At 61.7% G+C, this 226,310-nt stretch carries 214 protein-coding genes, 1 tRNA gene and 4 pseudogenes (2 of these 219 cut by a window edge); 122 read left to right on the top strand and 97 right to left on the bottom strand.

The window, feature by feature from the left end; translation table 11 throughout:
* Positions 1-74, top strand: a pseudogene (locus PSFL_RS10950) (hypothetical protein) (its annotated part extends 268 nt beyond the left edge of the window); the annotation flags it as partial.
* Between the two features lies 1 nt (position 75).
* A pseudogene (locus PSFL_RS10945) lies at positions 76-219 on the top strand (lysis protein); the annotation flags it as partial.
* An 88-nt stretch (positions 220-307) separates the two neighbouring features.
* Here PSFL_RS10945 and PSFL_RS10940 read toward each other — a convergent pair.
* The 5 genes from PSFL_RS10940 to PSFL_RS10920 form a co-directional block, all read right to left on the bottom strand.
* The gene (locus tag PSFL_RS10940; RefSeq protein WP_397470000.1) at positions 308-3,427 is read right to left on the bottom strand and encodes an autotransporter domain-containing protein; all 3,120 of its coding nucleotides are present in this window, start codon (positions 3,425-3,427) and stop codon (positions 308-310) included.
* Between the two features lie 182 nt (positions 3,428-3,609).
* Positions 3,610-4,137 (bottom strand): GNAT family N-acetyltransferase, encoded by a 528-nt coding sequence (locus PSFL_RS10935; RefSeq protein WP_170059303.1) that lies wholly within the window; start codon positions 4,135-4,137, stop codon positions 3,610-3,612.
* Positions 4,137-4,688, bottom strand: a complete 552-nt coding sequence (locus tag PSFL_RS10930) for a phage tail protein (RefSeq protein WP_170059302.1) — start codon at positions 4,686-4,688, stop codon at positions 4,137-4,139. The genes PSFL_RS10935 and PSFL_RS10930 overlap by 1 nt, the downstream gene beginning before the upstream one ends.
* 27 nt (positions 4,689-4,715) lie before the next feature.
* A complete protein-coding gene (locus PSFL_RS10925) occupies positions 4,716-5,288 on the bottom strand; it encodes a phage tail protein (RefSeq protein WP_170059301.1) in 573 nt (190 codons plus the stop codon).
* 37 nt (positions 5,289-5,325) lie between these two features.
* The gene (locus PSFL_RS10920; protein ID WP_170059300.1) at positions 5,326-5,880 is read right to left on the bottom strand and encodes a phage tail protein; all 555 of its coding nucleotides are present in this window, start codon (positions 5,878-5,880) and stop codon (positions 5,326-5,328) included.
* Positions 5,881-6,203: 323 nt separating this feature from the next.
* Between PSFL_RS10920 and PSFL_RS10915 the strand changes: the two are divergent.
* Positions 6,204-6,663: pseudogene (locus PSFL_RS10915) on the top strand (lysis protein).
* Between the two features lie 132 nt (positions 6,664-6,795).
* On the opposite strand, the gene PSFL_RS10910 reads toward PSFL_RS10915, so the two are convergent.
* The 3 genes from PSFL_RS10910 to PSFL_RS10900 form a co-directional block, all read right to left on the bottom strand.
* Positions 6,796-7,209, bottom strand: a complete 414-nt coding sequence (locus PSFL_RS10910) for an aegerolysin family protein (protein ID WP_170059299.1) — start codon at positions 7,207-7,209, stop codon at positions 6,796-6,798.
* 739 nt (positions 7,210-7,948) lie between these two features.
* A complete protein-coding gene (locus PSFL_RS10905) occupies positions 7,949-8,158 on the bottom strand; it encodes a hypothetical protein (RefSeq protein ID WP_170059298.1) in 210 nt (69 codons plus the stop codon).
* Between the two features lie 253 nt (positions 8,159-8,411).
* Positions 8,412-8,738 carry a hypothetical protein gene (locus PSFL_RS10900; protein WP_397469999.1) on the bottom strand — a complete coding sequence of 109 codons (327 nt, stop codon included), beginning with the start codon at positions 8,736-8,738 and terminating at the stop codon, positions 8,412-8,414.
* 351 nt (positions 8,739-9,089) lie between these two features.
* Between PSFL_RS10900 and PSFL_RS10895 the strand changes: the two genes are divergently transcribed.
* The gene (locus PSFL_RS10895) at positions 9,090-10,343 is read left to right on the top strand and encodes a ferric reductase-like transmembrane domain-containing protein (RefSeq protein ID WP_397469998.1); all 1,254 of its coding nucleotides are present in this window, start codon (positions 9,090-9,092) and stop codon (positions 10,341-10,343) included.
* Between the two features lie 142 nt (positions 10,344-10,485).
* On the opposite strand, the gene PSFL_RS10890 is transcribed toward PSFL_RS10895, so the two are convergent.
* The 4 genes from PSFL_RS10890 to PSFL_RS10875 all read right to left on the bottom strand — a co-directional run bounded on the left by PSFL_RS10890 (position 10,486) and on the right by PSFL_RS10875 (position 12,924).
* Positions 10,486-11,049 (bottom strand): histidine phosphatase family protein, encoded by a 564-nt coding sequence (locus PSFL_RS10890; RefSeq protein WP_057441027.1) that lies wholly within the window; start codon positions 11,047-11,049, stop codon positions 10,486-10,488.
* Between the two features lie 256 nt (positions 11,050-11,305).
* Positions 11,306-11,488 (bottom strand): hypothetical protein, encoded by a 183-nt coding sequence (locus tag PSFL_RS10885; protein ID WP_057441024.1) that lies wholly within the window; start codon positions 11,486-11,488, stop codon positions 11,306-11,308.
* A gap of 60 nt (positions 11,489-11,548) precedes the next feature.
* Positions 11,549-12,388 (bottom strand): endonuclease, encoded by an 840-nt coding sequence (locus PSFL_RS10880; protein WP_198818262.1) that lies wholly within the window; start codon positions 12,386-12,388, stop codon positions 11,549-11,551.
* A 68-nt stretch (positions 12,389-12,456) separates the two neighbouring features.
* Positions 12,457-12,924, bottom strand: coding sequence for a helix-turn-helix domain-containing protein (locus tag PSFL_RS10875; protein ID WP_273880097.1), 468 nt, complete (start codon positions 12,922-12,924; stop codon positions 12,457-12,459).
* A gap of 71 nt (positions 12,925-12,995) precedes the next feature.
* Between PSFL_RS10875 and PSFL_RS10870 the strand changes: the two genes are divergently transcribed.
* Complete coding sequence (locus PSFL_RS10870; protein WP_169990000.1) at positions 12,996-13,517, top strand: DUF2938 domain-containing protein; 522 nt, start codon at positions 12,996-12,998, stop codon at positions 13,515-13,517.
* Here the strand turns inward: PSFL_RS10870 and PSFL_RS10865 are convergent.
* Genes PSFL_RS10865 through PSFL_RS10855 form a run of 3 tightly spaced genes read right to left on the bottom strand, consistent with a single transcriptional unit; the run spans position 13,470 to position 14,950 of the window.
* Positions 13,470-13,718 (bottom strand): DUF6434 domain-containing protein, encoded by a 249-nt coding sequence (locus tag PSFL_RS10865; RefSeq protein ID WP_397469997.1) that lies wholly within the window; start codon positions 13,716-13,718, stop codon positions 13,470-13,472. The genes PSFL_RS10870 and PSFL_RS10865 overlap by 48 nt on opposite strands.
* A 54-nt stretch (positions 13,719-13,772) precedes the next feature.
* Positions 13,773-14,294 (bottom strand): GNAT family N-acetyltransferase, encoded by a 522-nt coding sequence (locus tag PSFL_RS10860; RefSeq protein WP_397469996.1) that lies wholly within the window; start codon positions 14,292-14,294, stop codon positions 13,773-13,775.
* Positions 14,295-14,344: 50 nt separating this feature from the next.
* Positions 14,345-14,950 carry a hypothetical protein gene (locus tag PSFL_RS10855; protein WP_057441011.1) on the bottom strand — a complete coding sequence of 202 codons (606 nt, stop codon included), beginning with the start codon at positions 14,948-14,950 and terminating at the stop codon, positions 14,345-14,347.
* A gap of 146 nt (positions 14,951-15,096) precedes the next feature.
* Here PSFL_RS10855 and PSFL_RS10850 point away from each other — a divergent pair, with 146 nt between their 5' ends.
* The 3 genes and pseudogenes from PSFL_RS10850 to PSFL_RS10840 all read left to right on the top strand — a co-directional run bounded on the left by PSFL_RS10850 (position 15,097) and on the right by PSFL_RS10840 (position 16,554).
* Entirely contained in the window at positions 15,097-15,300 is a 204-nt protein-coding gene (locus tag PSFL_RS10850) for a hypothetical protein (protein WP_057441010.1), read from the top strand.
* A pseudogene (locus tag PSFL_RS10845) lies at positions 15,300-16,096 on the top strand (aminoglycoside phosphotransferase family protein). Before PSFL_RS10850 ends, PSFL_RS10845 begins: the two are co-directional and overlap by 1 nt.
* Before the next feature lie 125 nt (positions 16,097-16,221).
* Positions 16,222-16,554 carry a DUF2790 domain-containing protein gene (locus PSFL_RS10840; protein ID WP_057959910.1) on the top strand — a complete coding sequence of 111 codons (333 nt, stop codon included), beginning with the start codon at positions 16,222-16,224 and terminating at the stop codon, positions 16,552-16,554.
* Between the two features lie 312 nt (positions 16,555-16,866).
* On the opposite strand, the gene proP is transcribed toward PSFL_RS10840, so the two are convergent.
* The 6 genes from proP to PSFL_RS10810 all read right to left on the bottom strand — a co-directional run bounded on the left by proP (position 16,867) and on the right by PSFL_RS10810 (position 24,962).
* A complete protein-coding gene (gene proP / locus PSFL_RS10835; RefSeq protein WP_115128467.1) occupies positions 16,867-18,369 on the bottom strand; it encodes a glycine betaine/L-proline transporter ProP in 1,503 nt (500 codons plus the stop codon).
* A 130-nt stretch (positions 18,370-18,499) separates the two neighbouring features.
* Positions 18,500-19,771, bottom strand: coding sequence for an FAD-binding oxidoreductase (locus tag PSFL_RS10830; RefSeq protein WP_115128466.1), 1,272 nt, complete (start codon positions 19,769-19,771; stop codon positions 18,500-18,502).
* Between the two features lie 2 nt (positions 19,772-19,773).
* Entirely contained in the window at positions 19,774-21,345 is a 1,572-nt protein-coding gene (locus PSFL_RS10825) for an aldehyde dehydrogenase (NADP(+)) (protein WP_115128465.1), read from the bottom strand.
* Between the two features lie 55 nt (positions 21,346-21,400).
* Positions 21,401-22,348, bottom strand: coding sequence for a dihydrodipicolinate synthase family protein (locus PSFL_RS10820; protein WP_057441006.1), 948 nt, complete (start codon positions 22,346-22,348; stop codon positions 21,401-21,403).
* A 44-nt stretch (positions 22,349-22,392) separates the two neighbouring features.
* Positions 22,393-23,319, bottom strand: coding sequence for a 4-hydroxyproline epimerase (locus PSFL_RS10815; protein WP_057441004.1), 927 nt, complete (start codon positions 23,317-23,319; stop codon positions 22,393-22,395).
* A gap of 26 nt (positions 23,320-23,345) precedes the next feature.
* A complete protein-coding gene (locus PSFL_RS10810; protein WP_115128464.1) occupies positions 23,346-24,962 on the bottom strand; it encodes an APC family permease in 1,617 nt (538 codons plus the stop codon).
* A 200-nt stretch (positions 24,963-25,162) separates the two neighbouring features.
* On the opposite strand from PSFL_RS10810, the gene PSFL_RS10805 reads away from it, so the two are divergent.
* Positions 25,163-25,930, top strand: coding sequence for an AraC family transcriptional regulator (locus PSFL_RS10805; protein WP_170044262.1), 768 nt, complete (start codon positions 25,163-25,165; stop codon positions 25,928-25,930).
* Between the two features lie 717 nt (positions 25,931-26,647).
* Positions 26,648-26,824, top strand: a complete 177-nt coding sequence (locus PSFL_RS10800) for a hypothetical protein (RefSeq protein ID WP_181818266.1) — start codon at positions 26,648-26,650, stop codon at positions 26,822-26,824.
* On the opposite strand, the gene PSFL_RS10795 is transcribed toward PSFL_RS10800, so the two are convergent.
* The gene (locus tag PSFL_RS10795; protein ID WP_115128462.1) at positions 26,809-27,645 is read right to left on the bottom strand and encodes a 5'-nucleotidase, lipoprotein e(P4) family; all 837 of its coding nucleotides are present in this window, start codon (positions 27,643-27,645) and stop codon (positions 26,809-26,811) included. The two genes, PSFL_RS10800 and PSFL_RS10795, sit on opposite strands and share 16 nt — an antisense overlap.
* 126 nt (positions 27,646-27,771) lie before the next feature.
* Here PSFL_RS10795 and PSFL_RS10790 point away from each other — a divergent pair, with 126 nt between their 5' ends.
* The 5 genes from PSFL_RS10790 (at position 27,772) to PSFL_RS10770 (ending at position 34,912) form a co-directional block, all read left to right on the top strand.
* Positions 27,772-29,919, top strand: a complete 2,148-nt coding sequence (locus tag PSFL_RS10790) for a TonB-dependent receptor family protein (RefSeq protein WP_397469995.1) — start codon at positions 27,772-27,774, stop codon at positions 29,917-29,919.
* Positions 29,920-30,087: 168 nt separating this feature from the next.
* Complete coding sequence (locus tag PSFL_RS10785; protein WP_057959224.1) at positions 30,088-30,630, top strand: sigma-70 family RNA polymerase sigma factor; 543 nt, start codon at positions 30,088-30,090, stop codon at positions 30,628-30,630.
* Positions 30,630-31,574: a FecR family protein gene (locus PSFL_RS10780; protein WP_170044260.1), complete on the top strand. Its 945-nt coding sequence runs from the start codon at positions 30,630-30,632 to the stop codon at positions 31,572-31,574. The genes PSFL_RS10785 and PSFL_RS10780 overlap by 1 nt, the downstream gene beginning before the upstream one ends.
* Before the next feature lie 102 nt (positions 31,575-31,676).
* Positions 31,677-34,154 carry a TonB-dependent siderophore receptor gene (locus PSFL_RS10775; protein ID WP_115128459.1) on the top strand — a complete coding sequence of 826 codons (2,478 nt, stop codon included), beginning with the start codon at positions 31,677-31,679 and terminating at the stop codon, positions 34,152-34,154.
* 119 nt (positions 34,155-34,273) lie between these two features.
* A complete protein-coding gene (locus PSFL_RS10770; RefSeq protein WP_099170904.1) occupies positions 34,274-34,912 on the top strand; it encodes a hypothetical protein in 639 nt (212 codons plus the stop codon).
* A 138-nt stretch (positions 34,913-35,050) separates the two neighbouring features.
* Here PSFL_RS10770 and PSFL_RS10765 read toward each other — a convergent pair whose 3' ends face one another.
* Positions 35,051-35,596, bottom strand: coding sequence for a hypothetical protein (locus tag PSFL_RS10765; RefSeq protein WP_115128457.1), 546 nt, complete (start codon positions 35,594-35,596; stop codon positions 35,051-35,053).
* Between the two features lie 169 nt (positions 35,597-35,765).
* Between PSFL_RS10765 and PSFL_RS10760 the strand changes: the two genes are divergently transcribed.
* Together PSFL_RS10760 and PSFL_RS10755 are read left to right on the top strand one after the other, a co-directional pair.
* A complete protein-coding gene (locus PSFL_RS10760; RefSeq protein ID WP_115128456.1) occupies positions 35,766-36,095 on the top strand; it encodes a hypothetical protein in 330 nt (109 codons plus the stop codon).
* A 462-nt stretch (positions 36,096-36,557) separates the two neighbouring features.
* On the top strand, positions 36,558-36,806 hold the full coding sequence (locus PSFL_RS10755; protein WP_057440802.1) for a DUF1652 domain-containing protein: 249 nt from the start codon (positions 36,558-36,560) through the stop codon (positions 36,804-36,806).
* A 3-nt stretch (positions 36,807-36,809) separates the two neighbouring features.
* On the opposite strand, the gene PSFL_RS10750 is transcribed toward PSFL_RS10755, so the two are convergent.
* On the bottom strand, positions 36,810-37,172 hold the full coding sequence (locus tag PSFL_RS10750; protein ID WP_057440804.1) for an NUDIX hydrolase: 363 nt from the start codon (positions 37,170-37,172) through the stop codon (positions 36,810-36,812).
* A 138-nt stretch (positions 37,173-37,310) separates the two neighbouring features.
* Between PSFL_RS10750 and PSFL_RS10745 the strand changes: the two genes are divergently transcribed.
* The 8 genes from PSFL_RS10745 to PSFL_RS10710 all read left to right on the top strand — a co-directional run bounded on the left by PSFL_RS10745 (position 37,311) and on the right by PSFL_RS10710 (position 49,262).
* A complete protein-coding gene (locus PSFL_RS10745; RefSeq protein WP_057440806.1) occupies positions 37,311-38,279 on the top strand; it encodes a Gfo/Idh/MocA family protein in 969 nt (322 codons plus the stop codon).
* Positions 38,280-38,358: 79 nt separating this feature from the next.
* A complete protein-coding gene (gene lexA, locus PSFL_RS10740) occupies positions 38,359-38,976 on the top strand; it encodes a transcriptional repressor LexA (protein ID WP_057440807.1) in 618 nt (205 codons plus the stop codon).
* Positions 38,976-39,587, top strand: a complete 612-nt coding sequence (imuA, locus tag PSFL_RS10735) for a translesion DNA synthesis-associated protein ImuA (RefSeq protein WP_057959230.1) — start codon at positions 38,976-38,978, stop codon at positions 39,585-39,587. The genes lexA and imuA overlap by 1 nt, the downstream gene beginning before the upstream one ends.
* Positions 39,588-39,594: 7 nt before the next feature.
* Complete coding sequence (locus PSFL_RS10730; protein WP_115128454.1) at positions 39,595-41,010, top strand: DNA polymerase Y family protein; 1,416 nt, start codon at positions 39,595-39,597, stop codon at positions 41,008-41,010.
* Positions 40,986-44,084 carry an error-prone DNA polymerase gene (locus PSFL_RS10725; protein WP_397469994.1) on the top strand — a complete coding sequence of 1,033 codons (3,099 nt, stop codon included), beginning with the start codon at positions 40,986-40,988 and terminating at the stop codon, positions 44,082-44,084. The genes PSFL_RS10730 and PSFL_RS10725 overlap by 25 nt, the downstream gene beginning before the upstream one ends.
* Positions 44,085-44,219: 135 nt before the next feature.
* Entirely contained in the window at positions 44,220-46,349 is a 2,130-nt protein-coding gene (locus tag PSFL_RS10720; protein ID WP_397469993.1) for an ATP-binding protein, read from the top strand.
* 57 nt (positions 46,350-46,406) lie between these two features.
* On the top strand, positions 46,407-48,944 hold the full coding sequence (locus PSFL_RS10715) for an excinuclease ABC subunit A (RefSeq protein WP_397469992.1): 2,538 nt from the start codon (positions 46,407-46,409) through the stop codon (positions 48,942-48,944).
* A 78-nt stretch (positions 48,945-49,022) separates the two neighbouring features.
* Positions 49,023-49,262, top strand: coding sequence for a DUF465 domain-containing protein (locus PSFL_RS10710; protein WP_032857259.1), 240 nt, complete (start codon positions 49,023-49,025; stop codon positions 49,260-49,262).
* Positions 49,263-49,408: 146 nt separating this feature from the next.
* Here PSFL_RS10710 and PSFL_RS10705 read toward each other — a convergent pair whose 3' ends face one another.
* From PSFL_RS10705 to PSFL_RS10695, 3 genes are all read right to left on the bottom strand, one after another.
* Positions 49,409-50,779 (bottom strand): VOC family protein, encoded by a 1,371-nt coding sequence (locus PSFL_RS10705; RefSeq protein WP_397469991.1) that lies wholly within the window; start codon positions 50,777-50,779, stop codon positions 49,409-49,411.
* 179 nt (positions 50,780-50,958) lie between these two features.
* Positions 50,959-51,273, bottom strand: coding sequence for an SCP2 sterol-binding domain-containing protein (locus tag PSFL_RS10700; protein WP_057440819.1), 315 nt, complete (start codon positions 51,271-51,273; stop codon positions 50,959-50,961).
* 56 nt (positions 51,274-51,329) lie between these two features.
* Positions 51,330-52,040: a histidine phosphatase family protein gene (locus PSFL_RS10695; RefSeq protein WP_200659686.1), complete on the bottom strand. Its 711-nt coding sequence runs from the start codon at positions 52,038-52,040 to the stop codon at positions 51,330-51,332.
* A gap of 361 nt (positions 52,041-52,401) precedes the next feature.
* On the opposite strand from PSFL_RS10695, the gene sohB reads away from it, so the two are divergent.
* The gene (gene sohB, locus PSFL_RS10690) at positions 52,402-53,424 is read left to right on the top strand and encodes a protease SohB (protein ID WP_057959237.1); all 1,023 of its coding nucleotides are present in this window, start codon (positions 52,402-52,404) and stop codon (positions 53,422-53,424) included.
* A gap of 34 nt (positions 53,425-53,458) precedes the next feature.
* Here sohB and PSFL_RS10685 read toward each other — a convergent pair whose 3' ends face one another.
* The gene (locus PSFL_RS10685) at positions 53,459-54,985 is read right to left on the bottom strand and encodes an MFS transporter (protein WP_397469990.1); all 1,527 of its coding nucleotides are present in this window, start codon (positions 54,983-54,985) and stop codon (positions 53,459-53,461) included.
* Positions 54,986-55,135: 150 nt separating this feature from the next.
* Here PSFL_RS10685 and PSFL_RS10680 point away from each other — a divergent pair, with 150 nt between their 5' ends.
* The gene (locus PSFL_RS10680) at positions 55,136-56,011 is read left to right on the top strand and encodes a LysR family transcriptional regulator (RefSeq protein WP_057959238.1); all 876 of its coding nucleotides are present in this window, start codon (positions 55,136-55,138) and stop codon (positions 56,009-56,011) included.
* Between the two features lie 10 nt (positions 56,012-56,021).
* Here the strand turns inward: PSFL_RS10680 and dhaL are convergent, their stop codons facing one another.
* From dhaL to PSFL_RS10645, 7 genes are all read right to left on the bottom strand, one after another.
* Positions 56,022-56,669, bottom strand: coding sequence for a dihydroxyacetone kinase subunit DhaL (dhaL, locus tag PSFL_RS10675; RefSeq protein ID WP_115128449.1), 648 nt, complete (start codon positions 56,667-56,669; stop codon positions 56,022-56,024).
* Positions 56,670-56,672: 3 nt separating this feature from the next.
* Positions 56,673-57,674, bottom strand: coding sequence for a dihydroxyacetone kinase subunit DhaK (locus tag PSFL_RS10670; RefSeq protein ID WP_397469989.1), 1,002 nt, complete (start codon positions 57,672-57,674; stop codon positions 56,673-56,675).
* A gap of 90 nt (positions 57,675-57,764) precedes the next feature.
* Positions 57,765-58,880 (bottom strand): zinc-binding dehydrogenase, encoded by a 1,116-nt coding sequence (locus PSFL_RS10665; RefSeq protein WP_115128447.1) that lies wholly within the window; start codon positions 58,878-58,880, stop codon positions 57,765-57,767.
* A 26-nt stretch (positions 58,881-58,906) separates the two neighbouring features.
* A complete protein-coding gene (locus tag PSFL_RS10660) occupies positions 58,907-59,662 on the bottom strand; it encodes an SDR family oxidoreductase (protein WP_170044254.1) in 756 nt (251 codons plus the stop codon).
* 136 nt (positions 59,663-59,798) lie between these two features.
* Positions 59,799-60,806, bottom strand: coding sequence for a substrate-binding domain-containing protein (locus PSFL_RS10655; protein WP_115128445.1), 1,008 nt, complete (start codon positions 60,804-60,806; stop codon positions 59,799-59,801).
* 55 nt (positions 60,807-60,861) lie between these two features.
* Positions 60,862-61,839 carry an ABC transporter permease gene (locus tag PSFL_RS10650; RefSeq protein WP_115128444.1) on the bottom strand — a complete coding sequence of 326 codons (978 nt, stop codon included), beginning with the start codon at positions 61,837-61,839 and terminating at the stop codon, positions 60,862-60,864.
* Positions 61,836-63,323 carry a sugar ABC transporter ATP-binding protein gene (locus PSFL_RS10645; RefSeq protein WP_057444030.1) on the bottom strand — a complete coding sequence of 496 codons (1,488 nt, stop codon included), beginning with the start codon at positions 63,321-63,323 and terminating at the stop codon, positions 61,836-61,838. The genes PSFL_RS10650 and PSFL_RS10645 overlap by 4 nt, the downstream gene beginning before the upstream one ends.
* Positions 63,324-63,605: 282 nt before the next feature.
* Here PSFL_RS10645 and rpiB point away from each other — a divergent pair, with 282 nt between their 5' ends.
* From rpiB to PSFL_RS10630, 3 genes are all read left to right on the top strand, one after another.
* Positions 63,606-64,067, top strand: coding sequence for a ribose 5-phosphate isomerase B (rpiB, locus tag PSFL_RS10640; protein ID WP_057440839.1), 462 nt, complete (start codon positions 63,606-63,608; stop codon positions 64,065-64,067).
* 63 nt (positions 64,068-64,130) lie between these two features.
* The gene (locus tag PSFL_RS10635) at positions 64,131-65,111 is read left to right on the top strand and encodes a sugar-binding transcriptional regulator (protein WP_029293725.1); all 981 of its coding nucleotides are present in this window, start codon (positions 64,131-64,133) and stop codon (positions 65,109-65,111) included.
* A 433-nt stretch (positions 65,112-65,544) separates the two neighbouring features.
* Entirely contained in the window at positions 65,545-67,107 is a 1,563-nt protein-coding gene (locus tag PSFL_RS10630; RefSeq protein WP_397469988.1) for a transporter associated domain-containing protein, read from the top strand.
* Here the strand turns inward: PSFL_RS10630 and PSFL_RS10625 are convergent.
* On the bottom strand, positions 67,104-67,466 hold the full coding sequence (locus tag PSFL_RS10625; protein ID WP_115128442.1) for a co-chaperone YbbN: 363 nt from the start codon (positions 67,464-67,466) through the stop codon (positions 67,104-67,106). The two genes, PSFL_RS10630 and PSFL_RS10625, sit on opposite strands and share 4 nt — an antisense overlap.
* 306 nt (positions 67,467-67,772) lie before the next feature.
* Here PSFL_RS10625 and PSFL_RS10620 point away from each other — a divergent pair, with 306 nt between their 5' ends.
* From PSFL_RS10620 to PSFL_RS10585, 8 genes are all read left to right on the top strand, one after another.
* Positions 67,773-68,618 (top strand): transporter substrate-binding domain-containing protein, encoded by an 846-nt coding sequence (locus PSFL_RS10620; protein WP_057440842.1) that lies wholly within the window; start codon positions 67,773-67,775, stop codon positions 68,616-68,618.
* Between the two features lie 52 nt (positions 68,619-68,670).
* A complete protein-coding gene (locus PSFL_RS10615; protein WP_057440843.1) occupies positions 68,671-69,333 on the top strand; it encodes an amino acid ABC transporter permease in 663 nt (220 codons plus the stop codon).
* A 12-nt stretch (positions 69,334-69,345) separates the two neighbouring features.
* Complete coding sequence (locus PSFL_RS10610; protein ID WP_057440845.1) at positions 69,346-69,996, top strand: amino acid ABC transporter permease; 651 nt, start codon at positions 69,346-69,348, stop codon at positions 69,994-69,996.
* Positions 69,993-70,760 carry an amino acid ABC transporter ATP-binding protein gene (locus PSFL_RS10605; protein WP_057440847.1) on the top strand — a complete coding sequence of 256 codons (768 nt, stop codon included), beginning with the start codon at positions 69,993-69,995 and terminating at the stop codon, positions 70,758-70,760. Before PSFL_RS10610 ends, PSFL_RS10605 begins: the two co-directional genes overlap by 4 nt.
* A gap of 15 nt (positions 70,761-70,775) precedes the next feature.
* Positions 70,776-71,165: a RidA family protein gene (locus tag PSFL_RS10600; protein WP_115128440.1), complete on the top strand. Its 390-nt coding sequence runs from the start codon at positions 70,776-70,778 to the stop codon at positions 71,163-71,165.
* A gap of 180 nt (positions 71,166-71,345) precedes the next feature.
* A complete protein-coding gene (locus PSFL_RS10595) occupies positions 71,346-72,110 on the top strand; it encodes an IclR family transcriptional regulator (RefSeq protein WP_057440989.1) in 765 nt (254 codons plus the stop codon).
* Positions 72,111-72,127: 17 nt separating this feature from the next.
* On the top strand, positions 72,128-73,336 hold the full coding sequence (locus PSFL_RS10590) for an amino acid deaminase (RefSeq protein ID WP_115128439.1): 1,209 nt from the start codon (positions 72,128-72,130) through the stop codon (positions 73,334-73,336).
* 117 nt (positions 73,337-73,453) lie between these two features.
* Complete coding sequence (locus tag PSFL_RS10585) at positions 73,454-74,362, top strand: sugar kinase (RefSeq protein ID WP_115128438.1); 909 nt, start codon at positions 73,454-73,456, stop codon at positions 74,360-74,362.
* A 37-nt stretch (positions 74,363-74,399) separates the two neighbouring features.
* Here PSFL_RS10585 and PSFL_RS10580 read toward each other — a convergent pair whose 3' ends face one another.
* The 13 genes from PSFL_RS10580 to PSFL_RS10520 all read right to left on the bottom strand — a co-directional run bounded on the left by PSFL_RS10580 (position 74,400) and on the right by PSFL_RS10520 (position 90,956).
* Positions 74,400-74,675, bottom strand: coding sequence for a peptidylprolyl isomerase (locus tag PSFL_RS10580; RefSeq protein ID WP_029293742.1), 276 nt, complete (start codon positions 74,673-74,675; stop codon positions 74,400-74,402).
* 41 nt (positions 74,676-74,716) lie between these two features.
* Positions 74,717-77,266 carry a PAS domain-containing protein gene (locus PSFL_RS10575; protein ID WP_115128437.1) on the bottom strand — a complete coding sequence of 850 codons (2,550 nt, stop codon included), beginning with the start codon at positions 77,264-77,266 and terminating at the stop codon, positions 74,717-74,719.
* A gap of 145 nt (positions 77,267-77,411) precedes the next feature.
* A complete protein-coding gene (locus tag PSFL_RS10570) occupies positions 77,412-79,364 on the bottom strand; it encodes an acetoacetate--CoA ligase (RefSeq protein WP_115128436.1) in 1,953 nt (650 codons plus the stop codon).
* A 100-nt stretch (positions 79,365-79,464) separates the two neighbouring features.
* The gene (locus PSFL_RS10565; protein WP_057440854.1) at positions 79,465-80,238 is read right to left on the bottom strand and encodes a 3-hydroxybutyrate dehydrogenase; all 774 of its coding nucleotides are present in this window, start codon (positions 80,236-80,238) and stop codon (positions 79,465-79,467) included.
* A gap of 7 nt (positions 80,239-80,245) precedes the next feature.
* Complete coding sequence (locus PSFL_RS10560) at positions 80,246-81,637, bottom strand: GntP family permease (RefSeq protein ID WP_057959253.1); 1,392 nt, start codon at positions 81,635-81,637, stop codon at positions 80,246-80,248.
* A 286-nt stretch (positions 81,638-81,923) separates the two neighbouring features.
* Entirely contained in the window at positions 81,924-83,330 is a 1,407-nt protein-coding gene (locus PSFL_RS10555; RefSeq protein ID WP_115128434.1) for a sigma-54-dependent Fis family transcriptional regulator, read from the bottom strand.
* A gap of 49 nt (positions 83,331-83,379) precedes the next feature.
* Positions 83,380-84,957 (bottom strand): ABC transporter ATP-binding protein, encoded by a 1,578-nt coding sequence (locus tag PSFL_RS10550; RefSeq protein WP_115129409.1) that lies wholly within the window; start codon positions 84,955-84,957, stop codon positions 83,380-83,382.
* Positions 84,958-84,971: 14 nt separating this feature from the next.
* Complete coding sequence (locus PSFL_RS10545; protein ID WP_057959255.1) at positions 84,972-85,994, bottom strand: ABC transporter permease; 1,023 nt, start codon at positions 85,992-85,994, stop codon at positions 84,972-84,974.
* Positions 85,994-87,055: a microcin C ABC transporter permease YejB gene (locus PSFL_RS10540; protein WP_057440862.1), complete on the bottom strand. Its 1,062-nt coding sequence runs from the start codon at positions 87,053-87,055 to the stop codon at positions 85,994-85,996. The genes PSFL_RS10545 and PSFL_RS10540 overlap by 1 nt, the downstream gene beginning before the upstream one ends.
* The gene (locus PSFL_RS10535) at positions 87,055-88,914 is read right to left on the bottom strand and encodes an extracellular solute-binding protein (RefSeq protein WP_169960884.1); all 1,860 of its coding nucleotides are present in this window, start codon (positions 88,912-88,914) and stop codon (positions 87,055-87,057) included. Before PSFL_RS10535 ends, PSFL_RS10540 begins: the two co-directional genes overlap by 1 nt.
* Before the next feature lie 135 nt (positions 88,915-89,049).
* Positions 89,050-89,331: a peptidylprolyl isomerase gene (locus PSFL_RS10530; RefSeq protein WP_057440868.1), complete on the bottom strand. Its 282-nt coding sequence runs from the start codon at positions 89,329-89,331 to the stop codon at positions 89,050-89,052.
* A gap of 80 nt (positions 89,332-89,411) precedes the next feature.
* A complete protein-coding gene (locus PSFL_RS10525; RefSeq protein ID WP_115128431.1) occupies positions 89,412-90,482 on the bottom strand; it encodes a 3-deoxy-7-phosphoheptulonate synthase in 1,071 nt (356 codons plus the stop codon).
* A 339-nt stretch (positions 90,483-90,821) separates the two neighbouring features.
* Positions 90,822-90,956, bottom strand: coding sequence for a hypothetical protein (locus PSFL_RS10520; protein ID WP_262383353.1), 135 nt, complete (start codon positions 90,954-90,956; stop codon positions 90,822-90,824).
* Positions 90,957-91,103: 147 nt separating this feature from the next.
* Between PSFL_RS10520 and PSFL_RS10515 the strand changes: the two genes are divergently transcribed.
* Positions 91,104-91,853, top strand: coding sequence for a carbon-nitrogen hydrolase family protein (locus PSFL_RS10515; protein WP_115128430.1), 750 nt, complete (start codon positions 91,104-91,106; stop codon positions 91,851-91,853).
* 19 nt (positions 91,854-91,872) lie between these two features.
* Positions 91,873-92,322 (top strand): GNAT family N-acetyltransferase, encoded by a 450-nt coding sequence (locus tag PSFL_RS10510; RefSeq protein ID WP_115128429.1) that lies wholly within the window; start codon positions 91,873-91,875, stop codon positions 92,320-92,322.
* A gap of 36 nt (positions 92,323-92,358) precedes the next feature.
* Here PSFL_RS10510 and PSFL_RS10505 read toward each other — a convergent pair whose 3' ends face one another.
* Positions 92,359-92,598 carry a DNA-binding protein gene (locus PSFL_RS10505; protein WP_057440874.1) on the bottom strand — a complete coding sequence of 80 codons (240 nt, stop codon included), beginning with the start codon at positions 92,596-92,598 and terminating at the stop codon, positions 92,359-92,361.
* Positions 92,599-92,679: 81 nt separating this feature from the next.
* Between PSFL_RS10505 and PSFL_RS10500 the strand changes: the two genes are divergently transcribed.
* From PSFL_RS10500 to PSFL_RS10480, 5 genes are all read left to right on the top strand, one after another.
* The gene (locus PSFL_RS10500) at positions 92,680-93,045 is read left to right on the top strand and encodes a helix-turn-helix domain-containing protein (protein ID WP_115128428.1); all 366 of its coding nucleotides are present in this window, start codon (positions 92,680-92,682) and stop codon (positions 93,043-93,045) included.
* A gap of 151 nt (positions 93,046-93,196) precedes the next feature.
* Complete coding sequence (gene uvrY, locus PSFL_RS10495) at positions 93,197-93,838, top strand: UvrY/SirA/GacA family response regulator transcription factor (protein WP_029293774.1); 642 nt, start codon at positions 93,197-93,199, stop codon at positions 93,836-93,838.
* Positions 93,839-93,854: 16 nt separating this feature from the next.
* The gene (uvrC, locus tag PSFL_RS10490; RefSeq protein WP_170044308.1) at positions 93,855-95,678 is read left to right on the top strand and encodes an excinuclease ABC subunit UvrC; all 1,824 of its coding nucleotides are present in this window, start codon (positions 93,855-93,857) and stop codon (positions 95,676-95,678) included.
* A gap of 32 nt (positions 95,679-95,710) precedes the next feature.
* Positions 95,711-96,271 carry a CDP-diacylglycerol--glycerol-3-phosphate 3-phosphatidyltransferase gene (pgsA, locus tag PSFL_RS10485; protein ID WP_115128427.1) on the top strand — a complete coding sequence of 187 codons (561 nt, stop codon included), beginning with the start codon at positions 95,711-95,713 and terminating at the stop codon, positions 96,269-96,271.
* 63 nt (positions 96,272-96,334) lie between these two features.
* Positions 96,335-96,410, top strand: a tRNA-Gly gene (locus PSFL_RS10480).
* Positions 96,411-96,993: 583 nt separating this feature from the next.
* Here PSFL_RS10480 and PSFL_RS10475 read toward each other — a convergent pair.
* Positions 96,994-97,449, bottom strand: coding sequence for a GNAT family N-acetyltransferase (locus tag PSFL_RS10475; protein WP_397469987.1), 456 nt, complete (start codon positions 97,447-97,449; stop codon positions 96,994-96,996).
* Between the two features lie 60 nt (positions 97,450-97,509).
* Positions 97,510-98,427, bottom strand: coding sequence for a LysR family transcriptional regulator (locus PSFL_RS10470; protein WP_057440882.1), 918 nt, complete (start codon positions 98,425-98,427; stop codon positions 97,510-97,512).
* Between the two features lie 126 nt (positions 98,428-98,553).
* Between PSFL_RS10470 and PSFL_RS10465 the strand changes: the two genes are divergently transcribed.
* From PSFL_RS10465 to PSFL_RS10440, 6 genes are all read left to right on the top strand, one after another.
* Entirely contained in the window at positions 98,554-99,312 is a 759-nt protein-coding gene (locus PSFL_RS10465; RefSeq protein ID WP_169960879.1) for a 5-oxoprolinase subunit PxpA, read from the top strand.
* A 95-nt stretch (positions 99,313-99,407) separates the two neighbouring features.
* On the top strand, positions 99,408-99,653 hold the full coding sequence (locus tag PSFL_RS10460; RefSeq protein WP_397469986.1) for an acetyl-CoA carboxylase: 246 nt from the start codon (positions 99,408-99,410) through the stop codon (positions 99,651-99,653).
* 10 nt (positions 99,654-99,663) lie between these two features.
* Positions 99,664-101,037, top strand: coding sequence for an acetyl-CoA carboxylase biotin carboxylase subunit (locus tag PSFL_RS10455; protein WP_397469985.1), 1,374 nt, complete (start codon positions 99,664-99,666; stop codon positions 101,035-101,037).
* Positions 101,034-101,906, top strand: a complete 873-nt coding sequence (locus PSFL_RS10450; RefSeq protein WP_170044190.1) for an allophanate hydrolase subunit 1 — start codon at positions 101,034-101,036, stop codon at positions 101,904-101,906. The genes PSFL_RS10455 and PSFL_RS10450 overlap by 4 nt, the downstream gene beginning before the upstream one ends.
* Positions 101,903-102,877 carry a biotin-dependent carboxyltransferase family protein gene (locus PSFL_RS10445; RefSeq protein WP_057440889.1) on the top strand — a complete coding sequence of 325 codons (975 nt, stop codon included), beginning with the start codon at positions 101,903-101,905 and terminating at the stop codon, positions 102,875-102,877. Before PSFL_RS10450 ends, PSFL_RS10445 begins: the two co-directional genes overlap by 4 nt.
* Before the next feature lie 231 nt (positions 102,878-103,108).
* The gene (locus tag PSFL_RS10440) at positions 103,109-104,311 is read left to right on the top strand and encodes a purine-cytosine permease family protein (protein ID WP_390897818.1); all 1,203 of its coding nucleotides are present in this window, start codon (positions 103,109-103,111) and stop codon (positions 104,309-104,311) included.
* A gap of 287 nt (positions 104,312-104,598) precedes the next feature.
* On the opposite strand, the gene PSFL_RS10435 is transcribed toward PSFL_RS10440, so the two are convergent.
* Positions 104,599-104,826, bottom strand: coding sequence for a helix-turn-helix transcriptional regulator (locus tag PSFL_RS10435; RefSeq protein ID WP_081044215.1), 228 nt, complete (start codon positions 104,824-104,826; stop codon positions 104,599-104,601).
* A 10-nt stretch (positions 104,827-104,836) separates the two neighbouring features.
* Positions 104,837-105,397 (bottom strand): DUF2975 domain-containing protein, encoded by a 561-nt coding sequence (locus tag PSFL_RS10430; RefSeq protein ID WP_057440893.1) that lies wholly within the window; start codon positions 105,395-105,397, stop codon positions 104,837-104,839.
* Between the two features lie 150 nt (positions 105,398-105,547).
* On the opposite strand from PSFL_RS10430, the gene PSFL_RS10425 reads away from it, so the two are divergent.
* On the top strand, positions 105,548-105,883 hold the full coding sequence (locus tag PSFL_RS10425; protein ID WP_397469984.1) for a hypothetical protein: 336 nt from the start codon (positions 105,548-105,550) through the stop codon (positions 105,881-105,883).
* A 254-nt stretch (positions 105,884-106,137) separates the two neighbouring features.
* Positions 106,138-107,649, top strand: coding sequence for a serine protease (locus PSFL_RS10420; protein ID WP_170059269.1), 1,512 nt, complete (start codon positions 106,138-106,140; stop codon positions 107,647-107,649).
* A gap of 76 nt (positions 107,650-107,725) precedes the next feature.
* Here the strand turns inward: PSFL_RS10420 and PSFL_RS10415 are convergent, their stop codons facing one another.
* On the bottom strand, positions 107,726-108,244 hold the full coding sequence (locus tag PSFL_RS10415) for a GNAT family N-acetyltransferase (protein ID WP_397469983.1): 519 nt from the start codon (positions 108,242-108,244) through the stop codon (positions 107,726-107,728).
* 311 nt (positions 108,245-108,555) lie between these two features.
* Here PSFL_RS10415 and PSFL_RS10410 point away from each other — a divergent pair, with 311 nt between their 5' ends.
* The 6 genes from PSFL_RS10410 (at position 108,556) to PSFL_RS10385 (ending at position 117,719) form a co-directional block, all read left to right on the top strand.
* Positions 108,556-111,129 (top strand): heavy metal translocating P-type ATPase, encoded by a 2,574-nt coding sequence (locus PSFL_RS10410; protein WP_397469982.1) that lies wholly within the window; start codon positions 108,556-108,558, stop codon positions 111,127-111,129.
* A gap of 165 nt (positions 111,130-111,294) precedes the next feature.
* Positions 111,295-111,795 (top strand): Cu(I)-responsive transcriptional regulator, encoded by a 501-nt coding sequence (cueR, locus tag PSFL_RS10405; protein WP_170044186.1) that lies wholly within the window; start codon positions 111,295-111,297, stop codon positions 111,793-111,795.
* Positions 111,796-111,845: 50 nt separating this feature from the next.
* Positions 111,846-112,061, top strand: a complete 216-nt coding sequence (locus PSFL_RS10400) for a heavy-metal-associated domain-containing protein (protein ID WP_397469981.1) — start codon at positions 111,846-111,848, stop codon at positions 112,059-112,061.
* A 361-nt stretch (positions 112,062-112,422) separates the two neighbouring features.
* Positions 112,423-114,141, top strand: a complete 1,719-nt coding sequence (locus PSFL_RS10395) for a hydrogenase maturation protein (protein ID WP_198817478.1) — start codon at positions 112,423-112,425, stop codon at positions 114,139-114,141.
* Between the two features lie 147 nt (positions 114,142-114,288).
* The gene (locus tag PSFL_RS10390) at positions 114,289-116,661 is read left to right on the top strand and encodes a DUF3772 domain-containing protein (RefSeq protein ID WP_374068300.1); all 2,373 of its coding nucleotides are present in this window, start codon (positions 114,289-114,291) and stop codon (positions 116,659-116,661) included.
* Between the two features lie 11 nt (positions 116,662-116,672).
* Positions 116,673-117,719, top strand: a complete 1,047-nt coding sequence (locus PSFL_RS10385; RefSeq protein ID WP_397469980.1) for a DUF2931 family protein — start codon at positions 116,673-116,675, stop codon at positions 117,717-117,719.
* Between the two features lie 36 nt (positions 117,720-117,755).
* Here PSFL_RS10385 and PSFL_RS10380 read toward each other — a convergent pair whose 3' ends face one another.
* The 4 genes from PSFL_RS10380 to PSFL_RS10365 all read right to left on the bottom strand — a co-directional run bounded on the left by PSFL_RS10380 (position 117,756) and on the right by PSFL_RS10365 (position 122,374).
* Complete coding sequence (locus PSFL_RS10380; protein ID WP_170044183.1) at positions 117,756-118,982, bottom strand: MFS transporter; 1,227 nt, start codon at positions 118,980-118,982, stop codon at positions 117,756-117,758.
* A gap of 163 nt (positions 118,983-119,145) precedes the next feature.
* Entirely contained in the window at positions 119,146-120,318 is a 1,173-nt protein-coding gene (locus PSFL_RS10375; RefSeq protein WP_169960628.1) for an MFS transporter, read from the bottom strand.
* 109 nt (positions 120,319-120,427) lie between these two features.
* Positions 120,428-121,351, bottom strand: coding sequence for a LysR family transcriptional regulator (locus PSFL_RS10370; RefSeq protein ID WP_273866133.1), 924 nt, complete (start codon positions 121,349-121,351; stop codon positions 120,428-120,430).
* 87 nt (positions 121,352-121,438) lie between these two features.
* The gene (locus PSFL_RS10365) at positions 121,439-122,374 is read right to left on the bottom strand and encodes a LysR substrate-binding domain-containing protein (RefSeq protein ID WP_258558628.1); all 936 of its coding nucleotides are present in this window, start codon (positions 122,372-122,374) and stop codon (positions 121,439-121,441) included.
* 104 nt (positions 122,375-122,478) lie between these two features.
* Between PSFL_RS10365 and PSFL_RS10360 the strand changes: the two genes are divergently transcribed.
* The 3 genes from PSFL_RS10360 (at position 122,479) to PSFL_RS10350 (ending at position 125,940) form a co-directional block, all read left to right on the top strand.
* On the top strand, positions 122,479-123,708 hold the full coding sequence (locus PSFL_RS10360; RefSeq protein ID WP_115128403.1) for a CaiB/BaiF CoA-transferase family protein: 1,230 nt from the start codon (positions 122,479-122,481) through the stop codon (positions 123,706-123,708).
* On the top strand, positions 123,705-124,499 hold the full coding sequence (scpB, locus tag PSFL_RS10355; protein ID WP_120733369.1) for a methylmalonyl-CoA decarboxylase: 795 nt from the start codon (positions 123,705-123,707) through the stop codon (positions 124,497-124,499). The genes PSFL_RS10360 and scpB overlap by 4 nt, the downstream gene beginning before the upstream one ends.
* 88 nt (positions 124,500-124,587) lie before the next feature.
* Positions 124,588-125,940 carry an SLC13 family permease gene (locus tag PSFL_RS10350; RefSeq protein WP_057440912.1) on the top strand — a complete coding sequence of 451 codons (1,353 nt, stop codon included), beginning with the start codon at positions 124,588-124,590 and terminating at the stop codon, positions 125,938-125,940.
* Between the two features lie 3 nt (positions 125,941-125,943).
* Here PSFL_RS10350 and PSFL_RS10345 read toward each other — a convergent pair whose 3' ends face one another.
* A complete protein-coding gene (locus PSFL_RS10345; protein WP_397469979.1) occupies positions 125,944-126,564 on the bottom strand; it encodes an FMN-dependent NADH-azoreductase in 621 nt (206 codons plus the stop codon).
* Positions 126,561-127,007 carry a GNAT family N-acetyltransferase gene (locus PSFL_RS10340; RefSeq protein WP_115128400.1) on the bottom strand — a complete coding sequence of 149 codons (447 nt, stop codon included), beginning with the start codon at positions 127,005-127,007 and terminating at the stop codon, positions 126,561-126,563. Before PSFL_RS10340 ends, PSFL_RS10345 begins: the two co-directional genes overlap by 4 nt.
* Before the next feature lie 87 nt (positions 127,008-127,094).
* Between PSFL_RS10340 and PSFL_RS10335 the strand changes: the two genes are divergently transcribed.
* Together PSFL_RS10335 and PSFL_RS10330 are read left to right on the top strand one after the other, a co-directional pair.
* Positions 127,095-128,498 (top strand): PLP-dependent aminotransferase family protein, encoded by a 1,404-nt coding sequence (locus PSFL_RS10335; protein WP_397469978.1) that lies wholly within the window; start codon positions 127,095-127,097, stop codon positions 128,496-128,498.
* A 113-nt stretch (positions 128,499-128,611) separates the two neighbouring features.
* Entirely contained in the window at positions 128,612-129,106 is a 495-nt protein-coding gene (locus PSFL_RS10330) for a DUF2165 family protein (RefSeq protein WP_057959289.1), read from the top strand.
* A gap of 186 nt (positions 129,107-129,292) precedes the next feature.
* Here the strand turns inward: PSFL_RS10330 and PSFL_RS10325 are convergent, their stop codons facing one another.
* Together PSFL_RS10325 and PSFL_RS10320 are read right to left on the bottom strand one after the other, a co-directional pair.
* Positions 129,293-129,817: a ClbS/DfsB family four-helix bundle protein gene (locus PSFL_RS10325; RefSeq protein ID WP_397469977.1), complete on the bottom strand. Its 525-nt coding sequence runs from the start codon at positions 129,815-129,817 to the stop codon at positions 129,293-129,295.
* Entirely contained in the window at positions 129,814-130,785 is a 972-nt protein-coding gene (locus tag PSFL_RS10320; protein ID WP_397469976.1) for a LysR substrate-binding domain-containing protein, read from the bottom strand. Before PSFL_RS10320 ends, PSFL_RS10325 begins: the two co-directional genes overlap by 4 nt.
* Before the next feature lie 249 nt (positions 130,786-131,034).
* Here PSFL_RS10320 and ycaC point away from each other — a divergent pair, with 249 nt between their 5' ends.
* Entirely contained in the window at positions 131,035-131,661 is a 627-nt protein-coding gene (gene ycaC, locus PSFL_RS10315; RefSeq protein ID WP_032861405.1) for an isochorismate family cysteine hydrolase YcaC, read from the top strand.
* A gap of 41 nt (positions 131,662-131,702) precedes the next feature.
* On the opposite strand, the gene PSFL_RS10310 is transcribed toward ycaC, so the two are convergent.
* The 6 genes from PSFL_RS10310 to tatA form a co-directional block, all read right to left on the bottom strand.
* Positions 131,703-131,825 carry a hypothetical protein gene (locus PSFL_RS10310; protein WP_258558627.1) on the bottom strand — a complete coding sequence of 41 codons (123 nt, stop codon included), beginning with the start codon at positions 131,823-131,825 and terminating at the stop codon, positions 131,703-131,705.
* Positions 131,809-132,579, bottom strand: a complete 771-nt coding sequence (locus PSFL_RS10305) for a hypothetical protein (RefSeq protein WP_170044177.1) — start codon at positions 132,577-132,579, stop codon at positions 131,809-131,811. Before PSFL_RS10305 ends, PSFL_RS10310 begins: the two co-directional genes overlap by 17 nt.
* Positions 132,580-132,655: 76 nt before the next feature.
* Positions 132,656-133,168 carry a MarR family winged helix-turn-helix transcriptional regulator gene (locus PSFL_RS10300; protein ID WP_397469975.1) on the bottom strand — a complete coding sequence of 171 codons (513 nt, stop codon included), beginning with the start codon at positions 133,166-133,168 and terminating at the stop codon, positions 132,656-132,658.
* A gap of 73 nt (positions 133,169-133,241) precedes the next feature.
* Positions 133,242-133,979: a twin-arginine translocase subunit TatC gene (tatC, locus tag PSFL_RS10295; protein ID WP_115128393.1), complete on the bottom strand. Its 738-nt coding sequence runs from the start codon at positions 133,977-133,979 to the stop codon at positions 133,242-133,244.
* The gene (tatB, locus tag PSFL_RS10290) at positions 133,976-134,269 is read right to left on the bottom strand and encodes a Sec-independent protein translocase protein TatB (RefSeq protein WP_057440939.1); all 294 of its coding nucleotides are present in this window, start codon (positions 134,267-134,269) and stop codon (positions 133,976-133,978) included. The genes tatC and tatB overlap by 4 nt, the downstream gene beginning before the upstream one ends.
* A complete protein-coding gene (gene tatA / locus PSFL_RS10285) occupies positions 134,269-134,484 on the bottom strand; it encodes a twin-arginine translocase TatA/TatE family subunit (protein ID WP_057440941.1) in 216 nt (71 codons plus the stop codon). Before tatA ends, tatB begins: the two co-directional genes overlap by 1 nt.
* A gap of 161 nt (positions 134,485-134,645) precedes the next feature.
* Here tatA and gspK point away from each other — a divergent pair, with 161 nt between their 5' ends.
* Positions 134,646-135,611, top strand: coding sequence for a type II secretion system minor pseudopilin GspK (gene gspK, locus PSFL_RS10280; protein ID WP_057440944.1), 966 nt, complete (start codon positions 134,646-134,648; stop codon positions 135,609-135,611).
* Between the two features lie 766 nt (positions 135,612-136,377).
* Here gspK and PSFL_RS10275 read toward each other — a convergent pair.
* On the bottom strand, positions 136,378-138,408 hold the full coding sequence (locus PSFL_RS10275; protein ID WP_186625214.1) for a PhoX family phosphatase: 2,031 nt from the start codon (positions 138,406-138,408) through the stop codon (positions 136,378-136,380).
* A gap of 230 nt (positions 138,409-138,638) precedes the next feature.
* Here PSFL_RS10275 and PSFL_RS10270 point away from each other — a divergent pair, with 230 nt between their 5' ends.
* From PSFL_RS10270 to PSFL_RS10195, 16 genes are all read left to right on the top strand, one after another.
* On the top strand, positions 138,639-140,291 hold the full coding sequence (locus tag PSFL_RS10270; RefSeq protein ID WP_115128388.1) for a lipoprotein UxpA: 1,653 nt from the start codon (positions 138,639-138,641) through the stop codon (positions 140,289-140,291).
* Complete coding sequence (locus tag PSFL_RS10265; RefSeq protein ID WP_057440946.1) at positions 140,264-140,707, top strand: hypothetical protein; 444 nt, start codon at positions 140,264-140,266, stop codon at positions 140,705-140,707. The genes PSFL_RS10270 and PSFL_RS10265 overlap by 28 nt, the downstream gene beginning before the upstream one ends.
* Positions 140,708-140,714: 7 nt before the next feature.
* The gene (gene gspD, locus PSFL_RS10260) at positions 140,715-142,664 is read left to right on the top strand and encodes a type II secretion system secretin GspD (RefSeq protein ID WP_143110470.1); all 1,950 of its coding nucleotides are present in this window, start codon (positions 140,715-140,717) and stop codon (positions 142,662-142,664) included.
* Positions 142,665-142,669: 5 nt separating this feature from the next.
* Positions 142,670-144,118, top strand: a complete 1,449-nt coding sequence (locus PSFL_RS10255; protein WP_081044222.1) for a GspE/PulE family protein — start codon at positions 142,670-142,672, stop codon at positions 144,116-144,118.
* Positions 144,118-145,320, top strand: coding sequence for a type II secretion system inner membrane protein GspF (gene gspF, locus PSFL_RS10250; RefSeq protein ID WP_397469974.1), 1,203 nt, complete (start codon positions 144,118-144,120; stop codon positions 145,318-145,320). Before PSFL_RS10255 ends, gspF begins: the two co-directional genes overlap by 1 nt.
* A 29-nt stretch (positions 145,321-145,349) precedes the next feature.
* Positions 145,350-145,808 (top strand): type II secretion system major pseudopilin GspG, encoded by a 459-nt coding sequence (gene gspG / locus PSFL_RS10245; RefSeq protein WP_269835616.1) that lies wholly within the window; start codon positions 145,350-145,352, stop codon positions 145,806-145,808.
* Positions 145,809-145,810: 2 nt separating this feature from the next.
* On the top strand, positions 145,811-146,260 hold the full coding sequence (gspH, locus tag PSFL_RS10240) for a type II secretion system minor pseudopilin GspH (protein WP_169989783.1): 450 nt from the start codon (positions 145,811-145,813) through the stop codon (positions 146,258-146,260).
* Positions 146,257-146,622 (top strand): type II secretion system protein, encoded by a 366-nt coding sequence (locus PSFL_RS10235; RefSeq protein ID WP_057440952.1) that lies wholly within the window; start codon positions 146,257-146,259, stop codon positions 146,620-146,622. Before gspH ends, PSFL_RS10235 begins: the two co-directional genes overlap by 4 nt.
* Positions 146,619-147,209, top strand: a complete 591-nt coding sequence (locus PSFL_RS10230) for a prepilin-type N-terminal cleavage/methylation domain-containing protein (protein WP_057440954.1) — start codon at positions 146,619-146,621, stop codon at positions 147,207-147,209. Before PSFL_RS10235 ends, PSFL_RS10230 begins: the two co-directional genes overlap by 4 nt.
* 14 nt (positions 147,210-147,223) lie before the next feature.
* The gene (locus PSFL_RS10225; RefSeq protein WP_397469973.1) at positions 147,224-148,333 is read left to right on the top strand and encodes a GspL/Epsl periplasmic domain-containing protein; all 1,110 of its coding nucleotides are present in this window, start codon (positions 147,224-147,226) and stop codon (positions 148,331-148,333) included.
* Entirely contained in the window at positions 148,330-148,761 is a 432-nt protein-coding gene (gspM, locus tag PSFL_RS10220) for a type II secretion system protein GspM (RefSeq protein WP_170044174.1), read from the top strand. The genes PSFL_RS10225 and gspM overlap by 4 nt, the downstream gene beginning before the upstream one ends.
* Positions 148,758-149,420: a type II secretion system protein N gene (gene gspN / locus PSFL_RS10215; RefSeq protein WP_397469972.1), complete on the top strand. Its 663-nt coding sequence runs from the start codon at positions 148,758-148,760 to the stop codon at positions 149,418-149,420. Before gspM ends, gspN begins: the two co-directional genes overlap by 4 nt.
* 118 nt (positions 149,421-149,538) lie before the next feature.
* Positions 149,539-152,103: an EAL domain-containing protein gene (locus PSFL_RS10210; protein ID WP_057440963.1), complete on the top strand. Its 2,565-nt coding sequence runs from the start codon at positions 149,539-149,541 to the stop codon at positions 152,101-152,103.
* A gap of 80 nt (positions 152,104-152,183) precedes the next feature.
* Positions 152,184-153,125 (top strand): transcriptional regulator FeaR, encoded by a 942-nt coding sequence (feaR, locus tag PSFL_RS10205; protein WP_057440965.1) that lies wholly within the window; start codon positions 152,184-152,186, stop codon positions 153,123-153,125.
* A 113-nt stretch (positions 153,126-153,238) separates the two neighbouring features.
* The gene (locus PSFL_RS10200; protein ID WP_397469971.1) at positions 153,239-155,338 is read left to right on the top strand and encodes a PQQ-dependent dehydrogenase, methanol/ethanol family; all 2,100 of its coding nucleotides are present in this window, start codon (positions 153,239-153,241) and stop codon (positions 155,336-155,338) included.
* Positions 155,339-155,425: 87 nt separating this feature from the next.
* Complete coding sequence (locus PSFL_RS10195; protein ID WP_397469970.1) at positions 155,426-156,271, top strand: transporter; 846 nt, start codon at positions 155,426-155,428, stop codon at positions 156,269-156,271.
* Between the two features lie 43 nt (positions 156,272-156,314).
* Here PSFL_RS10195 and PSFL_RS10190 read toward each other — a convergent pair whose 3' ends face one another.
* Positions 156,315-156,650 (bottom strand): ArsR/SmtB family transcription factor, encoded by a 336-nt coding sequence (locus tag PSFL_RS10190; protein ID WP_397469969.1) that lies wholly within the window; start codon positions 156,648-156,650, stop codon positions 156,315-156,317.
* 58 nt (positions 156,651-156,708) lie between these two features.
* Here PSFL_RS10190 and PSFL_RS10185 point away from each other — a divergent pair, with 58 nt between their 5' ends.
* From PSFL_RS10185 to PSFL_RS10175, 3 genes are all read left to right on the top strand, one after another.
* Positions 156,709-157,800 carry an NADH:flavin oxidoreductase/NADH oxidase gene (locus PSFL_RS10185; protein WP_397469968.1) on the top strand — a complete coding sequence of 364 codons (1,092 nt, stop codon included), beginning with the start codon at positions 156,709-156,711 and terminating at the stop codon, positions 157,798-157,800.
* A gap of 337 nt (positions 157,801-158,137) precedes the next feature.
* Positions 158,138-159,307 carry a p-hydroxyphenylacetate 3-hydroxylase oxygenase component gene (locus tag PSFL_RS10180; RefSeq protein ID WP_057440975.1) on the top strand — a complete coding sequence of 390 codons (1,170 nt, stop codon included), beginning with the start codon at positions 158,138-158,140 and terminating at the stop codon, positions 159,305-159,307.
* A gap of 63 nt (positions 159,308-159,370) precedes the next feature.
* Positions 159,371-160,303, top strand: a complete 933-nt coding sequence (locus tag PSFL_RS10175) for a p-hydroxyphenylacetate 3-hydroxylase reductase component (RefSeq protein WP_115128375.1) — start codon at positions 159,371-159,373, stop codon at positions 160,301-160,303.
* 10 nt (positions 160,304-160,313) lie between these two features.
* Here the strand turns inward: PSFL_RS10175 and PSFL_RS10170 are convergent, their stop codons facing one another.
* Positions 160,314-161,207, bottom strand: a complete 894-nt coding sequence (locus PSFL_RS10170) for a LysR family transcriptional regulator (RefSeq protein WP_252117173.1) — start codon at positions 161,205-161,207, stop codon at positions 160,314-160,316.
* A 131-nt stretch (positions 161,208-161,338) separates the two neighbouring features.
* Between PSFL_RS10170 and PSFL_RS10165 the strand changes: the two genes are divergently transcribed.
* Positions 161,339-161,761, top strand: coding sequence for an ester cyclase (locus PSFL_RS10165; protein ID WP_057959316.1), 423 nt, complete (start codon positions 161,339-161,341; stop codon positions 161,759-161,761).
* A 148-nt stretch (positions 161,762-161,909) separates the two neighbouring features.
* Entirely contained in the window at positions 161,910-162,563 is a 654-nt protein-coding gene (nfsB, locus tag PSFL_RS10160) for an oxygen-insensitive NAD(P)H nitroreductase (RefSeq protein ID WP_397469967.1), read from the top strand.
* Positions 162,564-162,723: 160 nt separating this feature from the next.
* On the opposite strand, the gene PSFL_RS10155 is transcribed toward nfsB, so the two are convergent.
* Complete coding sequence (locus tag PSFL_RS10155) at positions 162,724-163,605, bottom strand: glycine betaine ABC transporter substrate-binding protein (protein WP_169960647.1); 882 nt, start codon at positions 163,603-163,605, stop codon at positions 162,724-162,726.
* A gap of 35 nt (positions 163,606-163,640) precedes the next feature.
* Positions 163,641-164,804 carry an L-dopachrome tautomerase-related protein gene (locus PSFL_RS10150; RefSeq protein ID WP_397469966.1) on the bottom strand — a complete coding sequence of 388 codons (1,164 nt, stop codon included), beginning with the start codon at positions 164,802-164,804 and terminating at the stop codon, positions 163,641-163,643.
* 402 nt (positions 164,805-165,206) lie between these two features.
* On the opposite strand from PSFL_RS10150, the gene PSFL_RS10145 reads away from it, so the two are divergent.
* Positions 165,207-166,628, top strand: coding sequence for an FAD/NAD(P)-binding protein (locus tag PSFL_RS10145; protein WP_397469965.1), 1,422 nt, complete (start codon positions 165,207-165,209; stop codon positions 166,626-166,628).
* Positions 166,629-167,184: 556 nt separating this feature from the next.
* Here PSFL_RS10145 and PSFL_RS10140 read toward each other — a convergent pair.
* Genes PSFL_RS10140 through PSFL_RS10125 form a run of 4 tightly spaced genes read right to left on the bottom strand, consistent with a single transcriptional unit; the run spans position 167,185 to position 171,820 of the window.
* Positions 167,185-168,453 (bottom strand): efflux RND transporter periplasmic adaptor subunit, encoded by a 1,269-nt coding sequence (locus tag PSFL_RS10140; RefSeq protein ID WP_397469964.1) that lies wholly within the window; start codon positions 168,451-168,453, stop codon positions 167,185-167,187.
* A complete protein-coding gene (locus PSFL_RS10135; protein WP_057959328.1) occupies positions 168,443-169,924 on the bottom strand; it encodes a TolC family protein in 1,482 nt (493 codons plus the stop codon). Before PSFL_RS10135 ends, PSFL_RS10140 begins: the two co-directional genes overlap by 11 nt.
* Positions 169,917-171,116 carry an ABC transporter permease gene (locus PSFL_RS10130; protein WP_169960650.1) on the bottom strand — a complete coding sequence of 400 codons (1,200 nt, stop codon included), beginning with the start codon at positions 171,114-171,116 and terminating at the stop codon, positions 169,917-169,919. The genes PSFL_RS10135 and PSFL_RS10130 overlap by 8 nt, the downstream gene beginning before the upstream one ends.
* Positions 171,113-171,820 (bottom strand): ABC transporter ATP-binding protein, encoded by a 708-nt coding sequence (locus tag PSFL_RS10125; protein ID WP_115128368.1) that lies wholly within the window; start codon positions 171,818-171,820, stop codon positions 171,113-171,115. Before PSFL_RS10125 ends, PSFL_RS10130 begins: the two co-directional genes overlap by 4 nt.
* Positions 171,821-172,174: 354 nt before the next feature.
* Between PSFL_RS10125 and PSFL_RS10120 the strand changes: the two genes are divergently transcribed.
* Positions 172,175-172,930 carry a TetR/AcrR family transcriptional regulator gene (locus PSFL_RS10120; RefSeq protein ID WP_057445041.1) on the top strand — a complete coding sequence of 252 codons (756 nt, stop codon included), beginning with the start codon at positions 172,175-172,177 and terminating at the stop codon, positions 172,928-172,930.
* Between the two features lie 141 nt (positions 172,931-173,071).
* Here PSFL_RS10120 and PSFL_RS10115 read toward each other — a convergent pair whose 3' ends face one another.
* Together PSFL_RS10115 and PSFL_RS10110 are read right to left on the bottom strand one after the other, a co-directional pair.
* A complete protein-coding gene (locus PSFL_RS10115; RefSeq protein ID WP_057436936.1) occupies positions 173,072-174,136 on the bottom strand; it encodes an FUSC family protein in 1,065 nt (354 codons plus the stop codon).
* Between the two features lie 139 nt (positions 174,137-174,275).
* A complete protein-coding gene (locus PSFL_RS10110; protein WP_115128367.1) occupies positions 174,276-175,901 on the bottom strand; it encodes an NADP-dependent glyceraldehyde-3-phosphate dehydrogenase in 1,626 nt (541 codons plus the stop codon).
* A gap of 139 nt (positions 175,902-176,040) precedes the next feature.
* Between PSFL_RS10110 and PSFL_RS10105 the strand changes: the two genes are divergently transcribed.
* Positions 176,041-176,907 (top strand): Dyp-type peroxidase, encoded by an 867-nt coding sequence (locus tag PSFL_RS10105; protein ID WP_057959333.1) that lies wholly within the window; start codon positions 176,041-176,043, stop codon positions 176,905-176,907.
* A gap of 41 nt (positions 176,908-176,948) precedes the next feature.
* Here the strand turns inward: PSFL_RS10105 and PSFL_RS10100 are convergent, their stop codons facing one another.
* Positions 176,949-177,470 carry a DUF3087 domain-containing protein gene (locus tag PSFL_RS10100; RefSeq protein ID WP_057959334.1) on the bottom strand — a complete coding sequence of 174 codons (522 nt, stop codon included), beginning with the start codon at positions 177,468-177,470 and terminating at the stop codon, positions 176,949-176,951.
* Between the two features lie 150 nt (positions 177,471-177,620).
* Here PSFL_RS10100 and PSFL_RS10095 point away from each other — a divergent pair, with 150 nt between their 5' ends.
* The gene (locus PSFL_RS10095) at positions 177,621-177,824 is read left to right on the top strand and encodes a DUF6021 family protein (protein ID WP_128592965.1); all 204 of its coding nucleotides are present in this window, start codon (positions 177,621-177,623) and stop codon (positions 177,822-177,824) included.
* A 50-nt stretch (positions 177,825-177,874) separates the two neighbouring features.
* Here the strand turns inward: PSFL_RS10095 and PSFL_RS10090 are convergent, their stop codons facing one another.
* Positions 177,875-178,117, bottom strand: a complete 243-nt coding sequence (locus PSFL_RS10090) for a DUF6555 family protein (RefSeq protein ID WP_057436926.1) — start codon at positions 178,115-178,117, stop codon at positions 177,875-177,877.
* A gap of 159 nt (positions 178,118-178,276) precedes the next feature.
* Between PSFL_RS10090 and PSFL_RS10085 the strand changes: the two genes are divergently transcribed.
* The 5 genes from PSFL_RS10085 to PSFL_RS10065 all read left to right on the top strand — a co-directional run bounded on the left by PSFL_RS10085 (position 178,277) and on the right by PSFL_RS10065 (position 183,223).
* Complete coding sequence (locus PSFL_RS10085) at positions 178,277-179,110, top strand: arylamine N-acetyltransferase (RefSeq protein ID WP_397469963.1); 834 nt, start codon at positions 178,277-178,279, stop codon at positions 179,108-179,110.
* A gap of 149 nt (positions 179,111-179,259) precedes the next feature.
* Positions 179,260-180,012: an outer membrane beta-barrel protein gene (locus PSFL_RS10080; protein WP_057436922.1), complete on the top strand. Its 753-nt coding sequence runs from the start codon at positions 179,260-179,262 to the stop codon at positions 180,010-180,012.
* 156 nt (positions 180,013-180,168) lie between these two features.
* Entirely contained in the window at positions 180,169-180,537 is a 369-nt protein-coding gene (locus tag PSFL_RS10075; RefSeq protein WP_115128364.1) for a cytochrome c5 family protein, read from the top strand.
* Between the two features lie 77 nt (positions 180,538-180,614).
* On the top strand, positions 180,615-181,943 hold the full coding sequence (locus PSFL_RS10070; protein WP_397470072.1) for a D-arabinono-1,4-lactone oxidase: 1,329 nt from the start codon (positions 180,615-180,617) through the stop codon (positions 181,941-181,943).
* Positions 181,944-182,011: 68 nt separating this feature from the next.
* On the top strand, positions 182,012-183,223 hold the full coding sequence (locus PSFL_RS10065; RefSeq protein WP_170044296.1) for a DSD1 family PLP-dependent enzyme: 1,212 nt from the start codon (positions 182,012-182,014) through the stop codon (positions 183,221-183,223).
* A 77-nt stretch (positions 183,224-183,300) separates the two neighbouring features.
* On the opposite strand, the gene PSFL_RS10060 is transcribed toward PSFL_RS10065, so the two are convergent.
* Entirely contained in the window at positions 183,301-184,245 is a 945-nt protein-coding gene (locus tag PSFL_RS10060; protein ID WP_115128363.1) for a transporter, read from the bottom strand.
* 217 nt (positions 184,246-184,462) lie between these two features.
* Between PSFL_RS10060 and PSFL_RS10055 the strand changes: the two genes are divergently transcribed.
* Positions 184,463-185,488 carry an AraC family transcriptional regulator gene (locus tag PSFL_RS10055; protein ID WP_120733300.1) on the top strand — a complete coding sequence of 342 codons (1,026 nt, stop codon included), beginning with the start codon at positions 184,463-184,465 and terminating at the stop codon, positions 185,486-185,488.
* Positions 185,489-185,576: 88 nt separating this feature from the next.
* A complete protein-coding gene (locus tag PSFL_RS10050) occupies positions 185,577-186,398 on the top strand; it encodes an aldo/keto reductase (RefSeq protein WP_057436903.1) in 822 nt (273 codons plus the stop codon).
* A 56-nt stretch (positions 186,399-186,454) separates the two neighbouring features.
* Here PSFL_RS10050 and PSFL_RS10045 read toward each other — a convergent pair whose 3' ends face one another.
* Entirely contained in the window at positions 186,455-186,970 is a 516-nt protein-coding gene (locus tag PSFL_RS10045) for an Hcp family type VI secretion system effector (protein WP_029291189.1), read from the bottom strand.
* Positions 186,971-187,535: 565 nt separating this feature from the next.
* Between PSFL_RS10045 and tssA the strand changes: the two genes are divergently transcribed.
* The 15 genes from tssA to PSFL_RS09970 all read left to right on the top strand — a co-directional run bounded on the left by tssA (position 187,536) and on the right by PSFL_RS09970 (position 206,855).
* Complete coding sequence (gene tssA, locus PSFL_RS10040) at positions 187,536-189,089, top strand: type VI secretion system protein TssA (protein WP_169989798.1); 1,554 nt, start codon at positions 187,536-187,538, stop codon at positions 189,087-189,089.
* Between the two features lie 31 nt (positions 189,090-189,120).
* Complete coding sequence (gene tssB / locus PSFL_RS10035; RefSeq protein WP_128592968.1) at positions 189,121-189,618, top strand: type VI secretion system contractile sheath small subunit; 498 nt, start codon at positions 189,121-189,123, stop codon at positions 189,616-189,618.
* A gap of 27 nt (positions 189,619-189,645) precedes the next feature.
* Positions 189,646-191,121 (top strand): type VI secretion system contractile sheath large subunit, encoded by a 1,476-nt coding sequence (tssC, locus tag PSFL_RS10030; RefSeq protein ID WP_169989800.1) that lies wholly within the window; start codon positions 189,646-189,648, stop codon positions 191,119-191,121.
* A gap of 14 nt (positions 191,122-191,135) precedes the next feature.
* On the top strand, positions 191,136-191,555 hold the full coding sequence (tssE, locus tag PSFL_RS10025) for a type VI secretion system baseplate subunit TssE (RefSeq protein ID WP_169989801.1): 420 nt from the start codon (positions 191,136-191,138) through the stop codon (positions 191,553-191,555).
* A complete protein-coding gene (gene tssF, locus PSFL_RS10020) occupies positions 191,545-193,314 on the top strand; it encodes a type VI secretion system baseplate subunit TssF (RefSeq protein ID WP_397469962.1) in 1,770 nt (589 codons plus the stop codon). The genes tssE and tssF overlap by 11 nt, the downstream gene beginning before the upstream one ends.
* A complete protein-coding gene (gene tssG / locus PSFL_RS10015) occupies positions 193,278-194,294 on the top strand; it encodes a type VI secretion system baseplate subunit TssG (protein ID WP_170059244.1) in 1,017 nt (338 codons plus the stop codon). The genes tssF and tssG overlap by 37 nt, the downstream gene beginning before the upstream one ends.
* 2 nt (positions 194,295-194,296) lie before the next feature.
* Complete coding sequence (tssH, locus tag PSFL_RS10010; RefSeq protein ID WP_170059310.1) at positions 194,297-196,870, top strand: type VI secretion system ATPase TssH; 2,574 nt, start codon at positions 194,297-194,299, stop codon at positions 196,868-196,870.
* The gene (locus PSFL_RS10005) at positions 196,870-198,396 is read left to right on the top strand and encodes a sigma-54-dependent Fis family transcriptional regulator (protein ID WP_128592971.1); all 1,527 of its coding nucleotides are present in this window, start codon (positions 196,870-196,872) and stop codon (positions 198,394-198,396) included. The genes tssH and PSFL_RS10005 overlap by 1 nt, the downstream gene beginning before the upstream one ends.
* Positions 198,397-198,463: 67 nt before the next feature.
* Positions 198,464-198,601: a type VI secretion protein TagU gene (locus PSFL_RS10000; RefSeq protein ID WP_115128353.1), complete on the top strand. Its 138-nt coding sequence runs from the start codon at positions 198,464-198,466 to the stop codon at positions 198,599-198,601.
* Positions 198,602-198,616: 15 nt separating this feature from the next.
* Entirely contained in the window at positions 198,617-199,735 is a 1,119-nt protein-coding gene (gene tagH / locus PSFL_RS09995; RefSeq protein WP_273504229.1) for a type VI secretion system-associated FHA domain protein TagH, read from the top strand.
* Positions 199,736-199,740: 5 nt separating this feature from the next.
* Positions 199,741-200,241 carry a type VI secretion system lipoprotein TssJ gene (gene tssJ / locus PSFL_RS09990; protein WP_198849060.1) on the top strand — a complete coding sequence of 167 codons (501 nt, stop codon included), beginning with the start codon at positions 199,741-199,743 and terminating at the stop codon, positions 200,239-200,241.
* Positions 200,228-201,559 carry a type VI secretion system baseplate subunit TssK gene (tssK, locus tag PSFL_RS09985; RefSeq protein WP_057436895.1) on the top strand — a complete coding sequence of 444 codons (1,332 nt, stop codon included), beginning with the start codon at positions 200,228-200,230 and terminating at the stop codon, positions 201,557-201,559. The genes tssJ and tssK overlap by 14 nt, the downstream gene beginning before the upstream one ends.
* A gap of 4 nt (positions 201,560-201,563) precedes the next feature.
* The gene (gene icmH, locus PSFL_RS09980; RefSeq protein WP_397469961.1) at positions 201,564-202,430 is read left to right on the top strand and encodes a type IVB secretion system protein IcmH/DotU; all 867 of its coding nucleotides are present in this window, start codon (positions 201,564-201,566) and stop codon (positions 202,428-202,430) included.
* A 15-nt stretch (positions 202,431-202,445) separates the two neighbouring features.
* Positions 202,446-205,832, top strand: coding sequence for a type VI secretion system membrane subunit TssM (tssM, locus tag PSFL_RS09975; protein ID WP_397469960.1), 3,387 nt, complete (start codon positions 202,446-202,448; stop codon positions 205,830-205,832).
* A 141-nt stretch (positions 205,833-205,973) separates the two neighbouring features.
* Positions 205,974-206,855 carry a serine/threonine-protein kinase gene (locus PSFL_RS09970; RefSeq protein ID WP_262152841.1) on the top strand — a complete coding sequence of 294 codons (882 nt, stop codon included), beginning with the start codon at positions 205,974-205,976 and terminating at the stop codon, positions 206,853-206,855.
* On the opposite strand, the gene PSFL_RS09965 is transcribed toward PSFL_RS09970, so the two are convergent.
* Together PSFL_RS09965 and PSFL_RS09960 are read right to left on the bottom strand one after the other, a co-directional pair.
* Positions 206,852-207,190, bottom strand: coding sequence for a DUF6388 family protein (locus PSFL_RS09965; RefSeq protein ID WP_057959356.1), 339 nt, complete (start codon positions 207,188-207,190; stop codon positions 206,852-206,854). The genes PSFL_RS09970 and PSFL_RS09965 overlap by 4 nt on opposite strands.
* Positions 207,191-207,222: 32 nt before the next feature.
* A complete protein-coding gene (locus PSFL_RS09960) occupies positions 207,223-207,402 on the bottom strand; it encodes a hypothetical protein (protein WP_232544788.1) in 180 nt (59 codons plus the stop codon).
* Between the two features lie 447 nt (positions 207,403-207,849).
* Here PSFL_RS09960 and PSFL_RS09955 point away from each other — a divergent pair, with 447 nt between their 5' ends.
* From PSFL_RS09955 to PSFL_RS09945, 3 genes are all read left to right on the top strand, one after another.
* A complete protein-coding gene (locus PSFL_RS09955) occupies positions 207,850-209,952 on the top strand; it encodes an EAL domain-containing protein (protein WP_397469959.1) in 2,103 nt (700 codons plus the stop codon).
* 818 nt (positions 209,953-210,770) lie between these two features.
* Positions 210,771-211,280 carry an alkane oxidation protein activator PraB gene (gene praB, locus PSFL_RS09950; protein WP_057436883.1) on the top strand — a complete coding sequence of 170 codons (510 nt, stop codon included), beginning with the start codon at positions 210,771-210,773 and terminating at the stop codon, positions 211,278-211,280.
* Positions 211,281-211,380: 100 nt separating this feature from the next.
* Positions 211,381-212,823: an outer membrane protein transport protein gene (locus PSFL_RS09945; protein ID WP_397469958.1), complete on the top strand. Its 1,443-nt coding sequence runs from the start codon at positions 211,381-211,383 to the stop codon at positions 212,821-212,823.
* 100 nt (positions 212,824-212,923) lie between these two features.
* Here PSFL_RS09945 and PSFL_RS09940 read toward each other — a convergent pair whose 3' ends face one another.
* The 11 genes from PSFL_RS09940 to nirS form a co-directional block, all read right to left on the bottom strand.
* Entirely contained in the window at positions 212,924-214,384 is a 1,461-nt protein-coding gene (locus PSFL_RS09940) for a cytochrome D1 domain-containing protein (protein ID WP_057959359.1), read from the bottom strand.
* Complete coding sequence (cobA, locus tag PSFL_RS09935; protein WP_397469957.1) at positions 214,381-215,214, bottom strand: uroporphyrinogen-III C-methyltransferase; 834 nt, start codon at positions 215,212-215,214, stop codon at positions 214,381-214,383. The genes PSFL_RS09940 and cobA overlap by 4 nt, the downstream gene beginning before the upstream one ends.
* 67 nt (positions 215,215-215,281) lie before the next feature.
* On the bottom strand, positions 215,282-216,460 hold the full coding sequence (nirJ, locus tag PSFL_RS09930) for a heme d1 biosynthesis radical SAM protein NirJ (RefSeq protein ID WP_397469956.1): 1,179 nt from the start codon (positions 216,458-216,460) through the stop codon (positions 215,282-215,284).
* Positions 216,461-216,517: 57 nt separating this feature from the next.
* On the bottom strand, positions 216,518-217,048 hold the full coding sequence (locus PSFL_RS09925) for a nitrite reductase (protein WP_397469955.1): 531 nt from the start codon (positions 217,046-217,048) through the stop codon (positions 216,518-216,520).
* Entirely contained in the window at positions 217,023-217,466 is a 444-nt protein-coding gene (locus tag PSFL_RS09920; RefSeq protein WP_169989811.1) for an Lrp/AsnC family transcriptional regulator, read from the bottom strand. Before PSFL_RS09920 ends, PSFL_RS09925 begins: the two co-directional genes overlap by 26 nt.
* On the bottom strand, positions 217,459-217,974 hold the full coding sequence (locus tag PSFL_RS09915) for an Lrp/AsnC family transcriptional regulator (RefSeq protein WP_057436868.1): 516 nt from the start codon (positions 217,972-217,974) through the stop codon (positions 217,459-217,461). Before PSFL_RS09915 ends, PSFL_RS09920 begins: the two co-directional genes overlap by 8 nt.
* A complete protein-coding gene (locus tag PSFL_RS09910) occupies positions 217,971-218,429 on the bottom strand; it encodes an Lrp/AsnC family transcriptional regulator (RefSeq protein WP_057959364.1) in 459 nt (152 codons plus the stop codon). The genes PSFL_RS09915 and PSFL_RS09910 overlap by 4 nt, the downstream gene beginning before the upstream one ends.
* Before the next feature lies 1 nt (position 218,430).
* On the bottom strand, positions 218,431-219,603 hold the full coding sequence (locus PSFL_RS09905) for a cytochrome D1 domain-containing protein (protein ID WP_397469954.1): 1,173 nt from the start codon (positions 219,601-219,603) through the stop codon (positions 218,431-218,433).
* Positions 219,600-219,926 (bottom strand): cytochrome c, encoded by a 327-nt coding sequence (locus tag PSFL_RS09900; protein WP_169960664.1) that lies wholly within the window; start codon positions 219,924-219,926, stop codon positions 219,600-219,602. The genes PSFL_RS09905 and PSFL_RS09900 overlap by 4 nt, the downstream gene beginning before the upstream one ends.
* Before the next feature lie 16 nt (positions 219,927-219,942).
* Complete coding sequence (locus PSFL_RS09895) at positions 219,943-220,257, bottom strand: c-type cytochrome (RefSeq protein ID WP_057436867.1); 315 nt, start codon at positions 220,255-220,257, stop codon at positions 219,943-219,945.
* A gap of 24 nt (positions 220,258-220,281) precedes the next feature.
* A complete protein-coding gene (gene nirS, locus PSFL_RS09890) occupies positions 220,282-221,850 on the bottom strand; it encodes a nitrite reductase (RefSeq protein WP_258558668.1) in 1,569 nt (522 codons plus the stop codon).
* 302 nt (positions 221,851-222,152) lie between these two features.
* Between nirS and PSFL_RS09885 the strand changes: the two genes are divergently transcribed.
* The 6 genes from PSFL_RS09885 to PSFL_RS09860 all read left to right on the top strand — a co-directional run.
* Positions 222,153-222,929, top strand: a complete 777-nt coding sequence (locus PSFL_RS09885) for a CbbQ/NirQ/NorQ/GpvN family protein (RefSeq protein ID WP_115128339.1) — start codon at positions 222,153-222,155, stop codon at positions 222,927-222,929.
* Positions 222,913-223,479, top strand: coding sequence for a cytochrome c oxidase subunit 3 (locus tag PSFL_RS09880; protein WP_115128338.1), 567 nt, complete (start codon positions 222,913-222,915; stop codon positions 223,477-223,479). Before PSFL_RS09885 ends, PSFL_RS09880 begins: the two co-directional genes overlap by 17 nt.
* The gene (locus PSFL_RS09875; RefSeq protein ID WP_057959367.1) at positions 223,476-223,697 is read left to right on the top strand and encodes a cytochrome C oxidase subunit IV family protein; all 222 of its coding nucleotides are present in this window, start codon (positions 223,476-223,478) and stop codon (positions 223,695-223,697) included. Before PSFL_RS09880 ends, PSFL_RS09875 begins: the two co-directional genes overlap by 4 nt.
* 138 nt (positions 223,698-223,835) lie before the next feature.
* Positions 223,836-224,354, top strand: coding sequence for a sigma-70 family RNA polymerase sigma factor (locus tag PSFL_RS09870; RefSeq protein ID WP_057436856.1), 519 nt, complete (start codon positions 223,836-223,838; stop codon positions 224,352-224,354).
* A complete protein-coding gene (locus PSFL_RS09865) occupies positions 224,351-225,286 on the top strand; it encodes a FecR domain-containing protein (protein WP_397469953.1) in 936 nt (311 codons plus the stop codon). Before PSFL_RS09870 ends, PSFL_RS09865 begins: the two co-directional genes overlap by 4 nt.
* A gap of 161 nt (positions 225,287-225,447) precedes the next feature.
* Positions 225,448-226,310: the beginning of a TonB-dependent receptor gene (locus PSFL_RS09860; RefSeq protein WP_115128336.1), read on the top strand. The gene runs 1,528 nt beyond the window's last position; only the first 863 of its 2,391 coding nucleotides appear in the window; its start codon is at positions 225,448-225,450; its stop codon lies beyond the right edge, outside the window.

Raw genomic sequence — 226,310 nt, 5'->3', positions numbered from 1 at the left:
GCGGGGCCTATCAGGAAGTCCTGAGCGAGGCGGTCGACGGCAAGACAACTATTCTGTACCACCTCCGGCGCCGTCGGGGTGGTTCATGGAGCCCGTCGAGCCCAATTTGACCCAGCGCATGCTCAACGAATTATCGGAATCACCGAGGCCGGCGACCAAGGGCTGATCGCCTTACGGGCCTGTCAGGCTTACGCAAAAGAAGTCTCTACATTGAAGTAAAAGGAGCGGCCGGACCGGCGCCACGGGATGGGAACAGGGTGCACGAGGGGCGGATGGCGCCGGGGCCGGCGTCATCCGTCGGTGCGGGCTAGAACTTGCCGTTGACGCCGATGCGGAACGTGTCGCTACGCTCGTCGCTGCCCAGGGCGGTCTTGTAGGAGAAACCCATCTGCCACGTCTGACCTAGGTTGAAGTCCAGGCCAAGGTCGAGGTTGGCAAAATCGCTGTCCAGCGGATCGGGCTTAAAGCGATAGAGAATGCCGTCGTCGCCCTGGTCGGTGTAGCGCATCTTGTAATCGCTGCTGCCACTGAAATTGTGGCCCCAGGCTAGCCCGACCTTTGGTGTCATCACCCCAAGTCGGGTCGGCACGTCATAACCAGTGCGCAGGCCGATAAACGAGGTGAAGTTTTGTTGCCGCTGCTCGTCATAGGACAGACCATAGATGCCGCCACCGCTCTCACGGAAGGCGTCCATGCGCGTGGTGCTGGCGTTCAAGCGTCCGTAAGGAGTGAGCGACAGCGGGCCCTGGCGATACTCGTAGCTGGTGGTCAGCGAGGCGAACAACTGGTCGGCATCACGGGAGCCCTTGGCGTAGTCGTCGTTGCTGCCGGTGATGTAGCGCCGCGAATCGAAGCTGATGCGGTTGTAGCCCACCAGGCCATCGACGAATACCTGGGGTGCCACGTTCAGGCTCAGGTAAGTGGCGATACCGACGGCGTCGGCGTCACTGCGGGTCTTGTTGTCCCCAATGTCACTGCGGTCGTTGCCGTAGCCGATACCGACACCGGCAATCGCGGTCGGCGACAGGCGATAGTCGATACCGGCACTCAGGCCCAGGGTGGTGAAGCTGTTGTCTCGCGCCCCGCGAGCGTGGGTCGAACCATTGTTAATGAAACCGTCGCTCCAGTAGGCGATGGCATCTTGCTTGCAGCCGTCTTCGACTTCGGCTGCGGTCTTTCTCTTCTCTTCGTCGGTGTTGTTTGCCGAGCCGCCCAGCTGTTTCTGAACGGCGCTGGATATTTCCTGCATAGGCACCTCTTGTCCGTCTTTTCTCACGCTGGCATTGAACGAGTTGCGGTTGCAGGACACTTGATGCAACTGCTCCAGGCGGCGGTTGAAGTTGTCCATCTGGGTGCTGGAAAAGCGTTCAGCAGCTCGGGTCTGGGCGTTGAGCAGGCCGATCACCTCGGCATCCCTGCTCGGGTCCGGGCGCGCCGCGATCATAAAACTCACCGAACTGGCGGCACTCGAGCCGCTGCCGTTCTCCAGGCTGAAGGTGACGATGGCGGTGCCGACAAAGGCCGCCGACGGCACGAAGCGCATCGAGAACGGACCCATCATCATCGCCCGGCCGGCGGAGGCGGGAGTCACGGTACCCAGCTTTGCTAGGGTAAATGGGCCGCCGGTCGCGCCCTGGGTCAGGTCGACGGTGGCGGTCTGCCCCGAGGCCAGGATCTGGCTCGACGCCGGTACGGTGATGGGCACGGCGGCAATGGTCAGGGTATAGGGCCGGGAGGCGGTGACGGCGTTGGCGTCGGTAACGGTGATGGTCAGGTTGGAGCTACCGCTGGCCGTCGGTGTGCCGCTGAGCACACCGCTGGTGGTGTTCAGGGTTATGCCGGCCGGCAGGCTGCCGGTGATGCTGTACGAATAAGGCGCGGTGCCGCCGGACGTGCTGAAAGTGGCGCTATAGGGACTGTCTGTGGTGCCGGCACCCAGGGAGGCTGGGGTCAGTACCAGGGTGGGCGCGCTGACGGTCAGGCTGACTGTGGCCGGGCTGGAGGTACCGCTGGCGTTGGTGGCAGTGTAGGTGAAGCTGTCCGCACCGGAGTAACCGGCGGTTGGGGTGTAAGTGATGCTGGTGCCGCTAGCGGTGGCGGTGCCATGGCTGGCCGCGCTGGCGACGGCGACGCTGGTGGCTGCGCCGCCGCTGAGGTTGAGGGTGATCGGGTTGGCGCTGCTGTTGGCGGCGACCGTGGCACTTAGGGCGCCGGCAATCGGCGAGGCGGCGCTGATGGTCATGGAGTACGCACGTGCTCCGGTTGCGCTGTTGGCGTCGGTCGCGGTAACGGTGAAGTTGAAGGTGCCAGTGGCTGAGGGTGTGCCGCTGAGGGGGCCGCTTGCACTTAGGCTTAAGCCTGTGGGTACGCTGCCGCTGGTGATGGCATAAGTGTAGGGCGCAGTCCCGCCGCTGGCCGTGATGGTCTGGCTGTAGGCCGTACTCACCGTGCCGTTAGATAGCGTGGTGGGGCCGACGGCAATCGTTGGCGGGCTGACGGTAATGGTCACTGTGGCCGGGCTGGAGGTACCGCTGGCGTTGGTGGCAGTGTAGGTGAAGCTGTCCGAACCGGAGTAACCGGCGGTTGGGGTGTAAGTGATGCTGGTGCCGCTGGCGGTGGCGGTGCCATGGCTGGCCGCGCTGGCGACGGCGACGCTGGTGGCTGCGCCGCCGCTGAGGTTGAGGGTGATCGGGTTGGCACTGCTGTTGGCGGCGACCGTAGCGCTGACCGGGCCGACGGTGGGCGCGGGCACGGTGTAGGTATAGCTATTGGTCCGGGTCGCGCTGCCGCCTGCGGTGGTGACCGTCACATTCACTGCGCCTGCGGCGTGGGCCGGGGTGGTGGCGGTGATGGTGGTGGCGTTGTTGACGGTGAAACCAGTGGCTGCTGTTCCGCCAAATGTCACCGCCGTGGCGCCGGTAAAGTTGGTGCCGGTAAGGGTGACGGAGGTGGCGCCTGCGGTGCTGCCGCTGCTTGGGGCTACCGAGGTCAGGGTCGGGGGCGCGGAACTGGTGACTACCAGTGTATAGGTGGCGACCCCGGCCTGGTTGAGGCCGTCATTCAGAGAAATGCTGAAGGTATAGGTGCCAGCAGTGGTCGGTGCGCCATGCAGGATGGTCGATGAACTGTTGGGCGAGGCGTCGAGGATCAGCCCCGGAGGTAGGCAGGGGGTAACGCCATCGTAGTCCGGGTCGTCGACGTCGCACTCTGCCCACTGGTCCAGCGGCATTGCGCCCCCGGAGGAGGTGATGGTGATACTCATGGACTGACCCACGGCTACCGACGGCAGGGTGGAGCCCGATGCCGGGCTGGTAATGGTCGGGGCGGCCTGGGCCTGGAGGGCCAGGGGCAAAGTCAGGAGCAGCAGGAAGACTGATGCCAGTCGGCGTGCCAACCGGGCACTGCGGGTGGTGAGCATTGTTATCATGTTTAGGCTTCCTGCCGTACGACCCGTGTGAGGTTCGTGTCCAGCTCAAGTGTCATTAATTGTCAGACAGGCACAGATATAGCCGGCCAGCAGCACGGCCGCTAGCCGGGAAAAATCATGTTGCTTTCACTGCCGGTAAAACAGCGTGTTCGAGTATTCGTATCGCTGGCGATCCTGGTCGGCTACTCCTGGTGTGCCCGTGCAGGGCGGCGCATCTGGGTGTGGATGCTGGTTTCTCCGCAGGGCTCGAAGCCGAGTCGCTCATACAGCCTGCGGGCCCGACTGCCTTGCTCGACACTCAGGCTGCAGACTTGGCGCTGGGCATCGGCCTGGCTCAAAAGCGACTGCAACAGCTCGCTGCCTATGCCCTGGCCGTGCCATGCCGGCAGCAGGGCGATATCGACGACGCGCAACTCGCGTGCGCTTCGGTCCACGCACAGGCGGCCAATGGGCGCACCAGCATATTCGACGATCTGAAAATCCGCGCTGGGGTAGTGCTTTTCATAGTGCTGGCGCTGCAATTGCGCTTGGGAGTGCAGGAACGCCCGGCGTTGCGCGTCGCTCCAGCCCGGCACCGCGCTGACTTCGGCCCAGCGACGGGTCACGAAAAGATCCTGGAGAAAGTCCAGATCAGCGGTGGTCTGCGCACGCAGAACGAGGTCGCTGGGATAGAGCCGCAGCGACTGGGGTGGGGTGCTGGAGACGCTCATCACGGCCTCACGGGGTATTCGCCGTTGAGGCAGATGCAGTAGGCCAATGTCAGGAACGGCTGCAAGGTGCTGCGCGTCGTACTGCTGCCAGGCGTCATTTGCCCGGCCGAACCGATGGTGCCGGCCGCCAGGGTCGGATCGCCTGAGGCGGGTGCAACGTTGTTGTAGACGCGCACGTTGCGCGGTTGCGACAGATAGGCAGACCCATCGGGCGTATCCACGGCGGCCGCGCTATCGGTGCCGCTCTTGGCGTTTACAGCATGGGTGTGGCTGGGGATGTTGGCCGGTAGCAGCATCACCTGGTCGGCACCTACCGCGGTGCCAATCGGCCGTGGCAGCAGCCCCGTGCCATTGCCGGCGCCCATCGCCGCGCGGCCATTGAGGTTGGGCAGCTTGAAGTTCTGCCCTACGCTGCCGCCGTAGGCATAGCCGATGACCGAAAACAGCGCGGGGTATTGCTGGATCGTTAGAACCGAACCGTCGCAGTAAGCCCAGTCTTGCGGTGCGAAGTTAAAAGGCAGCAGGCGTATTTCACCGGTGAAAGCATCCATGAGCGGTCGTTCCTTGAAAAAAGAGGCTTACGGCCGAGTCGGGTAGATGCCCGCCAGGCATATGATGTAGTTGATCGCCAGCGAGCCCATCATGTTGCTGTGGGGCGTGCTCGCTGCCACGCCGCCAGCCGGGTCGAGAAAGCTTGGATCGAGCTGGACCGAGGGCGCGGTGTTGGTGCCTGCGCTATACAGACCCTTGATCACCCCGGCACCGGGAAATTGGCCGAAGGTCTGGCTGGACGGTGCCGCAGGTGCTGGGGGCGCCGGGGTCGTGGAGGTGGCGAGGGTGCTGCTGACCACAAATGCATGGGTGTGGGCGGGTGTATTTGCTGATGTCAGGGACACCGTTTCGACGCCTGTGGCCTGGCCCAGCACTCTTGGGGTGAGGCCGGGGCCGATGCCTTGCCCGATCGGTAGGCGACCGCGGTAGTCCGGGAGGCCGAAGTCGATCACGCCGTTGCCGCCATACACGGTGCCCAAAACTGAAAACAGGGCTTGATAGGCGTTGACGGACACGAGTGAACCATCGCAAAGCGCCCAATCTTCTGGCGCATAGTTGCCGGCAAACATGCGGATTTCTCCGAGGTAAGCTTCAGACATTTCAGTTTCCTTACTTGAGGGTCTGTAAACAGTGCGGCTACGGGCGCGGCGGATAGATGCCGTTCGTGGCGATACAGAAGCACCCGACAATCGAGGGCTGCACATTCGCCACCGGGGTCCCTGTGGTGGGTGCAACGGTGGCGCTGTTCAAGGTGGTCAAGGACGACCCGACGGCAGTGATGTAGGTCGGTTTCGACAGGGCACCGGTGGAGGTCGAGCTGACAGCCGGAATGCCGCTGGCGGGGGTCGTCAAGGTGCCGGCAGTGCCGGAAACGTGTGTGCCATGGGTGTGAGTGGCCAGGCTGCTGGCGCCAAGGGCGACTTTTTCGGTGCCGCCGGAACTGCCCAAGGTATGCATGGCAATTACCGGATTCGGGGCGATGGATGGCACCAGATTCTGACCCAGGGCCGCACGGCCACGCAGGTCCGGCAAACCGAAGGTAGTCTTGCCATCGCCGCCATAGCGATTGCCGAGCAAGGAGGCCAAGGCGACATTGCTGTTGAAGGGCAGAGTCTGACCCTCGCAGGCCAGCCAACCGGAAGGCGCCCAGCCCCAAGGGAACAAGCGAATTTCACCGAGAAAGGGGTCCATTATTTTCCTCCTTGAAAATATTATTGGCGCCAGAAAACTGTTCTTATTCGCGGCAGTAAAGGCGCTTGTCGTACAGTAAACAGATTTTAATTTACTTCGCAAACATTATTTATTGGCGAAGTCGAACTTCCGCGACAAAGTATTGTCGCGCTCGCCACTACGCAGTAACCGTAAGTGTCTGTTGTCAATCGCGGGGGGGGGTTAAGATGCGGTCGTTTTGAAAACTTCAGTTGTTCAGGGTGTGGAGGTGGTATCGGTTAAATCGATGTAAAAGGGCAGCCAGCGGCGCGTAAGCGCCTTCGCGTCATCCAGGTTTGCAGGTTGTGCGTTTTGGGCGGCGGGCTGTAGATACCCGTGCGATCAATCAGGGTGTATTGAGAACGGCCATGGCCGGCCTGCACCAGGGCGAACTGGACGCCGTCAGCGCGGCGGCCGCCAAGCTGGTGAGCGAAGAGCAGGGGAGGCGCCTGGCCCTGGAGAGGGCGCTGGCCACCTCCGATCAACAATACACCCGAGAACTTTCCGATGCTCAACGCAACCAGGCTCTGCTGTGTTACTGCTGATGTGCGGCTGTCAGTCCTTCTCGACGCCACGGATCCAGCCAGTGGCTGCGGTGTGCCTGCCACCTCCGGCGCCGTCGGCGTGGTTCATGTAGCCCGTAGAGCCCAACTTGACTCAGCGCATGCTCAAAGAATTATCGGAATAACGGGTGATGGAGATCAAGGATTGATCGCTTTGGCGGCGTGCCAGGCCTATGTAAAAGAAGTGTCAGCGACAAAGTAAAAAAAAGCGGCCAACCTAGGTGCGTCAACATCCATGCTGGCCACCAAACGACAATCTATCTCTGGAAACCCAGCAAAGTTGATCTCTGCATTTGTTAGAGGGCTATAATCCATTGATAACTGTTCACAATCATTACTCTTCTATTTCATACCCGAATTTCATTACTACTGATAAAGTTGTGCCGCCGTCGGCTGTAGGTGTTTGTGGTTGCCAAACAATATTCCCATCTGGGTTGTCTTGCTGATTATCATCGCTTGTGCTGGGGACGCACGTATTTTCCTCTCCTGATGCCCAAGGTACATTCCACGCGACTTTTACCCATCTGTCATTTTGGCCATAGATGGAATAACTAATAGAACCTTCCGTGCCAGAGGATGTGTTATCCCTGCCTTGAGCGACTAAGACTTGAATTGTTGTTTTTGGCGGGACTTGAGCTACAGGACCCGATTCTACTCTTCCCCAGTCAAAGTTTATGTCTTTATATACAAGGGTTTTGGTTTTGGAATCATTAATAATGGTTAGGTAAAATTTTTCAGCTGCGCCCATGATAAAAATCTCCAATTGCATTAGAGTGAATTGCTGTTGTTTTCTATTGAGTGCTGCAAGAAATTCTAATGTCTACGAAGTCATTATAGGTTCCTCCTCCCTGGAGATACTGTTTAATGTTGGTGCTGCAATCCATTTGCTCTCATGACAGTATCTATCATTTTTCTCAGGTAAAATAAAAACTATCGTGCTGCCTGAAGAGTTGCATTTTGTAGACGTATGCTTCTGGTTTTGATGGCGGTATTTTAAATGTATGAGCGTAAGTCAGATTTTATTTGTAAGCTTGTTAAATGTGTTTCAGGTGGTTTATAGCCAATAAAGATATTCCTGAAACCGCAGAAGGCGTCTGCTTGCTTAGAGGTTGTTGTGTGAGTAGGAGGTCAAAATGGCAGCCAAGGATAATGGTACTTTAATTGAGGCGAATTTTATTGCGGAAGACATATTCTTGCTCCTTTTAATAGGCGTTTGGCTTATGGTGGAGAATCTACAACGGGGTGACTAGTCAGTTCCGTCGCATGTTTAAACCATCCAAGCTTTGCCAGTATTACTCCATTTACACTGCGTCTTGGGTCGTTCAATAATCTCGCTGAACTATAGAACCGAATACTTAACTGTCAAAGCTGGCGGGTCGAAGCTGGGAAGAGATAGACGAACGGTAGGATTGTCCTGTCTGGGGGATGATGAGCCAGAGGTACACCACAAGCTGGACCAGCCCTGGTCAGTCGCCTGCAGGTAGCGATCACTCCGGCGCCATGAGCACTGCGAGGGGCAGTTTGATGAACTCTTCGTTCTCGTCGATGGTAGGTAGAGCACCGCGAACGTTATCGGCTATATCAACTGATCCTCGCTGCTCTACCCAGTTTGTCAGCTCCATGATCGAGGCTTCGAGGGCGAGCTGGTTTTCGTAGAGTTTTGAGAGCAGGGAAGGGAGTAGGTCTGAGTTGGGCATCGGCGTTCCTCTGGTGGAGTGAGCAGCCTAGCAGTTGGCGATTGGGGCCCCATCCCAAGGTCATGAGTGTCCGCTCTCGACCCTTAGATGCCCTTTGGAGAGGGCAGATAGGGGCTAAATACGAACTCTAACTTTAAAGCTGACTGCGAACCAGCCAAACCACAGCAGACGTGTTTTCTCTGGGTGTAGAGTCAAGGTTAACTGAAGGGGTCGAGCTTCCAAGGCATGGTGAAAGCTCAAACCCGGCACACTGTCATCTGCGTACCGCACGGCGATCATCTTTAGCCACATTCGGTAGAAAGCAATCGGGAGCATTGGCCAGATATTTTCTGGTGGCTATTTCCATGCAATCGAAGAACTGTTGCGCACTGCGTGTGAGTACTTCGCCCTTGCGGGTGATCAGCACCCCCGAAACGCTAGGCATGCTTTCCTGAATCGGCAGCGCGATGATGCCCTGCGTCTTCAGCGTACTGAGTACAAGGGGCTTGGCGATCATTGCCAGCAAGTCTGCTCGTGAAAGCAGCCCCAGGCCCACGGTAAACGACTGGCACCATAGGGGGGTGCTCCTTGATTCGATCACTATCGCCTCCTTGGTTGGTGTTCGCACGGAGCAGCAGTTGCTCTCCATCGATACAGTTTCCACTCGCTCGACCAGTGCGCCAAGCTCGTTCAGGCAGCCTAGCTACGATAAGGCGGATCCAGAGATTGTTGCCGGTGGAGCCCTACACTGGACGACCCACAGAAACCCCGCTCCCGAAGAACTCTGTGGCGAGCGAATTCGTGCACGGCTGGGTTCATTCGCATGTTCTCTCTAGATATGACCTGGGTCATCTCCCTATTTCAGTAGCCTGCTAACGTATCAGGCCGCTGACGGCTTCAAGGAGGATGAGGTTCAGCCTACGACACCATATTCATAACGGGAGCGTTCACGGTGAAGAGCTGGCACTGCATACTCGGTATCTTAGTGATTACGACACTAACGCTGCTGATTGAAATACCTGTTGATACCTGGCTCACTTCGGCAACTCTCAGCCTGATACTTGGAGCTTGCGCACTGGTTTATATGGCGGTTTCCTGCCTGTTGGCCAGTCGCTGGAGGGTAGTTGAGAATCTATTCGGCGGCTTGGACCGGGTCTATGAGTCACACAAGTGGCTAGGTATCTGGGCGCTTGTATTTGCCACGTATCACTTTGTATTCAAGGCAAATCTGGATGCCTGGAACAGCGTGCCTATTCTGGAGTTGCCAAAATACTGGACGCGGCTAGTGCGCCAGTTGAGCTATGTAGCACTAGGTCTGATCGTACTTCTTGCGTTGAACCGCAATATTCCTTACAGCCTGTGGCGGTGGTGGCACAAGCTTTCCGGGCCATTGTTTCTGGTCGTGATTTTACATTGGTTAAGCTTCAAGTCGCCGATCACCTTGTTCAGCCCTTCAGGTCTCTGGTTGGCGCTGTCCTGCGGGTTGGGTGTGCTGGCAGCCCTTTACAAACTGGTTCTTTACCCCTTTTTTGCCCGTGCTGGCGAGTACAAGGTGAAAACCGTCAATAGGGGCAACAGGGCGCTGCATTTGACGCTGGAGCCCATCCATAAAGGATTTGACTTCAGTGCCGGGCAGTTTGCGTTTCTGGCCATGCAGCAAAAAGGGTTGCGTGAGCCTCACCCTTTCACGATCGCTAGCGCCAACGGTCCGAATGGGCAAATTGAGTTCATTATCAGAGGGCTTGGGGATTACACCAAAAAGCTCTGCGAGTGCGCGAAAACCGGAATGCTTGCCACTGTCTACGCCCCTTATGGGAGATTTAAACGGGCCTCTCACGCCGAGCGGGAAATCTGGATCGGCGCGGGTGTGGGGATTTCGCCTTTTATTTCCTGGTTGCAAGATCCGAATGCCAAAGACTTCGAAAAGGCAACGCTGGTCTATTGTTTCACCCCCTCGCGCGCCTTCCCTCCGTCCGAAGAGTTGGAAAGTATGGCCACCATGCGTGGTGCGCAATTTGTTCGTAATACGGGGGGGACTGAGCAGTTGGCTGAAACCTTGAGTGACGCGGTGGCTCAAACCAAACCGGACCAAATTCATGTCAGTTTTTGCGGCCCCAAAGGACTACTAAGCAAGGTGTATGAACTAATGGATCTCCATCGAATTCCGAAAGCTAATCTTCACTTCGAACTTTTCGACTTCCGTTGATTCGATAGACTGCCTACTGCAGGTCATGCCAGCTGGTCATCCAGCTCCTGGGGGAGCAGCTAGGCTGCAATCCCTGGAGCCTGTTAGATGATCCGTAAAAACCAGCCTCTACGAAGCGCGCGTGTTGTTCTCTCGACGCGCCTTACTGCTGATTCATCTGATAGACCACTGTGCTCCAGTAGCGGTTTCCGTTACGAATCTGGCGAGTCCAGCCGTTAGCCTCGAGCTGCTTGCCGATCATTCGATTCATAAATCCATGACCGAGCAACAGGACTGGCCCTGCGCTGGAAAGGTCTTGAAGTTGTCGAGCTGCCTTGCCGGCCCGTAGCCTGGCCTGGCGGGCTGATTCGACCGTTCCCGAGAAACCGCACAACCAGGAAATACGCAGGATAAACGCCCACGTAAACCCAGAGAGCTTCGGCAGTCTCCAGCGGCCATGGGGCAGTTGTGCCTCACAGAACACCGGGTCTACCACTGTAGGCTGAAGACACAACGCCCGTACGGAGGAAAGCGCTCGAGGGGCACTACTCGATACGATTACTCGAGCGGTCGCCGCCAGTTGCATGCTCGCCTGTGGGGCGGGCTGGCGGGTGATTTCAGATAAGTTGTAGTGTTCGATCCAGTGTTTCATTTCGAATAATGAAACCTTGCCGAGCATGGTCAGATTCGGCTGGCCATGGCGCATCAGGATGATCTCCCTGTTCATTGTGTTCACGTCCTTGTCTTGCCGCACATTGAGCCGAAAAGGGTATCAGCTAGCCAGCAGGTATGTGGAGCCACAATCATTAAATCAGGCCATCGGATAAGGGCAATCAGCTATTAGCCCATCTGTGCGAGTTCCTCCGCCAGGGGATCAATGCTGACTTTTTCTTTGTTTTTATTGTGAGAGAGGGTTTTTATGCCTGACCGCTTCTCTGATGCTTTATTGGTTTAATTAAATAAATCCGTCCCCCTAACATGGCTCACATGCCCAGAGTAGGAATGGTCACCTGGCCACACTCTATGAGTTGGCCAGCGGTCACTTGCAGCCCATCATTGGGTTTTGCGGCATACCCGGCAAGAAAGCCGGCGGCCACCAAGGCGATACAGAGCAGGGATCTTCTGAGAATCATCGGGAATTCGCTGAGTTGTTGGTATGAAAACATGCAGCACTGATTCCCGATTATGAAAAAGGTTCCTGGCGCACGGGCTCTGCAAGGCACCACCTACGACAGCACCACCACACGGGCGCTCTCGAACAGCACCGGACGGACAAGAATTTTGTAGCTGTCAGCATCGAAGGACTGCGGCGGGAGGGTCGGCGCCAATCGGGCTTCGGCCTCCGAGGCATAAGTCCCGATGTACCGCCAGTTGTCCACGACGTGGTATTGCTCCATCTGGCCATGGCGTTCGTGCAGCGCAATGGCCGCGGGGTATGGCCAGCGGTGGACGGCCCAGTGCGCCAATGCCTGCAGCAAACGTTCGGTATGGGCTGCATGGGTTTCGTCGCCCCGGCATGCCCCGGCGCATTTACGGATCTGCGCGCGGAAACAGCCCTTTGTGTTGGCTGGCTCTATACCCAACAAGCTATGACAGAGGCGATGCTCGTCGGCGAGCAGCATCAACGCTTCGATTGCCATGCGCCGGCTGCGGAACAGTCCGTACAACTGTGGCCCCTCAGCTAGCGCGGTGGTGTCGATGATCTCGAGTTTGCCTTGGTGCATGCGCAGCGAACACAGGCGTCGCTGCCTGCGCAGGCGCTTGTTCTTCAGGGGCTGCAGCTCTTTGATCAGGCGCGACTCCAGCAACAGTGCACCGATTTCCCCAGCGGTCTGCTGGTACTCGATCCGCTGTGCCTGACGCAGCATGCGGGCTTCTTCGGGAGTGCGCAGGTGTGCCAGCAGACGGCTGCGGATATCGACACTTTTACCGATATACAGCGGCATCGAATCGCCTTGCGCGTAGAAAAAATACACGCCGGGCGCACGCGGCGCAGCTTCGGCCTGGGCGCGAAGGTGGGCAGGGTATTCGAAGGGCAGGGCAGGGGGCGTCGGTCGTAGAGGCATGCCAAATATAGTGCGGCATCAACTGGCGAAACGGGGTGCCGCTGGTCGGGCACCTTGGTGGACACGCCTCAGGGGGTTCGACCCCCTTTGATCTTGGCGGTCTTGAGGTGTGATTGAGACCTGTTGCTGGTATTTCTCCTCACGCTGCCCGTCTTCACAGCGCTCAGGATTTTTTGAAAGTTCGCGCACTCGATATGCCGCGCCGCAGGGCAGGCCGCAGCACGCCGCAGTCCATCACGTATGGCGCTGAGCTGCTGGATCGTACGGTCCAGCTCATCAGCCTTTTCGGCCAGTCGCTGATGGTCAATGGCCGGCTGGCCATCCGCGCCCAGCATGGTGGCGATATCGTCCAGGGAAAACGCCGCAGACTGGCCGAGGGTGATCAATGACAGACGTTCAAGTACATCCGTAGCAAATACCCGGCTCAGGCCACGGCGACCTATGGAGCGGATAAGGCCTTTTTCCTCGTAGTACCGCAGGGTCGAAGACGGTAGGCCGCAGCGGCGTGCCACTTCACCGATATCCATTTCTTTCATGCTTGACCTCAAGTCGACTTGAACTTGCAGACTGCCGGGATCAAAACCGGCCAAAGGCAAGAGGAAATAACATGGAAACCGCTGAGATGGTACTGCGTATGGTGCTGGTTGGGCTGGGGGCCACGTTGATCATGGACCTGTCAGCGTTGATTCAAGCACGGGTATTTGGCAGCGCATCGCTGGACTACAGGCTTGTCGGCCGTTGGCTGGGCCACATGCCCAAAGGACAGTTTCGCCACGCCTCGATTGTGGCTGCGCACCCTACCTGGCATGAAAGCCTGATTGGCTGGGGGTTCCATTACGTCACCGGCAGCGTCTTCGCGATGGTGCTTCTGGCATTCCAAGGGCAGGCCTGGCTCTGCAGCCCCTCGCTGATGCCCGCGTTGCTGACGGGCTTGATCAGCGTGCTTGCACCGTTCTGCATCATGCAGCCCGCCTTTGGTTTCGGCTTCGCCGCCGCCAAGACGCCGACACCGAACCGAGCCAGGCGCCGAAGCCTGCTTGCCCACCTCACGTTTGGCGCCGGGTTGTTTGTCGCGGGCTGGTTACTGATCCAACTCTTTCCCGCGTCGGTGTGCCTGAGGCAAGGATGACCGAGTCCGACTCCACTGATCCGCCACGTCCCCCATGGTCAAGGGCTCGCCACTCTTGATCCAGGCCATGAACGCCCGATCGAACTTGAATGACCCCCCGCACTCGCCGATCAGGAACTGGCGCACCTTCTGTGTATTCCTGTAATGCTTGTCCAGTGGGGTGGTGCGGGTGATGGGGCCGAAGTGCCAGTCGAAGGTCATTGCCATTCCTTGGGTGATGTAATGCGTTGCGGGTATGAGAAGCGTGACCCTTGTCTACCGGGAAAGATCGCAGCGCATTAGAACCATCCCGATGTCGGCCTTGTCGGTACTGAACGGGATTTCGCCGAGTGCCTCAAATCCGCAGTTTTCATAAAAGCGCTGTGCACTGGTATTGGACTTCAGCACATCCAACCAGATAGAGCCTTCCTTACGGTCTTTTGCGTACTGGTGGATAAGCTGCAAGAGTTGCTTTCCGTAGCCTTTGCCCGCCTGTGACTTGAGGAAGTAAATTTTCTGTAGCTCACTGCCAACCTGACCAGGCAGGGGCATAGGTTTGGACCAGTTGACCTTTGAAAAGCCTACGGCGTGATTGGTTTCGTCGAATGCGATAAGCCAGCAGTGATGGGCAGGCGACTCGATGGATTTCTGCATTTCGTGGGTCGAGAAGTCTTCGTTCAGGAAGTTCTGCATGCCCGTAGCGGTCCAGATTTCAGAGAAATGCTCTCGGTATGTCTTCATGCCGAGCTCCTGAAGGAGGGGGATTTCTTCTATGGTTGCTTCCCGAATGCTGATCACTGCTCTGCTCCTTGCCTGAATTGTCAGGACGCAGGTCCTGAATTTTTCACTCAACAGTTAAATACCGGTGCATAGCGCTCTTCGCGTTTCTTGAAGTGGATCGGCGCCATCGGCACTTTTTCACCGTTCACAAATATAGCCGGGAAGGTGAGGGTGAAATCATCCATATCGCCCTTGCCCAGGGCCGTGCCCTTGCGGCTGCTGCTGGATTGCTTCTTGGGGTCAAAGCCGGTTTTCAGCTGTTCGATACTGACTTGATAGGTCTCGCCTGTCGCCAGCGTAACAGTGACCAACGGCGAATCGGCGCTGACCCACAGCGGCGGGTCAGTTTGTTTGTAAGCCGCCCGGCGTTGATCCGGGGTGTCCAGGTTGCGCAGGCGTGGGGGGATGTAAAGCCGGCCAAACAGGCGCAGTTCGGTGTCGGTTGAACGCAGGTTGCCTGGCCAGCTGGATGTTCCGGGCGGTGCTACATAGACCAATACGTGCACCCAATCGAGTTCTTCCGAGAGCGGGGCGTAGCTCATTGCGGCTTTCGGGCCGGGGCAGGTACGTTCGAGTAACGCATGGGTGCCCACTGCCGATTGCGGATGCAGATACGGCCCGCTGCTGCATCCTGCGAGCAGCGCCAAGAGGGGGTAGAGGATGTATTGCTTCATTGGGGGCCAACTCCATTTGCTGTACGGGCGACTATGGCATTTCTGCGGTTGATTCTCATCAGCTCTGTGCAGCATTATTCTGGTGTTTTTCAGGATCGTCGGGCGCAAGTGAGCGGATACCGTCACCATTATCCAGGGATAAACCAATGAAGTACCTGAGCACCTTGAATGCCGCAATGGAACGCTTTCTGAGCCGGTTTACCCCCACGCAATTCCTGTGCGCCGCCATTGCGTTGACCGCGCTCAACTTCTTATTGGACTACACCGTTGCTTCGTACACCTCTATCTACCTGTCCATGCTCAGTGGTTGGCTGTTTGCCATGAGCTTTCTGAGGTTCCGGGCCCAGTGATGGCGCTGTTTGAGCCTTACCTGAGGCGCTGGGACCTGACCGTCGATGGCGATGCATTCGCCTCGCGCAATGGCAATCTACTGCCCGTTCGCCAGCGCGGCATACCGGCCATGCTCAAAATCTCCCAAGTGGCCGAGGAGCAAGCCGGCAGCTTGCTGATGGCCTGGTGGGACGGCGAAGGCGCAGCGCCGGTGCTGGCACAGGATACCGAGGCTTTGCTGATGGCGCGTGCGCTGGGACCGGCCTCGCTTGTACAGATGGTCAATGGTGGGCGGGATGAGGAGGCCACTCGCATCCTGTGTGGCGTAGTCGCGCGTTTGCATGCACCACGGGCCAAGCCAATTCCCGCCCTGGTTCCCCTGGCGCAGCGGTTCGAGGCACTAGAGTCCGGGGCGGCGAGGCACTGCGGCATCCTGGCACAGTGCGCAAGCACCGCACGCGAACTACTGGCGGCGCCTCAGGATGTCGTGGTCCTGCATGGCGATATCCATCATGGCAACGTGCTGGATTTTGCCGCGTCCGGCTGGCTGGCAATCGACCCCAAGGGCCTTTACGGCGAGCGGGGTTTTGATTATGCGAACCTCTTCTGCAACCCCGATGAAAACGCCCTGGCCCCGATTGCTTCGCGCGGCGGATCGAGGTTGTCGCCAGCGTGTCAGGTATCGAACGGCGCAGGCTCCTGCAATGGGGGCTCGCCTGGGCAGGGTTGTCGTTGACCTGGATGCTCGAAGACGGTGATGAGCCTGGAGTCACCCTCGGGGCAGCACAACTGGCCGCGTCGGCGCTTAGTCGGTGATGCTTGTTGCCGTTGCAGGCACTGTTTGGTTGCGGATAACAGAAAGGTAATCATCAAGCTACCTTGCTGACAGGGTCGGTTCGTTAATCTCAAGCCTGGAATGAGTGACTTGAGAGGTAAACCCGATGAACCTGTTGAAACTGAGTATTGCTGCATTGGCGTTGTCATTGTCTACGGTCGTGCTCGCCACGGGAGGCAGTGATCGTGCATTTGAGGCGTTGATGAGCGATAACCAGAAAGCCATGGAGGCTTACGCGTTAAAACATGGCAAGGACCGGCCAGTGGTCCAGGACTATCGCTACGGGATGAAACTGGACATCGCCAAGGTGGTCAGCGTGACCCCGCCGATCCGCTCCTGTGACATCGTACCGTCACGGATGACCTACGAAGACTCGAGCGGCAAGCTCAATACCATCGAATATAAAGTCATGGGGCTGTGCCGTAACAATGGCCGCTGAAAGGACGCCGCGGCGGGCCCTGCGCCGCAGGGGAGTAACGCACCGTCTGCTCAAGAAAATGGCCCCACGCGCCGGGTTTTTCTCATAGGGCAGTCCAGTTCAGCAAGCCAGCTCCCACATTGGATTTGTGGTGGGACCACAATTCTCTGCCCCAATGAGGTCCCCTGTGGGAGCGGGCTTGCCCGCGATGACGGTGTACCAATCACTATAGTGGGTGGCTGACCCGCCGCCATCGCAGGCAAGCCAGCTCCCACATTGGATTTGTGGTGGGACCACAGTTCTCTGTCCCTATGAGATCCCCCGTGGGATCAGTCAGTCAATCCGCGGATGCTGTTGTGCCAGGTTCTTGCGCTTGGCCTCCAGCTCGGCGATCTGCTCGTCGAGGTCTTCGATTTTCTGTTCGATATTGTCGTGGTGTTCCTGCAACAGCTCCCGAGCTTCTTCAATATCCGACGCCGCCGGCGCCGCGCCGCGCAGGGGTTTGTTGGCGGTTTCCTTCATGGTCAGGCCGGTGACCAGGCCCACCACGGCAATGACCATCAGGTAGTAGGCGGGCATATACAGGTCGTTGGTGCTTTCCACCAGCCAGGCCACGGCAGTCGGGGTCAGGCCGGCGATCAGCACCGAGATGTTGAATGCACTGGCCAGGGCGCTATAGCGGATATGGGTGGGGAACATCGCCGGCAGGGTGGACGCCATCACGCCGATAAAGAAGTTCAGCACCACTGCCAGTATCAGCAAGCCTGCAAAGATCAGCCCCAGCTTGCCGCTGTTGATCAGCATAAAGGCCGGAATCGCCAGGGCCAGCAGGCCGATGCTGCCAGCGATGATAAAGGGCCGGCGTCCGACCTTGTCGCTGATAAAGCCGATCAAGGGCTGCACGAACAGCATGCCCACCATGATTGCGATGATGATCAGCACGCCATGGTTTTCGCTGTAGTGCAGGTTGTGTGTCAGGTAGCTGGGCATGTAGGTGAGCAGCATGTAGTAGGTGACGTTGGTCACCGCCACCACGCCGACACAGGTCATCAGGCTGCGCCAGTGTTGGATGGCGATTTCCTTGAACGACACGCGGGGGCCGCGTGCCAGGCCTTCGCGGTCACCTTGTTCGAGCTTCTCGACATGCTGCTGGAAGGCCGGGGTTTCCTCCAGGGCGTGGCGCAGGTACAGGCCGATCATGCCCAGGGGCAGGGCGAGGAAGAACGGCAGGCGCCAGCCCCATTCCAGGAACTGTTCTTCACCCAGTACCGACGAGATCCCGACTACCACGCCGGCGCCGAGTACAAAACCGGCAATGGAGCCGAAGTCCAGCCAGCTGCCGAGAAAGCCGCGCTTGCGGTCGGGTGCGTATTCGGCGACGAAGATCGAGGCACCGGTATATTCCCCGCCCACCGAGAAACCCTGGGCCATTTTGGCCAACAGCAACAGGATCGGCGCCCAGATGCCTATCGAGGCATAGGACGGGATCAGGCCGATGGCAAAGGTACTGAGGGACATGATCACGATGGTGGCCGCGAGGACTTTTTGCCGCCCGTATTTATCCCCCAACGCACCGAAGAACAGCCCCCCCAGGGGACGGATCAGAAACGGCACGGAAAAGGTCGCCAACGCCGCGATCATCTGTACGCCAGGGTCGGCGCCGGGAAAGAACACCTTGCCCAGTACGAAGGCGACAAAGCCATACACGCCGAAGTCGAACCACTCCATGGCATTGCCCAGCGCCGCGGCGGTGATCGCCTTGCGCATCTTGGCGTCGTCGACAATGGTGATGTCTTTCAACCCGATAGGGCTGACACTTTTCTTGCGCGATTTCATACAGGTCACTCTGTTGCTGATCGGTGTCGATGCCATTGTTTTAATGGCATGGTCTATTGGGTCAGATACATGAGGACACTAAATAATTCATCGCTTTATGTTTTTTTCCTATTGCTCCTGCAAGGGGCTATCAGAACCGATCCAACCGATAGGCCGCCAATACGGGTAAATCCTGGGGCTGAGGCACATAAATCGGCGATACCCACTGCGCGATCAGCTCGGCAGTGACGGCCGCTTGCGTCAACCCCAAATGTTGATGCCCGAAAGCAAGCAACACTCTGCCGTCGCACACCCGGTCGATGATTGGCAGCGAGTCCGGCAACGACGGCCGAAAGCCCATCCACGGCGTGGCGTCCTCAGCGCTCAGTTCGTCACGCAACAGGCCGCGGCTGAGCCGGTGCAACTGCCAGGCGCGCTGCATGTTTGGCGGGCGGTCGAGGCCGGCGAATTCCACGGTGCCGGCCAGCCGTAGCCCATCGCTCATGGGCGTCATGATGAACTTGCGTTCCAGTGAGGTGACGGCGAAGGGCAGGCGATCTTGTTCATGGGGCAGCATCAGGTGATAACCGCGCTCGGTGTCCAGGGGCACCTTTTTGCCGGTCAGCGCCTGGGTGAGCCTGGCCGAGTGTGCGCCGCAGGCGATCACCACCTGGCGTGCGGCCAAGCGGCCCTGGTCGGTGATCAGTGCAACGCCCTGGTTCTGAAGCTGGCCGTCCTGGACCTGGCGCTTGAGAAAGGTCACGCCGCTGGCCTTGGCGGCCTCGACCAGTTCGCACACCACGCGATACGGATCGAGGAAATGCCCGGTGCGGGGAAAGAACAAGCCCCCCTGGATCCGCTCGCTCAATTGCGGTGCGGCCTGCTGCACGGCGTCGGCCGACCAGCAGTCCACCGGCACGTTCTGCTGGGTCATGCGCGCTTGCAAACCCTCAATTGCTTGCCGCGATTCGGCACGCTCGAACACCAGCAGCGAGCCGTCCTCGCGCATCAACTGGGGCCGGTCGATGTTCGCCAACAAGCGCTGCCAGGCGCCCAGGCTGCTTTCGTTGAGGGCACGGATACCTGCGACCGTGCGCTGGTAGGCGGCCGGGCGCAGGTTTAACAATAGCCGAGCAAACCAGGGCAGGGCACGGGGCAGGTATTTCCAGTCCAGGCGCAGCGGCCCCATGGGGTCCATGAGCATCGCGGGCAGGCGCATCAGGATCGACAGGTCGGCGATGGGGAACACCTGTTCGGTGGCCAAATGCCCGGCATTGCCGAACGAGGCGCCCATCCCCGGTTCCTGCTGGTCGATGACCACCACGCGCCGGCCCTGGTGCGCCAGTTGCAGCGCGCAGGCGACGCCGATGATGCCGGCGCCGACCACCGCGATGTCGATCTCGGGTTGACGATTGTCGAGCATGATCAGGCTTCTCTCTGGCCGTCGAGCAAGCGTCGCAGCCGCAGCGGATTGCCTTGTTTCAGTGCGTCGGGCAGCAGGCTGTCGGGGAAGTCCTGGTAGCACACCGGCCGCAGGAAACGCAGGATCGCGGCGGTGCCGACCGAGGTCGAGCGCGAGTCCGAGGTCGCGGGGAAGGGCCCGCCATGCACCATGGCATCACACACCTCGACCCCGGTCGGCCAGCCATTGACCAGCAGGCGGCCAGCCTTGCGCTCAAGGGCCGGCAGCAATGCCCGTGCCTGTTCAACATCGCCCTCATCCAGGTGCAGGGTGGCGGTCAACTGGCCTTCGAGGTGCTCAGTCACTTGGCGCATTTGCGCGTTGTCCGCGCACTGCACCAGGAGCGAGGCGGCTCCGAAGACTTCGGCCTGCAAATGCGGGTTGGTAAGGAAGTCTTGCGCGTGGGTAGTAAACAGCTGCGCCTGGCATTGGTTCGGCCCTTGCGCCTGCAACCCGCTGGCCAGGCAGTGGGCATGCTCAGCCAGTGCGCCGACGCCCGCCTCATAGGCCTGGAAGATGCCCGGTGTGAGCATGGTCTGCGCAGGGCTGCGTTGCAGCAAGTCGCTGGCGAGGCTGACAAACTGCTGCAGTTCCGGACCTTGAACCGCAATCACCAGGCCGGGGTTGGTGCAGAACTGCCCGGCGCCCTGGGTCAATGAGGCGACAAACCCTTGTGCCAGTGCTTCGCCGCGCGCCTTGAGGGCGCCCGCAAACAGGTACAGCGGGTTGATGGCGCTCATTTCCGCGTACACCGGAATGGGCTCCGGCCGTGTCTGGGCCGCCTGGCACAAGGCGATACCGCCACTTTGCGAGCCGGTGAATCCCACTGCCTTGATCCTTGGGTCGCTGACCAGGGCAATCCCCACTTCGCGTCCGGAACCGTACAGCAGGGAAAACACGCCCTCGGGCATACCACACTGCTTCACGGCACGGGCCAGCGCGCGGGCCACCAGTTCGCTGGTGCCGGGGTGGGCGCCGTGGGCCTTGACGATCACCGGGCAACCGGCGGCGAGGGCTGAAGCGGTATCACCGCCGGCCACCGAGAACGCCAGCGGGAAGTTACTGGCGCCGAATACGGCCACCGGGCCCAGCGGCACCTGGCGTTGGCGCAGGTCGGCACGGGGCAGGGGCTGGCGGCCTGGTTGGGCGCCATCGACCCGCACGTCCAGCCATTCGCCAGCGCGTACGGTGCGGGCGAAGGTGCGCAGTTGCTGGCAGGTGCGGCCCCGTTCGCCCTGAATCCGCGCGTGGGGCAAGCCGGTTTCGGCCACGGCACGCTCGATCAGTTCATCGCCGAGGGCTTCGATTTCGCTGGCGATGGTTTCGAGGAATTCAGCACGCGCCGCCAGGGATGTCTCGCGGTAGCTGTCGAAGGCTGACCACGCCAACGCGCACGCCTGGGCCACCTGCTCGGTGGAACTGCCGGGATAGGCCGGCTCCAGCGCAGCATCGGTGGCTGGGTTGATTGCACGGATGGCTGTGCGGGTGCCGGGAATGGAGTGCTGACCGATCAGCATATTGCCTGTCAGAGTCATGGCCTGTTCCTGAAAAAAGAAGGGACGCCGCTGTGTAGCAGCGGCGTACGAGCAGTCAGTCGACGTTCTGTTCTGCCGACCAGTTGGCGTACCACTGGCGGAACAGCGCGTACTGGTGCTCGGCATACCGGCGCTGGGCATCGCTGAGCACATCGCTGTCGTTGAAGTGCAGGCTGTATTCCAGGTCGCCATTGAGCACCATCAGGTGCTTGTAATAGAGCACCAGGTCGCAGCCTTCATCAAAGGACGACAGCACCGCCAGCGCCGCCTCCAGCTCCCGGGCCTGGCGCCGGGCCTTGGCATCGCCCTTGGCGGCCTTCTTACTCAGGGCCACCAGTTGCAGGACTTCCCGTGGCAGGGCGTTGCCGATGCCAGTGATCGCGCCGGTGGCGTTGCAGTTGACGAAACCGTGCACCACCTGGGTATCGACACCGACCATCAGGGTCACGTCATCGTCCTTGGAGGTGATGTGTTCGGCCGCATAGCGCAGGTCGGCGCCGCCGCCGAACTCCTTGAAGCCGATCAGGTTCGGGTACTCGCGGCGCAGTTCAAAGAACAGGTCGGCGCGTGTGGCGAAGCCGTAGTAGGGGCTGTTGTAGATCACCGACGGCAGGTTCGGTGCGGCGCTGAGGATCGCCGCGAAGTGGGCCTTTTGCGCAGTGGCCGAAGCGCCACGGGACAGCACCCGTGGGATGACCATCAAACCGTGGGCGCCGACCTTGGCGGCGTGGGCGGCATGGGATATTGCTTCACGGCTGTTGACCGCCCCGGTGCCGACAATGGTCGGGATGCCCGCAGCCACCAGGCGCGCCACGCCTTCCTGGCGCTGGGCTTCGGTGAGCAACGGCCAGTCGCCCATGGAGCCGCAATACACCACGGCGCTCATGCCGATGTCGATCAGTTCGCGGCCCTTGGCGACCAGGGCGTCGAAGTCCGGCTGACGCTCGGCGGTGCACGGGGTCATCAGGGCAGGGATGCAGCCGGTGAAAATGTTATCGCTCATGGTTCTATCTCCTTGGAAGGGTCTGTTGTAACGCTGCCGGGTGCTCAAATGCCCCAGGCGAAGGGGTCCTGTTCGTCGATCAGCAAGGTGCTGTCGGCGGTCATATAGGCGCGGCCGGTGATGAAGGGGCGGATGCGTTCGCCCTCCCATTCAAAACGGCCTTCGAATTGGCTGGCGGTGATGCTGGCTTGTACCCAGGGCTCACCGGCCTGAAGCTTTCCATCGGCGGCCAGGCACGCCAGCTTGGCGCTGGTACCCGTGCCGCAGGGCGAGCGGTCGTAGGCCTTGCCGGGGCACATGACGAAGTTGCGGCTGTCGGCCTGCTCGTCATCGGCGAACAGTTCGATATGGTCGATCAACGCGCCGTCTGCGCCATGGATGCCTTGGGCTTCGAGGGCCTTGAGCATGGCCCAGGTGAAGTCGGTAAGGACCTCGACATTGGCCATGTGCACATCCTGGCCGTGCTCGGACACCAGGAAAAACCAGTTGCCGCCCCAGGCAATATCGCCGTAGATCCGGCCATGCCCCGGTACATCCACGGGCACCTGCTGGCGATAGCGATAGGCGGGCACGTTGCGCAGGGTGACCGCGCCGTCCTCATGCAGGGTGGCGCTGACTTGGCCCACCGGCGTGTCGATGCTGTGCACCCCTGGCGCGATGCGGCCCAAGTAGTGCAACGAGGCAATCAGGCCGATGGTGCCGTGGCCACACATGCCGAGGTAGCCGGCGTTGTTGAAAAAAATCACCCCGCAGGTGGCCCCCGGCGAAACCGGCTCGCAGTACAGCGCGCCGACCAGTACATCGTTGCCACGGGGCTCCAGCAGGCACGCGCGGCGCCATGGGTCGTGCTCGGTGCGCAGGCTCTCGAGCTGCTCGGCGATGGTCTGGCCGGCCAGTTGCGGGAAGCCATTGATGATCAGGCGCGTCGGTTCGCCGCCGGTGTGGGAGTCAATCACATGCAGTCGTTTCATCCAGCTATTCCTTGGTGATTGGCCAATTACGCGTTCGCCGGGTGCATGCCGGTAGTGGGCAGCACGGCTTCGCTTTCGTCGTCTTCGTGTTCCAGTTCTACCAAGTGCGCCGGCACGCCGGTGGCCGCACCCCAGTAGTAGATGCCCATGGCGCAGGCGGCGACGACCAGGGTGTCGAAGGGATGGCTGAGCACGCCCAGGCCGCCGAAACTGCCGAGTTTCGACAGCACCATGGTCACGGTGTAGAAGCCGATCAGCCACGCGCTGGAGCGCACTTGCTGGGCGATGCTCAGGTGCTGGGTCGGCACCAGGCGGCGGCACAGCAGGTACACCACAAACATCACGATTTGCAGGCCCAGCAACCAGGACACGGTGTTCCAGCCCGACCAGTAGACGATCAGCGCGGCGATGATGAACGACAGCGGGCCCAGCACACTCATCCACTTGACCCGGAACGGGCGCGGCATGTCCGGCGCATTGCGTCGCAGCGCAGCCACGCACACCGGGGCCACGGCGTAGCTCAACACCAGGGCGGCGGACACCACATTGATCAGCGCCTCCCAGGACGGGAACGGCAGGGTCCAGAACACCGACAAGCCAAAGGTCAGCCACAACGCCGGGCGCGGGATGCCGGATTTCTCATCAATACGCGTGAAAATCTTGAAGAAGGTGCCGGTCTGCGCCCAGCCATAGATCACCCGTGGCGTGGCGTTCATATAGATATTGCCGCAGCCGCTGGGGGAGATCACCGCGTCGGCCACCACCAGGTAGGCCAGCCAGCCCACGCCCAGGGCCAGGGCGATATCGCGATAGGGCAGGGCCAGTTCCTTGCTGATGCCGGCCCAGCCATTGGCGAGCATTTCGGTGGGCACGCCGCCGAGGAAGGCCACTTGCAGCAGCACATAAATTGCCGTGGACAGCAGCACCGAAAGGATCAGGGCAATGGGAATGGTGCGTTGTGGGTTTTTCACTTCGCTGGCCACCGAGATGATCGGCGTCAGCCCCAGATAGGCAAAAATCACCCCGCCGGCGGACACCGCCATTTCAATCCCCGACAGGCCGAACGGCGCGAACCCCTGGGAGTGGAAGTTGGCCGGTTTGAAGAAGGTGAACAGCACGCCGATCACCAGCAGCGGCACGATGAACTTGAAAATGCTGACCAGGTTATTGGCGATGGCGAAGGTCTTGACGCTGCGGTAATTGAGCACGAAAAACAGGCAGAGCAGGCCGAACTGCACCAGCCAGCCGAGGGGGGTGGGGTCGCTGGAGCCAGCCTTGGTCAACTCGGGAAACCAGGCGGCGGCATATTGCCTTGCGGCAACCACTTCAATCGCCACCAGGCTGGAAAACGCGATCAGCGTGATAAAGCCCATCAGGTAGCCCAGCAGCGGGCCGTGGGAATACACCGGGTAGCGCACCACGCCCCCGGCACGGGGCAGGGCGGCGCCCAATTCGCAATACACAATGCCCAGCAACAGCACGGCAAAACCGCCGAGCAACCAGGAAAAAATCCCCGCGGGGCCGGCAATGGACGACACGTGACTGGCGGCAAACAACCAACCGGAACCGAAGATGGCTCCCAGGCCGATAAAGGTGAGGTCGATCAGAGACAGCTGTTTCTTGAACTTGCCTTGGGCTGACATAGCGGCGCCTTCTTGTGGGTTATTGGATAGGCATGCAGTGGCGCTACAGTGAACCCATCGGCGCGCTGGCGATTGATGTTTTGCGCGGCTATCAATGACGAATTCAGCACAATTGCCAGGTGGGCAACGGCACTCGACAGGGCCCCGGCCATCGGGCAATCTGCTGGCCCGGCGAGGCGATAAACGAGGCGGTGAGCGGCATGATGCACAACGCGTTTGCAACCCTGTGCCAGGGCGATGAGCAGCGCCCCCACAGCCTCGAACAGCTGCTGGCGGGCGTGGCCATGCTGTTGCCGATGCTCGACGTGATCCCCAATGCGACGATGTTTATCAAGGATGTGCAGGCGCGCTATGTCATGGCCAACCACACCCTGGTGCAGCGCTGTGGCTTGAAAGACCGGCGCCCGTTACTGGGCAAGACCAGCGCCGAAGTGTTCCCCGCGCAGTTGGGGCCGGGCTATACCGAACAGGATCGGCGCGTACTGGAACAGGGCCTGGTACTGGAGGACCAGCTGGAGTTGCACCTGTACGGCAGCCGTGAACCCGGTTGGTGCCTGACCCACAAATGGCCGTTGTATAACCGCGAGGGGGCGATCATCGGCTTGGCTGGGATTTCGGTCGACCTGCAATCCGCCAGCGAGACCCACCCGGCCTATCAGCGCCTGGCGGCGGTGGACGAACACATCCGCGCCCATTTCAACCAGCGCGTGACCCTCGGCGAACTGACACGCATCGCCGGCATCTCGGTGGCGCAACTGGAGCGTTACTGCAAGCGCGTATTCCACCTGACACCCCGGCAGATGATCCAGAAAGTGCGCCTGGAACATGCCCATCGCCTGTTGCACACCGAGTTGCCGATCACCGAAGTGGCCCTGCAATGCGGCTACACCGACCACAGTGCATTCACCCGCCAGTTCAAGGCGTTGACTGGCTTTACGCCGCGTCAGTATCGGCAGGCCACCAGCTAAGGAGTGGGCGCAAGTCCCTGTGACAGATGGCTTGCCAGCGATAGCGGTGGGTCAGCCAACATCAACCCCAGCAATGCCGCCGCCATCGCAGCCTCGCCGGGGCTCGACAGCTCCCACCTCGATCTTCAGGGTTTGGAAGATTGCGTTTCAGCTGCCATCGCAGGATGCATACGGTGCTCAATGTACTGAGGATCCTAGGTGGGAGCTGGCTTGCCTGCGATAGCGGCGGGTCAGCCAACATCAATCCCAGCAATGCCGCCGCCATCGCAGCCTCGCCGGGGCTCGACAGCTCCCACCTTGATCTTCAGGGTTTGGAAGATTGCATTTCACTACCACCGCAGGATGCACACGGTGCTCAATGTGCTGAAGATCCAAGGTGGGAGCTGGCTTGCCAGCGATAGCGGTGGGTCAGCCAACATCAACCCCAGCAATACCGCCGCCATCGCCGCCTCGCCGGGGCTCGACAGCTCCCACCTCGATCTTCAGGGGGTGGAGGATTGCATTTCACTGCCACCGCAGGATGCACACGGTGCTCAGTGTGCTGAAGATCCAAGGTGGGAGCTGGCTTGCCTGCGATAGCGGTGGGTCAGCCAACATCAATCCCAGCAATGCTGCCGCCATCGCAGCCTCGCTGGGGCTCGACAGCTCCCACCTCGATCTTCAAGGGGTGGAGGATTGCATTTCAGCTGCCACCGCAGGATGCATACGGTGCTCAATATGCTGAAGATCCAATGTGGGAGCTGGCTTGCCTGCGATAGCGGTAGTTCAGCCAACATCAACCCCCGCAATGCCGCCGCCATCGCAGCCTCGCCGGGGCTCGACAGCTCCCACCTCGATCTTCAGGGGATGGAGGATTGCATTTCAGCCACCTTGGATCTTCATTGCTGCAACTGAAGGACCTCACGCTTGAAAAAGCGCTTCTGCTCAAATGGAATCTCTTCGCGGTCGGCGTAGGGTGCGCTGTACCAGTTGCCGTAGGTGGGATTCGGCAGCAGGAACCAGCGCTGGCCGAACCAGCCTGTATAGGGCTCGACCGCCCGGTGTTGGGCGGCCAGGGTGTTGTGTTCGGCCTGGACGAAATCCCCCAGGGAATCCCCGACCATCAACAGCACCCGCGCCTGGCTGGCGACCCACTGGCGGCGGCAGTTTTTGCCGTAGCCGGCCTGTTCGCAATGGCCGGTCGGGGTGGCGGCCGCCAGTATTTGTTGGTTGCTGTCCACCGGGAAACCACGCAGGCGCAGGTTAGCGACCGTGGCCTGGACCTGGCTGTGTTCGCGGTTGGTCAGGTAATACACTTTGATCCCGCGTTGCTGCGCCGCCTGCACAAACGCCACGGCGCCGGGCAGGGCCTGGGCCTTGGCCTGGTCGACCCAGGTGTTCCAGCGATCATAGGAGTAGACCTGGTTGTTGATGATGTCCCGCGCGTTGAGTGGCACGTTGTCCAGCAGGGTTTCGTCGATATCGACGATCACCGCCGGCGGCAGGCCGCTGAGGTTGCGCGGGGCAAAGGGCAGGGCGTCCCAGTCCTTGCTGGCCAGGGCCACGTCGAGCTGGCGGGTGGCGTTGGCAAACACCTGGCGATAGATCAACTCATGCTCGATGGAGGTTTGGGTCCAGAGCACCGCATCCAGTTGGTCGTTGGCCGGTGGGTGCTGTTGGCAACCGACCAATAGTGAAGAGAACAGGCAGATGCTGGCGAAGGTGAGATTGCGCATGAAAGGCTCGGCCTCAAGAGTGAAGGGGCGCTCAGGGCCAGCACATTAGCCTAATCGACGAGGTTTGTGCGTGACCTGCGTATGATCCGCGGCTTCCAACCGCAGACCTCTTCAAGGATACGGCCCATGCGCCTGCGACAACCTCTGCTTGTTCTTTCCCCGCGCTGGCTCGGCTTGGGGGCTGCCCTGACGTTCAGCCACCTGGCCCAGGCCGATGAGGCGCTGCAGTTGGCGCCGCTGCAAGTCACCAGCACCGAACTGAGCGAAGGCGAAGCGGCCCAGGCGCAACTCAAGCAGGTACCCGGTGGGACCAACTACGTTGACATGGCCAGCGTCGAGCAGGGGCGGGTCAGCAGCAATGAAGACGTGCTCAAGTACCAGGCCGGCATCTATGCCAAGGCGGCGAATAACGAAGGGGTGAAAATCTCCATTCGCGGCTCGGGCATCAACCGTGGCCCCGGCAGCCATGCGTCCGGCCTGTATGAAACCATCGACGGCCTGCCACTCACCGGCCCCGGCGGCACGCCTTATGAACTCAAGGACCCGCTGTGGCTCAGCCGCGTCGAAGTGCTGCGCGGTGCCAACGGTTTCGACCGGGGCGCACTGGCCCTGGGCGGGGCGGTCAACTATGTCACCCGCACCGGCTACGATGCGCCCAAGTTGCGCGTGCGCTACGAGGCCGGCAGCCACGGGTATGCCCAGCGGGAAATCAGCTCCGGGCAAGTGCTGGGCGATGCCGACTATTACATCAGCCTGACCGACACTGACTACGATGGCTTCCAGCAACAAAGCGCCGGCAGTGGCAAGGGCGTGGCGGCCAACTTCGGCTACCGGTTCAACCCGGACCTGGAAACCCGCTTCTATTTGCGTTACCGCGAAACCGCCAACGACAGCCCCGGCAAACTCACGCGCCAGCAGATCGAGCACAGCCCGCGTGCGGCCAATGCGCTCAATTTGACGCGCGACTCCAAGCGCTTGCAGCCGGGTTCTACCTGGATCGCCAACAAGACCACGCTGCAGTTGGACGATAACTCCCGCATCGAAGCGGGGCTGGTGTACCACGACTACCCCATGGACCTGCGCGAAGGCACTAACCGGCTCAAGGTAGCGTATACCGATATCAGCGGCACCTTGAACTACATCCGTCAGGACACCCTGCTGGGACGCGACAGCAAGACCACGGTCGGCCTGCGCACCACCCAGGGCCTGCCCAATAACGGTGTGTCGGAGTACGTGCGGGTGCCTGCAGGTGCCACCGCCGGTTTTGCGCCGGGCACCAAGACCCGTGACTACAGCTACCTGGGGTCGGATACGGTGCTGCACGTGAGCAACGACCTGGAGCTGCTGCCCGATCTGTGGCTGACCACCGGGCTGGCGGCGATCTATACCCGTCGCGAAACCGAAGTCACCTATCCCGAGACCCATGCCCCCTTGAGCACTCATGCCTGGGACTATGCCCCGCGCGTGGGCCTGCGCTATGACTTCAACCCGCAATTGCAGGTGTATGGCAACCTGAGCCGCTCGGTGGAGCCGCCGCATGCCTGGTCGATGATCTGGGGTTCCAATAAGTTCTTTGCCAAAGATGTTAATAATCCGGCTTCCGGCTTGGCCCGCGAAGGCGTGGAACTGCAAAACCAGACCGCCACCACCCTGGAAGTGGGCGGACGCGGCGAAGCCTGGTTCGGCCAATGGGATCTGGCGCTGTATCACTCGCTGGTGCGCCATGAGTTGCTCAGCGTCGAGACCCAGGCGGCTACGCCCAACCTGTCGCAGGTGGTCGCCGAATCCAACGCCAGCCCGACCATTCACCAAGGCCTGGAACTGAGCCTCACCACCCCGTTGTGGGAGGGCGGCAACACTGGTCGCCTGGCCCTGCGCCAGGCCTACACCTACAGCAACTTCCACTACCGCGACGACCCGCGTTTTGGCGACAACACATTGCCCGGTATCCCCAAGCACTATTACCAGGCGCAGGTGCGCTACAGCCATCCCAGCGGCTTTTTCAGCAGCCTCAATGGCGAGTATTCCTCGCGGGTGGCGGTGGACTACGCCAACTCCTACTACGCGCGAGCCTATGGCTTATTGGGCGCCACCGTTGGCTATGACGCGCCGAAGCAGGACTGGCAAGCCTGGGTCGACCTGCGCAACCTGACCAACCAGCGCTATGCCAATACCGTGACCCCGGGCTATGACGACCATGGCAAGGATATGGCGCGCTCGACGCCGGGCGATGGCATGGGCGTGTATGCCGGGGTGTCCTGGAGCTTGCGCTAAGCAGGCCATTGCCGGCGAATCCCTCGCCATAAGTCGGGCCTCCTGCACCCGTGGGGGACAGCTGGTCTGGATGTGCCTGGGGTTCGTTGCCGAGCTCTTGCCCTGCCATCGTTTTACTGTCATCGTTTGCGCGATTGGTAATCTTTCTTGTTTGAGAAACTTTTGCGCATGCATGACTTTCCTGTGGCCGATTGTGATATAGCCCGCCGCCAGCAGACACTCACCGCGCTCTACAGCGACCACCATTCCTGGTTGCAGGGTTGGCTGCGCAAGAAACTCGGCTGTTCGCAGCATGCGGCGGACCTGGCCCAGGATGCATTTGTGCGGGTGTTGCTGCTGGCCGAGCCCCACAATATTCAGGAGCCTCGGGCATTTCTCGCGACCACTGCCGGGCGCTTGCTGATTGACGGTGCGCGGCGACGCAAGATCGAGAAAGCCTATATGCAAGCCCTGGCGATCCAGTACGAAGACGCTGGCATGCCCGATCCGGCGACCATTCATGTCGCGCTGCAGGCCCTGGAACGCATTGCGCTGATGCTCGCCGGCCTGCCGGACAAGGCCCGCGAAGCGTTTCTGCTCAGTCGCCTGGACGGCCTGACCTACAGTGAAATCGCGGCCCAGCTCCAGGTCTCCTCCAGCACAGTAAAAAACTACATCTCCAGCGCGCTGGTGCATTGCTACCAGACGCTGCATGGCGCGGATCCGCTTTGATGTCCGCCGAACAGATTGTCAGCGAGGCAGCGCAATGGTTGGCGCTGCTCAATGACGAGGAGGTCAGCGCCGCTGACCGCCAGGCATTTGAAGAGTGGTGTGAGGCTGACCCACGCCATCGGGTGGCTTTCGAGCGCATGGGGGCATTGTGGGGCAGCTTCGATGAATTGCCTGCCGAACCGGCACGCCTGGCATTGAATCAAGCCTTCATCCCACGCAAGCCCGGGTACGCTGTGCGCGGCGGGCAGGTCCTGGGGCTGTTGGGTGTGTTGGTGCTCGGCTGGGCGAGCGTCGAGCAACTGCCACTGTGGATGGCCGACCAACGTACCGGCGTCGGCGAACGGAGCCAGGTGGTCCTGGCCGATGGCAGCCAGGTGCAGCTCAACAGCAACTCGGCACTGGACGTGAAATTCGACGGCCAGCAGCGTGTAATCGAGTTGCTCAAGGGCGAGATGTGGGTCGAGGTGGCCAAGGATGCGCAGCGGCCATTTGTGGTGCGTACCGACCAGGGTACGGCGACCGCATTGGGCACGCGTTTCCTGGTCCAGCGCGCGGTGGATGGCTCGACCGTGGTCACGGTGATCGAATCAACGGTGGCCGCCAAAGGCAATCACAGCGAGGCGGTGAAGGTCATGGCAGGCCAGCGCGCGATCCTCAAGCAGGGCCACGCCCAGCCAGCGCAAGCGGTCGGCAGCGGCGACCCGGCGGCCTGGACCCGGGGCTTGCTCACGGTGGATGACCGGCCGTTGAGCGAGGTCCTGCAAACCCTGGCCAGCTATCGCCATGGCGTGGTGCGTTTTGATCCCCAGGCGTTGCAAGGCATGCGCGTGTCAGGGGTGTTCAAGCTCGATGACAGCGACGCAGCGCTGGCGACCCTGGCGGATAACCTGCCGATCAAAGTGGAGCATTTCACCGACCTGCTGGTGGTGATCAAACCCCTCTGATGTGCCTGAAGACACCTGTTCAAATAAAAACCGGTCTCATTCATACCCGATTTCCCGACATGGCCGTCATGGAATATAGAACCCTCTTTTCCAGGACCTCTCATGTCACGCTTTGCTCGTCCGTTGCACCCGCTGGCGCTGTCAGTGGCGATGGCTTTTGCCGCTGTGCCCCTGACCATTCACACCGCATGGGCTGATGAAAGTAGCCATTTCTCGATCCCTGCCGGTGACCTGAGCCAGGCCCTCAACGGCTTTGCCGAACAGGCCGGGCTGGTCCTGGCCTTTGATCCGGCCTTGACCCGCGGCAAGCGCAACAGCGGTTTGAACGGGCAGTTGAGCAGCGACGCGGCACTCGCCCAGTTGCTGGCGGGTAGCGGTTTGCGGGCCCAGGCGCTGTCTGCCCAGCGCTATCGCATCGAGCCGATCCCCCAGGCGGACGGCTCGGTGGAGTTGCAAGCCACCACCATCAGTGCTGCCGAGCAAAGTGAAAGCCCCATTGGCCCGGTGTCCGGCTATGTGGCCACGCGCAGCCTGTCTGGTACCAAGACCGACACCGCGCTGATCGAGACCCCGCAGTCGATCTCGGTGGTCACCAAAGACCAGATGCGCGCGCAGAATGCCGAGAGCCTCAACCAGATCCTGCGCTACAGCGCCGCGGTCGTCCCGGAAACCCGTGGCGCCACTGCCTCGCGCCTGGACCAGTTGACCATTCGCGGCTTCTCGCCGGTGACTTACCTCGACGGCCTGCGCGTGGCGTCGAGCCGCGATGCCTCGCCGCAAAAGGATGCCTTCGACCTGGAGCGCGTGGAGGTCCTGCGCGGCCCGGCCTCGGTGTTGTATGGCCAGGGCAGCCCCAGCGGCGTGATCAATATGGTCACCAAACGCCCGCTGGATACGCCTTTTCACGAAGTGGGCGTGGAGTACGGCACCTTCAACAAAAAGCGCACCACCTTCGATCTCAGCGGCCCGCTGGATGAGCAAGGGGTGTACTCCTACCGCGTCGCCGGCTTGTTCGATGATGCCGACGGCCAGGTCGAGCACACCGAGACCCGCCGCCAATCCCTGTCTTCGGCCTTCACCTGGCGCCCGAACGAGGACACCTCGCTGACCCTGCTCGGGCATTTCCAGAAGGATCCCAAGGGCGCTTCCTACGGTTCGATGCCGGCCTGGGGCTCGGTGTTGCATAGCCCGCTGGGGCGCAAGATTGATGTCGATTTCTACGACGGCGAGAAGAACTTCGAGAAGAGTGACCGCGCGCATTACTCCATCGGTTATGCCTTCGAGCATCACCTCGACGACGTCTGGACCGTGCGCCAGAACGCCCGCTATATGCGCAGCGAAGGGATCTACCGCAGTATCTACAGCAGCAACCTGCAGGCCGATTACCGCACCTTGAACCGCTCGACCATCGCCACCGATGTCGACATGGATGCCTACAACCTGGATAACCAGTTGCAGGGCAAGTTCGACACCGGCCCGGTGCAGCACACGCTGTTGATGGGGCTTGATTACCAGAACACCAGCGTCGATACCAAGGCCGGTTACGGCAAGGGACCGGACCTGGATATTTTCGATCCGGTATATGGCGCGCCAGTCACCACCCCGGCATTTTCCAGCGACGCCACCCAGCGCAGCGAGCAGACTGGCGTGTACCTGCAGGAGCAGGCGAAGTGGGATAAGTGGGTGCTGTTGATGGGCGGTCGTTATGACTGGGCCAGCACGGATAACAGCTCATTGAGTTTGACCGACGGCAAGAAAACCAAATCCTCCCTGGACAGCAAAGCCTTCACCGGTCGTCTGGGGGTGGTCTACCTCTTCGATAACGGCCTGGCGCCATACGCCAGCTATTCCGAATCCTTCTCCCCGCAATCGGGCACCGGCTACGGTGGTTCGGTGTTCAAGCCCACCGAAGGCAAACAGTACGAAATCGGCATCAAGTACCAGCCGCCGGGCAGCAACAGCTTTATCACCGCGGCCATCTTCGACCTGCGCCAGAACAACGTACCGACCATGGACCCGGACCCAACTCACTTGTGCGGCAATGGTCGCTGCCAGGTCCAGGACGGTGAAGTGCGCTCCCGTGGCTTTGAACTCGAAGGCAAGGCCAGCCTCAACGACAACCTGGATATCACGGCGGCCTATGCCTACCTCGATAACCGCATCAGCAAATCCAACAGCACCGTGCGCTATGCGCCGATCACCGACATTGGCGTCGGCCCGGCCGTGCCGACCCAGGGCACCACGACCTATGCTGTGCCGCGCCACACCGCCTCGGTGTGGGCCGACTACACCTTGCATGACGGTAACCTCAAGGGCTTCGGCGTGGGCGCAGGCGCGCGGTATGTCGGCTCGTCCTGGGGCGATACCGCCAACACCCTGAAGGTTCCGGGCTACACCTTGTTCGATGCGTCGGTGCACTACGACATCCCGCACATCAATACCCAGGGCGACAACCTGCGCCTGGCGCTGAACGCCACCAACCTGGCGGATAAAGAGTACGTGGCGTCCTGCTATTCGTACTCGTGGTGCTGGTACGGCTCGCAACGGACGGTGCAGGCCAGTGCGACGTATCAGTGGTAAACGCCGAGAGTTGATGAGGTTTTTTCCTACAACGGCCTTTTACCCAGGCCGTTGACTCTCTATTATCCGCCCCCAGCACCTCCGGCCATGGAGACGCTCCATCAACTAAGGAAGTCGTAATGCACATTGGAAAAATGCTGGGGTTGGCCCTAATGATGTTGGCAGTGAGTGGCTGCGCCAGCTTCACCAAGGACGAAGTCGCGCCAGTCACCCTGCCATCGAAGGCGAGCTTCGCCAACAAGCCGAACGTTTACGTCGACTTTGATTTCTATCAAGGCGAACCGACCAACGCTGCCGCTGCCGAAGTCCCCCAGGCGCGGGATATGCTGCGTCCGCAGCTGCAAAAAATCCTCACCGATTCCGGCCTGTTCGGTCGCGTGACCCTGGATGAGTTCCAGAAGCAGCCAGGCGATTACAGCCTGCGGCTGAAGGTCTACAACCATCCGCCAGGGGGCGGTCAGATGGTACTGGCGTTTATCAGCGGCTTCACCTTCACCATTATTCCGGCGTTGGGTACCGACCAGTACACCATGAGCCTGGAAGCCCTGGACCCACAAGGCCAGGCGCTTAGCAAAGGCAGCAACCACGATGCGATCAACACCTGGTTGGGTATCTGGTTTATCCCGATGATGGCCTACACGCCAAAAGAAGCGGTGACCGATACTTTCACGCGCCAGGTCAATGCGTTGCTCAAGCAGATGGTCGAGAGCAATAACCTGAAGTACTCGGCACTGGATGGCGGTGTACCGCGGGCCTGATGCGGCCTGCAAAAAAGGGAGCCGGCTGACGGGCTAATACCCGTTAGTTAAGGACGAACACTGTCTCTGTGGCGAGCGGGTTCTACTTAACTAACGGGTATTACCCGGCTGACCGGCTTCCTTTTTTTACCTGGTTTTTTACTTGAGTGCCTGGATGAACAGCGGGTCGCTGTACAAGGCTTTGAGCAAGTCACGCACCAGCGGGTTATAGGCATTCGCCGCATTCGGAATCGCAATGGGGCCGAAGAATGAACTGGACCACACGCTGGTCACTTCCTTGGTGGCGTCGTACACCACTGCATCGTTCTTGAACAGGGTGAAGCGCGCGGCCAGCGTGCCGTGGCCTGAGCCTACGCCCGCCGTCAGCTCGTTCTTCACCAGCAGCACGTCAAGGCGGCGTGGCGCGCTTTGATTAAGCAGGCCGGCCAGGGACAGTTCCTGGGTAAGTGCCGCCTGCACATGGGCGGGGATACTGCCGGCGGGCGAACTGATCGGATTGGCCCGAACCATCAACGAACCCTGGCCCGAGGCAGCAGTGACCTTGGCCTGGCTGACGGGCTGCAGCGGTGGCGTCTGCTTGAGGCGCTGGACGTTGTCGAAATTGGGCTCGTATTGCGTCATGGTCACGCCGCAACCTTGCAGCAGCAGGACTAACAACGGGGCTAACAACAGAAACTTCTTCACGGCATTTCCTTGCGTGAGGGGAATAGTGGCGCGCGATTATGGTCAGCCGCGGGTAGGGCGGCAACCATGGCGGGGAGGGCAGGTGGCCGAGAAGGCATTTTAATGGCCCCCAACTGGCCGATGTTTCGCCAAAATCACTTTTATTTTCAGGTGGTTAGGTGGGGTGCCAATGCGCAACGTAAAAATCACGCTGATTGCCTTGGCCCTGGCGAGCGGGGCGACGGCGGCCCAGGGCAAGACGCTGCGCGAAGGGGATCGGTACATGTGCAGTTGGGGCGCGGGCACGGCGGCCAGGGCCCAGGAGCTGAAGTTGGCCGGTGTTTCGCTGTATGCCGCGCGGCAGAAAATCCAGCGGTACAAGTTCGACAAGTCCTGGATGCGCATGATGGCCATGGGGATCACCGAGCAGACCTATGACAGCCCCTCGCGGCTCAAACCGACGGCTGTTCGTTCGAGCTTTTATGAAGAGTGCGTGCGCTACAAACTGGCGCGTAAATAGACATGCTACATACTCGGTTATTAACCTGATAGTTATTAGGGTTTTAACCCGGCAAGTTTGGAAGTTGCACCAAAAAGTGGCACGAAAGATATCGCGAACCCTGAAAAATGTGTGGTTATTGAATGACTTAGCGCTGTTTCAATCCGACGAAAGGCTAATAATCAACTTGTTACAGGTTGTCTCGATGGTTATTATGGCCGGGCGTTCACCTCCCACGGTTTATGCATTTTTAAATCCCAAGTTTCCATCAGCTACTTGGGATTTTTTTTGTCCGCGATTTGACCTTCATACCTGCCTGGCAGATAAACGTCCGTGGTTTTTCTGGCGCCAGTGCACCAACGCTTTCGCAGAAAAGTGTGGGGTAGCTAACACTTTCGTAGGATTGCCTACACGCGTTGCACAACCTGATCTACCCTGCATGGATCACGTCCATCGCGTCATGTGTGAGCAAGGGTGCCCAGGATGATTCCGATCGCTGAGTTGAGCCGCATCATGGCGTCCGGTTTCGTCCCGCTGTCGTGCGATTGTAGTGTCAACCCCCAGGGTTTCTTGACCATCCGAGTCTTCGAACCGGAGTCCGGTCGCGTCGAGCTGCTGTTGACCGGCGTGTCGCCCCAGGGTCTGGACAGCATCCGTGCCATCTCCAACCTGATTGGCGAACTGCGCACCGAACTCAAGGCCGGGCGCCGTGGGTTTGCGGCATTCGGCTAGGCGTCAGAGCCGGCGCAGAAACGAGCGGACAATGCGCTTGGTGGCGTCGGTGGTGTCCAGTTGCTCCAGGGCACTATAGGCATGCCACTGGCAGTCGGTGATTTCATTGCAGGGCCGGGCCTGGTCGATGTTCACCACCGAGGCTTCAAACACGTGATGCAGCGTGTCACTGGCCTTCAACTCCTGCAGATACAGCAAACCATCCACGTTCAGCCCGGTTTCCTCTTGCAGTTCCCGCTCGGCCGCGCCGACTGGGCGCTCATCGCGCTCGACCTTGCCACCGGGCAATGCCCATTTCGACCTGGCCTTGCGCACGAACAGAATGTGCCCCTCATGTTCGCAAATCACCGTTGCGCGTATTTTCATCGTCTGTGCCCCCGCAAGATGATCGTCATAAAAGTGCAATGCAATTGTCATGCTGGGTCTTTATGGGCGGAGGCTGGAGACCGCGAAGGAAAACGCTGATACTGCCCGACTGAAAAAGTACCGATGAAGGAAAGTCATATGAGCACCATCCGCTGGGGCATGATCGGTTGTGGCAGTGTTACTGAAATCAAGAGTGGACCCGCTTTCTACAAAGCGCCAGGCTCGGCCCTGGTGGCCGTGATGGGGCGCCGTGAGGAAGCCGTGCGCGATTATGCGGCACGCCATGGGATTGCCCGGTTTTACACAGATGCCCAGGCGCTGATTGATGACCCCGAAGTGGATGCGGTGTACATCGCTACGCCCCCCGACAGCCACCTGGAATACAGCCTGCTGGTGGCGGCGGCGGGCAAGCATTGTTGTGTCGAAAAGCCGATGGCGCTGAATGCCGAGCAGAGCGCCTTGATGCAGCGCACCTTCGAGCGGGCCGGGCTGCATCTGTTTGTTTCCTATTACCGCCGCTCCCTGCCGCGCTTCCAGCAGGTGCGTGCCTGGCTGCAAGAGGGGCGCATCGGCGAGTTGCGGCAGCTGAACTGGACATTGTGCAAGCCGCCATCGCCCACGGACACCAACGCGAGCAATTGGCGCACCGATCCGGCGATTGCCGGCGGTGGTTATTTTGCCGACCTCGCCAGCCATGGCTTCGACCTGTTCCAGTACCTGGCAGGGGATATTGTCGAGGTCACGGGTTATACCGCGCGCCAGGCCGGGCGCTATGCGGCGGAAGATGCGGTCACCGCCTGCTGGAGCTTCAGCTCGGGCGCGCTGGGGATGGGCTGCTGGAACTTTGTGGCTGACCGACGCGAGGATCGGGTCGAGTTGATCGGCAGCACAGGGCGCATCAGTTTTTCCGTGTTCGACGAGCAACCGTTGCAACTTGCAGCCGAGGTCAGCGAAACCCTGCATATTGCCCATCACCCCCATATCCAGTGGCACCACGTGCTGGGCATGAACGCGCATATTCGCGGCGAGAGTGTGCACCCGGCACTGGCGATCGAGGCCCTGAAGACCGACCGCATCATGGATCGGGTGTTGCAGCGCAAGCCCTGACGCCGCCCACCCTTGTCGGAGCCGGCAAGGTGTTGGTCTGACTGGCGGCTATTGTCAGGAATTTCCCACAGGAGTACAAATGTACTCCATGACGACTCTCACTCCCCGCCGTTCCGCCATCCTGAACTTCATCCGCGAGCGTATCGCGCAGCAAGGTCAGCCCCCCAGCCTCGCCGAGATCGCCGAGGCCTTTGGTTTTGCTTCGCGCAGTGTGGCGCGCAAACACGTGCTGGCGCTGACCGAAGCCGGGTTTATCGAGGTCAACCCGAACCAGGCCCGGGGGATTCGCCTGCTCAATCAACCGGCGCGGCCTGAGTGGCTGGAGGTCCCGGTGCTGGGCCGCGTGGCCGCTGGCCTGCCCATCGGCGCCGACGCCGAAGTGCACACGCGGCTGATGCTCGACCCGGCGACCTTCGCCCGGGTCCCGGATTACCTGCTGCGGGTCCAGGGGGACTCGATGATCGAGGACGGCATTCTCGATGGCGATCTGGTGGGCGTGCGACGCAGTGCCGAGGCGCTGAACGGGCAGATCGTGGTCGCGCGCCTGGACGGCGAAGTCACCATCAAGCGTTTCGAGCGAGTGGGCCACAGTGTGCGCCTGTTGCCGCGCAACCCTGCCTATCAACCTATTGTGGTTCGTGCCGACCAGGACTTGGCCATCGAAGGCGTGTTCTGTGGCCTGGTGAGGCAAGGTTGATGGGCGCCGTGGTTGCGCTGGACTCGCTGTTCAATGGCGGGCGGGTGTGGAAGGGGCGGCCGGCTGCGCCGCCGGCCAGTGTGCACCCCACCGGGCTGGCGGCCCTGGATGCGGTGTTGCCCAGCGGTGGCTGGCCGGAGGCGGCCTTGAGTGAAATCCTTGTGGCCCAGCAGGGGGTGGGCGAGCTGCGACTGGTCTGGCCAACCCTGGCGCGGCTGTCGGCGGCCGGCGAGCGGATTGTGCTGGTGGCGCCGCCGTATACCCCATACCCCCACGCCTGGCAGAACGCCGGGGTGGACCTGCGCCAGCTCTCGGTGATCCAGGCCGATGAACGCGATGCCTTGTGGGCGGCCGAGCAATGCCTGCGCTCCGGCAGTTGCGGCGCGGTGCTGTGCTGGCCGCACAAGGCCGATGACCGGGCCTTGCGCCGTTTGCAGGTGGCCGCCGAAACCGGCCAGACCCTGGCGTTTGCCTGGCGGGCCCTGAGCGAGGCGATCAACCCGTCACCGGCCGCCCTGCGCCTGGCCGTCGAACCGAGCCAGGTGCGGGTGCTCAAGTGTCGGGGCGGCCTCGCCCATCCCGCGCCGATTGCCCTGGCCAGCGGGCACTGAGGTTGGTATGCGCTGGGTGTGCATTGTCTTCCCGCAATTGGCGTTGGACGGGGTCTTGCGTCAGCGTCCCGAACCCGACCAACCCTTGGCGTTGTTGGCCGGCCCGCCGCAACGCCGGGTGCTGCAAACCGTCAATGCCGCCGCACGTGCCCTGGGCTTGCGGCCCGGCCAATCCCTGACGGCGGCCCATGCCCTGACCAAGGCTTTTACCTGCGTCGAATACGACCCGGTGGATATCGAGCGCTGCCAGCAATTGCTCGCGGCCTGGGCCTACCGTTTCAGTTCCCAGGTCAGCGTGTTCTATCCGCGGGCCTTGCTGTTTGAAATCGAATCGAGCCTGGGCCTGTTCGGGCCGTGGCCGCTGCTGGAAGCACGCTTGCGCGAGGAACTGACCGCCCTGGGTTTTCGCCACCGTATCGTCGCCGCCCCCAACCCGGCCGCTGCGCGGGTGTTGGCCAATGCCTACGATGGCCTGGCGGTGGCCGATCTCGAGGGTTTACAGCACGCCCTTGGGTCGATGCCGATTGATCGCGTCGGCCTCGACCCGCAAGCCGCCACGGCCTTGTCGCGCATGGGCCTGCGGACCCTGGCCCAGGTGCAGGCGTTGCCCCGGCATACCCTGGCCAGGCGCTTCGACGCGGGGGTGCTCAAGCACCTGGATGCCTTGACCGGGCAACGGCCACTGGCCCTGGATTTTTATCAGCCGCCGGATCGTTTTGATCTGCGCATCGAGTTGAATTTCGATGTGCAGTCCCACCAGGCGCTGCTGTTTCCCTTGCGGCGCCTGACCGGCGACCTTGCGGCGTTCCTTTGTGGTCGCGACAGTGGCGTGCAGCGTTTTGCCCTGCACCTGGAACATGCCGAGGCGCCCGACAGCGTGATCCAGGTTGGCCTGCTCAGTGCCGAGCGCGAACCCTCGATGCTGTTTGAACTGGCCCGTGGCCGCCTGGAGCAGGTGCAAGTGGCGGCGCCGGTGCGTGGCCTGCGCCTGCTGGCCGAAGACTTGCCGGTGTTTGTACCGCAGCGCCAGGACCTGTTCGACGAGCGCCCGCAGCAAACCCTGCCCTGGGTGCAATTGCGCGAACGTCTGCGCGCGCGCCTGGGGGATGAGGCGGTGCAGGGCTTGCGCTTCCATGCCGACCATCGTCCCGAGTGCGCCTGGCTGCCGGGCGCCGACAGCCGTGCCTGCCCGGCCTTGAGCCCGGTGCAACGCCCTGGCTGGCTGCTCCATGAACCGACTCTGCTCGCCGAGCAGGGCCTGCAGATCCTGCTGGGCCCGGAGCGCATCGAGTCCGGCTGGTGGGATGGCGCGGATATCCGCCGCGATTACTACCTGGTGCGCACTCGCAGCGGGCAGCAAGGCTGGGCCTATCGCACCGTGGGTGACAGCGCCGGGCTGTGGCTGCAAGGCTGGTTTGCATGATGGAGGGCTACGCCGAGCTGCACTGCCTGTCGAACTTCACCTTCCAGCGCGGCGCGTCCAGTGCCCGCGAGTTGTTCGAGCGCGCCAAACAGCAGGGGTATCAGGCCCTGGCAATCACCGACGAATGCACCCTGGCCGGCATCGTGCGGGCCTGGCAGGCGGCCAAGGAGGTTGGGCTGGGGTTGATCGTCGGCAGTGAGGTGCGCCTGGAAAACGGCCCGAAACTGGTGCTGCTGGTGGAGGACCTGCAGGGCTACCAACACCTGTGCCGACTGATCACCCTGGCCCGGCGCCGTGCCGCAAAAGGCCAGTACCGCCTGTTACGCGAAGACTTTGCCGAGCCGCTGCCGGGGCTGCTGGTGCTGTGGCTGGCCGAGGAGGGCGACACCCCTGCCGACGGCCAATGGTTGTGCGAAACCTTCAGCGGGCGGCTATGGCTGGCGGTAGAGCTGCATTGCGCCCAGGACGATGCCCACCGCCTGGCGCAACGCCTGCAACTGGCCGCCAGCCTGCACCTGCCGGCCGTGGCCTGTGGCGATGTGCATATGCATGTGCGCAGCCGGCGCGCCTTGCAGGACACCATGACCGCGATCCGCCACCACCTGCCGGTGGCGCAAGCCGGCCAGCGCCTGCACCCCAATGGTGAGCGGCACCTGCGCAGCCTGGAGGCCCTGGGTGCGCTGTATCCGGCGCACTTGCTCGAAGAATCGCTGCACATCGCCCGCCGTTGCAGCTTCGACCTGAGCCAGTTGCGCTATCAATACCCCAGGGAGCTGGTGCCAGAAGGGCAGAGCCCAAAATCCTGGCTGCGTGCCTTGACCGAAGAAGGCATTGCCCGGCGCTGGCCCGAGGGGGTAGCAGCCAAGACTCTGGAGCAGATCAATAATGAGCTGGAGTTGATCAGCGAGCTGGGCTACGAAAGCTACTTTTTGACGGTGCACGACATCGTGCGCTTCGCCCGCAGCCGTTCGATCCTCTGCCAGGGCCGTGGCTCGGCGGCCAACTCGGCAGTGTGCTTTGCCCTGGGTATCACCGAAATCGACCCCAGCCGCATGAACATGCTGTTCGAGCGCTTCCTGTCCCGGGAACGCAACGAGCCACCGGACATCGACGTGGATTTCGAACACGAGCGTCGTGAAGAGGTGCTGCAATACGTGTTCCAGCGCTATGGCCGGCGCCGCGCGGCCTTGACCGCAGTGGTCAGCAGCTACCACGGTGCCGGCGCGGTGCGTGATGTGGCCAAGGCCCTGGGCCTGCCACCGGATCAGGTCAATGCCCTGGCCGATTGCTGTGGGCGCTGGAGCGATGAAGCGCCGCCATTGGAGCGCCTGCGCGAAGGCGGTTTCGACCCGGACAGCCCGGTATTGCGGCGGGTGTTGGGCCTGACCCAGCAACTGATCGGCTTCCCGCGTCACCTGTCCCAGCACCCCGGCGGTTTCGTGATTTCCGAGCAGCCGCTGGACACCCTGGTGCCCGTGGAAAACGCCGCCATGGCCGAGCGCACCATCATCCAGTGGGACAAGGACGACCTGGACGCCGTGGGCCTGCTCAAGGTGGATATCCTCGCCCTCGGTATGCTCAGCGCGATCCGCCGCTGTTTTGACCTGCTGCGCCGCCATCGTCACCTCGACCTGACGCTGGCGACGGTGCCCTCGGAGGATGCGGCGACCTACGCAATGATCAGCCGCGCCGACACCATTGGCGTGTTCCAGATCGAGTCCCGGGCGCAAATGTCCATGCTGCCCCGACTCAAACCCAAGACGTTCTATGACTTGGTGATCGAGGTGGCCATCGTGCGCCCCGGGCCGATCCAGGGCGGCATGGTGCATCCGTACCTGCGCCGGCGGAACAAGGAAGAGCCCACGACCTATCCATCGCCCGAGCTGGAGGCGGTACTCAAGCGCACCCTGGGTATCCCGCTGTTCCAGGAGCAAGTGATGCAGATCGCCATTGTCGCGGCGCACTACACACCCGGCGAAGCTGACCAGTTGCGCCGCTCGATGGCCGCCTGGAAGCGCCATGGCGGTCTGGAGCCCCATCGCCAGCGGCTGCGCGACGGCATGCTCAAGAACGGCTACAGCGAGACCTTCGCCGCCCAGGTGTTCGAGCAGATCAAGGGCTTTGGCAGCTATGGTTTTCCTGAGTCCCATGCGGCCAGTTTCGCCTTGCTGACCTATGCCAGTTGCTGGCTCAAATGCCATGAACCGGCGGCGTTCGCCTGTGCCCTGATCAACAGCTGGCCCATGGGCTTCTACAGCCCGGATCAGATCCTGCAGGATGCGCGTCGCCATCATTTGCAGATTCGCCCGGTGGACGTGACCGCCAGTGACTGGGATTGCAGCCTGGAACCCGTTGACGGCCAGCAGCCGGCGATTCGCATGGGCTTGCGCATGATCAGCGGCTTTCGCGAAGAGGATGGCCGGCGTATCGAAACCGCCCGCCAGGCCGCTGGATTTTGCGGGATCGCCGACCTGGGCGAGCGCGCCCAGCTGGACAGCCGTGCCCAGGAACTGCTGGCCGATGCCGGGGCCTTGCGCCAGTTGGCCGGGCACCGGCACCGGGCACGCTGGGACGTGGCCGGGGTGGAGCAACAGTTGGGGTTGTTTGCCGGGGTGTCGAGCCCGCAGGAGGAGGGGGTGCAACTACCGGCTCCCTGTGTCGGTGAGGACCTGTATGCCGACTATGCCAGTGTGGGCACCACCCTGGGGCCCCATCCCCTGGCGCTGTTGCGTGATCAACTGCGTGCGCGGCGCTGCCGCAGTTCACAGGAATTGCAGGCGGTGGAGCACGGACGCAATGTCAGCGTTGCCGGCCTGGTCACCGGGCGCCAGCGCCCGGGCACGGCCAGTGGCGTGACCTTCGTGACCCTGGAAGATGAGTTTGGCAACCTCAACGTGGTGGTCTGGCGTGAGCTGGCCGAGCGTCAGCGCCAGGTGCTGGTGGGCTCACGGCTGCTCAAGGTGGATGGGCGCTGGGAGGCGGTGGGCGAAGTCCGCCATTTGATCGCCGGCCGCTTGAGCGACCTGACGCCGCTGTTGGCGGGGATCAGCGTGCGTAGCCGGGATTTCCACTGACGGGTAGGGCGCACCGACCTAATCGTCCCTCCTGTGGGAGCCGGCTCCTGCAATGGTTCTTCTACACAGTGAAACCATCGCGCCCGGCTATGCTCCAACATTGGCGACTGTCCTCTCTCTGCACTGAGCTGATCCATGCAATTTCTATCCAATACCTACGGCTGTGACGGTTGGGGCGGTGAAATGGCCCAAAGGATTCGTGCCTTTGACTGGTCCACCACTGACCTGGGCCCCATTGACACCTGGTCCACCAGCCTGACCTGCGCGGTGCAGATGCTCCTCGCTTCGCCAGTGCCGATGGTGATGCTCTGGGGCCGCGCCGGGTACATGATCTACAACGACAGCTATTCGGTGTTTGCCGGCGGGCGCCACCCGTTTCTGCTGGGGGTGCCGGTCGAGCAGGGCTGGCCGGAAGTGGCCGAGTTCAACCGGCATGTCATGGACACCTGCCTGGCCGGTGGCACCTTGTCCTATCGCAACAAGGCCTTGATGCTGCTGCGCAATGGCCGCCCCGAGGATTTGTGGCTGGACCTCTATTACAGCCCGGTGGCCGGCGACGACCAGCATCCGGCCGGCGTGTTGGCGATCGTTGTGGAAACCACCGAGCATGTGCTGTCCGAGCGTTTGCGCCAGGAAGCCGAGGGGGCTTACCGGGTGGCGGACGAACGCTTGCAACTGGCCCTCAATGCCGGGGCGTTGCTGGGGTCGTTTGTGTGGGATGTGCTGCCGGATCGCCTCTCGGGCGACGAGCGTTTCGCCCGTACCCTGGGCCTGTCCATGGACGACGTGGAGCGGGGTGTTTCCATTGCAGTCGCCACCCAGGCCATCCACCCCGACGACCTGGCGCGGGTCAACCGCCTGATTGCCCAGACCCTGGCGACGGGTGGGCCATATAACGTCGAGTTTCGCGTGCGACGCCCGGACGCCAGCTATCTGTGGGTACTGGCCAGCGGGCGTTGCGAGCTGGACGCGGGCGGCCAGCCGTTGCGCTTTCCCGGGGTGATCATTGATATCCATGTGCGCAAGATCGCTGAAGAGTCTCTGCTCAAGCTCACCCATAACCTGGAGCAGCGCGTCGCCGCCGAAGTCCAGGCGCGCTCGGCCGCCGAGGAGCAGTTACGCCAGTCGCAAAAGCTCGAGGCCATTGGCGGGCTGACGGGGGGCGTGGCCCATGACTTCAATAATCTGCTGCAGGTGATTGCCGGCAACCTGCACCTGCTGGCCCGCCATGAGCGCGATAACGCCCAGGTCCAACGGCGCGTCGGTGCTGCCCTGGCGGCCGTCGAGCGCGGTGCCAAGCTGTCCTCGCAACTGCTGGCCTTTGCCCGGCGCCAGCCACTGTCACCGGCGGTGTTCAACCCGCGGCGCATTTATGAAGGCCTGGGTGAGTTGCTGCAGCGGGCCCTGGGGGAAACCATCCAGATTGATGTGCAGTTGCCGCAAGACCCGTGGTGCATCCATGTCGATCGCAATCAACTGGAAAACGCCGTGCTCAACCTGGCGATCAACGCCCGGGATGCGATGAAGGGCGAGGGGGTGATCCGCATCACCGGTGAAAACATCACGTTGTCGCCCGAAGATGGCCGCCGCAACGGGATTGCCCCCGGCGAATATGTGCGCCTGTCGGTCAGCGACACGGGGGCCGGCATGTCGCCGGCGGTGCTGCAGCGGGTCTTCGAACCGTTCTTTACCACCAAGCCTGACGGTCACGGCACTGGCCTGGGCTTGAGCATGGTGTTTGGCTTCGTCAAGCAAAGTGGCGGGCATGTGCAGATCAGCAGCGAGCCAGGCCAGGGCACCCTGGTGCAGATGTACTTCCCCCACAGCCTTGAGCCGGAAAGCCAGGAAGCGCCCGACCAGGTGGAGCAGCAGGAAGGCGGCCGGGAAACCATCCTGGTGGTGGAGGACAACGAAGGCGTCCGCGGCGCCGCGGTGGAACTGCTGCAACAGGCCGGCTACACGGTACTCACTGCCACCGATGGCGATGACGCCATGCTGATGCTGCGCACCGGCTTGCGGCCGGACCTGATCTTCACCGATGTGGTCATGCCGGGGCGGATCAAAAGTACCGACCTGGCCACCTGGGCCAAGGCGCAACAGCCGCCCATTGCAGTACTGTTCACCTCCGGGCATACCCGTGACATTCTTTCCAGCGACCACCTGCTGGGCAACGACATTCATCTGCTGGGCAAGCCCTACAGCCCCGAGGAACTGGCGCGACAGGTACGCTCGGTATTGACCACGCAGGTGAGCTACTGCGATTGAACGTTTACCCCTGTTGCCGGATCCACCCCTGGACCGCTGACTCTTATAAGGTTGACCATGACTTCATCGCGCCACTTGCCGCCTGCCACTGATCTTCTGGCCGCGCGCCCCGGTTTTGTCCGGGTGCGCGGCGCCCGGGAACATAACCTGCGCAATGTCGATGTGGACATCCCACGGGATGCCCTGGTGGTGTTCACCGGGGTGTCGGGGTCGGGCAAATCATCCCTGGCGTTTTCCACGTTGTACGCCGAGGCGCAGCGGCGTTACTTCGAGTCGGTCGCGCCTTATGCCCGGCGCCTGATTGACCAGGTGGGCGTGCCGGATGTGGACTCCATCGAGGGGCTGCCGCCGGCCGTGGCCCTGCAACAGCAGCGGGGCACGCCGAGCACGCGCTCGTCGGTGGGCAGCGTGACCACCTTGTCCAGCCTGATCCGCATGCTCTATTCCCGTGCCGGCAGTTATCCGCCGGGGCAGCCGATGCTGTATGCCGAAGACTTCTCGCCGAACCTACCCCAGGGCGCCTGCCCGCAGTGCCACGGCCTGGGCCGCGTGTATGAAGTGACCGAGGCACTGATGGTGCCCGATCCGTCCCTGACCATCCGCCAGCGGGCGGTCGCCGCCTGGCCGCTGGCCTGGCAGGGGCAAAACCTGCGGGACATCCTTGTGACCCTGGGTTACGACGTCGATATCCCCTGGCGCGAGCTGCCGAAAAAACAGCGCGACTGGATCCTCTTCACCGAGGACACGCCCACGGTGCCGGTGTATGCCGGCTTGACCCCGGAGCAGACCCGCGAGGCCCTCAAGCGCAAACTCGAACCCAGCTACCAGGGTACTTTCAGCGGCGCCCGTCGCTACATTCTGCATACCTTCACCCACACCCAGAGCGCGCTGATGAAAAAGCGTGTCGCGCAATTTATGCAAGGCAGCCCGTGCCCCTTGTGCGAGGGCAAGCGCCTGACCAAGGCCGCGTTGTCGGTGAAGTTTGCCGGGGTGGATATTGGCGAGCTGTCGCAACTGACATTGTTGCAACTGGCGCAGCTCCTGCGCCCGGTGGCCGAGGGCAAGGGTCGGGTAAAACTCTCGGTGGAAAAACGCCTGGCCGCCCAGCGCATCGCCCAGGATTTGCTGGAGCGGGTCAGCACCCTGACCGACCTGGGCCTGGGCTATCTGTCCCTGGAGCGCAGCACGCCAACCCTGTCCTCTGGCGAGCTGCAGCGCCTGCGCCTGGCGACGCAACTGGGCTCGCAGCTGTTCGGCGTGATCTATGTGCTGGACGAACCGTCGGCCGGCTTGCATCCGGCGGATGGCGAAGCCCTGTTCACGGCGTTGGAGCGCCTGAAAGCCGCCGGCAACTCACTGTTTGTGGTGGAGCACGACCTGGAAACCATGCGCCGTGCCGACTGGTTGATCGACGTCGGCCCGGCGGCGGGCGAGCAGGGCGGCCAGGTGCTGTACAGCGGCCCACCGGCAGGCCTGGCACAGATTGCAGCGTCACAGACCCGCGAATACCTGTTTGCCGAGCCGCGCCCGCTGAACACCTCGCGCCGTGCGCCGAGCGGCTGGCTCAGCCTGGAAGGGGTCAGCCGCAATAACCTCGACGAGGTGAGCGTGGACTTTCCCCTGGGCTGTTTTACTGCTGTGACGGGGATTTCCGGCTCGGGTAAATCCAGCCTGGTCAGCCAGGCCCTGCTGGACCTGGTGGGTGAGGGGCTGGGTCGGGTGGTGGTCAGCGACGACGAGCCCGACCTCGAAGACCCGGCGCCGCAAACCAGCAGTGGCCGCATCCGCGCGGGCCTGGAGCAGATCCGCCGCCTGGTGCAGGTGGACCAGAAGCCCATCGGCCGCACCCCGCGCTCCAACCTCGCGACCTACACTGGCCTGTTCGATAACGTGCGCAAGCTGTTCGCCGCTACCCCTGCGGCGAAAAAACACCACTACGATGCCGGGCAGTTCTCCTTCAACGTCGCCAAGGGTCGTTGCCCGAAGTGCGAGGGTGAGGGTTTTGTCAGCGTCGAATTGTTGTTTATGCCCAGCGTCTACGCACCTTGCCCGACCTGTCACGGCGCGCGCTACAACCCCCAGACCCTGGCGATTACCTGGCGGGGCCTGAACATTGCCCAGGTGCTGGGCTTGACCGTTGAGCAGGCGGTGGACGTCTTCGCCGAACAACCCAGCGTGCTGCGCGCGTTGCGGGTCCTGCGCGACATCGGCCTGGGCTACCTGCGCCTGGGCCAGCCGGCCACCGAGCTGTCCGGTGGCGAGGCCCAGCGGATCAAACTGGCCACCGAACTGCAACGTACCGCACGGGGCGCAACCCTGTATGTCCTCGACGAGCCCACCACCGGCCTGCACCCCCGTGATGTCGACCGCCTGCTGCTGCAACTCAACCACCTGGTGGATGCCGGTCACACAGTGATTGTGGTCGAACACGAAATGCGCGTGGTGGCTCAGAGCGACTGGGTCATCGACATCGGCCCAGGCGCCGGCGACCAGGGCGGCAACGTCGTCGCCAGCGGCACGCCCCAGCACCTCGCCCAGAACCAAACCAGCCGCACTGCCCCCTTCCTCGCACGCGAGCTGGGGCAAGGGAATTGACCTTGGGCATGACAAGAGGCCCCTGGATGGGCTAGCTTCAAGGTGGACCAGTCATTGATTAACTTGCGGAGGTACTTCATGCCAGTGAAACATGATCTTTATCAGGATTTGGGGTTGAGCAAGGAGGATGTCCAGCAGCGTCGGGCAAGCCACCATCGGTTGGATGTATTGCTCACCCAGTATGACGTTGCCGACAAGGAGGTGCTGGAGGCTGAATCTGCAAGTGCCAATGACGATGATGTGGAGAACCTGAAGAAGAAACGCCTGTTGATCAAAGATAAAATCGTCGAACAACTGGAGCAGACCAAGGGGCATTAGCCAACGCTGGGGGAGGGGTCCATATTTGTTCAGAATTGCCCCAAGGACAACAACCCCGCCACTGCCTATTATCCCAACCGTTCGCCCGACCCTGGGGCACGTTGACTGCGCATGGAATGCGTTGTGGTGTCGGGCGAACTCTTTTTCTAGGTGCGCAGCACCTGCAGGCAGGCGTCGATCGAGCGCTGCTGGGTGTCTGCATACAGCTGCAACTCATCAAGGGTCTGGCGGCCCAGGGCCTGTTCAAACTCAGCCTGGTTGGCGTTGGCCGCGTAGTGACTCTGCGCCGCATCGCCCAGGTTCGACTGGAAAATCCCCGCCGCGCTGACCGGCAGAAAATCTTCATACACCAACGGTTCGATATCGACGTAACCCGCCTCGATCAACGCGTCCAGACTCTGTGGCGCGTCCTTCTCGGCGGCACGGCCCTTGTCGGTCACTCGGTAGCGAAAGTACGCCAAACCTTGCTCGCGCATGGCCCGATGGTTATCCGGGAAGGCCTGGAAGTGCTGTGCCATCAGTTCGGTATAGCGCTGGGCGTTGGCTTCATTGGGAAAGGCACCCAGTTCGTCCCGCGCGGCGTTGAGCAGTTGGTCATAAAGCGCCCGGCCCTTGGGCGTCAGGGCCACGCCACGTTGTTCGATTTCGCCAAAGCGTGCGCTGTGGCTGCCCCTGGCATCGGTAAAGGCAATGGCTTCGTCGAGGGCCTTGAAACTGGTCTGGCGCAGCAGGATCGGGCATTGGCGGCGGGGTGGGCCTTCGATCACGGCTTTGGGGGTGATGCCTTTGCCGGGCATGTCGGCTTGTACGCGGTCGATGTCCAGGGTGCGTGGGGTCAGGTGATTGATATGCGGGCCCTTGAAGGCCACCACGTCGGCAATCAGCCGGTGCTGGTCGCTGAGTTGCTGGTACTGGGCCGCGCTGACCGTGGAGGTGTGGTGCCAGCGAAAGGTTTCCAGGGCTTGCTGGATAAAGGCCTGGGCATCGCTGGCATTCAGGCCGCCGTCGGCTTCGGCCTGTTCGATCAGGGCCAGGGCCCGTGGGGTGAAGATGGAGCGCTTGGCCAGGGCTGATTCGGCAAAGGCTCGCAGTTCAAGGTTTTCGATCAGCTCCAGGCGCAGCAGCGAGGTGAAGACCCGGAACGGGCTGGTCTGCAAGGCGCTTTCATGCACGGCGCGAAAGGCCGTGGAATGCACCGGCACGCCGGCCGGGGTGAGGTCGTAGTAACCCACCGGGTGCATGCCCATTACTGCAAACAGGCGGCTGATGGTTGCCAGCTCATAGGCGCTGCCCAGGCGGATGGCGCCGTGGCGCTCCATGTCCAGGCGCTGGATTTCGCCAGTGTGCTGCAGTTGCTGCGCCAGGTCTGGATCGCTCGCCAGCACCCGGGCATTGGTTTCGGCCACCAACTCCAGCAGCGCGCCATACAGCGGCACTTCCTCGCGGTACATGTCGGACATGGCCTTGGAGAAGTCTTTGCGGATGGCATCGGGGCTGATAAAGCGCGGGGTAGGCATAGAAAAATTCCTGGCTGCGGTAACGGTGGTGTGGGCCGTAAGCCAGATTTTGTTGGGCGCTGCCCGAGGGCGCAAACGAAGATTCCTCTGGACTTCATTCTGCAAATGAATGAGCGCCACAGGCACACACAAAAATCCCGCCTGGGTAGGCGGGATTGGTCAACCCAGGTTGCCCTGGATCAGGCCGGGAACAGTTCGCTCAGTTTCATCGCCAGCATCATGTCGCCTTCGGCGCGCAGTTTGCCGCCCATGAAGGCCTGCATGCCGTCGGTTTCGCCGCTGACGATACCTTTCATGGTTTCAGCGTCCATCACCAGAGTCACCTGGGCGTCAGGGTTCACGCCTTCTTGCAGTTCGCAGGTGTTGTCCTTGACGATCAGGGAGAAGTTCTGGCTCTCGTCGATACGGAAACCGAACACCAGGTCCAGGCCGTCGGCAGCGGCTGGGTTGAATTTGGCTTTCATTGCTTCTACGGCTTTAGCTACGTCAGTCATGGTTCGATCCTTTTATGGGTGGTGCCAGTGACCTTGGGGTCACGGTTGGCCGCAATTCATCGGAAGGTGATGAGCTGCGGCGCCTTCAACAGTTGCAAGTGGGTATGGCTGTTGAAGGAAGCCAGTGCCACTTCGCGTCCACGGAACTTCAAGTGGTTGAGCGAAGTGTTGACAATCTGCCAGTTCAGCTCGAAAGCCTGGGTGGCAGGTATGCGGGTAATCAGGTGGAGCAGGGCGGTGATGGTGCCGCCAGAAGTAAATACGGCGATCTTGTGGGAACTGTCGGCAGTCTCCAGCAGGCGCAGCAGGCCACCCTGGACGCGCTCGACAAACCCCAGCCAGCTTTCCAGGCCGGGGGTGTCGTAGGTGCCGCTCAGCCAGCGTTCGATGATCAGGGCGAAGATACGCTGGAACTCGCCACGGTTTTGCTGGGCGTTGCGCAGGATATCCAGGGCTTCGGGCTCGCTGTCGAGCAGGTCCGGCAGCAGGGCGCGGATGATCGCGTCGGCGTCGAATTCGTTGAAGGCACTGTCGATTTCCAGGGGCGGCACCGGCAAGCCCAGGGCGCCGATGGACTCGAGCGTGGCATTGGCCGTGTGCTGCTGGCGCCGCAGGTCGCCCGACACACAGCGGTCGAACGTCAGGCCCAGGTCTGCCAGATGGCTGCCCAGTATCTGCGCCTGCTGCACACCCACGGGCGACAGGACATCATAGTCGTCTGCACCGAAGGAGGCCTGGCCATGTCGAATCAAATAGATGCTGCCCACGTCCGTCACCCGGTACGTTGAAAGTCTGGCGAGGTTATGAGGATGCCGGGAAGCTGTCAATGAAAAAACATACGCTTGTTTTAAAAGCCCGTTAGAGGCCGATATCCGTGTGGGAGCTGTCGAGCCTTGGCGAGGCTGCGATGGCAGCGGCACTGTCAGCAGGGATGTTGCCTGGCCCACCGCTATCGCAGCCTCGCCAAGGCTCGACAGCTCCCACAGGGTTTAGCGGTGTTTGTTGGATCCTTTCACGAGCATGAGCCTTGAGAGGCCCGTTTCAAGGGGTTTCAGCTCTGGCTCACCGGCCGTCCCATCGGTATGCTGGGGCAATCGCGCCTGGCGCACCGTTTCTGTAAGGAGTCCCATGGAGTTTTTGGCTGAGTATGCAAGTTTTCTGGCTAAAACCGTCACGTTGGTCGTCGCCATCCTGGTGGTGCTGATCAGTTTTGCGGCGTTGCGCAGCAAGGGCCGGCGCAAGAATGCCGGGCAGTTGCAGGTCAGCAAGCTCAATGACTTTTACAAAGGCCTGCGCGAGCGCCTGGAGCAGACCCTGCTCGACAAGGATCAGCTCAAGGCCCTGCGCAAGTCCCAGGGCAAGGCCGAGAAAAAACAGAAGAAAACCCCCGAGGCCAAGCCACGGGTGTTTGTCCTGGATTTTGACGGGGACATCAAGGCGTCGGCCACCGACAGCCTGCGCCACGAAATCACTGCGCTGCTGAGCCTGGCCACGCCCAAGGACGAAGTGGTACTGCGCCTGGAAAGCGGCGGTGGCATGGTCCACAGCTATGGCCTGGCGTCCTCGCAATTGGCGCGGATCCGCGAGGCGGGTGTGCCGTTGACGGTGTGCATCGACAAGGTCGCGGCCAGCGGCGGCTACATGATGGCGTGCATCGGCGAGAAGATCATCAGCGCACCGTTTGCCATCCTCGGCTCGATTGGCGTGGTGGCCCAGTTGCCCAACGTCAACCGCCTGCTGAAAAAACACGATATCGACTTTGAAGTACTCACCGCTGGCGAGTACAAGCGCACCCTGACGGTGTTTGGCGAAAACACCGAGAAGGGCCGGGAGAAGTTCCAGGAAGACCTGGATATCACCCATCAACTGTTCAAGAACTTCGTGTCGCGCTATCGCCCGCAACTGGCGATTGATGAAGTGGCTACCGGCGAAGTCTGGTTGGGCGTCGCGGCGCTGGACAAGCAGTTGGTAGACGCGCTGCAGACCAGTGACGAATACCTGGCCACCAAGGCCAAGACCGCCGAGTTGTTCCACCTGCACTATGCCGAGCGTAAAAGCCTGCAGGAGCGGGTGGGCCTGGCGGCCAGCGGCTCGGTGGACCGGGTGCTGCTCACCTGGTGGAGCCGCCTGACTCAACAGCGTTTCTGGTAACTCACCCACCCTGTAGGCGCCGGCAAGCCGGCACCTACAGGGGATCGCGTCGATCCTGCAGCAGTGGAATCGGATGCCTCATCAGCAGGCCCACCACCAGCGCCCCCAGCAGCCCCAATAGCCCCGCCACCCACAACACCCTGGCAAACCCGCCGACAAACGCTTGCCACGCCAAGGGTTGCACCCATCCCTGCGCCGATTCCGGCAGCAGTGCCATGGCCGCTGGCATATCCCCGGCCACCACTCGCGAGGCAATCCCCGGTACCTGGGCCTGCCATTGCGTACCAAGGCTGGTTTGCAGCAGATACTCGCTATGACTGGCCAATAGCGCGCCATACACCCCAATCGCCAACATGATCGCGCTGAAACGCATCGTGGTGCTCATGCCCGATGCCATGCCCGCGCGGTCCCTTGGCACGCAGGCCATGATGTTTTTCTGGGTGTCGCCATTGAGCAGGCCGGCCCCGGCGCCAGTCACTGCAATCGCCAGGGCGAACGGCAGATAACCGCCGACATTCACCGCCCAGGCGCTGAGCAGGTTGCCGCTGCCCACCAGGGCCAGGCCGGTCGCCATCATGTTCGCGGGGGCGAAGCGGCTGGCCAGGCGTGCGCCGATCCGCGGGCAGATCAGCATGGTCAGGGCAAACGGCAACATCCCCAAGCCCGAGGCAATCGCGGAAAACCCCAGGCCGTTTTGCAGGTAGAACGGCAGCAGCGTCATCATCACCTGGGCACACCCGGCATAGGCAAACATCCCCAGCAAGGCCCCGATAAACCGTGGGTAATGGAACAGTTGCAGGTCCACCATGGGCCGGCGCTGCAAGCGCTCCACCCACACAAACAGGCCCAGCAGCAACGCGCCGCCGAGCAGCCGCGCATAGGTCAGCGGGTTGTCCCAGCCGATGCGATTGGCTTCGATCAGGCCCCAGATCAGGCACAGCAGGCTGGCGCTGAAGGTCAGGCTGCCCCAGGGGTCGAGGCGCGCCGATTGGCTGTCGCGCGATTCCGGGATGGCGTGCAGGACCAGTGCGAGCAAGGCCAGGCCCACCGGCAGGTTGAGGTAGAAAATCCAGCGCCAGCCCATGTAGTGGGTAATCAGGCCGCCAAGGGTCGGCGCGGCGGTCATCGCCACGCCCATGCAGGCGCCCCAGAATGCCCAGGCCTTGGCCCGTTCCAGGTCATCGTGAAAGGCATGGCCGATGGAGGCCAGGGCCGAGGTCAGCAGCAACGCTGCACCGACACCCTTCACGGCACGGGCGATATCCAGCAGCAGCACGCTGGGCGCGGCGCCACAGCCCAGGGAGGCGAGAATAAAAATCCCCAGGCCCCACACCAGGGTTTTCTTGCGGCCGAAGCGGTCGGCAATGCTCCCGGCTGGCAGCAGCAGGGCGGCGAACGCCAGCATATAGGCGCTGACTACCCATTCGATATCGGCGAAATTGGCGCCCAGGTCGCGAGCAATGGTCGGCAGGGTCACGGCGACGATGTTGGTGTCGAGGACAATCAACGAACAGACCCCGGAGGCGGTCAACAGGGTAAGGCGGGGGCTGACCCGGCTCATGGCAGGATTACCTGGCAGGCAACAGGCAAGACGGATTTGACGGGCATCAGGTGGACTCTCTACTGTGGGTGTTCTGTGAGCTTATCGTCGGCGCCCAGTGATTCTGTTAGCCGAGACGAAGCACATCATTACCTTTGAGCTAATCCTGCGATGGAAATACGTCATTTCCGCTACTTCCTGGCCGTTGCCCGGCACCGCAACTTCACGCGGGCCGCCGAGCAACTGGATATTGCCCCACCCACCTTGAGCCGACAGATCCAGGATATGGAGCGCGCCCTGGGTACCCGCCTGTTTATCCGGCGTCAGCGGGATGTCAGCCTGACCGAGGCGGGCAGCGCGTTGCTGGGTGAAGCTGAAGCCACCGTGCGCCAGTTCGAGTTCGCCCAGCGCAATGCCCAGCGCGCCGGGCGTGGCGAGATCGGCCATATCGAGTTGGGCTATGTGGCGTCGGCGGTGTATTCCGGCGTGTTGCAACGCCAGGTGCAGGGGTTTTGTGCGGAGTTTGCCGATGTCAGCCTCAGCGTGCGGGAAAGCCCCATGGCCTTGTTGCCGGGGCTGGTGGCCGAAGGGCGCTACGACATTGGCTACATTCGCTCACCCATGACCCTGCCCGACGGCGTGGAGGCGCTACGCCTGGGCAGTGAGGGTTTTGTCCTGGCGCTGCCACAGGGCTCGTGGCTGCTGGGCTTGAAGGCGATCACCTGCGAGCATTTGCAGAACGAGACCTTCATCCTGCCCGAGCAAATCAGCGGCACCTTGCAGGTGGCCGCGCAAGGCGGGTATGCCCCGCGCCTGGGGCCGCAGCCGGGAGGCCTGGTGGCGGTGATTGCCCTGGTGTCCCTGGGGCAGGGCGTGGCGGTGGTGCCGGAGTCGGTGGTGGGGCATGTCAGCTTGCCGGGTGTGCACTACCGCACCCTCCAGGGCAGCGATGCGTCGTCGTGGCTGTCGCTGATCTACCGGCGCTTTGAAAAAGCCCCGGCGGTGGCGCGGTATATCCAGCACATCAAACACAACCCCACCCCGTAGCAACTGGCCCCTACCGGGTCAGGCGGGGCTGTATCGAGTCTGCCAGCTGCGTGAGGATCAGGCAGCAGGACACCGCCCCCGCATCCAGCACCCCCAGCGAGCGTTCGCCCAAACGGCTGGCCCGGCCGATCTTGGCCACCAGGTCCTTGGTCGAGTCGCGGCCCTGGGAGGCGGCGCTTTTCATCGCATCCAGGGCGTCGCTGAAGGACGCACCCGCCGCCTGCGCCTGCTCAAACGCCTCCACCGCCGGGATCAGGGTGTCCATCAGGCACTTATCGCCGACGCCGGCTTCGGTGATGTCCTGCAGGGAGGTGAGGCCGCCGCGCAGTAGATGGGCGAAGGTCGCGGCGTCGATATTTTCGCTGCCGCGCACTTCATCGGCCATGCCGATAAACAGGCTGCCATACAGCGGGCCCATGGAGCCGCCGATGCCTTCCATCAGGCTCAGGGTCAGTTCATCCAGGGCCTCGGCCAGGGTCAGTTGCCGGCCTTCGAGGGTGCGGCCGCAATGGGCGAAGCCCTTGGCCATGTTGATGCCGTGGTCGCCATCGCCAATCGCGCCATCGACTTCGCTGAGGTATTCACGGTTGGCGACGATCACGCTGACCAGGTCGGTGACAATCGCACTGCCGTCGTGGGTAGAAAAATGCTGGCTCATGGTCTATTCCGCCTGGGTCATGCCGATGGAGCGGCAAGGTTGGTCGATCAGGGTTTTCAGTTCGGCATCCAGGCCCAGCAGGGTCAGGGTCACGCCCATCATTTCCAGGGAAGTGAAGTAGTTGCCGACGTAGCAGCGATGGATCTTCAGGCCCTTGGCCTTGAGCTGGCTTTCGACTTCGGCGTAGAAGATGTACAGCTCCATCACCGGCGTCGCGCCCAGGCCCGAGACCAGCACCACCACGCTGTCATCCTGGCTGAAATCGCGGTCGGCGAGGATCGGTGCAAGCATGCGTTCAGCCATGGCTGCTGCAGACTCGATCGGGATCACTTCGATCCCGGGTTCGCCGTGGTGGCCGATCCCCAACTCCATCTGGCCGTCCGGGATCTGGAAGTTCGGCTTGCCCACCGCGGCAATGGTGCAAGGCGTCAGGCCGATGCCGATGGAGCGGCAGTGATCGACCGTCTTCTGTGCGACGCGGATCACTCCATCCAGGTCATAGTGCTGCGCGGCGGCGGCCCCGCCGATCTTCCACATGAAGATTTCCCCGGCGACCCCGCGGCGCTTGGCGATATCGGCCTTGGGTGCCGACGCCACGTCATCGTTGGCGACCACGGTGCGGATCTGCATGTCCTTGCTGGCGGCCATTTTCATCGCCAGCTTCACGTTCATATTGTCGCCGGCATAGTTGCCGTACAGACAGGCCACGCCGGCGCCGTGATCGGCGACACGAAACGCGTCGAAGAAACTCTTGGCGGTGGGCGACGAGAAAATTTCGCCGACGGCCACCGCGTCCACCAGGCCGGGGCCGACGTAGCCGAGAAACGCCGGCTCATGGCCGGAACCGCCGCCGGTGACGATGCCCACGCGGCCTGGGCCGGAGGGCTTGGCCTTGCTGATCACGCGGGGGTTGCTGTCGCATTGGCGCAACTCGGGATGGGCGACCAGAATGCCGCGCAGCATGTCCTCGACCACTTGGTCTGGATCGTTGATGACTCGATTCATAACGCGGGTTCCTGTTCTTGTTGTCTTGGGCGCAGTCGTTCAAGTGTGGAAGCGGGCAGGCCCGCTTCCACATTTGGATATGTGTTGGGTTCAGGGCTCGAGCACGACCTTCAAGGACTTGTCCCCGCGCTCCATTACCGCAAACGCCTCCTTGAAATCCGCCAGCGCAAACTTGTGGGTCACCACGTCGCGCATGTCGATCTTGCGCTTGCCGATAAAGTCGATGGCCCGTGGGTACATGTACGGGCCCAGGTGCGAGCCGAGTACGTCCAGTTCCTTGCGGTCGCCGATGATCGACCAATCTACCGTGGCCTCGTCGTTGAACACGCTGAATTCGACGAAACGCCCCAGCTTGCGCAGCATCGCCAGGCCCTGGTTCACTGCTTTGTGGTGCCCGGTGGCTTCGATATAGATATCGCAGCCATAGCCGTCGGTGATTTCGCGGATTTTCGCCAGTACATCAACCTCGGCCGGGTTCCAGACTTCGTCGGCGCCCATGCGCAGGGCCAGTTCGGCGCGTTCGGGTTTCATGTCGAGCACGATCAGGCGTTTGGGGTTGCGCATGCGCACCGCGCCGATGATCCCCAGGCCGAGGGTGCCGGCGCCGGCCACGACCACCACATCGTCGAAATCCACATTGGCCCGTTCCGCCGCGTGCAGCGAGCAGGCCAGCGGCTCGATCAGGATCGCTTCGTCCGGCGCGATGGAGTCCGGCACCTGGTGGATGATGCCTTCCTTGGTGAAAATCATGTACTGGGCCATGGCGCCCTGTACGTTGTTCTGGAAGCCATAGAGGTCGTGCTTCTGGCACATCCAGTACTGGCCGTGGTTGCAGAAACGGCAGCCCCAGCAGGGCACGATCTGCTCGGAAATCACCCGGTCGCCGACCTTCACCCCGCGCTTTTCAGCGCCTGGGCCCAGGGCGACCACGCGGCACACAAACTCATGCCCGGGAATCATCGGCGGCTTGACGTAGCGCGGCTGCTCGGCGTCGCCCCAGAACGACGGCGCGCCGCGATAGGTCTTGATATCGCCCATGCAGATGCCGCACAGCTCGACCTTGGTCAGGATCTCGTCGGGGCCTGGCGTCGGTACATCGACGGTTTCCAGGCGATAGTCTTCCGGGCCATGGCAGACCACGGCCTGCATGGTCTTGGGGATCACTGGGTGGAGTTGTTCGGCGGTACGTTCGGTAGCGATGGACATGACAAACCTCACGACGAATAGAAGGATTACTGAATGCTGTAGCCGCCGTCGATCACCATATTGGCGCCGGTGATCATCTGGGCTGCGTCGCTGAGCAGGTACAACGCCAGCCCGGCGATTTCATCCGGCTGGGCAAAACGGCCCGCCGGGATCTGCAATTTGGCCCGTTCGCCCACTTCGCCGGCCCAGGCTTTCTTGCCCAGGGCGGTCTCGACGATGGTGGGGGAGATGGCATTTACAGTGATGTGCGGCGCCCATTCCATGGCCAGGACCTTGGTCATGCCGACAATCGCGGCCTTGCTCGCGCAATAGGCCACATGCCGATCCAGGCCGATCACCGCCGCCTGGGACGCCAGGTTGACGATGCGCCCGCTGCCCTGGGCGAGCATGTGCCGGGCGCAGGCCTGGGCCACGAAAAAGCTGGCCTTGAGGTTGATATCCAGGGTGATGTCCCAGGCGTTTTCGCTGACGTCGATGGCCTTGTCCAGCATCACCACGCCGGCGCTGTTGATCAGATAATCCAGGCGTTTGAAGTGCGCGAACACGTAGTCGATGCTGCTCTGCACCTGATCGAGCTGGCGCAGGTCGACGGCCAGGCCAAGATGTCCGGCGCCGAGGCTGGCGGCTATTTCCACCACGGCCGGATCGCGGTCGAGCAGCGCCACGCGTGCGCCACGCTCCACCAGCAGGCTGGCACATGCCAGACCAATCCCCGCAGCCCCACCGGTGATCACGGCGCAGCGGCCGCTGAGGTCGAAGGCTTGGTTCCAGAATCCAGACATTGGTTTAACTCCATTCTCAAAAACAGTGGAGATCGGATGTGGGAGCTGGCTTGCCTGCGATGCGGGCACCTCGGTCTGTCAGGGATGCCGAGGTGAGGCAATCGCAGGCAAGCCAGCTTCCACATTGACCGCGTTGCTATTTAGTGCCGCTGACCTGCTGGTACAGCGCATCCGCATTGGCATTGGTTACCGGCACCCACGGCAGGATGTAGTTCTTCGCGGTGCCGTCGGCCCATTTCAGGTCCTTGGCATAGCGCTCCCAAATCACCGACTTGGGCTTGTAGTCTTCGCCCGCCAGTTGCCGCAGGGCTACGTCCAGTGCGCCCTGGGACTGGGCCTGGGCGTCTTGCAGGAAGGTGGTGACTTCATCTCGTTTCGCTGCCTGGATCGCGTCGGGCATGCCGTCGATGGAGGTGACAGGCACCTCCTTGGAGGTCAGTCCATGGGACTTGAGGGCCTGCACGGCGCCGAGGGCCATGTCGTCGTTTTGCGCGATCACCCCGTTGATGCCCTTGGGGTGGGCGTTCAGCCAGTCTTCAGTCAGGGTCAGGGCCTGGGCGCGGTCCCAGTTGGCGGTCTTTTTCTCGATGATCTTGATCCCGGGGTGTTTGCCCAGCACTTCCAGCTCGCCTTTTTCCCGGTCGATCTGCGCCGACTGGCCAATCGGGCCCTGGATGATCACCACATTGCCCTTGCCCTGGAGTTTGTCGACCATGGCCTGGGCCTGCAGGCGACCACCCTCGACATCGTCGTTGCCCACGTACGGCACGCTGGCGTCGGCGACCTTGGTGTTGGAGGCGATCACCACCACATCGTTGGACATTGCCTGCTTCACCGTGCCGACACCGGCCTTGGTGTCGATGGGCACGAAGAGGATCGCGTCGTAGCGCTGGGTGACCATGTTTTCGATCTGGTTGTTCTGGGTCAGCGCGTCATAGTTGCCGTCGAAGACGGTCAACTGCACGGTGCCGTCCTTGACCGCCGGATGCTCCTTCAGCTCGCGCACCCAGTTCTGCATGAACTGGCCCTTGAGGCCGTACACGGCGGCGCCGATTTTGTAGGTCTTGCCATCGGCGGCCAGGGTGATGCTGCTGGCGAGCAGGGAGAGGGCCGCCACGGCGGCAAACGATGTAGCGAATTTCATAATGAGAACCCCGTTTATTGTTGTGGTCGTTCAGTTCGGTTCAGAGCAAAAGCGACTAGCGTTTTTTCTTGCGCCACACGTCAATCAACACCGCGAGTACGATGATCAGGCCCTTGGCGACCTGCTGGTAATAGGAGGACACGCCAAGCAGGTTCAGGCCGTTGTTGATCACCCCGATCAGCAGTGCGCCGAACAGCGTGCCGACGATGGTGCCGACGCCGCCGGACAGGCTGGTGCCGCCGATCACCACGGCGGCAATCGCATCCAGCTCATAGGACATGCCGGCCTGGGGCAGGGCGGAGGTGGTGCGTGCGGACAGCACCACGCCCGCCAGGCCGGCGAGCAAGCCCGAGACCACGTACACCGAGAACGTCACCTTGCGCACGCCGATCCCCGAGGTGCGTGCGCTTTTTTCGTTGCCGCCCACCGCGTACACATAGCGCCCGTAGGTGGTGTAGCGCAGCACCATCCAGAAGATCAGCGCGACCACCGCAAAGATAATGACCGGTATGCCAATCGGCCCGAGCTTGCCGATGCCCAGGGCCAGGTAGGCGTCCGGCAGGTCGGTGACCGGGCTGCCATCGTTGAGGATAAAGGTCATGCCCCGGGCCACACTCAGCATGCCCAGCGTGGCAACAAAAGGCGGGATCGACAGATTGGCCACCATGAAGCCGTTGACCATCCCCAGCATCGCTCCGGCGAACATCCCGGCACTGACGGCGGCGAGCAGTCCGTAGCCCTGGGTCGCGACCAGGGCGCTGCACAGCCCGGCGAAGGCGAGGATCGAACCTACCGACAGGTCGATGCCCTTGGTCAGGATCACGTAGGTCATGCCCACTGCCAGGATGCCGTTGATCGAGGTCTGGCGCAGGATGTCCATCCAGTTGCGCCAGGTCATGAAGTATTCGCTGGAAAACGCCATGACCACGCACAGCAGGATAAACACCAGTGGCAGGCCAAAGCGGTCGAGGGAAAGGCGCAGACGGCTGCGCGCGGGGGTGGTCAGTGGCGTGGCAAGGGTTTTGGCATTCATGAGGCAAGACTCAACAAGGCTTCCTGGGAAAGGGCGGTGTCGCTGCTGATAGTCACCAGCCGGCCGCCCTTGAAGACCGCGATACGGTCACTCAGGTGCAGCAGTTCCGGGGCTTCGGACGACACCACGATGGCCGCGCCACCGGCGCGCACGAACTGGTCGAGCAAGTGATAGATCTCCTGCTTGGCACCTTCGTCGATGCCCCGGGTCGGTTCATCGCACAGCAGGCACACCGGTTGGGTCGACAGGCATTTGGCGAGCACTACCTTTTGCTGGTTGCCGCCGCTCATGGACGCCACTGGCAGATCGAGGGAGGTGGTCTTGATCTGCAGGCGCTTGACCATGTCCTCGGCCAGTTGGGTTTCCTTGCGCGCATTGATCAACGACCAACTCGACAGTTGCTTGTACGCCGACAGCGCGATGTTCGAGAGGATGCTGGAGCTGAGTACCAGGCCGCTTTCCTTACGGTCTTCGGTGACCAGGGACATGCCGGCGCGGATGGTCGCCTTGGGCAGGCCGATGGGCATCGGCTTGCCTTGCAGGGTGACGCTGCCAGCGTCCGGGGTGGTCAGGCCATAGATGCAGTTGAGGAACTCGCTGCGCCCCGAGCCCATCAGCCCGTAGATGCCGAGGATTTCGCCCTGGCGCACTTGCAGGCTGATGTCCTGGAACTCGCCGCTGCGGCTCAGGCCCTGGACGTCCAGGCAGCAGTCGGCGGCGCTTTCGCGGCCGACCTTGTGGTCGATGCGCGTCAATTCCTGGCCGACGATGCCGCGCACCAGGTGGGCGCGGTCGATATCGGCCATGCGCCCGCTTTCGACGAAGGCGCCATCGCGGAAGATGCTGTAGTCGTCGGCTATCTGCGCAAGCTCGCTGAGGCGATGGGACACATACACGATCCCGGCGCCACGGGCGGTGAGGCGGCGGATGGCCTTGAACAGGGTTTCGGCTTCGCGCTCGCCGATGGCGGACGTGGGCTCGTCCATGATCATCACCTGGCAGTCATGGCTGAACGCCTTGGCGATCTCCACCAGTTGGATCTGCGCCACGCTCAGGCGATGCATGGGGGCGCTGGCGTCGACCTCGAACTCCAGGCTTTCCAGCAGTTCGCGGGTACGCCGGTGCAGTTCCTTGCTGTCGACGATGCAGCCGGCGCGCCGTGGTTCGCGGCCCAGCCAGATGTTTTCGGCGACGCTCATGTAGGGGATCGGTTCCAGCTCCTGGGTGATCATCGCGACCCCCGCCGCCAGCGCTTCGCTGGGACGATTGAAATGTACGGGAGCGCCATTGAGCAGGATGTTGCCGGCATCACGCTGGGTGATGCCCATCAAGATACTGAGGAAGGTGGATTTGCCCGCGCCATTGCCGCCGCACAGGGCGTGCACGCTACCGGCCCGCAGCGAGAGGCGACCGTCACGCAGGGCAGGGATGCCGGCGTAGGCCTTGGCGACGTGTTCAGCCTGGAGCAGTAATGGCGTGGCCATCGGCGTGTCCTCGTGCTGTGAATTCTTATTAGGTACACAGTCGTGTTGCTGCGTGATCATATGTGTACCAAATGAAATTCTGATCAGTCAATCTCTTTCACTGGAAACTTGTAATCGCCGGCAATTTCTTAATGTTTGGCGTTTTAGAGGGGTTTGACTGGAGGGTCAGTTAAAACGTGCTTGACAGTTGCGAGGGAATATCCGAGAAATGCTTGATCGAAATTTCACTGAGTGATCATATGATCAGTCTTAAGTTTCACCACGGCAGCGGAGCCTAATGCCATGAACACACCTTTCCCGGTGGCTATCGGATGTGACGAAGCGGGTTTTGAGCTCAAGGAGCTGTTGAAGCGCCATATCGAGGCGCTGGGGTATCCGGTGACCGACTTTGGCACCCATTCCACGGCGCCGGTGCTGTACCCGGATATTGCGCTGGCGGTGGCCACGGCCATCAACGGCGGGCAGCAGCGCCTGGGAGTGCTGGTGTGTGGCACGGGCATCGGCATGGCCATCTCGGCCAATAAAGTCTTGGGTATTCGCGCGGCTCAGGCCCATGACACCTATTCGGCGGAGCGGGCGCGCAAGAGCAACGATGCGCAGATCCTGTCCATCGGTGCGCGGGTGGTGGGGGCGGAGCTGGCCAAGAGCATCGTCACCGCGTTTCTGGCCTCGGAGTTCGAGGCAGCGCGTTCCGGAGCCAAGGTCGAGCGCATCAACGCCATTGAGCGTGATGGGCATCAGTAGTGGACGTAGCGGGGCAAGAGTCGGGAGAATGCGCCTTTGACGCCGAAACGGAAGCCCGTCCCCATGAGTGACAGTACCCTGCGCACCGCCAGCGATATCGATCTGATGACCGAAGTGGCGATGCTCTATTACCTTGAGAACGTCACTCAGGAAGCCATCGCCAAGCGCTTTGACCTGTCCCGGGCCAAAGTCAGCCGGCTGCTCAAGCGTGCGCGCGATGAAGGGATAGTCGAGGTGCGGGTACTGCAGCATCCGGCGATGAACAACGAATTGGAACAGGCGTTGGTGGAGCGCTTCCAGCTGGACCGCGCGTTGATCGCGGTCGATCACAGTGACGCCGACACCCAGCGCTCCGCCGTGGCCAGCCTGGTGGCCAACTACCTGAACAAGACCCTGGGCGACGGCATGATTGTCGCTGTGGGCATGGGGCGCAATGTGGGGGCGGTGGCCGATAACGTGTTTTTGCCGGTGACGCGCAACTGCACATTTGTCTGCGCCATTGGCGGTTCGCTCAAGGCGGGCGAATACATGAACCCCGACCATATCTGCCGACGCCTGGCCCTGCGTTTTGGCGGCGAGAGCGAAAGCCTGTACGCCCCGGCGCTGGTGGCCAACCCGGAACTGCGCAGCGTGTTGATCAGCAACGACACCGTACGCTCCACCCTCGACCGCGCACGGCGCGCCGATATGGCGCTGATCGGCATCGGCGACATGAGCGAGAACAGCAATATGGTGCGCATGGGCTGGTTCTCACCCCAGGAAATCGCCCAGGCGCGCTTGTCCGGCACGGTGGGCGACATGATGGGGTACGACTTTATCGACATTCATGGCCAGCCGGCGGTCAACGCCATCCAGGGGCGAGTGATCGGCTTGACGGTGCAGGAGTTGTTCCGCATTCCCGATGTGGTGGCGATTGCCAGTGAAAACACCAAGGCGGCGGCGACCCTGGGGGCGTTGCGCTCGGGGGTGATCAATACGCTGGCGACCACGGTAACCAATGCCCACACCATCCTGGCGCTGGACGACGCTACCCGCAAAACCTGACCTGTCGCCTCTCAAAATATGGGCACTGGCGTGTGTGGGGGGGGGCTTGTGTGGGAGCTGGCTTGCCTGCGATGCAGGCACCTCGGTGTATCAGTTAGATCGAGGCGATGCTATCGCAGGCAAGCCAGCTCCCACATAAGCCACCACGCAAGACCACGGCACAGGCTTTCGAGGGGTGGCTTTTACAGATCTTGTAATGGTTTTAAATTGTAGGGAATTTGTATTTTCCATGTAGGATTAACGTCCTTTTCTCACTGCAGGATTTGCATGAACACCCTCTCGGAGCCCCCCAGTCGTCTTTCTCCAAGACCGCTACTGCCGACGTTCCCGCTGAAACATCCTCTATTTAGGCTGCTAACCTTTTCCCGGTCATCGGACCGCGTCTTGTTGTGCCCGGCATTCTGAAAATCAATAAAGAGACAGAGACTTCTATATGGAATGGTTAGCGGATCCAACGGCCTGGCTCGGCCTGTTGACCTTGATTGTGTTGGAACTGGTACTGGGTATCGACAACCTGGTGTTTATCGCGATCCTGGCGGACAAGCTGCCACCGGAGCAGCGTGACCGTGCGCGGTTGATCGGCCTGTCCCTGGCGCTGATCATGCGCCTGGGCCTGTTGGCGAGTATTTCCTGGTTGGTGACCTTGACCCAGCCGTTGTTCGAGGTGTTCGACAAGAGCTTCTCCGGACGTGACCTGATCATGCTGTTTGGTGGTGTGTTCCTGTTGTTCAAGGCCACCATGGAGTTGCATGAGCGGCTCGAAGGGCATGTCACCGAGCGCACCGGCAATGCCGCCTACGCGATGTTCTGGCCGATTGTGGCGCAGATCGTGGTGCTGGACGCTGTGTTCTCCCTCGACGCGGTGATTACTGCGGTCGGCATGGTTGACGAGCTGGCGGTGATGATGATCGCGGTAATCGTGTCCATCGGTGTAATGATCGTGGCCAGCAAGCCGCTGACTCGCTTCGTCAATGCGCACCCGACGGTGATCATGCTGTGTCTGGGCTTCTTGATGATGATCGGTTTCGCCCTGACCGCCGAAGGTCTGGGCTTCCACATCCCGAAAGGCTACCTGTACGCGGCCATCGGCTTCTCGATCCTGATCGAGGTGTTCAACCAGATCGCCCGGGCGCGCCGCAAGAAGTCGGCGCAAGGCCTGCGGCCGATCCGTGAGCGCACTGCCCATGCGGTGATGCGTCTGCTGGGCGGTCGCAGCCTGGCGGTGGAAGAAGTGGGTGAGGACGTTACGGACCTGCTGGGCGACTCGCAGGACCATCAAGGCCCGCTGTTCGACCGTCGCGAACGGATCATGATCAGTGGTGTGCTGCAACTGGCCGAGCGGCCGATCCGCACCTTGATGACCCCGCGGGCGAATGTCGACTGCATCGACTTGGCCGACGACCCTGAGACGATTCGCCTGAAACTGATGCACTCGTCCTACTCGCGCTTGCCGTTGATCCGTAACGGCGCGGTGGATGAGCCCCTGGGCTTCGTGCATAAGAAGGAGTTGCTCAAGGAGTACCTGGCCGGCAATGAGCCGAACCTGGAACACCTGGCGCGGCGGGCGATCAACCTGCTGGACAGCTTCTCGATCCTCAACGCCCTGGAGCAGATGCGCCAGGAGTCGACGCACATCGCCTTTGTGATCAACGAGTTTGGCGATTTCATGGGGGTGTTGAGCATGACCGACATCCTTGAGTCCATCGCCGGTGAGTTGCCTGATGCCAGTGAAGTCGAAGGCCCGGACATCGTCGAAGAGCAGGGCGGTTATCGCGCCAATGGTGCGTTGAACCTGAACCTGATTCGCCAGCGCACCGGGTTCAAGGCCGTGGCCACCGAGGATTACCAGACCCTCGCCGGCCTGGTCATGAGCCTGTTGGATCGCCTGCCAGTGGTCGGTGACAGCCTGGAATACGAAGGCTGGCGCCTGACCGTGGCGGCGGTGGAGGAGCGGCGGGTGACGCAGGTACTGCTGGCCCCTGTCGCGCTGGGTTAACGGGGCTTTGCTCGTTTGGTCGGCACACCCCGGGTGTGCCGCTCGAAGGTTCTTTTCAGGGTCTGCTCCTGGGTCTCCCAGGGGCCGAACCCCTTGAGCTTCTCTACCAGCCTGCCGTTTTTCAAGATCAGCAGCGTCGGCGTGCCGGTCACCTCGGGATGCCGTGGGGTCTGGCTGGTGTCCAGTACATAAAGCGCCGCCTGGCGTCGATAGCGACCGGCCACTTTGCTGAACAGTGGCTTGGCCGCGCCGCACGCCGGGCACTGGGGCGATACAAACAGCATAAACACCGTGCGGGGCGTCTGCAGCGCACGTCTATACGCCTGCGCGTCGTCGATCACCGTGTTGATCAGTCCCATGACAGTCTCCTTGTAGGCACTTGGCCAAACCCTAAGTCGGGTGGGCTGGACGGTCTACTGTGAGAATTCACAGGTAACGCACCCAAATGGGATGGACCGCAACGGATTGTGGCGCACGGTAGCAGTGTGTCTGCCGGCGCTGGCGGCGCGGTGATTCGTCGGTGCCTTCTTATCTCTCTGATTTAAAAACACTTGCGCGCTTCAATAGGCTTCTCCTGCTGGCTGTGGCACACTTTCTGCTGTCTATTCCGTTGTTACATACCTAGTTCCGGTATAGCGGAATACACAACTTCTGGAGTGCTTGCCATGCATCGCCGACCTTCCGTGTTTAAAGCCTGTGTTTTTCTCTTCGCCGCATCGGCTTGCCTCGCCAGCCAAGTGCAGGCGGACAGCAAGCTCGATGAGGTGCTCAAACGTGGGCATCTGCTCGTCGGTACAGGCAGTACCAATGCGCCGTGGCACTTCCAGGGAGCGGATGGCAAGTTGCAGGGGTTTGATATTGATATCGGGCGCATCGTCGCCAAAGGCCTGTTCAACGACCCGAGCAAGGTCGAGTTTGTGGTGCAGTCGTCCGATGCACGGATTCCCAACCTGTTGACCAACAAAGTCGACATGAGCTGCCAGTTCATCACCGTCACCGCCAGCCGTGCGCAGCAGGTGGCGTTCACCCTGCCGTACTACCGCGAAGGTGTGGGCCTGCTGTTGCCGGCCAACAGCAAATACCAGCAAATCGAAGACCTGCAGGCAGCGGGGGATGACGTCACTGTGGCGGTGCTGCAAAACGTCTACGCCGAAGAGCTGGTGCACCAGGCGCTGCCCAAGGCCAAGGTGGATCAATACGACAGCGTCGACCTGATGTACCAGGCGGTGAACTCCGGGCGTGCCGACGCGGCGGCCACCGACCAGTCCTCGGTCAAGTACCTGATGGTGCAGAACCCCGGCCGCTACCGCAGCCCGAGCTACGCCTGGAGCCCGCAAACCTATGCGTGCGCGGTCAAGCGTGGCGATCAGGACTGGCTGAACTTCGTCAACACCGCCCTGCATGAGGCGATGACCGGCGTCGAGTTTCCGACCTATGCAGCCTCGTTCAAGCAGTGGTTTGGCGTTGATCTGCCGACCCCGGCGATTGGTTTTCCGGTGGAATTCAAATGATTGTTGAGCGCGGGGCGTCGCTGCGGGCGCCCCAATCAAGGTAGTGCCGACCATGAACTATCAGCTGAATTTTGCCGCAGTCTGGCGCGATTTCGACACCTTGCTGGCGGGCCTCGGCCTGGGCCTGCAACTGGCCTTGCTGTCGATTGCCATCGGCTGCGTGATCGGCCTTTTGATGGCTTTTGCCATGCTGTCCAGGCACCGTGCGCTGCGGATTCTGGCCTCGGTGTATGTGACGGTGGTGCGCAACACGCCGATCCTGGTGCTGATCCTGTTGATCTACTTTGCCTTGCCCAGCCTGGGCATCCGCCTGGACAAGATCCCCTCGTTCATCATCACCCTGTCGTTGTACGCCGGGGCCTACTTGACCGAAGTGTTCCGTGCCGGCCTGTTGAATATTCCCAAGGGCCTGCGCGAAGCCGGCCTGGCGATTGGCCTGGGGGAGTGGCAGATCCGCGCCTACATCACGGTGCCGGTGATGCTGCGCAACGTGCTGCCGGCGCTGTCGAACAACTTTATCTCACTGTTCAAGGACACCTCTCTGGCGGCGGCGATTGCCGTGCCGGAGCTGACCTATTACGCCCGCAAGATCAACGTCGAAAGCTACCGGGTGATTGAAACCTGGCTGGTGACGACCGCGCTCTACGTGGCGGCCTGCTACCTCATCGCCATGCTGCTGCGTTACCTGGAGCAGCGCCTGGCGATTCGTCGATAAGAGGGGTTTTCCATGTATTGGCTGCATGAGTTGTGGATCGCCCGGGCAACCCTGTGGGCAGGGTTCCAGACCAGCGTGTATTGCTCGGTGCTGGCGATTATCTTCGGCACCCTGATCGGCATCGTCGCCGGGTTGGTGCTGACCTACGGCAAGTTCTGGATGCGCGCGCCGTTTCGTCTGTACGTTGACCTGATCCGTGGCACCCCGGTGTTTGTGCTGGTACTGGCCTGCTTTTACATGGCCCCGGCGCTGGGCTGGCAGATCAGTGCGTTCCAGGCCGGTGCCCTGGGCCTCACGCTGTTTTGCGGCTCCCATGTCGCCGAGATTGTGCGCGGTGCGTTGCAAGCCATTCCCCGTGGGCAACTGGAAGCGGGCAAGGCCATCGGCCTGACCTTCTATCAGTCCCTGGGCTATGTGTTGCTGCCCCAGGCACTGCGGCAGATTTTGCCGACCTGGGTCAATTCCTCCACCGAGATCGTCAAGGCCTCGACCCTGCTCTCGGTGATTGGTGTTGCCGAGTTGCTGTTGAGCACCCAGCAAGTGATCGCCCGGACCTTTATGACCCTGGAGTTCTACCTGTTTGCCGGCTTTCTGTTCTTTGTCATCAACTACGCCATCGAGTTATTCGGGCGCTACATTGAAAAGCGGGTGGCCTTGCCATGAATCAACCATTGCTCAACATCAGCGGCCTGCGCAAGCAATACGGTGCGGTGGAAGTCCTCAAGGGCGTTGACCTGTCGCTGCAGCGCGGCAACGTGGTGACCTTGATCGGCTCCAGCGGCTCGGGCAAGACCACGCTACTGCGCTGCGTCAACCTGCTGGAAGAGTTCCAGGGCGGGCAGATCACCCTCGACGGCGAGTCCATTGGCTATGCCGATGTTGCCGGCAAGCGCGTGCGTCACCCGGAAAAACTCATTGCCCAACACCGCGCCATGACTGGCATGGCGTTCCAGCAATTCAACCTGTTCCCCCATCTGACGGCGTTGCAGAACATCACCCTGGGCCTGCTCAAGGTCAAGCATATGGGCAAGGACGAGGCGGTGGCCCTCGCGGAAAAATGGCTGGAGCGCGTCGGCCTGCTGGAACGGCGCAACCACTTCCCCGGTCAGTTGTCCGGCGGCCAGCAACAGCGCGTGGCGATTGCCCGGGCGATTGCAATGAACCCCAGCCTGATGCTGTTCGACGAAGTGACCTCTGCGCTGGACCCGGAGTTGGTCGGCGAGGTGCTCAGTGTGATCAAGGGCCTGGCGCAAGAGGGCATGACCATGTTGCTGGTGACCCACGAAATGCGCTTTGCCTACGAGGTTTCGGACAACATCGTGTTTATGAACCAGGGGCGGATTGAAGAGCAGGGCCCGCCCAAAGCGGTCTTTGAGCGCCCGCAATCGCCACGCCTGGCGGAATTTCTGAAAAATATTCGTTTTTAATCAAGGAGCAACTTTATGAGCATTACTCGTTACGGCGCCGGCAGCACTGCCGGCGGTGGCCAACCCCGCCCATTTGCCCGTGCAGTGGAGGCTGATGGCTGGTTGTACGTGTCGGGCCAGGTGCCGGCGGTGGAGGGCGAGATTATTCACGGCGGGATTGTCGAGCAGACCCACCAGACCATGAAGAACGTGGTGGCGATCCTTGAAGAGGCCGGCTACGGGCTTGAAGACGTGGTCCGGGTCGGCGTATGGCTGGAAGACCCGCGGGACTTCTGGAGTTTCAACAAAGTCTTCGGCGAATACTTCACCCCCGAACACGCCCCGGCGCGGGCCTGTGTGCAGGCGAATATGATGGTCGATTGCAAGGTTGAGATTGATTGCGTGGCCTACAAGAAAAAAGGCTAAATGCCCGATCTCAAGACCACTAAAAATTCAATGTGAGAGTGAATTCGGGTGGGAGCGGGCTTGCTCGCGAAAGCGGTGTATCAGTGCCAGATTTGTTGGCTGACACGCCGCTTTCGCGAGCAAGCCCGCTCCCACACAAAGCGACTCTTACATGGACCTCTTACGCTGATGAAGACCGCCATGACCGAAGACACCATCAAGCGCCGCGCAAAAGGCCTGGACCGAGCGTTCGATATCCTCGATTTTCTCAAGGAAGTCGGCCAGCCCCTGCGCCCCAATGATATTGCCAGTGGCATTGGCAGCCCCAAGTCCACGGTCTATGAACTGGTCGCCTCCCTGCTGGAGCGGCGGATTCTCGAAACCGTGGGCAAGGACGGTCACGTGTACCTGGGCCGTCAGCTGTACTTCCTCGGCCAGGCCCACTTGCGCCATTTCGACCTGACCCGCGAGGCCGATCACGCCTTGCAGGAGATCGTTAGCCAAACCCACGAGACGGCGCAGATGTGCCTGCTCAACGGGCGCAAGTACACGGTGGCGCTGATGCGCGAGGGCGAGCGGCACTTCCGGATTTCTTCGGATATCGGTGAAAACGCGCCCATCCCCTGGACTGCGTCCGGGCGCCTGTTGCTGGGGCATTTGAGCGACCAGCAGATCATCGACCTGATCGACCACGACGACTTTATCCTGCCGGACGGCCAGCGCTTACCCCTGGACACCTTCCTCGGGCAGATCCGCCAGGCCAGCGTCGATGGCTTTTTTTCCTTCGACAGTGTTGCCGACACCTTTACCCACTGCTTTGCCGCCCCGGTGCGTGACGCCCAGGGCGTCGCCATTGCGACCCTGTGCATCGTCGCCCCACGGGCCGACGCCAAGAACAATTACGACGACTACCGCCGGGTGCTGATCGAAAGCGCCAATAACCTGGCCCGTCGCATCAATGAATAGCGAAACGGAGTAACCCCATGTCTGCCTTCAATGCCGTTGAAAAAGGCGCCGCCGCCAGCGGTGCCCACCTGGTACGCGACGTCAGCCTGCCCGCCCTGGTGCTGCACCGCGCGGCCCTGGAACACAACATCCGCTGGATGCAGGACTTTGTCAGCAACAGCGGCGCGCAACTGGCGCCCCATGGCAAGACCAGCATGATGCCGGCGCTGTTTCAGCGTCAGTTGGCACAAGGAGCCTGGGGCATCACCCTGGCTACCGCAGTGCAGACCCGCGCGGCCTATGCCGGTGGCGTGCGCCGGGTATTGATGGCCAACCAACTGGTGGGCGCGCCTAACATGGCGCTGATCGCCGAGCTGCTGGCTGACCCCGAGTTTGACTTCCATTGCCTGGTCGATCACCCGGACAACGTCGCTGACCTGGGCGCATTCTTCGCCGCCCGTGGCCTGCGCCTGAACGTGATGATCGAATACGGCGTGGTCGGCGGCCGCTGCGGTTGCCGCAGCGAGCAAGAGGTGCTGGACCTGGCGCGGGCAATCAAGGCCCAGCCGGCCCTGGTCCTTACCGGGATCGAAGGTTATGAAGGGGTGATCCACGGCGAGCATGCCATCAGCGGTATCCGCGAGTTTGCTGCGTCCCTGGTGCGTCTGGCGGTGGATATGCAGAACAGCGGGGCCTTTGACCTGGGCAAGCCGATCATCACCGCGTCGGGTTCGGCCTGGTATGACCTGATCGCCGAGTCTTTCGCCGCGCAAAACGCCGAAGGACGCTTTCTCAGCGTGCTGCGCCCCGGCAGCTATGTGGCCCACGACCACGGCATCTACAAGGAGGCGCAATGCTGCGTGCTGGACCGGCGCAGCGACCTCACGGAGGGCCTGCGCCCGGCCCTGGAAGTCTGGGCCCATGTGCAGTCGTTGCCGCAGCCTGGGTTTGCAGTGATCGCCCTGGGCAAGCGCGACGTGGCCTACGACGCCGGCCTGCCGGTGCCCCTCAAGCGCTACAAGGCTGGCGTGCTGCCGGCGGTGGGCGATGACGTGAGTGCCTGCAAGGTCACGGCGGTGATGGACCAGCACGCCTTCATGAGCGTGGCGGCGGGGGTTGAACTGCGTATTGGCGACATCATCTCGTTTGGCACCTCGCACCCGTGCCTGACCTTTGATAAGTGGCAGGTGGGGTGTTTGGTGGATGAGCAGTTACAGGTGATCGAGACATTGCACACCTGTTTCTAGAGCGCGTCGCGGCCATCCCAGGCAAGCCAGCTCCCACATTGGGATTTGTGAACACATTCCAATGTGGGAGCTGGCTGGCCTGGGATGAGGCCCCAAAACCCAGCCGAGAATCCAAATATGACCCCACACCCGCGCATCGCCCTGATCGGCGAATGCATGATCGAACTGCAACACCGCGCCGACGGCAGCCTGCAACAGAGCTTCGGTGGCGACACCCTGAACACCGCCGTCTACCTGCGCCGTGAACTGGGGGCCAGCAGCACGGTGGATTACGTCACCGCCCTGGGCGATGACAGTTTCAGCGATGCCATGTGTCAGCAATGGGTCGCCGAAGGCCTTGGCCTGGACCAAGTCCAGCGCTTGCCGGGGCGTCTGCCGGGTCTGTATTGCATCCAGACCGATGCCCACGGCGAGCGCAAATTCCTCTATTGGCGCAACGAAGCGGCGGTGCGCGATTGCTTCACCACGCCAGGGGCCGAGCCGGTCCTGGCGGCCTTGCCGAGTTATGACGTGCTGTATTTCAGCGGTATCACCCTGGCTGTATTGGGCGAAGTGGGGCGCGTGCGCCTGTTGGCCGCGTTGCTGGAAGCCCGCCAGCGTGGCGCCCGGGTGGTGTTCGACAACAACTACCGGCCGCGTCTGTGGGCCAGTGTCGAAGCCGCTCGTGAGGCCTATCAGCAGGTGTTGGCGCAGGTGGATATGGCCTTGCTCACCGAAGACGACGAGCGTGCCCTGTTTGGCTATGCCGACAGTGAGCAGGTGTTCGCCGCTTATCCAGGGATCGAGGAAGTGGTGCTCAAGCGCGGCGCGGATGACTGCCTGATTCGTCAGGGCGGGGAGCGTTTTGCGGTGCCGGCGCAGGTGGTCGAAAAGGTGGTGGACACCACGGCGGCGGGGGATTCGTTCAGCGCAGCGTATCTGGCCAGCCGGCTCAGGGGTGGTTCACCGCAAGAGGCGGCCTTGGCGGGGCATCGGTTGGCCAGCCGGGTGATCCAGATTCCGGGTGCGCTGATTCCCAGGGACTGATCGTTCCCACGCGGAGCGTGGGAACGATCAGGGTGCTCTAGTCGCGGTAGAACACCTGCACCAGGTGATACCCAAACTTGCTCTTGATCGGCCCATGCACCACCCGCAGCGGTTTCTTGAAAATCACCGCATCAATCACCCCGACCATCTGCCCCGGCCGCACTTCACCCAGATCGCCGCCGCGCTTGCCGGACGGGCAGGTGGAGAACTTCTTGGCCAGCACATCAAAGGCTTCGCCCTTGGCAATACGCTGCTTGAGTTGTTCGGCTTCTTCGCTGGTCTTGACCAGGATATGGCGGGCTTGGGCTTTCATCTGGCAGTTACCTTGCAACGGTCGGGCTTGAAGGCGCGGGATTATGCATCAACTTGGCCTTTGACGCCGATCATGCTGCGGATTTTCGTGGCCAACTGGTCGATGGAAAACGGCTTGGCCACCATGTCCATGCCGTCCTCCAGAAAGCCCTGGCGCTCGGCGGCGGTCTCGGCGTAGCCGGTCATGAACAGCACCTTGAGTGTCGGGCGGTGCTGGCGGGCGATTTCCGCCAGTTGTCGGCCGTTCATGCCGGGCAGGCCGACATCGGTCACCAGCAAGTCCACCCGCAGGTCAGACTCCAGCAGTGGCAGGGCTGCGCGTGCGTCGGCCGCCTGGTGGGCGGTGTAGCCCAATTCATCCAGCAGGTTGACCACCAGCATACGCACCGCCGCATCGTCCTCGACCACCACCACGGCTTCGCCGTCCAGCGCCAGGGGGGCTTCCACGGGGACCTGCGGCGGGACTTTTTCCAGGGCGGTGCCATGCAGGCGCGGCAGGTACAGGCGCACGCAGGTGCCCCGGCCCGGTTCACTGTGGATCGTGACGTGGCCGCCCGATTGCTGGGCAAAACCATAGATCATCGACAACCCCAGGCCGGTGCCCTGGCCGATGGGCTTGGTGGTAAAGAACGGGTCGAAGGCCTTGGCCAGGATTTTCGGGGTCATGCCGGCGCCGTTGTCGCACACGCCGAGCATCACGTAGTCGCCGGCCTTGACTGGCTCCAGGGTGGTGATGTCGGTGCCGTCGAGGTAGCTGTTGGCGGTCTCGATGCTCAGTAGCCCACCATCAGGCATGGCATCGCGGGCGTTGATTACCAGGTTGAGCAGGGCGTTTTCCAGTTGGCTGGCGTCGGTGTTTACCGGCCAGATATCGCTGCCCAGTTGCACCTTGAGTTCGATATGGGCGCCTTTGGTACGGCGGAACAGGTCTTCCAGGGACGTGACCAACTGGTTCGGGTCCAGGGGCCGGCGGTCCAGGGACTGGCGCCGGGAGAAGGCCAGCAGGCGATGGGTCAGGGCGGCGGCGCGGTGGGCCGAGGACACGGCGGCGTCGGTGAAACGGCCGATCTCATCGCTACGGCCGGCGGCGATGTAGCGCTGCATCAGGTCCAGGCTGCCGATGATCCCGGTGAGCATATTGTTGAAGTCATGGGCGATCCCGCCGGTAAGCTGGCCGACCGCTTCCATTTTTTGCGCATGGCGCAGCGCGTCTTCGGCACGCTCGCGCTCGAACATCTCGTTTTGCAGGCGCTGGTTGGCTTCGGCCAGCGCCTGGGTACGCTGGGCCACGCGTTCTTCGAGGTTGTCGTTGAGGTGGCGCAGGGCTTCCTCGGTGAGTTTGCGCTCGGTCTCATCAATCACAAAGATGTAGAAACCATTGACCGAGCCATCGGCGCTGAAGCGTGGCAGGTACTTCATCAGCGCATGCCGGGGCCGGCCATCGCGATGGGGGGTGACGGTAATGAAGCTGCAGGCCTTGCCCTTGAGTGCGGCGGCGATCTTATCGGCGCGCCCGGCATAGATCTCGGCGCCGATCACTTCGCGGATGGTCTTGCCATACAGCTCTTGCGGGGTCAGGCCATACCAATCGAGGTAGGCGCTGTTGTTCAGGCGAAAGCGCTCTTCGTGATCGACATAACCGATCAGCACCGGCATCGCGTTGATGATCAACTGCAGCTCGGTCTGGCTCTGGCGCAGGGCTTGCTCGGTGTGCTTGCGTTCGGTCAGGTCCAGGGCCGCCCCGAGAAACCGCGCCGGCCGGCCGTGGTGATCCTTGTAGCAGCGGCCACGGGCAAACACCCAGCGCACCTGGCCGTCGGCCTGGAGCAGGCGATATTCCTCGGCGTACTCGGAGCCATGGCTGATGCAATGCTTGATGCTGCGGGCCACCATGCCACGGTCTTCCGGGTGCACGCCTTGCAGGTAATCACTGATGGGCAACTGCCGGGCTTTAGCCGGATCAACCCCATGCAGTTGGGCAAAATGGCTGTCGGCAATAAAGCGGTCTTCGCTGATATCCCAGTCCCAGGTGCCCACTGCATCGGTGGCGGCCAGGGCCAGTTGCAAGCGTTGCTCGGTATCGTGCTGGGCCTTGAGGCTGGCCTCGGAGCGTTGTTGCAGCTCCTGGGCGAGTTGCCGGCGCTCGTTGGTTTCAATCGCCGTCACCAGGACCCCGGCGACCTGGCCGCGTTCGTCGCGGATCGGGCTGTAGGTCAGGTCCAGCCAGATTTCCGTATCACGGTGATTGCGCTGCAGGATAAAACGCTGCTCGCTGAAGGTGCGCACCTGGCCGGACAGTACGGCGCTGTAGATCGGTGCGGTGAAGTGTTGCATCTCCGGCCAGACCTGGTGGGTCGGCTGGCCGAAGGCCTGGGGGTGCTTGTTGCCGGCCAGCAGGGCGAAGCCATCGTTGTAGATCTGCGTGAGTTCGTCGCCCCACAGCAACAGCATCGGCATCGGTGAGTGGATGACGATATCGACTGCCGTGCGCAGGCTTTGTGGCCAATGGCTGGCATCACCGAGGGGGCTTGTGGCCCAGTCCAGCCGTGCGATCAGGGCCGCGGCCTGGCTGCCGGTGGGTGATCCGTTCATGTGTAAGTGTCCCGCGCGTAACGCTTGAAGAATGACAGAGGCCGATTATCCCGTGCTGCGGAAACGGCTGCCTACCCCTCGAAAAATAGCATGCTTGAGGGGTTTATCTTCAAATGAGTGTGTGGGCGCTGAAACCTTTCATCCTTTATGCCAGCTCAGGGCGGTCGCGAAACTGCTCCAGGGCTTCGGGGTTGGCCAGGGCATCGGTGTTTTTCACCGGTTCGCCATGCACGACATTCCTTACCGCCAACTCGACGATCTTGCCGCTGATGGTGCGCGGGATGTCGCTGACACTCAGGATCTTCGCCGGCACATGGCGCGGCGTGGTGTTGGCGCGGATCACCTCGCGGATCTGCTGCTCAAGCGCGGCGTCCAGGTGTTCGCCGTCATTGAGGCGCACAAACAGCACCACGCGCACGTCGTCCTGCCAGCGTTGGCCGATGGCCAGGCTTTCCAGGACCTGGGGGACTTTTTCCACCTGGCGGTAGATTTCCGCCGTACCGATGCGCACGCCACCGGGGTTGAGCACCGCATCCGAACGGCCATGGATCAGCAGGCTGCCATTGGCGCGTTGCTCGGCATAGTCGCCCTGGGCCCAGACGCCGGGGAACTGGCTGAAATACGAGGCGCGCAGTTTTTCCCCCTGTGGGTCATTCCACAGGCCAATGGGCATGGCCGGGAAGTGCCGGGTGCATACCAGTTCGCCTTTTTCGCCGACCAGCGCCCGGCCCTGGTCGTCCCACACTTCGATGGCCATCGCCAGGCTCTTGCACTGCATTTCGCCGCGCCGTACCGGCAGCACCGGGTTGCCGATGACAAAGCAGGAGACGATATCGGTACCGCCCGACATCGACGACAGGCACAGCTCCTGTTTGATGTCGCGGTACACGTAGTCGTAGCTCTGGGGCGACAGTGGCGAGCCGGTCGAGATCAGGCCCTTGAGGCTGCCCAGGTCATGGCTGCGACGCGGTTGCAGGCCGGCCTTTTCCAGGGTGGCGAGGAATTTCGGGCTGGTGCCGAACACGCTGATGCGCTCCTGGTCGATCAGGTCAATCAGGCGCTCCGGCCCCGGATGAAACGGCGAGCCGTCGTACAGCACTACCGTGGCACCGATGGCCAGGGCCGACACCAGCCAGTTCCACATCATCCAGCCGCAGGTGGTGTAGTAAAACAGGCAGTCGTCGCGTGACAGGTCGGCGTGCAGACCATGTTCCTTGAGGTGAGTCAGCAGCACGCCGCCGGTACCGTGGATGATGCATTTAGGCACGCCGGTGGTGCCGCTGGAGTAGAGGATGTACAGCGGATGGTCGAAGGGCACGGCGACAAACTGCGGTTCGCCGCCGGGGCGGTAGAAGTCATCCCACAGGGCGACGTTGGCCTGGGTCGGGTAATCCTCGACGCGCGCCTCGGGCCGGGCGTAGGGCACGATGATCAGGTGTTCCAGGGACGGCAGGCGGTCGAGGATTTCATTGAGCTTGGCGCTCTGGTCGATCAGCTTGCCGGCATAGCGATAACCGGCGCAGGTGATCAGCACCTTGGGCTCGATCTGGCCGAAGCGGTCGATCACCCCTTGGGTGCCGAAGTCCGGTGAGGAGCATGACCAGATCGCCCCTAGGCTGGTAGTGGCAAGCATGCCCACCAGGGTTTGCCAGGTATTGGGCATGCACGCCGCCACCCGATCACCCAGGCCCACGCCCGCCGCTTGCAGGCTCCGTTGCAGGCCGGCGACGTGGCGGGCCAGTTCGGCATAGCTCAGTTGTTCGCGCTGGCCGTCTTCGCCGATGGCGACCACGGCGGGGTGGTCATCGCGGCGGCGCAGCAGGTGCTCGGCAAAGTTTAGGGTGGCGCCGGGAAACCACTGGGCGCTGGGCATCGGCGTGCCTTCCACCAGCACGGTGCTGGGTGGCGTACGAAACTGCACGTCGAAGAACTCGACAATCGCCGCCCAGAAATCCGGGCGCTGGTCGATGCTCCATTGGTGCAGGGTGGGGTAATCGTTGATCTGCAAGGCGTGGCGATCATTGATAAAGCGCCGGAACTGGTCTATCCGGGTGGTGTGGATGCGTTCCGGGCTGGGTTGCCAGAGGATATCGGACATGGCGCACTCTCTTGTTCTTGTATGAAATCTGCCAGGCACCACACATCCAAACTGTGGGCGCAGGCTTGCCTGCGCCTACAGGGGATTTGCGGTGTTTGGGTTACTGGGCCAACCACCCACCATCAATATTCCACGCCGCGCCACGTACCTGGCTGCCGGCTTCGCTGCACAGGAACAGTACCAGTTCACCCAGTTGTGGTGGGGTGACGAACTCCAGGGAGGGCTGCTTCTCGGCCAGCAGATCATGCTGGGCCTGTTGCGGGTCTACGCCTGCGGCAATGCGATCGTCGATCTGCTTTTGCACCAGCGGGGTCAGGACCCAGCCGGGGCAGATGGCATTGCAGGTCACATTGCTGGTGGCGGTTTCCAGGCCGACCACTTTGGTCAGGCCGATCACCCCGTGCTTGGCTGCTACGTACGCGGCCTTGCCGACCGAGCCGACCTGGCCGTGTACCGAGGCGATATTGACGATCCGTCCCCAGCCCTTGGTCTTCATGCCCGGCAGGCTCAGGCGCGTGCTGTGGAACACCGACGACAGGTTGATCGCGATGATCGAGTCCCAGCGCTCCACCGGGAAGTCTTCCACTGCCGCCACATGCTGAATGCCCGCGTTGTTCACCAGGATGTCGATGCCGCCGAACTCGCGCTCGGCGTAGGCGACCATCTCGGCGATTTGCGCCGGGTCGCTGACATCCGCCGGGTGATGGCCGACTTTGCCGCCGAAGGCTTGCACCTGGGCGATCACCGCGCTGGCATCGCCGAACCCGTTGAGGATCAGATTGGCGCCGGCCTTGGCCAGGCTCAGGGCAATCCCCAGGCCGATGCCGCTGGTGGAGCCGGTGACCAGGGCGGTCTTGCCGTTCAATGTCGTCATGAAAACCTCACACAATGCCGGTGGCGTAGAAAGTACCGATCACCACGAACACCGCGAGGGTCTTGATGATCGTGATGCCGAAAATATCCTTGTAGGCTTCGCGGTGGGTCAGCCCGGTGACCGCCAACAGGGTAATGACCGCGCCGTTGTGCGGCAGGGTGTCCATGCCGCCGCTGGCCATGGCCGCGACCCGGTGCAGCACTTCCAGGGGGATATTGGCGGCATGGGCCGCGGAAATAAAGCTCTCGGACATGGCCGCCAGGGCGATGCTCATGCCGCCGGACGCCGAGCCGGTGATGCCGGCTAGCAGGGTCACGGTAATCGCTTCGTTGACCAGCGGGTTGGGGATGCCCTTGAGCCAGTCCGCCAGCACCAGGAAGCCTGGCAACGAGGCGATGACCGCGCCGAAGCCGTATTCCGAAGCGGTGTTCATCGCCGCCAGCAGCGCGCCGCTGACCGCGCTTTTACTGCCTTCGGCCAGCTTGCTCTTGATCGCCTGGAAGCCGAACACCAGGACCATGATGATCCCCACCAGCAAGGCCGCCTGCACCGCCCAGATCGCGGTGAGCTTGGCGATTTCGGTGGTCACCGGTGCGCTCATGCCCGGCAGGGCGAGGCTGTGGGTCTTGCCGTACCACTGCGGGATCCAGTGGGTGAACAGCAGGTTCATCACCCCCACCAGAATCAGCGGCGACAGGGCGATCCACGGGTTGGGCAGGCTCAGGTCTTCGGCGGTTTCCGGCTCGTTGCGCAAGTCGGTGCCATAGCCTTCACCGGCACGCTGGGCCTTGTTGCGCTGGCGCGCCAGGTACAGCATGCCGGCGCAGAACACAAAGATCGTACCGATCACGCCCAGCCAGGGCGCAGCCCAGGCGGTGGTGTTGAAGAAGGTGCTGGGGATGATGTTCTGAATCTGCGGCGTGCCGGGCAGGGCGTCCATGGTGAACGAGAACGCGCCCAGGGCAATGGTCGCCGGGATCAGACGCTTGGGGATATTGCTCTGGCGGAACATCTCGGCGGCGAACGGGTACACCGCAAACACCACCACAAACAGCGACACGCCGCCGTAGGTCAGCAAGGCACACACCAGCACGATCACCAGCATCGCCTGGCGGGTGCCGAGCAAGCGGATGGCGGCCGCGACAATCGAGCGCGAAAAGCCCGACAGCTCGATCAGCTTGCCGAACACCGCGCCGAGCAGGAATACCGGGAAATACAGTTTGATAAAGCCGACCATTTTTTCCATGAACACCCCGGTAAAGGCTGGGGCGACGGCGGAAGGGTCAGTGAGCAACACCGCGCCGAGGGCGGCGATAGGGGCAAACAGGATGACGCTATAGCCACGGTAGGCAGCCAGCATCAGCAGCGCGAGCGCCGCCAGGGCAATGATCACACTCATGGTGTGTCTCCATCGGATTGTTATTGTTGTGGGGTGTAGCTGTAGGAAGGGGCTATAGCGGGAAGCGTGCCAAGTTTGTAACTTATTGATATGTATGGATATTTATAATTACTGTACTGTGATTTTCATGCTGAGTCTCTATTTCAAGACAGATGAAATTCCAATGTGGGAACGGGCTTGCTCGCGAAGGCGCTGTGTCAGGCAATGATTTTGTTGCTGATAGACCGCATTCGCGGGCAAGCCCGCTCCCACATGGAGGTGTCTTTTTAATGAGATTTTTGTCTCTTTACTGAGATTGCTCGATGCCCAGCGCCACCATCTTCTTGTACAGCGTCGAGCGCCCGAGCCCCAATTGCTTGGCGGCCTCGATCACATTGCCCCCGCATTGGCGCAACGCCGCACCAATCAACTGCCGATCAAACCGCTCCCGCGCCACGCTGAAGGTTTCGACCTCTACGGGCGCCACAGCGCTACGCTCCACCGGGCTGAAGGTGCCGATCGCCGCACGAATCTCCTGCGCATCCAACACCAGGTCATCACTGAGCAACGCGGCGCGCTCCAGTACGTTGCGCAGCTCGCGGATATTCCCTGGCCAGGCATGCTGGGCCAGCAGTGCCAGGGCTTCGCGGTCCAGTTCATGCTGGCTGCGCAGTTCTTCGAGGATTGCTTCACTCAACGCCGGGATATCGTCCAGGCGTTCGCGCAGGGGCGGGACCTGGATCGGCAACACGTTGAGGCGGTAATACAAGTCGGCGCGAAACTCGCCACGCTTGATCGCCGCTTCCAGGTCGGTGGAGGTCGCGGCAATCACCCGCACGTCGCTGTGGATCATCTCGTTGGAGCCCACCGGCTCAAATTCTTTCTCCTGCAGCACCCGCAGCAGTTTGCTTTGCAGGGGCAATGGCATGTCGCCGATTTCATCGAGGAACAACGTCCCGCCCTGGGCGATTTGCAATTTGCCGGGGCGGCCCTTGCGGTCGGCGCCGGTGAAGGCGCCGGGCGCGGTGCCGAAGAACTCGGCTTCCAGAAGGTCATGGGGGATGGCGGCGCTGTTGATGCTGACAAACGCTTTATTGGCTCGGGGTGACGCACCATGGATGGCCTGGGCCAGCAGCTCCTTGCCGGTGCCGGTCTCGCCCAGCAGCAACACCGGCGACTCGGCACTCGCGCTGCGCCGCGCCCGGCGCTTGACCTCGAGGCTGGCAGCGCTGGTGCCGATAAAGTGCGCGAAGTTGTACTTGCTCTGGCGTGAGCGCAGCAGCGAACGGGTCGAAGCCAGTTCCTGTTGCATGCTCAGGTAGCGCTCGATCATCGGCGAGAGGTTGCGCAACTCATCGAACAGGGCAAAGCCTATGGCGCCGATGACCTTGCCGGCATCGTCGTGGATCGGCAGGCGCATCACCACCAACGGGCCTTTGGGCGTGTCCTGGATATCCAGGAGGATCGGCTGGTCACTGCGCACCACCTGGCGCAACAGGCTGTTGGAGATCACCTGCTCGCAAGGTTGGCCGATGGCCTGGTCGGCGCTTTTCAGGCCGAAGCGCTTGGCATAGCGTTCGTTCATCCACACGATGTTGGCGTCGCGGTCGACAATCACCGTGCCTTCGCTGGACTGCTCGATGATCTCGAACAGGGACTGGATCGCCAGGCCGCGAACGTGCGGGTAGTCCTTGAGGCTTTCGGTGGTGTTCATGGTCGGGGCGCCAAAAATAAAGGATGAGTTCAATGGTAGGAGCCGGCTCCTACAGGGGAGCGTGCGCGGCAGCAAGCAGCTCTTGAGTGTAGGGGTGCTGTGGCGCGGCAAAGACGTCGGCGCATGGCCCGCGCTCAACCACCTGGCCATCCTTGATCACGATCATATCGTGGGCCATGGCCCGTACCACGGCCAGGTCATGGCTGATAAACAGGTAGGTCAGGGCGTATTTTTCCTGCAGTTCACGCAGCAGCGCCACCACTTGTTTTTGCACGGTGCGGTCCAGGGCCGAAGTCGGCTCGTCCAGCAGCATCAAGGCCGGGCGCAGCACCAGGGCGCGGGCGATGGCGATGCGTTGGCGCTGGCCGCCGGAAAATTCGTGGGGGTAGCGGTGACGGCTGGCCGGGTCGAGCCCCACATCCTGCAGCACTTTGATCACCTGGGCGTCACGCTCCTGTGGGCTGCATGGCGCGTGTACTTCCAGGCCTTCGCTGATGATCTGCTGTACCGACATGCGCGGGCTGAGGCTGCCGTAGGGGTCCTGGAATACCACCTGCATCTGCTTGCGCCACGGGCGCATCTGTTTCTGGCTGAGGTTGTCGAGGGCCTCGCCCTGGAAGCGGATGCTGCCGCTGGAGTCGAGCAGACGCAGGATCGCCTGGCCCAGGGTGGACTTGCCGGAGCCGGACTCGCCGACGATTCCCAGGGTCTTGCCCCGTTGCAGGTCCAGGCTGATGCCGTCCACCGCCTGCAGGTACTGCTTGCGCCGGAACAGCCCGCCACCGATGGGGAAGCGCACACTCAGGCCGGCGACCTGCAACACCGTCTCGCGCTGATCCTGGCACAGCGCGGTACCGACCGGTTCGGCATCCAGCAGCAGGCGGCTGTAGGGATGTTGCGGGGCATTGAACAGGGTTTGGCAGTCGGCCTGCTCGACAATTTCCCCGGCCTGCATCACGCACACGCGCTGGGCAATGCTGCGCACCAGGTTGAGGTCGTGGCTGATCAGCAGCAGCGACATGCCCAGGCGTTGCTGCAAGGATTTGAGCAGCAGCAGAATCTTGCGCTGCACCGTCACATCCAGGGCGGTGGTCGGCTCATCGGCGATCAGCAGTTCCGGTTCGCAGGCCAGAGCCATGGCGATCATCACCCGCTGGCGCTGGCCACCCGACAACTGGTGGGGGTAGGACTTGAGGCGTTCCTGGGGGGCGCGAATGCCCACCAGGTCCAGCAGTTCGAGGATGCGTGCCTGCGCCGCCTTGCCGCCCAGGCCTTTGTGCAGCAGCAGGGTTTCGCCGATCTGCTTTTCGATGCTGTGCAAGGGGTTGAGGGAGGTCATCGGCTCCTGGAAGATCATCGCGATGCGGTTGCCGCGCAGCTTTTGCAGGGTGCCGGCCTCGGCGCCGATCAGCTCCTGGCCGCGATAGCGCACCGACCCTGTGGTAACGGTGCCGGCCTGGGGCAGCAGTTGCAGGATCGAATGGGCGGTCACCGACTTGCCCGAGCCCGACTCGCCCACCAGTGCCAGGCACTCGCCGGGGCGCACATCCAGGCTCAGGTTGCGCACCACGGTCTGGCCGCTGAAGGCGACGCACAGGTCGCGGATCTCGATCAGGTTGTCAGTCATGGATGCATCGCCCTTCATGATCGTGGGTCGAAGGCGTCACGCAGCGCCTCGCCGATAAATACCAGCAGCGACAGAATCAGCGCCAGGGTGAAAAAGGCCGTGAGCCCGAGCCACGGTGCTTGCAGGTTCTGCTTGCCCTGGGCGATCAACTCACCGAGGGACGCGCTGCCCGCCGGCATGCCGAAGCCGAGAAAGTCCAGGGCGCTGAGGGTGGAAATCGCCCCGGTCAGGATAAAAGGCAGATAGCTCAGGGTGGCGGTCATCGCGTTCGGCAGGATGTGCCGGCGAATGATCTTGGCGTCGCCCAGGCCCAGGGCGCGTGCGGCTTTCACGTACTCCAGGTTGCGCCCGCGCAGGAACTCGGCACGCACCACATCCACCAGGGCCAGCCAGGAAAACAGCGCCATGATCCCCAGCAGCCACCAGAAGTTCGGCTCGACAAACCCCGAGAGGATGATCAGCAGGTACAGGACCGGCAGCCCCGACCACACTTCAAGGATGCGCTGGCCGAGCAGGTCGACCCAGCCACCGTAATAGCCCTGCAAGGCGCCGGCGGCAATGCCGATGACGGCGCTGATCAGGGTCAGGCCGAGGGCGAACAGGATCGACACTCGCGCGCCGAAGATCACCCGCGCCAGCACATCGCGGGACTGGTCGTCGGTGCCCAGCCAGTTCACCGTGGACGGCGGGCTGGGGGCCGGGCGGGTCAGCTCGTAGTTGGGCGTGTCGTCGCTGAAGGGGATCGGCGGGAACAGCATCCAGCCGCCGTCTTGCTTGATCAGTTGCTGCACGTAGTCACTGCGGTAGTCGGCCTGGAATGGCAGTTGCCCGCCGAACTGCTGCTCGGTGTAGCGCTTGAACACCGGGAAATACAACTGGTCCTGATAGCTGAGCACCAGGGGTTTGTCGTTGGCGATCAACTCGCCGCCCAGGGTCAGGATAAACAGGCCGATAAACAGCCACAGCGACCACCAGCCCCGGCGGTTTTGCTTGAAGCGTTCGAAGCGGCGACGGGCCACGGGAGACAGATTGAGCATCAGGCGTTCCTCGCGGCGAAGTCGATACGCGGGTCCACCAGGGTGTAGCAGAGGTCGCCGATCAGTTTTATCAGCAGGCCAAACAGGGTGAAGATAAACAGCGAACCAAACACCACCGGATAGTCCCGCGACACCGCCGCTTCGTAGCTCATGCGGCCCAGACCGTCGAGGGAGAAGATCACCTCGATCAGCAGCGAGCCGGCGAAGAACACACTGATAAACGCCTGGGGGATCCCGGAGATCACCAACAGCATGGCGTTGCGAAACACATGGCCGTAGAGCACACGCCGTTCGCTCAGGCCTTTGGCGCGTGCCGTGACCACGTACTGACGCGTGATTTCATTGAGGAACGAGTTTTTGGTGAGGATGGTCAAGGTGGCGAATCCACCGATCACCAGGGCGCTGACCGGCAGCACCAGGTGCCAGAAGTAATCGGCGATCTTGCCCAGGGTGCTCAGTTGCTCGAAGTTCTCCGACACCAGGCCGCGCACCGGGAACCAGTTCAAGGTACTGCCGCCGGCAAAGACCACGATCAAAAACATCGCAAACAGGAAGGCCGGCATCGCGTAGCCAATGACGATGGCGGTGCTGCTCCATACATCGAAACTGCTGCCGTGGCGCACCGCCTTGCGGATTCCCAGGGGGATCGACACCAGGTAGGTGATCAGGGTTGCCCAGAGGCCGAGGGAAAGGGTCACCGGCAACTTTTCCAGGATCAGGTCGATCACCGTGGCGCCGCGAAAGAAGCTGTTGCCGAAATCCAGCTGGGCATAGTTCTTGAGCATCAGCCACAGGCGTTCGGGGGCGGATTTGTCGAAGCCGTATTGTTTTTCGATGTCCTTGATCAGCTTGGGGTCAAGGCCGCGACTGGCGCGGGAGCCACTGCTGACGCCGTCGCCGGCCGAGCCGCCGACGCCCCCGCCGCCAATCCCCTGCAAGTGGGCGATGGCTTGCTCCACCGGCCCGCCGGGCGCGGCCTGGACGATCACAAAGTTCACCAGCAGGATAATCACCAGGGTCGGGATGATCAGCAGCAGGCGCCGCACGATATAGGCAAACATCAGTGGGCACCTCGCAGCTTGCTCAGTTCGGCTTTCATCTGCTCATTGGTCAGTGGCGTGGGGCTGACTTCCCACCACGATTCCAGTGCCTCGTCGTTGCTGGCCTCGATGGCCGGGCGACCGAAGCGGTTCCACCACGCGGCCGAGGTGCCGGGCGGGTAGTAATTGGGGATCCAGTAGTAATTCCATTGCAGCACCCGGTCCAGGGCATGGGCGTAGCTGAGCATCTGTGCCTGGGTGGTGGCGCGTACCAGGCCGGTGACCAGGGTATCGACCGCCGGGTTTTGCAGGACGATGTAGTTGTTGCTGCCCGGGTCGAACGCCGAAGACGAACCGAAGTAGTTGTACAGCTCCATACCCGGCGAGGTGGTGACCGGGAAGCCGGTGACGATCATGTCGTAGTCCCGGGTCATCAGGCGGTTGACGTACTGGGACGAGTCGATGCGCCGGATGTTGAGGGTGATGCCGATCTGCGCCAGGTTGCGTTTATAGGGCAGCAGCAGGCGTTCCAGGCCGTTTTGCACATTGAGGAAGGTGAACTCCAGGGGCTCGCCGGCGGCATTCACCAGTTTGTCGCCCTTGGGCGTCCAGCCGGCGTCTTCCAGCAGGGCCAGGGCTTGTAGCTGCTTGTCGCGGATCATGCCGCTGCCGTCGGTGGTCGGCGCCTTGAACACCTGGGTAAAGACTTCGTCGGGGATCTGCCCGCGCAGGGGTTCGAGAATCGCCAGCTCCTGGGCGTCGGGCAATTGAGTGGCGGCCAGCGGGCTGTTGGAAAAGTAGCTTTGCTGGCGGATATACAGATTGCGCATCATCTGCCGGTTGGCCCACTCGAAATCCCAGAGCATGGCCAGGGCCTGGCGCACGCGGCGGTCCTGGAACATCGGTTTTTGCACATTGAACACATAGCCCTGGGCCGTTTGTGGGGCGTGTTTGGCCAGGTGCGCGCGTTGCAGGCGGCCATCGTCCAGGGCCGGGCCGTTGTAGCCGATGGAATAGCCGGTGGCGGAGAACTCGCGATTGAAGTCGTAGGCACCGCCGCGCAGGACCTGGCGCGCGACTTCGGTATCGCCGAAGTACTCCAGGCTCAGGCGGTCGAAGTTGTACAGGCCGCGGCTGACGGGCAAGTCCTTGCCCCACCAGTCGGGATCGCGCTGGAAGGTGATGGTACTGCCGGCATTGATTTTGCTGACCTTGTACGGGCCGCTGCCCAGGGGCGCTTCATAGCCGCCACCATTGGCAAAGTCGCGGCTCTTCCACCAATGCTCGGGGAACACCGGCAGGGTCGCGAGATCCAGGGGCAGGGTGCGGTTTTCATTGCTGGCGAAGTCAAAGCGCACTTGCAGCGGGCCTTCGACCTCGACGTGCTTGACGTCGGCAAACAGTGTGCGAAAGCGCAGGCTGCCCTGGGTCATCAGCAGGTTGAAGCTGTAGCGCACATCTTCTGCGGTGATCGGCTTGCCGTCGGCAAAACGTGCCTTGGGGTTGAGGAAAAACCGCAGGTACAGGCCGTCCTCGGCGCGCTCCATCTTTTGCGCGACCAGGCCGTAGACGGTATAGGGCTCATCCAGTGAGCGGTAGGCCAGGGGCGAATACACCCAGCCGTCCAACTGGCTGACGCCGATGCCTTTGTCGATATACGGCAGCACATGGTCGAAGCGGCCGACCTCGAGGGCCGAGCGCTTGAGGCTGCCGCCCTTGGGGGCGTCGGGGTTTACATAGTCAAAATGGCTGAAGCCGGCAGGGTACTTGGCAGGCTCGCCGTAGACGGTCAATGCATGTTGCGGGGCTGCGAACGAGGCGGTACTCGCCAGCAGCAGGGCCAGGGTAGAGCCAACGAACGTGAGGAAATCCAGTCGCATTATCAGCCTTGAGCACCGGGTGAAGAAGGAAGGGGACTTGTACCCTAACCGTGCGCGGGTCGCCAGTCACCTGGCGACCCCGCAAACACAACGGCCCACCAAAAGGCGGGCCGTTGAGTGCTGCGCAGACGTGGATCAGTCCTGGCGGCTGGTCACTTCCAGCAAGTGATAACCGAACTGGGTTTTCACTGGGCCTTGCACGGTATTGACCGGTGCGCTGAATACGACCGCGTCGAATTCCTTGACCATCTGGCCAGGACCGAACGAACCCAGGTTGCCGCCGTCGCGGCTCGATGGGCAGCTGGAGTTGGCTTTGGCGACTACTGCGAAATCAGCGCCGCCTTCGATCTGGGCTTTCAGTTCGTTGCACTTGTCTTCGGTGGCAACCAGGATGTGACGGGCGGTGGCTTTGGCCATGGTGGGTAACTCCTTGAATAAAAAAGGTGAGCGTACCGGATTCAGGCGGTTATTTCCCGGCAAAGTTCCACTGATTTACATCAGGCTCGATCGCGCAGACGTGCGGCTGCTTCACGCAGCAACTGCTCAGTCCCGTCCCAACCCAGGCAGCCGTCGGTCACCGAGACGCCGTAGCGCATCGACGGGCTGAGCGGCTGGCAGCCTTCGAACAAATGACTCTCCAGCATCATGCCGATCAGCGAGGTGTCGCCCTGCAAGCGTTGCGCCAGCACGTCATTGAATACCGCCGGTTGGCGCATCGGGTCCTTGCCGCTGTTGGCGTGGCTGCAATCGACCATGATCCGCGTGGCCACTTTGCTTTTGGTCAGGTCGGTCTTGATCTGGGCCACGCTCTGGCGATCGTAGTTCGGGCCACGGTGGCCGCCGCGCAACACCAGGTGGGTGTCGGCGTTGCCCGGGGTCTGGATGATCGCCGGATGGCCCTGGCTGTCGACGCCGAAGTGGCGGTGCGGGTGGGCCGCCGAACGCATGGCGTCACAGGCGATGGCTACGCCGCCGTCGGTACCGTTCTTGAAGCCGACGGGCATGCCCAGGCCGCTGGCCATTTCCCGGTGGATCTGCGATTCGGTGGTGCGGGCGCCAATGGCCACCCAACTGAGCACATCGTCGAAGTAGCCGGCGGCCATCGGTTGCAACAGTTCGGTGGCGACCGGCAGGCCCAGGCGCAGCATTTCGCGCATCAGTTCCCGCGACAGTGTGAGGCCGGCGGCCATGTCATCGCTGCCATCCAGGTGCGGGTCGTAGGCCAGGCCTTTCCAGCCGATGGTGGTGCGCGGTTTTTCGACGTAGGCGCGGATCACCAGCAGCATCTGGTCACTGACGTCATTGGCCAGCTTCTTCAGATTGCGCGCGTATTCCATGGCGGATTCGGGATCATGGATCGAGCAGGGACCGACGATGACGAGCAGGCGGGAGTCTTGACCATTGAGAATCGCGCGGATGGCCTGGCGATGAGCGTTGACTTGCTCGGTCAGGAACGGGCTCAGGGGCAATTGGTGCTTGAGCTCAAGGGCGCTGGGCAAACGCTGGGTCAGCGCTTCATTGGCGCTGGACAGGGTGGTAACGGGCAGTGCGGTGATAGAGGAGTTCATGATTTGTGCTTCCTGGGCAAGCGGCGGGCTGTTCCCGCGCGCTCTGCCCTACTGGGGTGTTCGACAATTGGCCGTATTGGCTGCGTGTGTTGGCTTGCCACCAATAGGTGACCGATCGGAGGCGGCAGGCTGTCCCGAACGGAGCTTGCTAAATCGCCAGGCGGTGCAGGTGTCGTAACGGTAATAAGTGGTGAAGTTCATGGTGTGATTTCCTTTAAGTTCGGTGTGTAGCAAAAATTGTTCAGGGCTGGAAAAACAAAACCCCCGGTCGGGGAGCCGACCGGGGGTTAGATTTCTCTGGCAGGCGACCCCTTGAGTAGTGGGCGCCGATTTCAGGTATCAGGCGCGCCAGTGGCTAAACCAATACCCAAAATAAAAGCTGACCAGTGCGCTCAAACCGTTCACGCGGGTAGCCACGACCGAACGCTGGGCGTTGGCAGTAGGGCAGGCCTGGGTGAGGGTGAGTGGCAACATGGTGTTTCTCCAAATGATGGGGTGGAGCTTAACTGAGGGATGCCGCTGGATTCAATCAGTAATTTCTATCGCGATGAGCGACTTAGCGCTATGGCGCAAGTCCCGATATGCTGGATGGATAGTCCCAATGATTGCCAGGATGCGAGCATGACCGCTTTGATTATTGCCAGTGCCCAGACCTGTTCGATTGCTGGCGACCTGGCGGCCAATATCCAGCGTCACCTGGCGTTGATGGTTGCGGCCGCCGAGCACGGCGTACAACTGCTGGTGTTTGCGGAGTTGTCCCTGACCGGTTACGAGCCCGCGCTGGCGCAGGAGCTGGCGATTGCGCCGGACGATACGGTGCTTGCGCCCCTGCGAGAGCTGGCGCGTGAGCTGCAGATGACGGTGGTGGTGGGCATGCCGATTCGCTTGGCGTCGAGCAGCGGGGTGTTGATTGGAGCGCTGGTGTTGGCGGCGGATGGCTCATTGGCGGTGTACAGCAAGCAGCATCTGCACCCCGGTGAAGACGCGGCATTTGTGCCGGGCTCGGGTGGCAAGGCGTTGGTGTGGGGCGAGGACCGGATTGCCCTGGCGGTTTGCGCTGACTTTTCCCACGCCAGCCATCCGCGTGATGCGGCGGCGCTTGGGGCTACAGTCTATGCAGCGGGTGTATTGATCAGCGAGGGCGGTTACGCCGCAGATAGTGCGTTGCTTCAGGGGTACGCCAGCGAACACTCGATGGTGGTGCTGATGGCCAATCATGGCGGGCCGTCCGGTGGCTGGGCGTGTGCCGGGCGCAGCGCTATCTGGGGGCCTGATGGCGAGTTGATTGCGGCTGTGCCGGGGGTGGGCGACGCCTTGGTAATAGCCCGCAGGGAGGCCGGCAACTGGAGTGGTTGGCAGGTCATGCTGTAACGCAATGGAGCACGCCGCGATGGCATTCACCCTCAAGGCCGCATCGGATCAGCACTTGGCCTTTGCACGCAGCCTGACGCATCAGGCTATGGGCCATTACTATCGGCAGTACGATCTGACATGGTCCGACAAAGGCTTCGACACCGCCTGGGCCGGGCGGGAAAACTGGTTGATTTGCCAAGAGGACAAGTTGGTGGGGTTCGTCAGTCTGAGCCGGGATGACAACGCGCTGTATATTCGCGAGCTGCACATGCTCGAGGATTTTCGCCGCCAGGGCGCGGGCAGTTGGGTGCTGGAGCAGATGTTCGCCAAGGCTCGGGCCGAAAGCCGGGCTTATTTGCGATTGACGGTGTTCAAGACCAATCCGGCCAAAAGGCTGTATCAGCGCCAGGGCCTGAGTATTGTCGGTGAGGAGGGCTGTTTCTGGCGGATGGAGTCTGTTTGTCTGTCAGCGCAGTCGTCCCGGTAAACCTCGCGCTCAACTTGAATCGGTGCATACTGCTCTTTAGGAGCCGATCTCCTGATCATTGCACAGGCTTTGCGCCTCGTTAAGGATGATCCCCTCTTTCATGCCCAGAAGGACCGCCACCTTATGGGCTTCTCCACGCCGCCCCTTTTTGCGCCCAGCGAGCACTTGATAGGTGGTCGCCGGGTCCACGCCATGTTCCCTGGCGAATGCCTGAACCGATTTGCCTTGATGTTCCAGCCAGGCTTTGGCTTGTGCAGCAGTACGGATTCCGGGCATAGTTCAAAACCGTTCAAGTTTGTGCAAAACGAGATGACGTCGTCACCTCTTGGGGTGTGCCATAAAGGATATTACATCCAAATGAGTGGAATAGGTTCGCGCTTAAGGCAAGAAAGAGAGCGGCTTGGCTTGTCGCAAAAGGTTTTTGGTGAAATAGGAGGTGTGGAGGCTAACGCACAGGGAAAATACGAAAGCGGTGGGCGCGCGCCGAAGGCCGATTACCTATCCCGCGTGGCAGAGAAAGGTGTCGATATTCTGTTTGTTTTGACAGGTAGCCCGACGCCTGTCCACTTGGACAACCTGAGCCAGATCGAAGAAAAGGTCTTGGGTAACTACCGTGCGATGTTTAAAGAGGACCAGGATGCAATCCGTAGACTGACCAACACCTTGGCAGAGCATTCCTCAGTGGCGAGTGGAAAACCCCGGTCGATCCTCAAGGAATCCTGACCTTTTGCCCAGGAAACACCCCCGCCTGCCGTTCGGCAGGCGTTCGTAGTGTATTGAAACTCTATATATATGACGCGTTCAGCTAGGTCTGTGCCTTGGTTTTTTGCTAAGGTGTTCAGCAACCTATAAGACCATTTCGCGAGGTGTCTGCTTGATTAGGGTGCTAGTAGTCGATGACCATGATCTCGTTCGTACAGGCATTACACGAATGCTGGCTGACATCGATGGCCTGCAAGTAGTCGGTCAGGCCGAGTCGGGGGAGGAATCCCTGATCAAAGCGCGTGAATTGAAACCCGATGTGGTCTTGATGGACGTCAAGATGCCGGGGATTGGTGGTCTTGGTGCGACCTGCAAACTGTTGCGCAGTCATCCGGACATCAAGGTCGTGGTTGTTACGGTCTGCGAAGAAGACCCTTTTCCTACCCGGCTTCTGCAAGCTGGCGCAGCAGGTTATCTGACAAAAGGCGCAGGGCTCGCGGAAATGGTCCAGGCTATCCGCCTGGTATTTGCCGGCCAGCGCTATATCAGTCCGCAGATTGCCCAGCAATTGGCGATCAAGTCGTTTCAGCCAGTCAGCGACTCGCCGTTTGATGCCTTGTCCGAGCGCGAGATTCAGATCGCCCTGATGATCGTCGGCTGCCAGAAGGTTCAGTCGATTTCCGACAAGCTTTGCCTGTCGCCAAAAACCGTGAACACCTACCGTTATCGAATTTTCGAGAAGCTATCCATCAGCAGTGATGTTGAACTGACCTTGCTCGCGGTTCGCCACGGCATGGTGGACGCCAGCGCCTGAAATGCAAGCCTCTGAAATAAACACCGTGTTTGATCCGAGTGCATTTCTTGCGACCTGCAGCGGCCGGCCTGGCGTGTATCGCATGTTCGACAGCGAGGCGCGCCTGCTGTACGTGGGCAAGGCCAAGAACCTCAAGAAGCGCCTGGCCAGCTACTTCCGCAAAACCGGCCTGGCGCCGAAGACGGCCGCTCTGGTGGGGCGTATCGCCCAGGTCGAAACCACCATCACGGCCAATGAAACCGAGGCGCTGCTGCTTGAGCAGACGCTGATCAAGGAATGGCGGCCGCCCTACAATATTCTGCTGCGTGACGATAAGTCCTACCCGTATGTGTTTCTGTCGGACGGTGACTTTCCGCGCCTGAGCATCCATCGCGGGGCGAAGAAGCACAAGGGCAAGTATTTTGGCCCTTACCCCAGCGCCGGGGCGATCCGCGAGAGCCTGAGCCTGCTGCAAAAGACCTTCTTCGTGCGCCAGTGCGAAGACAGCTTCTACAAGAACCGCACCCGCCCGTGCCTGCAATACCAGATCAAGCGTTGCAAGGCGCCCTGCGTCGGGCTGGTCGAGCCTCAGGAATATGCCGAAGACGTACGTCACTCGGTGATGTTCCTCGAAGGGCGCAGCAACGCCCTGGCCGACGAACTGTCCGGCGCCATGGAGCAGGCAGCCAGTACCCTGGACTTCGAGCGGGCCGCCGAACTGCGTGACCAGGTGTCCCTGTTGCGACGGGTGCAGGACCAGCAGAGCATGGAAGGCGGTACCGGTGATGTCGACGTGATTGCGGCCTTCGTCAATCCGGGCGGGGCTTGTGTGCACCTGATCAGCGTGCGTGGCGGCCGGGTGCTGGGCAGCAAGAACTTCTTTCCCCAGACCGGGATCGAGGAGGAAGTGGCCGAGGTCATGGCCGCGTTTCTCGGCCAGTACTACGTCAGCAGCCCCGAGCGCGACTTGCCGGGCGAACTGATCGTCAACGTGGTTCACGAAGACTTCCCCGCATTGATTGACGCCATTCACGCCCTGCGCGGCCGCGAGCTGGACATCAGCCACCGCGTTCGCGGCACCCGTGCGCGCTGGCAGCAACTGGCGGTGACCAACGCCGAACAGGCCCTGAACGCGCGCCTGGCCAACCGCCAGCATGTTGCCGCACGCTTTGAAGCGCTGGCCGACGTGCTCAAGCTTGACGAGCCACCGCAACGCCTGGAGTGCTACGACATCAGCCATTCCAGCGGTGAGGCGACCGTGGCGTCCTGCGTGGTCTTTGGTCCGGAAGGGCCGATCAAGTCCGATTATCGACGCTATAACATCGAAGGCGTCACCCCAGGCGATGACTATGCGGCCATGCACCAGGCCCTGACCCGGCGCTTCAGCAAATTGAAGGACGGCGAGGGCAAACTGCCGGATATCCTGCTGGTGGACGGCGGCAAGGGCCAGTTATCCATGGCCCGTGACGTGCTCAACGAGCTGGCGGTGCCCGACCTGATCCTGCTCGGCGTGGCCAAGGGCACGACGCGCAAGGCCGGTTTCGAAACGTTGTACTTGAATGATGCGGCCCATGAGTTCACTTTGAAGGGCGATTCACCGGCATTGCACCTGATTCAGCAGATTCGCGACGAAGCCCACCGTTTTGCCATTACCGGTCACCGCGCCCGACGTGGTAAAACCCGGCGTACCTCCACCCTGGAAGGGGTGGCGGGGGTAGGGCCAAAGCGGCGACGCGAACTGTTGAAACATTTTGGTGGATTGCAGGAATTGTCCCGTGCCAGCATTGAAGAAATAGCCAAAGCCCCCGGAATCAGTAAAAAGCTCGCTGAGTTGATTTATGCAAACCTACACAGCGAGTAGAATGCCTTCTCACCTCGTAGCCAGTTGTGCCGATGAATATCCCTAATCTGATCACCGTTCTACGCGTCCTGCTCATTCCGATTTTCATTTTGCTGTTTTACCTGCCTTATGATTGGAGCTACATGGCCTCCAGTTCGGTCTTTGCCTTCGCGGCCGCGACCGACTGGCTGGACGGCTACCTGGCAAGACGCCTGGAGCAAAGCACGCCGTTTGGCGCGTTCCTCGACCCCGTGGCCGACAAGCTGATGGTTGCGGTGGCGCTGGTGCTGCTCGTGCAGGAGCACGGCAACCTGTGGCTGACCCTGCCGGCCGCCGTGATCATCGGTCGCGAGATCGTCGTCTCCGCCTTGCGCGAATGGATGGCCGAAATCGGCGCACGCGCCCACGTGGCCGTGTCCAACATGGGCAAATGGAAAACCGCTGCGCAGATGCTGGCGCTGGTCATCCTGCTGGCCAACCCGTCGAACTTCACCTTCTGGGTGCTGCTGGGTTATGCCTTGCTACTGATCGCCGCCGGCCTGACCCTGTGGTCCATGCTGCAATACCTGCGCGCTGCCTGGCCCCATCTGCGCACGACCGTGGAAAAGAAATAAAACTTTTTTGAATCAAGGGGTTGACGGGTGGTGAGGATTCTATAGAATGCGCATCACCAAGACGCGGGAATAGCTCAGTTGGTAGAGCACGACCTTGCCAAGGTCGGGGTCGCGAGTTCGAGTCTCGTTTCCCGCTCCAAACATAGCACTGCAGAGCTCCACTGAATTCTGCAAGTGATTGAAATAAGGACCTTCGGGTCCTTTTTTCGTTGCGGCGGGAATCACTGAAATCCAGCACCATCCGGTGCGAAGATCGAGTGAAATCACAGGCCGCCCCCGTTCTGGCTGCAGGATGGATGCCCTTATTCATCGAGTATCATCAGATCTGTTTGCCTCAACCCTTGGGCGAATTGGTTTGCTTTCCTATGATTTATTCACGCCCGGCAAGTTGAACGGATCCACCGTGGAAGAGAAGCGCACGCGTTTGTTATGCATCGTCATCCCGGCGTGGTCGACGATCCATTGAGCCCTTGAGTTCGGACACATGGGTTTACTGTTCTGGATTGAGATCGCTTGAACGAAGGCGGATGGTAATTATGAATGAGAGGGGGCTTACTCAGCGCACAGATGGCCCTGAGTGGGAGCGTTTTGCCTGAGGAAAGCAACAGGGGCGGGTTGGCCAGCACCGCCCACGACATTCTGGCCGGGCATGCCGCATTGATTGAAGCTTGTTGGTAAGCGTGCGGGTAGCACACCTTGCTTAGGTTCTTGCTTTCATCGCCTCAAGGTTCGATGTGACTCGGGTTGTCGTTGAGGTCAAATCGCTTCTGCATAAAAAACCGGTTGTATCCAACGACTGGGTAATCCTTAAGCTCTCCAAATATGCTGAAGCCGAGTCGCAGGTAAAAGTCCGGGGCTTGGAAAGAGAATGTATCCAGCCAGATACCTTGGCAGCCTTTTTTACGTGCCAGCTCTTGCGCCATGTTTATCAACTTCGTGCCCAATCCCTGCCCTCGGGCAGCTTCAGGTACGACCAGCAAATCAACGAATAACCACTGCCCAGAAATGTTTGCGTAGAGCCCACCTTGCGTGGCTCCCAGGTCATCCTTGATTAAAATCGCAAGTTTTTCAGTGCTGATGAGCCCCGTTTTTGCTTGGTTATATTCGCGTAACGGAGCCAAAATTTCTTGGTAGTCGACCTCTTGAGGCGCTTCATTTATCTCTATCCTTAAGTCCACAGCGTTCTCCCTTGAGTACCTAGTGATCAAACGGATGCCCAACGATAGGGTCGCAAGTTTTCAGCGTCGGGCGAAATGCTGTTGGGGCGTTAAAAATGTGTGGTGGAAATAATTTCGAAATGCGTGCATCGCCGAGCTGAATTCGCGTTCGCGATGCCACGCCAGGCCGACGCTCATGGGGGTCACCTGATCGGAGATGGTCAGGGTTTCAATGCGCTTTCCTTCCAGCGACCAGGGGCGGTGTACCAGGTCTGAGAGGATCGCAACGCCGTTACCATTGGCTACCATGCTGCGCACCGCCTCGACGGAACTGGTGCGCACTTTGACGTCCGGCTGAAAGTTTGCGAGTTCCCAGTAACGCATTGCACTTTGTTCGGCTTCGTCGACGGTCAGGAGAATGTAGGGCTCTTGCGCCACATCGGCGAGGCTCACGGCCGAGCGCTCGCAAAGGGCATGGCCGCTGGGCAGCCATAGCCGGCGCTCGGAGTTGAAGAGCGTCTCCGAGACGATGTCCGGGTGGGTCAGGTTCGCGGTGAGCACCACTGCCATGTCGAATCGACCTTCCAACAGACCCTGCTCGATGGCCGTGCGTTCTTGTTCGTGCACTTCGATGGCCACGTCCGGATGCCAGTGCTCAAGTCGTTGCAGGTGGTGCGGCAAGAAGTAGCCGATCACCGTGTAGCTTGCCGCCAAGCGCAATACACCACTGGCGCGGATGTCCGGCAACGGGCTGTTCAGCGCATCATCGACGCTGCGCAGAATCACGTAGGCCCGATTCAAAAAGTGCCGCCCGGCATCGGTCAGGCTCATGCCCTGGGCCGAGCGCTGGAACAACAGTGTACCGAGGATGCCTTCCAGCTCCTTGATCGCCGTGGTCACGGCCGATTGGGAAATATTTAACTGAATCGCCGCTTGAGAAATTTGCCCGATCTCGGCGGTGGCGACGAAATAGCGAATCTGGCGCAGGGTCAGTGACATAGGCTCTCCTGGTGAGCGCGTATCTGTTTTTCAGAAGACAGCCTATCTGATAATAGATCTTCCCAAGGGGGAGAGGAGGAATCTAACGTGGCCTGCAAGAAGTCACAAGCGTTGGGAGCAAGCGTCATGCAGGCAGTAGATTTCAACTCGGACATGGGCGAAGGGTTTGGCCCTTGGACCATCGGCGATGGCGTCGACAATGAGCTGATGGGCTTTATCAGTTCGGCCAACATCGCCACCGGTTTTCATGCTGGCGACCCCAGTACCATGCGACGTACCGTCGAGCATGCCAAGCGTTTGGGTGTGGCTATCGGCGCGCATCCGGGGTTTCGCGACCTGGTTGGTTTTGGCCGTCGGCACATCAATGCGCCGGCCCAGGAACTGGTCGATGACATGCTCTATCAGTTAGGCGCCTTGCGTGAGCTAGCCAGGGTTCAGGGTGTAGCCTTGCAACACATCAAGCCCCACGGCGCGCTCTACATGCACCTGGCCCGGGACGAAGAGGCTGCGCTTTTGCTGGTGGAGAACCTCCAGCGTCTGGAGCCGGAGTTGCTGCTGTATTGCATGCCCGGTTCCGTGATCTGGCGGATTGCCACGGACCTTGGCCAACCAGTGATTCGCGAGTTCTACGCCGACCGCGAATACGACCTCAGCGGCTCCATTGTCTTCACCCGCAACGTGCGGGCTTACGACCCGATCCAGGTCGCCGAGCGAGTGCTGCGTGCTTGCCAACTGGGCGTGGTGCGCACCGTCGAGGGCGAGGACCTGGCGATTGAATTCGATTCCATCTGTTTGCACAGCGATACGCCGGGCGCCCTGGCGTTGGTCGAAGCAACCCGTCGTGCCCTCGATGACGCGTGTATAGAGGTCCGATCACCGCGCTGAGACCGAATAAAAATACTTGGCACACACACGTCTGGGTTTGCCCACCCAGGTACTTTTTTGCCTGCCTTTCTACAACTATTCCAAGAGGAACAGACATGGCCGAACACAGTGTAATCACCCCGTTGCCGGGGTCCTTCTACCGCAAAGCGACTCCGGAATCGGCGAACTACGTCGAAGTGGGCGCTCAGGTCAGCGCCGATACGGTGATTGGCCTGATCGAGGTCATGAAGCAGTTCTCCGAACTGACCGCCGGGACGGCCGGTCGTCTCAGCGCATTCGTGGTAGAAGACGGTGATCCGGTGGAGCCGGGTCAAGTCATCGCAACACTCGACGTCGAGTGAGGGCGCGATCATGACCCAAGGTATTCATAAATTACTGATCGCCAACCGTGGCGAGATCGCGGTGCGGATTATTCGTGCCGCCAAGGCGCTCGGGATTCCCACCGTGGCGGCGTGCAGCGAGGCGGACGTCGACTCCCAGGCGGCGCGCATGGCCGATGAAGTGCACATTCTCGGCCCGGCCCGTGCTGACAAAAGTTACCTGAACGTAGAAGCCTTGCTCGGTGCCTTGAAATCCACGGGCGCCAACGCAGTGCATCCCGGTTATGGTTTTCTGTCGGAGAACGCCGATTTCGCCGAAGCAGTCGTGTCTGCCGGTGCCATTTTCGTCGGCCCGAGCGCGGAGACGATCCGGCGCATGGGCGATAAAGCTGAGGCTCGGCGCACGGCGCAAGCCGCTGGCGTACCGGTGGTGCCGGGTTCGCCGGGTGAACTGTTCGACGTTGAATCGGCGCTCAAGGCTGCCGAATCCGTTGGTTTCCTGCTGCTGATCAAAGCTTCGGCCGGTGGCGGCGGGCGCGGTATTCGGCTGGCGGAAAATGCCGAGCAATTGAGTGAAGAGTTCCCCCGTTCCCAGCGCGAAGCCCAAGCGGCGTTTGGCAATGGAGCGGTGTACCTGGAGCGGTTTATCAGTAAGGCCCGGCATATTGAAGTGCAGGTACTGGGCGACGGTCATCACGCCGTGCATTTGTTCGAGCGCGAATGCTCGTTGCAACGGCGCCGGCAGAAAATCTTTGAGGAGGCGCCGTCGCCAGCCCTCAGCCAGCAGCAACGAGAGACCCTCTGCGAAAGCGCCGTGCGTCTGACCGAATCTTTGGGCTACAAGGGCGCCGGTACTCTGGAGTACCTGTATGACGACGCCACTGGGGAGTTCTTCTTTATCGAGATGAACACGCGGATTCAAGTGGAGCACCCGGTCAGTGAACTGATCACCGGCATCGACTTGGTCCAGGCCATGTTACGCATCGCGGGCGGCGAGCCGCTCGGCTTCAAGCAGAGCGACATCCGACTCAACGGCGCCGCCTTGCAAATGCGCCTGAACGCTGAAGACCCGGCGCGGGATTTCTTCCCGAGTCCAGGCCTGGTCGAGGAGCTGATCTGGCCGAACGGCGAGGGCATTCGCGTCGATACGCATCTGTATCCAGGCTATCGCGTGCCGCCGTACTACGACTCGCTGCTGGCCAAACTGATTGTTCACGGCGCGGATCGCGCTGAAGCCCTAGGCCGAGCGCGAGTCGCGGTGGCAAACACCACGCTTACCGGCATGGCCAACACCTTGGCGTTGCACGGCGAATTGCTGGAACAACCCTGGTTGCACAACGCCGACTTTCACACGGGCACGCTGGAAACCTGGTTGGCCGAGCGCGGCAATGGAGGCGAATCATGAGTACTCCCGTCCGCTACAGCTTTGGCGCTGATGAACATTTGTTTGCCGAAGTCAGTGACAGCATGTCCTTGGACGCCTTCTTCAAAGGACTGGCCATCACCCGCGCCGTGGAACGGTTGGCTCTGGATGGTGTGCTCGATATCTGCCTGGCTAACGCATCATTCCAGATTCGTTTCGACCCGGATCGCATCGCCCCTCACTCCTTGCTCGAAGCGGTACAAATCGCCGAGGCCGGGGCCGTCGCGGAGCGCACGTTGCAGACGCGGATCATCGAGATCCCCGTGCTCTATAACGATCCCTGGACCCACGAAACCCTGATGCGTTTTCGCGACCGCCATCAAGATCCGAGCGCCACGGACCTGGAATACGCCGCACGCATCAACGGCCTGGCCGACGTCGATGCATTCATCGCGGCCCACAGTGGCGCACCGTGGTTTGTCTCGATGGTGGGCTTCGTTGCCGGGTTGCCGTTCATGTTCCAGATGGTTGAGCGTGAGCGCCAGTTGCAAGTGCCTAAATACCTGCGCCCGCGCACCGACACGCCAAAATTGACCCTTGGCCACGGGGGGTGCTTTGGATGCATTTATTCGGTGCGCGGCGCCGGCGGCTATCAGATGTTTGGCGTTACGCCCGCGCCGATCTACGACCCGCAACAGAACCTTGCGTACCTGAAAGAACACATGGTGTTTTTCCGTCCAGGCGACATTGTGCAGTTCAAACCGATGGACCGCGAAGCCTACGACCACGCGGTCGCCGAAGTGGAAGCCGGTTGCTTCGAGCTGCGGATTCGACCGGTCGAGTTTTCGCTGGACGCGTTCCTTGCCGATCCTGTCGGCTATCCCAAGTCGCTGCAGGAGGTATTGGCATGATCAAGGTCCTCAAACCCGGCCTCGCCACTTCTGTGCAGGACCTTGGCCGCGAAGGGTATTACCACTTGGGTATTCCGCCGTCCGGCGCGCTTGATCAATACGCCTTGAGCGTGGCCAATCAATTGGTCGGCAACCCCGCAGGAGCGGCGGCGCTGGAGTGCACCTTACTGGGCCCTGAGTTGGAGTTTCAGCAGGATGCACTGGTGGCGGTCAGTGGCGCGCACATGACGCCACGGGTCGATGGCGTGGAAATGCACCACGACACCGCGTTCACGGTGAAGGCCGGGCAAGTGCTGCGCTTTGACTTTCCCAAGGCCGGTGCCCGCACTTATGTGGCGGTGGCCGGCGGCATTGATGTGCCGGTGGTGCTCGGCAGTCGATCCACCTATGCGCTCGGTGCGCTCGGCGGTTTTCAGGGGCGACGCCTGATCGCGGGGGACGAATTGCCGGTCGGTATCGCCAGTGGCAAGGGGCTCGCCGGGGCCAGTTTGCCCATGGCGTTACGGCAAGCATTGGGGGGCGAAATCACCCTGCGGGTAGTGCCCGGTTTGTACTACCACCGTTTGACCGAGTCGGCGGCGCAGAGCTTTTTCGCCGAACCGTGGACGGTCGGTTCGGAAGCGGACCGCATCGGCTATCGCTTCAAGGGTGGCAGCGCGCTGAGCTTTCAGCCCCGCGAGCAGCCATTCGGCGCCGGTTCCGATCCGTCGAACATCGTCGACAGTTGCTACCCGATCGGCTCGATCCAGGTGCCCGCCGGGCTTGAACCCATTGTGTTGCACCGTGATGCGGTGTCCGGTGGTGGCTACGCGATGATTGGCACAGTGATTAGCGCCGACCTCGATTTGATCGGCCAGATGCAACCCAACCAGAAAGCCCGCTTTGTTGCGGTGACCCTCGAAGAGGCGCTGGAAGCACGACGATCCTATAAGAAAAAACTCAGCTGCCTGAGCAAGCTGTTCCCTTCCTGATCCTGCCCGCCGCATAGCGCGGGCCATGCCAAACGGTATGCCAACGCCGTACTTCGGTGCGGTGACGGCTGCCCGCGCTTCAACCTTTGACTGGTTTTGGAGTTCACGCATATGGCTGCTTTATCGCAATCGAATCAAATCGGGCAAGACCCGGCCCATCAGCCCGTCCCGACCGAAGCACGCATGGGGCGATTATCCCTGACTATGGCTTGGTGGGCGGTGTGCAGTGCGATGTTTTACATCGTCGTGGGTGCGTCATTGGCGTTGTCGTTCGGTACGCGCAATGCGCTGATCGGCATGGTCCTGTCGGTGATCAGCTATGGACTGATCAACAGCGTGCTCAGCCGCTTTGCGATTCGCAGCGGTCTGTCGGTGGCGTTGTTTTCACGACTACTGTTCGGCAGCACCGGGGCGTGTCTGGCGACGCTGATTTTCTTCTCGACCGCAATCTATTACGCAGTGTTTGAAGGTTCGGTGATCGCCGTGGCGCTCAACCACCTCTATCCGCAATTGGCCTATCCGCTTGCCGCACTGGTAGTGGTGCTCTACAGCGTGCCGCTGATACTGGGTAGCGTGCAGCACTGGCTGGACAAGCTCAACGGCGTGTTGCTCCCGGTGTACCTCGCAGGTTTGCTGGTGGCGGTGGGGCTATCGATCAGCCGGTATGGCTACCAGCCTCAATGGCTGGATTTCGGCCCGGCAACACCGAGTGCATTCGGCTGGTGGGATTGCTTTGTCGCTTACATGGGCGTCTGGGTGCTGATGCTGTTCACCTTTGACTACGCACGTTTTGGCAAGCCTGAAGACGCCGAATACCACGGTCGCTGGAACTTTGGCATGCCATTCTACGCGGTGACGTTTCTGCTCAACGGCGCGGCGGGGATCTATCTGGTGAGTAGCATTCCCCATGAAGGTGCGCTGAGCGAAGTGTCAGTAGTGATGGCGATTCTGCAGTTGATGGGCCTGTGGGGGTTGCTGTTCGTCTGGGCTACGCAAACCCGGATCAACACCGCCAATTACTACTTGGCGACGCTGAATATGCAGGCGTTCTTCGGGCGTTTTGGCGCGCGCGGTTCATACCTGATGTGGGCAATAGTGGTCGGTGTGATCGTCTATGGGTTGATGCTGGCGGATGTGTTTGCCTACCTCCTCAAAGCGTTGGCGTATCAGGGGATTTTCGTGGTGGCCTGGGTCGGCGTGGCGTTGGCCAAGATCCTCTGCGAGCACAGTGATGTGAAGGCGCTTGAGCGGGTGGCAGCCTTCAATCCGGTGGGTTTGACCGCATGGTTTGGGGCTACAGCACTGGGACTGGCGTTGATGTTTGCAGGCGGTGAGCTGAGCCGCTTTTCCGCCCCCTCTACCGTGATCGTTGCGTTTGCATTGCAGGCAGGCTTGTCCCGCCTAAGCCATTCACGGTGGAGGTACGCAGAATAGGATTTTACGTCGGACTCACCGGCACCCACGGAGCAGGGTGGGCGCCGGTAGGCTGATCCGACTTCATTCCACTTGGGTTTTCCTTGACCCTTTCCCATGCAGCAGCACTCGACGCGGCCTGGGCTGCTGCTTCCAACAATAAACAGTAGCTATTTTGAGCCGGTCGTATCCAAAATAGTCTGCAAACTCCAAATCACAACTATTCAGAAAGTGAATGCTGGAAGTTGGCGTGTTTTGAGCGCGTACCAGACTCTAACTCGCAGTTGATCTCCCGTGGTGGGCATTTGCTAGACGACAACAGAAACATGTGGCTCCGGTTGGTACACTAGGAGATCTCCAGGCTGACAACTTAAATGGGCACAGATCGCCTCAAGTGTAGCTAGACGTACCCCTTTGACCTTGCCTTGCTTTAATAGGGATAGATTTTGTTCGGTGATACCAATTGCGGCGGCAAGGTCTTTTGACTTAACTTTGCGTTTTGCTAGCATTACATCTAACTCAATAATGATCGTCATTATGCTGGCCTTACACAAAGGTTTGATTTTCGGAACTTACTTCACTCGCTTGTGCCAAAATTCGCGCGATCACCGCGATACATCCGGCGAGAAAGAGAGCGATAAAGTCCGCTGGTGTAAAGCTGATGGTAAGTAAGCGTTGACCGGGTGGAGCATGTAAGGTGACCAGAATACTCAATATTGGTGTGCATATGAAACTTGAAACCACCCAAAGAATGACCCCCCTTCCAACTTTCCCTAAGTGAACGGCAGCATTATTGGAGAAATACTCGCTCCGGGCATACCCCTGGAACAGGCGGCGGAGGTGATTCAGGCCGCTGGCCAAGGCGATCAAAGGCACGCTGGAGATGACGATCGCGCCGAGTATTTGCCACCAGGCGAGCACTTCGATTTTTACCGCGAGTTGGGTCAACATCACTCCGCTCAGGGAAAATCCAAGCCCTAATCCATCGTCTGACCCCAATATCGGAAATACCCACAGTGCGGCATTGAGGATGAGCATGCAGGCTATGAGCGTCAGTGTTAGAGCAGCCATACGCTGGCTAAAGGAAGCAAGGCGGTTAATGGGCATTTTTTAAGCCTTTTTGATGGGTGGAGCTCGATTTTTGCACAAGAAATTACTGTATTACAATAATTATTTATTGAAATAGAGCCTTTTGTGGTGTGTTACCGCCCCTGGCACCTGCCTGGTTGTAGTGGAGGGATAGGGTCTGAGCGCCCAATGACCCACCGTGTCTACAAACGGGTCAACGCCGTGCTTTCTGACAAAGTCGAGAAACAGGTCAACGAACTGCTCGAAGCCAAAAGCGAGATTTTACGGTTGCGAGCCCAAATGCGGCGCTTGGGAGAAAAGCGCGACGTATCAAAAATACAGCGCGGCGCTTCGTCAGGGAGCTCAAGTGAAATGCCGCTTTATGAACGAGCACCGACATCAATATTTGGTCACCACACCGTTCTGGCCCTGACTCTGTTCAGGAGCTCGCGATGGCACTCTCAGAAATGGCAATTCGCGCCGGATGAGTTTGAACTAGAGCGGCGATTGTGGATCATCTGCTGAACATCTCGCCCTGAGCCCAACCTTCAGAAGGCTGGAAGCAGGGCGCTTTCAGATGCAGCCGTCCGGTAGGCCAAGACTACACCCTTGCAACATTGACGGCCGGTCTCTGGTGGTGACGACTTCACGCGGGCGTTGTTGGCACGTGCATGAGTACTTCCTCGGTCGTTCACTGTAGCAACCCGATATGTCACATCAGTGAGAAGTGCCGAGTAAATTCAGCGCAAATCACTGTTGCAACACTTCGAGGCTCAATCATGCTGACCCGTTGTTTTATCCCCTTTCTATTTCTTTTGGTTTCTTGTATTGCCGGACAAACCCACGGCAGGGATCTGGCTGAAGGACTGACCGAACAGGACCCGTCTGTGGCGTTGCAGAACCACGACCTGCGCTATGGGCTGTGGTCCGGCATTGGACTTATGAAAAATGCAATCGGGCAAAGCTGCAATGCGGTTCTGCTGGATACTCGCGACCGGCAGAATAAAACCGTTGGCCCCGCCTATGTATTGACGAGTGGGCATTGTGTTTACTTCAGCTACGGCACGGCTTCTATCAACCAAACCGTAGAGGCGAGCATCACCTTCAACTATTTCCACGATACTCCCGCGCAACACCGGAAATTTCGCATTAAAACAGCGCATTGGAGCAGTATGGTCGGCACTGATCTGGCGGTTCTGGAGCTTGATGCGCCATTGGCTGCCCTCATTGCAGAGGGGGTCATGCCACTCAAGCTCGCGGCTCATCAGCACACTGGAGAGCGGGAGGTCATCAATGTCGGATCCCCGACCGGGTTTCGCCAAAAAGGCTTACGCATGAGTGCGTGCAAGGAAACGGCAACAAATAGCTTTGTCGAGCATCCCGGTGTATTTCCTGGCGCCATGAAAAACCGTTGCCAAGACCTTCAGTACGGAAGCTCCGGGAGCCCGATGCTCGATCGGGGTACCAACGAAATTACTGGCATTGTCAGCAAGGTCGCTGCTGTCATCAAAAAGGACATCCTCAGCAACTGTCTGAATACCTCCGCGTGTGAAGCGGCCAAGTTTAACTATAGCTATCCAGCGAACGACCTTCATCATTGTTTTGTCGATGGCCAGTTCTTGAATAACACGCGGGACTGCCAACTGAAATCCGTCGAACTCGTCCTTGAAGAGCCTTGGAAACTCAACCCCTACGTGCATTTGCAGCAGGGTGTGAACGGGCTCAGTATTTGGCCCACGTGGAACATCAGATTCTCGGTCAACGATCCCTACTATCGATTCAAGGCCGTGCGCGAGGTTAGGGAGTGTCGATCTCCCAGCGACTATCACAACGCCGTAGCGTCAACGGATGGTTACATCAACCAGGCGATCGGGCCGGCGCTGGGGGCCCATGTGTTGTGCATCATTGGGATACAAAACCGCAGCGAGCCCCTGACGCCAGCCTTGCTCCACAATGTTTTCACACACTCCGTATTTTTGACCGCCCCAACGCCGACACCGCAGATCAGCCTGAGCTACAACGTCAACTGGGACGACCAAACCACAGACTTCACCCATCACTACTTCTACGTGGATGCTTCAGAACGGGCTTTGTGCCAAGACATCGACGACGTCCGCTATGCATTGGCCAACGGCGGCAACCCTTACCAGGTGTCACAGCTCCCCATCACATTGTGCAGCTATGCCCGCAACCTTGCTGGTCAGCCGTCCGCCGTCCGTACGGATGTAATCGAAATATCAAGGTATCTCCCGTCCCAGCAAACGGTGAAGCCATCACCGTCACTACGCTAAGAGCTCATCGGTGACGATAAAAACGTCCCCGCTTGTTCACAAGGAGTGTCAGCGGGACGTTTACAGCGTAAACGCCTTAAGCCACTGGCCATGCCATGGCACACCGACTGCCCGGCGCGAATCCGTGCTGGTACTCCTCGCTCAATAAGGCCGCTAGCCTCTGATCCAGGTCTGCGGTGGCTTTGATCTGGAATCCCAGGCGGGCATAAAAGGGGGCGTTCCATGGCACGCTCGTGAATGTCGTGAGCGTTACGAAACTCAGTCTGTTGGCGCGGGCATAGTCCTTTGCGGCCTCAACCAGACGCCGCCCCCAACCTTGTCCCTGCACCGCGTGCATCACGGATAACTCATAGATGTGTAAGTCATTGCCGTGGCGCGCAGCGCTGAGAAAACCTTGCGGCCGGTTTTCGGCGTCCAGGGCGACCCAGCAGGTCGAGAGCGCGATACGTTGGCGATGTTGCTCAACGGACATCGGGGGGGATTCAGCCAGCCAACTCAACCCATCAATCATGCGGAAGGCTTGAGCTGCGGAAATTTCGATGGCAGGCAGGCGTTGTGCATCTTCCGGTACAGCAACGCGAATAATCGCCGGCATGGGTTGCCCTTGGTGAGGTGAGACTGAACTGGAAAAACCAGCGTTGGAGGGGTGAAGATATCATGCACTCAGAGCCTCAGGCTCAGTGGTTTTGATGGCAGTCGAACTCATCAGAGGCCGGTCTAGAGCGGTTGCCGGTATCGCTCAAGGTCCGCGCGCAGGCTCTTACGATCTGCGTGCGGTAACGTCATCCGCAGTCCAGCTGTCACACCAACCGCCAACCTGGCGAAACAGATGATGCAAAAGCCTTGACCTTTCCATCATGGGAAGCTTCAGGCTTGCTTCATCAGTAACATTCAAGGGGTATTGCAATGGCTACGGTTTCCCATCAGCAGGGGTCCAACCCATCCAGTTCGCGGGAGGTGCGCCTGAGTCTGCCGGTCGAGGGCATGACGTGCGCATCCTGCGTCGGTCGGGTCGAGCGCGCGCTGAAAGCGGTGCCTGGCGTGCACACGGCCGCCGTCAATCTTGCCACCGAGCATGCCAGCATCACCTTCACCGGGGCGCCCGATCCCCAGGCGGCGGTGCGTGCCATCGAGAGCGCAGGCTACAGCGTGCGTGAAGAGACGACTCATCTTGCGATAGAAGGCATGACCTGTGCGTCATGTGTGGGTCGGGTCGAAAAGGCCCTGGCTAAAATCCCCGGCGTGCTCGAAGCCACGGTTAACCTGGCCACCGAGCGTGCCCGGGTGCGCCACTTGGGCGGCGCAGTCTCCACGGCAGACCTTGAAGCAGCAGTGGAGCAGGCCGGCTACAAGGCCCGCCGCTTGTCCGCCGAGTCGCCGAGCGAGGGCGACCAGGATGCCGCGCGGCGCGACAGCGAAGCTCGGGAGTTGCAGCGCTCCATGTTGATTGCAGCGCTCCTCACTTTGCCGGTCTTCATCCTTGAGATGGGTTCGCACCTTATCCCTGCCATGCACCATTGGGTGATGGGGGTCATGGGGCAGCAGACGAACTGGTATGTACAGTTCGCGCTGGCCACCCTCGTGTTGTTCGGCCCAGGGCTGCGGTTTTTCCGCAAAGGCGTACCGGCGTTGCTGCGAGGGGCGCCAGACATGAACTCGCTAGTCTCTGTGGGCACCGCGGCGGCTTACGGTTATTCGCTGGTCGCGACGTTTATTCCCGAGGTTCTGCCGCAGGGCACCGCCAACGTCTATTTCGAAGCCGCAGCGGTGATTGTGACCCTGATCCTGCTGGGCCGCACGTTGGAGGCGCGCGCCAAGGGGCGAACCTCACAGGCGATCAAGCGGCTGGTCGGTCTCCAGGCGAAGACCGCGCGCGTGGAGCGCAAGGGCGAAATGTTGGAAGTTGCCCTTGATCAGGTGACGGCCGGCGACATTGTCTTCGTTCGTCCGGGGGAGAAGGTCCCGGTCGACGGCGAGGTGATTGAAGGCACCTCGTACGTTGACGAGAGCATGATCAGCGGCGAACCGGTGCCCGTGTCCAAAAGCGTGGGCGCCGAAGTCGTTGGCGGCACGATCAACAAGACCGGTGCGTTCAGTTTCCGGGTGACCAAAGTGGGGGCCAACACCGTCCTCGCGCAGATTATTCGCCTGGTGGAAGAGGCGCAGGGCTCCAAGCTGCCGATCCAGGCACTGGTGGACAAGGTCACGATGTGGTTTGTCCCGGCGGTGATGGCGGCGGCCACGGTGACCTTCCTGGTCTGGCTGATTTTTGGCCCGACGCCGGCGCTGACGTTCGCGTTGGTCAACGCGGTAGCGGTGCTTATTATTGCCTGTCCCTGTGCCATGGGGCTGGCCACGCCGACCTCGATCATGGTCGGCACGGGCCGCGCAGCCGAGCTCGGGGTGCTTTTCCGCAAGGGCGAGGCATTGCAGGCGCTACGCGATGTGTCGATTATCGCCCTCGACAAGACTGGCACGCTGACCAAGGGCCGGCCTGAGTTGACCGACCTGGTTCCCGCCGAGGGCTTTGACTACGACGAAGTATTGGCACTTGTCGCGGCGGTGGAGACACGCTCCGAACATCCGATTGCCGAAGCGATTGTCAGCGCGGCAAAGAGCAAGGGCATCACGCTTGCACCGATTGAGGCCTTCGACGCCGTACCGGGCTTTGGCGTGACGGCGAAGGTCGCCGCGCGCACGGTCTCTGTGGGGGCCGACCGGTTCATGACGCAACTGGGCCTTGATGTGACGGGCTTCCAGTCGACTGCCCGGCGTCTCGGCGAGCAAGGCAAAAGCCCGCTCTATGCGGCGATTGATGGCCGCCTGGCGGCGGTGATCGCGGTTGCCGATCCGATCAAGGAGACCACGCCCGAAGCGATCAGGGCCTTGCATGCGCTGGGGCTCAGGGTGGCGATGATCACCGGTGACAATGCGGCCACGGCAGCGGCAATCGCCAGGCAACTGGGCATCGATGAGGTGGCGGCCGAGGTGTTGCCCGACGGTAAGGTCGCGGCGCTGAAGAAGTTTCGCAGCAAGGGGGCGCGAGTTGCCTTTGTGGGTGACGGGATCAACGACGCACCGGCACTCGCCGAAGCAGACGTCGGGCTTGCCATCGGCACCGGCACCGATGTGGCCATCGAAGCCGCTGACGTGGTGCTGATGTCGGGCGACTTGCGCGGCGTGCCGAACGCCATCGCCCTCAGCCAGGCGACGATCCGCAACATCAAGCAGAACCTGTTCTGGGCCTTCGCCTACAACGCGTTGTTGATACCGGTTGCGGCGGGCGTTCTGTACCCGCTGAACGGCACGCTGCTGTCGCCGATCTTCGCCGCGGCGGCGATGGCGCTCTCCAGTATCTTCGTGCTTGGCAACGCACTGCGGCTCAAGCGCTTCCGAGCACCGATGACAGTAGAGAGCAGCGCCGAGGCGCCAGTGGGTGGGGCGGCATTGGCCAAGCCACGCCTAGCGAATGAGCACTGATATCAGGCTTGGGTTTGAACACGATTGAGGAGGCTGTAATGGCCAGTGAACCTCATCCGAGCGTGATTGTTTGAGGACACGGCCAAGCGTACTCATACGCCGTGTGCAGGTGAGTTCCCGATTTTGCAGTGAGTAGTTGATAGGTTCCCTCAGGAGGAGAGAATGATGAATATCGGTCAAGCAGCCAAGTTCTCCGGCGTTTCGGCTAAGTCGATTCGCTACTACGAACAGATTGGTTTGGTGCCCAAGGTCAGCCGGTCTGATGCCGGCTATCGAAACTACGGTACACAGGATGTGCAAAACCTGCGTTTCATTCGCCGCGCGCGTGACCTTGGCTTTTCGGTCAGGCAGATCTCCGAGTTGCTGGTTTTGTGGGGCGACCCTGATCGCGGCTGTATCGACGTCAAGGCCATGGCCCTGTCCCATGTGGCCGGGTTGAAGGCGAAGATTGCTGACCTGCAGGCCATGGCGCAAACCCTTGAGCAGTTGGCCGAGCAATGCCATGGCAACGATCGTCCGGATTGCCCGATCATTGCCGGTTTGGCGCAGCGCACAGCCGCCGTGGCGATGGAACTGCGCCCCAGGGCTCCTCAGAATCCCCCCCGGTTTGGGGGGGATACGGCCGCCTCGTCCCAGCATCGCGCCGCGATGCAGATGCATTTTTAAGCGCTGGCAAGGCTCACATTCACTCTTCAGAGCAACTTCAGGAGTTCCACATGCTGCGCTTTTTCATACCAAACATGACCTGTGGCGGCTGCGCCAGGTCCGTTACCCGGGTGCTGCTGGGCGTAGACCCGCAGGCCCAGATCAAAACTGATCCGCCCACACGTGTGGTCGTGATTGACAGCACTCTGGATGCGCACACGCTGCTCACGGTGCTGAGTGAAGCCGGGTATCCGGGTGAGCATCTGCCGCAAGCGATATCCAGCTGATCGTTGCCGGCGTAGTCCCGCAGGGCTGGCGCGAGATCAGATTTTTATCAATAAAAAGCCGGGAGATTGTCTCCCGGCTTTTGTATTTCCCACGTTTAGAAAGCCGTCACAAGGTGTCAGGAGACTACGCCTGCAGCCCAAGCAACCAGTACATCAGCAAGATCAGGCGGGTAGCTGCTGAGCGGGTCAAGCTGGGTGCATTGGCTAACATGCACGCCACTCAAATCAAGCCGATGTGCTGACACAAGATTGACCTCGATCATCTGCCTCCCCCGATACTCCCTCTACTCTTGCACTTCCATATAAGGCCAAGGATGGCTCAAGGAGCCTGCGGCCATGCATTCTCAAGGAAGAGTCAGTCATGCAGTCATTGAAGATCATGTTGTTGTCATCGGCGTTCAACGGGTTGACCCAGCGGGCCTGGCTGGACTTACGCCAGTTGGGGCACGCGCCCAGTGTGGTGCTTTTCACCGATGAAGCCTCGGTATGTCGGCAGATCGAGGCATCGGCGGCGGACCTGGTGATTTGTCCGTTTCTCAAGGACCGCGTACCGCAACAACTCTGGAGCAATCCTGAGCGCCCGGTGGTGATCATTCATCCGGGCATCGTCGGCGACCGTGGCGCCAGCGCGCTGGACTGGGCCATCACCCAGCAAGTCAGGCGCTGGGGCGTCACGGCCTTGCAGGCGGTGGAGGAAATGGACGCCGGTCCGATCTGGTCGACCTGCGAGTTCGACATGCCCGCCGACGTGCGCAAATCCGAGTTGTACAACGGCCTGGTGAGTGACGCGGCGATCTCTTGCATCCGCGATGTGGTGGAGAAATTCGCCAGGGGGTTCGTGCCCACGCCCCTCGATTACACGCAGCCCGACGTCGCTGGGCGTTTGCAGCCGAATATGAAGCAGGCTGACCGCACCTTCAGTTGGTACGATTGCGCACGGTTTATCAAGCGCAGTATCGACGCCGCTGACGGCCAGCCCGGGGTGTTGGCCAGCCTCGCCGGCGGGCAGTATTACCTGTATGACGCGCACCTGGATGCGCGCCGCGGCACGCCGGGCGAGATCCTTGCGGTACAGGACGACGCGGTATTGGTTGCGGCCGGCGATCACAGCCTGTGGCTCGGCTCGCTCAAGCGCAAGGCCTTGCCCGGCGAGGAAACCTTCAAGTTACCGGCCCGCCATGTATTAGCCGGGCAACTGGCTGATGTGCCGGTGCTGGACGGCTCGCTCGCCAACCAAGGGTTCGACGAGATGGCGTATCAGCCGATTCGTTACCGAGAAACCGGTCATGTGGGCGAGCTGACCTTCGAGTTCTACAACGGTGCCATGAGCACTGAACAGTGCCAGCGGCTGGTCGCGGCGTTGCGCTGGGCCAAGGCTCGTGACACCCAGGTGCTGCTGGTCAGGGGAGGGCGCGGGAGCTTTTCCAATGGGGTGCACCTCAACGTGATTCAGGCGGCCGAAGTGCCGGGGTTGGAAGCCTGGGCCAATATCCAGGCCATCGACGATGTCTGCCGCGAGCTGCTGACGGCCCGGCAACTGGTGGTCAGTGGCCTGACGGGCAGCGCCGGAGCCGGCGGTGTGATGCTGGCGCTGGCCGCCGACATCGTCTTCGCCCGGGCGGGTGTGGTCCTTAATCCGCATTACAAGACCATGGGCTTGTATGGCTCCGAATACTGGACCTACAGCCTGCCTCGGGCGGTCGGCAGTGAAGTCGCCCACAAGCTTGTCGAAGAATGCCTGCCGATCAGCGCCCTCCAGGCCCGGCACTGGGGAATGGTCCAGGACATCGGCCCACGCTGCCCACGGGCATTTGGCTTATGGCTGCTGCAACAGGCCAGCGACGCGTTGACCGATGAAAGATACGCCCTGCATCGTGCGCGCAAATCGAACATGAACCTTGCGCAGATTGAGCGCTGCCGCGAAAACGAGCTGGCACAGATGCGGTTGGATATGGTGGAAAACCGCCAGCAGTTTGCCGAGAAGTGCCGCAACTTCGTGTTCAAGCGCAAAACCTGCCAGACCCCGCAGCGCTTGCAGGCGCCGTGGGCATTGGCGCCCAGGGCCACACTGGTTGACTGAGAGGAAAACGCCGCATCTACTCTTTTACCGCCAGGGCGGAATTTCCTTTCTGCCGTGGCGGTCCATAATGCCAATGGAAAAAAGACAGAAAAGGGTGAATTGATGCGGCGAATTTATAGGGGCGTCATCTGCCAGGCCTTGCTGGCCATGGTTATGGCTATCAGCCTGCCGGGATGGGCAGATGCGGCCGCCACGCCGGCGCCAGTAGAGGTCGTCGACAGCCTGGCGCTGTTGCCCGAAGACGCCAACCTCAAGCAGCTTGGCCAGCAGCTTGAGCTGATTCGCCAGAGTGTCCCCATCAGTACCAGTGACGAAAAGCTGGCGGAATTTCGACAGGGCGCACTGCAGGTGCAACAACTGGCCGGGGCATTGCTCACGGTGCGCGCCACCGAGATGGAGCGCATTGACGATCAACTCAAGGTATTGGGCGCGGCCCAGCCGGGAGAGGCGCAGAGCCTCACCGAGCAGCGGGATGCCCTGACCCGAAAAAAGAACAGCCTGCTTGAGGATGAGCAGCACGCCAAGCAACTGAGCCAGACGAGCCGCGAACTCGCCGCGCAGATCGTCAACCTGCGGCGCAATCTGTTCAATTCCCAGGTCACCTCCCGTACCGATTCGCCCTTCAGTCCCACATTCTGGTCGACCCTGATCCGCCCCACCGCTGAAGACCTGCAGCGCCTGGACAACCTCAAGGCCGAAGGCATCGTTGCCCTCAAGAGTGCCATCAGCCCGGAGCACCGCTGGGCGTTCTTCAGCACGCTGTTGGTGGCGGTACTGATCTGGAGTTTCGGCCGGCGACTGCTCGAGCATCTGCTTACCTGGGCGATGATCCGTTGGCTGCCGGAGGGGCGCCTGCGGCGCAGCACGTTGGCGGTGGCGGTAGGCTTATCGTCGATCCTGACGATCATGGGGGCCGTCTCGCTGATGCGCTGGGGCTTGGAAAGCAATGCGGTCCTGAGTGAAAACCTGGGCCGGCTGTCCGATCACCTAGTCACCCTGGCTACATTCTGTGCGTTTATTGCCGGCCTTGGACGCGCCTTGCTGATGCTGCCACGCCCGTCCTGGCGGTTGCCGGCCATTGCCGATGAAATCGCCAGTGCCCTGGGGCCTTTCCCGGCGATTCTGGCGGTGGCGTTGATGCTGGTGGCGACCGAGGAGCGGATCAACAATGTCACGGGGGCCAGCCTGGCGCTGACCGTGGCGCTCAATGGCCTGACCGCCCTGACCACCGCGCTGATCTTCATCGCCGCGTTGCTGCGCGTGCGCCACGTGCGCAAAAAACTGGAGCTGCAGCGCCCGGGTGGGCTCGCCGGCATGTTGCCCTTTGTCGCGTCGATGTGGGTGGCGGTGATTGTCCTTGCGTTGTTCACCGGGTATCTGTCCCTGGCCTACTTCCTTACCGTCAAACTGTTGTGGGTCAGCGTCGTGGCAGCCACGGCCTACCTGTTGATCGCCTTTTTTGGTGACGTCTGTGAAACCCTGCTTTCGCCCAGGCAGCCCAGCGGCCTGGCACTGGCCAACGCCCTGGGGCTGTCGCCACGGCACCAGGCCCAGGCGTGCACGGTGCTGGCGGGCGTCGGCCGTACCTTGCTGTTGCTCACCGCCGTGATGGCGGCCTTCCTTCCAGCGGGCTCCAGCCCCAGTGAGTTGCTCCAGGGCTTCAGCCAACTGGGCGAATCCAGCAAGACCCTGGGTAACCTGCAGATCGTTCCCCAGGACATCCTCATTGCGCTGCTGATGTTTGTCGTCGGCTTGTTCGCCGTGCGCACCTTGAAGCGCTGGCTGAGTGAGCGGTTGCTGCCTGAAACCAACATGGATGCCGGCATGCGCGCGTCCCTGGTGACCCTGGTGGGTTACCTCGGTTTTGTGTTGTTGAGCCTGCTGGTGATGTCCACCCTGCGGATCAACCTGACCAGCCTGACCTGGGTGGTCAGTGCCTTGTCGGTGGGCATCGGCTTCGGTTTGCAGGCGATTGTGCAGAACTTCATCTCCGGGCTGATCCTGCTCACCGAACGGCCGGTGAAGGTCGGCGATTGGGTCAGCCTGGGGGGCGTGGAGGGCGATATTCGCCGGATCAACGTCAGGGCGACCGAGATCCAGATGTCCGACCGCTCGACGGTGATTGTGCCGAACTCGCAGTTCATCTCGCAAAACGTGCGCAACGTCACCATGGGCAACGCGCTCGGTGTGGTGAGCATCACCCTTACCTTGCCGCTGGATACCGATGTACTGAAGGTTCGCGAACTGCTGATGCAGTCGTTTACCGAGCACGAGGCGATTCTCGACACTCCCGCACCTTCGGTCACGTTCAAGGACCTGGCCAGGGATGGCTTGATCATTGGGGTCAGCGGCTACGTCAATAGCCCGCGCTCGGTGTCCGGCACCCGCAGCGACTTGCTGTTCATCCTGCTTGCGCGCCTGCAGGACATGGGGATTACATTGTCTTCGCCCCAGAGCATGGTGCTGATTCCCGGAGAGGCCGGTGCAGTGGCTGGCGATGTTCCTGTGAGGCAATCATGAGGTGGCAGTGCGTGACACTGAAAAGCCCGATAACCGTGATCGCTGCGGTCTTGTTCTGTTTTTCCATGGCGGCGTGCAAGAGTAAAGACATGCCTGAAACCTATAGCTGGACGGGAACTGTCTCTGCACCACAGGAATACCCCATGGAGGTTTACCGTGGCGCCCTGGTCGCTGAGGGCTTTACCTACGGTTTTGATGCGATCTGGGGCACACAGAACACCGGTTGGGGGAGTCCGGGCGGAACCATGACCACGGCGCTGGAAAAAAAGGCAGTGCCCTATCAACTGGAATTCACGTGGTACTCGCTGGTGGAGAGAACGTTCTATAGCGGCCAATGGAACTTGGACCCACTGAAGATAAAGAGCCTCCTGGATGAGGGCTTTATTGATCAAGACACCCATAAAAAAGACACCTACAGCACGTTTATCGTGGGGTTGGCGCCACAGGGCAGGGTGGTGCTCTGGATGAGCGGGGCGGGAAACCAGAAGGAAGTGGGAGTCTTTCAGGCGCAGGCCACAAACCTTACCAAGGAGAGCGCCTACAGCAATGCCCAGTACATGTTCAAAGACGGCTATGCAGACCGCATGCTCAATGATCCATCCTATAAGACCTTCAGTGCCGATATCCGGCAAAAAATAGCCACGCAGGGCTATCCCCCGGCAAACATCTACGACACCTACCGGGAGAAATACAGCTGGAGGCCTGTCGTTGTGCTGCAGCAAGGCGAATGGCTAGATTTCGGATTCAGCGCCTACAACGGCGAGCAGGAGAATCTTTTCGGAAAGGCCCTACTCGACAATCACTATGTAAAACGGGCCATTCCAACGTTCTGCGGGTTCTATTGGCGCAATGGCAACAGCCGGTATGGCGTCTGGATTGACGCATTCGATGAAAAAGAAATCTTCGATGTTTTCCAGAAACTGGGCAAACAAAAAGACATAGACCTGCTGGTGAAGGTTGACGCGCAAAACACCCGGGTTTCCCTGGCATTAAGGGCGGGCGCGCAAGAGTTTCCCATCGGCAAAGCCAAAGTCAGGCTGTCCCGTAAAATCGAGTAGGCTCCCCCGCCTGAGGGGAGAGCCAGGTTTCACTGCTCAGCAGGGCTGGGCCGCAAGGCTGTTGCTGACATTGCGTCCCAGCACCAGCACCGTCACAAAACCCAAGCCTACCAGCACCGTGGCGAGGCTCAGGAGCACCGAGCTGCCCAACTGGTCGACGATCCGCCCACCAAAGAATGAACCCAGGGCAATAATCACCTGGAACAGGGCGACGAAGAGCGGCATGCCGCGTTCGACATCCTTGGGCGCCACCACAAACATCCAGATACTGGCGCAGGCCGGGAAGGCGCCGAAGGCAAAACCCCAGAGCCCAATCAACATGGCTGCGCCGGTCATGCCGGTGGCGAAGTGGGGGAACAGGGCGGTGCTGGTGCCGATCATCAGCGCCACCAGCAACAGGGTGTGACGTACGCTGCGGTTGGCGGCAAAGCCGGCAAAAATATTACCCGCGACCCCAGCCACGCCGAAGAGCAACAGCAACGAGCCAATCGTCGGGCCGTCGAAGCCGGCACTGTGCTTGAAGAACGGCGCCACATAGGTGTACGCGGCAAAGTGCGCCAGGCCGATCAGCAATACTGCGATCAATCCGATTCGCGCTTGGGGGTTGATAAACAAGGCGGGCAGGTCGCGGATGTGGATGGCTTTCTCCGGGTTGAGTCGTGGCAGCAGAAATATCTGCGCCAGGAGGACCGGGACGCCCATCAGCGCGGTGACCAGGAAGGTCATGCGCCAGCCCATCAGGCCGCTAAGCCAGGTGCCTACGGGCACGCCCAGCACGGTGGCGAGGGTCACGCCGACCATGATGATCGAAGTCGCCTGGGCCACGCCCACACCCTTGGGCGCCAGCCGGCCGCTGAGGGCAATGGCGGTCGCCCAGAAGCCGCCGATGCTGATGCCCAGCAGTACGCGGCCCAACAGCAGCAGGCCAAAGTCGCTGGCAAAAGCCACCACCGAGTTGGCGATGATCATGATCAGCGTCAGGCCGATCAATAGATAGCGACGGTCCATGGTGCCAATGCTGACCGACAGCAAAGGCGCGGCGAGGGCGGCCATGATGCCGGGCAGGGTCACCATCAGCCCGGCGTGACCGGCAGTGATACCCAAGTCACTGGCGACATCATTGAGCACACCCACCGGCAGAAACTCACTGGTTACCAGGGCGAAGGCACCTACGGCCACGGAGAGAATCGCCAGCCACTGCTGTTTGACACTCTGTTGATTATGTTCGGGAAGGCTGCGAGGGGCCTGGCTGGCGCTTGGCATGGTGTTGAAATCCGGGGGGAATGCAGCCTGAAGCCAGGCCGGGGGAGAATGTGGGGGCGATTATAGGAACCAGCATTGGCAATTAAACAGGCCGGTCGGTTTGATAGTCATCATCAATGCAATCAATGCAGCGCCTACAAGACCGTTGAGTGGCAGGGACTGTTCAATCGTCCACGGCTGCTTTGGGCTTCATCTGCAGCCCAAGCACGCCCATGGCTACTAATGCCGCGCCGGCACCCGCAATGGGTATATAGGCCAGCCCGAACTGGCTGATCACCCAGCCTGCCCCGATGCCACCCAGCGCAGTGCCGAGGTTGAACGCGGCAATATTGAGCCCTGAAGCCACTGCACTGGATTGGGGAATATGCTGGTGTGCCAGGCGCAGCAAGCGCAGGGTCGACAGGGTCACAATGGCAAAGAACACCACCCCCAACAGCCCCACCAGCATCAAGGTGGCGATGATCGAGTCGCCCCACACATACAAACCCAAGAGGTTGAACATCAATGCGCTCAACCCGCCGAGCAGGCATCGGTCGGCGTCGAATGCATCCGCGAGGTAACCGCCCAGCACGTTGCCAAGGATGGAGCAGACACCGAACACCAGCATCGCAAAACTCAGCACTTGTGGTTGAACGCGGGTGATCTCCAGCAGGAACGGCGACACAAAGGTAAAAAATGAGAAAGTCGCCACGCTCACCAGCATTGCGATGCTGGCAGCCATCAACAGTTCGCGCTGCAGCAGGGCGGCGAGGCTTTGTTTCAGGCCGTGGTCTTTGTGCAGTGCGTCGGCGGGTGGTTGGCGCATCAGCAGTATCAGGCCCAGGGCGCTGATCAAGCCCAGGCCGCCAATCGCCAGGAATACCATGCGCCATGACCAGTAGCTGCCGAAAAAGGTACCGATCGGCACGCCAAAGGCGATCGACAGGGTCAGGCCAATCCACACCAGTGATAGCGCACGCCCGGCCCGTAGCGGGTCAACCAGCTTGACTGCGGCGTTGGAGGCCACGGCCATGAATACACCGTGCGCCAGGCCGATAACGAAGCGTACGCCATGTAGGGTCACGATATCTGCTGCCAGGCTGATGACTACGCTGCCGGTGGCCAGCACGGCGAGGGTCAGGAGCAATACGGTTTTGTCGCGCCAAGTGGCCAGCATGGCGGTGATGACCGGGGCGCCGATGGCCGCACCCAGGGCGTAGGCTGCAATGGCCGAGCCCACTTGCGAGATGGACTCGCTCAGGTCGATGGAGATTGCCGATACCAGGCCGGCGACGACGAATTCGGACAAGCCGAATGTGAAGGTACACAGTGAAAAAATGTAGATGACGGCAGGCATAAGAACTCAGTGACGGGAGGAGGGCGAGCGAGGCTTTAGGTGATGATGGGGCGCTGCTAGCCCGCTGGGAAATACTATAAAAGTCTCTGCCTGATACCTTTGACGACGACTAACCCCTGGTCGATGGCACCGAGGCCGGATTGAAATCGAGCATGGCGATAAAACTGTCCAGCAACGGTGATGGGTTGTCGGTGTTCCAACTCATATACAGGCCGATTGTCGGGTTGGGGGTCGCGCTCACGGGGCCGATCCGCCGAAACACGACCTTGTCGCGCATGATTGAGTGGGCAATCGATTCAGGCACCAACGCGACCCCGAAGCCACAGGCCACCAGGCCGATCAAGGTATGGATCTGCGCGGCCTCCTGTACCACCCTGGGGTAAAAGCCGGCGGCTTCACACAGGGCGATAAGTTGGCTGTGATAGCCAGTGCCCAGGGCTTGGGGGGTGAACACGAAGTCTTCGCCAGCAAAGTGCCGCAAATCGATCTGGCCAGCACCCGCCTTGGGGTGATGGGCGGGCAGCGCCATCACGATCTCTTCATCCAACAATAGGCGCGACTCGACGTTTTGCGCCGAAATCGGCAATTTGCGCATGAAGGCAATGTCCGCTTCTCCCGCCACAATCGCCTTGGCCTGGCTGGAGGATGGCATCTCCTTGATGATCAATTGCACCTTGGGGAAGTGTTCGCAGAACCGGCGCAAGCTATTGAGCAGCGACTCGTAGTAGGTGATCGACACGGCGGTCACTGTCAGCTTGCCCGCGATCCCTTCGGACACTTGGCGAGCGTGTTCGATGCCCAGCTCCAGTTCCTTGAGGGTGCTATAGGCGGCGTGCAGGAACGCGTCACCGGCCGGGGTCAGTTTTACCCCGCGTTTGCTGCGGTTGAACAGACTGAACCCCAGCTTGCCCTCCAGGCGGTTGATGGCCTGGCTCAGCGGCGGTTGAGCCATGTGCAGGCGGATCGCCGCCTTATGAAAGTGCAGCTCTTCAGCCACGGCAATGAACTGGCGCAGCAGGCGGGTTTCGATCATGTCTTCTGTTCCTTCATTTGAACCGATCAGTGGGCCAGGCGCGGCAATGGTACCGTTTATTGGCCCGCGTCGAGCCCCAGCCTCTTGTCACTGGCCGTCCGCCCACCCCGGCTGGCGCCCGAACGCCTCGAACAGCTCAATGATGGTTGCCTTGACCTTCTGTACCGCATTGCTCTCGACCACCGTGTCATGCCAGCACAGTGAAAGATCGCGCTTGAACAGTCGATGATCGATCCTGGCCAGCTTGAGCCGGTGTTGCACCAACTCGGCGTGGGCCGCTGCCCACGGCAGGATCGTGACACCCAACTGCGCCTTGACGGCTGAGAACAACAGGTCGGTGGAGTTGGCTTCAAACTCAACCTCGCATTTGAGGCCGGCCTCCTGCAGGGCAAACTCGACCCGATTGCGGATGGTATTCGGCGCACACGGCAGCACCAGCGGCATTTTTGCCAATGCCTCAATCGACACCGGGTCTTCGGCCAATTCAAATTCCGGCCAGGCCACCAAATACAGCGTTTCAGTTAACAGCCGCTGGAACGCCATGCCTCGGGTTTCGACCACATCAACGTTCACCGCCAGTGCCACCCGCCCCACGGTGATCAGGCGCCCCAGTTCGGCGCTGGGGGCGTCAATCAACTCCAGCTTGATGCCGGGATATCGCTGGCCAATCGCGCGCGCCAAGGGAATGGCCAGCATGCGTGCGGTACTCGAGGGCATGCCGACCGAGACTTTGCCCTGGGGGAAGTCGGCGTCCTGGCGCAGCATTTCCCGGGTGCCATCGGCTTGGCGCAGCAGCTCGATGGCGTGCCGGTAAAGGGTCTGCCCGGCCGCCGTGGCGACTACGCCGTGCACGCTGCGTTCGAGCAGCGGCATGCCCATATCCAGTTCCAGATTGCGCATCTGCTGACTGATTGCGGGCTGCGCAATATGCAGCGCTTCACTGGCGCGGGTAATGTTGCCGCACTCGATGACTTTGACGAAGTAGCGCAATTGGCGCAGGTCCATGGGTACCTCTTTAGCCATATGATTTTCCGATGAGATCAGAGGAATATCATATTTTTAGTTTATGAGATACGGCGCCTAGACTCGGACCACAACCCACTAAGCGTTCTTCACTGGAGAACCCTATGCAAGCTTTGCAAGGCGTGAAAATCGTCGACCTGAGTCGCGCACTGTCGGGGCCGTTCTGCACCATGGTGCTGGCAGATCTGGGCGCCGATGTAATCAAGATCGAGTCTGGCCCCGATGGCGACATGAGCCGTACCTGGGGGCCCTTTGACCGGGGCGTGAGCACCTACTATCTATCGTGCAACCGCAACAAGCGCGGCATGTGCATTGACCTGCGCAACCCCAAGGGGCTGGCCACCCTCCAGCAACTGATTGATGACGCCGATGTGGTCATCGAGAACTTCAAGCCCGGCACGCTGCACAGCATGGGCCTCGGTTATGAGGTGCTCAGCGCCCGCAATCCGCGACTGGTGCTGGGCAGCATCAACGCCTTTGGCGCCGATGGGCCGATGAGCAGTTGGCCGGGCTTCGACCAGATCGCCCAGGGCTACTCGGGGCTGATGAGCCTGACCGGTTTCGGCGATGGCGACCCGACGCGCACCGGCACCGCTATTGGCGACCTGACGTCGGGCATGTGGCTGGTGACAGCTGTGCTGGGCGCGCTGCTGGAGCGCGAGCGCAGCGGGCGTGGTCAGCATGTCAGCACCTCGCTGCTGGCCAGCCTGGTCGGCTTGTTGAGTGTGCATGGCCAACGTTACCTCAGCCTCGGGGATGTGCCGCGCCGCACCGGCAACGCCCATTCGGTGATTGCGCCTTATGGCGTGTTCCAGACCCTGGATGGCCCGCTCAATCTGGCGCCGATTACCTCGGCCATGTGGGGGCGCCTGTGCATACTGCTGGATTTGCCCGGGCTACCGGACGATCCGCGGTTCGCCACCAATGAAGCGCGGGTCGAACGTCGTGATGAATTACGCGATATTCTCGAAGACCGCTTGAAAACCCGCAGCAAACGCGAATGGACCGCTCTGTTTGTCGACGCAGGATTACCCGCAGGCCCGATCAATACCCTCGATGAGGTGTTCGCCGACCCACAGGTGCTGCACAGCCAACTGACTGAAACACTTACCCATCCGACCCTCGGCGCCCTGCGCCAGGTGGTGACCCCGGTGTTTGGCAGCACTGCCAGCGGTGCCAGCCGCCCACCGCCACTGCTGGGTGAACACACCGTCGAAATCCTGCGTGAAACCGGCTTCGACAGCGCCTCGATCAACGCACTGCTCGACGCAAAGGTCGTGTTCCAGGACTCCGCCGACAGCCCCTGCACCCAATCAACAGGAACCGCACAATGAATCCCGCTGCTACTGCCACCGTGACCGTCCACCCAGTCGATGAGCGCATCGCGCGACTGGTCTTCAGCAACCCCGCACAACGCAATGCACTCAGCGCACAACTGTTGCAGTCACTCGATGAGAGCCTGCAGACCCTGGCGGCGCAACGCATCCCGGTGGTGATCCTGGGCAGCGAAGTCGGCCAGTCGGTGTGGAGTGCCGGCCACGACATTCGTGAGCTGCAACACGACCGCGACCCGATTGCCTACGGCAAGCCGCTGGAGCGGGTCATACGTCGCATCCGTGCTTATCCCGGTGTGGTGATCGCCCTGGTATCCGGCTCGGTGTGGGGTGGTGCGGTGGACCTGGTGATGAGCTGCGACCTGGTCGTCGCGGACCCCAGCGCCAGCTTTGCCATGACCCCCGTGAATATTGGCTTGCCGTACACCACCAGCGGCTTGCTGCGCTTTTTCAACAATTTGCCGATTCATGTGTTGAAGGAAATGTTCTTCACGGCGCAGAAGCTTGATGCGCAGCGTGCGGAACGCTTTGGCCTGGTCAACCGCCTGGTCGACAGCGATGTATTGGAAGCGACTGCGCTGGAGCTGGCGCAAGGTATTGCCAGCAAGGCGCCCCTGGCGGTTGCGGCGGTCAAGGAACAGCTGCGCATCCTTGAAGACCTGCAACCGATGCCGGTGCAGGCGATGGAACAGATTGCCGAACTGCGCCGACAAGCCTGTGAAAGCGCCGACTTTGGCGAAGGCCTGGCAGCCTTTGCCGAGCGCCGGCCGGCGGTGTTCAGCGGTCGCTAGAACACGCGTGCGGTAGCGCCACATCCCGAAAAAATAATAACAAGGGCGGTACCTGCGGGGCCGTCCGACTGCGGGGAGTCAGATTGCAATGAATAATGAGCTTCTGTCGATTCTGGTGTTGGTGGTCATCTTCGGCATCGCCAGCGTGTTGCCCATCAACATGGGTGCGCTGGCCTTTGCGGCGGCCTTTGTCGTCGGTTCGGTGATATTGGAAATGACCCCGGCGACGATCTTTGCCGGGTTTCCCAGTGACCTGTTCCTGACGCTGGTCGGGGTCACCTATCTGTTCGGCATCGCGCAGAACAACGGCACCATCGACTGGCTGATCGAGCGGGCGGTGTTGATGGTGCGTGGACGCGTCGCCTGGATCCCCTGGGTGATGTTCGTGGTGGCGGCATTGTTGACCGGTTTCGGCGCGCTGAGCCCGGCGGTAGCCGCGATCCTGGCGCCGATTGCGCTGAACTTCGCCGTGCAGTACCGCATCAACCCGGTGTTGATGGGGCTGATGGTGATTCATGGCGCCCAGGGCGGCAGTTTTTCGCCGGTGAGCATTTTCGGCGGCATCACCAATCAGATCGTGGCGTCGTCCGGGCTGCCTTATGCACCGTTCACGCTGTTTATCACCAGCCTGCTGTTCAACCTGGGGATTGCTATGGTGGTGTTCGTGGTGTTCGGCGGTTTGCGCAGCGCGCGCCTGTCGCTGGCACCGGTCTCGTTCGGCCCCACCTTGCATGCGGCGGGTGCATCCCTGGCGATTCTTGGCCATGGCGGTACGCCGGCTTCCCCGGCCTATCACCGCACCGACCTGACCGGCGCCGGTGCGCCGCTACAGGCTGTCAGTGGCCTGGACGGGGCCAAGCTGTCGACACTGATCGGCTTGTTGGCCCTGGCGATCTCGGCGCTGGTGTTCAAGTTCAATATCGGCCTGGTGGCGATGACGGTCGCGGTGGTGTTGGCCATGTTCGCACCCACGGCGCAGAAGGCGGCCATCGACAAGGTCAGTTGGTCGACGGTGCTGCTGATCACCGGGATCATCACCTACATCGGCGTGATGCAGACCATCGGCACCATCGACTATGTCGCCCATGGCATCTCCGGGCTAGGTGAGCCGCTGCTGGTGGCGTTGCTGCTGTGTTTTACCGCCGCGATCATCTCGTCCTTTGCGTCGTCCACGGCGTTGCTGGGGGTGATCATTCCCCTGGCCGTGCCCTTCTTGAGCCAGGGCCATATCAGTGCGGTCGGCGTGGTCGCGGCCATCGCCATTTCCACCACCATCGTCGACACCAGCCCGTTCTCCACCAACGGCGCACTGGTGGTTGCCAATACACCGCCGCAGGAGCGCGAAAAAGTCTTGCGCAGCCTGCTGATCTACAGCGCAGTGATTGCCCTGGTCGGGCCATGTGTTGCCTGGCTGACCCTGGTGGTGCCGGGGCTACTTTGAGGGTCAGGCACCCATCAGCGGGTTGAACAGTGGCTCCAGTGACAGCCGGGCGCGGCTCTCCTGGAGCGCTGCTTGGACCGCATCCTCACCGAATACCAGGCCCTGGAGGTAGGTGAAGTGCGGGTCGAACAGCCCGAGGGTGCCCAGTACCTGACGCAGGTAGGGTGTCAGGAAGTCCGGTTGCCGTGCCGACGCGCCCTGATGAAAACCACCGGAACCCACCAGCACATACACCGCACGGTTGCTCAGCAGACCGGTCTTGCCCTCGGGCCCTGAGCTGAATGTGCGGTGAATACGCAGGACGTAGTCGATCCACAGCTTGAGTGCAGCGGGCAGCGTGAAATTGTGCATTGGCGTGGCAATCAGCAGGATATCGCAGCCTTCCAGCTCGCGGATCAGCGTTTCGGAGACCTCGAAAGCCGGCGCGTCGAACGGCGTGGTCGTCGCCAGGCCCCGGGCGTAATCCATGCCGAGCGGTGGCAGTGGGTGTGTGCCCAGGTCACGTTCGACCAGTTCGAGCGTCGGGTGGCGCTGGCGAAGGGTGTCCACCAGTTCCAGTGCCAACTGGTTCGCATGGGAAACCTGGCCATTGGGGCTGGCGTTGATCAATAGAACACTCTTCATGCCGGACTCTCTGTGTGAAGGCGTTGGGTGAAGTGCATGCCGTGGGCCAGCAGCCCTTGGCGAAAATAGAAACGTTGGGCCAGCGGCATATGCAGCCCGGTGTCCAGCACAAAATGCGCGCAACCGCGCTGCACGGCTTCTTCGCGCACGGCGTCCAGCAGCCGTGCGCCGAGGCCACCGCGCTGCAGGTCGGGGTGTACCACCAGGTCATCGACGTAAATGAAGCGCCCGTAGAGCAGGTTCTCCAACTCGCGGTAACCGGCCAGGCCCACCACCTGCCCAGCTTCCCATGCAGCCAGTAGGCGGTAGCCTTGCCCGACCTGGCGCAGCAATTGCGCGACATAGTGGGCCGGGTTGGCGACATGGGGTCGCAGTACGCGCATCAGGTTGAAACTGGCCGCGAAGGCCTGCTGGTCCTCCAGATGCCCAAGGGTATAAGCCATGTCGGTCGTCCGTTGTAGAGAGGTAGCTGACCTTAAAGCCCCGATGACTTAAGCTACAGGGCCGAAAAGTGCATAAATGACTAGGCCATGATTCCTCCCTTTACGCTGGACCGTAGCCAGAGCGCGCCGATGTATCGCCAGCTTTACCAGCGATTTCGCGAATCCATTGCCGATGGCCGCCTGCGCCCGGGGGATCGCGTGCCTGCCGTACGCGCGTTGGCGGCGCAGTTGAACCTGGCGCGTGGCACGGTGGAGGCGGCTTACCAGTTGTTGATAGGGGAGGGTTACCTGATTGCACGGGGCGCCGCCGGGACGATTGTCACGCCGCAACTGGCTGCCGTTGCCTCGCCCGTACTCCAGGCCCCGGTTGCTGCGCCGCAGTACTCGTCCAATCATTGCGGGGCGCTGCCGTTGGCACTGCAGATGGGGCTGCCCGCACTGGATGCATTTCCCCGCAAGCTCTGGACCCGGCTGGCCGGTCGTCAACTGCGCCAGGCCGGCCTCGAGGGGCTGGTGTACCCGGACCCGCGTGGCCATGCAGCATTGCGCGCAGCCATTGCCAGCTACCTGGGGATTGCCCGAGGGATTGCCTGCCGCCCGGAACAGGTGTTCGTCTGCGCGGGCTATCGCGCGTGCCTGGACCTGATCAGCCACACGCTGATGCGCCCCGGCGATCGCTGCTGGCTGGAAGAACCGGGCTATTTCATGGCACGCAACACACTCCAGGAGGCCGGCGTGCAGTTGGTGCCGGTTGCCGTGGATGAGCAGGGGCTTGATGTCGCACAAGGCATCGCCCGCTGTGCGGATGCACGCTTTGCCGTGGTCACGCCGACCCACCAGAGCCCGCTGGGGGTATCACTGTCCCTGCCGCGCCGGCTGGCACTGCTGGACTGGGCCAGTCGCCAAGGCAGTTGGATCATCGAGGATGATTACGACAGCGAATACCGCTATCAGGGCCGGCCCTTGCCTGCGCTCAAGAGCCTCGATCAGCAGGGGCGGGTGCTCTATACCGGCACCTTTAGCAAGGTGTTGTTTCCGGGCCTGCGCCTGGCCTATCTGGTGGTGCCGCAGGCGCAAAGCGACGCCTTCGCCCGCCAGGCTGACCGCCTGCACAACCACTGCCCGCAGCTTCTCCAGGCGACGGTCAGCGCCTTCCTCTACGAGGGGCACTTTGCACGGCATTTGAAAAAAATGCGTACGCTCTACGCGCGCCGCCGCCAGTGGCTGGTCGATGCGCTACAGCAACAGTTCGGCGAACGGCTGTCGATCAACCTCCAGGCCGGAGGCATGCACCTGATAGCGGGCCTGAGTGAAGGGGATGATGTTGAACTCGCTCAGCGCGCCCGGGCCATTGGCCTCGCTGTCGAGCCGCTGTCGCAGTGGTACCTCGAGGCCAGGCCCAGGCACGGCCTGGTACTGGGTTTTACCAACATCGCCAGCGCTGAACAGGCTGCCGCGGTGGCGCTTCGATTGGCTCAAGTCATCACCTAGGTGGTGTGCCGGAAAAAAGGTTTTTATCGCTAGGTAAAACCCTACAACTGTGTGTCTCGAAGGCACTCAAAGGACGTGCTAGCGTAGCCCTTTCATTGCCCTGGGAAGCAAACATGACCACCCGCTACGCAAAAATCGTCCTGACCCTGATGCTGGCGGCCTTCGCCGCGCTGGTGGCGTTCAACAACCTTACTGATTACGGCTCCAACTTTGCCTTCGTCAAGCATGTGTTGAGCATGGACACCACCTTTCCCGGTAATACGGCCATGTACCGGGCAATCACCACACCCTGGCTGTGGCATGGCGCCTATGGGCTGATCATCGCCGGCGAAGCCCTGACTGCCGTATTGCTGGCCCGTGGGGCGCTGGCAATGTGGCGGGCCAGGCTAGGCACTGGCCGGCAGTTCGATGCCGCCAAACAGGTGGCCATTGTCGGTTTTACTGCGGGCCTGCTGGTGTGGTTTTTCGGCTTCATGGTGATTGGCGGGGAGTGGTTCCTGATGTGGCAATCCCATCAGTGGAACGGCCAGGAAGCGGCATTCAAGTTCTATATGGCGCTGCTTGGGGTGCTGATTTTTCTCAACCAGGCGGAGGCTGATCGCGACTGAAGCGCCTCACACGGTCAGCGAACGAATTTGACGAACATCCGTTCAGGGTCGTGTTCGTCAGGGTGCTCGATGCTCCCGCTGGGGATAAACCGGGCCTTTGCGATCAATGCCTGAGAGGCAGTGTTGGAGGCATTGGTCGACACAAACCCTGATGGCGGAGATACCAGGCATGGTGCGACACCGTCCCTATGCAGGCTGAGGACTGGGGCCTTCTGCCTTAAGCCATTTGCGCAAGCGCCCACGTGCATTGTCATAGGGGGAGGCGGTGTTGAACTGGATCATCCGCCCCATCGTCCAGTGCTCGTACCACGGGCATTCATACAGCTCGGCATTCTCGCGGCTCTGGATGCTGGACACGATCCGCTGCTTTGCGCTGTCGAGCCGCTCGAGCAATTGCTCAAAAGGGATGCCTTGGTAGTCGCGGTAGAACTTCTGTGCAAGCTGGCCCAACTGGTTCCACTTGAAGCCGGTTTCCGGGAAGTCGATGACAGTGCCGGCGGCGTCCGCGTCCAGCCACTTGAGCACCAATTCATTCCAGCCCACCAGGTAGGCGACCAGATTGGCGACGCTCATCTGCGTCCCCTTGGCGTGCCCCTCCAGGCTGCATTCGTTGACCCGGGGCATGGGCACCCGCCGGATGACGCTGAGCAGTTTTTCATAGCGGGTATTGATGGCATCGAGCAGTTCTTGTTTGTTCTGAGGGACCGTCATGATTTACCTGGGCTATCTGAATGTGCTCGCCGGCCTGATGGTTGAACGTTGTCATATACATGCCTTGTACTCTGCTGCGCCTCAAACGCCCGCGCCAGAAAGTCGATCAAGGTACGCACCGACGGTAACAGCCCGCGCCTTGAAGGGAAGACAGCGCTGATCACGCCTTCGGTGGGTTGCCAGTCGGGGAGCAGGCTGACCAGGCGGCCGTCGTCTATCTCATCCTTGACCACGGCCAGTGGCAGGTTGGCGATGCCCACGCCCAGCAGTACCGCACTTTTCAGGGTCGGCATGTCGTCGCTGATCAGCCGTGGCGTGTGGCAGATCTCAGCCGTCACGCCTTCAGGCCCGGTCAGCCCCCAGGTGTACTGCAGCATCGGGTTGCCCCAACTGATGGTCGGCAGTCCCGATAAGTCCGCAGGGAGTAGGGGCAATGGATGCGCCTGCAAAAACGCCGGGCTCGCTACCAACACCTGGGGGCTTCTGGCGAGCAGCTTCATCACCAGGTCGCTGCTTTCCAGGGGCGGGAAACACAGGTTCAGCGCAATGTCATAGCCCTCGCTGATCACATCGACCTTGCGGTTGAAACTCTTCACGTTGAGTTCAACGCTGGGGCATTGCGCCATGAACTGGCCCAGCATCGGCGCTACCCAGTAATGGAGCAGCGCGGTGGTGCAACTCAGGCGAATCACCCCGCGTGGCTCGGCTTTGTTGAAGGCGATCAGCTCCTCGGCGGACTCTGCCTCGGCGGTCATTGCCACGCAGTGGCGGTAGTAGGCCTGGCCAATATCAGTGACCTGGAACTGACGGGTGGAGCGTTGTATCAGGCGTGCCCCCAGCCGCGCTTCCAGCTGGCTGACCCGGCGGCTCAAGGTCGACTTGGGCATGTTCAGCGCCCGACCGGCCGCTGCGAAACCACCATGCTCAACCACCTTGGCGTAGAGGAAGAGCTCATTCAGGTCGAACATGGGTATCGTTCCATTTTTGAGATGGTGAAGTCTAATTCAACCACTACCGAGCACCTAGTGTGATGACTAAAGTGGGACCCTGGTTTTTTCCTACAACCATCAGCGGGGCACGCGAGGACGGTCAATAGGCGGGTTTTGTCAGTGAAAGTGGTTCAGTGACGACGAGCTAGACTCCCAGCGCCATAAACACCGTTGACTCTTTCCGGTGCGGCCCATTTCGGGAAACACCTTTTTACCAGGAGCATCATGATGTCTAAACCCTACGTTCGCCTGGACAAAGACAACGCAGCTGTCCTGCTGGTTGACCATCAGGCTGGCTTGCTGTCACTGGTCCGCGATATCGAGCCCGACAAGTTCAAGAACAACGTACTGGCCCTGGCTGACCTGGCCAAGTACTTCAAGCTGCCGACCATCCTCACCACCAGTTTCGAAACCGGCCCCAACGGCCCGCTGGTGCCCGAGCTCAAGGCACTGTTCCCGGACGCGCCGTACATTGCCCGCCCTGGCCAGATCAACGCCTGGGACAACGAAGACTTCGTCAAGGCCATCAAGGCTACCGGCAAGAAGCAACTGATCATCGCGGGCGTAGTCACCGAGGTGTGCGTGGCGTTTCCGGCGCTGTCGGCCCTGGCCGAAGGCTATGACGTGTTTGTGGTGACCGATGCCTCCGGCACCTTCAACGAACTGACCCAGCAATCGGCCTGGGCCCGCATGACGGCCAACGGCGCGCAACTGATGACTTGGTTTGGCCTGGCGTGCGAGCTGCACCGCGACTGGCGCAACGATATCGAAGGCCTGGGGACCTTGTTCTCCAACCACATCCCGGACTATCGCAACCTGTTCACCAGCTACAACGCGTTGACCGAGGGCAAGTAAGCCCAGAGGGGGTGGCTGCCCTGTCACGGGCAGCCGCTATTTCAGTCCAGTGCCGCCTGGAACTTGTGCACGACTTCGGTCGGCAGTCGGGCCATCTGGTCCGTGACGGTTTGAAGCTTTTCCTTGAGCGAGATGGGTAGCGCCTGTTCACTTTCGTTGAGCAAGGCTGCGGGTCGCCCGGGTAAAAATCCTGGTGGCGGCCTTACCGCTGGGTGGGTAGCGCTCGAACAAATCCTGCACCCAGTCCGGCCGGGTTTTACTGGCGTCGTTGATCCAGTTGGCCACCGAGTCCTGGGCGTATTTGTCGGTTTCCTCTAGCATGGCAATCAGCAAGGGTTCGGCGATTTGCGGCTGGGCTTTGAGTGGGGCGATGTGTTCGCACCAGACCCCGCGCGGACGCAGGATTTCAACGCAGAAACGGCGGATCAGCGGGTTGTCGTTGCGGGCATGGCTGCGCAACAGTTCCAGCGAAGCCGTCAGGTCCTGGGCCAGTAGAGGGCGCAAGGCAATCCAGGCCCATTCGCGCACGCCAAAGTGGCTGTCGGTGGCGAACCGGAACTGGCTCAGCAACGCCTGTTCCAGCGGCGTGTCGCGTACGCAGAAGGCATTGGCGAAGGCCGCCCAACTGCGCACGGTGTCAGAAGGATGCTCCAGCAGCAACTGCCAGCTCCGTTCGCGCAGGGGCAGGGCGGCGCTTTCCAGCCACTGGCCCAGCGCAAGGCCCAGCCCCGCGACTTTCTTCGAAATGCCCAGTGCCTGGCCGGCCTGGGCCGCGCTCAGCAGTGCCTGGGCCAGGGAAGTTTCCACCTGCGAGGCAAGGGCCTGCGCCAGCGCCACCTGGTCGACTGCCAGGCACTCGCCCAGATTGCGGGTTGTCAGGCGGCCCTGGTCGATCAGGGCTTTGCGTTCTTCACTCATATTGATCCCAGCGCTGTGTTCATGGGTTGCTCCCCGGGCAAGGCCTCTTCCCGTTCGAACAGGTTTTGTAGTGGGCCTAATGCCCATCCGGCAGTGGCGGGGACAGTGCGCGACTGGTGGAAATGCAATAGAGCGACTCGGACAACCCCTGGCGTTGCTCAGGGCTCAGACCCTGGATGATGCCGCTGATCCAGTGCGTGTGTTCGGCGAATACCTTATCGACCACGCGCTTGCCGTCGGCAGTCAGGCTGATGATTAATTTGCGCCGGTCGGCAGGGTCGGTCTTGCGCTTGATAAAGCCGTCGCCCTGCAGGCCGTCGAGCAAGCCGGTCACCGTGCCGGTGGTAATCGACAGGCGCGTCGCCAGCTCCAGGGGCGAGAGCTTCCCGCCAGCGCTCTTGAGGGTGAGCATGATGACAAAGCGGCCTTCCGAGAGGTTGTAGCGAGCGAGCCGGATGGCACACACGCGATTGATCGCGGCCGCCGCCGACAGTAGCTCGAAACACAGTTTTACGCTGTCCCTGGCCTCGGCCGGTACCCCCTCAAGCTCATGCAGCATGATGTGGTGTTTGTTTTCTAAAATATTCATAAGGCGCAGTTTATCTTGGTGCCTTACTAAATCAACATTTTGTTTAATGTCCCCGGACCAGGTGTCGGCGGCATCAGGAGCGCGGCTTGCTCACCGACCGACTGGCCAGCAGCCCCAGCTCAAACAGAATCCACATCGGCACCGCCAGCATGGTCTGCGAAAACACATCCGGCGGGGTCAGCAACATGCCCACCACAAAGCAGCCGACGATCACATACGGCCGGCTCTTCTGCAGGGTCTGCACATCGGTGATCCCTGCCCAGATCACCAGGAAAGTAGCCACCGGAATTTCAAACGCCAGGCCGAACGCCAGCAACAGCGCGAGGATGAAATCCAGGTACAGGGCGATATCAGTCATCATCGCCACGCCGTCCGGGGTCACGCTGGTAAAGAAGCCGAACATCATCGGGAACACCAGGAAAAACGCGAACGCCATGCCCAGGTAAAACAGCACCACGCTGGCGGCCAGCAACCAGGCGGCGGTGCGGCGTTCCTGGCGATACACCGCCGGTGCGATCATGCCCCAGGCCTGGTGCAGCAACAGCGGCATGCTGATAAACAGGGCAATCATCATGGTCAGCTTGAGCGGCGCCAGGAACGGTGACGTCACCCCGGTGGCGATCATGGTTGCGCCGCTGGGCAAGAAATCGCGCAACGGTTGCGAGACGAAGCTGTAGAGCTGCTGGGCAAAGGGGAACAGTGCGCAAAACACCAGGAGGATCGCCAGGACGCAGCGCACCAGGCGCGAGCGCAACCGGGTCAGGTGGCCGGTCACCGACAGGCGCGGAGCAGGCAAGGGCAGGTCGCTCATGGGGCAGGTGGTCCTTTGGGCGTGGCGGTTTCTGGCAGCGGGGCGTCCAGGCGGATGCCGTCGCGCAGTTGCTGCTCCAGTTGCCGCAAGGGTTGCTGGTCGATGCTCTGCAACAGGTGTTCGTGGTCCAGTTCCTGGGTGACCTGGGCCTTGAGCGTATTCATCGCCCGCTTGGCCCGGCCCAGCCACAGCCCGGCATTGCGCGCGGCGATCGGCAGGCGCTCGGGGCCCAGCACCAGCAGCGCCACCAGGCCCACCAGCAGCAGTTCGCTAAAACCGATATCGAACATCAGAGTTTGCTGTCGGCAGGTCGCTGAGGTTCGGCTTGCACCTCAAGGCTGGTCTTTTCTGTCGCCTGGGCGCCGGGTTCGTTGCCCATGGAGGAGCGAAAGCCCTTGATGGCCTCACCCACATCACTGCCCAGGCCCTTGAGGCGCCGGGTGCCGAACAGCATCACCACGATCAGCAGCACGATGACCAGTTGCCAAATCCCTATACCGCCCATAACGCCACTCCAAGCCATTGATTTGAAATATGAAGGCGCAGTTTGCCGAGGCTTTATGACGGCGCGGTGACGGTTTTGCGGGAATTGTGTGAGTCTGCCACTTGGTTGAAACATCCACTGTGTTGACTGTCGCCAGGATCTGCATAAAAGGTGGCGTGGCAATGGACAAGAAACGGCAGCAGGGGGCGGCGTTGTTGATGGTGCTGGTGGCCCTGGCGATGCTGGCGGGAGGCATGGCCTGGATGGTTGAGCAGGGGCGCCAGCAGGTCGACAGCGTGCGCCTGGTGCAACAGCGGGTGCAGGCGCGCGCGATCGAACGGGCGGCGCTGGCCTTTACCGAACAGGCCCTGCAAGACCCGCTGTGGCGCGCCAGCCCGTTGTTCTGGCAGGCCATGCGCGGGCAGCCGTTGGCTTATGACTTCAAGGGGGGCAAGGCGAGCATCCAGATTCGCGACCTGCACACCTGCTTCAACGTCAACGCGCTGATCGGCCCCGAAGCCGAACGTGCCCAGCGCCAGTTGGTGCATCTGCTGGGGGCGGACATGGCCGCCGAACGCCTGGCCCAGACCCTGGCCGACTGGCTCGACGCCGACCAGCAGACCCGCCTGCAAGGTGCCGAAAGCAACGAATACTTGCGCCAGTCGCCACCGCGCCTGGCGGCCAATCAACGCATGCGCGATATCAGCGAGCTGAACCTGCTGGCGGTGCCCGACGCGCTGCGGGCGTTGCGCTACCCGCAGTTATGCAGCCTGGACGAGACGGCGGGCTGGCGCCTGAATGCCAATGCGTTGAACCTGGAAATGCTGCCGCTGCTGGATGCGTTGTACGAGGGCGAGGTGTCGCGTTCGGTGCTGACCCGCTTGGTCAGCGCGCGGCCGGCGGGGGGCTATCGCGATGCGGGCGAACTGCGCCAGGCCCTGGGGGCGATGGACGACGCGATGTTCGAGCGCTTGAGCGAAGGTCTGCAGCTCAACGGTGACCACTTTCTACTGCTCCTGGACATAGACCTGGATGGCCAGCGCTTTCGCAGCCAGTACCGTGTCGAGGCCCAGGGGGTCGTGAAGTGGCATGCGCGGGTGCCGGCGCAGGGCATGCTGCTGCGCTCGCGGGAGCCTTTGCCGTTATAGCGCGTATGGGAGCGGATTTGTGTGGGAGCGGGCTTGCCCGCGATGACGGTGTATCAGTCGATAAATCTATTGGCTGACCTGCCGCCATCGCAGGCAAGCCAGCTCCCACATTTGATTTATGGTGGTGCCAACATTCTCTGCCCCGCGCAGATCCCCTGTGGGAGCGGGCTTGCTCGCGAAAGCGGCAGTCCAGTCACTGTTTCTGGCGGCTGATCCACCGCCATCGCAGGCAAGCCCCCACATTTGCTGTGCAGTGTGGCGCAAACCCGAGATCCCACCTGTTGATTTTGAGATCACCACAAAGCAAATGTGGGAGACTTGGATGGCCAGCGCTTTCGCAGCCAGTACCGTGTCGAGGCCCAGGGGGTCGTGAAGTGGCATGCGCGGGTGCCGGCGCAGGGCATGCTGCTGCGCTCGCGGGAGCCTTTGCCGTTATAGCGCGTATGGGAGCGGATTTGTGTGGGAGCGGGCTTGCCCGCGATGACGGAGGTTCAGTCAGTATTGTTGCCGGCTGGTAAACCGCTATCGCAGGCAAGCCAGCTCCTACATTTGCTGTGGCAGTGTGGCGCAAACCCGAGATCCCACCTGTTGATTTTGAGATCACCACAAAGCAAATGTGGGAGCTGTCGAGCCCCGGCGAGGCTGCGATAGCGGTAGATCAGCCAACATCCATGCTGGTAATGACCTCGTCATCGCAGCCTCGCCGGAGCTCGACAGCTCCCACAAGGATCGTGATGCAGGAGCCGGGCCGGCTCCTGCCGCTGAATCAGATCGCCAATTCACCCCCGTCAGCACGCTGGATCACAACCGTGGAGGCGCGAGGGCGGACTGTGCCGACCGTGACGTCGGTAGCCACACCGGTGGACGGCCAGTTGTCCGGGTGTTGGATGTTGACGAACACCGTCTTGTTATCGGGTGTGAAGGTCACCCCCGTCACTTCAGAGCCGTTAGGCCCGACGAAGAAGCGGCGCAGGTCGGCCTGGTTCTGCGCATTGACCGGCACTTGCTTACCCTGGGCATCGACCATATTGGTCGGGATCACCACCAGCATCTGGTCGTTGGTGTAGTCGGTCAGGGTTTTTTCGCCGTTGTCGGTCTGGATCCACATTACGCCACGGCTGTCGAAGGTCATGCCATCCGGGCTGGCGAACTGGTTCAGTGTGGTCAGGCCTGAGCGGTTGATGTCCGGGGCGCCAGCGGCGTTGGCGCCAAACACAAAGATGTCCCAGGTGAAGGACACCTGGTTGTCCGCGTCATGCCAGCGAATGATGTGCCCGTGCTTGTTTTTGACGCGCGGGTTGGCGGCGTTGGCCACGGTGCGGCTGGTGTTGTTGGTGAGCGTCAGGTAGACGTCGCCATTGAGCGGGTTGACCGAGGTCCACTCCGGGCGGTCCATCGGTGTGGCGCCCACGGCGTCGGCCGCCCCACGGGTGTTGAGGATGATCCCCGGCAGGTCGGTGAACTTCGCGCCCAGGGTGCTGCCATCCACGGTCGGGCTGGCCACGTCGAGCAGCAACCAGTTGCCGCTGCCGTCGGCATTGAAGCGCGCCACGTAGAGTTTACCGCTGTCCATGTACTTGGCGCCGGTGGCCAGGCGGTCGCTGGGGTTGGCGTCTGCCGGGTCCCACAAAGCGGTGGAGACGAATTTGTACAGGTACTCGTTCTGCGAGTCGTCACCGCTGTAGAACACCACTGGCTTGCCGGCGGTGGTCAGGCCCGGCCAGCAACCTTCGTGGCGGAAACGGCCGAGGGCGGTGCGTTTCACGGCGCGGGTCGAAGCGTTGTACGGGTCGATCTCAACGATGTAGCCATAGGTGCTGGCTTCGTTGCGGTAGTCATCAGTGGCGGTGGCGCCGCTTGGGGTCACGTCGAAGCGGCTGAACTCACCGTTGACCTCGCTTGGATCACCGGCAACGCTCTCCCAGCGATAGTTGCCGTTGCCGGTGCCCACGCCGATGCGTACCTGGTCTGCCGGGCGGGCGCCACTTTTATTGACGAAAATCCCTGGCCAGTTTTCTTCGCAGGTGAGGTAGGTGCCCCACGGGGTATAGCCGTTACCACAGTTGTTGTTGGTGCCGCGGGTCTGGGTGCCGGTCGGCGAGAATTTGGTTTTTACGTGCTCGGTGCCTTTCATCGGCCCCGCCAGGTCCATGACCGTAGCCGTGGTGAAGCGGCGGTTCAACGGATCGTTTTCCATCACCTGCCAACGGCCGTTGACCTTGCTGATGCGCATCACACCCGCACCGTGGGCGTTGATTTCCTTGCGCACTTCTTCGACCGGACGAACACCGCCGACCAGGGTCGGGCCCGCCGGGTGCAGGGCTTGCGCATCGATGTATTCGTGGTTGATCGCAAGCAGGCCGTCGGTGGAGCTGCCATTGATTGGAAAGAAGTGCATGCCGTCGTGGTGCATGCCTACCGCGTTGGCCTGGTCGGTCGAGGTGTTGCTGCCGTCGCTTTTCCAGGGGGCGGCGTTGCTGTTCAGCGGTGTACCCCAAGGGGCCAGCACGTGGGCGGTGTAGCCGGCGGCCACGGTGCAGGCATCGGTGAGGGAGCCGGGGATCGAGTTGAAGCCCAGTTTCAGTGCCGGCTTTGGCGGCTGGGTAGGGGTGTCGTTGTCCGAGCCACCGCCGCTGTCAAAACAGCCCGTCAGGCCGGTACCGGCAATCATGGCGATCGCGGCGCCGAGCCCGCCCCGTACCACACTGCGGCGGCTCAGGTAGGCAGTGAGTACCGATTCCATCGGCTCATTGAGGCTCAGGTTGCGATTCTGGTTGTCGCCAGTCTCTCGACTCATTTCATCAGGTCCTTTGTAGATCACGATTTTTGAAAGGAGCCCGAACTCTAAGAGCCGAATGTGATGATTCGCGGTCGGTTTTGTTAAAAATGTATTTAAGTTTAATTTTTTTATTTCCTTTTGTTGCAGATTTGCATATTTCACTCCTGTTAAAAAACTGACATTAAACCGTCATTAATTGACCCCCACTATGCCGCCCTTAAAGCAGTTAGCCTCAGGGTGAGAGAACAATGGTTTCAATGGTGCGGCGCGATGTATTGGGATGGATGACGCTGGGCGCCTGTGCCCCGTGGCTGGCCGGCTGCTCCAGTCGGGGGGCTGCGGCGGGGCCTGCGGACAGCCAGCCGGTCGACCTGTTGTATATCGCTGACACCCTCGATGCACGCCTGCCGGGTCGCCCGGTGGTGCCCGCCACACGCCTGGGGCCGGCGACGCGCATCGGCCAGGCACCTTGGATTACCGGGGCCAATGCGCGTTTTCGCCAGGCCGATGGCAGCCAGTTGGATGGCCTGCTGGATGCCTCCTTAAGTGACGGTGTGCAAACCGGCGGCTACGCGGTACTCGGCGCGGTGTTGCAACGCCTGCGCGATGAAGCCGGGCCTGAGAATAGCCTGACCCTGGAAAACGGCCAGTGCTGGAACGGCAGCGGCCTGGCTTACCTGACCCGTGGCCTGTCCGGGGTCCAGGGCAGCCAGTTGCTCGGCAGCGAAGTGCGAGTCAGCAGCGACGAGCGCGTGCTATGGCCCGAACAATGCCAGGGCCTGTACCAGCAATTCGGCCACCCGGTGCTGGGCGCCGGGCTGGCCAGCGCCAGCGCGCAACGCCTGGCCACCCCAGGCATGCAGGTGTTCCGCCGGGGCGGCGTGCGCATCGCCGTGGTTGGCATTACCGACCCTTATGCGCGGGACCAGCAAGGGTCTTTGAAAGAGTGGTTGCACAGCCTGCAACCGGTGCTCACCCAGGCCCGTGAAGAAGCCGACCTGGTGGTGGCCCTGGCCGATGTCGGTACCGGCCCGGGCTTCTGGCTGGCCGAGCGCCTGAGTCAGGTGGACTTGATGTTGTGTGCCCGTGGCCAGGACCTGTGGCCGCAGCCGGTAGAAATCCTGCAAAGCTCCGGCAAGCGCGTCCCGGTGGTGCTGGGCGGGACCCGGGCCAGCGGCGCCTTCCGTATCCGCTGCCAGGCCCAGGCCGGGCAATGGCGCTTTGATGCGCGCTTTTTTGCGGCCCAGGCCAGCGCGTTGGACGCTCCCGCCCAGGCCCACGCCCAGCGCCTGCAACCACGCCTGCAACAACAGCGCGCTGCCCACGCGGCGTGGCTCGACCAACCCTTGGCCAAGGCCCCGGAAAACCTCTGGCGCCGCGATGTACGCGCCGGCAGTTGGGATCGCCTGTTGCATCAGGCCCTGGCCCGCGAGCCCAAGAGCGCAGTACTGCTGCCGGGCCTGCGCTACGACAGCCCCTTGGCCCGTGGCCAGATGATTACCCGCGAACACTTGATCAGCCTGAGCGCCAGCTACCCGGCGCCGGTCGTGGATGTCCCGGCGCAGCAGGTGCGCCAGGTCCTGGAAAACGGCGCCGAACAGCTGTTTGGAGAACCACTGCTATTGGATAACAGCCAGGACTTGCCACGCTGGCTCGGCCAACCCTGGCAGGTCACCTATAGCCCGGGCGGCAAGCGGGTCAGTGAGTTTGCCGAGCCGGTCGGCACCTGCCGCACCTTTGGCCTGGGCTTTGCCGCCGATGCCGGGCAACCGCTGTGGCAGCACCTTGAAGGCTGGTTGCGCGAGCAGCCGGCGGATTGGCAACTGGCGCCGCTGCAATTGCCTGAAGTGCGCTACGTGCAGGGGCATCCGGGATGGCATCCACGGAGCCTGGTCAGTTGAACCGTGCGGGCAACCTGCTGCTGGCAACGCTCCTGGCCTGGCTGGCAGCGCAATGTGTGCTGCAACTGTGGCACGGCATCGCGCAACCGATCGCGCTAAACCCGCCAGCGGCGCCGGTCGCCGACCTGTTGAGCAACCACTGGACACCGCGTCAGGCCCCCAGCGACGACCTGCCGTTGACCACCCTCAAGGTCGATTACCTGGGCAGCCTCAAGGCCACGCCGTTGCGCGCCACGGTACTGGTCCTGCGCTATCAGCAACAAGAACGCACGCTGACCCTGGGTCAGCGCCTGGCCCCCGGCATCGTCCTGCAAGACATTGATGACCGTGGGCTGATTTTCGACAATCAAGGGCAGCGCGAGCGCTTGCCATGGCCGACTGAGCGACCGGTGATCGGCCTCAAGCGCAAGGAATGAACCGACGATGCACATGATCAATAAATGCCTGGGCCTGAGCGCATTGTGCCTGGCCTTGAGTGTGACTCCAGCCCACGCCGAAGACGCGCCGGCCTTGTATGAAGTGAACTTCATCGACACCGAACTCACGGACTTTATCGACAGCGTGTCGCGCATCACCAACACCACCTTCATCATCGACCCACGGGTCAAGGGCAAGGTCACGGTGCGCAGCCTCGATATGCTTGGTAGCGAGGCCATCTATGACATCTTCCTCGCCCAGTTGCGCGCCCAGGGTTTTGCTGCGGTCAACCTGCCCAATGGCAGCGTGAAAATCGTGCCGGACCAGGCCGCGCGCCTGGAGCCGGTGCCGGTGGAGTCTGCACGCCAGGCCGTGCAAGCCAACGATGGCATGGCCACCCGGGTATTCAGTGTGCGCAACGCCGCCAGTGAACAGATGCTCAATATCCTCAAGCCGCTGATTGACCCCCGGGTGGGAGTGATCAGCCCGTACCCGTCGGCCAACCTGCTGGTGATCACCGACTGGCGCAGCAACCTCGACCGTATCGATGCGCTGTTGCAGCAACTCGACCAGGTCAGCCAGGAGCCCCTGGAAGTGCTGCCCCTGGTCAATGCCAGCGCCAACGACACCGCACAATTGATGACCCGCCTGCTGGCCCGCGAGCAGGGCGCCGATGGCGCGCAGGTGGTTGCCGACCCGCGCAGCAACGCGTTGCTGGTACGCGGCAGTGCCGACAGCCGCCAGCGGGTGCGCGCGTTGCTCAAGCAATTGGACCAGCCACAAACTGCCTTGCGACCTTCGAACACGGTGGTGATGTACCTGCGCCATGCCAATGCGGCTGAGGTGGTCAAGGTGCTGCGCGGCTTGAGCCAGGACACCCCGGGCGCCGGTGGCGAAGGCGTGCCCACCGAAGGTGCGCCCAAGCAGATGGCGGTCAGCGCCTCAGGCATTCGCATGGAATCGGAGGAGGGCACCAACGCCGTGGTGATGGTCGGCCCGGACAGCGAAATCGCCGCCTACCGCACCATCGTCGAACAACTGGATATCCGCCGCGCCCAGGTGGTGGTGGAAGCAATCATCGCCGAAGTCTCCGACACCCGCGCCCAGGAACTGGGGGTGCAATGGCTGTTTCTGGGCGACTCGTTTGGCGGCGGCGCGGTGAACTTTACCAATGGTGGGACGAGCATCGCCGGCCTGGCCGGGGCCGCTGGCAGCGGCGACACCGCAGGCCTGGGCAAGCTGTTGGCCAATGTGCCAGGGGCGACCGCCGGCTTCGGCAAGCTCAATGGCGGCGGGCTGAACTTCCTTGCGCTGCTCAATGCATTGAAAAGCGAAAGTGGCTTCAACCTGCTCTCGACCCCGACCCTGCTGACCCTGGACAACGCCGAAGCGTCGATCCTGGTGGGCCAGGAAGTACCGTTTGTGACGGGCTCGGTGACACAGAACAACACCAACCCCTACCAGACCATCGAGCGCAAGGAAGTGGGGATCAAGCTGCGGATCAAGCCGCAGATCAATATCGACAACACCGTGCGCCTGGACATCGTGCAAGAGGTTTCGTCGATTGCCGAGAGTACCGGCGCCAGCGATGTGATCACCAACAAGCGCGAGATCAAGACCAAGGTCATGGTCGAAGACAACGGCCTGGTGGTGCTGGGCGGGCTGATCGGCGACGAGGCCAAAAACAGTGACCAGCGTGTGCCGTGGCTCGGCGATATCCCAGGGATAGGGCGGCTCTTCCGCTCCAACGCCAGCCAGCGCACCAAGCAGAACCTGATGGTGTTTATCCGCCCGCGGATCATGCGTGACGGCGAAACCCTGGCCCAACTGAGCAGCGAGAAGTACCGCAACCTCAAGGTCAATTCGAACCTGGCATTGCCCGCGATCTCCGATAACAACGCCTTGCTGCGCCTGTTCCCGGCCAGCCGCGAGCGTCTCGACGAGGGCGTGTGGTGAGTACGTTGTTGCCCTATCGACTGGCACGCCAGGCGGGCCTGGCGCGGGCGCCGGGCGCGCAAGGCTGGACCTTGTGTTTGCGCGAGGATGTCGACACCGACGCCTTGCAGGAAGTGCTGCGCGTGCATGGCCTGCCGACGCTGGTCGAGCACCTCGATCCGGCCCAATACGAACTGCGCCTGGGGGCCTTGTACCAGGCCGGCGAGTCGGCCACGGCAGCGTTGATCGAGGGCATCGGCGAGCAGGTCGATCTCGACAGCCTGATCAACGAGCTGCCACGGATCGAAGACCTGCTGGAGAGTGACAACGAAGCGCCGGTGATCCGCCTGATCAATGGCCTGTTCGCTGAAGGCCTGCGCTTGCGGGCCTCGGATATCCATATCGAGACCTTCGAACAGAGCCTGGTGGTGCGCTTGCGGGTGGACGGCCATCTGCGCGAGATCCTGCGCCCGCCACGGGCCTTGTCGGCCATGCTGGTGTCGCGGATCAAGGTCATGGCGCGCCTGGATATCGCCGAAAAACGCCAGCCCCAGGACGGGCGCATTACCTTGCGCTCCGGCGGGCGCGAGGTGGATATCCGGGTTTCGACCTTGCCCGGCATTCACGGCGAACGTGTGGTAATGCGTGTGCTGGACAAGCAGGCCAACCTGCTGGACCTGAACAACCTGGGCATGCCTGCAGAGGTCGAACAGGCTCTGCGCGCCTGCCTGTCGCGGCCCAACGGGATCTTGCTGAGCACCGGGCCCACCGGCTCGGGCAAGACCACCACGCTGTATGCCAGCCTGAATGCGCTGAACGATGGTTCGTGCAATATCCTCACCGTCGAAGACCCGGTGGAGTACGCGATTACCGGCATCGGCCAGACCGCGATCAACCCCCGCGCCGGCATGACCTTCGCCAGCGGCCTGCGGGCGATCCTGCGCCAGGACCCGGACGTGATCATGCTCGGCGAAATCCGCGACCAGGAGACCGCCCAGATCGCGGTGCAAGCCAGCCTTACCGGGCACCTGGTGCTGTCGACACTGCACACCAACAGCGCGGTGGGCGCGGTCACGCGGTTGCGGGACATGGGCATCGAACCGTTCCTGATCGCCTCCAGCCTCAAGGGCGTGATGGCCCAGCGTCTGGTGCGGCGTTTGTGCCATTGCGCAACGCCGGCACCGTTGCTGGCCGCCGAGCGCCAGTTGTGGCCGGAGCTGGCCCTGCTGGAACACAGCTTTCACCCCCAGGGCTGCGACGACTGCCAGGGCAGTGGTTACCACGGGCGGATCGGCCTCTATGAATTCATCACCCTGGATGCCGGCTTGATCAGCCTGTTGTACGACGGCGCCAGCGAAGCGGCCATGCACGAATACCTCGCCGACAAGCGCCAGAGCCTGACCGCCATGGCCACCGAATGCCTGCGCCGTGGCGAAACCAGCCTGGAGCAGGTTCTGCGTGCGGTGCGCGACTGATGCCGACCTATCGCTACCAGGCGCTGGACCTGCGCGGCAATCGCCGCAAAGCCAGCATCCAGGCGGAAAACGAGCGCCATGCCCGGCAACTGCTGCGTGAGCAGGGCCTGTTTGCCCGTGAGTTGCAGGTGCAGGGCGCAAGCCTGTCGAGCCCGCGCGGGCAACGGTTGAACCATGGGCAACTGTGCGAATTGACCCGCCAGTTGGCCACGCTGTTGAGCGCCGGCATCCCCTTGGTGGATGCCTTGGCCACCCTGGAACGCCAGTTGGCGGAGCCGGCGATTCGCAACCTGCTGGTGGCGGTGCGCGGTGCCCTGGGCGAAGGCTTGAGCCTGGCCCAGAGCCTGCGCCGCCAGGGTGGGCAGTTCAATATGCTGTATTGCGCACTGGTCGAGGCCGGCGAGCGCTCGGGCAAATTGGCGCCGGTGCTGGAGCGCCTGGCCGAGCACCTGGAGCAAGTGCAGAAACAACGGCACAAGGCGCGCACGGCGTTGATCTACCCGGCGGTGCTGATCCTGGTGTCGCTGGCGGTGGTGATCGGCCTGATGACCTTTGTGGTGCCCAAGCTCACCGAGCAGTTCAGCCACACCGGGCAAAGCCTGCCGCTGATTACCCGGGTGCTGATCGGCGCCAGCGAGGGCCTGGTGATGCTCGGCCCGTGGTTGCTGGGGCTAGGCTTGTTGCTGGCGCTGGGCGCGCGGGTGTTGCTGCGCCAGGCGGTATGGCGCTTGCGCCGCGACAGTCTGGCCTTGCGCCTGCCGCGCATTGGCGTGTTGTTGTCGGTGCTGGAAAGCGCACGGGTCTCACGCAGCCTGGCGATTTTGCTCGGCAGTGGCGTGCCATTGCTCGAATCCCTGGAGGTGGCCACCGCCACGGTTGGCAACCGGCAGATCCACCAGGCCCTGGAGGCGGTGCGTGAACAGGTCGAAGGTGGCGTGACCCTGTACCGCGCCCTGAGTGCCAGCGGGCACTTCCCGCCAATGCTGCTGAACATGGTCGCCAGCGGCGAGGCCAGCGGCACCTTGCCCGACATGCTGGAGCGCGTCGCCGACAACCAGGAGCGTGGGTTTGCGCGCCAGGTCGACCTGCTGCTGGCGTTATTCGAACCCCTGATGATTCTGCTGATGGGCGCGGTGGTGCTGTTCATCGTGCTGGCGGTGTTGCTGCCGATCATGCAGCTCAATCAGGGCCTGAGCCTTTGAACAGACAACCTGAAAACGGAGAACTTGAAATGCAAAAGCACGCCATGCCTGGCAATCGTGCGGTCAAGCGTCGCGAGCGCGGCTTTACCCTGATGGAAATCATGGTGGTGATTTTTATCATCGGCCTGTTGATCGCGGTGGTTGCGCCCAGCGTACTCGGCAGCCAGGACAAAGCCATGCGCCAGAAGGCCCTGGCCGACCTGGCGACCCTGGAGCAGGCGCTGGATATGTACCGCCTCGACAACTTGCGATTCCCCACCTCGGAGCAGGGTTTACAGGCCCTGGTCAGCAAGCCGAGCCTGGAGCCCTTACCGCGCAGTTGGCGTGCCGACGGCTACATCCGCCGGCTGCCTGAGGACCCGTGGGGCAATGCCTATGGCTATCGCACCCCGGGGCAGCATGGCCGGGTGGACCTGTTTTCCCTGGGCGCCGACGGCCAGGAAGGCGGCGAAGGCACCGACGCCGATATCGGTAACTGGGACCTCTAGGCATGCAGCGCAGTCGCGGGTTTTCGCTCCTGGAAATGCTGGTGGTGTTGTTGATCGTCGGCTTGTTCAGTGCCTTGGGCGTGGCCTACCTGGACGCTGGCCAGGCGCCGATGCGCCAGGCCCTGGCCCAACTGGCCAGCGAGGCGCGCAGCCAGGCGGCCCAGGCGCGGCATGCCGGGCAGTTGCTGGGCTTGCGCTGGAATGGCCGCAGCCCGGAGTTCGTGCGCTGGCAGGTGGGGCGGGGTGCGCCTGGGTGGCAGGTCGCACCCTCGCGCGGTGCGCCCTGGCCGGCCGGCTTGCAACCTGACTGGCCGGTGAGCCGCGAGCCCCAGGTGATGTTCACCCCGTCGGGGCTGGCCCGCCCGGTGTCACTCACCTGGCGCTGGGCCGAGGGCCGCCAGCGTTGGCAATGGCAAGCGGACAACACCTTGCATATCGCGACCCTGCCATGAAGCGCCAGCGCGGTTTTACCTTGCTCGAAGTCATGGTCGCCCTGGGGATTGCCGCGTTGATGGCGGTGATGGTCAGCCAGTTGTTGCGCCAGCGCATCGCCACCCATCAAGCGGTCGCGCAACATCGCCTGGGCAGTTTGTGCGCGCGGGAGCTGGAGACGCGGTTTGGCGTGGAGCAGTACTGGCCGCAGATCAATGCGGTGAGCGGCGAGTTGCGTCAGGGGCCTGCCACCTGTTACTGGCAACTGACCCTGGGCAACACCGGGGTCAACCGCTTGCGCCGGGGTGAGTTGAGCTTATTTGCCGATCCCCAGCAGCGTCAGCCCCTGGGTCAGTTCAGCCTGTTCCTGGTGCGCCCATGAAGGCGGCGCAGCGTGGCCTGACCCTGATTGAGCTGTTGGTAGCCATGGCCCTTACGGCGGTGGTCGGGGTGTTGCTGGCGGCCTTGGTCAATGGCTGGGTCAAGGTGCGTGAGCGCCTGGACGAGCCCGGCAGCGAACCCCAGGTATTGGAGTTCTGCATGGCCCTGGAGCGCCGCTTCGATGGCCTGGTGTTGCGCCAGTTGTACGAGCAGCGCTTGCCCCTGGACCTGGCGTGGCTGGAGTGGCAGCCGAGCCTTGGGCAATTGCAGTGGGTGGCCCTGGGCGCCTGGCCGCCGGCAGAAGGCGCGTCGCGTGTGCAACGTCAGCGCCTGCTGTTCGATGCGCGCCAGCAGCGCTTGAACCTGCTGGTCTCGGCCGACCTGTACGCCGCCGACAAGCCGCGCTGGCAACTCAAGGAGTCACTGGCGCCGGTCGAGCGCGCCACGTTCAGTTTTTACCAAGGCACGCGCTGGCTGGCCTTTCCTTCTACTGTTGCCGCCCAGCCCAATCGCGGCGTGCGGATAGAGTTCGAGCACCATGGAGCCCCTTATGTCTGTACTTTCGCCTTGCCCGATACCCAGCCATGAGCCGGAGCGCAGGCATGTTTGAGCGTCTGCGGGGCAAACCGCGGGAATGGTTGCTGGTGCGCCCGCCGGCCACCGCCGAGGGCCGTTGGCAGTGGTTGCACTACAGCGCGCACCAGGCTTGCGCAAGCGGCGCCTGGCCGCCACCGTCGGCGCTGCTGCAACTGCCGGGCGCCTTGATTATTCCAGCGCTCGATTGCAGTCATTTCTGCCTGCCGGCGCCGCCGGGGCTCAAGCGCCACGAGTGGCCGCAGTTGTTTGAAGAGTATGCGCAGCAGCCTGGCGAAGCGTTGCTGGTCAGCTGCCTGTCCCGCGAGGCCGGGCAGCTTGAGTTGTTGGTGATGCAACGCGAGCAGGTCCAGCAATGGCTGGCCGAGTGCGCCGCGCTTGGGCTGCAGATTACCCATGGCTGGGCGGAGTTGCAGTTGTTGCCGCCAGCAGAGCCAGGGCAGGTGGTGGAGTGGCGGCGCGAATCGCTGCGTTGCCTCAAGGCGCATTCCCGGCAATGGTTGGTGTGGCCGCCGGTATTGGGTGAGCGCTTGCCCCAGGCTTGGCGCGACCTGCCTGCCGAGACGCTCGAGGGCGACTGGCCGTCGCGCCTGGCGCGCCTGGAGCAGTTGCCCAGTGTGCTGGAGGGTATGCGGCCGACGCGTACACGGGGGCCGCGAGCGCCACGGGTGAGCCGCGTACAACGACACTTGCTGCTGGGTTGCGTGGTGCTGGCGGCGTGTTGGAGTGCGGTGTATCTGGTGCAGAGTCTGCGCCAGGTTGATGTTTGGAAAGCCCAGGTCACGGCGCTGGCCGGGCCGGCCAACAACCCGCAACAGGCGCGTGCGGCCCTGGCGCGGGTGCAGGGCGAGGCGACCGAATGGCAGGTGCGTCAACAAAAAATCGTGGCCCTGGAGCAGGCGCTCTCGGGTTGGTTGCAGCAGCAACCGGGCTGGTCGGTGTCGCGCATCGAGTTTGACGGCAGCCGTTGGCGCCTGGCCTTGCGCGGCAATGGCCCCCAGCCGCTGCCCGCCGAATGGCAGGCCATGGCCCAGGCTGCCGGCGCGCAATGGACTGACCAGGCGCAACATGTCGCCGGTCAACTGCACCTGAGTTTTGATCTGGGAGAACAACCATGAAAGCCCGGATGCTGGAGTACCTGGCCCACTTCAACCAACTGCCGCCCAAGCGCCGCTATGGCCTGTTGGCCGGCTGGTCAACCGTCGGGCTGTTGTTGCTGGTGCTGGTGACACGGCCGCTGCTGGCGGCCTGGCAGGATGCCCGCCAGTGGCAGGCGTTGGCGCAACAGGCCGGCGCGCTGGTGCCGCCAGCGGCGTTCTCCAACGAGCAGTGGCAGGCCCTGGCCGTGTCGCGCCAATGGGTACTGACCCGCGTTGAACAGCAGGGCGACCGCTGGCAATTGCAGGGCGAGCTGCCGGGACCTCAGGCCCTGCAGCTGCTGCTACGGACCGTGCAGGAGCAGGGTGGGCGACCCGTGCAGTGGAGCCTGGAGCAGGGCGGCGGCCAGGGTTATGCCTTCAGCCTGGAAGTGGCGGCGCGGCCATGAGTCGCGCGGTCATCCTCTGGGGTATTTGGGTGTTCAGCCTGACCGTGCTACTGGAGCTGCCGGCCGCCTTCGTTGCCCGCCAGTTGCCATGGCCGACCGGCTGGCAGCCCAGCAGCGTTTCGGGCAGCCTGTGGACTGGCCGCGCGGCACGCGTCGGAGCCCTGGCGCCGGTCGACTGGAAGATCCGGCCGTGGGCGGCGCAAGTGAACCTGGGCTTTCAACAGCGCATCTGGGAGCTGTCGATCCATGGCTGGCCGTGGAACTGGCAGGCGCAGTTGGCACCGCGTGCGGTCAGCGCCTGGCCCGCGCCGATGTTCGTGCTGGACGGACGTTGGGAAGGGCGATTGCAGGTCAATGGCGCGGGCATGAGTTGCCTTCGGGCCGAAGGTGAATTGCTGGGGCACGAGCTGGCGCTGTTGAGCCCGTGGCTGGTCAAGCTGGGCAATACCCGGATCGAGTTGCAGTGCCGGGATGGGGTGCAGTTGCTAGCGGATCTGCAACTGGCTGGCGAGCATCATTTCAAGGTCGAAGCCAAGCCACAGCGGTTGCAAGTAGACGGGCAGGTGGAGCCGGGTGCTGCCGTGATTCCGCTATTGGTGCAGGCGCGATGGCTGCAGCCCGCTGCCCAGGCGTTCAGCAAGGTGCTGGGTAAACCCTGAGGGTTCGATGGATCACCAAAAACTGTCTATTGTCTATGGGCAGGTAGTCTCGCACTTGCGTGTGCGTGGTGTGATTTTCGGTGCGGGTTGTTAGGGCGCCCTGGCGCCCGGAGCGTTCATGGAAAAGCTCAACGTTGGCCCCAAGTCGTCGCTGCAAGGCAAGGTTTCCAATCTTTCTACTGCACGGGCTTATCTGCTCGCCTGTTCGCTGCTGCTACTGGCCATGTTTCTGTTGGTCGGGGTGTTGCTGGTGTCCATTGCCGAGCACTTGAATCACGATGCCGGCGAGCACAGCCGCATTGATATCGAAAACGCCCTGCTGTCGGTTGAGCGCGTCGCTGGTTCGACGGTCAAGGACTATGCGTTTTGGGGGGATGCCTACGAACACCTGCATCAAAAGGTGGATGTGGACTGGGCGTTTGGCCGGCAAAACATCGGCACGACGCTGTTTTCCGACTTCGGTTTCCAGGGGGTGTTTGTTGTCGATCCAGCCGGTCGCACGGTGTATTCGCTGATTGACGGCCAGTTGCAGAGCGTCGCCGTGCAGGACTGGTTGCACCTGCCGATCGAGCCCCTGCTGGCCCAGGCCCGGCAGGCCGCGACCAACAGCCAATCGGTGACCCGGCTGATACAGGCCGATGGCATGCCGGCGGTGTTGGCCGCCGCTGCGCTGACGCCTGGCACCGATCCGAACGTAGAGGCCGATAGCGGTCCCGCTTCGGTGTTGATCTTCATTGCCAAGCTGGCGCCGCAACGGCTGGCTGCACTGGGCGAGGATTTTGGTGTGCAAGGTCTGCGGGTCGCCCCGGCCGGCGGGGCGGCGGCGGGCGCACCGAGCCTGAGCCTCAGGGACAATGCAGGTGTTGTGCAATGGACCGCGGAGGATCCTGGGCGCCAGTTGCTGGGGCTGGTTGTGCCGCTGGTGACAGTTGCCGGCCTGATCTTTGCCTTGATGGCCTGGGTTATCCAGCGCCGCAGTACCGCTGCTGCGCGGCTTATGGACCTTAATTACGCCACCCTGCAAGCCAGTCGTGCGGCGCTGGCGGTCAGCGAGGAGCGCTTTCGTGATGTGGCCGAAGCGGCGTCCGACTGGATCTGGGAAGTCGATACCCAACTGCGGTTTACCTACCTCTCGGAGCGCTTTGATGTGATTACCGGCCTTGTCGGGGCCAACTGCCTGGGGCTGGCGGTGGATCAGCTGCTGACCTCTGATCAGGGCCTGTTGGCCATCTGGTTCAAGGACCACGCCCATCGCCCGAATGCCATCGTGCAGTGCAGCTATGTGTCTGGCGAGGGTCAGCGACGCATCTGCCGGCTGTCGGTGCGCGAGATACCTGGCCAGGGTTATCGAGGCACCGCCAGCGACATCACCGAAGAGGTCGAGGCCCGGCGGCGCATTGAATATCTGTCGCAACACGATGCCTTGACGGGGCTGGCCAACCGCACGCGCATGCAGGAATTCCTCGAGGGCAAGCTCAAGGCGGTGCCGACCCTGGCAAGGCCGTTGGTCATGCTCAGTATTGATCTTGACCGCTTCAAGCCGGTCAACGACCTGCTGGGGCACGCGGCTGGCGATGATGTACTCAATCAGGTGTCCCGGCGTTTGCAGGGCTGCCTGCGTGGGGATGATCTGGTGGCGCGCATAGGTGGCGATGAGTTTATGTTGGTGGTGGCGGGCGTGAGCTCGCCGCTGGAGGTGGAAGGCCTGTGTCGGCGCCTGATCGACTGCATAGAACAACCGTTTTACATCACCGAACATGAAGTGTTTATCAGTGCCAGCATTGGCATTGCCATGGCGCCGGCGGACGCGACCCTGGCCGAAGAGTTGCTGCGCTATGCCGATATCGCCCTCTACGAAGCCAAGGAAGGCGGGCGTAACACCTGGCGCTTTTATGCGGGCGACATGAACGCACGCATCATTGAGCGGCGCCAACTCGAAGCCGATTTGCGCCAGGCGATCAAGCACGGCGAACTGCGCCTGGATTTCCAGCCGCGCTACCGCATTGAAGGCAAGCGCCTGGCCGGTGCCGAGGCCCTGGTGCGTTGGGAGCACCCAAGGCGCGGGCTGCTGGGCCCCGACGTATTCGTCCCCATCGCCGAAGAAACCGGGCTGATCCTGCCGTTGAGCAACTGGGTGCTGCACGCGGCCTGCCAGACGGCCGCAGGCTGGCCTGACGACGTGATGATTTCAGTCAACCTGTCCTCCACCGAGTTCCAGCGTGGGCACTTGGTGTCGCGGGTCAAAGCGGTGTTGCTGGAGACGGGCTTGAACCCGGCGCGGCTGGAGCTGGAGCTGACCGAAAGTGTGATGCTCAATGACGAGAAAGTCGCCTTGAGCATCATGCAAGGCCTCAAGGCCCTGGGCGTGCGCTTACTGATGGATGACTTTGGCACCGGCTACTCGTCGCTGAGTTATCTGCGCTCATTCCCCTTCGACGGGCTGAAGATCGACCGCAGCTTTGTCGGCGGCCTGACCTCCGGTGGTGGCGATCAGTCGATCATCCAGGCGATTGTCGGCCTGGGCCGGGCGCTCTCGCTGACGGTGACCGCCGAAGGCGTAGAGACCCTCGACCAACTCACGGCGCTGAAGGACGTGCAGTGCGATGAAGCGCAGGGTTTCTACCTCAGCGTGCCGGTGGATGCCCAGGCCATCGGCGCGCTGATCACGGGCCGGACTGCTTAGCCGCTCCTGACCCTGCTTGCACTGACCGCATATAGATAATATGTTAACAATATAACTATAAATGGTCTGTGGGAGGGGGTATGCCTGCCTTGTTCAACCCTTGCGTTGAGTTCGCCAACTGGAATCGTGACTTGCGTGCAGTCTGCGGCAATTTCAGCACCGCGCAGTCAGATCGACACAGTCTGTTTATTGGCAGCGTCCACGGCCAGGACGTGTGTGGCCTGGAGTTGGCGCATATCCGCACCAATGCCGGGCTGATCAGCCGCCATCACACTCACGGCGATGGCGACGATGACCGCCACTGTTTTCTGATCCTGCAGGGCAGTGGCCATCAACGCATCCGCCAGCAGCACCGGGTGATTGACCTGGGGCCCGACGATATCGCCCTGGTGGACTCGGCCCAGGCCTTCGAGATTGAGCCCCAGGGGCTGGTGCAGAATATCTCGGTGCATCTGTCCCGCGCCGAGGTCGCCCGGCAATTCGGCCAGCAGCGCCTGTTTGGCAAGCTGGCGCGCAACAGCGTCGCCACCCATATGATTCGTGCATTGGTGCGCTCCCTGGAGGATGCGCAACTGAGTGAAGGCTATGGTGGCGAGAACGATGGCCCGGCCGTGGAGCAGGCCCTGATCGGCCTGGCGGTTGCCGGTCTGGACGAGCGCGCCGAGGGCCAGCCGGGCTTTGCCTGCGTGGGCCAGGACGACATTTATGGCCTGGCCACGCGCCTGGTGGAAGCCTCCCTGCAAGAGACCGAATTGAGCCCCGAATACCTGGCGCGGCACCTGAATGTCTCAGTGCGCCAACTCTACCGGCTGTTCGAGCAGCGGCATGAAAGCATCGCGCGCTACATCCAGCAGCGCCGTCTGGAGCGGGTGGCCCAGGACCTGCGTGCGCGGGATTTGCGGCATGAGTCAATCACCCAGATCGCCTTCAAGTGGGGGTTTGTCGATGCCGCGCATTTCAGTCGCGCCTTCAAGCGGCATTTCCAGCATGCGCCCCGGGACTTTCGCCAGCAGCCGCTATAGGCCGCGCTTTGGCAGGGAATGCCAAGGGCTTTGGCAGCCTCAGTCAAGTGGCCGCAGGTGGCAGACCCTCTAATAGCATGGCCTGAGTCGATTAATGTTGGAGAACAATAACAATGAATACACGGAGCCTGCTGTTGGGCGCGCCTCTGCTATTGAGCGCGTTCGCCACCCTGGCCTTGGCCGGGCCGGCCCAGGTCGATGGGCCGCGCATCATCGCCGCCGACCGTGAGCCCGGTAACTGGATGAGCCACGGTCGCACCTACGATGAACAACGCTACAGCCCGCTGGACAGGGTGAATGCCGGCAATGTCGGCCAACTGGGCATGGCCTGGACCACCAAGCTGGATATCGACAGTGGCACCGAGGCCACGCCGCTGGTAGTCGATGGGGTGATGTACACCACGGGTGCCTTCAGCATCGTCTATGCGATCAATGCGGCCACGGGTGAGTTGTTGTGGAAGTACGATCCCAAGGTCCCTGCCGAGAACCTTGGCCAAGGCTGCTGCGGTCCGGTCAACCGTGGCGTGGCGGTGTGGCAGGGCAAGGTCTATGTGGGCAGTTTCGATGGGCGCTTGATTGCGCTGGATGCCGGCACTGGCCAGCTGGTGTGGCGCGTCGACACCCTCATTGATCGCAGCAAAAGCTACTCGATTACCGGCGCGCCACGCATCGTCAAGGGCAAGGTATTGATCGGCAACGGGGGCGCCGAATTTGGCGTGCGCGGTTATGTCACCGCCTATGACGCCGACACGGGTAAGCAAATCTGGCGCTTCTACACCGTGCCGGGTGACCCCAAGCTGCCGCCGGAAAATGCGGCGATGGCCAAGGCCATGAAAACCTGGGACGGTGACGGCTGGGTCAAGTGGGGTGGCGGCGGCACGGTGTGGGACTCGATGGCCTACGACCCGCAACTGGACCTGCTCTACGTGGGCACCGGCAATGGCTCGCCGTGGAACTACCAGTTCCGCAGCAATGGCAAGGGCGACAACCTGTATGTGTCATCCATCCTGGCGCTGCGCCCGGACACCGGCGAGTACGTCTGGCACTACCAGATCACCCCGCAGGACCAGTGGGACTTCACCGCGACCCAGCACATGATCCTCGCCGATATCGAGATGAATGGCAGCGTACGCAAGGTGATCATGCAGGCGCCGAAAAACGGCTTTTTCTATGTGCTGGATCGCACCAACGGCAAACTGTTGTCGGCAAAGAATTTCGTGCCGGTGAACTGGGCCAGTGGCATCGACCTGCAGACTGGGCGGCCGATCCTTACCGGCGCGGCGGACTATTCCAAGGAACCCAAGGTGGTGCAGCCAAGTTTCCTTGGCGGGCATAACTGGCACCCCATGTCCTACAGCCCGAAAACTGGCTACGTGTACATTCCGGCGCAGTACACCCTGGCCGAGTTGAAGGCGGCCAAGGTCCCGCAGTTCCTGGCGAACAAGTCAGTGGTGAACTTCGGCCTGGATGTGCCGGACCTGCCGGAAGACCCGAAAGTCCTCAACCAGATCCGGGATGCTTGGAGCGGAGCGTTGATCGCCTGGGACCCGGTCAAGCAGAAGGCGGCCTGGAAACAACCCTATGTCAGCGCTGGCAACGGCGGCACCCTCGCCACGGCCGGCAACCTGGTGTTCCAGGGCACGGCCGATGGGCGGGTGGTGGCCTATCGCGCCGACACCGGTCAGCCGCTGTGGGAACACCGGGCCAACTCCGGGGTGATGGCGGGGCCGGTTACTTATACGGTCAATGGCGAGCAGTACGTGGCGTTTTCCGTGGGGTGGGGCGGGATCCTGCCGCTGTTGACCGGCCCGCTGACCAACAAGGGCAAGGTGCGCGCTGAGTCGCGGGTGATTGCCTTCAAGCTCGGTGCCACCGGTGAGCTGCCACCCCCCAAGGCCGCGCCGGTACTGCCGACTACCCGCCAGGTACTCACGGCGACCCCCGAGCAACTGGTCCAGGCGCGTGGCATGTTCAATGGCCTGTGTGCCGGTTGCCATGGCCTGAACGCGATCAGCGGCGGGGTCGTGCCCGACCTGCGTTACCTGGATGACAACAAGCACGCGGCATTTCCGGCCTTTGTCAGTGGCGCGTTGATCAATAAGGGCATGCCGAACTTCTCCGACATTCTGCAGCGCGAAGACATGGAGTTGCTGCGCCAGTACCTGGTCAAGCGCACCCGGGATCTGCAGGCCGACCTTAACGCCATTCACTGATCTCCCCTTGTTTGAACTGTGCCGGGCGACGTCTTTTGACGTCGTCATGGCCGAGTGTTGCCTCCAATAACAATAACGGTACTTGCCATGAAAACACTTAGCATCCTGACCCTGCTCTTCAGCCTGGTTCCATTGGCTCACGCCGACGTCAAGCCGGACCCCGGCGACTACACCGCCTTGCCCCAGGGCACCGACGTGGTGGTGCTATACCAGCAGAACCCACGGGGCGACAAGGTTTACTCGGGCGGCAAGAAAGTCGCCGACAACCTTGACCTGAACATGACCGTCGGGGTGTTGCGCCTGATCCACTTCACCGAGTTCTTCAACACCGGCCTGACCTGGGACCCGCAAATAGTCATTCCTTTCGGCTACCAGAAGACCGGCGCCAGCGACAGCAAGCACTCAGGGTTGGGCGACATTACGTTTGGGGGCACGCTGTGGACCCTCGCGGACCAGACCAACAACCAGCACCTGGGCTGGTCGGCGTTTGTCACCGCGCCCACGGGCAGTGACAAGAACCAGGGTTTTGCCCTGAGCAACAACCGTTGGGCCCTGGATTTCCAGGTGGGCTATATCAAGGGGCTGACCGACAAAATCACCTGGGATGTGATTGCCGAGACGGAGTTCTACGGTGAACAGCGCGCCACCGATGCCAAGAAAGATCCGCTGCTGCAACTGCACAACCACCTGCGCTACAACTTCACTCCAGAGACTTATGCGGCCATCTCCTATCGGCACAATTGGGGCGCCCGCGAGACGCTGGACCATGAAACCCTGGCCACCAGCCGCAGCAATGGCACGCTGGGCTTCACCGTGGCCACGATGTTGGGCAAGCAGGTACAGGTACTGGGGCAATTGATGCATGACACGGCGGTGCGCGAAGGGGTGAAGATCGACAATTCGCTGCAGTTTCGCCTGGCGTATTTCTACTGACGCTGTCTGTAGGCGCTGTCTCGCGGGGCGTGACAGCGCGGTCTTATTGTTGGGCGAGGATGCTTTCGAGCAACCCGGGAAATCGTTCGGCCAGCACATCGGCCCGCAACGAATTCATATGGGTCGTGCCCACGCTGCGCGTATGCACCAGCCCGGCATCACGTAAAACCCGGAAGTGGTGGGACATACTGGACTTCGGCCGCCCGCCATCCAACTCGCCGCAACTGGCTTCTTCTACGCGGGCCAGGCAGCGCACGATGTCCAGGCGCACAGGGTCACTCAACGCATAGAGCAGGCGTTCGAGGGTCAAGTCATCGGGGGAGGGGTGTTTAAAGGCTCGCATGAACCGAATAATAACAGGGCTGGCATTGTTTACCATAGTTCGATTAAGATCGAACTATCGAATCAAACGTCACCCTCGTTTCAGGAGCTTTTTCATGTCTGCATTGTTCGAACCCTTCAAGCTCAAAGACGTTACGTTGCGCAATCGCATCGCCATTCCACCGATGTGCCAGTACCTGGCCGATGACGGCATGGTCAATGACTGGCATCACGTCCACCTCGCCAGCCTGGCCCGTGGCGGCGCCGGCCTGGTGGTGGTCGAGGCCACCGCCGTGGCTCCCGAAGGCCGGATCACGCCGGGTTGCGCGGGTATCTGGAGCGATGCCCATGCCCAAGCCTTTGTGCCCATGGTGCAAGCGATCAAGGCGGCAGGCGCGGTGCCCGGCATCCAGATCGCCCACGCCGGGCGCAAGGCCAGTGCCAACCGCCCATGGGAAGGCGACGACCATATTGCCGCCGACGATGCCCGTGGCTGGCAAACCCTGGCACCTTCGGCGATCGCGTTTGGCGCGAACCTGCCGAAAGTCCCCCAGGCCATGACCCTGGAGGATATCGCCCGGGTGCAACAGGACTTCGTTCAGGCCGCACGCCGTGCCCGTGACGCCGGTTTTGAGTGGATCGAACTGCATTTCGCCCACGGTTACCTGGGCCAGAGCTTTTTCTCGGAGCACTCCAACCAGCGCACCGATGCCTACGGTGGCAGCTTCGACAACCGCAGCCGTTTCCTCCTGGAAACCCTGGCCGCCGTGCGTGAAGTCTGGCCGGAAAACCTGCCGCTGACCGCGCGTTTCGGGGTGCTCGAATATGACGGGCGTGACGAACAGACCCTGTGTGAGTCCATCGAACTGGCCCGTCGTTTCAAGGACGGCGGCCTGGACCTGTTGAGCGTCAGTGTCGGCTTCACCATCCCCGACACCAATATCCCTTGGGGGCCAGCGTTTATGGGGCCGATTGCCGAGCGCGTACGCCGCGAAGCCGGTCTGCCGGTCACGTCGGCCTGGGGTTTCGGTACACCGCAACTGGCCGAAGGGGCGTTGCAGTCCGGTCATCTCGACCTGGTTTCCGTGGGCCGTGCGCACCTGGCCGACCCACACTGGGCATACTTCGCCGCCAAGGAACTGGGGGTGGACAAGGCTTCCTGGACCCTGCCGGCGCCTTACGCGCATTGGCTTGAGCGCTATCGCTAAGGGGTGACCGTGTTGTGTGTGGGAGCTGTCGAGCTTTAGCGAGGCTGCGATGGCGTCCTGTCGGCGATCCATATATCGACTGATCCAGCGCTATCGCAGGCAAGCCAGCTCCTACAGTGGAGAGTCTTTAATCAGCCGTCGCAGCCTCTGCGACGGCTTTTTTTGTGGGCCATGAAAAGTACAATCTTCCATCCGGAACGTGCATGTTGCGCTGCGACCAAGCGCCACATACTGGGCGTGTCTTTACGAACGTTCCCGGTTGTTTCAAGCCTCCTGCCGAGTGAGCAGGGCGCAGGCAGGCCAGGAATGGGGATATCCAATAATAAAGAGAGCACCCATGAAAAAGCCAAACCCTCTGCTGGAAGACCTCAAGTCGGTCTTGCCCGCCATTGCTGCCAATGCCTTCGCCGCCGAGAAAGATCGCAGCGTACCTGCCGAGAACATCGCGTTGCTCAAGGGCATCGGCATGCACCGGGCATTTCTGCCGAAAAAGTACGGAGGCATGGAAATCTCCCTGCCGCAGTTTGCCCAGTGCATCGCTTTGCTGGCCGGCGCTTGCGCAAGCACCGCGTGGGCCATGAGCCTGCTGTGTACCCATAGCCATCAGATGGCTATGTTCTCGGTCAAGTTGCAGGACGAGGTCTGGGGCGTCGACCCCGACGCCACCGCCAGCAGCAGCATCGCGCCATTCGGGCGTACCGAAGAAGTGCCGGGTGGCGTGACCTTCAGCGGTGAGATGGGCTGGAGTTCGGGTTGTGACCACGCCGAATGGGCGATCATGGGCTTTCGCCGCAAAAACGCCGAAGGCACCCAGGATTACTGCTTCGCGGTACTGCCGCGCAGTGATTATCAGATTCGTGACGACTGGTATGCCGTGGGCATGCGTGGCAGCGGCAGCAAGACCCTGATCGTCGATCAGGCTTTCGTGCCCGAGCACCGTATCCAGAAGGCCAAGGACATGATGGAAGGCAAGTCGGCGGGCTTCGGCCTGTACCCCGACAGCAGGATTTTCTTCGCCCCCTACCGTCCGTATTTTGCCAGTGGTTTCTCCACCGTCGGCCTGGGAGTCGCCGAGCGCATGCTCGAGGTGTTCCGCGAAAAAACCAAAAACCGTGTGCGCGCCTACACCGGTGCGGCCGTCGGCGCCGCGACCCCTGCGTTGATGCGTCTGGCCGAGTCTACTCACCAGGTGGCCGCCGCACGCGCCTTGCTGGAAAAAAGCTGGGACGAGATCGCCGAGCACAGCGAGCGCCATGAATATCCAAGCCGCGGCACCCTGGCGTTCTGGCGGACCAACCAGGGCTACGCCACTAAAATGTGCATCCAGGCGGTGGATCGCCTGATGGAGGCGGCGGGCGGTGGCGCCTGGTTTGAAACCAACGAACTGCAGCGCCTGTTCCGCGACGTTCACCTCGCCGGCGCCCATGCCTACACCGACTATGACGTTTGCGCACAGATTCTCGGGCGCGAATTGATGGGCCTGGAGCCTGACCCGGCGATGGTCTGACCACGCTACGCTTACCTATAAGAATAATCAGGGCAGGGCCTTCAGCCTGTCCGGGAGTCTTGCATGTCTATTGAAAACCAAGTCGATACCCGCGCCTTTCGCCGTGCCCTGGGCAATTTCGCCACCGGTGTCACCGTGGTCACCGCCGCCGACGCCAGCGGGCGCAAGGTCGGTGTCACCGCCAACAGTTTTAACTCGGTGTCTTTGGACCCGCCGCTGATTCTCTGGAGCATCGACAAACGCTCCACCAGCCACGCCGTGTTTGAAGCCGCCACGCACTTTGCGGTGAATGTACTGGCGGCCGATCAGATTGACCTGTCGAACAACTTTGCCCGCCCCCGGGAGGACCGTTTTGCCGAGATCGAATACCAGGCGGGTGCGGGCGGGGCGCCGGTGTTGGCCGACTGTTCGGCACGCTTTGAGTGTGAGAAGTACCAGCAGGTCGATGGGGGTGATCACTGGATCATGATTGGCAAAGTGGTGGCCTTCGACGACTGCGGCCGCTCACCGTTGCTCTATCACCAGGGCGCCTATTCCATGGTCCTGCCACACACCCGCATGACCCGCCGTGAGGAGGGCCAGCCAGCGAGCAGCCATTTCCAGGGGCGCCTGAGTCATAACCTCTATTACCTGATGACCCAGGCGCTGCGGGCCTATCAGGCCAGCTACCAGCCCCGCCAACTGTCCACCGGTCTGCGCACCAGTGAAGCGCGGATGCTGATGGTGCTGGAGAACGATGCCGGCCTGAGCCTGGCCGAGTTGCAGCGCGAAGTGGCAATGCCGGTGCGCGAGATCGAAGAGGCGGTGAACAACCTCAAGCGCAAGGCGTTGGTACGCGATGATCAGGACCGGGTAAAGCTCACCACCAAGGGCATCGACGAAACCGAGTCGTTGTGGACCATCGCCCGAGAGCAGCAGGACACGGTCTTCAGCCAATTCAGCGAGGAGCAGTTGGAGACCTTCAAAACGGTACTCAAAGCAGTGATCCGGCACTGAGCGCGACGGGTCAATCCAGGTGTTGGAATTCTTTGACAATAAAGTCGATGAACACCCGGGTCTTGGCCGGCAGGTGGCGTCGTGAGGGGTAGACGAGGTTGATTTCCAGGCGAGGCAGGCTCCAGTCGCTGAGGATCGGCACCAGGCGCTCGGCGACGATATCGTCGTGGATCACATAAGTGGGTTGCGCGAGAATGCCCTGGCCCTGCAGCGCGGCCGCGCGCAACAGATAGCCGTCGTTGGATTCCAGCGCCGGAGTGGCGGGCACCGTGATGGTCTGGTCTTCGCGCTGGAACGTCAGCTCATAGGGATCGGTGGCGTAGGTGTAGAGCAACAGTTGATGCTCGGCCAACGCCTGCGGATGTTGCGGGCGGCCGCAGCGCTCGAGGTAGTCCGGCGAGGCAGCCAGTATGCGTCGGGTATCGGTCAGGCGGCGGATCACCAGGCTGGAGTCCGGCTCACTGTCACGGGTGCGCAGGGCGACGTCGATGTTGTCGTCAATGATGTCGTGGTAGCGGTTCTCGGCCACGATATCCAGGCGTACATCCGGGTACTGCTCCTTGAACTTGGGCACCAGCGGCAGGATATGTTGCAGGCACAGGGATAAGGATGCAGTCACACGCAACACCCCATGGGGATGGTTTTTGCTCGCGCTGACGGCCTCGGTCGCGCCTTGCATCGCCGTGAGGGCTGCCTTGGAATTGGTGTAGAACACTTTGCCGACTTCGGTGACGAACAAGCGCCGGGTGCTGCGCTCGATCAGCCTCACGCCCAGGCGATTCTCCAGTGCCGCCAAGTGCCGGCTGGCCGCCGCACTGGACAGGTCCAGGGCGTCTGCGGCCTTGGTCACGCTGCCCAGCTCCGCGACCTTTACAAACAACTCATATTCGGTCCAGCGATCCATCAGCATTGCTCCACTGCGCGCAAGGGTGTTTTCCAGTTACAGCATTTTTCAGGTGTATGCCGACCGTTAAGCTTTTTTTGCCCCTGCCAGTCTAGCCGTTGAGTGCAGGGAAAAACTTGATTGGAGTCGAAATGAGCAAGCATCTGGATGTGGTGAAAAAGTACTTCAAGTATTGCGTCGACGGTAAGGATGTTGAGCGCGTAGCGGAATTTTTTGCCGACGATGTGGTGGTTCACCGCCCCGATTGTCCGGCGCCTATCGTCGGTGTCGAACCGTTCAAACAGGCCTTGCGCCTGAACGTGACCGAGCGCTACGAGTCAATCGCGACAACCTTCCAGAAAGAAGTGGTGGCCGGTGATGTGGTGGTGGTTGCGTTGATGCATCACGCCAAGGGCTCCAACACCTGGCATGGTTTTGATGTGAGCGGCAAAGACCTGACCTGGAGCGCGTTGACGTACTTCCGGTTCAATGCCGAAGGCAAAGTGGTCGAGGAAATCGTCGAGCGCAATGAGCTGTTCATGGCCAAGCAACTGGGGATTGTCGAGTACGACTGACCCGGGCGATTCCCCTGCAGGGACGCAGGCGCACAGCGCACTTTCACTGTGCCAGTGAAACTCTTGACGCGTGCGGGCGGTTTTTCTCGGCGGGGCGAAGGGTAACGATGGACTCGCTGTTTTTGCCTAATTTGATTGGAGTCCTTTTATGGATCTGGTAAGCCTGTCCAAGCGTCGTTATACAACCAAACTCTTCGATTCATCGCGCAAGATTCCCGTGGCAACCATTGAATTGTTGCTGGAACAACTGCGCAACAGCCCGTCTTCCGTCAACTCGCAGCCCTGGCACTTTGTCATTGCCCACGAAGACGAGGGTAAAGCTCGGATTGCGGACAGTATGCAGGGTGGTTTTGAGTTCAATCGCGCGAAGACCCTCGATGCCTCCCATGTGATTGTGCTCTGCACGCGTACCCAGATGCCCGAGGAGTACCTGCAGGCGCTGCTGGAGCAAGAAGCCAGCGATGGGCGTTTTGTGGATGAGCAGGCCAAGGCCGGGCAGAACAAAGGCCGGCGGCGGTTTGTCGATCTGCATCGTTATGACTACAAAGACCTGCAACACTGGATGGAAAAGCAGACTTACCTGGCCCTGGGCACGCTGTTGCTCGGCGCTGCTGCCCTGGGCCTGGATGCCACGCCCATGGAAGGCTTTGACAGTAAGGCGCTGGATGCCGAACTGGGTTTGCGCGAGCGCGGCTTTACCAGCCTGGTGGTGGTGAGTGTGGGTTACCACAGCCATGAGGATTTTAATGCGGGCCTGCCCAAGTCCCGCTTGCCGGCGCCGGTGTTGTTCGAATTTATCTAAGGGGGGCTGTGGCGAGCGGGGCAAACCCGCTTGCCGTTCAGCTAAGAGAGGGTGCAGGCAATCGGTAACCTGTGGCGAGGGAGCTTGCTCCCGTTGGGGCGCGAAGCGGCCCTAAAATGCGACTGCTACGCACAATAAGCCATAGGCTCCAAGCTTGCTGTCAGCTCACCGGTGCCAGCCATCCGCGCAGCATCTGCGGATGGCGCGCCAGCCACTCCCTGGCCGCCTCATCCGCCGAGCGTTCACCCCGATTGAATGCATCATCCAGCTCGGCAACGATCGGGTTCGACAGACGAATATTATCCAGCACCTGAATCTCTGCCCGGGTCAGCAACGCCAGGCGATCTTCCCGTGCCAGCAGCACTGCCCGATCCACATTACCGAGCAAACCCCTGGGGTCCTTCAGTTCGCGGATACGGTAGCGGTGGTGCAGGAACTGCGGATGCCACAAGGGCACGATGCCCCAGTGCCCTTGGCGATACAGGGCCTCAAAAGCGTCGACGCAATCGTCCTGAGTGCCGGTGCGGAATTGGTAGCCGGCGTCGCTCAAGCCGTACTCATCCATGATTTTCAGGGAAAACCGGGTAATTCCCGCACCCAACCCAATGCCCTGAATCAGCGGGTGCATGCGCGCGCGAACCTCGGGTTTGCGCAGGTCGTCGATGGATGCCACGTCAGCCTCGCTTACATAGTCGGGCACGCCCCACATGGCATAGGGCTGGTAATGCAGGCCCAGTTCACGGGCGGGCACGGCCTGTCGGTACACGCCATGGCTGCATGGCAGCCAGGCCGAGGCCAACATGTCGATGGTGCCTTCGCGCAAGCGCTCGAAATTCACTTCGTGCAGGGCATATTGCCGTTCGACAGTCAGGCCCATGCGCTGCAGGACCAGCGCCACCACGGCGGCAGTGGCGCGATGGAAGGACAGATCGGTGACGCCCAGGCGCACCACACGCGAGCCATTGGCGATATTGGCCAGAGAAAAATCCTGGTGGGTCACGGTCGGCGTTTTTGCTGGGCGCCGGGGTGGGGTTCTGCGCATGTTGCTTCCTTCAAGAGCAGCGGCTGATCACGGAGCTAGAGGGTGGGGGCCGGCGCTGCATCAATCTTCACGCGCAGCAGGCTGTAGGGCTTCTGGCGCAAGTCGCGACCTGCGTGGAAGATGCCCTGGCGATGCAACTGGTTGGCCATGAAGTACAGGTAGCCGTCCGGCCCGATGGACAGGGTGTCGGGCCAGAGCACACGCGGGTCGTGGACGATGGTCTGCCACTGTCCATCCGCCAGGCGTTTGCGCACGCTGTTGTGTTCGTAGTCGCCGGCATACAGGGCGCCGGAGGCATCGGCTTCGAGGCCATCGGAAGCGCCTTTTTCCCCCAGGTCCTTGACCGCCATATCCAGCCGCGCTTCGCTGACCGAGGTGTCGCGCAGCAACGCGGTGGGTACCGAGTACAGATGGCGGCTGGACAGCGGGCAGAAGTACAGCGTCTGGCCGTCAGCGGACAGGGCGATGCCATCGGACGCTACCGCAAACGGACGGGTGCTGCCGTCGGCGTTGCGAACCTGCAAGACCTGGCCTTCGACCTTGGGCACGAAGTTCGGGTCTACCGAGGTCGAGGTGGCACCGCTGAGTCGGCGCAGGGCAGTGCCGCTGGCAATGTCCATGACGATGATCGCCCCGGGGCCGCTCAGGGAAGAGTCGGTGATGTAGATCACCCCTTCATCGCCCACCCGGAAGTCAAAACGCATATCGTTGACGTAGGTGCTGGGCAGCATCACGTTTTTCGGGAACACCAGGGTCTTGACCACTTTGTTGGTGGCCAGATCGACGGCTACCAGCTTGGCACCGCCCGGCGTTGGCGAGGCGAAACCGGGGGCGGCAGTGTCCAGTATCCAGATCCGCCCGCGACCATCGGCCACCACACTTTGCACGCTGATAAAACCCTTGGCCGGGTCTTTCGGATCGGCCTGGTTCATAGCCAGGTCAGGGTAGGGCACGACCTGGCCATCGCGCAGTTCACCCACGGTGAACGGCACCGCGTCGCCCCAGCGTGGAAAATTGACAAAGATCCGCCCGTTTTCGGCAACGCTGACGCCGGTGGGCATGGCGTCGTGGAAGGCGAACACCTGCTCGAGGGTGCCAATGGTTTGCTCGCTGGGCATCGGTTGGGCCTGAGCCGCCTGGCTGCTGATGGCAATCGACAAGGCCAGGGCAGACCAGATAAAGGAGTGCTTGAAGTGCATGAAAAGCTCCGGGAATCCGCAGGAAGGGGCGCGTTGCAGCCCATGGTGTGCGTTCCCGGTCCATGGAAAAACCCACGAATGGCGCTAACAGTTTCATCGCAATCGAGAAAGTGCAGGGCGTTTGAGCCTTGATTTGCGGCGGTTCCAGGTAAATCTGCGGTTGCATGCGCCACTGTTCGCCCGCCAACAGTCAATCAGCAATTTGCTGGTTAACCGTGTGTGGCATGGCTATGGAGCTGTCGCAAAGTGAGGAATCATGGGGTTCTCAATCTTGGCGTAACTCGTGCAACGGAGCGCACCTGGCTATATAACTAACGCATCCACGTCGCTCTGCACGCGGGTTTACACCGGCGCAGGCGATGGCATGAGCATTCTTCGGGCAACCAGTAAGGGCGTATTTGCATGAGTGAAACCGAACGCGGACAGGCGACAAAGGCCATCCGCAACGCCGATGTGCTGATCATCGGCGGGGGCCTGAGCGGCACGCTGCTGGCCGTGCAGCTGTTGCGTTTGCCCGGCACGCGGAAGGTTCTGGTGATCGAGCCGCGCATGGAGCTGGGGCGAGGCGAAGCCTATAGCGCGGTGGAGCTGGGGCACACCCTCAATGGCAATGCGGCGCGCATGAGTGTGGACCCGGACAACGCCGATGACTTGACCCACTGGTTGAGCGAGTACATCGCCGCCGGCGGCTGGCCGGAATCGGACCAGCAGCACGTGCCGGTCAGCGAGCTGTTTCCACCTCGGGGGATCTTTGGCGTGTACGCGCAACAGCGGCTGGCGCAGGCTCGGGCGGGATCGGCGTCAACCGTGGAGCATATTCGCGCCGAAGTCATCGACGTGCAGGTAGAGCCGGGCGGCGTGCGCCTGACCCTGGATGACGGCCAGGCACTGCGCGGTGCCCGGGCCGTACTGGCCACCGGTATGTTTCCGGCGGCGCGCACGCCACAAACCCACTCCAGTGGTGTGAATGCGGCGGCGGTTGATCCGTGGGATGTGCGCGCCATGACGCAACTGGACCCACACGCCACGGTGTTGATCATCGGCTCCGGCCTGACCATGGTCGACGCCGTGGTGTCACTGGAACAGGCTGGCCATCGCGGGCCGATCGAGATCTTTTCGCGCCATGGCCTGTTGCCCCATGTGCGCCGGCAACCCCCTACGTGGGCGGACTTTCTCGCTGACGATCATGGCCTGCGCAGCCCACTGCAATTACTGCGGGCAGTGCGCCGCGAATGCCAGAAAGCCCTGGCCCAGGGCATCGACTGGCAAGCACCGCTGGACACCGTACGCGCCCATATCGGTCGTTTGTGGAGCCAGGCCAGCGAGCGCGAGAAACGCCAGTTCGTGCGCCATGTGCGGCCCTGGTGGGAGAGCCATCATCATCGCTCGCCACCCCTGAGCGCCGAACTGCTGGCGCGCCTGCACGGGGAGGGGCGCCTGCGTATCCACGCGGCCTCGTTCCTGGGCCTGGAGCCCACGGTAAACGGCAAAGTGACCCTGCGCCTGCGCCGTCGTGGCGAACAGCACACCACCCACTTCAGTGGCGCGGCGTTGATCAACTCCAGCGGGATCGAATACGACTGGCGCCGCGTGGCCCGGCCGTTGCCCAGGCAATTACTGGCCCGCGGCTTGATCAAACCCGGGCCCTTGGCATTGGGGATAGCGGCGGATGCCTCGGGGGCGGTACTGGATGAGCACGGCGTTGTGAGTGAGCGACTCTTCGCCATGGGCCCGCCGCTGCGCGGTATGTGGTGGGAGAGCACGGCGGTGACGGATGTGGCGCTTCAGGCCAAGGCACTGGCGCTAAAGCTGGCGCAACTCTAAAGGTGGGAGCTGTGGTGCATCCAAAATCGCCTCGCCGACAAGGCCCCCTGTGGGAGCGGGCTTGCTCGCGATGGCGGCGGTTCAGTCACTGTTTCTGGCGGCTGATCCACCGCTATCGCAGGCAAGCCAGCTCCCACCTTTGATTTGTGGTGGAGCCAACATTCTCTGCCTCAGTGAGATCCCCTGTGGGGGCGGGCTTGCTCGCGAAAGCGGCAGTTCAGTCACTGTTTTTGGCGGCTGACCCACCGCCATCGCAGGCAAGCCAACTCCCACCTTTGATTTGTGGTGGGGCCAAAATTATCTGCCTGAGTGAGATTCCCTGTGGGAGCGGGCTTGCTCGCGAAAGCGGTAGTCCAGTTACTGTTTCTGGCGGCTGACCCACCGCCATCGCAGGCAATCTCCCACCTTTGATTTGTGGTGGGGCCAAAATTATCTGCCCGAGTGAGATTCCCTGTGGGAGCGGGCTTGCCCGCGATAGCGGCAGTTCAGTCACCGTTTCTGGCGGCTCACCCACCGCCATCGCAGGCAAGCCCGCTCCCACATTTTGGATCTACGTTTATCTTGGGGTTGCATCCAGCCTGACAAACCCGGGCTTGAGCCCGAATACCTCTACGCCTTGGGCGGTAGACTGGCCCGTGGTGACTGTCATCCGTTCCACCGGCTGGTCCATTGCCGCGCGGTACTCCACGCTCATGGTCCCGGCATCATGGCTGATCGCCTGGGCAGGCACGATGATCGCCTGGTCATTGTTGTAGGTCACGACGGTCAGGCGCGCGCTCATGCCCAGGCGGACCCTTTGCAGTTGTTTCTCGGTCAGTTTGGGAATCGACAGGGTTACCGGAAATTGCGCGCTGCCCTGGCTGTCATTGGCGATCGCCAGGCCGCTGACCACGCTGACCGAGCCGCTCAGGTGCTCGCCATCGAAACCGTCGCCCATGACTTCCACCGGCTGGCCCTGATGCAGCTGGTTGATATCCAGCTCCGAGACTTTGGCGACGATCTTCAGGCGTTCGATATTGGCCAGCCCGAACAACACCTGGCCCTGGCTGACCTTGCTGCCCGCCTGTACCGGCGCGTTGCTGTTGCCGCTGCCTTGCGGGGTGGCGCTGCCCGGTGGCGGCACGACGATCCCGGAAAACGGCGCCTTGACCTCCTGACCTTCGAGCAGTTTGCGCAGGGCGTCGTACTTGACCGTGGCGTTGGTCAATTCCATGTCTGCAATCTGCCGGTATTCACCCTTGCCCTGATCAAGGGCCTGTTGCAGTTCACTGCGGGCGGCGGTCAGGTCCAACTGTTGCTGCTGGGCCTGTTGCTTGAGGTCGTCCAGTTCGTTGCGTGGGATGATGCCGCGCTTGAACAGGTTCTCGCTTTCAACCAGTTTGCGCTGGGTGTTGTCGGCGCTCATTTGCGAGGTGCGCAGGCTGCGTCGGGCGCGGCTGACGGTGGGGCCGTTGTCCCAGTCCTGCATTTCCTGCACGGTCCGCCGGGCCTTGAGCTGGGCGGAGAGCGCTTCGCGCAGTTGCACTTCGAGGGTGGCGGGGTCCATGCGTAACAGAACCTGGCCGGCTTCGACCCGTTGCCCCTGTTCCACCAGGTTGGCCTGCACATTGCCGTCGAAGGGGGCTGTCAGGGTGACGGTGGTGTCCGGTTCGATCTTGCCCACCAGGCCGATCTGGTGCACCAGGGCCTCGCGCTTGACCTCCAGCCATTGCTCGGCCGTGCCGGTCTGATCGGCGGCAGGCGTTGGGCGACTGAGCAGCGCGAATCCGCCAGCGCCCAGCAGTATCAGCAGTGCAACGCCCAGCAGGGCTTTTTTAGTAGTCATTGAGGGCAATTTCCCAACTTTCCAAGGTCATGCCCAGCGTCAGGTCGAGCTGGGTCTGGGCATTCAGGTAAGCAATCAGGGCATTGAGGCGGGCGTTTTCGGCGTTGCGCAAGTCCGCTTCGAAACTCAGCACCTGGAAGTTGGTGGAGCGCCCGGCGCCGAGCTTGTCCCGTTCGATCTCGATCTTGCGCCGGGACAGTTCCACCGCCCGCTGGGCAATTTCATACTGGCGCCAGCGGGTGCCAAGGTCGCGCACCACGTTATTGACGCTACGCTCCAGTTCCTGGCGCGCGTCGGTGATCAGGATGGCCTGGTTCTCCACATTGACCCGTGCGCGCACTTCGGCCTGGCGGGTACTGATATCGCCGATGGGAATGCGCACCTGGACCCCGGCATAACTGTCCCAGCGCCGATTGCTGGTACTGCCCGCGTCGTTGTCGGTGTTGGCGCGGATCTGATTGGCGCCGCCCACCAGGTCGACCTGCCAGCGCCCGGAATCCTTGGCCAGCACCAGGTTGAGGTCGGCCTGTTGGCTGCCCAGCAGCGCCGAAAGGTATTCGGGCTGCTGGTTCTGCGCCAGGTTAAAGGCCTCACGCTTGTCGATGTCCATGCGCGTGGCCTCCAGGGCTTCGGTGGCACGGATCGGGGTCGCCAGGTCCAGGGCCAGCAGGCGCAGCAACGCCAGGCGGCTCATGTCCAGTTGGTTCTGGGCTTCCTCGACCCCCAGTTGCTGGGAGGCGATGTCGGCCTCGGTCTGCACGATTTCGAACTCGGCCATGCGCCCGGCATTGATCAAGGCCTTATTCACGTCCAGTAGGGTATTGGAGCGCTTGAGGGCTTCCTGGGCGATGCTCAGTTGCTCCTGGGCACGCAGCAAGTCGCGGTAGGTGGCGATGATCTGGCTGATGGTCTGCGCGACGTTGGCCTTGAGGTTCAGGCGGTTGGCTTGCTCGGACAGGCGTGACAGCCGTAGCGGGGCGGTGGTGGCATCCCAGCCGGCGCCACGCATCAGTGGCTGGATGATGGCCAGGTCCAGGCCGTCGCTGCGGTAGCGCCCGGCATGGTTGGCGTTGTTCAGTTGCTGGGTCCAGCCCATGCTCAGGCGGGTGCCGTACTCGCCGAGCAAGCTGGTGGTGGGTGACAGGTTGGCATTGCGGGCGCGGTCGTCGCTGCCCTGGGTGGTGCGGTAGGCACTGTTGAGCACCAGCTTGGGGTTGAAGGCATCTTCGGCCACTCGCAAGTCGAACTTCTGCGCCACTCGTTGCAGGTAGGCGCTGCGAATCGCCGGGTTGTTGCGCAGGCCCAGGTACACCGCGTCGCCCAGGGTCAGGGTGGTGAGCTGGGCATTGAGCGAGACACTGTGCTCATAGCCGCTGCGGGTGGTGGTCGGCGCCGAAGGGCGGATCACGATATCGGCGGCCACGCAGGGCAGGCTCACCAGGGCAATCAGCCACAGCAGGGGTTTATTCATCGCGCAGGGCCTCCACCGGCTGCAAGCGTGACGCCGAGACTGCCGGGTAGATCCCGAAAAACAATCCCACCAGCAAGGTGCTGCCCACGCCCAGGGGCAGGGCCGACACCGCCAGGGAAAACTGCCAGCCCGACAGCCAGGCATAGAGATAGGCGGCCCCCATGCCCAGCACCGCGCCGCACAGGGCGCCGACGGCGGTGAGGGTCACGGCTTCGAGCAGGAACAGGTTGCGGATGTCGCGCTGGCGAGCGCCGAGGGCCATGCGGATGCCGATTTCCCGGCGGCGTTCCGAAACGTTCATCAGCATCACATTCATCACCCCGACCCCACCGCCCACCAGGGAGATGGCGCCCAGGGCCAGCAACAGATAGGCGAAGGTGCGGCTTTGCCGGGTCATGCCGTCGATCATTTGCTGGGGGATCTGGATCTCGACGGTGTGCTCGGTAAGTTGCGCGCCCAAGGCCTTGGTGGTCTCGACGGCGATGTGCTCCATGTCCTGGCCGGCTGCTGCGCGCAGGACCACGCTGCCAACCTGCGGCGAGGAATAGATACGGCGCATGCCGGCTGCCGGGATGAACAGTGACTCGTTGGTTTGCACCGGAATCAGCATCGACCGCGGCTGGTTCTGCAGGATGCCGATGACCAGGTACAGGTAGTCGTTGACCCGCACCCGGTCGCCCAGGCGCAGCGGGTCACCGGGCGCGCTTAACGCCTGGGCGATCTGGTCGCCGACCACCGCGTAGGTTTCGCCGCTGTCGAACTCGGACAGGAAGCGCCCTTCGCGCAGCGCCAGGCGCATCGCCTCCTTGAGGCCAGGGGTGCTGCCAATCAAGCCGGCGTTGGTGGTGCGGCCATGAAAGATCACCGGCCCGCTGAATGAGGAAATCGCGCCGATGTGGGCGATGCCCGGCACGGCCTGGCGTACGGCTTGTAGATCGAGGTGGGTGGGCATGTGCGCATTGCTGTTGCCTTTGGGCGGGAACTGCGCCACCAGGGTGTCGGTGCCCATGTCCTTGAAAATCATCGCGGCATCTTCGGCGGCGTTATGTCCGATATTGATCAGCGCGACTACCGATGAACTGCCGATGACGATCCCCAGCAGGGCCAGGATCGAGCGCTTACCCAGGGTGCGCAGGCTGACAAAGGCTTCATGCAACAACTGGCTCAGGCTCTGTTCGACCCGCAGGCTCATACGCACTCTGCCTCGTGGACCACGCCGTTGCGCACCAGGATCTGGCGATCCAGGCGTTCGGCGATATGCGGGTCGTGGGTGACGATGATCAGCGTGACGCCTTGATCGTGGTTCAGGGCCAGCAGCAGGTCCATGATGTCCTGGGCGGTGTGACTGTCGAGATTGCCGGTGGGTTCGTCGGCCAGAATCACCGCCGGTGCGCCCACCAGCGCGCGGGCAATCGCCACCCGCTGGCGCTGGCCACCGGACAGGTCGGCGGGGCGATGATGGGCCCGTTCGGCCAGCCCAACTTGCTCCAGCATGTGCAGGGCCCGCGCCACCGACTCCTGGCGCGACACACCGCGATAGCCCAGGGGCAGGGCAACGTTGTCCAGGGCGCTGAGGCGCGGCAGCAGGTTGAAACTCTGGAACACAAAGCCGATCTGTTGGTTGCGGATCGCGGCCAGTTGATCCGGCGTGGCGTGGAAAATGTCATGGCCGGCAAAGTGATAGGCGCCGCAGTCGGGCAGGTCCAGCAGGCCGAGGATATTGAGCAGGGTACTTTTGCCGGAGCCCGAAGCTCCGAGAATGCCGCAGCTTTCTCCGCGGGTGATAGAGAGGCTGACGTCATTGAGAATGGCCAGGTGCTGTCCGGCCAATTGGTAGCTTTTGCCGATGCCTTGCAGAGAAATAAAGCCTGGGAGCGTTGGAGTATCTGTCATCATGACTACGCCTTGCGCTGCGGCTATCCGGCTTGCTCCTGAAAATCGTTGTAACATCTTCAGGGCCTGCGTCACGATTGCCAATAGCTGGTTTTTATTCTTTTTTTAAAAACATTGTTTGAATAGTAACTGTGATGCCACAGCTTCGCCAGCCACAGAAATAGAGCGGTTGTTCTGGTGGCAGAGCCTATACCGGTGGCTGGAAAACGCCTGGTCCTGCCCTGGGCAAGCCGTTTACAGGGCGAGCGGCAACGCGCTTGGATAGTATGGTGCAGTGTCACTACTTGCTTTCAAGCATCCGCCCCGGTATAAAAAATCAAATTTTTTTTTAAAACATATTTCCCCCGTGGAACTTATATGGTCGCGAAGAAACTCAGCGCTCCAAATGTAACCAAGACTCGACTGCTGGATGCGACAGAGGCTCTTTTCATCAAGTACGGCTACGACGCCGTGCTGTTGCGGCAAATCACCGAGAAGGCTCAGGTCAATCTCGCCGCAGTAAATTATCACTTCGGGGACAAGGATTCCCTGATGAAAACATTACTGATGCAACGCCTGGAGCCGCTCAACGAGCAGCGCCTGGAATTGCTCGCCCGGTGTGAGGCCGAGTCTGACGGCCCGCTCGACTGCGATACCTTGCTGGGTGTGCTGTTCGCCCCGGCCATGGGCCTGGAGCGCAGTGATCCGGCCAGCGGCGAGGGGCGGTCCTTTATTCGTTTCCTCGGGCGGGTCTACAGCGATACCTCACCGTTTATCCAGGAATACCTCAAGGTGCATTACCAGCCGGTGTTCCAGCGCTTCTTCGAAGCCTTCGCCCTGGCGTTGCCCGACCTGCCGCGCAATGAGCTGGGGGTGCGCCTACAATTTGCCCTCAAGGCGATTTCCGGGGTGATGGCCGGGACCGAACTGCGCCTGCTGATGAACTCCATGAGCCTCGGGCGTCCGGCCACCGACGCCGAAGTCATGGCCAAGCTGATCACCCTGGTCTCGGCGGCCATTCGTGTGCCGCAGCAAAGCCCGGAAGCTGAAACAGCGCTGGCGCGGGTACTCGATACCCAGCGTGCGATTCGCGGCCAGTCGGCGCTGCCGGCAACCGGTAAAGTTGCGCGCTGAGCAAATCACGCGCAAAAAAAAGCCCGCTGGGGCGGCGGGCTTGATGTACAACGTTTGTAACGGATGAGGCTTCACAGTACGTCTGCGGATGTGAATAAAACGTGAAAAAAATGTGGATCCAATATTAAGTTGCAGCGTTTTTCAGATTTTCCACGCCTTGGCACTTTTTGCCAATCGGGCGTGCATCGCGTCGACATTTGCCGCCAGTTGCGCGGTCAATAACCGATAGCCATCCAACGCACTGTGCACTGGCGCCTCCAGGGCAGCTTGGGGATCAGGCGCAGCAAGGCTGGTTCGTTCCAAGCGTTGCGTGGCGCCGGATTGCAGGGCCCGCGCCATCCCGATCAACTGCACACGAATCTGCCGATGCTCAGCCTTGAGCGCCAGTTGCAAGCGCGCCATGGCCTGCTCATCCCGTGGGTCAGGGCGGGTATTGCCGAGAATTTCCAGGGTGCTGATGCACATCCGTAGATGGCGCTGGATCCCATCCAGCTCGGTCATGGAAATCCGCACTTCCTTGGACACCGACGGCATCAACGAACGCAGTTGCAACATCGCCGCATTCAAGCGATTGAGCAGCTTGAGGTGTTCGTCATCGGTGACCGACTGGCCACTGATGATCCGGCTGTAGATGGCGGCGCAGTCGCGCAGCGCGCTGGCCAGGTTGTAGCGCCAGGAGTACACGGCATACAGCGGCAGGGCGAAGGAAAACGCCAGGGCCAGGGCGATGCCGATCAGGATGTCGACGGTGCGCCACAGGCCATCGGACAGTGGGTTGTCCCCGTGGCCGGCGACGATAAACACGGTGATCCCCGACAGCAACGCGGTGTATCCACCCTTGCCGATGGCGTGATAGGAAAAAAAGCCACACACCACCGACATCAACAGGTAGGTCAACAAGGGTTGGCCCAGATAAGCCTGTTGCGCCACCAGCAGTAGGCCGACACTGGCCCCGATCAGCGTGCCATAGGCCCGCTCTACCGCTTTCTTGCCGATATTGCCGTGGTGCTGCAGGCCGCCAATCACCACCAGCATGGTCACCGAGGCCCATTCACCGTGGGGCAGGTTGATACCGGTGGTCAGCAGGATGGTCGCGAGCAGGCCGATGGACACCCGTACCGCGTGGATCAGTTTGGCATGACGATAACGGCGATAGGGGTCGAGCAGTGGCCGCAACAGGCGGCGGGCGAAGGGCGGCAGATTCATCGGGATTAAGAAGGCCTCATCGTTAGATGTTATGAGGTCCAATGTGGGAGCTGGCTTGCCTGCGATCGCATCACCTCGGAGTCACTGACACACCGAGGCACCTGCATCGCGGGCAAGCCCGCGCCTACATGGGAGCAGTTTAGAAAATATAGTCGGTGGTCAAAAAGCTCGACGCCCGGTCCCGAATGATATCGCTGATCAGTGCTTTGTTGCTGTCCTGGAACTTGGTTGCCACCAGGGTGCGGATCGAGAACACCCGCAGGGCGTCATGCACCGACAACGTGCCTTCGGCCGAGTTCTTGCGGCCATTGAACGGGAAGGTGTCCGGGCCGCGCTGGCATTGGGCGTTGATATTGATCCGGCCCACCTGGTTGGCGAAGGTGTCCACCAGGCGCCCGACTTGCGCCGGGTCGGTGCCGAAGATACTCAACTGTTGGCCGAAATCCGACTCCAGGACGTAGTCGATCACCGTGTCCAGGTCGCGGTAGGGCACGATCGGCACCACCGGGCCGAACTGCTCCTCGTGGTACACCCGCATCTGTGGGGTCACCGGGTACAGCACCGCCGGGTAGAAGAACGAGCCACGGCTGGCACCGCCATTGGCGTTCACTACCTTGGCCCCGTGTTGCGCCGCGTCGGCTACCAGACCGTTGAGGTAATCCACCTTGCCTGCTTCCGGCAGCGGCGTCAGCGACACACCTTCGTCCCAGGGCATTCCCGGTTTGAGGCTGGCGAGTTTGTGGTTGAACTTCTCGATAAAACGTTCGACCACGGCTTCATGCACAAACAGGATTTTCAACGCGGTACAGCGCTGGCCGTTGAACGACAGCGAGCCGGTGACCGCTTCGTTGACCGCGTTATCCAGGTCGACCTCAGGCAATACGATGCCGGGGTTCTTCGCATCCAGCCCCAGGGCTGCTCGCAAGCGATGTGGGCGCGGGTGCAGCTTCTTCAAGTCACTGGCTGCCTTGTTGGTGCCGATAAACGCAAAGATATCCACCTTGCCGCTGGCCATCAGCGCACTGACGGTCTCGCGGCCGCTGCCATAAATCACATTGATGACGCCGGCCGGGAAGCTGTCGCGGAAGGCCTCCAGCAATGGCCGGATCAACAGGACGCCGAGCTTGGCCGGCTTGAACACCACGGTGTTGCCCATGATCAGCGCCGGGATCAGTGTGGTGAAGGTTTCATTGAGCGGGTAGTTATAGGGGCCCATGCACAGGGCGACGCCCATGGGCACGCGGCGGATCTGCCCGAGGGTGTCCTGTTCCAGCTCGAAGCGGCTGGAGCGGCGGTCCAGCTCCTTGAGGGCATTGATGGTGTCGGTGATGTAGTCGCAGGTGCGGTCGAATTCCTTCTGGGAATCCTTGAGGTTCTTACCGATTTCCCACATCAGCAGTTTCACCACGGCATCGCGCTGTTCGCGCATGCGCCGCAAAAACGCCTCGACATGCTGGATACGCTCGACCACCCGCATCGTAGGCCATTGGCCCTGGCCACGGTCGTAGGCCCGAACTGCGGCATCGAGGGCGAGCAGGGCGGTCTCGGCATCCAGCAGCGGCGTGCTGCCGATAATCACTGGGGTGTCGCCGTCGGCACCGGCCAACTGGACAGGGCTGCGCACCTGGGCCAACGGGCCGTTCCAGGTGCGTAACTGGCCGTCGACCAGATAGTCGCGTTGCTCGATGGGGGCGGCGAGGCGAAATTGTTCGGGAATGCCTTCGGCGGTCGGGAATAGATTGGCAAGCAGGTGAGTGGTGGTCATGTCGCTACCCCTGGAGTGGTTGCACAGCTTGAGTCAGAGATTCCCCCATCGGAGGGCTCTGTTGCAAGGCTTACACGCATTTCCCTACGCACACTGGGGCGCGGCGGGTAAACTACGCGGCTTTCTTGAAGGAGTTCATATGAGTCAGTACCAGCCGGGCATTCTTGCCGCACCGGTGCCGTTGCAGGCACGCCATCTGTTTTTCGCCATCGAGTCCATCGACGCCGTGCCGGCAGCGCTCGACGCGCTAGTGCAGTTGGTCGACTCGGCAGTGGTGGTGGGTTTGGGTGAGCCGCTGGTCAAGGCACTGGGCGCGCACATCGAAGGGCTGCGCAGTTTTGCGCCCATCTCGGCGCCGGGTGCCCACAACCCGTCCACCCAACAGGCGCTGTGGTGCTGGTTGCATGGCGAAGACCGTGGTGAGTTGCTGTTGCGCAGCCGGGCCTTTGAAAAAGCCCTGGCGCCGGGCTTTCGCCTGGTGCAGATGACTGAAGGTTTCCGCTACAAGACCGGCTTTGACCTGACCGACTACGAAGACGGCACCGAAAACCCCCATGACGACGCCGCCGTCGAAGCCGCCGTTGCCGGCAGTGGCGCCAGCTTTGCCGCGATCCAGCAATGGCAACACGACCTGGACGGTTTCGCCGCCTTGCCGGCCCAGGAGCGCGACCACATCATCGGGCGTCGCCATGGCGATAACGAAGAGCTGGACGACGCCCCCGAGTCCGCCCACGTCAAGCGCACCGCCCAGGAGAGCTTCACCCCCGAAGCCTTTGTGGTGCGCCGCTCCATGCCCTGGGCCGAAAATGGTCAGGCCGGGTTGATGTTCCTCGCGTTCGGCCACTCCTTTGACGCCTTTGAAGCTCAGTTGCGCCGCATGAGCGGCCTGGAAGATGGGATTGTCGATGGCCTGTACCGCATCAGCACACCGTTGACCGGTGGCTACTACTGGTGCCCGCCGCTCAAGGATGGGCGTCTGGACCTGGGCGCGATCTTCGCGGCCTGAGCCAAACGCTTGTAGGAGCCCACAAACGGGCTCCTATGAGGTCAGGCGCCGCGCATGGCTTCCAGCCACGCTGGATCCAGGCGCGTTTGTTCAGCCTTGATTCCCAGCGCCTTCATCTGCGCCTTATGTTTCTCGATCTCCCCGACCAGTTGCGCCTGGGCGCTGGAATTGGCGTCCAGTTCATGCATCTGCGTCAGCCCCAGGTGATAGAACCGCAGCAGCTTCATCGCCGTCGGGTCGTTGGCCTGGACCCGCTCGGTCACCTTGTGCATCACATTGGTCACCCGCATCAGGCTGCGCTTGAGCTGCCAGCCATAGATCGCCGGCGCCAGCCAGGCCTGTGACCAGAGCGGACCGCGTACCAGGGCGATAGTCAGCACTACGCCGGCCGCCACTCCCCCGATATTGAAACGAAAGTTGTCGCCGCCGGGCTCGCCAAACAGCATCACGGCCAGGCTCGACAGCAGCATGGCCAGGGCGATGAAGATCACCGCGACAATCAGCGTGCTGCGGCGGGTCTGCTGGCGATAGGTTTGCGGATCGACAGGTTTGATCTCAAACATGCGGGATGCAGTCTCCATGAACTAAGTAGGGGTATTGCGCGGCGCGGCATCTTCTCATGGTTTGTGGGTGGGCGTGAGAAAGTTGAACGATGGCAGCCGGGGTTTTCTCTAACGCATGTATGCATCGTCAGCAAAGCGAAGGAGATGACTGTGACTGAACAATCGAAAAAGCCCGATGGCCCGCATTCGTCGGAACACGCCAGTGATCAGCACGATTTGGGGTTTGACCCAGACTCACCGGATGTGGCCGACCCGCAGGTCGACCCGGTCGGCCCGGCCATTGCGCCGTTGGACAAGAAGCACAAAGCCGGCAAGCAGCCGGCTTATGATCCCTTGGGCGATCTGAAACCATAACTTCACGCCCATCAGTGCAGGAGCTGGCAAACCAGCTCCTGCCGCAGCGCCTACAGGCGCTTGGGGGCGATCCAGGTGACGTCGGTGATGCCGTATTTCTCCGCCCATGGCCGCGTGGTCTTCTTGGTGCGCTCGTGGCCAGGACGGCCAATGCGCCCGACGTGGGCCACCCCGGCGTCACAGCTGGCCCAATGCCATGCCTCGGCGTTATTCATCACCTCCGCACGCACTACAAAAGACTTGGGCTCGCCATGCAGCCTGTATTGGATGGTGTAGATCGTTGCCGTGCCCATATTGCCTCCCTGTTTTGATATGGAGTTGATGCAATTAGGTTCAGAAAGGTTCAGAAAGTTTGCGCCCCATTCCTACGATCTATTGCCACAGATCAGTATTGGCAGCGGCAACGGTTACGGGTATTAGTGAAACCTTCGCCCGCGCCCAAGGATCGCGCCATGTCCCAGGATTCACCGAACCTGACCCACAGCCGCCTGTACCTGCAACGCCTAGGATATGACAGCCCGCCAGCACCCACATTGGAAACCCTGGCGCAGTTGCAATTGCGCCATGTCTGTACCTTCGCCTTCGAAAACCTCTCGGTGCTGGCGCAACTGCCAGTGGCCCTTGATCTGGCCAGCATCGAGCAAAAAGTCCTGTTCGACGGGCGGGGAGGTTATTGCTACGAACTGAACCAGATGTTCCTGGCCTTGTTGCAAGAGCTGGGCTTCGATGCTCGGGGCATCACCGGTCGAGTAGTCATAGGCGGGCCGCCTGATGCCCACACCCCGCGTACCCATCGCCTGAGCCTGGTGACCCTGGCGGGTGTGCGCTACATCAGCGATGTCGCGTTTGGTGGCATGGTGCCAAGCAGCCCGCTGCAGCTGGACAATCTGGCGCCACAGGCCACGGCCCATGAACCCTATCGCCTGACCTTGAAGGACGGCAGCTACACCCTGTGGGCCCAGGTTGGCGAGGAATGGCGAGGGCTGTACGTGTTCGACCTGCAGCCGCAGTCGCACTTCGACTATGAACTGGGCAACTGGTATGTCTCGACCCACCCCGATTCGCCGTTCATCAAACAGTTGAAAGTGGCGCTGATCGGGCCCGGCCTGCGGCGTACGTTAAACAACGGCAACTACGCCGTTCATCACGTGGGCGGTGACAGCGAAAAACGCTCGATCACCGACGTCGACCAATTGCTGGAACTGCTGCGTGAAGCGTTTGGTTTACGCGTGCCCAAGCACCCACAGCTACGCCCGCGACTGGCGCAACTATTGGCCGATAGCTGATAGGCCTACTCTGGAAGGCCTGATCCAGAGCCTTCGCTGAAGCGTTTTACCTCCAACTCCAAGGCAAATTAAATCGAACCTTTTGCAAAACAGGGGGTTCGAACCGTTTCTTGAATAATTTGCCCACCTAAAAAAGGAGATGTAAAACGATGTCCAAACTATTCGGAAAAATCCTCAAGAACTCCTCGGTCCTGGCCCTGGTTGCCGCACCGGCGATGGTATTCGCTGCGCCGTCCACCGATCCGATTTCCACCTTCGGTATCCTCGGCAGCTACAACGACTTCAAGCTTGAAGGCGGTAGCGAAAGCGACAAGGATCATATGCCGGAAGCCGGCCTGTTCTATAACTTTGGCAACAAGCTGACTGCCGAATCCGGCTTTATCTACCAGGCCGGCGTGGACGCCAAGTTTGGCAAGAAAAGCGACAACAAACTCAAGGAAGGCCAGGCCGACCTCGACCTGGGCTGGCGCGCCGCGCTGGATGCGCGCAACTTTGTCGACGTGCTGGTCGGCGGTGGCTACAGCTGGACCCGTTATGAGCCGGACTCTGGCGACTACGACATGAAACTCACCAACAAGTCGCCGTTTGCCAAGGCGGCGGTGGGTTACAACCATCAGTTCGACAGCATGACCATGCGTGTCGAAGTGGGCGCCCGCCATACCATTGACGGCCGCGCCAAGCTCAAGGTTGACGGCATTGGCAGCGACACCGTGGACCTCAAGGACCGCACCAATCCCTACGCCGAAGTCAGCTTGCTGATGAACCAGAACGGCGACCTGCCGGTGATGGCGGGCCTGTACTACACCCGTACCGAGTACAAGCTCGACGCGGACTCCGAAGTGGCCGATAACACCAAGCTCAAGCGCGATGAGTACGGCTTCAAGGTCGGCCTGGCTTTCTAAGCCGGCTATTGCGGGCGCCGGCGTTCTGTAATGGAGCGTCGGTCGCCCGACCCTGTCCGCCCAAGCCCCCCTTTGTGTCCCCCAATACCCTCAACGCCGCGCCGTCCCTGACTTAGTGTGAACCCAGCTGTTCATACTAAAAAAGAGAGGCTGGCTATGTGGTCTACGACCTCCCGCCGCATGGGTTTGCTGCTGGCCTTGCTTGGCCTGCTGGCCGCCTGTGACGACAAACCGCAACATCCCCCGCAGCCTGCCACGGCAAGCAACGCCATGCCTGCCGACCCGGCGCTGGCCCAGCTCTACGACACCAGTTGCAAACTGTGTCACGCCAACCCTGCCTCCGGCGCGCCGTTGACCGGCGACAGCCAGGCCTGGAGCCCGCGTGTTGCCCTGGGCGCGGACACCCTGCTGGACCACACCCTCAACGGCTACAACGGCATGCCGCCGATGGGCCTGTGCATGCAGTGTTCCGAGGACCAGTTCCTGGGGCTGATCAGTTTTATGGCCGGTGTTCATATCCAATAACAACAATGGGGTAGGTAATGGTGCTTTCACGCAGGCAACTGTTGCAGCGCTCGGCGGTGGCCGGCGCATTTCTGGCAATCAGCAGTAACCCGGCGCTGGCCCAATTGGCCCGGGCGCCGCGCTTGATCCCCTGGCGCAATTGGTCGGGCGCCCAAAGCTGCCTGCCCCTTGAGCGGCTGGCGCCCAAGGACCTGGGGGAGTTGGTGCAGATCATTCGCCAGGCACCGGGCAAGATCCGCCCGGTGGGCTCGGGCCATTCATTCAGTGCCCTGGTACCGACAGATGGCACATTACTGTCGCTGAGTTTTTTCAATGGCTTGCTCGAGCACGATGCCAGCAGTCTGCAAGCCACCTTCGCCGCCGGCACGCCCATGTCACGCATGGGGTCGGCGCTCAAGGCTGTCGGCCAGGCCCTGCCGAATATGGCGGACATCGACTACCAGACCCTGGCCGGCGCCATTTCCACCTCGACCCATGGCACCGGGGTTGGGTTTACCTCGTACTCAGCCGGTGTCACTGGCCTGCAACTGGTGACGGCCGAGGGCGAGGTGCTGGACTGCGACGCCGGGCGTGAGCGCGAGTTGTTCAACGCCGCACGGGTGTCGCTGGGCGCGCTCGGCGTGACCACCCGCGTGCGCATGCAAAACCGCACCCCTTACCGCCTGCGGGAGCGCCAATGGATAGCGCCGACCGAAGAGCTGTTGGAGGACGTGGCGAACAACACCCGCGAGAACCAGCACTGGGAGATGCTGGTGGTGACACATTCCGACTACGCGCTGTCCATCGCCCTCAACGAAACCACCGACGCGCCAACCCCGCCAATCGACCCGGCAGAGGCGGGCGGCAATGAGTTTGTGTCGATTATCGAGAACCTCGACAAATATGCCAGCGACTTCCCCGCAACCCGCCGCACGCTGCTGAACAGCCTGCGCTATTTCGCCAGTTTCCAGGACCGTGTGGCTGAATCGTTCGAGGTCTACGCCAACGTGCGCAATGTGCGGTTCAACGAGATGGAGTATTCGGTGCCCGCCGAACACGGTCCGGCCTGCCTGCGGGAAATCCTCAAGCTGATCCGCGACAAAGACCTGCGCACCTGGTTTCCCATCGAGTACCGCTACGTCAAGGCTGACGATATTCCCTTGAGCATGTTTGAAGGCCGCGACAGCTGTTCGATCTCGGTGCACCAGCACTACACCATGGACCATCACAACTTTTTTGCCGCGATCGAGCCCATCTTCTGGAAATACGCCGGCCGGCCGCACTGGGGCAAATTGCACACCCTCAATGCCCGCGCCCTGCAGGCCCTGTATCCGCGTTGGAACGAGTTCGCGCGGGTGCGCCAGGCCCTGGACCCCGGCGGCAAATTCCTTAATGCACACCTGTCATCAATCCTGGGAGTAGCCTGATGAACCGCAGACATTTCATGGTCGGCACCCTCGGCGCCGGTGCGTTGCTGGTGGCGGGCGCGGCGCTGCTGCGTCCGGCTGACCGGGGCTCGCCCTACAGCGAATACTTTCGCCAGTTGAACCAGCAGCTCAAAGCCCATGGGCCGATGCGTCCGGTGCTGCTGATTGACCTGGATCGCCTGGATCACAATATCGACATCGTCATGCAGTCGGTGCAGCGCGGAGGTAAACACCTACGGCTGGTGGAAAAATCCCTGCCTGCGCCGGGCCTGTTGGCCTACATTGCCAAGCGCGCCGGCACTCAGCGCCTGATGTCGTTTCACCAACCCTTTCTCAACCATGACGCCCAGGTGTTTCCCGACGCCGATATCCTGCTGGGCAAGCCGTTGCCGGTGCGTTCTGCCGAGCTGTTCTATCAAGGCCATCAGGGGCCCTTCGACCCCGCCCGGCAATTGCAGTGGCTGCTGGATACGCCACAGCGCCTGCAACAATACCTGGCGCTGGCCCAGGGCCTGGGCACACGGCTGCGGATCAATATCGAACTGGATGTGGGCCTGCACCGCGGCGGTATCAGCGATAACACGGTGCTGGGGCAGATGCTGGGGTTGATCAGTGCACACCCCCGGCACCTGGAATTTGCCGGCTTCATGGGCTATGACCCGTTTGTCGGCATGGGCGTGCCGGGCATCCTTGGCTCGCCCCAGACGTTGTTCGACAAGGTCATGCAGCGCTACAACGGCTTTGTCGACTTCACCCGCCAGCAGTTTGCAGGGCTGTGGCATGCCGGCCTGACACTCAACACCGCTGGCAGCCCCAGCTATGGGATGCATGAGCAGGAGCAACTGAGCAGTGAAGTTTCCGTGGGCACCGCCATGCTCAAGCCCACGCACTATGATTTGCCATCCCTCAGCGAGCACGTCCCGGCGGCCTACATCGCCACGCCAGTGCTCAAAAGCACCGGCGCGGTCAACATCCCGGCGCTGGATGATAAATCCCGGTTGTTGTCCTGGTGGGATCGCAACCAGCGCGCGACGTTTTTTATCTATGGTGGCAACTGGATGGCCGAGTTCGAGTCGCCTTCGGGGCTGCAAAGTAATGGCTTGTATGGCCGCAGCTCCAACCAGGAGATGGTCAATGGCTCGCCGGGGGTTGGCTTGAACATCGACGATCAGGTGTTCATGCGCCCGACCCAGACTGAATCGGTGCTCTTGCAGTTTGGCGATCTGCTGGCGGTGCGCGGCGGCAAAATTGTCGACAGTTGGCCGGTTTACAGCGGTTGAAATGACGTATTTCTGCGCAGGAACTGGCCTGTGGCAAGGGGGCTTGTTGTAGCAAGCCCCTTCGCTTCAGGCGGATCCTACAACGCAAACGGAATCGTCAGCTTGGCCCACAACATATCGCCTTCCGGCCGGTTCTCTACATCAAACTCCTTGGCCCAACGAATCTCCGCACTGGCGTACTTGAGAAAGGTGAAGTACACCGCCGGCCCCACCGCAAACACCTGGCCCCGCACCCCATCGTCGACATCTTCGCCGTAGATATTGGTGACAGTGCGCCCGTACTGCTTATCGTCAGTCGTCTGCTTGAGATAGTAGCCATTGATACCCAGGCTCAGGTTGTCGGTCACCTTGTAGCTGGCCGAGTAGTCGAAGTGGAAAATCTGCCCGGAACGGTAGTCCGTGGCGTGGTTTTCCTTGTTGAAACTGTAGGTAGTCTTGATCGACAGCTCAGTGCGCTCGTCAGGCAGCCATGTCACCGACACCAGGGGCTTATAGGTGTAGAAATTGTTGCTGGTATTGGCCAGGCGGGAAGCATCGTACTCACCGGTAGGCACGGTGATTTCCACGGCGGCACCCAGGGTCAGGTTTTTGCCCAGGTCCCACAGGATTATCGGCGCAATGGTGGTGTCACCCATGCTTTCGCGCTGGTCAGACATGCCGAACAGCGCCACTTGTTGCTTGAGGTAAGGCTGCGCGATGTAGCCGCCCAACCGCCCGCCAAACACCCGCAACGGGCTCAGGTAGTCCAGGCGCGGGATGATCGCGTCCGAGCGGATCTTCACCTGCGGCACTTTGCCCCCTAGGGAACTGATGTCCAGTTTCGTCGCTTCATAGTGGTTGTAGTAAAGGTTGAAAGCGAACATGTGGTCCGGCAGGTGATCGACATCCAGGGGCAGGATGTAAAAGCCGTCGGTACCAGGGCCGATATTGTCTACGCCGCCCTCGGTGGCCAGGGTCGGCAGGCTGATGCTGATAAGCGCCAGGGCAAAGGGCAGGGGGGCAAGCGCACGGGTCGGATTCATGTCAGGGCTCATTATTATTGTTGGAAGGTCGGCCCTCACCGGGGCCTGGCCCATACAAATAAGCCCTTGGTGCCCTAGTGGGCAGGGTATTGGCGGCCACATAAGGGGGCTTTGCCGGACACCGTTCATTCAGAGTGCGGCGAGCCTTGCAAGCACCTATGATTGTCAGGATGTTTCTAAAACAATAACCGGGCATACAGTCGGGAATCGCAGATCCATGCACAGCAAAACCGTTGATCCACATTACGAATTGGCCCTGGTCTCGCCCTTTCTCCTGCAAACCCTGGGGCAGGTTGTGGCGCAAAAGGGCGCCAATGCCGAGCATCTTTGCCGTGGCCTGGGGTTTACCCTGGCGGACCTGGACGACCCGGCGCTGCGCATTTCCTACCGCCAGGCCGTGGCGATGATCCAGCGGGCCCTCAAGGTCATGCCTGAGCAGGGTCTGGGCCTGTGTGTCGGCAATCAGAATGTGCTGGGCACCCTGGGTTTGCTGGGGCATGTCATTTCGTTGTGCAAGACCCTGCGCGATGCCTTTGCCGTGGGCGAACGGCACCAGCACACCTCCGGCGGTATCGCCACCTCGCGCACCCTTGAAGGCGCGCTGGAGGTCATGGTCGAGGTCGAATGCCTGCTGCCCTATGCCGACGTCCAGGTTTTTGCCGCCGAAGAGTTCTTTGCCAGCCTCATGGTCTACGGTCGGACCCTGGTGGGCAGCGAATTCAAGCCATTGCGCATGGAGTTCATGCATGCGCCGCCGGTGTATGCCGCCGAGTACCAGCGCTTGTTCGGTGATGATGTGCGTTTTGGCTGTCTGCACAACCGCATGGTGCTTGAGGCCCGCTGGCTCGACGTGCAATTGCCCAATCACCATGCCCTGGCATTGCGCCAGGCCCTTGGCCTGCTGGAACTGGAAAGTGCCCAGCTGCACCGCAAAATGGACCTGATCCAGGCGGTGGAGCGCGCTATTTCCCGCGACTTGCAGGGCAGTCAATTGGAGAAGGTCGCCAGTGACCTGAACATGAGCGGGCGCACCCTGCGTCGGCGCCTGACCGACCACGGGCTGACGTTCGAAGCCTTGCTGGAACAGGTGCGTCGTGCCCGGACCATGGGTTTGCTGGGCAACCCCGGGCTGTCCATCGAGCGTATTACCCAAGAGGTCGGCTACAGTGACGTACGCAGCTTTCGCCGGGCGTTCAAGCGCTGGACGGGGCTCAGTCCCAGTGCGTTTCGCAGCGTGGGCTGAGGACCGGCGCGTGGCCGTGGATTTGCATTGAACCCTGTGGCGCGGGCAGTGCCACATGATGGCAACGCACACTTATCTGGAGGTTGGCATGCGCACCATTGATCTGGCGGGTACCCCGGTTCCGGTCATCGGCCAAGGCACTTGGCGTATGGGGGAAGATTCTGCACGGCGAACAGCGGAAGTCGCTGCCCTGCAATTGGGTATCGACGAGGGCATGACCCTGATCGACACCGCCGAGATGTACGGCGAAGGCGGTGCGGAAGAAGTGGTCGGGGAGGCGATCCAGGGGCGCCGGGACCAGGTGTTCCTGGTCAGCAAGGTCTACCCGCACAACGCCAGTAAAACCGGGGTCCCACGGGCCTGCGAAGCCAGCCTCAAGCGCCTGGGCACCGATCACATCGACTTGTATCTGCTGCACTGGCGCGGGCAATACCCTCTTGCAGAAACGGTTGACGCCTTTGAGCGGCTGCGTGATGCCGGCAAGATCGGGCGCTGGGGCGTGTCCAACTTCGACGTATCGGATCTTCAGGAGCTGGCATCACCCGCCTGCGCCACCAATCAGGTGCTCTACAACATCGAGCAGCGCGGCATTGAGTTCGACCTGCTGCCCTGGTGGCAACAACACAACCTGCCGTTGATGGCGTACTGCCCGATCGCCCAGGGAGGAGACCTACTGAGCAGCCCCACCCTCAAGCAGATTGCCCGTCGACACGAGGCCACACCGGCTCAAGTGGCCCTGGCATGGGTACTGCGGCAGGACCGCGTTATCGCCATCCCCAAAGCCGTGAGCCCCGAACACGTGCGCCTCAACGCGGCGGCGGCCAGGCTGGTTCTTGACGAGCATGACCTGGATGCCATCGACCGGGTATTCGGCGCGCCAATCCGCAAGCATCCGTTGGCGATGGTGTGACACACCCGACTGCTACGGCATCGCAGCTTGCGACGCCGTTGCCGCCGGGTCGGGCTTCAGCCGGCCACCGGGCTGCGCCAGTCGTCAGAGCCTGAAGTGCCCGAAACCTCATGGGTCCAGACGATTTTGCGGTAGGTAAAGTGCACATCTTCCAGGTGGGTGAAATGCGCATTTCCCGGATCCTGGCAGTTGGGCATCCGTGACTGGATGTCGACGATGATCGCGTCCTCCAGCTCGATGGTGAAGTAGTGCTCCTGGGTACCGGCGGATGATGTGCGATACCACTCAAGGCGGCACTTGACCATTTCCCCGGACGTCAGCGCGCTGAACAGCAGCGGCGAAGATTTATCGAATACCTTGCTGATCATCAGCGGCTTATGGACACGCTGGCCGGTGGGCTGGCCCGATTGCGGGTCGCGGGGAATGATGACCTGATGCTGGAATGCCTCGACCAGGATCTGATCCTCGTGGCCTTCCTGATAGATGTTGCCTACCGAATCCTGGGTGAACGTGCCTGCCGTGATCAAACCTTGCTTGGTGCCGGTGATCGAGAGGTATGCGGGTGTTGGCATGACGGGTTTCCTTGCCTGACAGATAAGTTTGCGCCGAGGGGCGCCGTTGCCGGATGGGCGCTGCTTACTAACAAGAAGTGTGCCGGATTTCAGTCGGCCTAATAAAATAAGGGCGCTTGTTCGTGGTGGAGACTTAATAGGCGCCGAGTTAGAAGGGTTTTAGTCTTTAAAGTTGAGTTTGTTTGCGCAGTAGTGCGCAGTTAATTGCCTGGTCAGCGTACGTCGCAGTGTTGATAGGTGAATATATAGTTTTAATGCAGCTTGCTTGGAAAGTGTGCGCAGCTTTTTGCGCAAGGGTGCTGGCAGGTATATCGCCCAATAAAATTGGCTGTTTTATTGGGTGGGAAGAGGGTCGTTGAGCACGCTTAGTTACAAAATTGCGGGCCGCTTTGATTTTGTAGGAATCTCCTTAAGTGCGCCTGGCTGACTTGCCCAATAAAATACAGCTGGCTATGGTTCGTACTTGTCGCTACACGGAAACGGAATTCAGTAAGTGAGGTGTTGGCGTTTATATAGATGCTTGCCTTACTTTAATTGAGCATTGATCAGCACACTGCGGCCCATCATGGTTTATTCAGACAAGCTATCTGCTTATTACTTGAAACTTGCCCGGTCGCCGATTTCGGTTGACTGTTTTGCAGGGGAGGATATGCGTTTTTCGGCGGGATACGAAGCGCTGGAAAGTGAGCTGGAAAAAGCCCGCTCGATCCATGGCAACAGCCAGCCGGACTGGCAGTCCGTGGTGGACCAAAGTGAAGCCTTGTTGCGTCACGAATCCAAGGATTTGCGGGTGGTTGCCTGGTTGACATGGGCTCTGTATCAACGCGAGTCCTTTTCCGGCCTGCTCGCCGGGCTCGGCCTGTTGCGCGACCTGTGTGAGCACCATTGGGCGACGGTTCACCCCCTCAAGCAGCGTACCCGCATTGCGGCCTTTGGCTGGTTGGTACAGCGCATTGAACCGGTGTTGGCCCAGAGTTTTTCGCTCAAGCACCAGCGTTCCCTGTTCCAGTGCCTGGCCGAGCAATTGTCCGACCTTGACCAGTTGTGGGTCAGGCACCTGGGGGACGATGCGCCGTTGCTACTGGCTGCGCGCAGGCAACTGGCGGACAAGCTGCAACAGGCCCAGGAGAACGATCCGCCGCCATCCGGGGTGAGCGGGGTGGTTGCCCAGGTCAAGCAGGTCGCAACCCAACTGCTGGCGCCTGAGCCGGTGGTGAACAACGAAAAAGACGTTCACAGGCTCCTGCGTACGCTGCAGGACGGCGCTCGACCGCTGTGTACCTGGTGGCTGCGCCAGAACGCCACTGACCTGCGGGCCTTGCGCCTGAACCGGACGCTAGGCTGGCTGGGTATCACTGGTCTTCCCGACAGCAACAGCGAACAGATAACGCCGTTGCGTGGGTTGCTGCCCGACAAACTCAAGCGCTACCAGGAGCGCTTTGCCCAAGGGCATTACGCCGACCTGTTGCTGGAGCTTGAGGCCAGCCTGGCGGGCGCGCCTTTCTGGTTTGACGGCGTGCGCATGCTCTGGGAGTGCCTCCAGGCGCTGCAGGCCGAACTGGCGATGGTCGAGACAGAGATTCAGTTCGCCCTGTTGCTGCAACGATTACCGGGGGTCGCTCAATTGCGCTTCCACGATGGAACACCCTTTGCCGACGCTACCACTCGCGGGTGGATCGACAGCCAGGTCAGTCACCACCTGCAGGCAAGGGTGCCGCCCAGGAATATTGCCAGAGTTGGTCCGGCGCCATGGGAGGAGGCCTTGCAGACGGTCGCTCCGTTGCTGCGCAAGGAGGGGCTGAAGGCCGCTGTTCAGGCCTACAAAAACGCCATGCAGGCTGCGCGAGGTGACCGTGCCCGGTTTTATTGGCGCCTGGGCCTGGCTCGGTTGTGTATCCAGGGTGCCAAGCATGAGTTGGCCAGGATCCAGCTTGAACAGCTTGAGCAGGAGTTGCAGCACGGCAGCCTGCATCGCTGGGAACCGGACCTGACCCTGGAGGTGTTGCAACTGCTGTACGCCTGTTACGACGTATTGCCCCAGGGCCATGGTCTGCGCGAGCGCAAGGACGATGTCTATCGCAAGCTGTGTCAGGTCGATCTGGAAGCGGTACTCCAATAGGTTTTCCGTCATTACGCAAAGGAGAAACATCATGGCCAAAGAAGGTTCGGTCGCCCCCAAGGAACGCATCAACATCACGTTCAAACCGGCCATAGGCGGTGCCCAGGAAGAAGTTGAGCTACCCCTGAAGCTGCTGGTCCTGGGTGACTTCACCCAGCGCGAAGACACGCGCAAGGTCGAAGACCGCAAGCCCATCAGTATCGACAAAAACACGTTCGACGAGGTGCTGGCCAAGCAAGCCTTGAGTCTGCAGCTGGGTGTTCCCAATCGATTGCAGGAAACCGATGAAGCCGATGAGTTACCCATCCAGGTCCGCATCAACGCCATGCGGGACTTCAACCCGGCCCAACTGGTCGAGCAGGTTCCGCAATTGAAAAAACTGATGGAGTTACGTGAGGCGCTGGTCGCGCTCAAAGGCCCCCTGGGCAATACACCGAGCTTTCGCAAGGCCATAGAAAGCGCCTTGGCCGATGACCAGGCCCGTGCACGGGTATTGGCCGAACTGGGGCTGAACAGCCCCAACCCATGACTTTCTCAGTAAAAGGACACTGACCTTATGACCACTAGCCCTAGCGCCCAGGCCACCCCCCTGGATAGCGCATACAGCATTCTCGACGACATCATCGCCCAGACCCGCCTGACGGCCGATGATGGAACCTACGACATCGCCAGGCGCGGTGTGGCGGCCTTTATCGAGGAATTGATCAAGCCACAAAACCGAGGCGAGCCGGTCAAGAAACAACTGGTGGACCGCATGATTGCCGAGATCGACGCCAAGCTCAGCCGGCAAATGGACGAAATCCTCCACCATCCCGACTTCCAGGCACTGGAAGCGGCCTGGCGGGGTTTGCAGCTGCTGGTGGATCGCACCGACTTCCGGGAAAACATCAAGATCGAGCTGCTCAACGTCTCGCGGCAGGACCTGCTGGACGATTTCGAGGACTCGCCGGAGGTTGTGCAGTCGGGCCTCTACAAACATACCTACAGTGCCGAATACGGTCAGTTTGGTGGTCAGCCTGTCGGTGCCATTATCGCCAACTATTTCCTGTCGCCCAGCGCGCCTGACGTCAAGCTGATGCAATACGTATCCAGCGTCGCCTGCATGGCTCATGCACCGTTCATTGCCGCCGCCGGGCCGGGTTTCTTCGGTCTGGAGAGCTTTACCGGCCTGCCGGACCTGAAGGATCTGAAAGACCATTTCGAGGGGCCGCAGTTTGCCAAATGGCAGAGCTTCCGCCAGAGCGAGGATGCCCGTTACGTGGCCTTGACGGTGCCACGCTTTCTCCTGCGAACGCCCTACGACCCGGCGGACTGCCCGGTCAAGACCTTCGCCTATAACGAGCATGTGGTCAGCAGTCATGAGCATTATCTGTGGGGCAATACGGCCTACGCCTTTGCCACGCGCCTGACTGACAGCTTCGCCCGCTTCCGTTGGTGCCCCAACATCATTGGCCCGCAAAGCGGGGGCACGGTGGAAGATCTGCCGCTGCATCACTTCCAGAGCATGGGCGAAATCGAAACCAAGATCCCCACCGAGGTGCTGGTCTCCGACCGTCGTGAGTACGAGCTGGCGGAGGAGGGCTTCATTGCCCTGACGATGCGCAAGGGCAGCGACAACGCGGCGTTCTTTTCCGCCAGTTCCGTGCAGAAACCCAAGCGCTTCGGCATCAGCGCCGAGGGCAAGGCCGCCGAGTTGAACTACAGGCTGGGCACCCAACTGCCGTACATGATGATCGTCAACCGCCTGGCGCACTATTTGAAAGTGCTGCAGCGCGAGCAGTTGGGTTCATGGAAGGAGCGCACCGACCTGGAGTTGGAGCTCAACAAGTGGATCCGCCAGTACGTGGCCGACCAGGAGAACCCCAGCGCCGAGGTGCGGGGGCGACGTCCGCTGCGGGCGGCACGGGTCGTTGTCAGTGACGTCGATGGCGAGCCGGGCTGGTATCGCATCAACCTCAGCGTACGCCCGCATTTCAAATACATGGGGGCGGATTTCACCCTGTTCCTGGTTGGCAAGCTCGATAAAGAATGAGCCGGGGGCCTGAGATGAGTCACTACAGCGGCTTCCTTGAGCGCCTTGCAGGCACCGCGCCTCAGTCGACGGGGCGCACGCCACTCGCCTGTGTCGCCGCGTCGGTGGCCACCCACCTGGGCAACATGCTCAGCACCCGGGCGGGCAGTGTGCAGACGCTGCCCGACTATGGCCTGCCGGACCTCAATGACATGCGTCTGAGCCTGCACGAATCCCTCAGCCAGGCACGCTTTCTGATCGAGCGGTTTATCGCGGCCTACGAACCGCGCTTGAGCAACGTACGGGTCGTTGCGTTGCCACGGGATCGCGACCCGCTGGCCCTGGCCTTTGATATCCAGGGCGCGTTGACCATCGACGGCGTCGTGCAGAACGTGGTGTTTTGCGCAAGCCTGACGGGCAACGGACGTGTCGAGGTCGCCCCAGGTGTCCTTTAACCGCTATTACCAGAGCGAACTCAATGCCTTGCGGCAGTTGGGGCGACGCTTCTGCGAACGCAATCCGGCGCTTGCCCCGTTCCTCGGGGACAGTGGCCGGGATCCGGATGTCGAGCGGTTACTTGAGGGCTTTGCGTTCCTGACGGGCCGCTTGCGACAGAAGCTCGACGACCAGTTGCCCGAGCTCAGCCATTCGCTGATGCACCTGTTGTGGCCCAACTACATGCGCCCGTTACCCGCGTTCAGCATGTTGCAGTTCGCACCGCTGCTGCGTGCCGGGCCGGCGGTCACGGTCGAGCGGGACACGCCGGTGGAAAGTGTGGCGATTGACGGTGAGCGTTGCCGTTTTCGCACCTGTTACGCAACGGATGTGCTGCCCCTGCAAATCAGCGCGCTGGATTACTCGGCCCAGGGGGAGGGGGCCTTGTTGAGCCTGCGCCTGGAGATGACCGCCGAAGGGCATATGGGCGAACTGGTGCTTGAGCACCTGCGCTTGCATTTTGCCGGGGAACGCTACGTCAGCCAGATGCTGTACGTGAGTCTGCTGCGCCACCTGCACGGTATCGAACTGCTGCTACTCGATGGCCAGGGCGAACCGCTGCTGGCCCATGACGGGCAGGTGCGGTCACTGCAACTGCCGGCCTGCGGGGTTCAGCCAGCAGGTTTTTCAGAAGCAGAGGCATTGCTGCCTTATCCGCCGAATGCGTTCACTGGGTATCGGCATCTGCAGGAGTATTTTGCGTTTCCAGAGAAGTATCTGTTTGTCGACGTCGGTGCTCTGGATGTTCTGCAAACCTTGCCGGTTGACGTGCTCAAACAGGTGCGGGGCGTTGAGTTGCGCTTCAAGCTTGGCCAGCGCAATCCCGAGCAGGTGCAGCCCACACTGGACAACGTGAAGCTGTTTTGCACGCCGGTGGTCAACCTGTTCAAGCACGATGGAGTGCCGATCCGACTGGATGGCCGGCAGGACGAGTATCTGCTGCTGGGGGCTGACTATGCGCCAGGCCATTGCGCGGTGTTCTCCGTCGACCAGGTCACGGGATGGCGTCCGGGTGGCCTGGGCTACCAGACGTATGTGCCATTCGAGTCGTTCGAGCACGATGAGCAGACCGCGTGCTACAGCATCCGCCAGCGGCCCTCCGTGCAACACAGCGGGCTGGATACCTACCTGAGCTTTGGCAGTCGCCAGTCCGGTGATCAGGAAACCCTGTCTGTCGAGATGACCTGCACCAACCATGATTTGCCACGCAAATTGCGTATCGGTGACATCAATCAAGCGTGCGAGCAAACACCCGAATTCCTGTCCTTCAGCAATATCACGGCAGCCACCCCTGGCATTGCGCCCCCGCTGGACAGCGACTTTCTCTGGAAGCTGATCAGCAACATGTCGCTCAACTACCTGTCCCTGAGCGATATCAATGCGCTGAAAGTGGTGCTCGAGACCTATGACCTGCCGCGCTACCACGATCGCCAGGCGGAAAAAGTCAGCATCCGCAGGCTGGGCGGGTTGCGCTCGATCAGCCAGCGGCCGATTGACAGATTACACGGCGGTTTGCCGATTCGAGGTGTGGCAATCGACCTGACCGTCGACCTCCAGCACTTCCTCGGAGAGGGCGACCTGTTTGTGTTTGCCTCAGTCCTCAACGAGTTTTTTGCCCTGTATGCGAGCCTCAACTCGTATCACGAACTGCGTGTTACCAGCACACAAGGAGAGGTGTACCTATGGCCATCCCGGATGGGACTGCAGGCTCTGCTTTAACCGAACTGTCGCGGACCATTCGCGAGTACTCGCTGTTCCAGGCGATCTCGCAGGTGATCGAGCGTTTGCGTGACGCCCATCCGTCCCTGGGCGATGAGGCGCTGTATGAACGCCTGGAGTTCCAGGCCAACCCGGGGTTGGGGTTTCCCGGCAACGATATTGACCGGGTGACGTTCTTTGTCGAGGGCGGGCAACTGCGCGCACGTTTGCGCCTCAACGTATTGGGACTGGTGGGGGCGAATTCGCCACTGCCGGCGTTTTATGGTGAACACGCATTGACCGAACGGGCGGGCGGTAATCCTGTCGGCGACTTTCTCGACCTGTTTCACCACCGCCTGCATCGGTTGATGCTGCCTTTGTGGCGCAAGTACCGCTACCGGGCGTGCTTTCGGGCGGGAGCCAGCGATCCGTTTTCCGAGCAGATGTTCGCCCTGATAGGCCTGGGCGGCCGTGCCGTTCGAGGCGCGACGCAACTGGACTGGAAACGCCTGCTGCCCTACCTGGGGTTGCTGGGTATGCGCGCCCATTCGGCGACGCTTATCGAAACGGTGCTGCGTTACTACTTCAAGCACCCGCAGTTGCTGATCGAACAGTGCGTCAAGCGCAAGGTGGTGATTGCCCGCAGGCAACGCAACCAATTGGGCCAGGCCAGCAGCCTTCTGGGCCAGAACCTGGTCCTGGGGCGGCAGGTCGTCGACCGTGCCGGCAAGTTCAGGGTGCATATCCAGAACCTCGACTGGCAGCGGTTTCATGATTTTCTGCCCACCGGCGCAAGCCACTCTCCGCTTGGCGCGCTGGTGCGTTTCGCCGTGCGCGATCCGCTGGACTATGACCTGCGTCTGGTGCTGCGTACTGAGGAGGTGCGGGCGCTGCATATAGGCCAGCGCAATGTGTGCCGGCTGGGATGGACCAGTTGGATGGGGCAGGCGCGCGCGGATGGCGTGCTCACCCTGGCCAATAAACTCGCTAGAAACGGATGACGATGATGAATGTGGACTTGCAACAACTGATTCGCGTGTTGACGACGCACACTCGCCGAGACCTGGAGCGTGCCGCCGAACGCTGTGTGACCCGGGGCGGGACGCAAGTCCTGGTGGAGGACATGTTGCTGGCGCTACTGGAGCACCCGCAAGGATTGCTGGTGCGCGCGCTGCAAGATGCCGGTGTCGAACAGGGCGAGTTGCAAGCCACCCTGCAGCCCAGGGTGGGCCAGGGCACTTCACGCAATCCGGTGTTTGCGCCGTTGCTGGTGCAATGGTTGCAGCAAGCGCTGGCGGTTGCCCAACTGGAATTGGCGCAATCCCAGGTCGGTGACGCAGCCTTGATCCTCGCCTTGCTGCGTAACCCACAGTCTCACGCAGGCAGTCGTTATCAGGTGCTGCTGGCGCGCCTCGATGCGCAGCGCCTGCTTGAATTCGCCTTGAGCGCCGAGATTGAGGGTTCCCGTGGGACAGCCGGCGCCAACAATGAGTCGTTGTTGCAGCGCTTCACCCATGATCTGACTCAGCAAGCCTTAGAGGGGCGGGTTGACCCGGTATTGTGCCGCGACGCAGAAATCCGCCAGTTGACCGATATCCTGGCGCGTCGGCGCAAGAACAATCCGATCATTGTCGGTGAGGCCGGTGTCGGCAAGACTGCGCTGGTCGAGGGGCTGGCCCGGCAGATCGCCTGTGGGCAGGTGCCGCCGGTGCTCAAGGATACGCGCCTGCTGGTCCTCGACATGGGGCTGCTGCAGGCCGGTGCCAGCATCAAGGGCGAGTTCGAGCGGCGGCTCAAGGGCGTTATCGACGAAGTGAATGCCTCACCGGTGCCGGTGATCCTGTTTATTGACGAGGCACACACCTTGATCGGTGCCGGCAGCGCGCCCGGCAGCGGCGATGCGGCGAACCTGCTCAAGCCGGCGCTGGCCCGTGGCGAGCTGCGTACCATCGCCGCCACCACCTGGTCGGAGTACAAGAAATACTTCGAAAAGGATCCCGCATTGGCCCGGCGCTTTCAGCCGGTGCATGTCCAGGAGCCCAGTGTCGATGACGCAGTGATCATCCTGCGTGGTCTGACTGCGGTGTATGAAGCCAGCCATGGCGTGTACGTGCGCGATGACGCCGTGGTTGCCGCCGCGCAGTTGTCTGCCCGTTACCTGGCGGGGCGACAGTTACCCGACAAGGCCGTGGATCTGCTCGATACGGCCTGCGCCCGTGTGCGCATCAGCCTGGTGACAGCCCCGCCGGCGTTGCAGGCCGTGGCGGCGCAACTGGCTGAAAGCACCGGCCAGCACCAGGCGCTTTGCCGCGATAGGGACGCTGGGTTACCTATAGATCCGGGCGCGCTGCAGGTTCTGGCTGCACGCCTGCAAACCATCAGTTGCGAACACGAGCACCTCAAGCAGTGCTGGACGCGCCAGCGCGAGAGGGCCGAAGCGATACTGGCCCTGCGCATACAGGTGAGCCAGGCCCGTCAGTCGGGGCAGGCAATCGAGGTGCTTGAGCAGCAATTGTGCGAGGCCCACGGCAGTCTGCTGGCCGAGCAATCTCACCAGCGCCTGGTCAGCTTCGAAGTGTGCCCACGGCTGGTGGCGGAAGTAGTCAGCGCGTGGACGGGAATTCCGCTGAGCCAGGTGGCCTGCGAGCACAGCACCCAGGTCCGCGATTTCGCCACCGATCTGCGGGCGCGCATTCTTGGCCAGGCGCACGCCGTACAGGCGCTGGATCGCTCGATGCGTGCGGTTGCGGCAGGCCTGAACCGCCCCGATGCGCCCGTGGGCGTGTTTCTGCTGGTCGGCCCCAGTGGCGTCGGCAAGACAGAAACGGCACTGGCCCTGGCCGAGCTGTTGTATGGCGGTGAGCGGTTCCTGACCACTATCAACATGTCCGAGTACCAGGAGCCACACTCACTGTCGCGCCTGATAGGTGCTCCGCCCGGGTATGTCGGCTATGGCGAAGGCGGCGTCCTCACCGAAGCGGTCAGGCAAAAGCCCTATTCGGTGCTGCTGCTCGATGAAGTCGAGAAGGCGCACCCCGGTGTGATGAACCTGTTCTATCAGGTCTTCGACAAAGGGCGGGCCAATGACGGTGAGGGACGTGAGATCGATTTTCGCAACACCCTGATCCTGATGACCTCCAACCTGGGCAGCGAATGCACCATCGACCTGTGCCGGGCTACATCGCGTCCCACCCCACAAGCGTTGCAGGAAGCACTTGCGCCGCTGCTCAAGCAGCACTTCAAGCCGGCGCTGCTGGCCCGTATGCGCGTAGTGCCGTACTACCCGATCGACGGAGCGGTGCTGCGGGAATTGGTAGAAAGCAAATTACAGCGCCTGGCTCAGCGTTTGTTGCAGCGCCAGTTGGCGTTCAGCTATTGCCCGCGGCTGGTCGATTACCTGGCAGAGCGCTGTACCCACAGCGACAGCGGGGCGCGGTATGTCGATCAATGGATCGACGCCAATCTATTGCCCCTGGTCGTCGATCGCCTGCTTGAGGCAATGGCCAGAGACGAGCATCTGCAGCGTGCCCACGGGACGCTGGATGGCGACGGTCACGTAATCTGTGAGTTTGCGTGATGAGGGAGAACCCGTTGTCACAGGCGCTTGATCCTGCCGAACAGCTGGTGCAGTGGCTCTTGCACATGGGCATCGACAGCGATCGGGCAAGTATGCCTGGCCAACTTGCCCATGCCGCCGTGCAGTTGAGCCAGTGCTCGCTCAGCCAGGTGTACCTGGCAGATGAGGGCGACCGTGGTCTGGTGCTGGCTGCCGAATACCGGCGAGATGCAGGGCCTGGGGATATCGGCGCACGTGCAGCAGCTGATCAGCAGCACCAGCAATTGCTGCAGTTCGCCCTGGAGCACAAGCGCCCCCTGAGCATCCGCGGCCTGCAAGACAGCATTTATGACACGACTTTTATTCCGTCGGGCCCGGCGCCCTGGCAATCGTTGCTGTGCGTCCCCATCACCCATCGCCACCTTGCTGTGAAGGGCGTGTTGATATGCGTAACCGAGCGCAGCATCGACCTGCAGGGGTATGCCATGACACTGGGGCAGTTGGCGGTGTTTGCGCTGCGCCAGCGGTCGCTGTTACCGGAGCCTTGCCCGCCGCCGACCCATTCGGTACTCGAAAACGTGCTGCATCCCGTAAGTCTCGGCCTGATCGGCAACAGTACGGCGATGGATGAGACCTGCCGCCTGATCGGCAAGGTGCTGGACAGTACCTATACCGTGCTTTTGCGCGGCGAGACCGGCACGGGCAAGGAGGTGGTCGCGCGGGCGATCCATGCCATGGGCCCGCGCCGGTCCAGGGCCTTTGTCGTACAGAACTGCGCGGCATTCCCGGAAGGGTTGCTGGAAAGCGAACTGTTTGGCTATCGCAAAGGCGCGTTTACAGGCGCCGACCGGGACCGACCGGGGCTGTTCGATACCGCCGACGGCGGCACGTTGCTGCTCGATGAAATCGGCGACATGCCGATGTCACTGCAAGCCAAGTTGTTACGGGTATTGCAGGAGGGCGAAGTACGCCCGCTGGGCGCCCGCGTCGCCCATAAAGTGAATGTACGGATCATTGCCGCCACCCACCGCGACCTGCCTGCAATGGTGGCCCAGGGCAGCTTTCGCGAGGACCTCTACTACCGGCTGGCGCAGTTTCCAATCGAGCTGCCGGCCCTACGCCATCGCGAAGGCGATGCACGGCAATTGGCTCGCCATTTTGCGGGCCAGGCCTGCGCGACCCAGGGGCGAGCACCGGTGTCCTGGTCGGACCAGGCCCTGGATCAACTGTCCAGCCACAGCTTCCCCGGCAACGTGCGCGAACTCAAGTGCCTGGTGGAGCGCGCGGTGTTGTTGTGCGACGACGGGGTGATCCTGCCGCAACATTTGTCGTTGCCATTGGCGTCCTCCACACAGGCCAGCGACGCAACGCTGCGCCAACGCCTGGAGCGCGTCGAACGTGGCTTGCTGATTGATTGCCTGCACAAGAATCGCGGCAATCGCACCCGCACCGCCCGCGAGCTGGGAGTCGCCAGGCGCACCCTGTTGTACCGCCTGGCGCGGCTGAATATCCCTTTCGGTGAAGCATCAAGGGGGAGCGCTGAATGACACCAGCCCTGACTGACAGGCGCCGGCTGTTGCGCTCGGACGGATTTATTTCAATGGGAGAGGCGTGATGATTGTTTCTCGGTGGCAGGTATTAGTCCTTGTTCTGCTGATGTTGGTGCTGAGTGGTTGTACGGCAAATTACGTGTTTGACGACGATGAATATCGGCCGCTGGGAGATCCGCGGCCCGACCAGTACCCGCAATAAGCCCGGAGGCCCCGTATGCAGTTGATATTTGAGATCTGTGGCAATTGGCAAGGCATGCCCGGCTCGACCCGCAACAAAGTGTTTGACGGCGCCGGCGGGGTGATTGGCCGTGGTGCCGATTGTGATTGGGTCATTCCCGATCCCAGCCGTCAGTTGTCCAATCATCATGCCTTGATCAGCTTTCGTGACGATCAGTACTTTCTGACGGACATCAGCAGCAATGGCATTTGCCTGGGGGACAGCGCCGTGCGCTTGCGCAAGGGCCAGGCCCGGCCTATTGGTCAAGGCATGGTGTTTCGGATGGGCCCGTTTGATATTCGCACGCAGTTGGTGGCAGTGGCTGGCGCCGCGAGTCACAGCGACAACCTGATTCCGGATGACGCGTTCCTGCAGCTGGATCCGCTGTATGCCATGCCCGGCCAGGCCCAGCAGTCAGAGGAAACGCGCTGGACGGACACCTGCACGGTCGAGCGCCAGCATGTGACTGTGCCGACCCTGGTAGAGCCTGCCCCGCAGATTGCACCAGCGGCAGAAAGCCCCTCGGCAGGCAACGACCACGCGCAGTTCTGGGGGGCGTTTTCCAAGGCGCTGGGCGTGTGCCTGGACCCGCTCGACGAACCAGAGCGGCAAGCGCTGGCAATCAAGGTCGCGGGCTTGCTCAGGCAGGCCGTCGAAGGGTTGCAGCAGAACCTGCACACCCACGAAGAGTTGAAAAGTGAGTTGAGCGCTTCGCTCGGGCGTCCGAGCGACCGGTCTCCCTTGATGGGCGGTGCCGATTCCCTGGAAGCCATGTTGGGCGGTGAGCGGCAGGGGCTGCCAGCCGAACTGGCGGTTATCCAGGCTTACCGAGATTTGCAGGTGCATCAGGTCGCGGTGCTCGCGGGTTGTCGTGCCGCCGTGCGCGGCGCACTGGCGGCGTTTGCCCCGGGCCAGTTGCTGGTGCGTTTCGAACAGCAGGGCAACACGCCGCGGCTCCCCACCAGCGGCGCCTATTGGCGCGCCTACCTGCGCCATTATCAGCGCCTGGTCGAGGACGAAGGCTGGAGTGAGCGCTTACTGAGCGAGGACTTTGCCAACGCCTACCGGGAGCAGGTGCGCCTGGTTTCCACCCTTCACAGTACTTGTTCTGGATGATCCCCATGTCACGCTTCACCTTTGTTCTGTTACTCGCTGTGATGGGCCTTTTGCCCGGCTGCAGCAACCTGTCCCCCTATTCGAAGCTGACCAAGCTGGACCTGACGCTGACTGCCAGCGATCAGGTCAACCCGGATCTGAATGGTCGGCCGTCGCCTATCGTGGTGCGTTTGCTGGAGCTCAGCAATCCGGTGGCCTTCGAGAACGCGGATTTTTTCAGCCTGTATGGACGTGCCGAAAGCACCTTGCCCAAGGACCTGATAAGCAGCGAAGAATGGGAGTTGCGCCCTGGTGAGCAGGTCCCGCTGAAGCTCAGGGCAACGTCGGGCGGCCGCTACATCGGGGTGTTGGCGGCCTACCGGGATTTGCCCCAGGCACGTTGGCGCTATGTCGTGCCGTTGGCCGTTGGCTCGCGGACCCGTATCGAACTGTTGTTCGATGAAGCGGGCGTGCGCGCAGCCGATTGGCAGACGACCCAGGCAGGTGACTCACATGCTGCTCGATAAAGTCACCTGGCAGGAGGGCATGTTGTTGCGCCCTCAGCATCTGCAGCACAACGACCGTTACTACCACCAGCAACTGGCCCGCCGCAGCCAGTTGTCACAGGGCTATGCCTGGGGCTTCCTGACCCTGGAAATCGACCCGCAGTATCTCGAGATGGGCAAGGTGGTGGTCAGCCAGGCCAGTGGCGTGCTGCCTGATGGGACGCTGTTCGATATGCGTGACCTGAGCGCGCCGCTGGTGCTGGAAATTCCTCCAAACAGCGGCAGCCAGGCGGTGTACCTGGCGTTGCCGATGGTTGCCGGCAATGCCGTCGAGGTTCGCCGCCCGGCGCAAGCTGATGTAGTGGCGCGCTACACCGCGTACGAAGTGGAAGTGGGAGACGCCAATGCCGGCGAAGACACACGCTGCGCCATAACCTGCGCCCGCCCGGATTTTCGCCTGCTGCTTGGCGACGACCATGACGTCCAGACCTACGTCAGGCTCAAAGTCGCACAGGTCCTAGACTGTAACGGCCAGGGCGTTGTAGCCCTCGACAGCCTGTTCTCGCCGACGTTCATGCACCTTCATGGGTCGCCCTTTTTACTGTCCTGCCTCAAGGAGGTGGTCAGCCTGTTGGCGTTCCGCGGGGACGCGATTGCCGAGCGTTTGCAGGACGCTGGCCAGGCGGCCGGGGCCGAGATGGGGGACTTCCTGATGTTGCAGTTGATCAACCGTACGGAGTTGATCCTGCGCCACTATCTGGACCAGACCCGCCTGGGCCCCGACGTGTTGTACCAGGCTCTACTGGCGTTGCTGGGGGAGCTTTCGACGTTTTCCAGCGCTACCAAACGCGCCGGTTTTGATGGGCGCTACCAACATAGCGAGCAGGGACCGAGCTTCCGTGAGCTGATGGCGGCAATTCGTGCGGTGTTGTCGATGGTACTCGAGCAGCACGCCATTGAGCTGGTGCTGCAGCCCCGTCAATACGGGGTGTTGGTGTGTCCGGTCAACGACCTGAATCTGCTGGGCGCTGCGACCTTCATTGTGGCCGCCAGTGCCCGCAGCGATTCGGAGGTGTTGCGCCAGCGGTTGCCGGCGCACCTGAAAATCGGGCCGGTGGAGCGGATCCGCGAGCTGGTCAACCTGCACCTGGCTGGCATTAGCGTCAAGCCGTTGCCTGTGGCGCCCCGGCAGATTCCTTTCCATGCCGAAAAAACCTATTTCATGCTCGAACTCAGCCCCCGCGACCTGGAGCAGTTGGCACATTCAGGTGGATTCGCCTTCCATGTCAGCGGCGAGTTTGCCGATCTTGAATTGAAATTCTGGGCTATCAGGAACTGAACCGATGACGATGGAAAGGACATACCCGCAGGATGACAAGACGGTCCTGCTGGATCGTCATGGATTTGGCCCGGCGCAGGGCGCCATCACGGATTTCGAGGCACCACCGCGCTTTGAACAGCTTGAGGACCGGATGATGTACGCCGCCCATTTGCAGGGCGCAGAACACTTCAGGCTGGGGCTCAACCCGCTGGTGACAGCGGCCTGGGACCTGTTGTCGGAGGTGGTCCGGCTCAAGGGCGGCACGGCCCGTGAAGGCCTGCACGCGCTCAATGATCGGTTGTCATCGGGCATTACGCTGTTTGAAACCCGCGCCCGCCACGCCGCAATCCTCGACAGCCAGATCACGGCGGCGCGTTACGTGCTGTGTAGCGTAATAGACGAAGCGGTGGTGACCACGGCCTGGGGCAGTCAGAGCGACTGGTCGCAGATGAGCCTGTTGAGCCGCTTTCATAACGAAACCTTTGGCGGCGAAAAATTCTTCGAGCTGCTTGAGCGATTGTCCAGGGATCCGATCAAGCATCTGGCGCTGCTGGAGTTGATGTACGTCTGCCTGGCGCTGGGCTTTGAAGGCAAATATCGGGTGATGGAGCGTGGCCTGCTGCAATTGGACGGCATTCGCGACGCTTTATACCGGCAGATCATCCATGTGCGCGACCACGCGCCTCTGGCCAGTGAGCCCCGGCCACCGTCCAGCCGCAAACCCCGGCAGGCGATGCGCATTGTTTCTGCAACCTGGGTCTGGGTCTTCGTCGTAATGGGCCTGGCCCTCATGTATTCAGGGTTCGCCTGGGTGCTTGGAGAACAGCGCGAGAGCGTGCTCAAAGCCTATCTGCCGACCACCACCGACATCATCCGGACACCGCAGTAGCGCAGGGAGCGATCCATGAAAAATCTATTCAAAATGCTGGCCTCTGCCTTGGGTCTGACCTGGGTCTGGAGCTTGCTGCTGGTACTGTTGCTAGCGTGGACCGTGTGGCGGTTCGGGCCGCTCCTGGCGGTCGATGACAAGCGTTTCTGGCTCGGTGCGACATCTCGCTTATTGACCATCAGCGGCTTGTTCCTGGCCTGGGGGTTGGCAATGGTCTTTGCCCAGCGGCGCACCCCCGCACAATCCCCCGCACAGGCTTGCGGCCCGGACCAGGCGCCGCCTAAGTCCCGCAAGGGCCTTGTGGAGCACGAACAGCACAACGTGCGTGGCCGCTTCAAGGAAGCGCTGCACACCCTCAAGGCAGCGCGGCGTTATGGCAAACGCAGCGAACGTTGGTGCAACGAATTACCCTGGCACCTGGTGATGGGCGCCAGCGCCAGTGGCAAGACCTGCCTGTTGCAGGCGGGTGGCATGCAACTGCCATTGGACCGGACTGATTGCGGCGCCCCCCACACTGCCGGCGCAATACCCCATTGCGAGTGGTATTTTGCCGATGAGGGGGTCCTGATCGACACCCCGGCGCGCTACCTGACCCATGCCGACAGTGAGGTCGATGGTGGCGGCTGGGCGACCTTGTTGACGCTGTTGAAAGCCCGGCGCCGTGCGCGCCCGCTCAGCGGCGTGCTACTGACACTGTCGGTGGATACCCTACTCAATGGCAGCGAGCAGGACCTGAGCGTTGCTGCGCGCCAGTTCAACAGCCGTCTTCACGATCTGCAGCAGACCTTGCATGTGGAGTTACCGGTCTATCTGGTGCTGACTCAGGCGGACCATTTGCCCGGTTTTGTCGAGTTCTTCGAGCGAACGGAGGGGCAGGGCAGCGACGGTCTGTTGGGCGAGCCCATCGTACCCGGCACGGCGGGAACCGATATTGCTCAGGTGCGCCAGGCATTTGAAGCCGTGCTGCAGCGTTTGAGCGGGGAACTGATACAGCGCCTGCATCTGGAGCGCAGCGGCGAGCGCCGCGGGCGTATGGTGGATTTTCCTCGGCAGGTGGCGCAGATCGGCGAGCGCCTGTGTCTGTTTACCGAACTGGCGTTTTCTGCCCATCGTTACCAGCGCGTCAACGCATTGCGCGGTTTCTACTTGACCAGCGCCGGCGAGCGTCCACGGTTTATCCAGGGTCTGTTCAGCCGGGTGGTGTTCGGCGAGGTCGACCTGGCCGGCCTGGACCACCGGGAGCGCGCGCAGATCCGCCGGCGCCAGCGAGGCCTGGCCCTGGCTGCCTTGCTGGTGCTCGGCGGCGCAGGTTCGCTGTGGATGTACAGCTATTCGCAGAATCATCAACGCCTGGAACAACTGCGGGAGTTGGCGCGGTCTCCGGCTCCTCGGCAGGCGGCAGAAGACCCGAGCGTGGCGATAGTTCCACTATTGGACCGTCGATGGGCGGCCACGCAGGTTTTTCCGGCACCGCAAGGCGCGGGATGGTTGCAGTTTTCAGGTTTGTACCAAGGTGACAGGAGCCGCCCGGTGCTGGACACCGCCTACCGCCAGGCATTGCTCCAGCACCTGATGGCACGGGTCAGCGAGATGCTGGAGGAGCAGGTGCGCAGCAACTTGCACGACCGTCAGCAGTTGCTTCTCAGCCTGCGGGCCTACCTGATGCTCAATCTGCCTGAGCGGCGGGACACACAATGGTTGATGGATCGCGTCGCCGAGCTATGGTCGCTGCGCTACCCTGGCGACACTGCCCTGCAGAAGCGTTTGAATGCACATTTTGCACAATTGCTTGCGCAACCCTTTGTGGCACCCCTCAACGAAACCCTGGTGGCCCAGGCTCGCCAGGTCTTGAAAGCGCAACCTTTGGCTGGCGTGATCTACCGTCTGCTGCGTGAACAGGGCAGCGAGCTTGAACCCTATCGTTTCGCCCAACACCTGGACCCCCAGGAGCAAGTGTTCGCCGGCATTGACCAACCCATTCCTGGCTTCTTCACCCAGCAGGGCTACCGTCAGTTCTTTGCCGTGCAGGGCACTCGGATGGTCGCGGCCATCGTGCGTGATAACTGGGTACTGGGGGAGGGCACAGAACTGAGTGCCATCGGCCTGCGCCAACTGATGGTCGAGCTGGAGCAACAGTATTTCAGCGACTATGCCCAGGCCTGGGGGGCGGCGCTGGCCCAGGTGCGCTTGCAGGAAAACGATAGCCCCCGCGAAATTGCCGAGCAGCTGGCGGGCCTGACATCAGCCCGTTCACCGTTGTTGCAGTTGCTGCAGCAGGTCCGGGAAAACACCCGCTTTTCAAGCCCTGTCGAACGCCTGGAGGCGCTTCAGTCGGGTTCGCCGGTGGCCCAGGCGGCCGTGGACAGTGTCGCGCAACGGCTGCCCGACACCCCGCAGCGCGCAGTGCAGCGGCGCTTTGAATCACTGCATCAGTTGCTCGATGAGCAGGACAACCCTGGGCCAGAATTGTCCCAGGTGCTGCAAACCCTCAACCAGGTGCATCTGCAGTTGGCCGCCCTTGGGCGGGAGAACCGGCCTGAACGAGCCGCCTTTGAGCTGGTCAAGCGGCGCATGCAGGGACAACAGGACGCCCTGGGCAACCTGCGCAATGCTACGGAGCGCCTGCCGGCTCCCCTCAACGGCTGGCTCGCGGGTGTCACTGATGACACCTGGCGCCTGGTGCTTGACGAGGCCTACCGCCACCTGAACCGGCGCTATCAGAGTGAGGTGTATGGGTTCTATGCTTCGGCGATCAAGCAACGCTACCCGTTCAGCGCCCATGCCAGCAGCGACGTGGCCCTGAATGATTTTCGCGAGTTCTTCAAGCCCCAAGGGGTGATGGCGCGGTTTCTTGACGACGACCTGCGGCCTTTTGTGATGGGGGACGGCGACCGCTATCGGTTGCGCAGCCTGGATGGCCGCAGCCTGCCGATGTCGCGGGCGTTGCTGGACCAACTGGCAAAGGCGCGCACCATACGCCAGGCGTTCTTCGCCGATGACCCGAGTGAGCCGGGGGTGCGCTTTACCCTGGCGCCATACAGCCTGGACCCCACGGTCAGTCGAGCGATCCTGCGGTTCGGCGACCAACAGATGGAATACCGCCACGGGCCGATTGTCCCGATGCTGTTCCAGTGGCCCACCGATACCGAGGACGGGCGCAGCAGCCTGGTGCTGGAAGGTATGGCGCAACGGCCAATGGGCATCGAGAAAAACAGCGGGCCATGGTCGCTGTTCCGCCTGTTTGACTTGCTGCAAGGCGAACCCTCGAATGGCCGCGATGCGCGCCTGCTCAAGGCGGACATCGGCGGCCTGCGTGCCCATTATCTGTTGACCAGCCAGCGCACGCCGAACCCGTTCGAGATGTCGACGTGGCGGACCTTCCGCATACCGGAGCAACTATGAGCCCATGGCAAGACACCTGCCGCAACGCAATGGGCGAGGCGTTGAACCCGGAACCCCCGAATTGATGCTGGATCGCGGGTTCGACGGGGTGTTGCGTGGTCAGGCCAGGGATAATCTGACGGCCCTGGTGATGCAAGCATGATGGAAAACCAGCCCCAGCCTGGCGCCTGTGCCCCGCTCATATCGAGCCCGCTGCCGATGTTGCTGGGCGGCCGCTATCGCCTTGAACGGGTGCTCGGGGAAGGGGGCATGGGTATTGTCTATCGCGCCCGTGATTTGCTTCACGAGCAATTCGGCGAGCCAAGGCCCCTGGTGGCACTCAAGGTTCTCGGTGAAAGCCTTGCCCAGTCACAGGATGCGCACCTGCTGCTCTACAAGGAGTTTTCCCTGACCCGCAGCCTGGGGCACGCGCGCGTGGTACGGGTGTTTTCGTTTGATGTGGATACGGCGAGCGAAGTGGCGTTCTTCACCATGGAGCTGATGAGTGGCGCGACCCTGGACCAGTTGTTGCTCGACTGCCCGCGCGGGGTGCCTTGGCAAGAACTGCGGCGTATTGCAACGGGGCTGCTGGACGCGCTGGGTTACATCCATCGACAAGGTGTGTTGCACGGCGATGTGAAGCCCAGCAATGTCATGTTGGACGATGACGGGGTGCGCCTGTTTGACTTTGGCCTTGCCCAGGCGCTTGCGCCGCCGCTGTCCGGGCTGCCGGCCTTGAACCCACAGCGCTTCACTGCCTGGACACCGGCCTATGCCGCCCCGGAACTGCTGGACGGCGCACCCCTGTCAGCCAGTAGCGAGGTCTATGGTGCAGCGTGTCTGGTGTATGACCTGGCGCTGGGCAGGCGTAGTACACAAGGCGCGCGACTGGCGCCTCCGCGACAACTGCCCCGGCGTTGCTGGCCGGCACTGAAAATAGCGCTCAATGGCGACCCGCAGCGGCGAACCATCACCCTCGACGAGTTGCAGGTGGCCATGCAGTGTGAACATTCGGTGGTGGGCCGCTGGTTCGCTGCCCGTTAAGGTGAACTGTCTGCCAGACCATGCAGCTGACAATACTCAGCCCACTCCAGTCCCGCCATCTGGGCCACTTCCTTGTGAACCTCCAGGCGCTTGGCCTCGAACTCCTGTGGCGACTGGCTGATCAGTTGCAGTGTCAGTTCCCAGGCAAACAGGTTGCGGGCTTCTGCCTCGGCCTCAAAGGCCTCATGCAGGCGCTCGGCCCGGTATTGCGCCATGGTTTCCCGCTTGGCCTGGGCCGCCAAGGGGTTCAGCGTGTCCAGTTCGGTGCGCAGATCGGGGTGCTGGCTCAGGAATATATCCAGGGCAAGCTGAAGGTTTTCGCCAGGTTCAGACAAGGGGGGACTCCGCAAATACAGGTTGCGCGACCTCAGGACGAGGCTTGTTCGTAACGGCTTTTGCGTCGGGCACGTTTACGCAGCCGATTGGCTGTCCACTGTTGCAGTGGATCCAACAAGAAAAAAAACAGGTAGGCGGTCAGCACCAGGGTCAAGTCGATCCAGGTTTTGCTGATAGGCCCTTCGACGGCTTCAACGGCGGCCTTGATCAAAAACAGTACAGCGACCCCACACAACCAAAGCCCTACGGTGAAAACCAGAGGTCGCGCACGATTTGTAAGCCTGCGTTGCATGTTCAATACATCTCCCTGAGAACGCTGGGTCAGTCGGCGTACCGATGCCTGCGGGTGTAAACGTGGCCTGCGGATCGAGTCATTCGATGCCGGCCTGCGGGTCGACAGACCCGTACAGCTCATGACATGAGCGGGTGGCAGTTGGTTCCGAAAACCTGCGGTACCCGCGTGGGCAGCAAGGCCCTCAAGCACGGTATTGTTTCAAAAAGCGTAGGAAATTACACCCTTGTCTGCACGTCTGCTGGTATCCCAGGACGACGTATCGATGCCAAACGCGGCAAAATCCTTTCATTTTCGGGGCCCGGCCGTGTAGCGTTAAGCCCTCGTTGAAGACCGGTGTGATGGCCCGAGGGCAGGGAGATAGTCATGGCGCAGACGCTGTTCAAGCTGTTCTTCACCCAACGCCTGGCAGCCCTGGCAAGCACGGAGTCGCTGCGAGCCATCCGGGAAGGCCTGTTATGGATCTTGCCATGCTTGCTGGTCTCGGCGGGTTTTCTGCTGTTGTCCGAATGCGCCCGCATTCTCGACTTCCCATCGCCGGTCGTGGCATTCCTGGCCGGCCTGCATGCCAAGATCAGTTCCGTGATCCCGCTGCTGGTGGCCGCTTCCATCGGCTATATGCTGGCAATCCAGCACCGCTTAGCGCAGTTGCCAGTAGCGTTTTTGTGCCTGGCACACGTGGTCATTGCCTCCTTTGTCCTGCGAGACTATCCACGTGCGTCGGCAACCTTTGTCCTGTTTATTGCCATCGCCTCGCCGTTGATCAATGTCCCGGTGATTGCCTGGCTGCATCGCTACCACTGGACCCGCTTGGTCAACGCAGACCTGGTGGGACACAACCTCAGGGGTACGATCAACATGGTGGTACCGGGAGCAATCACCGCGTTGCTACTGGTGGTGACATTGTCGTTGCTGTTGCAGGTTGCTCATGTGGCGCAGTTACAGGGCCCGGTGATGCTCGATACGCTGCAGTCCCCTTATGGCACCGGTGTGTTTGTCACGGCGATCAATTCGCTGCTGTGGTTTTTTGGCATCCATGGCGTGTACGCGATCCAGCCGCTGTTTGATGCCCTGGACCAGGCCGTGATACTCAATGGCGCGGCATTGGCGGCGGGCGAGCCCGTCCTGTATGCGTTGAATGGCGGTCTGCTGGGGTGCTTTGCCTTTATTGGCGGGGCTGGCGGTTCCCTGTGCCTGTTGCTGGCGATTCTGCTGTTTTCCAAGAGCCAGTCCATGCGGTTGCTGGCGGTGGCCAGCCTGCCGCTGTCGCTGTTCAACGTCAGCGAAGTGCTGCTGTTTGGCTTGCCGATCATTCTCAACCCGCGCCTGTTTATCCCTTTTTTAGCCGTGCCGGTGATCAATACGGTGCTGGCATTGCTGGTGGTGCAGGCCGGCTGGGTCTCGCCAGCGTTGGCCAGCGTGCCGTTCACCGCGCCGGTGCTGCTCAACGCCTACCTGAGTACCCAGGGCGATCTGGCTGCGGTGGCGCTGCAACTGGTGCTGCTGGGAGTCGGGATACTGGTCTATGCGCCCTATGTCCGCGCGATTCATCGGCAGGCGGTGGAGGGCGGTACGGTTTACCTCAAGTCTTTCGACATGACCTTTCGCGGGCTCGAAGAAAAAGGGCGTCTGCTGGAACTGGACCCAGTGCTGACTGCGCACCGGGCGCTGGCACGCCAGGCCAGTGCATTGAGCAGGATCCAGCAGATCAGCGACTACGAGTTTTACCTGGAGTACCAGCCCCAGGTGTCCTCCCTGACGGGTTTGTGCACCGGCTGTGAAGCGCTGATGCGCGCGCGCGATAGCCAGGGCAAGGTGCATTCGCCGTGGGAGTTCCTCCAGTGGCTGGCCCAGGCCCGGTTGATGCCGGACGTGGACGTGTGGGTCGCCTCCCAGGCCGTGCGTCAGTACCAGAAGTGGCAAAAAATCGGCTTTGCCCTACCGATCACCATTAATGTCTCCAGCGCCACCCTGACGAACCCCGCCTATGGCAGGCAACTGGTGGACATCCTCTCCCTGGCCCACGGCCATGTGTCGGTGGAGATCACCGAGGATGCGCTGGTGGGCGATATCCAGGCGACCCGGCAGATGATCCAGAAGCTGCAGGCCATTGGTGCCAAGGTCTATATCGACGACTTTGGCACGGGGTTTTCGGCGCTGAGTTACCTGCACCAGTTCCCGGTGGACTTCATCAAGATCGACCGCAGTTTTGTGGTGGCCCAGCAGGACCCCAAGGGCGCGCAGGTCTTGACCGGCATGCTGCGCTTTTGTGAGGCGCTGAACCTGGGGGTGGTGGTGGAAGGGGTGGAAACCGCTGAGCAGTTGGCCTTCCTCCAGTCGGGCAGGGGGCACGCCGGGGCGGAGTTGATTATCCAGGGCTGGTATTTCAGCAAAGCGTTGCCCGGCGACGCGGTGCAACGATTTGTTCGCGAGCGGGCAGTCAAGATGAATGATGAGGCCGGTGCATAGCCACGTCTTGCATTGATCCTACAAATAAGTCCTGCAAATAATTCCACTCTATATTGAGCCTTGACTTCCCGTGCGCTGGCGCTTGCGCCGAAGTTGGCCGGTGGTTCGAGTTATTCGACTTTCCTACGAGTATAAAGCTGTTGCGTAGGACTTCTCGTAAATGGAGGGTGCCCCTCTGGCGTAAGTAGTTTTTTCAGGTAGATTATTTGATACGAGCTTTAAAAAGAAATTTCTAAATATAGGCTCTTGTGGAGGCAATTGACTTGTCTGCAATGTTTTTAGGCGCAATTTTCTAGTTTAAGTTTCCGTACTTGCTTGGGGCCTTGTTTGATGTCGGCACTGCTCTGTATCTATGTTCTTTATGGAAGGTGTTGGCAAAGGGCTAATCAAGTCTTGCAGTATCGACCTGTCGCCAATGCCCACCCGGCAGGGCTCCTGGAGTGGGTGTGGCAGTACCAGCATCGTCTTGCTTGATCTGAATGTCGTGGGTTTTTTCGGAGTCGATGGGGCTCACAAACGCTTATTGCCAGAAATTTGTCTGCCTTGGGGTTAGGGACGTTACTGAGTGTATGTGGCGTTAAATAAAGATGCCGCGCGCCCTATGTAAGTGTTCGGCAAGCCAGAAACTAACGAGTGGTAATAAAACAGAGCTGCTCGGGGTTTTATAAATTTAAAAAGGTTCCTGGATTGATAAGCGATTTAATGCCGTTATTTGAATTGAGATTTGGTCGGAGAGGGGGTGTCACAGCTTCAATGTGAACTCTTGCTCATGGCCATTACCCCGGCGAAATAGTTCGCCATCCATGTGAGGAAAAATAATGAAAAGTTTGAAAGCCCTCGTTCGTGTAAGTTCGTTTGCTCTGTTGTTCGGGGCGGCTTCCATGGCCAGCGCCGTGTCGATTATCCCGGAAGGTCCATTTACCACTGAGGCAGGCACGATTGTTGTAACGTCGCCATCTTCCTTCGGGGCTCCCATTACCTGCGGCGTCACTTTCGGCGGCAATGTATCCGCAGGCGTAGCCACCATCACTTCGGCAACGCTCACTGGCGGTGGCCTGTGCAATCTGCCGAAGATGAAAAACGTTCCGTCTCCGGGTTGGGTATTGACCGCGACCAGCTATAACGCGAGCACCGGCATCGGTAGCGGCACCGTCTCAAATGTGGGTTGGACCGTGGCGTTCCCTTCCTCCAACTGCGGCCCGGGTACCCTCAATGGCGAGTGGAACCAGGCGACTCGCACGTTGACCGGTAAAAACCAGCCGCTTTCCGGCAACTGCGCCGTCCAGTCCCTGACCGTCAAGGTCCCGAGCCTGAGCGTGGCGCCTTGAGCCATCGCGCTTGCTAGTGCAAAGGGCTGATCACCCGTGAAAGGCAGGTGCCTTATTCGAGGCACCTGCTGGGGTGGGTAACGATACGACGGAGTGGTGCATGAAACACAACAAACAGCAGGTCCTGGCATTCTTTGCCCTGGCAGTGTTGGGTGGGCTGACGGTTGCGGCGTGCCCGGTCCAGGCCGGCGGGTTCATGACGCCGACTGCCAACACCGCAGGCTGGGGCCGGGCGTTCGGTGGCGGTTCGCTGTTCAGGAACGACCCATCAGCGGCCTTCAACAACCCGGCGGCGATGGCCTTTATCGACCGGCCCGTTTCGCAGTTCACCCTCAACTACGCCAATATCGACATCAAGTACAAAGGCTCGGCGTATGACTACGCGGGCAATCCCGCATCCATTACGGTCCTTGATCCTGATACCGGCCTGCCGACCTCGACGCCGCGCACCGGAGACGGTGGCCAGGGTGGGTTTGAAGCCTGGGCACCGACGGGCTTTACGGTTATCCCGATCAACGAGCGTTTTGCCTTTGGCCTGAGCCAGGTGGTGCCCATGGGGGCCCGCACGACGTGGGACGAGGACTGGAAGGGCCGGGACTTTGCGGTAGACACCAAAATCGAAACCGTGGGCCTGACCGGTTCGCTGTCGTTCAAGGTCAATGATCAGTTCTCCATCGGTGGCGGGGGGATTTTGCAGCACACCACAGGCTTTGTAAGCCAGAACGTTGACCTCTACGCCGCCGCCGCGCAGTCGCCGGACCTGGGCTACACGCCGTTTCCCGCCGGCCAGGGCCTGGCATTGATGCGGGTCAAAGTCGACAACACTTCCCTGGGCTGGTTTGCCGGTATGGCTTGGAAGCCGACCTCCCGGGATACCTTGGGCCTGAACTACCACGCCAAGATCAAGAACAAGCTGGAGGGCAAGTACAATATCTACGCCGATGCACTCTCCAGAGATGTCATGACCACCCCTGTGCTGGATGGCAAGACCCTGGTCGAACTGGCCTATCCAGGCCTGCATCTGTATCCCGGTGGCGCCAATGCCTCGGCCCAACTGGACATCCCGGCCAATGCCTCCCTGGATTGGGTACACCAGTTCTCCGACCGCCTGACCCTGGGCGTGAGTGCCACCTGGACCCAATGGTCATCGTTCAAGGCCCTGACCTTGAAGTCGGAGGGCAGCACCCTGGTGTCGATTCCCTACAACTACAAGAACACCTGGATGTACGCCCTAGGCGGCGACTACCAACTCACCGATGACTTCACCCTGCGCAGCGGCGTGGCCTTTGACCAGACCCCGACCCCCAACTCCACCCGTGACCCGCGGATTCCTGATGGCGATCGGATATTTGCGTCCCTGGGGTTTGGCTACAACATCCGGGCGGTTCCGGGCTTGAGTATCGACGGTGCCTATTCACGGCAGTTTGTAGAAACCGTCAAGCTCAAGACCAAGAACGTTGATCGCCTTGGCGCGGCGTCGCTGGACGGCAAGGCCCAGCTCAAGGGCGAAGTGCTCAGCCTGGGGGCTACCTACGCCTTCTGATCCAGATCCCGTGTGGCAGCGGGCCTGCCTGCGATGGCGGCCCTTCAGTCACCGCCGCTACTGGCTGGCACACCACTGTCGCCAGCCATCCAGCCCCCCATCAATGCGAAGTCCCCTCCGCAAACTCAATCTTGTTCCCCACGTTGTACTTGCCCGAAGGCTTGTTCATGGGGATCCGCTTGACCTCCTGCAACGTCTGGCTGTCATACACGATCAACGCGCCCTCGCGATCCCAGATGCTCAACAGCAAGTAGCGCCCATCCTTGGTGAACTCCACATGTGCTGCGGTCTTGCCCGGCATGGGCCGCAGGGTATGGGCGATTTCCAGGGTCTGCTTGTCGATCAAGTGGATCGCATCGTTGCCGGGTGCGAAAAACACATCACTCCACACATAGCGCGAGTTGCTGTGGCTGCGCATAAAGAACCCCGGCCCGAGGGTGGGAATTTCCTTGATCAGTTTCCAGGTCTTGAGGTCCAGCACCGAGATCTGCCCCTTGCTGATATTCGGCGTGGCAAACACCCACTGCCCATTGCGTTGCCAGTAGGTCCCCGAGCCCAGGTGCGGCATACCCGATAGCGCGATGTCGGTGACCACCTTCCCGGAGTCGAGGTCGATCACTTGCCCGCCACCGGCCTTGCGCGAAGTGGCGAGCAGTTGCCGGTAGTCAGGGGAAAAGGAAAAGTCATCGAGCACGTCCTGGGCCTGGATGCGCCGGGGCTCGAAGCTCGGGGTCGCGGCCGCGTAGGACAACTCCCAGACCTCATTCACATCCTTGAGGGCGACGATAAAACTGTTGCGCGGCGGTGCGGTGTACACCGCGCTGACCCGCGAATTCGTCGGCAGGGTCTTGACCAGCGACAGGTCGCGCGCATCCAGCACCACCAGGTTACCCGGCAGGTAATTGCCCACCAGCACCCAGCGCCCGTCCTTGCTCACCGCCAGGTTGCGGGTATTGAGGCCGGCGCGGACCTCGGCGATCAGCTTGAGGTTATGCAGGTCATACAGGCTGATCCAGCCGTCGCGCGAAGCAAAGTACACAAAGCGCCCGTCCGGGGAAAATTTCGGCCCGCCGTGCACGGCAAAGTGCGAGGCAAAACGGTCGAGCACCTCAAAACGGTCACCGTCGAGAATGTCGATGTGATGGTCACCGGATTCCACCACCACAAACAGGTTCAGCGGGTCGGCGTGATGCTGCGGGGTGCTCGGCAGTTGGCTGAGGTCGGCCAGTTGGCGGTGGCTGCTGCGGATATCCTGCTCGTTCCAGGTCGCGGGCGTGGCGGGCGGCTGTTGCAGGAACGTCACCAGGCCGTCGATCTGTTGCGCGCTGAGTTGACCGGCGAATGCCGCCATCTGGCTGGCCGGGCGCCCGTGTTCGATGACCTGGCGAATCTCGGCCGGCTTGATCCGCCCCAGGCTTTCCGGCAACAACGCCGGGCCGGTGCTGCCGACCCGGTTGAGGCCATGGCAGCTCTGGCAATGCTGCTGGTAATCGGCGGCGGCATCCGGCGCACCGTGGGCGGCGCTGGCCCAGAGCAGCGGCACCAGCCACAGGCGCTTCATACTGCCACCCTGGGCCGCGCGAGGTGAGCGGGCGCGAGGCTGGCGGGGTAGTGCAGGGGCGCATCGGCAAACAGATCCACCACATGCCCGATCACCGTCAAGGTCGGCACGCCGGGCTCGCACATCAGGGCCAGGGCCGGCAGTTGGCGCAGGGTGCCGCGATGCACTTGCTGGTCGACGCGGGCCCCATTGCAGATCAGCGCCGCCGGCGTCTCGGCGGACAGCCCGGCGCCGATCAGGCGTTCGGCGATCATCGCCAGGTTCGACAGGCCCATGTAGAACACCAGGGTCTGGCTGCCGTCGGCAAGGCTGTCCCAGGGCAATTTCAACTCACCGTCGCGCTGCAAATGCCCGGTGACGAAGCGACACGAGTTGACCAGATCACGGTGCGTCAACGGGATGCCCGCATAGGCGCTGCAGCCGGATGCCGCGGTGATGCCTGGCACCACCTGGCACGACACCCCTTTCGCCAGCAGGTATTCCAGCTCTTCGGCACCGCGGCCAAACACGAAGGGATCGCCGCCCTTGAGCCGCACCACGCGCTGTCCTTGCTGAGCCAGTTCGGCCAGCAGTTCATTGATCTGCTCCTGGGGCAGGCTGTGATGACCGCTGGCCTTGCCCACGTAATGGCGGGCGCAGGTCAGCGGGATCAGGGTCAGCAACTCGGCACTGATCAGGCGATCGAACACCACTGCATCCGCCTGCATCAGCAGGCTCCAGGCGCGCAGGGTCAACAGGCGCGGGTCGCCGGGACCGGCGCCGACCAGGGCGACTTCGCCGGGGTGGAAGGGGCTGTGCAGCGCGTAGGGTAAGGCGTAGGTTGAGTGCATGAGACTTCCTTGGTTCATCATCAGGTTGGCGCTCCCCGGTTGTTTCACCAGGTGAGCGGCCGGTGGTTCAGCGTGCCGAGCAAGGAATCAAGGTGGGTGGGGTGCGGGCGATTTCTGCGTCGCTGAGGTAGCAACCGGGGTCCGGGCCCCAGAGATCGCCGTCGGCCCAGGCGCGGGTGCGCGTGTTGCCGTTGCAGATGTTCAGCCAGCGGCAGTCGGTGCAACGGCCACCGACCTCCCGCGGGTATTGGCGCAGGCGCTGCAGTAACGGGTCGGGGCGTTCCAGCCAGATTTCGCGAAACGAGGTGCGGCGCACATTGCCCACCGAGTGTTGCCACCAGTAAGTGTCCGGGTGCACTTCGCCGGTGTTGTCGATATTGGCGATACCGCTGCCCGAGGCATTGCCGCCCCAGGCATGCAGCAGGTGTTCGAGTTGCGGGTAGTGTTCCGGCAAATGCTGATGCACCCATTGCAGCAACAGCACGGCGTCGGCGTCGTTGTTGCCGCTCACAAAATCGCTGGCCACGCCGTTCTGGACGTCGTTCCAGGCCTGCTGGAAGATCATCAGCATGGCGTCGCGGCTCATCTGCTGATGGGCGTCCAGTTGCCGGCTGCGCTTGCCGCGCCCGCTGTAGTTGAGGTGCGAGAGGTAGAACTTCTGCACATCGTATTCGCGCATCAGCCCCAGCAGTTGCGGCAACTGCGCGTGGTTTTCCTGGGTCAGGGTGGTGCGCAGGCCTACACGAATGCCAGCCTGGCGGCACAGGCTGATGGCATGCATCGAGCGCTCGAAACTGCCCTCGCACTGGCGGAATGCATCGTGGGTGGCCTTCAAGCCATCAATGCTGATGCCCACATAGTCAAAGCGCGCATCGGCGATCTGCTGGATATTGCCTTCGTCAATCAACGTGCCATTGCTCGACAGCGCCACGAAAAAGCCCTTGGCGCGGGCATAGGCGCTGAGCTGGAACAGGTCATCGCGCAGCAAGGGCTCGCCGCCCGAGAGGATCAACACCTTGACCCCTGCGTCGTGCAGGTCGTCGATCACCTTCAGCGCGGCCTCGGTATCCAGCTCATCGCGGAACACACTGTCGGCGCTGGTGGCGTAGCAGTGCTTGCAGGTCAGGTTGCAGCGGCGCAGCAGGTTCCAGATCACCACCGGCGCGCGGTCGCTGCCCGGTTTGGCGCTGCGCGGTGGTGGGCATTGGCCGGCCAGGGTGCGCAGGTAATGACTGATCCTAAGCATGGAGGGGTCCTTGTGTGGGGGAGGTGTCTCGCCCGGCGAGGCTGCGTTAGCGGTGGGTCATCCAGCATCTGTGTGGGCAGCTTCCACCGTGGATCGTTGGGTCAGGCGCAGGCCGGTTTTTTTCAGGATGCGACTGCTCACCAACATCTCGTCCGCCCGGCTGGCATCGCCCAGCAAGAAGCGCAGGTGTTCACGGTAACTGTCGATTTCTTCGCGGCTGCGGCCATGCACCATGGCGAACAGGTTGTAGGGCCAGTCCGTGCGCCGGGGCCGGCGATAGCAATGGCTGACAAAGGGTTGGGCGCCGATCAGTTCGCCCAGGCGCGGCATTTGTTCATCGCACACATCCCACACGGTCATGCCGTTGTGGCGATAGCCCAGGCGATAGTGATTGGGCACGGCGGCGATCCGGCGGATCGCGCCTTCACCCTGCAAGCGCTTGAGCAGGTCCAGAGTGGATTCGACGCTGATCCCCAATTGCTCGGCGAGCCAGGTCCAGGGGTCTTCCAACAGGGGCAGGCCGGCGTCGGTCAAATGGATCAAGCGCTGGGCCAGGCTCTCGTCAAACCGGGAAGTACAGACCGACATGGTAGGTTTGCTCCTTGGGCAGGTTAAGCACCTCAAGCCCGGTGATGGTGTGGATGTGCGAGAGGGTCTGCTCGAGGTCTTCGGCGGTGCCGCAGGCCAGCACAAACCACATGTTCCAGTGATGCTCGCGCCGGTAGTTATGGGCCACTTGCGGGAGTTCGTTGAGCTGCGTCGCGACCTGTTCAAAGCGTGCTTCAGGTACCGCCAGGGCGGCCAGGGTGAATGCGCCGCCCAGGCGCTCAATATCAAACATCGGCCCGAAGCGCGTCAGCACGCCGTCTTCGAGCAGCAGGTGCAGGCGGTCGAGCAGTTCGTCGGGCGTGCTGTGCAGCTCTGCAGCCAGTAACTGCCACGGGTGACGAACCAGGGGCAGGCCCCGTTGCAGGCGGTTGATCAACTGACGGTCAAGTTCATCCATGGGCCCATACCTGGGATGGCGGTGGCGCAAAACGCCCGCCGCACTGCTTGAACATGCGTGTGCTGAATAACAGGTGGTGGGGCAGGTCGCTGAGCAGGTGCTGTTGCAACAGTGCCTCGATCTGCGCCTGCACCGCTGCGCGCTCACGCCCGTGGACCATGCAGAACAGGTTGTAGCGCCAGTGCGGCAAGCGCCGTGGCCGCTGATAGCACAGGGTGATGCCCGGCGCGCAACCCAGGCGCTGGCCGACTTCGTCGATCAGCGCATCGGGCACATCCAGCACCAGCATCGCGTTGGCCACAAAGCCCAGGGCGCGGTGGTTGAGCACCAGGCCGACGCGGCGGAACAGGCCCTGCTCCTGCCATTGCTGCATCTGCCGCAACACTTGCTGGTGATGGGCGCCGATCTGCTCGGCCAGGTCTTCATAGGGCCGCGACACCCTCGGCAGGCCGCGCTCCAGGCATTGGCGCAGGTCGAGCAGTTGCTCGTGGTTCAGCGGCGCGATCACAGGTGGCCTCCCAGGGCAAAGCCCAGGTCGATGCGGTAGGAGGTGAGCATCGGCAGGTCCAGAGGGATCAGGCCGGTGTCTTTTTCCAGTTCGTCGAGAATCTGTTCCAGGTGCCGGCGATTGGGCCCGGTCAGCACAAACCATAGGTTGTAGTGATGCTCGCGGGCGTAGTTGTGATTGACCTCGGGATAGCGACTGATGCGCGCGGCCACCTGCTCCAGGCGTTCGGCGGGCACCGCCAGGGCGGCCAGGGTACTGGCCCCGGCGCGGCTGTGATCGAACACCGGCCCGACCCGTGACAGTGCGCCTGCCAGTTCCAGGCGTTGCAGGCAGGCCATCAACTGTTTCTCGCTGCAGCCGAGGGTGTTGGCCATTTCCATGTAAGGCTCGGCGCACAGCGGCATGCCATGTTGATAGCGGTCGATCAGGCGCGTGGTGAGCTCGTCAAGTTCCATCTCAATACCCCATTTTTTGCGCGCGGCTGCTGAAGAAGATTCCGCTGGGGCTTTCGGCCGGCAGGGTCTTGAGCAAGGTCAAGCGATAAGGATCCCAGACCTGCACCTGTTGGCCGTCGCGAACCGACAGCCACAGCTGCTCACCGCGCCCGGTGAATTCCATATGCAGCACACCAGGGCCGGGACGCAGGTCCGCGACCACCTGGTGGGTTTCAGTGTCGAGCACCTGTACCCGGTCGTTGTCCGGGTAGGCGAAGTTGACCCACAACTGGCGCCCGTCGGGCCGTGCGGTGACAAAAATCGGTTGGCCGGCCACGGCAATGGTGGCGGTCTGTTGCCAGGTGCGCGCATCCATCACTAGCACCTGATGGCGGCCTACGGCGGGCACGAAGGCCTGGTTATCGGCCACGGCCCAGCCTTCCAGATGTGGCATCTTGTACACCGGCAGTTTTTGCTGGCCGCGACCGTAGTCGGCGAGCACACGCTTGACCCCATGTTCGGGGTGCCACAGGTCGAGCTGGGCCATGCCGTCCTCGCCAAACAACCCGGCCATGTAGTAACGGCCATCGGCGGTGATCAGCGCGTCATAGGGCTGGCGACCAATGCCAGTGAAGCGGGTGATGGCCGGGGTGTTGCCCTGGCTGAAATCGGCGCTCCAGATTTCGTCGGTATCGAACAGGCTGAACACAAAGCGTTGTCCCGGCGCATCCACCAGGCCCACCACCCGCGAGCGTTTGCCGTCGGCCAGGGGCGTGGCCGGGATATCGGCCACCTGTTGCAGGGTCACGGCGTCGAACACCTTGACGCCACCGGGCTGGTAGTTGGAGACGGCAATCAAACGCCCGTCCTGGCTGATCGCGCCACCGATGCTGTTGCCCCCCTGGATCAGGCGTTTGTCGATGCGCTGGGTCAGCAGGTCGACCTTGGTCAGCCCGCCGTCACGGCCAAACAGGTAGGCGTAGCGCTGGTCCCGGGAAAACACTGCCGAGGCGTGGGACAGGTCGCCCAGCCCCTCGACCCGTGCCAGGCGGGCCTGGTGGCTGCTGTCGATAATCAGCAGGCTGCCGCTGGCGCGCTCCACCACCAGGCCCAGGTCGCCGCTGCCGCGCAACGGTGGATGGGAGCAGGCGGTGAGCAACAGGCCGGCAATGCAGGCAAGCAGGGGACGGATCATGGCGCGGGGGTTCCTTGCAGGAGGCGATCCACCAGCCAGGCAATATCGCCGGCATTGAGCAACGGCGCCCAGCCGGGCATCGCCAGGGCAGGGCGGCCATAGGTCACGGTGGCAATCAGGCTGTCGCGGGTTTGCCCGGACAGGGCTTGTGGGGTCAGGGCCGGGCCCAGGCCACCGGTCAGGTGCAGGCCGTGGCAGGCGCCACAGTCCTGGGTCAACAGGTGTTCCAGTTGGACCTGGCGCGCAGGCGCCGGTGCTCCGTGCACCGGCGCAGGAATGAGGAAGAGCAGCGCCATGGCCGAACCGATCATCGAGATTTGCATGGCGCGCTCCTTGTGCTTATTTCAGACTCAACACCCATTGGGCGAGGGTCAGGGCTTCGGCATCCGTGACGGGGTTGGCCGGCATCGGAATCGGTCCCCAGTTACCCTGGGTGCCGTTCTTGATGTGGCTGGCCAAAGTTTTGTCAGCGTCCTTGACGCCGGCATTTTTTGCCGCCACTTCCTTGAGCGCCGGGCCCACCATCTTGCTGTCGATGGTGTGGCAGGCGGCACAGGGTTTGCTCTTGAACAGCGCCGCGCCGTCATCGGCCATTGCGGTGGACAGGCTCAGGGCCGCGCCCAGGGTCGCCAGTGCAAGCAGGATATTTTTCATTGGTTTGCCTCTTGTTGATGAAGCTCAATAAATGTCGAATTGGGTGTTGTAGACGTTGAACTTGCCGGTCGGGGTAATCAGGCGCTTGTCCCGGATCACGTTCTTGAGCTTGAGGGTCTTGTCATCGACCACCACCAGCGCCGACTCCTCTTCCTGGCCGTTCCACACCGAGAACCACACTTCATCGCCTGCCTTGTTGTATTCCGGCTGCACCACGCGCAGGGCGCCTTGCTTGATGCCCGACCATTCGGCAATCGGCAGTACGGTGTAGCCAGCGTCGAGCTTGTCGATGTTGAACACCGCGACCGACTGGCTGAGCTTGGTGTCGGGGTTGAGCGTGGTGTCGACATACAGGTGCCGCGAGTTGGGGTGGGTCTTGATAAACAGCGAGCCACCGCCCTGGCCGTTGAGCGAGGTCACTTGCTTCCAGGCGTACTGCGGGTGCTTGACCGGGTCGGTGCCGATCACCGAAACCCCACCGTCACCCAAGTGACTGGTGGCCCACACCGGACCGTATTGCGGGTGTACAAAGTTGGCGCCACGGCCGGGGTGCGGGGTCTTGCCGACATCCACCAGAGCGGTGAGCTTGCGCTCCTTGGAGTCAATCACTGCAACCTTGTTGGAGTTGTTCGCCGCCGTCATGAAGTAGCGATGGGTGCTGTCCCAGCCGCCGTCGTGCAGGAAGGGCGCGGCGTCGATGGTGGTGATGGTGAGGTTTTTGATGTCTTGGTAATTGACCAGCATGACCTTGCCGGTTTCTTTGACGTTGACGATGAACTCGGGCCATTCGTGGGACGCGATGATCGCCGCCACCCGTGGTTCCGGGTGGTATTCCTGCTTGTCCACGGTCATGCCGCGGGTCGAAACGATCTGCTTGGGCTCCAGGGTCTCGCCGTCCATGATGGTGAACTGCGGCGGCCAGTAGGAACCGGCAATCGCGTACTTGTCTTCATAGCCTTTGAACTTGGAGGTCTCCACCGAACGGGCCTCGATGCCCACCTTGATCTCGGCGACTTTGGTCGGCTCGGCAGGCCACAGGTCGATCATGTCGATCTTGGCGTCACGGCCGATCACCAGCAGGTAGCGGCCCGAAGCGGAAATCCGCGAGATGTGCACGGCGTAGCCGGTGTCGATGAGCTTGACGATTTTCTTGCTGTCGCCGTCGATCAGGGCGATTTTGCCGTCGTCACGCAGGGTCACGGAGAACAGGTTTTCCAGGTTCAGCTGGTTGAGCTGCTTCTTCGGACGGTCTTCGGGTTTGACCAGCAGCTTCCAGGTCTTGAGCGTCTCGGCCATGCCCCATTCCGGTGGGGTGGGCGCGGTGTGCTGGATGAAGGTCGCCATGCCGGTGATCTGCGCCTTGGTCAGCGCATTGGAGGTACCCCAGTTCGGCATGCCGGCGGGGGAGCCGTAGGTGATCAGGGCTTCCAGATACGCCTGGCCCCGGGCCTGGGTGATGTCCGGGGTCAGCGGCTTGCCGGTGGCGCCTTTGCGCAACACACCATGGCAACCGGCGCAGCGCTCGAAGTAAATCTGCTTCGATGCATCGAACTCGGCTTGGCTCAAGTCCGGTGCGCCAGGGCTCTTGACCATGGCTGCAGCCGGCGCGGGAGCCGCGGCGAAGGCCTGTGTTGAGAGGGCCAGGGCCAGCGCGCAGCTGAGCCTGGCCAGCGTCAGTACGAAGGGTGTTTTGTTGCGAGTCAGCATTCCATATCTCCTCAGGCAAGACCTTTGCGATCTGGGTAGAGCGCAGGTTCTTAGTGCCAGCAGAGACTATGTCGCGGCGGGTGAATGACCGCTTGACGGCGATCAAGTTTGCCCTGAGTACGGCTTGCCAGGTTGTCGCAGGCCCCCGTAGCGTGGCTGCCAAACCCGCTGTCCATGCAAGGTGCGCTATGACCGAACCCTTCTACCAAACCGTCAACAACGAACATGAGTTGTTCGAGCACGCCTGGCGTCACCGCATGCCGGTGCTGATCAAGGGCCCCACCGGCTGCGGCAAGACCCGCTTCGTCCAGCACATGGCCCACCGTCTGCAATTGCCGCTGTATACCGTGGCCTGTCACGACGACCTCAGCGCCGCCGACCTGATCGGCCGCCACCTGATCGGCGCCCAGGGCACCTGGTGGCAGGACGGCCCGTTGACCCGGGCAGTGCGTGAAGGGGGCATTTGCTACCTGGACGAAGTGGTCGAGGCACGGCAAGACACCGCCGTGGTCCTGCACCCGGTGGCCGATGACCGTCGCGAGCTGTTCCTGGAACGCACGGGCGAAGTCCTCAAGGCGCCGCCGTCGTTCATGCTGGTGGTGTCCTACAACCCCGGTTACCAGAACCTGCTCAAAGGAATGAAACCCAGCACCCGTCAGCGGTTTGTGGCGATGCGCTTTGGTTATCCCGCGACAGCCGAAGAAGAGCGCATCGTCGCCCGCGAAGCCCAGGTGGATGGCGCCTTGGCGGCCCAGGTGGTGCGCCTGGGGCAGGCCTTGCGCCGGCTGGACCAGCATGACCTGGAAGAAGTGGCGTCCACCCGCTTGCTGATCTTCACCGCCCGCCTGATTGCCGCTGGCATGCACCCGCGCGAAGCCTGCATGGCCTGCCTGGCGGAAGCGCTGAGCGACGACCCGCAAACCGTCGCGGCCCTGATGGACGTGGTTGATGTTCATTTCAGTTGAGCGGCGGCTGCCGGGTGATTTGGCGATGTGGTTCTTTATCCTCGCCGAACTCTCGGTGTTTGCGATTCTGATCCTCGCTTTTGCCGTGACCCAGACGCTGCGGCCCGAGGTCTTTGCCGAGGGCCGCGCACAGTTGGATACCTCCACCGGCCTGGCGATGACCCTCAGCCTGCTGACGGCCGGCCTACTCGCCGCGTTGGCACAGCAACAGGTCATTGCAGGTTGCCCACGGCGGGCAGGTGGGTTATTGGCGTTGGGACTGGCGGTGGCGGCGGTTTATGTGTGGATCAAACTTGGCGAGTACGGGCACCTGGCTGCGGCCGGCCTGGGCCTGGAGCGCAGCACGTTCTTTACCCTGTACTGGATTTTGACCGGGTTTCATTTTCTGCATGTGCTGTTGGGCATGCTGATCCTGGCGTGGTTGGCGTTGCGCTGCTGGCGCCGGGCCTATGGTCCGGGGCGCCAGTCGGGGTTCGAGTCCGGGGTGTTGTATTGGCATATGGTGGATCTGGTGTGGGTGGTGCTGTTTCCGTTGGTGTACGTGTTGTGAAGTTGCTGGCGTGCTGGGCCGGGCTGGTGCTGCTGAGCGTGGGCACCGTCATGTCCGGCGCTGCGGGCTGGTGGTGGCTGGTGGTGTTGGCAGCGGTGGCCAAGGCCTGGGTGATTGCCGATGGGTTTATGGAACTGCGGCATGCGCCTTGGGGATGGCGGGCGGCGATGTTGGCGTGGCCGGTGGTGCTGGTGGCAGGGATGGTCGTGATGCGTTGATGGACCTCCTGGGAGGGGGCAAAGACTTCAAGGAGAGCCGGCGGTCTGCCCGGTAAAAAGATCATGGTGTGGCGCAGGGATATTAAATAGAATGAATCTCATTTGAGACTCACTCGCGCCGCCCAGGGTTCGCTTGCCATGAATGATGCCGTATTGCCAACGACCGCCGCAGAACCCAGCCTGAGCACCTTGTACCGCGACCATCGCAGCTGGCTGGAAAGCTGGTTGCGCCGGCGCCTGGGCAACGCCTGGGATGCCGCCGACCTGAGCCAGGATACCTTCCTGCGGGTGCTGGCCAGCGCCCAGCCAGTGGCGCAATTGCAGGAACCACGGGCCTATCTGGTGACGGTGGGCAAGCGCCTGCTGGTCAATTTCCACCAGCGCCGCAGCCTGGAGCAGGCGTATCTGAATGCCTTGGCACGCCTGCCTGAAGAATGTGTGCCGTCGCCGGAGCAACGCTGGTTGCTACTGGAAACCCTGCAGGCCCTGGATGAATTGCTCGACGGCCTGGCGCCGGTGGTGCGCCGGGCGTTTCTCTGGAGCCAGCTCGAAGGCCTGGGCTACCGGGAGATTGCCGAGCGCCTCAAGGTCTCGGAGCGCACGGTCAAGCGCTATATGGCCCAGGCCTACGAACATTGCCTGCTGGTGGAACTGTGAGCCGTACCCCAGCGGATGTGGCCCGGGCCGCGGCGCACTGGCTGGCGCTGTTGGAGTCCGGCACCGCTGGCGAGCGCGACCATGCCGGCTTGCAACAATGGCGCGACAGCCATCCCCAGCACGAACAGGCCTGGCAAAAAGCGCAACTGCTGCGCCAGCGCTTTGCTGACTTGCCATCCTCCCTGGCCATGGCCAGCCTCGACCGCCCGCAACCGGGCCGGCGCGCCGTGCTCAAGCGTGCCCTGGGCGTGGCTGCGCTGGTGCCGGCGGCCTGGTTGCTCAGTCGCCAGTTACCCCTCGACGTATGGCGTGCCGACCTGCATACCGCCACTGGCGAGCGCAAGCGCGTGCCGCTGGTCGATGGCAGCACCCTGCAACTGAACACCGCCAGCGCGGTGGATGTGGACCTCGCTGCGCGGCGCCTGACCCTGGTCGAAGGGGAGATGGCGCTGACTGTACCCGGTACGGCGGCGCTGAACGTACACAACCGTTATGGCCAGGTTATCGCCAGCCAGGCCGAGGTCTGCGTGCGCCAGTTGGCGGATGCTTGCCTGGTGTCGGTACTCAATGGCCGGGTACAAGTACTCGACGGGCACGGGCGTGCTGCCTGGGTGCAAGGTGGGCAACAAATACGGCTGCAACCTGTGGGGCTGGGTGCGCCGATGCCGTTCGACGTGCAGCAACTGGGGTGGCGCGACGGTGTACTGACGGCGCAGAACCAGGCGCTGGGTGACTTCCTGCGCGAACTGGATCGCTACCGCCCGGGCGTCCTGCGCTGGGACCCGAGCCTGGAAACCTTGCGCGTTACCGGCAGTTTCCGCCTGGACGACACCGACTCCATCCTCAGCCTGTTGGCCACCACTCATGGGCTGCAGGTGCAGTTCCGCACACGCTATTGGGTCACGCTGCAGCCGCGCAAAACCCTGGGCTGATCGCGATCTTATTGTCCAGGCAGATCCCATGGGAGAGCTGGCTTGCCTACTCCCACACAAGCCCTTTCCCACCTTTTTATCGGCCAGTTCGCAAGACCGTGGCCCTTTTTTTCGGCTCGCCTGTCATCCAAGGCAAGTGAACGAAAACAGAGAGCCTTTTAATGCCCGTCGTCCCGCCATCGTTGTTGCGCCTGAGTTTGGTGCTGAGCCTGAGTGCCAGTCCGTTGTTTGTTCCTGTGAGCTGGGCCGAGGACGCGGCCCGACGCAGTTATCAGGTGCCGGCCGGCAGCCTGGGCAGTGCGTTGACCCGCTTTGCCGGGCTGGCCGGGGTCAATCTGTCGGTCGATCCGGCCCTGGTCGGCGGCCGCCAAAGCGCCGGGATCTCCGGTGAGTTTGCCGTCGAGGAAGGCTTCGCGCGTCTGCTGCAGGGCTCGGGCCTGCAATTGCAGGCGGTGGGTGAGCGTGCCTACACCTTGATCCCCGCGCCGCAGGGCGGTACCTACCAGTTGCCAGCCACCTCGATTCTCGGGGCCGCGAACACACCCGTCGCCGAAACCTACGCCGGTGACCAGGTCACGCGCAAAGGTGCGCAGGGCATGCTCGGCGACGGCGACTTTATGGATACGCCGTTCAACCTCACGTCCTATACCGCCAAGGCAGTGAAAAACCTGCAGGCGCGGACCCTCGGCGAGATGGTTGCCAGCGATCCTTCGGTGCGCATCACCAACCCGGCCGGCGGGCGTTTCGAGCAGTTCTCGGTGCGCGGTTTCAGCCTGTTCAACAGTGATGTGTCCTACGGCGGCCTGTATGGCGTGCTGCCGACCTACGCCATCGACATGGAAATGGTCGAGCGCGTCGATATCCTCAAGGGCCCCGGCGCCTTGCTCGGTGGCATCGCGCCTCGAGGCAGCATCGGTGGCGGGATCAATATTGAGCCCAAGCGCGCCGGCGACACATCGCTCACCGAGTTCACCGGCAGCTATGCCTCGGCCGGGCAGTTCGGGGGGGCGGTGGATATCGGTCG

This window comes from Pseudomonas sp. DD1 (assembly GCF_044510355.1).
GTDB classification, from domain to species: Bacteria; Pseudomonadota; Gammaproteobacteria; order Pseudomonadales; family Pseudomonadaceae; genus Aquipseudomonas; species Aquipseudomonas shahriarae.
Note: the sequence above shows the minus strand (reverse complement) of the source record. Positions and strands in the feature narration are given on the sequence as shown.

Excerpts from the sequence above, each read along its gene's own strand:
- PSFL_RS10775 (WP_115128459.1), top strand. The coding sequence starts at position 31,677 with ATGTCACGCTTTGCTCGTCCGTTGCACCCGCTGGCGCTGTCAGTGGCG.
- PSFL_RS10745 (WP_057440806.1), top strand. The coding sequence starts at position 37,311 with ATGAGCACCATCCGCTGGGGCATGATCGGTTGTGGCAGTGTTACTGAA.
- PSFL_RS09900 (WP_169960664.1), bottom strand. The coding sequence starts at position 219,926 with ATGCAAATCTCGATGATCGGTTCGGCCATGGCGCTGCTCTTCCTCATT.
- PSFL_RS10435 (WP_081044215.1), bottom strand. The coding sequence starts at position 104,826 with ATGACGATCATTATTGAGTTAGATGTAATGCTAGCAAAACGCAAAGTT.
- PSFL_RS10545 (WP_057959255.1), bottom strand. The coding sequence starts at position 85,994 with ATGCTCAATCTGTCTCCCGTGGCCCGTCGCCGCTTCGAACGCTTCAAG.
- PSFL_RS10785 (WP_057959224.1), top strand. The coding sequence starts at position 30,088 with ATGCATGACTTTCCTGTGGCCGATTGTGATATAGCCCGCCGCCAGCAG.
- PSFL_RS10795 (WP_115128462.1), bottom strand. The coding sequence starts at position 27,645 with ATGCGCAATCTCACCTTCGCCAGCATCTGCCTGTTCTCTTCACTATTG.
- PSFL_RS10865 (WP_397469997.1), bottom strand. The coding sequence starts at position 13,718 with ATGACCTTCGACTGGCACTTCGGCCCCATCACCCGCACCACCCCACTG.
- PSFL_RS10630 (WP_397469988.1), top strand. The coding sequence starts at position 65,545 with ATGGAATGGTTAGCGGATCCAACGGCCTGGCTCGGCCTGTTGACCTTG.
- PSFL_RS10570 (WP_115128436.1), bottom strand. The coding sequence starts at position 79,364 with ATGTCCGATATCCTCTGGCAACCCAGCCCGGAACGCATCCACACCACC.
- tatB (WP_057440939.1), bottom strand. The coding sequence starts at position 134,269 with ATGTTCGATATCGGTTTTAGCGAACTGCTGCTGGTGGGCCTGGTGGCG.
- tssE (WP_169989801.1), top strand. The coding sequence starts at position 191,136 with ATGAGTCACTACAGCGGCTTCCTTGAGCGCCTTGCAGGCACCGCGCCT.
- PSFL_RS10820 (WP_057441006.1), bottom strand. The coding sequence starts at position 22,348 with ATGAGCGATAACATTTTCACCGGCTGCATCCCTGCCCTGATGACCCCG.
- PSFL_RS10905 (WP_170059298.1), bottom strand. The coding sequence starts at position 8,158 with ATGCCCAACTCAGACCTACTCCCTTCCCTGCTCTCAAAACTCTACGAA.
- PSFL_RS10525 (WP_115128431.1), bottom strand. The coding sequence starts at position 90,482 with ATGAACTCCTCTATCACCGCACTGCCCGTTACCACCCTGTCCAGCGCC.
- PSFL_RS10350 (WP_057440912.1), top strand. The coding sequence starts at position 124,588 with ATGAATAATGAGCTTCTGTCGATTCTGGTGTTGGTGGTCATCTTCGGC.
- PSFL_RS09940 (WP_057959359.1), bottom strand. The coding sequence starts at position 214,384 with ATGAAGCGCCTGTGGCTGGTGCCGCTGCTCTGGGCCAGCGCCGCCCAC.
- PSFL_RS10935 (WP_170059303.1), bottom strand. The coding sequence starts at position 4,137 with ATGAGCGTCTCCAGCACCCCACCCCAGTCGCTGCGGCTCTATCCCAGC.
- PSFL_RS10275 (WP_186625214.1), bottom strand. The coding sequence starts at position 138,408 with ATGAGTCGAGAGACTGGCGACAACCAGAATCGCAACCTGAGCCTCAAT.
- PSFL_RS10270 (WP_115128388.1), top strand. The coding sequence starts at position 138,639 with ATGGTTTCAATGGTGCGGCGCGATGTATTGGGATGGATGACGCTGGGC.
- PSFL_RS10395 (WP_198817478.1), top strand. The coding sequence starts at position 112,423 with ATGCAGTCATTGAAGATCATGTTGTTGTCATCGGCGTTCAACGGGTTG.
- PSFL_RS10560 (WP_057959253.1), bottom strand. The coding sequence starts at position 81,637 with ATGAGTGTGATCATTGCCCTGGCGGCGCTCGCGCTGCTGATGCTGGCT.
- PSFL_RS10750 (WP_057440804.1), bottom strand. The coding sequence starts at position 37,172 with ATGAAAATACGCGCAACGGTGATTTGCGAACATGAGGGGCACATTCTG.
- PSFL_RS09920 (WP_169989811.1), bottom strand. The coding sequence starts at position 217,466 with ATGGATGAACTTGACCGTCAGTTGATCAACCGCCTGCAACGGGGCCTG.
- PSFL_RS10550 (WP_115129409.1), bottom strand. The coding sequence starts at position 84,957 with ATGACTGACAACCTGATCGAGATCCGCGACCTGTGCGTCGCCTTCAGC.
- PSFL_RS10850 (WP_057441010.1), top strand. The coding sequence starts at position 15,097 with ATGAAGTACCTGAGCACCTTGAATGCCGCAATGGAACGCTTTCTGAGC.
- tatA (WP_057440941.1), bottom strand. The coding sequence starts at position 134,484 with ATGGGCGGTATAGGGATTTGGCAACTGGTCATCGTGCTGCTGATCGTG.
- PSFL_RS10455 (WP_397469985.1), top strand. The coding sequence starts at position 99,664 with ATGACCCAAGGTATTCATAAATTACTGATCGCCAACCGTGGCGAGATC.
- PSFL_RS10770 (WP_099170904.1), top strand. The coding sequence starts at position 34,274 with ATGCACATTGGAAAAATGCTGGGGTTGGCCCTAATGATGTTGGCAGTG.
- PSFL_RS10465 (WP_169960879.1), top strand. The coding sequence starts at position 98,554 with ATGCAGGCAGTAGATTTCAACTCGGACATGGGCGAAGGGTTTGGCCCT.
- PSFL_RS10195 (WP_397469970.1), top strand. The coding sequence starts at position 155,426 with ATGAAAACACTTAGCATCCTGACCCTGCTCTTCAGCCTGGTTCCATTG.
- PSFL_RS10625 (WP_115128442.1), bottom strand. The coding sequence starts at position 67,466 with ATGGGACTGATCAACACGGTGATCGACGACGCGCAGGCGTATAGACGT.
- PSFL_RS10370 (WP_273866133.1), bottom strand. The coding sequence starts at position 121,351 with ATGATCGAAACCCGCCTGCTGCGCCAGTTCATTGCCGTGGCTGAAGAG.
- PSFL_RS10445 (WP_057440889.1), top strand. The coding sequence starts at position 101,903 with ATGATCAAGGTCCTCAAACCCGGCCTCGCCACTTCTGTGCAGGACCTT.
- PSFL_RS10600 (WP_115128440.1), top strand. The coding sequence starts at position 70,776 with ATGAGCATTACTCGTTACGGCGCCGGCAGCACTGCCGGCGGTGGCCAA.
- PSFL_RS10880 (WP_198818262.1), bottom strand. The coding sequence starts at position 12,388 with ATGCCTCTACGACCGACGCCCCCTGCCCTGCCCTTCGAATACCCTGCC.
- PSFL_RS10815 (WP_057441004.1), bottom strand. The coding sequence starts at position 23,319 with ATGAAACGACTGCATGTGATTGACTCCCACACCGGCGGCGAACCGACG.
- PSFL_RS10855 (WP_057441011.1), bottom strand. The coding sequence starts at position 14,950 with ATGAAGCAATACATCCTCTACCCCCTCTTGGCGCTGCTCGCAGGATGC.
- PSFL_RS10710 (WP_032857259.1), top strand. The coding sequence starts at position 49,023 with ATGCCAGTGAAACATGATCTTTATCAGGATTTGGGGTTGAGCAAGGAG.
- dhaL (WP_115128449.1), bottom strand. The coding sequence starts at position 56,669 with ATGAGCCAGCATTTTTCTACCCACGACGGCAGTGCGATTGTCACCGAC.
- PSFL_RS10120 (WP_057445041.1), top strand. The coding sequence starts at position 172,175 with ATGGTCGCGAAGAAACTCAGCGCTCCAAATGTAACCAAGACTCGACTG.
- ycaC (WP_032861405.1), top strand. The coding sequence starts at position 131,035 with ATGTCTAAACCCTACGTTCGCCTGGACAAAGACAACGCAGCTGTCCTG.
- PSFL_RS10875 (WP_273880097.1), bottom strand. The coding sequence starts at position 12,924 with ATGAAAGAAATGGATATCGGTGAAGTGGCACGCCGCTGCGGCCTACCG.
- PSFL_RS10440 (WP_390897818.1), top strand. The coding sequence starts at position 103,109 with ATGTTTTACATCGTCGTGGGTGCGTCATTGGCGTTGTCGTTCGGTACG.
- PSFL_RS10140 (WP_397469964.1), bottom strand. The coding sequence starts at position 168,453 with ATGACTACTAAAAAAGCCCTGCTGGGCGTTGCACTGCTGATACTGCTG.
- PSFL_RS10565 (WP_057440854.1), bottom strand. The coding sequence starts at position 80,238 with ATGACGACATTGAACGGCAAGACCGCCCTGGTCACCGGCTCCACCAGC.
- PSFL_RS10450 (WP_170044190.1), top strand. The coding sequence starts at position 101,034 with ATGAGTACTCCCGTCCGCTACAGCTTTGGCGCTGATGAACATTTGTTT.
- PSFL_RS10760 (WP_115128456.1), top strand. The coding sequence starts at position 35,766 with ATGCGCAACGTAAAAATCACGCTGATTGCCTTGGCCCTGGCGAGCGGG.
- PSFL_RS10325 (WP_397469977.1), bottom strand. The coding sequence starts at position 129,817 with ATGACGGTCCCTCAGAACAAACAAGAACTGCTCGATGCCATCAATACC.
- PSFL_RS10505 (WP_057440874.1), bottom strand. The coding sequence starts at position 92,598 with ATGCCCGGAATCCGTACTGCTGCACAAGCCAAAGCCTGGCTGGAACAT.
- PSFL_RS10665 (WP_115128447.1), bottom strand. The coding sequence starts at position 58,880 with ATGTCCATCGCTACCGAACGTACCGCCGAACAACTCCACCCAGTGATC.
- nirJ (WP_397469956.1), bottom strand. The coding sequence starts at position 216,460 with ATGCTTAGGATCAGTCATTACCTGCGCACCCTGGCCGGCCAATGCCCA.
- PSFL_RS10680 (WP_057959238.1), top strand. The coding sequence starts at position 55,136 with ATGGAAATACGTCATTTCCGCTACTTCCTGGCCGTTGCCCGGCACCGC.
- PSFL_RS10225 (WP_397469973.1), top strand. The coding sequence starts at position 147,224 with ATGTTTGAGCGTCTGCGGGGCAAACCGCGGGAATGGTTGCTGGTGCGC.
- PSFL_RS10590 (WP_115128439.1), top strand. The coding sequence starts at position 72,128 with ATGTCTGCCTTCAATGCCGTTGAAAAAGGCGCCGCCGCCAGCGGTGCC.
- PSFL_RS10180 (WP_057440975.1), top strand. The coding sequence starts at position 158,138 with ATGAAAAAGCCAAACCCTCTGCTGGAAGACCTCAAGTCGGTCTTGCCC.
- PSFL_RS10575 (WP_115128437.1), bottom strand. The coding sequence starts at position 77,266 with ATGAACGGATCACCCACCGGCAGCCAGGCCGCGGCCCTGATCGCACGG.
- PSFL_RS10645 (WP_057444030.1), bottom strand. The coding sequence starts at position 63,323 with ATGGCCACGCCATTACTGCTCCAGGCTGAACACGTCGCCAAGGCCTAC.
- PSFL_RS10685 (WP_397469990.1), bottom strand. The coding sequence starts at position 54,985 with ATGAGCCGGGTCAGCCCCCGCCTTACCCTGTTGACCGCCTCCGGGGTC.
- PSFL_RS10050 (WP_057436903.1), top strand. The coding sequence starts at position 185,577 with ATGCGCACCATTGATCTGGCGGGTACCCCGGTTCCGGTCATCGGCCAA.
- tagH (WP_273504229.1), top strand. The coding sequence starts at position 198,617 with ATGCAGTTGATATTTGAGATCTGTGGCAATTGGCAAGGCATGCCCGGC.
- PSFL_RS09925 (WP_397469955.1), bottom strand. The coding sequence starts at position 217,048 with ATGTCGGTCTGTACTTCCCGGTTTGACGAGAGCCTGGCCCAGCGCTTG.
- PSFL_RS10790 (WP_397469995.1), top strand. The coding sequence starts at position 27,772 with ATGCGCCTGCGACAACCTCTGCTTGTTCTTTCCCCGCGCTGGCTCGGC.
- PSFL_RS10650 (WP_115128444.1), bottom strand. The coding sequence starts at position 61,839 with ATGAATGCCAAAACCCTTGCCACGCCACTGACCACCCCCGCGCGCAGC.
- PSFL_RS10090 (WP_057436926.1), bottom strand. The coding sequence starts at position 178,117 with ATGGGCACGGCAACGATCTACACCATCCAATACAGGCTGCATGGCGAG.
- PSFL_RS10515 (WP_115128430.1), top strand. The coding sequence starts at position 91,104 with ATGACCGCTTTGATTATTGCCAGTGCCCAGACCTGTTCGATTGCTGGC.
- PSFL_RS10500 (WP_115128428.1), top strand. The coding sequence starts at position 92,680 with ATGAGTGGAATAGGTTCGCGCTTAAGGCAAGAAAGAGAGCGGCTTGGC.
- PSFL_RS10390 (WP_374068300.1), top strand. The coding sequence starts at position 114,289 with ATGGTTATGGCTATCAGCCTGCCGGGATGGGCAGATGCGGCCGCCACG.
- PSFL_RS10890 (WP_057441027.1), bottom strand. The coding sequence starts at position 11,049 with ATGAACAGGGAGATCATCCTGATGCGCCATGGCCAGCCGAATCTGACC.
- PSFL_RS10185 (WP_397469968.1), top strand. The coding sequence starts at position 156,709 with ATGTCTGCATTGTTCGAACCCTTCAAGCTCAAAGACGTTACGTTGCGC.
- PSFL_RS10135 (WP_057959328.1), bottom strand. The coding sequence starts at position 169,924 with ATGAATAAACCCCTGCTGTGGCTGATTGCCCTGGTGAGCCTGCCCTGC.
- nfsB (WP_397469967.1), top strand. The coding sequence starts at position 161,910 with ATGGATCTGGTAAGCCTGTCCAAGCGTCGTTATACAACCAAACTCTTC.
- tssK (WP_057436895.1), top strand. The coding sequence starts at position 200,228 with ATGCTGCTCGATAAAGTCACCTGGCAGGAGGGCATGTTGTTGCGCCCT.
- PSFL_RS10200 (WP_397469971.1), top strand. The coding sequence starts at position 153,239 with ATGAATACACGGAGCCTGCTGTTGGGCGCGCCTCTGCTATTGAGCGCG.
- PSFL_RS10005 (WP_128592971.1), top strand. The coding sequence starts at position 196,870 with ATGAGGGAGAACCCGTTGTCACAGGCGCTTGATCCTGCCGAACAGCTG.
- tssJ (WP_198849060.1), top strand. The coding sequence starts at position 199,741 with ATGTCACGCTTCACCTTTGTTCTGTTACTCGCTGTGATGGGCCTTTTG.
- PSFL_RS10150 (WP_397469966.1), bottom strand. The coding sequence starts at position 164,804 with ATGCACTTCAAGCACTCCTTTATCTGGTCTGCCCTGGCCTTGTCGATT.
- PSFL_RS10230 (WP_057440954.1), top strand. The coding sequence starts at position 146,619 with ATGAAGGCGGCGCAGCGTGGCCTGACCCTGATTGAGCTGTTGGTAGCC.
- PSFL_RS10110 (WP_115128367.1), bottom strand. The coding sequence starts at position 175,901 with ATGACCACCACTCACCTGCTTGCCAATCTATTCCCGACCGCCGAAGGC.
- PSFL_RS10830 (WP_115128466.1), bottom strand. The coding sequence starts at position 19,771 with ATGCTCGACAATCGTCAACCCGAGATCGACATCGCGGTGGTCGGCGCC.
- nirS (WP_258558668.1), bottom strand. The coding sequence starts at position 221,850 with ATGGTCAAGAGCCCTGGCGCACCGGACTTGAGCCAAGCCGAGTTCGAT.
- PSFL_RS10085 (WP_397469963.1), top strand. The coding sequence starts at position 178,277 with ATGTCCCAGGATTCACCGAACCTGACCCACAGCCGCCTGTACCTGCAA.
- PSFL_RS10920 (WP_170059300.1), bottom strand. The coding sequence starts at position 5,880 with ATGGACCCCTTTCTCGGTGAAATTCGCTTGTTCCCTTGGGGCTGGGCG.
- rpiB (WP_057440839.1), top strand. The coding sequence starts at position 63,606 with ATGAACACACCTTTCCCGGTGGCTATCGGATGTGACGAAGCGGGTTTT.
- PSFL_RS09955 (WP_397469959.1), top strand. The coding sequence starts at position 207,850 with ATGGCGCAGACGCTGTTCAAGCTGTTCTTCACCCAACGCCTGGCAGCC.
- PSFL_RS10340 (WP_115128400.1), bottom strand. The coding sequence starts at position 127,007 with ATGGCTTATACCCTTGGGCATCTGGAGGACCAGCAGGCCTTCGCGGCC.
- PSFL_RS10235 (WP_057440952.1), top strand. The coding sequence starts at position 146,257 with ATGAAGCGCCAGCGCGGTTTTACCTTGCTCGAAGTCATGGTCGCCCTG.
- PSFL_RS10360 (WP_115128403.1), top strand. The coding sequence starts at position 122,479 with ATGCAAGCTTTGCAAGGCGTGAAAATCGTCGACCTGAGTCGCGCACTG.
- PSFL_RS10930 (WP_170059302.1), bottom strand. The coding sequence starts at position 4,688 with ATGGATGCTTTCACCGGTGAAATACGCCTGCTGCCTTTTAACTTCGCA.
- PSFL_RS10125 (WP_115128368.1), bottom strand. The coding sequence starts at position 171,820 with ATGATGACAGATACTCCAACGCTCCCAGGCTTTATTTCTCTGCAAGGC.
- PSFL_RS10305 (WP_170044177.1), bottom strand. The coding sequence starts at position 132,579 with ATGAGTGAAGAACGCAAAGCCCTGATCGACCAGGGCCGCCTGACAACC.
- pgsA (WP_115128427.1), top strand. The coding sequence starts at position 95,711 with ATGAATATCCCTAATCTGATCACCGTTCTACGCGTCCTGCTCATTCCG.
- PSFL_RS09885 (WP_115128339.1), top strand. The coding sequence starts at position 222,153 with ATGACCGAACCCTTCTACCAAACCGTCAACAACGAACATGAGTTGTTC.
- gspD (WP_143110470.1), top strand. The coding sequence starts at position 140,715 with ATGCACATGATCAATAAATGCCTGGGCCTGAGCGCATTGTGCCTGGCC.
- feaR (WP_057440965.1), top strand. The coding sequence starts at position 152,184 with ATGCCTGCCTTGTTCAACCCTTGCGTTGAGTTCGCCAACTGGAATCGT.
- tssC (WP_169989800.1), top strand. The coding sequence starts at position 189,646 with ATGACCACTAGCCCTAGCGCCCAGGCCACCCCCCTGGATAGCGCATAC.
- PSFL_RS10655 (WP_115128445.1), bottom strand. The coding sequence starts at position 60,806 with ATGAAATTCGCTACATCGTTTGCCGCCGTGGCGGCCCTCTCCCTGCTC.
- PSFL_RS10410 (WP_397469982.1), top strand. The coding sequence starts at position 108,556 with ATGGCTACGGTTTCCCATCAGCAGGGGTCCAACCCATCCAGTTCGCGG.
- scpB (WP_120733369.1), top strand. The coding sequence starts at position 123,705 with ATGAATCCCGCTGCTACTGCCACCGTGACCGTCCACCCAGTCGATGAG.
- PSFL_RS09880 (WP_115128338.1), top strand. The coding sequence starts at position 222,913 with ATGTTCATTTCAGTTGAGCGGCGGCTGCCGGGTGATTTGGCGATGTGG.
- PSFL_RS10335 (WP_397469978.1), top strand. The coding sequence starts at position 127,095 with ATGATTCCTCCCTTTACGCTGGACCGTAGCCAGAGCGCGCCGATGTAT.
- PSFL_RS10105 (WP_057959333.1), top strand. The coding sequence starts at position 176,041 with ATGAGTCAGTACCAGCCGGGCATTCTTGCCGCACCGGTGCCGTTGCAG.
- PSFL_RS10045 (WP_029291189.1), bottom strand. The coding sequence starts at position 186,970 with ATGCCAACACCCGCATACCTCTCGATCACCGGCACCAAGCAAGGTTTG.
- PSFL_RS10635 (WP_029293725.1), top strand. The coding sequence starts at position 64,131 with ATGAGTGACAGTACCCTGCGCACCGCCAGCGATATCGATCTGATGACC.
- lexA (WP_057440807.1), top strand. The coding sequence starts at position 38,359 with ATGTACTCCATGACGACTCTCACTCCCCGCCGTTCCGCCATCCTGAAC.
- PSFL_RS10520 (WP_262383353.1), bottom strand. The coding sequence starts at position 90,956 with ATGTTGCCACTCACCCTCACCCAGGCCTGCCCTACTGCCAACGCCCAG.
- tatC (WP_115128393.1), bottom strand. The coding sequence starts at position 133,979 with ATGAGCGACCTGCCCTTGCCTGCTCCGCGCCTGTCGGTGACCGGCCAC.
- gspF (WP_397469974.1), top strand. The coding sequence starts at position 144,118 with ATGCCGACCTATCGCTACCAGGCGCTGGACCTGCGCGGCAATCGCCGC.
- PSFL_RS10555 (WP_115128434.1), bottom strand. The coding sequence starts at position 83,330 with ATGAACACCACCGAAAGCCTCAAGGACTACCCGCACGTTCGCGGCCTG.
- PSFL_RS10540 (WP_057440862.1), bottom strand. The coding sequence starts at position 87,055 with ATGTTTGCCTATATCGTGCGGCGCCTGCTGCTGATCATCCCGACCCTG.
- icmH (WP_397469961.1), top strand. The coding sequence starts at position 201,564 with ATGACGATGGAAAGGACATACCCGCAGGATGACAAGACGGTCCTGCTG.
- PSFL_RS10605 (WP_057440847.1), top strand. The coding sequence starts at position 69,993 with ATGAATCAACCATTGCTCAACATCAGCGGCCTGCGCAAGCAATACGGT.
- PSFL_RS10810 (WP_115128464.1), bottom strand. The coding sequence starts at position 24,962 with ATGTCAGCCCAAGGCAAGTTCAAGAAACAGCTGTCTCTGATCGACCTC.
- PSFL_RS09870 (WP_057436856.1), top strand. The coding sequence starts at position 223,836 with ATGAATGATGCCGTATTGCCAACGACCGCCGCAGAACCCAGCCTGAGC.
- PSFL_RS10320 (WP_397469976.1), bottom strand. The coding sequence starts at position 130,785 with ATGTTCGACCTGAATGAGCTCTTCCTCTACGCCAAGGTGGTTGAGCAT.
- PSFL_RS10175 (WP_115128375.1), top strand. The coding sequence starts at position 159,371 with ATGTCTATTGAAAACCAAGTCGATACCCGCGCCTTTCGCCGTGCCCTG.
- gspH (WP_169989783.1), top strand. The coding sequence starts at position 145,811 with ATGCAGCGCAGTCGCGGGTTTTCGCTCCTGGAAATGCTGGTGGTGTTG.
- gspM (WP_170044174.1), top strand. The coding sequence starts at position 148,330 with ATGAAAGCCCGGATGCTGGAGTACCTGGCCCACTTCAACCAACTGCCG.
- PSFL_RS10720 (WP_397469993.1), top strand. The coding sequence starts at position 44,220 with ATGCAATTTCTATCCAATACCTACGGCTGTGACGGTTGGGGCGGTGAA.
- PSFL_RS10825 (WP_115128465.1), bottom strand. The coding sequence starts at position 21,345 with ATGACTCTGACAGGCAATATGCTGATCGGTCAGCACTCCATTCCCGGC.
- PSFL_RS10100 (WP_057959334.1), bottom strand. The coding sequence starts at position 177,470 with ATGTTTGAGATCAAACCTGTCGATCCGCAAACCTATCGCCAGCAGACC.
- PSFL_RS10155 (WP_169960647.1), bottom strand. The coding sequence starts at position 163,605 with ATGCGCAGAACCCCACCCCGGCGCCCAGCAAAAACGCCGACCGTGACC.
- PSFL_RS10580 (WP_029293742.1), bottom strand. The coding sequence starts at position 74,675 with ATGAAAGCCCAAGCCCGCCATATCCTGGTCAAGACCAGCGAAGAAGCC.
- tssB (WP_128592968.1), top strand. The coding sequence starts at position 189,121 with ATGGCCAAAGAAGGTTCGGTCGCCCCCAAGGAACGCATCAACATCACG.
- PSFL_RS10610 (WP_057440845.1), top strand. The coding sequence starts at position 69,346 with ATGTATTGGCTGCATGAGTTGTGGATCGCCCGGGCAACCCTGTGGGCA.
- PSFL_RS10615 (WP_057440843.1), top strand. The coding sequence starts at position 68,671 with ATGAACTATCAGCTGAATTTTGCCGCAGTCTGGCGCGATTTCGACACC.
- cobA (WP_397469957.1), bottom strand. The coding sequence starts at position 215,214 with ATGCACTCAACCTACGCCTTACCCTACGCGCTGCACAGCCCCTTCCAC.
- PSFL_RS10595 (WP_057440989.1), top strand. The coding sequence starts at position 71,346 with ATGACCGAAGACACCATCAAGCGCCGCGCAAAAGGCCTGGACCGAGCG.
- cueR (WP_170044186.1), top strand. The coding sequence starts at position 111,295 with ATGAATATCGGTCAAGCAGCCAAGTTCTCCGGCGTTTCGGCTAAGTCG.
- tssM (WP_397469960.1), top strand. The coding sequence starts at position 202,446 with ATGAAAAATCTATTCAAAATGCTGGCCTCTGCCTTGGGTCTGACCTGG.
- PSFL_RS10190 (WP_397469969.1), bottom strand. The coding sequence starts at position 156,650 with ATGGTAAACAATGCCAGCCCTGTTATTATTCGGTTCATGCGAGCCTTT.
- PSFL_RS10585 (WP_115128438.1), top strand. The coding sequence starts at position 73,454 with ATGACCCCACACCCGCGCATCGCCCTGATCGGCGAATGCATGATCGAA.
- PSFL_RS09970 (WP_262152841.1), top strand. The coding sequence starts at position 205,974 with ATGGAAAACCAGCCCCAGCCTGGCGCCTGTGCCCCGCTCATATCGAGC.
- PSFL_RS10130 (WP_169960650.1), bottom strand. The coding sequence starts at position 171,116 with ATGAGCCTGCGGGTCGAACAGAGCCTGAGCCAGTTGTTGCATGAAGCC.
- PSFL_RS10755 (WP_057440802.1), top strand. The coding sequence starts at position 36,558 with ATGATTCCGATCGCTGAGTTGAGCCGCATCATGGCGTCCGGTTTCGTC.
- PSFL_RS10940 (WP_397470000.1), bottom strand. The coding sequence starts at position 3,427 with ATGATAACAATGCTCACCACCCGCAGTGCCCGGTTGGCACGCCGACTG.
- praB (WP_057436883.1), top strand. The coding sequence starts at position 210,771 with ATGAAAAGTTTGAAAGCCCTCGTTCGTGTAAGTTCGTTTGCTCTGTTG.
- PSFL_RS10620 (WP_057440842.1), top strand. The coding sequence starts at position 67,773 with ATGCATCGCCGACCTTCCGTGTTTAAAGCCTGTGTTTTTCTCTTCGCC.
- PSFL_RS10400 (WP_397469981.1), top strand. The coding sequence starts at position 111,846 with ATGCTGCGCTTTTTCATACCAAACATGACCTGTGGCGGCTGCGCCAGG.
- PSFL_RS10870 (WP_169990000.1), top strand. The coding sequence starts at position 12,996 with ATGGAAACCGCTGAGATGGTACTGCGTATGGTGCTGGTTGGGCTGGGG.
- gspK (WP_057440944.1), top strand. The coding sequence starts at position 134,646 with ATGGACAAGAAACGGCAGCAGGGGGCGGCGTTGTTGATGGTGCTGGTG.
- PSFL_RS10170 (WP_252117173.1), bottom strand. The coding sequence starts at position 161,207 with ATGGATCGCTGGACCGAATATGAGTTGTTTGTAAAGGTCGCGGAGCTG.
- PSFL_RS10885 (WP_057441024.1), bottom strand. The coding sequence starts at position 11,488 with ATGTTTTCATACCAACAACTCAGCGAATTCCCGATGATTCTCAGAAGA.
- PSFL_RS10470 (WP_057440882.1), bottom strand. The coding sequence starts at position 98,427 with ATGTCACTGACCCTGCGCCAGATTCGCTATTTCGTCGCCACCGCCGAG.
- PSFL_RS10535 (WP_169960884.1), bottom strand. The coding sequence starts at position 88,914 with ATGCGACTGGATTTCCTCACGTTCGTTGGCTCTACCCTGGCCCTGCTG.
- PSFL_RS10670 (WP_397469989.1), bottom strand. The coding sequence starts at position 57,674 with ATGAATCGAGTCATCAACGATCCAGACCAAGTGGTCGAGGACATGCTG.
- PSFL_RS10730 (WP_115128454.1), top strand. The coding sequence starts at position 39,595 with ATGCGCTGGGTGTGCATTGTCTTCCCGCAATTGGCGTTGGACGGGGTC.
- PSFL_RS10780 (WP_170044260.1), top strand. The coding sequence starts at position 30,630 with ATGTCCGCCGAACAGATTGTCAGCGAGGCAGCGCAATGGTTGGCGCTG.
- PSFL_RS10345 (WP_397469979.1), bottom strand. The coding sequence starts at position 126,564 with ATGAAGAGTGTTCTATTGATCAACGCCAGCCCCAATGGCCAGGTTTCC.
- PSFL_RS10660 (WP_170044254.1), bottom strand. The coding sequence starts at position 59,662 with ATGTCTGGATTCTGGAACCAAGCCTTCGACCTCAGCGGCCGCTGCGCC.
- PSFL_RS10510 (WP_115128429.1), top strand. The coding sequence starts at position 91,873 with ATGGCATTCACCCTCAAGGCCGCATCGGATCAGCACTTGGCCTTTGCA.
- imuA (WP_057959230.1), top strand. The coding sequence starts at position 38,976 with ATGGGCGCCGTGGTTGCGCTGGACTCGCTGTTCAATGGCGGGCGGGTG.
- PSFL_RS10910 (WP_170059299.1), bottom strand. The coding sequence starts at position 7,209 with ATGGGCGCAGCTGAAAAATTTTACCTAACCATTATTAATGATTCCAAA.
- proP (WP_115128467.1), bottom strand. The coding sequence starts at position 18,369 with ATGAAATCGCGCAAGAAAAGTGTCAGCCCTATCGGGTTGAAAGACATC.
- PSFL_RS10375 (WP_169960628.1), bottom strand. The coding sequence starts at position 120,318 with ATGCCTGCCGTCATCTACATTTTTTCACTGTGTACCTTCACATTCGGC.
- PSFL_RS10420 (WP_170059269.1), top strand. The coding sequence starts at position 106,138 with ATGCTGACCCGTTGTTTTATCCCCTTTCTATTTCTTTTGGTTTCTTGT.
- PSFL_RS10530 (WP_057440868.1), bottom strand. The coding sequence starts at position 89,331 with ATGGCCAAAGCCACCGCCCGTCACATCCTGGTTGCCACCGAAGACAAG.
- PSFL_RS10055 (WP_120733300.1), top strand. The coding sequence starts at position 184,463 with ATGCACAGCAAAACCGTTGATCCACATTACGAATTGGCCCTGGTCTCG.
- PSFL_RS10365 (WP_258558628.1), bottom strand. The coding sequence starts at position 122,374 with ATGGCTAAAGAGGTACCCATGGACCTGCGCCAATTGCGCTACTTCGTC.
- sohB (WP_057959237.1), top strand. The coding sequence starts at position 52,402 with ATGGAGTTTTTGGCTGAGTATGCAAGTTTTCTGGCTAAAACCGTCACG.
- PSFL_RS10265 (WP_057440946.1), top strand. The coding sequence starts at position 140,264 with ATGGCATCCACGGAGCCTGGTCAGTTGAACCGTGCGGGCAACCTGCTG.
- PSFL_RS10300 (WP_397469975.1), bottom strand. The coding sequence starts at position 133,168 with ATGAATATTTTAGAAAACAAACACCACATCATGCTGCATGAGCTTGAG.
- PSFL_RS10840 (WP_057959910.1), top strand. The coding sequence starts at position 16,222 with ATGAACCTGTTGAAACTGAGTATTGCTGCATTGGCGTTGTCATTGTCT.
- PSFL_RS10460 (WP_397469986.1), top strand. The coding sequence starts at position 99,408 with ATGGCCGAACACAGTGTAATCACCCCGTTGCCGGGGTCCTTCTACCGC.
- PSFL_RS10415 (WP_397469983.1), bottom strand. The coding sequence starts at position 108,244 with ATGCCGGCGATTATTCGCGTTGCTGTACCGGAAGATGCACAACGCCTG.
- PSFL_RS10430 (WP_057440893.1), bottom strand. The coding sequence starts at position 105,397 with ATGCCCATTAACCGCCTTGCTTCCTTTAGCCAGCGTATGGCTGCTCTA.
- PSFL_RS10805 (WP_170044262.1), top strand. The coding sequence starts at position 25,163 with ATGATGCACAACGCGTTTGCAACCCTGTGCCAGGGCGATGAGCAGCGC.
- PSFL_RS10060 (WP_115128363.1), bottom strand. The coding sequence starts at position 184,245 with ATGAATCCGACCCGTGCGCTTGCCCCCCTGCCCTTTGCCCTGGCGCTT.
- gspN (WP_397469972.1), top strand. The coding sequence starts at position 148,758 with ATGAGTCGCGCGGTCATCCTCTGGGGTATTTGGGTGTTCAGCCTGACC.
- tssA (WP_169989798.1), top strand. The coding sequence starts at position 187,536 with ATGGTTTATTCAGACAAGCTATCTGCTTATTACTTGAAACTTGCCCGG.
- PSFL_RS10800 (WP_181818266.1), top strand. The coding sequence starts at position 26,648 with ATGCTGAAGATCCAATGTGGGAGCTGGCTTGCCTGCGATAGCGGTAGT.
- PSFL_RS09910 (WP_057959364.1), bottom strand. The coding sequence starts at position 218,429 with ATGGAACTTGACGAGCTCACCACGCGCCTGATCGACCGCTATCAACAT.
- tssH (WP_170059310.1), top strand. The coding sequence starts at position 194,297 with ATGATGAATGTGGACTTGCAACAACTGATTCGCGTGTTGACGACGCAC.
- gspG (WP_269835616.1), top strand. The coding sequence starts at position 145,350 with ATGCAAAAGCACGCCATGCCTGGCAATCGTGCGGTCAAGCGTCGCGAG.
- tssG (WP_170059244.1), top strand. The coding sequence starts at position 193,278 with ATGGCCATCCCGGATGGGACTGCAGGCTCTGCTTTAACCGAACTGTCG.
- PSFL_RS09945 (WP_397469958.1), top strand. The coding sequence starts at position 211,381 with ATGAAACACAACAAACAGCAGGTCCTGGCATTCTTTGCCCTGGCAGTG.
- PSFL_RS10075 (WP_115128364.1), top strand. The coding sequence starts at position 180,169 with ATGTGGTCTACGACCTCCCGCCGCATGGGTTTGCTGCTGGCCTTGCTT.
- PSFL_RS10425 (WP_397469984.1), top strand. The coding sequence starts at position 105,548 with ATGACCCACCGTGTCTACAAACGGGTCAACGCCGTGCTTTCTGACAAA.
- PSFL_RS10925 (WP_170059301.1), bottom strand. The coding sequence starts at position 5,288 with ATGTCTGAAGCTTACCTCGGAGAAATCCGCATGTTTGCCGGCAACTAT.
- PSFL_RS10145 (WP_397469965.1), top strand. The coding sequence starts at position 165,207 with ATGAGTGAAACCGAACGCGGACAGGCGACAAAGGCCATCCGCAACGCC.
- PSFL_RS10080 (WP_057436922.1), top strand. The coding sequence starts at position 179,260 with ATGTCCAAACTATTCGGAAAAATCCTCAAGAACTCCTCGGTCCTGGCC.
- PSFL_RS10165 (WP_057959316.1), top strand. The coding sequence starts at position 161,339 with ATGAGCAAGCATCTGGATGTGGTGAAAAAGTACTTCAAGTATTGCGTC.
- PSFL_RS09895 (WP_057436867.1), bottom strand. The coding sequence starts at position 220,257 with ATGAAAAATATCCTGCTTGCACTGGCGACCCTGGGCGCGGCCCTGAGC.
- PSFL_RS10330 (WP_057959289.1), top strand. The coding sequence starts at position 128,612 with ATGACCACCCGCTACGCAAAAATCGTCCTGACCCTGATGCTGGCGGCC.
- PSFL_RS10705 (WP_397469991.1), bottom strand. The coding sequence starts at position 50,779 with ATGCCTACCCCGCGCTTTATCAGCCCCGATGCCATCCGCAAAGACTTC.
- PSFL_RS10115 (WP_057436936.1), bottom strand. The coding sequence starts at position 174,136 with ATGAATCTGCCGCCCTTCGCCCGCCGCCTGTTGCGGCCACTGCTCGAC.
- PSFL_RS10380 (WP_170044183.1), bottom strand. The coding sequence starts at position 118,982 with ATGCCAAGCGCCAGCCAGGCCCCTCGCAGCCTTCCCGAACATAATCAA.
- PSFL_RS10000 (WP_115128353.1), top strand. The coding sequence starts at position 198,464 with ATGATTGTTTCTCGGTGGCAGGTATTAGTCCTTGTTCTGCTGATGTTG.
- PSFL_RS09905 (WP_397469954.1), bottom strand. The coding sequence starts at position 219,603 with ATGATCCGTCCCCTGCTTGCCTGCATTGCCGGCCTGTTGCTCACCGCC.
- PSFL_RS10210 (WP_057440963.1), top strand. The coding sequence starts at position 149,539 with ATGGAAAAGCTCAACGTTGGCCCCAAGTCGTCGCTGCAAGGCAAGGTT.
- PSFL_RS10715 (WP_397469992.1), top strand. The coding sequence starts at position 46,407 with ATGACTTCATCGCGCCACTTGCCGCCTGCCACTGATCTTCTGGCCGCG.
- PSFL_RS10700 (WP_057440819.1), bottom strand. The coding sequence starts at position 51,273 with ATGACTGACGTAGCTAAAGCCGTAGAAGCAATGAAAGCCAAATTCAAC.